The following is a 225,209-nucleotide window of genomic DNA, read 5'->3' on the forward strand; positions in this document are numbered from 1 at the left end:
CGCTCCCACAGGGTTATGCGGTGTTCCTTACCGTCAGGCCGCGTCGCTGAAATCGTACTGCAATTCGTTGTCCACCGCGCTGATCCGCACCCCGGCCAAGGCCTTGCCTTCGAGCATGCGGGTCAGGAACTCGCGGCTCATGTCCGGCAGCAGGCTGTTGGTCAGGATGGTGTCGATCATGCGCCCGCCGCTTTCGGTTTCGGTGCAACGCGAGACGATCAGGTCGACCACTGCGTCGTCGTAGTCGAAGGCCACTTTGTGGGTGCTCTCCACGCGCTTCTTGATGCGGTTGAGTTGCAGGCGGGTGATGGCCTTGAGCATCTCGTCGCTGAGCGGGTAGTACGGAATCGTCACCAGGCGACCGAGCAAGGCCGGCGGGAAAATCTCCAGCAGCGGCTGACGCAGGGCCTTGGCGATTTCTTCCGGCTCGGGCACGTTCTGCGGGTCTTTGCAGACTTGGGCAATCAGCTCGGTGCCGGCGTTGGTGGTGAGCAGGATCAGGGTGTTCTTGAAGTCGATCACCCGGCCCTCGCCGTCTTCCATGACGCCTTTGTCGAACACCTGGAAGAAGATCTCATGCACGTCCGGGTGGGCTTTTTCCACCTCGTCCAGCAGCACCACGCTGTACGGTTTGCGCCGCACGGCTTCGGTCAGCACGCCGCCTTCGCCGTAGCCGATGTAGCCCGGAGGCGCGCCCTTGAGGGTCGACACGGTGTGGGCTTCCTGGAACTCGCTCATGTTGATGGTGATGACGTTCTGCTCGCCGCCGTACATGGCTTCGGCCAGGGCCAGGGCGGTTTCGGTCTTGCCCACGCCGGAGGTGCCGGCGAGCATGAACACGCCAATCGGCTTGCTCGGGTTGTCGAGGCCGGCGCGGGAGGTCTGGATGCGCTTGGCGATCATCTGCAAGGCATGGTCCTGGCCGATGATGCGTTTTTTCAGGTGCTGGTCGAGGTTGAGTACGGTTTCCAGTTCGTTGCGGGCCATACGGCCCACCGGAATACCGGTCCAGTCGGCGACCACCGAGGCCACGGCCTGGTAATCCACGGTCGGCAGGATCAGCGGGGTTTCACCTTGCAGGGCGGTCAGGCGCTGTTGCAGGTCAACCAGTTTCTCGCGCAGTTCGTGGCTGGTCTCGCTGCCATCCTCGCTGTCCACCACGCCGACGCGCTCGCGCAGGGTGGCGCGGGTGGCGAGCAGTTCGTCCACCAGGGTCTTCTCTTCGGCCCAGCGGCTTTCCAGCTCGGCCAGGCGCTCGCGTTCGGCGCTCAGCAGGTTTTCGCTATGGGTCTGACGAGTGCCGATGACCACGCCAATCGCGTGCTCACGGGCGATGATTTGCAGCTCGGTTTCCAGGGCTTCGATGCGCCGGCGGCTGTCGTCCACTTCGGCCGGCACGGCGTGCAGGCTGATGGCGACGCGGGCGCAGGCGGTGTCTAGCAGGCTCACGGATTTGTCCGGCAGCTGGCGCGCGGGAATGTAGCGGTGGGACAGCTTGACCGAGGCTTCCAGGGCTTCGTCGAGGATCTGCACCTGGTGGTGTTTTTCCATGGTCGAGGCCACGCCGCGCATCATCAGCAGGGCCTTGTCTTCCGACGGCTCGGCCACTTGCACCACTTGGAAACGGCGGGTCAGGGCCGGGTCTTTTTCGATGTGCTTCTTGTACTCGGCCCAGGTGGTGGCGGCCACGGTACGCAAGGTGCCGCGGGCCAGGGCTGGTTTGAGCAGGTTGGCCGCGTCGCCCGTGCCGGCGGCGCCACCGGCACCCACCAGGGTGTGGGCTTCGTCGATGAACAGGATGATCGGCTTGGGCGAGGCCTGGACGTCTTCGATGACCTGGCGCAGGCGCTGTTCGAATTCGCCTTTCATGCTCGCGCCGGCCTGCAACAGGCCCACGTCGAGGCTGCGCAGTTCCACGTCCTTGAGGGCCGGCGGCACGTCGCCGGCGACGATGCGCAGGGCGAAGCCTTCGACCACGGCGGTCTTGCCCACGCCGGCTTCACCGGTGAGGATCGGGTTGTTCTGCCGGCGGCGCATGAGGATGTCCACCAGTTGGCGGATCTCTTCGTCACGGCCGACGATGGGGTCGAGCTTGCCGCTGCGGGCTTGCTCGGTGAGGTCGACGGTAAAGCGCTTGAGGGCTTCCTGCTTGCCCATGGCGGCCGGGGCCATGGCGCCGCTGGCTTCGCCTGGCACGGCGCCGGCATTGAAACCGTCGCTGGCGGTCAGGGCGTTTTCCGGCGAGTCGCCGACGTATTCGTCAAACCGCTCGCTCAGGGCTTCGACCTTGACCTTGTCGAACTCCGACGACAGGCCCAGCAGCGCGTGGCGCAGGCTCGGGGTCTTGAGGATGCCCAGCACCAGGTAACCGGTGCGCACCTGGCTTTCGCCGAACATCAGGCTGCCGTAGACCCAGCCGCGTTCCACGGCTTCTTCCACGTGGGACGACAAGTCGGTGATGGACGTCGAGCCCCGTGGCAGACGGTCCAGGGCTTCGGTCAGGTCACGGGCCAGGCGCGCCGGCTCGATGTTGAACTGGCGGATGATGCGGTGCAGGTCGGAGTCCTGCAGTTGCAGCAACTGGTGAAACCAGTGGGCCAGTTCCACATAAGGGTTACCGCGCAACTTGCAGAACACGGTGGCGGCTTCGATGGCTTTGTAAGCCACGCTGTTGAGTTTGCCGAACAACGCGGCGCGACTGATTTCACCCATGCTCATGGCTCCTTGAGGTCTGTGAGGTGTTGGCCTGTTCGGCGTAATGCCGGGCCAGTATTAAATCGTTGGCATCTGTTTCGGGGCGGCCCAGCCAGGTATTGAACCCCAGGCGGAAACGACCATTGAGCTGCAGGGCCGGGACTTCGGGCTGTTCCAGGACCAGGTTCAGGTCCCAGTCCAGCTCGTGGCCCAGGTATTCGGCGACCCAGGCCACCAGCTCGTTGAACGGTTGGCTGCCGGGCAGCATGCCCATGTAGTCAACGAGCTTGAGTGGCCCCAGGCGAATGCGGAATTTGTGTTGGCGATCCCACACGAAGCGGCCCAGGCAGAAGTCCACGCCCAGCTGGGCGTTGACACCGACGCGGCTGCGTTCCGGCAGTTCCAGCCATTGGCCGACGTATTCTTCGATCTCCACCGGCAGGCCGAAGTACTCGCTGAGAATGGCCTTCAAACCATCCGGGTAGCGGGTTTGCGCCGACAGGTGGCCGCTGTAGTGCAGCTTCGCCGTGTCGGGGATCAGCCCCTGGTTGAGCAGGCTCGGCATGCCCCGGCCGCTGAGGGCCGCCAGGCGCGCCGACCAATAGTCGTCGTCCGGACGGTCATGGCTGACCGTCGGCCGCGCCTCGGCCCAGGCCCGGTAGAACAGGCTGAGCAGGCGATGGTGAAATACATCGAGGAAGCGCTTGCTGGTGCTGTCGGCGTTGTTGCGCTGGCGTTCGCGCACGTATTCGGTGATGTGCAGCGGCATCGGGCCGTTGGGGCCGCCGAGGCCGAAGAAGAACTGCTCCAGGCGCGCCGGCGTACCATCGCCGCCTGGTTGCACCGAGGCGAGGGTGGCCGGGGCGAAGGTGCAATCGGCCTGTTGCCCGAGGCGCAACGGGTCATCGGCCAGGCGCAGGGAATGGCCCAGGCGCGGCAGCTCAGGGGATTCGCACTCGATGCGCCGCAACGCCTGGAAGAAGTCGTATTCCCAGGGTTCCTGGTGCATCGCCTCCAGGGTACTCACAGGGTCGGACGACGTCCGGGCTTGGCTTTCCATCGCATGATCTCGCCGCGTTCGGTGGTACGGATCACCGTCTCGGTAAAACTGTTGATCGACACGTAGCGTGCCAGGAAGCGCTCGAACACCGCACCGAGCAGGAACACCCCGGTGCCGCGAAACGCGTTTTCATCGAATTCCAGGGTGATCTCCAGGCCCCGACCGAACACGATCGGGCCGGGCATCGGCAAGCGCCGGGTGCATGCCTTGCTGCTGACTTCCCGCAGACCTTCGATCTGCAATTGCAGCGCCGCGTCGTTGCTGTCGCCGTACAGGCGCAGCAGTTCCCGCAGGGCGGCGGCGCCTTGGCCTTGTTCGCTCAACGACAAGTAGTTCAGCGACAACTGGCTGATCAGCCGCCAGGCCTTGGCATCGTGGGCATGGCTGGCCCGCGGGCGACTGGGACCTGCCACGCAACGCACGGCGCCAACCGGCGCACTGTCGGCCAGGGTGAAGTCGGTCTTGCCGTTGCCCACGCTCATGAACAGCGGCAGGTCGCGGTTGGTGCACAACGCCGTCACGCCCAGCTGGCGCAGGTCGTGGCGGTAGGGTGCTTGCTGGCTGTCCACCAGGCTGACGAAGGTTTCGCTGCCGATGTAGGTCGAGCGCGGGCCGTTGCGCCGCTGGTCGCTGGACAGCACGCGCGGTTCGCGGCGTACGGTGTAGTAGGCCAGGTCGCGGCCATAGCGGGACGGATCGCGCACGGCGTAGAACGGCAGGAACGGCTGCTCTGGTCCGGTGCCGTGGCCGGTGAGGCCGCTCAGCGAATGCACTTCGAAATCCATCGGCCGGGTGCGGTCGGCGATCACGTGGTGTTCGTTGACCCGCTCCGACAAGTGAATGCGATCCAGGCGCTTGGGAAACAGGTTGATGGCCGGGGTGCAGAACGGCAGGAACTGCGAAGCTCCGACGCTGCCTTCCAGGCTTGGATCGTGACGGTCGAACAGCACGATCAACTCCAGTTCCTGGCCGTCGCAACGCTTGACCGCCCGGCTTAGCTGAGTGAAGTCGACAAACAGGAAGCGGTGGGGCAGGGCGAAGTATTCCTGCAACAGGCGATAGCCCTGGAAGGCTCGCGACACCACCGGCAGCGCGGCGTCGGCATCGTCGAAACCTCGCGAGCGCAACGCATCCTGGGGCAGGCGCTCCACCCAATCGCCGCCGGGCTTGCGGGCGAACACCGCGCAGGCATTGCCCAGCAGTTGTTCGTAGAGGCGGAAAGGTTGTTCGTCGGCGCCGCTCAAGTACAGCGGCAGGTTGTCCAGGGCCAGGCTGTTGAACGGCAGTTCGGCGCCGGTGCGCAGTGTGATGCGCAGCCCGGCCTTGGCTTTGGGTTCACTGGCGGCCAGGCGCCCGAGCACGGCGGACGGGTTGCCGAAGTATTCAGCCTGGCTGACCTGCAACGGCCACAACGTCACCGCGTGGGCGGTGCGGTACTCGCAGCAGGTCTGGGTTTCGCGACCCAGGGCGGCGCGCAGGACGGTATCGCGGGGCAGCGGGAAACCACTGCTCAGCGAGCCTTCGTCCGGGTCGGCCTGCATCTGCACCACGGTCATCGACGGTGTCGGCGCCAGGTAATGCGGGTAGGCGATTTCCAGCAGGTTATGGGTGAAGGTCGGGTATTCGGCATCGAGCTTGAGCTGCACCCGTGCCGTCAGGTAGGCGAAGCCTTCCAGCAGGCGTTCGACATACGGGTCGGCGCAGTCCATGCCGGACAAGGTCAGCCGACTGGCGATCTTCGGGTATTCCTTGGCGAACTCCGCCGCGCTTTCGCGCACGTGGTGCAGTTCCTGGTTGTACAGCTCCAGCAGGCGCGGGTTCATGAGCGTCTCCGCTGGTCGGCGTTGACCACGCGCACGTGGCCGGTTTCCAAGTCCAGGTCGGTTTGCAGCATCAGGCGCAGCGGCACCGGCTGGGCCCAGAGGTCGCCTTCGATCTCGAAGCTCAAGGCGTTGTGGTTCATCTCAGCCGTCGCCCGGGCCCGTACCCGCAGGGTGTGACGCAGGATGCGCGGTTCGAAGGTGGCAATGGCCTGGTGGATCAAGGTTTCCAGGGCCGAGACATCGACGTTCGACGCGCTGTTGCCGGCCAGCGCCGGCAGGCCGAAATTCACCACCGACGTGCCCGCCGGGGTATGCAGCGTGGCATCGGCGTCGAGCAATGACGTGGTGTTGAGCAGCCACGCCAGGTCACGCAGCACCGAGGCTTTCAACTGGGTGAGCGACAGCACGCGCTTGTCGGCGCTTTCCTTGGGGTTGGTCGGATCGTCGTCGGTCAACCGGTCCAGCAGGGACGGTTGCAGGCGATCGCGGGTGGCGATTTCGGTTACCACGTAAAAAGGGCCACAAAGTTTTTCTGATCAAGGGCGCCGGCCATGCAACGGCCGCCACCGGCCACAATCGATGCCTCCAGCCGGCCTTCGATTTGTCTGATGGCTTGGTATTGAGAGCGACATTCAGTGCTGGGCGCCGGTTCTGGTTCGAAATGCTGCACGATGATGATCAAGGCGTTGTTAAAACGCTCGACGCGTGGCAAGCCTTTACGGTCGACGCTCAAGTGGCAGGGCCACGGCATGTCCAGCGTGAGCAGGCTTTGGTCTGGTTTGCGCAAGGCACAACGTTGACCGTGGTTTTCCAGGGTCAGGGTCTGGCCGGCGAGATCGACCTGAACGCTTTGTGCAGCCGCAGGGTCGGTCTGTTCGGCGCAAGCGTTCAGGCTTAGGAAAAGACTGCTCGACAACGCCGCCAGCAGCGCTCGTTTGATCATGGCAGCTCCCAAAACCAGACTTGCTTTGAGCGATGAGCCTGATCGGCGAAGTCGCCGGTGACTCTGCCGCGATTCCATAGGTCGATATGGTCGCCGGTACGGGCTTCTTCGGATTGCCCGAGCCGTGCAAAACAGTCCTTGAAGAAAATGATTCCTGTCTTCTGATTGAGTGTGCGGCGGTCCTCGGCGCTTCCGGTCAGAATCGTTGGACGACCCAGATGATGACGCCAAAGCCAGCTGGCCAACGACTCGGCGCCCCGAGCATGTTCGTGTGCACACTTGGGCTCGCTGTAAGTCGACTTGTTGACCTTGATCGTCTGTTCCGCATTGAGCGTGATGCTCATCCGGATAGCGCACTGATTATCCCAAGGCCCGTCACAGGGTGTGGAGGTGGTGGGATAGCTGTTCCACAAATTGATAAACGAAGGCTTGGCCATGACTCAGATACCACGTGGGAAAGGGTTGGATTCGAGCAAGCACCAAACACCCCCGGCGCGTGGCACCGGGGGCGTGTTCGATTACACCTTGACGTTCTGACGGATGTTCCAGCCGAACTTGACCGGGCCGCCTTCCTTGGTGCCATCGGCTTTCTGTGGCTGGTAGTCCACCAGCACCTTGGCGAAGTTCAGGGTGACGTTTTCGGTCAGGCGATCATCGCTGCCCGAGCCGCCGGTGCTCAGGGAAGTGACCAGCACTTCTTCCAGGTTGATGATCATGTACTCGACCTGGCTCTCACCACCGGCCTTGCGCACGGTCAGCTTGACCTTGTCGATGTGCTTGCCGCTGGCGCAGTGCATCATCAGGTTTGGCGACGCCTTGTCGACGAACTTGGTCAGGGACAGGTCCTGGACGTTGACCTTGCCCGCACCACCGCCGCTGCCCACGTGCATGTTGCCGGACTGGGACATGCCCCAGCTCCAGTTCAGGACATCGATCTCGTCCTTGTGGGCCTTGTCCATGGACTCGCCCTTGATGTCGCCGATCTTGATGAAAATATCAACAGCCATGTTTTCTCCCTGTGTGGTTTCTAACCACATTGTTTGGTTGACGCTGACCTTGCGAAATTACTGCCGTTGAACGCTACGAAGGCGATCTCCAATTCACTGAAGATCCTCTGTGGGAGCGAGCTTGCTCGCGATAGCGGAGTGTCAGGCATGCTCATGACAACTGATCCACCGCCATCGCGAGCAAGCTCGCTCCCACATTGGCCTTGTACCGTTCAGTAAAGCTTTACGCGCCCTTGGCCGAAGGCAGTTTCGATACCAGGCGCAGCGACACGGTCAGCCCTTCGAGCTGGTAGTGCGGGCGCAGGTAGAACTTGGAGTTGTAGTACCCCGGGTTGCCTTCGACTTCTTCAACGATCACTTCGGCGGCAGCCAGTGGATGCTGGGCCTTGGTGGTCTCGGTGGAGTGCGCCGGGTCACCGTCGACGTAGTTGAGGATCCAGTCCTGCAACCAGCGCTGCATCTCGTCCTTCTCTTTGAAGGAACCGATCTTGTCGCGCACGATGCACTTCAAGTAGTGAGCGAACCGGCAGGTGGCGAACAGGTACGGCAGGCGTGCGGCCAGGTTGGCGTTGGCGGTGGCGTCCGGGTCGTCGTATTCGGCCGGTTTCTGCAACGACTGGGCGCCGATGAACGCGGCGAAGTCGGTGTTTTTCTTGTGCAGCAGCGGCATGAAACCGTTCTTTGCCAGTTCCGCTTCACGGCGGTCCGAAATGGCGATTTCGGTCGGGCACTTCATGTCCACGCCACCGTCGTCGGTCGGGAACGTGTGGGCCGGCAGGTTTTCCACTTCGCCGCCAGACTCAACGCCACGGATGCGCGAGCACCAACCGAAGTGTTTGAACGAACGGTTGATGTTCACCGCCATCGCGTAGGCGGCGTTGGCCCAGGTGTACTTGGAGCTGTCGGCGCCGTCGGTGTTTTCTTCGAAGGCGAAGGCTTCCACCGGGTCGGTCTTGGCGCCATACGGCAGGCGCGCCAGGAAGCGCGGCATGGTCAGGCCGATGTAGCGCGAGTCTTCCGATTCACGCAACGAGCGCCAGCCGGCGTATTCCGGGGTGGTGAAAATCTTGGTCAGGTCGCGCGGGTTCGACAGTTCCTGCCACGAGCCCATGCCCATCACGGTCGGCGATGCCGCCGCAATGAACGGGGAGTGCATGGCCGCGCAGACTTTCGACAGCTCGCCCAGCAACTCGACATCCGGTGGCGACTGGTCGAAGTAGTAGTCGCCCACCAGGCAGCCGTAAGGCTCGCCGCCGAACTGGCCGTATTCTTCTTCGTACATCTTCTTGAAGAGCGGGCTCTGGTCCCACGCGGTGCCCTTGAATTTCTTCAGGGTCTTGTGCAGGTCGGTCTTGGAGATGTTGAGCACGCGGATCTTGAGCTGCTCATCGGTCTCGGTGTTGTTGACCAGGTAGTGCAGGCCACGCCAGGCGCTTTCCAGTTGCTGGAAGTCCGGGTGGTGGATGACCTGGTTGACCTGGGCGGTGAGCTTGGCGTCGATGGCGGCGATGATCGATTCGATCGACTTGATGGCGTCGTTGGACACCAGGTCGGTCTGCGCCAGGGCCTGCTCGGCCAGGGTGCGCACGGCCGTCTCGACGGCTTCGCGGGCGCGCTCGGTCTTGGGTTTGAATTCTTGCAGCAGCAGGGACGCAAACTCGCTGGTTTCTTGAGTGGCGCCCAGGTTTTGCACGCCTTCGCGGGCTGTATTGTCAGTCATGATCATTGGTCCTGTGCTGGCTTCGGCGCGCTCGCCAGGGCCTGCAACAGCGCTGGGTCCTTGATCGCCTTCATGATGATTTCTTCGGCGCCGGTCTTGCCGTCCATGTAGGTCAGCAGGTTGGCCAACTGGGTGCGCGCTTCGAGCAGCTTGTTCAGCGAGTCGACCTTGCGGGCCACGGCCGCCGGGCTGAAGTCGTCCATGCTTTCAAACGTCAGGTCCAGGCTCAGGTTGCCTTCGCCGGTCAGTTCGTTAGGCACATGGAACGCCACGCGCGGCTGCATGGCCTTGAGGCGCGAGTCGAAGTTGTCGACGTCGATCTCGAGGAACTTGCGGTCGGCTACCGCTGCCAGAGGCTCGGCGGGCTTGCCGGCGAGGTCGGCCATGACGCCCATGACGAAGGGCAACTGGACCTTTTTCTCGGCGCCGTAGAGCTCGACGTCGTACTCGATCTGCACTCGAGGCGCGCGGTTGCGCGCGATGAATTTCTGAGAACTTTGCTTCGCCACGTTGCTGCTCCTGGTCGCTTGAGCGACGGTGTTGGCGTCATCGGGGGTGCCGGTGACGTGACTGCGTGATCCGCTCGCTTTTTATTCGCTGTCTGGGCCGCGCAGGTTTTCAAATTGACTCATGCCGTCGGGAATCAGGTTGCGCACAATGGCCGCGAAATCGGCGTGCACCAGATTCTTGGCCCGATTCAACAGCACCGGCAGCGGGCTGGAGGGCTCATGACGGGTGTAGTAAGCGAGAATTCGGTCCAGGCTGCGCAGCACGTCGTCACGGTTGTTGATGTCGCCGCTGACGGTGCTGTTGCTGGTGTGGCGCGGTGCGCTTGGCGCGCTGGCATATTCTGTTGTTGCGGCGCTGTCGTCGCTGACGGAATCGGGCAGGGCGCTGTCGCCACTCTGCGGGGCGAACTGACCGAGAATCTGCAGGGCCATCTTCAACGGTTGCTTCAACGGGCCGAGGTCCACGCCTTGGGCGGAACCGACCTGGTCGCTGACCTGCTGCTCGATGGCTTCGGCGGCGCTGCGGGCTTCAAGTAGGGCGGCGCGGGTAATTTCCAACTGCTCGGGATCGCTGTCGAGCAGGGCACCGGCGAGTTGTTCGGCGCCGAGGTTTTCATCCGGGAAACTTTGCAGGCCGCTGGCGTTGGCGGCGGCGCGCAGGCTGACGGCACCGAAGGTGCGCGAACGGGTCAGGATGCTTTCGCGCAGCAGGCGGAGAGTGACATCGGACGTCAGGCCGGCGAGGGCATTGATGCGCACGGTGGGGTCATTGTCGTCATCGGCGTCCAGGCGCGGATGCAGTTCGGCCCAGTATTGCTTGAGCAACTCGCTGATCAGCGTCAGCACACGGGCCATGCCCGGCAGGCCTTCGAGGGCCAGGGAGCTTTGCATCAGGAAATGGGTGATGCGCAGGTCTTTGCTGCGTTGCAGCAAGTCCAGGCTCTGCTGCTGGATGCTGCGCCATTCAGGGGGTTCGGCAGGCAGGATCGAATCGCCCATGCTGCGCTCGGGTTGGCCCCGGGAGTCGCGCTCCAGGCGCAGGAAATCCGCGTCATATTCCAGATCTTCACCGCACGGCGAAGTCGCGGAAACGGCGGCGAGCAACAAAGGCACATCCACTTGGATCGATCTCCCTATCACCCGCTTGATAGAAGTCGGGCAGTTCACACGCAAGTTTCGGATAAAACTTCACATGTTCCTTGACGATAATGGCCCTTTAGATCCGCAATGATTTTAAAGTGCCATCATCTATATTCAAGAAGTTGTGCATTTTTGGTGTAGTACTTATCGCTTGTCAAGGTAAGCTATTTCACCAGTGTAGCCCCTCTGTAACAGTTGTGATGCGCTTAACAGCCTGCCCGACCTACCGGTCGAAGCGGCAACTGACGTGGGGTTTTTGTCACGCAAGCCGGTTATGATCAGCAATCATGCTGGCAAAAAGCCGTTTTCACGGTTGTTGGCAAGGTTGCCGGCGGGTTGTCAGGGCCTGACCCCTCACTCCCGCCCGCGCGCGAAGTATTCAGCAAGGAGGCAAGATGCCGCTGTGTTTGACTATCACTAGTTATCACAAAATTACCCCAGGCCAGTGTTCTGAAAAGTCCATGGATCAGGGGGTGATGGCAATTGGCCGTAATTCCGATAATGACTGGGTATTACCGGACCCCGAGCGTCTGGTTTCCGGTAAACATTGCGTTATCCAATACAAAGACGGGCGTTATTATTTAACCGATAACAGCACTAATGGTGTGGAATTGGTCAAGGCCGGCGTCCGCCTGCGCAAGGGCAACAGCGAGCCCCTGCAAGACGGCGAAGTGATTCGCATCGGTGATTATGAAATCCAGGCACGCGTGGATTTCAACCTGCCGGTCACCGACAGCAACCCGTTCGCCGAGTCGCCCAGCAGTTTCGAGGCCCTGATGGGCCAGCAGAGCGCCCCCGCGCATACGCCGTCGCCGATCCAGGTGGCCTCGCCTGCGCATTTCCAGGGCGTGTCGGCCATGGACACCCTGCCGGACCTGTTCGACTTCTTGACCCCAAGCAGTGTCCCGCCGGCCACCCAGCCTGACCATGTCCCGGCCGAGCAACACAATTTCCGCCCGCCGACGCCGATTCCCCGGCCGAGCCCACCGCCGGTGGTCGAGCCAGTGATACCGCCGTCCGCCTCGATGATTCCGGACGACTGGGACCCGTTCAGCGACAAGCCTGCGTCGGTGGCGGTTGCTCCGTTGCCCGTGGCCCCACCGCCGGTGCCGCTACCGCCGGTGGTTGAACCTGTCGCGACGCCTGTTGCGCAGCCTCCGCTCGTCGACATCTTTGCTGAAATCAGTGCTCCGCCGCCGCCCGTGCGTGAAGCGCCGGTGGCCCGCGTCGAGCCCCCGGTCGCACCTCCGGTTGCTCCGGTTGCTCCGGTTGCGCCAGCCGCTCCAGCCGCCCCGATTGAGGCCAACCAACCCGACTTGCTGCAAGCCTTCCTGCGCGGTGCCGGGCTGGATCAGTTGCGCCTGGACAAGGCCCAGGCCGAAGCGCAGATGGAAAGCATCGGGCGCAGTTATCGGTTGATGGTCGAAGGCCTGATCGATGTCTTGCGCGCCCGCAGCAGCCTCAAGGGTGAGTTCCGCATCCAGCAGACGATGATCCAGCCGGTGGAAAACAACCCGCTGAAGTTCGCCCCCAATGTCGATGAAGCCCTGCTGTTGTTGTTGCGCCACGGCAACCAGGCGTTCATGGCCCCGGACGCGGCGGTGCGTGACAGTTTCGATGACTTGCGGGCCCACCAACTGGCGGTGATGGCCGGCGTGGAAGCGGCGATCAAGCATTTGCTGGGGCGCTTCGAACCAGCGCAACTGGAAGAACGCATGGCCAAGCCCGGTGGGCTCTCGGGCATTTTCAGCGGCTCGCGGCAGGCCCAGTACTGGCAGCAATTCACCGAGCTCTACAGCAACATTTCCCGTGAGGCCCAGGAGGATTTCCAAGATCTGTTCGGCCGTGAATTCAGCCGCGCCTACGAAGAACACAGCACACGACAGCGACGCCGTTGAGCGGCGCAGTCCTATAACAATATTGATAAGCCAACAACGGATAGCTCAAACGTCATTGAGGACGCAGGATGATTCCCAGGTTTTTACTCGCAGTCGCCACCGCGCTTCTGCTGACGGCGTGCGCCAAGGATGCGGCCAACCCCCAGCCCGAAGAAGCTGAGGCCGACACCGCCGCCATCGAGCTGCATTTCCATGCCATTGCCGGCCTCAACCCCGGCGCCACCGGCCAGCCGGCCCCGGTCCGGGTGCGCATTTTCGAACTGAAAAATGCCGCGACCTTTGGCCGTTCCGATTATTTCGCCCTGGCCGAACGGGCCCAGGCCACGCTGGGCGCCGACCTGATCGACCAGGACGAGGTGCTGATCCAGCCCGGCCAGCAACTGAGCCTGCAACGCGACCTCGACCCCGCCACGCGACACATCGGAATACTGGTGGGCTATCGCGAGCTGGACCAGTCGCTGTGGCGCACGGTGATGAATGTCCCGGCGCGTGAATACACCGAATACCAGATCAGCCTCGATGTGCGCGCCGTGCGCAGCGCCGTCGTCGTTCCCCCATCCAGCCCTGCCCAATAAGCAATCGGAGCCCCCATGTCCTGGAACAATCGCGTGGTCTGGTCGGAAGGCATGTTCATTGGAACGCAGCACTTCCAACAGCACGACCGCTACCTGGAAAACCTCATCGACGCACGCAGCCGCCCATTGTCGGCCGGCGCCTGGGGTTTTTCCGAACTGCTGATCGACCAGGGCCTGCTGGCCCAGGGCAAGCTGGCGATCATCTCGGCGCGGGGCCTGCTGCCGGACGGTACGCCCTTCAATATTCCCCAGGATGACCTGGCGCCCACCCCGCTGAACGTCGATGACAACCTGCGCGACGGCCTGGTGTACCTGGCCTTGCCGCTCAAGCGCGCCGGCGCCCGCGATACCGTGGATGAAGGCGAAGAGCTCGGCGCTGCGCGGTATGTGAGCCAGGTGTGCGAAGTGCGCGACGACAACGCGCCGTTCGAGAACCGTGCGCCAGTGGCCCTCGGCTCCCGGGCCCTGCGGTTGTTGACCGAGCAGGATGGCATCGGCGACTACGCCGCCATCGGTGTGGTGCGCATCAAGGAAAAACGTGCTGACCGTGCCTTGGTGCTCGACGACGCCTACATCCCGCCGCTGCTGGATGTCATCGCTTCCAAACCGCTGGCGGCGTTTCGCAGTGAACTGCTGGGCCTGCTGCATCAACGCGGTGAAGCCTTGGCCGGGCGGGTGGTGGCGTCCGGTGCCGGTGGCGCCTCGGAGATCGCCGATTTCATGCTGTTGCAACTGGTCAACCGCGCTCAGCCGCTGATCCAGCACCTGAGCCAGTTGAGCCCGCTGCACCCCGAGCGCTTCTACAGCGAACTGGTGAGCCTGGCCGGGGAGTTTTCCACGTTCACCGCCTCCGGGCGACGACCGCAGCAATACCCGCCGTACCAGCACGATGACCTGGCGCTCAGCTACGCGCCGGTGATGCAGGCCCTGCGCGAAGCCCTGTCGATGCTGATCGACAGCAAGGCGACGCCGATTCCGATTGTCGAGAAAGCCTACGGCATCCACGTGGCGATGCTCGCCGACAAGACCTTGCTCGACAGCGCCAGTTTCATTCTGGTGGTGCGTGCCGATGTGCCGGCCGAAACCCTGCGCAGCCGCTTCGGACAGCAGAGCAAGGTCGGTTCGGTGGAGCACATCCGCGATCTGGTCAACCTGCAACTGCCGGGCATCGGCCTGCTGCCGTTGCCGGTGGCGCCACGGCAGCTGCCGTACCACGCCGGTTCCACCTACTACGAACTCGACCGGGGCAGCGACCACTGGCAGCAGTTGAGCAACTCCGGCGGCTTTGCGTTCCACATCGCCGGCCAGTTCCCAGGGCTGAACCTGGCTTTCTGGGCGATCCGAGGATAAACCGCGATGAGCAACGACGATCGTACCCAATTCATGCCGACGCCCGGTGGCCGTGGCGCCGATCCATTTCGCCCGGACCCTGGCCGTCCGGACCCGGGTCGTCCACAGCCTGCGCCGCTGTCGATGCCGGCCGCGCCGGTCCTGACCGGCAAGGCCGAGGGCCTCAACCCGTTGGAAAGCGCCGCCGGCCCGCTGCTGGCGCTGCTGACGCGCCTGCGCAACACCATCGCCCACCCGGCGCCGGCCAGTTTGCGCGCACAGCTGCTGGCCTATCTGCGCCAGTTCGAAGAGCGCGCCGAGGCCGCCGGTGTGGTGCGCAACGATGTGTTGCTGGCCCGCTACGCCTTGTGCACCGCGCTGGACGAAGCGGTGTTGAGCACCCCGTGGGGCGGCACCAGCGACTGGGGCAAGCAAAGCCTGCTGATTACCGTGCACAACGAAGCCTGGGGCGGCGAGAAGGTGTTCCAGCTGCTGGAGCATTGCCTGCAAAGCCCCCGCGAGCGCCTGTATCTGCTGGAGCTTTTGTACCTGTGCATGTGCCTCGGTTTCGAGGGGCGCTACCGGGTAATGAACGACGGTCGCAGCCAATTGGAAGCCTTGCGTGAGCGCACCGCTGGTGTGATTCGCAGCGCCCGGGGCGACTACGAGCGCGAGCTGTCGCCGCACTGGCGCGGTGTCACCGTGGCCCGCGACCGGTTGGCCCAGTTCATGCCGCCATGGATCGCCGTGGCTATCGGCGCGGCCCTGCTGCTGGCGCTGCTGTTCGGCCTGCGCATGAAACTGGCCTCCGATGCCGAGCCGGTGTTCAAGAACATTCATTTCCTCGGTGAAATCCCGGTGCAGACCATCGACCGCCCTGTGGTGCAGCCGAAAGTGGTCGAGCGCCCACGTCTGGCCGGCTTCCTCGCCGATGAAATCCGCGCCAACCGGATCGCCGTGGAAGACGCCGTCGACCGCTCGGTGGTGACCATCCGCGGCGATGAACTGTTCGCCTCGGGCAGCGCCAGCATCAAGGACGATTTCCAGCCGCTGATGCTGCGCATCGCCGATGCAGTGCGCAAGGTCAAGGGCCAGGTCCTGGTGACCGGGCACAGCGACAATCGGCCGATCGCCACCCTCCGGTTCCCGTCCAACTGGGCGCTGTCCGAAGCGCGGGCCCAATCGGTGCTGCAAATTCTGTCGGCCAAGACCGGCCAGCCCGAGCGCTTCAGCGCCGAAGGCCGCAGCGACACCGAGCCGTTGGCGTCCAACGCCACCCCAGAGGGGCGTGCGCGCAATCGTCGGGTTGAAATCACAGTATTGGCGGAGGGGGTCGAGTGAAGGCGTTTTTCAGTTTTATGACCCGCTGGGTCATTCCATTGCTGGGGCTGATCGCCCTGAGCCTGATCATCTGGTTCGTGGGCCCGCTGCTCGATTGGCTGGTGCCTGAAGGCCGCCGCTGGGCCTTGATCATCCTGGTGTTCGCGGTGTGGATCGCCTACCGGGTGTTCCGCATCATCCAGGCGCGCCGGCAGGCCGCCGAAGTGATGCGCAGCCTGGCCGCGCAAACCCCACCCGACCCCACCAGCATCGCCACAGCCGAGGAGCTCGAGACCCTGCGCCAGCGCATGGACGAAGCCTTGGCCCTGCTCAAGAAAGCCAAGCTGGGCGGTGACGAGCGCCGTAACCTCTACGAGCTGCCGTGGTACGTGATCATCGGCCCGCCGGGTTCGGGCAAGACCACCGCGCTGGTCAACTCCGGGCTGCATTTCCCGCTGGCCGCGCAACTGGGCGCCGGTGCCGTGCGCGGCGTGGGCGGTACGCGCAATTGCGATTGGTGGTTCACCGACCAGGCGGTCCTGCTCGACACCGCTGGCCGCTACACCACCCAGGACAGCGACGCGACCATCGACAAGGCCGCGTGGCTGGGCTTTCTTGGCCTGTTGAAAAAACAACGGGCCCGACGCCCGATTGACGGTGCCTTCATTGCCATCAGCCTGTCCGACCTGCTGCTGGGCAGCGACGCCGAGCGCGCCGCCCATGCCGCGGCAATTCGCTTGCGCATCCAGGAGCTGTACACCCAACTGGGCGTGCGTTTCCCGATCTACCTGATGCTGACCAAGCTCGACCTCGTGCCGGGGTTCATGGAGTATTTCGATACCCTGAGCAAGGAAGAGCGCGCCCAGGTCTGGGGCATGACCTTTGCCCTGGACGATGGCAAGAGCAACGACAGCCCGCTGGCGCACCTGCAAAGCGAATTCACCGGCCTGGAGCAGCGCCTCAACGACCGTTTGGTGGAGCGCTTGCAACAAGAGCGCGACCCGGCGCGCCGTGATCTGATCTACGGCTTCCCGCAGCAGTTCGGCGCCTTGAAAGATTGTCTGCAAAGCTTCCTCGAAGGCGTGTTCAAACCCAACGCCTTCGAAGAGCGCGTGTTGCTGCGCGGTGTGTATTTCACCAGCGGCACCCAGGAAGGCAGCCCGATCGACCGCTTGATCGGCTCCATGGCCCAGAGCATGAACCTGGACCGTCAGCACCTGGCGCGCCAGACCGGCACCGGGCGCAGCTACTTCATCGAAAAACTCTTCACCGCCGTGGCCTTCGCCGAGCGCGGGCTGGTGGGCGTCGACCCGAAAGTCGAGCGTCGGCGCAAATGGATCGCCCGCGGCGTACTGGCTTCCACGGTGGTGCTGGTGTTGGTGGTCAGCACGCTGTGGTGGGTCAGCTACCGCGCTAACCAGGCTTACATCGCCCAGGTCGATCAGAAGGTCGCGCCATTGGGCCAGACGGTGCAGAACCTCAGCCCGGCGCAACGGGATGTGCTCGCGGTGTTGCCGCTGCTCAACGCCGTGAAGCACCTGGCCGACGACGCCCCGAGCTGGGCCGAAGGCCTGGGCCTGTATCAGGGCGACATGCTCGAAGCCGAGTCCGGCAGCGTCTACCGCAAGCTGCTGATCGCGGTGTTTGCGCCACGCCTGCTGACACGCATCGAAGAGCAACTGCACAGCGGCGGCAATTCGGATTTCCTCTACGAAGGCTTGAAGGCCTACCTGATGCTCGCCGACACCGAGCATTACGATGCCGATTTCATCAAGGCCTGGATCGCCCTGGATTGGGACCGCAGCCTGCCGCGGGACTTGCCAGCCGAGCAACGCCAAGCCTTGACCGCGCATTTGCAGGCGCTGTTCGAGCGGCGTCCGCCGCTGGCGCGCCTCGACACGCGCCTGGTCGAAGACCTGCGCCGCCAGTTGCAGCAATTGCCGGTAGCCCAACGTGTGTATGACCGGATCAAGCGCCAGAAACTGCCCGAAGGCATCCCGGACTTCCGCATCAACGAAGCCGCCGGGCGTGACGCGGCGCTGGTGTTCAGCCGCAAGAGCGGCAAGCCGTTGGGCGAGCCGCTGAGCGGGTTCTTCACCGTCAAGGGCTACCGCCAGGGCTTCTTGCTCACCAGCCTGAGCCAGACCGGTACCCTGGCCGAAGAGCAATGGGTACTGGGCCACGAAGAGGCCGATCAGCAGAACGTCGCCAGCCTGGCCGCCGATGTGCGTCGCCTGTACTTCCAGGATTATCTGCGCCAATGGGACGCCTTGCTGGCCGACATCGACTTTGTGCCGATCACCAGCGTGGCCCAGGCCGCCGACGTGCTGCGGGTGATTTCCGGCCCGACCTCGCCGTTGAAAAAACTGCTGGTGGCGGTGGCGAAGGAAACCGACCTGCAACAGGATGAACGCCTGCTGGCCGCCCAAGGTACACCGGTGGAAGGCGGTGTGGACAAACTCAAGGAGCGCCTGGGCAGCTTGCTCGGCCAGGAGCAGGCGACGCCCAACGCGCCGGCGGCGAGCGATGACCCGATCACCGCGCACTTCGCCGAGCTCAACAGCATCGTCAGCAAAAGCGAAGGCGAGCCGGCGGCCATCGATGGCTTGCTGGCGGACATGAACGCTTTGTACGTGCAGGTCAGCGCCATGGTCGGTGCCAGCGGCGACGCCTTGCTCGGCGAGGCCAAGAACCAGGCCTCGGCCGCTGCCACTCGGGTCAGCCTCAACGCCGAACGCCAGCCGCCGCTGGTGCAGGGCCTGGTCAAGTCGGTGGTCAACTCCACCACCAACAGCATGATGGGCGGGGTGCGCAACCAACTGAACGCCGCCTGGACCAGCGAAGTGGTGAACATCTATCGCCAGTCCCTGGCCGGGCGCTATCCGATGTCGCCGGGCAGTGCGCGGGACGCGACCCTGGATGACTTTGGCCAGTTCTTCGGCGTCGGCGGGGTGATGGACAACTACTTCCGCAAGTACCTGCAACCCTACGTCGACACCTCGACCCCGACCTGGCGCTGGCAACCGGGCGCGGCGCAGAAACTCGGCATCGCCCCTGGCGTGCTGCAGACCTTCCAGCGCGCGGCGACCATCCGTGATGCGTTCTTCCGTTCCGGCGGCACCCAGCCGATGGTGCGCTTCGAACTCAAACCGGTGGCGATGGACTCGACCATCACCCAGTTCCTGCTCGACCTTGACGGCCAGCAACTGAGCTACGACCACGGCCCGAGCCGGCCGACCGCCATGCAATGGCCGAACCCGGGCAGCATCGGCGTGGTGCGGATCTCGATCATGCCGCCGTCGTCCAGCGGTCGCTCCGGCATCACCCTGGATGGGCCGTGGGCCTGGTTCCGGCTGCTGGAGCAATCGGACCTGACCGCCGGCAACTCGCCGGACCGCTTCAACCTGCGGCTGCGGGTCGATGGTGCCAGCGCCTCTTACGAATTGCGGGCCAACAGCGCCTTCAACCCGTTCAAGAGCCGGGTGCTCAGCGGCTTCAGCCTGCCGGAGCGGCTATGAGTACGCCGGGCTTCTACGGCAAGTTGGCCAGCCGCGGGGACTTTGTCAGCCGTGGTTTGCCCCAGGGGTTTATCGGCCCGTGGGATTCGTGGTTGGCGGCGGGTTTGCTCGCCAGTCAGAGCAGCCTCGGCGAGCGCTGGCTGGATGCCTATCTGGTCAGCCCGCTGTGGCGCTTCATGGTCGCGCCCGGTGTGTGTGGCCCGGACGCCGCCGTTGGGGTGGTGATGCCGAGCATCGACCGGGTCGGCCGTTATTTTCCGTTGACCGTCGCGGTGCTGCTGGAGCCCGACGCGGACCCGGCGTCGGTGGTGGGCGGTGCGGACGAGTGGTTCGAGCGGGTGGAGAACCTGTTGCTGAGCACGTTGAGCGTGGAGGCCAGTTTCGAGGCGTTCAACGAACAGCTGGAAACCCTCGGCAGCCCGATGTATTTACCGCGCACGCCAAGCAGCCGTTTCGCCAGCCTGCATCGCTTCGATGCCACCGACCCGCAGCGGCGCATGAGCGCCCTGGCCGAAGCGGCCTGCGAAGGCGTGAGCTTGTGGTGGGGCCAGGGATCGGAGCGCATTGCCCCGGGTTTGATGCGCTGCCAGGGATTGCCGGCAGCGGCTGATTTTGCGCAATTTTTGCTCGGCCAAGAAGGTGTTGTGTAGATGCGTCCAAGTGCCGGAAAAGCAATCAAGTCTGCAAGCAAGAGCCATGTCGGGATGGTCCGCCAGGTCAACGAAGACGCCTGCCTGGACCTGCCGGAAAACGGCCTCTGGGTGGTGGCCGACGGCATGGGCGGGCACGCGGCGGGCGACTACGTCAGCAGCCTGATCGTCGACAGCCTGCGCGGCATTGCCGTGGGGCGTTCGCTGGATGAGTACGTTGCGGCGCTGCAAAGCGATCTGCTGCGGGTCAACGCCGCCGTGCGGGAAGAAACCGCCAACCGTGGCGTGACGATGATGGGCAGCACCGTGGTGGTGCTGGCCGCCCGCGACCTGCGTGGCATGTGCCTGTGGGCCGGTGACAGCCGTTTGTATCGCCTGCGCGACGGCGTGCTCGAAGGCATCTCCCGGGACCACAGCTATGTCCAGGACTTGCAGGACAGTGGCCTGCTCAGCGAAGCCGAGGCGCGGGTCCATCCACGAGCCAACATCGTCACCCGGGCCATCGGCGTCGAGGCGCAACTGAACCTGGCGCTGACCGAACTGCTGCTGGTGCCTGGCGACAGCTACCTGTTGTGCAGCGACGGGCTGACCAAGACCGTCGAGGATGATGAGATCCGCGAAGTCTTGAGCCACGACGAGCCCGGCGAAATCGCCAGCAGCCTGGTGTCCCTGGGCCTGATGCGCGGTGCGCCGGACAACATCACCGTGGTGGTCGTGAAGGTGCCGTCATGAGCTTGACCCTGAACATTGTCATCCCCGGCTACGACATCGAAGGGCCGATCGGCGAAGGCGCGATGGCCAGCGTGTACCTGGCGACCCAGCGTTCGCTGGAGCGCAAGGTGGCATTGAAAGTCATGGCCGCCGCCCTGGCCGCCGACCCGACCTTCTGCGAACGTTTCCTGCGCGAAGGCAAGACCCTGGCGCGCTTGTCGCACCCGCACACCGTCACCATCCATGACATCGGCAACGTCGGTGAGCTGTATTACATGGCGATGGAATACCTGCCCAACGGCACGCTCAAGGAACGCATCGCCGCGGGCCTGACGCCGGAGCAGGGCCTGACCTACATTCGCCAGATCGCCTCGGCCCTGGGGTATGCCCACGGACTGGGCCTGGTCCACCGTGACGTCAAGCCGGCCAACATCCTGTTCCGCGCCGATGGCACGGCGGTGCTCTCGGACTTCGGCATCGCCAAGTCCTTGGACGACCGCACCCAATTCACCCAGGCCGGCTTTGCCGTCGGCACGCCCAGCTACATGAGCCCGGAACAGGCCCGTGGGCAAGACATCGACGGCCGCGCCGACCTGTACGCCTTGGGCGTGGTGCTCTACGAAATCCTCGTCGGCAAACTGCCGTATACCGGCAATGACGCACTGTCCACAGCCCTGGCGCACCTGACCGAACCGTTGCCGGAGTTGCCGGTGCACCATGGTCGTTACCAGGATGTGCTGCGCAAGCTATTGGCCAAGGATCCGGCGGAGCGTTTCCCGGATGCGGCGGCGTTGCTGCGGGCGCTGGATAACCTGCCAGAGGAATCGTCGGAGGCGACGCTGATCCGACCGTTGTCGTTTCAACTGCCGACCACGCCACCGCCGGTGGATGACTTGGCGGGCTTGACGCCCATGTCCATCGACATTCCCAGCGGCCCGGCTTACTCACAACCGCAGCCTCAACCGCAGCCCAAGCCCGTTCCGCCGCCAGTAAAACCGACGGTTCAATCCTCGGTGTCGGAGCAGCGCAAGGGGCCGGTGTTCGCCCTGGCCGCCGTGGCAGTCGCCGTGGCGCTGGCGTTGGGTGGCGCGGGTTATTGGTGGTTGGCCGGTGATGATGGGAAAGAGGTGAAGAAGCCGGTGACCACGACGACCTCGGTCAAGCCTCCCGAGGTGTCCCCGCCGAAGGCTCCCGAGGTGCCAGCGGTTAAACCTCCCGTCACCCCTGCGGCCCAGCCACCCGTGGCGGTCGAGGCCGACGGCGGCCAGCGTCCGCTGCTGATGGCCGGCAAGAAAACCCTGTTCCAGCGCGTGCTCAGCAAGCCGGGGGCGAAACTCGCCGAGGCGCCGGGCGCTGCGCCCGGCAAGGCACTGCCGGCGTTTTCGGTGTTGTACGTGTATCAGCGCAAAGACGTGGATGGCAGCGCTTGGGTGCGGGTCGGCGCGGCCACCGACGGGCGCAGCGACGGCTGGTTGCCCGCAACCCAAGTCAGCGACTGGAAGCAAAGCCTGGTGCTCAAGTTCACCGAACGCTCCGGCCGTGCGCCGGTGATGTTCCTGCGTCAGCCTGGCGAAGTGGAAAAGCTCCTGGCTAACCCATCGGCCGCCAAGAACGTCTTGCTCAAGGCCCAGCAGAGCCCCCAGCAAGAGCAGCAAGTGTTGGCCCTGGAACCGGCCGCCAGCGCGGTACCGCAGAACCAGTTCTACCTGTTGCCGATCTTCGATTCCCGCGAAAGCATGGATGAGAACGGCCAGCCGGTGCAGTTGCTGAACGTGGCCTCCATCGACCCGGGCAACACCCCCAAGGCTGCGGGCAACACGCCGATCACGACCGCCAATGCCGACGCGTTCCGTACGGCGGTGGTGCTGGTGGTGGACACTACGGTGTCGATGCAGCCCTACATCGACCAGGTCCGCGACGTGGTCCACGCACTGCAAACCCGCATCGCCGAGCGCGGCGAGTTGGACAGTGTCAGCTTCGGCATGGTGGGTTTCCGCAGCAGCATCAAGAAAACCCCGGGGCTGGAATACGTCGCCAAGACCTTGATCACCCTGGAGCAGGGCCGCGACCCGCAACGCTTCGTGGAGCTGGCGCGGCAGGTCAAGGCCTCGACGGTGTCGAGCCATTCGTTCAACGAAGATGCGTTCGCCGGGGTCATGGAAGCCGTCGAAGGCATGGACTGGTCCGGCTACGGCGGGCGCTTGATCCTGTTGGTCACCGACGCCGGCGCCCTGCGCAAGAACGATCCGTTTGCCGCCACGCAAATGAACGAGGCCGAAGTGCGCCAGGCGGCGCTGGGCAAGCAGATCAAGATCTACGCCCTGCACCTGCTCAGCGACGCCGGCAAGAAAACCCATGCCGGCGCCCAGAGCCAGTACCGCATCCTGACCGCCGACGCCAACCCGCAGATCGGCGACCTGTACATTCCGGTGCCGGGCGCCGATGTGCGCAAGTTCGGCGAGCGCGTCGATGAGATCGGTTCGGTGTTCGCCGACCTGGTGCATCAGGTGCGCAGCAACAAGCCGCAAACCGTGCCGCTGTTGAGCGCCGCGCCGAGCCTGGCCGACAAGTCGGCCGCGGTCGGCTACGCGATGCACATGGATTTCCTGGGGCGCAAATCCGCCAGCCAGGCGCCGCAACTGGTCAGTGCCTGGACCGCCGACCGCGACCTGACCAACCCGGCGCTGCCGGCGTTCCAGGTCTGCGTGATGTTGACCAAGCTGCAACTCAACGACCTGCAGCAGTCGCTGAAGCTGATCGTCGACGCGGCCCGCAAGACCCAGAGCTCGCCCAAGGATTTCTTCCAGGAAATCGCCAGCGCCAGTGCCTACATGAGCCGCGACCCATCGGCTTTGCGCAAGGGCGGTAACCTGGCCGACGGCGGGATTCTCGGCGAGTACCTCGAAGGGCTGCCGTACCGCAGCAAGTCGCTGAACATGACCCAGGACTTGTGGTTGTCCTTGAGCGTGGCCGAGCAGGAAGACTTCATCGACGAGCTGGATTCGAAAATCCGTCTCTACGAAACCTTCCACAACGACCTCGCCAACTGGGTGCGTTTCGGCGATGCCGAGCCGGGTGATGCCTTGTACCGCGTTCCGTTGTCGACGCTGCCGTGATGCTGACCCTGAACGCCGTGCACAAAAGCCGGGGTGCCGGCAGCCAACGCTACAGCCTGGTGATTCCACGGCTGCATTTGCGCGGCGGTGAACAGTTGGCGGTGGTCGGCCCCAGCGGCTGTGGCAAGAGCACCTTGCTGGACCTGCTGGCGCTGGTGTTGGCGCCGGATCAGGCCGGGCAATTCGACTTCACGCCGGCCGACAAGCCGCTGGACATCGCCAAATTGTGGCGTGCGTCGCAACAGGGCACCTTGGCCGAGCTGCGCAGCCGTTACCTGGGTTATGTTCTGCAAACCGGCGGCCTGTTGGGCTTCCTGGATGTGCGCGGCAACATCGCGTTGTCGCGCAAATTGCTGGGCTTGAAGGATGACGCAAGCGTGACGCGCCTGGCTGGGCAGTTGGACATTGCCGATCAACTGGACAAGAAACCGGCGGACTTATCCGTCGGCCAGCGCCAGCGGGTCAGTTGTGCCCGGGCGTTGGCCCATGGGCCGCGCCTGCTGCTGGCCGATGAACCGACCGCCGCCCTCGACCCGTTGAACGCCGAGCGCGTCATGCAGTTGCTGGTGGCCCAGGCCCGCGAGCACGGCGTCTGCTGTGTGGTTGCCACCCACGACGAAGCGCTGGCCCGCGCCAGCGGTTTGCAGGTGCGGCGCATCAGTTGCCGTCGCGATGTCGACGGTGGCGTCACCGCTACGCTCGGGGAGGCTTGCTGATGCGCGGCGCGCTGGTGGCTTCCCTGGCCTGGCAGGATTACCGCAACGATGCCTGGCTGTCGGCTTGCTCGGTGCTGGCCTTGGTGGCGGTGGTGGCGCCGTTGCTGGTGCTGTTCGGCCTGAAGTTCGGCCTGGTCAGCAGCCTGACCGAGCGCTTGCAGAACGATCCGGCCACCCGGGAAATCATCCCCTTGGGCGGCGGTCGCTTCAGTGCCGAATTCATCGACCAATTAAGTCAGCGCGGCGACGTGGCCTTTGCCTTGCCGCGCACCCGGCAGATCGCCGCGACGGCGGATTTGAGCAGCGATGCTTCGGCCGTCACGGTCGAGATGATTCCCACCGCCGCCAACGATCCCTTGTTCGAACATTTGCCGGTGCCGCAAGGCTTGGATCAAGTGGTGCTCAGCCAGACCGCCGCTGAAAAGCTCGGCGCCAAGGCTGGCGATTGGTTGCAGGCCAGTTTCGGCCGGCAGGTGGCCGGTCGCAGCGAGGCGCAGCGCACCCGTGTGCAGGTGCTGCACGTGCTGCCCTTGGAAGCCTTCGCCCGGGACGGTCTGTTTGCACCGTTGGCGTTGCTGGAGGCGGCTGAGGATTACCGTGACGGCCGTGCCGTGCCCGCGTTCGGTTGGCCGGGGGATGCGGTGGGTGTGAGCGGGCAACGGGTCTACCCGGCGTTTCGTTTGTATGCCCGCAGCCTCGGCGATGTCGAGCCGCTGCGACAGTATTTCGCCGGGCAGAACCTGCTGGTATCGACCCAGGCCCAGACCATCGCACAAGTGCAATCGCTGAGCCGCAATCTGTCGATCGTGTTCTGGATCATTGCCGGGTTGGCGCTGGCCGGCGCGTTCGCGGCGATCTTCGCCGGGGCCCTGGCGGCGGTCGAGCGCAAGCGCCGGGAGCTGTCGGTGTTGCGCCTGCTGGGGGTTTCCACCGCGGCGCTGTTGCTGTTCGTGGTGTTGCAGGCACTCTACAGCGCCACGTTTGCGGCCCTGTTGAGTGCCGGCCTGTATGGCCTGGCGCAGTCGGGCCTGAATTATTTATTTGCACAGATGCCCGGCGAATACGCCAGTCATCTGTTGGTGCGTCACTACACCTTGGCCCTGGTGGCCGTGCTCGGCGTCAGCGCCGTCGCGGCGGCTTGCGGCGGCTGGCGGGTGGCGCGCATCCAGGCGTGTGAAGGAATTCGCGATGTATAAATTATTGGGCGCCGCCGTGGCGCTGAGCCTGGCCAGTATGGGCATGGTTGGCCTAGTGCATGCCGATGAAGGCACGGACAAGCTGGACAACCCCAAGCCGCTGCCCGACGACGTCAGCCTGCCGCTGCCGTGCGAAGGCCAGATGGTGTTCCGCTACGTCTACATCCTCGCCCAGGGCACCTTGGACGACCGTGAGATCAGCCTCGGTTACCCGTTCAGCGAAGGCGAGGCGGGCTATCAACAGTCGTTCATTTCCGGCTACCGGCGCGACTTCATCAACGGCCAGTTCACCCTCAAGGACCTGCCCAAGGACTGGAACAAGACCATCACGCCGTTGATGCCCAAGACCGACGCCAAGACGCCGCTCAAGCCGATGCTGTACTTCATCGGCAAGTACGAGGTCACAGCCCGGCAATACGCCCAGGTCATGGCCCAGGCGCAATCGTTGGCCAGCGGTGAGCCAGCGCCGGCCTGTGAAACCCTGCAAGCCGATCTGCCCCAAGGCGTGGCGGGGCGTTTGCCCAAGGTGAAACTGTCGAAGTTCGAGGCCGAGCGCTTCTCGGCGGTGTACAGCGCCTGGCTGATGAAATACCACAAGGACCTGCTGCCGGTGAGCGGTCGCGGCACCTCCGCCGAAGACGGCGGACTGGGTTTCGTGCGCTTGCCTACCGAAGTCGAATGGGAATTCGCCGCCCGTGGCGGCCAGGCCGTGAGCCGCCAGGACCTGGAAGGACGTCTGTTCCCACGACGCCTGGAAGGCAGTGAAAGCGACGGGCCGCTGGCCGACTGGGCGGTGTTCAACCAGGTCGCCGGTGGCACCGGACAGGCGGCGCGGCTGATGCCCATCGGCACCAAGCTGCCGAACCCCATCGGCTTGTTCGACGTGGTCGGCAACGCTGCCGAGATGGTCCAGGAATCCTTCCAGTTGGTGCACGCCGGTCGCCGCCAGGGCGCCTATGGCGGCTTCGTGGTCAAGGGCGGCAACTACCTGGAAGGCGAGGGTACGTTGTTCACCGGCATGCGCCGCGAATACCCGTTGTTCGCCGCCGATGGCACCGAGCAAAGCAACGAAACCACCGGTTTTCGCGTGGCCGTCGGGGCCTTGTCGGCGCCGCGTTCGCGCTACAAGGAATTGTTCGCCCAATGGCAGAAAGAAGGCCGGCTCGCGTCGCTGACTGACGCCATCGATGACGCCGACGACCCGACCAAACGCCTGGACAGCATCATCGCCGCCAGCGTCGATCCGCGCCTGCAAGCGGAACTGGGGCTGGTCAACGAAGAGCTCAAGCGCAACGTCTCGCTCATCGCCCAGCAGCGCGAGGAAGCGGCGGGCAACCTGATCCAGTCGTCGGCCCTGGTGGCCGAGACCGTCAACAACTACAACATTCGCCTGACCAATCTGCAGAACAGCCGGCAAGCCGCGCTGGACGCCAAGGACGAGGCCAGCGCCACGCTGTTCGCCACGGCCATCGACAATGGCCGCAGTGCGCTGGATGGCGCGGTGGCGATCTACATCGACAACCTGGCGACCGGCACGCGCTACACCGATGCCGTGATCCAGGCGCAGTTCCAGCGCATCAAGGAAGAGCTTGAGCGCAAACCGGTACTGGGCAAGAGCCTGGTGGCGCGTGCAACGTTATTCGTTCGTCATGTCGGGGATTATCGTCAGCAAAAACGAGCCGACCCGGCGGCGATATTGAAGGAATTGCTCGCATCGAACGCTCAGCGGTCTTGAGCGTTCGTTGTCAGCGAGCTTGGAAGGGACTCAGGCGGCGATAGCGCCGCGCTGAGCGGGTCAATACTTAAACGAGAACACAACTATGCTTTTCTCCCGTAAACCATTTGCTTCGGTTTCCAAGCGTCACTTGCTGATGGTCGCTGTCGGCTTCAGCACCGTACTGACCGGCTGTGCCACGTCGCCGACCTCCAAGGTTGCTTCGAGCACCAAGGTCGAGTACTACCCGAACTGCTACGAGCCGGTGCAGCACTTGCGCTCCACCGAAGGCAACATGACCAAGTCGGTTGTCACCGGTGCGGCCGTTGGTGCGGTCGGCGGTGCATTGCTGGGCGTCTTGACCGCCGATAAGGAAGACCGTGGCCGTAACGCCGCCATCGGTGCCGCGGGCGGCGCCCTGGCCGGTGGTGCCGCCGGTTACTACACCGAGCGCCAGAAGCAGATCGCCGATGACAACCAACGCATCGCGTCCTACGCCGCTGACGTCAACAAAAGTGTCTCCGACATCGACCGCAGCACTGCCTACGCCAAGACGTCGCAGCAGTGCTACCAGAACGCGTTCAGCAAACTGGTTGCCGACCGCAAGGCCAAGACCGTCAACGACACCGAAGGCCGCAAGCGCCTGGCGGAAATCGTCGCTGGCCTGAAAGAGTCGAACGACCTGATTGTTGCGGTCAACGGCAAGGCTTCCGAAGACCTGAACAACTACACCCAGGCTTACGAGAAAGACCTGCAGCAAGTGGGTGTGCAGCGTACTGATGTGGTGACCGTGGCTACTGCTGAAACCACGCCGGTTGTGGCTCAGACCAACACCAAGAAAAAGAACAAGAACGTACAACCGGCGAAGAAGAAAGACCTGCCGACTGTTCCGAAAGAAGCGGTAACCACCGAGAAAACCCTGCAGACCGCCAAGGCCAAGCAGGATGAAAGCAAGCAGGTTGCCAGCGCTGGTACCTCTCAGGTCAACAGCATGTGCAAGAACCCGGACCTGGGCGACTGGGCACCGGTTCCTTGCCCGAATGTTTGATTGAGTGATTGCGGCTGATCATTCCCTCGGGGAGTGATCAGTGCACAAAACCTGTGGGAGCGAGCTTGCTCGCGATAGCGTCGGTTCAGTTGGCATTAATGTCGACTGACTCACCGCCATCGCGAGCAAGCTCGCTCCCACAGTTGTTTTGTGCTGGCTGAAATATCTGCTCCAATCCCCAATCCGCCTGTGGGAGCAAAGCTTGCTCGCGAGGCGGCCTGACAGCCGACCTGTCTCTCCGGTTGTGCCCCAATCCAACTGTGGGAGCGAGCTTGCTCGCGATGGCGGCCTGACAGCCGGCCAGGATTTTGTTGACCGGGTACATATCCATTGCTGCGGTAACGGCTACTTAGGGTTCCGCCCTTACGGCGGCTCACTTTTTTTCAGACGCCAAAAAAAGTAAGCAAAAAAGGCTTGCCCCACCACTCGGTGCCTCGCCTAGGCTCGGCATGCCCGAACGCAGGCATTGCTCCGTGGGCCCGCCGCGAAGGGCCATCCATGGCCCAGCGCGGCTATCCCGGCATCCATGCCGGGATGCCCACTCCACAATGCCTGCGTTCGGCCATCGTGGTTAACGGGGCGCCCGAGATCAACGTCCACCGCGAGGCGGCCTGATAGCCGACCTGGTTCTTGGTGAGACCGCGTTCCCCTGTGGGAGCGGGCTTGCTCGCGAAGGCGGCCTTACAGCCGGCCTATCTCTCCCGGCTGTACCCCGATCCAACTGTGGGAGCGGGCTTGCTCGCGATGGGGCCGTATCAGCTTGCATCGATAGTGCCTGATACACCGCCATCGCGAGCAAGCTCGCTCCCACAGTTGTTTTGTGTCGGCTGCTATATCCGCGACAACCCACTTCCCCTGTGGGAGCGAGCTTGCTCGCGATGGCGTCAGCTCAGCTTGCATCAAAGCAAAGTGCTACCCCTCGGTCCCAGGCGCCGCCATCTCCTTGGTTTCCAAATGATCCAACGCCCGCTCAACCAACAACTGCGCCCCATCGGCCATGCGGCTGATCGCCAGGGCGACACAGCGGCGTGAGTCATCCACGTCGTCGGCCAGGTCGGCGGCGATGGTGCTGATGGAGAGCAGGTCTTCGGAGGCGTTAGCCAGCAGGGTTTCGGTGTCGATGTGGGGCGAGACGATGAAGAGTTGGTTTTTGTCGGGTTCGGGCGGTGAGGCAGGCTTGGGCTTGAGGTAATAGTCGAGGGCGCGGGTGGCGGCGTCATCGAGCTTTTTTTCTTCCTGCGCTTGGAGGCGGGATTTGTGACCGCTTTGCGGGGGATTCGGAGTTGCCTTGAACATAATGAAGCTTCCTGGAAGTGGAGCCGGCACCCTCCGATTGCACGTCGAAAAATGGGTGGCAGCTGTACGTAGGTGTGCAAGACCGGTCCAGGAGCCCGGCAGACCCGAAGGTCTCCCACGCGCAGCCGCCATAACAGTCGGCGAGCATAAAAAAATGCTCAGCGAATAGCCATAACGAATACGTTCCTAGATCGGACTTGCACGTCCGTGTCACCGTTTTTTGCGATGACGAACAGAGGTTAGCGGCGCTCGAAAGCGCTGCCTAGTTCGTGAACAGCCCGGCGTATTGAAGGAAATGTCCGAGGAGCAGGAAGGTAAAAAAGATCAAAAGATCGCAGCCTTCGGCAGCTCCTACGGAAATCGATGTAGGAGCTGCCGTAGGCTGCGATCTTTTGATTTTTGGTTTCGTGACTTGGCAGTCATCTTTCGCGAAAACCAGCTTATCTTCCGACAAATCGATACGATGATGGCGTTGCGCCGAAGAATCGCTAAACTGCCAGCCATTGATCTTTTCTCACGAGGCTGTGCCCATGAAATTTCGTTTTCTGCTGTGGATGCTGGGGTTGTTGATGGGCAAGGCCAGCCGGACCAATCCGGCGTTCCAGCAGCAGTTGGGCGACAAGGAGTTGGTTTTCCAGCTACAAACCCTGGACGGTAAGGTCGCCCGGCATTTCACCGTGAAAAACCAGCGCATCACCAGTCAGTCGGGCATCTACCCAGAGCCTGCGTTCGCCATCGCCTTCAAGGACGCGGCCTATGGCTTCGCCACGATGCAGGCCAAGAACAAGCAGTTGGCGTTCATGACAGGGATTCAGGACAAGTCGATCCAGATCAAGGGTAACCCGGCGCTGGTGATCTGGTTCCAGGGGCTGACCAAGTACTTGAAGCCGAAGAAGGCCAAGCCCAAGGCTTGATTGGTTTGGCCTGAAAGGCCAATGATTTGGCCGCCAGGGATCATGGCTCTGTCAACCCTGACAGGTGTGTGGACCGGTGTTTGGGCGCTCCATTGATGATGAAGCCAGCGTGGTTTCATACACCTTGATGGAGTAACGATCATGGCCTATGCATCAAGCGCCGTTCAAGCTGGAACGCTCGACCCCACCTTTGCCGAAGGTGGGGTGCTGACGCTGCCCACCCGCGAATTAGGAGGCTACCGCACGTTAGCCATGCTGCCGCTAGCTGAAAACAAGCTACTGATCACCGTGCTCTTACCGGAAAAACCCGGCGCTTTCGGACTGTCTAAAGTGAACGAGGATGGGTCGATCGATAGGGAGTTTGGTGGAGCCGGGACGGGCGTGGTGGAATTCTCCAAAGAAAATACATATGTGGACGAGATCGTCGACATCTGCGGCCTGAGCGATGGTGGATGGCTGGTGATGGGCGGATATGCATCGTCCGGTGATTCCGGCATTTATGTCGTGCGGTTCTTGGAAGATGGGCGGCTGAATACACTCTTTGGCGAGGACGGTGTGCGCTGGCTTCCGTTTCGTCTTGAGCCAAAGAGTGGAGGTATGGAAGATGGGCCGCTGACGTTTAGTTGGCGGGACCGAGAACCCTCCGCACAGGCTCCGCGATCTTCAGGCAATAATGGCTCTTCTGCGGTTGAGCAGCCGGATGGAAAGATCATTCTGCGCAATGTGGTCAATAGCGGCTCCGACGACCTATCGCACTGGGTGGTGCTTCGTCTTAACCCGGATGGCTCTACTGACGAAACGTTTAATGAGACTGGATCCGTGGTCATCGAGTTTCCAGGTGTGCCCCGTGTCGCTACCAGTGTCAAAGGTGTTGCCCTTCAATCAGATGGCAAGGTGTTGGTTTTCGGGGATTTTTTCCAAAACACTCTGGCTTCCAGTATTTATGTGGCGCGTCTGGATGCAACGGGACGTTTCGATACCAGTTTCAATGGCGGCGTCGGCGTTGTGACCGTTCCGAATCTTCATTATGCGAACGCGAATGCGATGGCGCTGAGAGAAAGCGACGACGCGATTGTTGTTGCAGGGGATTGTTGGCCCAATCCCGATCAAGGCTTCGACAGGCATGGTCTGATGTTCGTATTAAGTCGCGATGGATTCTTCGATTTTGCTTTCAATAGCGGGCAGCCACTGTTCTCTAAGTTGGTGGATAAGGGGCATGACTGGTATCGCTGCGCATGGCAGGCAGACGGTTCCATCGTCGTCGCGGGCACTACCGGCAGGGGGGGTGTTGAGACGGGGGTGTTAGCGCTGACGGCGCGTTTGCGCTCTGATGGTTCGCTGGACCCGACCTTCAATGGCAGTGGTTTTGTGCGTTTTAACGAAGAAGGCTATGAGGCGACTGTCGAGGATATGGGGCTAATGCCTGACGGACGGATTGTCGTTGGCGGTTTTACGCGGCGACCCGGCGCCGTATATTGGGGCCGCACCTTTGGAAGCTGGTTCATACGCTACCTGGCTTGAATGGCTATGGATCGGTGGCGGGGGAAGCCAACTCCCCTGCCACAAAAAGCTCCACTCCCAACCTGCAATCAGTGGCTGAACTGCGAAGCCAGTTCCCGCAGCAGCACTTCAGCCTCAAGCACTTTGCTGACCACGTCGTTGGCCTTTTCCCGGGTCAAGCCCACGCGTTCGAGCAACGCGTCCGGGATTTCTTCATCCGGGCCGGAGCCGATGCTGCGGGCGCGCAGCAGGCGCACAGCCAGGCACACCAGGTTCGGGTAGGCGGCGTATTCGCCGTCGTAGTGCGGATCGTGCTGGAAGCGCAGGGCGGTGGCCAGTTCGTCGGGCATGTCCCAGTAGCGCATCAGCCAGGCGCCGATCTGTTCGCGGCTGATGCCCAGCAGGTGTTGTTCCACGTAGCTGTGGCACAGGTGCGGGTTGACCTCCAGGTGCCGGCAGATCAGCGAGAAGTGCGGCGGGAACACGTGGGCCAGCAGCAGATAACCGAAGTTGTGCAGCAGGCCGGAGAGGTAGGTCAGGCCGCCTTCGGGACGCTGGGCGCGGGGCATGGCGCGGGTCAGGCCTTCGATGACGGCGGCGGTATAGATCGACTGATGCCAGTACGGCGTGGTGTGTTGCGGGTGGTCCTTGGGCAAGCTGAGGGTCTTGCCCAAGGCCAGGCCCAGCGCCAGGTTGATCACCAGGTCGAAGCCCAGGACGCGGACGATGGCGTCTTCTACCGAGCGAATCTTGCCGGGCGAGGCGTAGTAGGGCGAGGCGGCCCAGCTCACCACTTGCGCGGCCAGGGCCGGGTCGGTTTCCACCACACCGGTGATGTCGTCGATGGTGGCGTCGGGGTCGACCCGCAGCTTGATGATCTTTTGTGCGGTTTCAGCCAGCGGCGGGATCTCGATGGTTTCTTCCAGCCGTTGCTGGATACGCCGGGCAGTGAACGCCTGTACGGCCTGGGTGATTTCCGCGCGGTCGTCGTGCGGGCGATCCAGGTTGGGGATGATGTTGCTCACGGCTTCGCCGAACGTCGCGGCGCTGGCCTTGGTGAGCATGGTTTTGAACGCTTCGCTGGTCACTTCCAGCAGCAGCCCCGGCTCGCCGGAGTTGATCAGCAGCTTCGGTTCGCGCAGCAGGCTTTCTTCGTACAGGCACGGTGAGCTGGTCAGTGCCGGCAGGCCGGGCAGCAGGCTCAGGCTGTGTTTGCCGAGCATGCGCTCCAGGCGTTCGGTCGGCACCGCCGTGAGCTTGCGACCGGTGAGTTCGGCCAGGCGATTGAGGTCCAGCAGCTGGCTTTGCGGAAACAGCACCATGAGCGCGCCAACGGCATCGTGCAGCAACACCGCCTGGACTTTGCGGGCAGGGTTCAGGCCGGGGTGTTCGAGTACTTCGTCATAGCCGATGCCCAATTTCTCGAGCAACAGCCGAATAACAGACGGAGCGTGCGGGGCTTCGGGGACGAGGGCAGCTTCTGTCATGGTCTGTATCCGTTTTCCTACAAGTTGGTCAGTATAACCAGCTTGTCCGGCACGCGGGTCTTGAAAACTGAGCGCGTGCTCACACTTGGCCGTATTGCTGCCCATGACGCAGCCAGCGATCCAGCAGCGGGCTGACGTGGTCGGGCCAGCGTTCCAGCAGGGCCTGGGCGGCGTCGCGTACGGCGGGGAGCAGATCGGCGTCGCGCATCAGGTCGGCTACTTTGAATTGAAGCAGACCCGTCTGGCGTGTGCCGAGCATTTCACCGGGGCCGCGCAATTCGAGGTCTTTTTCGGCGATGACGAAACCGTCGTTGGTTTCGCGCATGATCCCCAGCCGTTGGCGGCCGATCTGCGACAGCGGCGGGTGATAGAGCAAGACGCAATGGCTGGCGGCGCTGCCCCGGCCCACCCGGCCGCGCAGTTGGTGCAACTGCGCCAGGCCCAGGCGTTCGGGGTTCTCGATGATCATCAGGCTGGCGTTGGGCACGTCCACACCGACCTCGATCACCGTGGTGGCGACCAGCAATTGCAGGGCGCCGGCCTTGAATTCAGCCATCACCGCGGCTTTCTCGGCGGGTTTCATGCGGCCGTGGATCAGCCCGACCTTCAACTCGCCGAGGGCGGCGGTGAGGTCCTCAAAGGTGGTTTCGGCCGCCTGGCAGGTCAGTTCTTCCGACTCTTCGATCAATGTGCACACCCAATAGGCCTGCCGACCCTCGGCACAGGCGCTGCGCACGCGCTCGATCACCTCCACCCGTCGGGTATCGGTGACCAGCACGGTATTGACCGGCGTGCGGCCGGGGGGCAGTTCGTCGAGGATCGAGGTGTCGAGGTCGGCGTAGGCGCTCATTGCCAGAGTCCGCGGGATCGGCGTGGCGGTCATGATCAGTTGATGAGGGCACATCCGCCCGCCGACGCCTTTCTGCCGCAGGGCCAGGCGCTGTTGCACGCCGAAGCGGTGCTGTTCGTCGATGATCACCAGGGCCAGGTTCTTGAATTGCACTTCGTCCTGGAACAGCGCATGGGTGCCGACCACCATCGGTGCGCCTTCGGCGATCTGCGCCAGGGCGGCGGCGCGGTTCTTGCCCTTGAGCTTGCCGGCCAGCCAGGCGACTTCGATGCCCAGCGGTTCGAGCCAGCGCTGGAAGGTGATGAAATGTTGTTCGGCGAGGATTTCGGTGGGCGCCATCAACGCCACCTGATAACCGGCCTCCAAGGCTTGCAAGGCCGCAAGGGCGGCGACCACGGTCTTGCCGGCGCCGACATCGCCCTGGATCAGCCGCAGCATGGGCTCGGGCTGGCTCAGGTCGTAGGCGATTTCATTGCCGACCCGTTGCTGGGCGCCCGTGGGAGTAAAGCCGAGGTTGGCCAGGTAGCGGGCCGGCAGGTCCCTGGCCTTGGGCATGGCCGGGGCGCGCAGGGAACGCAGGCTTTCGCGCAGGCGTTGCTGGGACAGTTGATGGGTCAGCAGTTCTTCGAACGCCAGGCGGTGCTGGGCCCAGTGATGGCCGAGGGCGAGTTCGTCGACATCGGCGTCGGCAGGCGGATGGTGCAGGTAGCGGATCGCATCGGCCAACGGCGCCAGTTGATAATCCCGGGCCAGTTCCGTGGGCAGCCAGTCGGGCAGGCTGCTGGGGCCAAGCAATGTCAGGGTTTGCTGGCAGAGCTGGCGCAGGCGTTGCTGGGTCAGGCCTTCGGTGAGCGGATAGACCGGGGTCAGGGTTTCATCCACGGGCGGCGGTTCGTCGCCGGTAATGCTGCGGTATTCCGGGTGGTAGATCTCCAGCCCCGATGCTCCGGGCCGCGCCTCACCGTAGCAGCGCACGCGGGTACCGCGCTTGAGGCCTTCCTTCTGAGCATTGCTGAAGTGATAGAAGCGCAGGCTGAGCCCGCCAGTGCCGTCCTGCAGGCGCACCACCAGGCTGCGACGGCGGCCCATGACCACGTCGGCGCCGCTGACGGTGCCTTCGATCACCGCATCCTGCCCCGGGCGCAGATGGCCGATGGGCACCACGCGGGTGCGATCCTGATAGCGCAACGGCAGGTGAAACAGCAGGTCCTGGAGGTTTTCCAGGCCGACCTTGGCCAGTTTTTCGGCCATGGCTTCACCGACACCCTTGAGTGTCGTGACCGGCACTTTCGACAGCTCAGTCATGGCAGCGGCTTACTTGGCGGCAGGCGGCTTGGCCACGGAGCACAGGCGGATCGAGTCGGCGAGGATTTCGATGGCCTTGGGCCGCGGGAAACTGGCGCGCCAGGCGATGGCAACGGTGCGGAACGGAACGGGCGGCGTCAGCGGGCGGACTTCGATCACGCCGGGGGAGTAATGATGGCTGTCCACCGCCGACAGCGGCAGGATCGAAATGCCCAGGCCGGATGCGACCATGTGGCGAATGGTTTCCAGGGAGCTGGATTCCACCGTGGTGTGCTTGGCGCCTTCGCTGCCCTTGGTCAGGGTCGGGCAGGCTTCGAGCACCTGGTCGCGGAAGCAATGGCCTTCGCCGAGCAGCAGCAGGCTCTTGTCGTTGAGCAGGGCGGCATCGATGGTTTTTTTCTGGGTCCAGGGGTGTTGAGCCGGCATCAGGACGTAGAACGGTTCGTCGTAGAGCGGCAGGGTCAGGACATCGGCTTCGTTGAACGGCAAGGCGATGATGATTGCGTCCAGCTCGCCGTTGCGCAGCTTGTCGCGCAGCACGTGGGTGAAGTTTTCTTCGATGTACAACGGCATCTGCGGGGCAACCCGGTGCAGTTGCGGAATCAGGTGCGGGAACAGATACGGGCCGACGGTGTAGATCGCGCCGACTTTCAGCGGGGCGGTCAGTTGGTTTTTGCCGGCCTGGGCCAGTTCGCGAATGCCTTGGGCCTGCTCCAGGACCTTCTGTGCCTGGGCAACGATGCCTTCGCCCACCGGGGTCAGGCGCACGGCGCTTTTGCTGCGCTCGAAAATCAGCACACCGAGTTCGTCTTCAAGCTTTTTCACACCCACCGACAGCGTCGGCTGGCTGACGTGACAGCGCTCGGCCGCATGGCCGAAATGCTGCTCTTGGGCGAGGGTCACGATGTAGCGTAATTCTGTGAGGGTCATGGCGAGCGTCCGTGAAGTTGCGAGCCAAGCATACCGGCTGCAATCGATAGACGCACGTTATCAGACTGGGGGCGCGGTGCGACACTGTCGAATGTCTGTGTGGACAGGGATTTATTTGAGAATGTGGAATTGTCTGTGGGAGCAAGGCTTGCCCGCGATGAAGTTAACGCGGTGCTCACTGGAACCGAGGTGCCTGTATCGCGAGCAAGCTTTGCTCCCACAGATGTCCTGGCTCCACAGATGTCTTTGCTGCGAATTACCTGGGCTCCAAAAACCTCGTTACTAGAAACAAGAAGCCCCTGTTACAGGGGCTTGCAAATTTGAGGTCAACGCCGGCGCTTGTCGATGGAGTACACAAACGGTGCCGTCAGTTCGATGGTGCCGTTGGTCAGCAGCTCCGCCGGTGGCTTGGGCAGCGGTTGGGCGCGGCGGATCATTTCCAGGGTGGCCCGGTCCAGCAACTCCGTGCCGGAACTGCCCACCAACTCGAATGACAGCACGTTGCCGTTGGCATCCACCACGAAACGCAGGCGGTTGGTGCCTTCCTTGTTCATTTGCTGGGCCCTGGGCGGGTACTTCTTGTACTTGCCCAAGTGCGCCAGCAGCGTGCCCTGCCAATTGGCCTTGGCGGCTGTTTGCGCAGGTGACGGGCCAGGCGCCGGTTGCGCGGACTTCTCGGTCGGTGCCTGGGTCGGCTGGGTGTCGCTCGGTTTCTGCTCCGACGGCTCTTCCTTCGGCGGCTCCGGCTTCTTCTCGACCACGGGCTTGGGTTTGGGCGGTTGAGGCTTGGGCTTGGGCTTGACCGGCTTGGGCACGGCGATTTCCGGCTTCGGCGCTTCGGCAAGCTTAGGCAGCGGCAGCTCTTCCACCGGCTCGGGCGGTTGCGGCGGTGTGACGACTTTTGGCGGTGCCGGTGGCGGCGGGGCGGGCACTGGCGCCAGCTCGACCATCATCGCCTGGGGCGGCAATTCGATGGGCGGGCGCGAGGTCCAGTTCAGCGCCAGGGCGATGGCGAGCGCATGCACGCCCAGCACGACCACCAGGCTACCGCTGTAACGCGTCAGCTTTTGGCGCGTCGTGATCATTGCTTGGGCGCCGTCTCTAGGCCGACCAGGCCGACCTTCAGGTAGCCGGCGCTTCGTAGCGCGTCCATCACGCTCATCAGGTCGCCGTAGTCCACGCCTTTATCGGCCTGGAAGAAGATCGTCGTGTCTTTCTTGCCTTGGGTCTTGGCGTCGAGGGTCGCGCCGAGGGTATCGGCCTTGACCTCGTCCTCACCCAGGAACAGGCGTTGGTCGGCCTTGACGCTGAGGAACACCGGTTTTTCCGGCCGTGGCGAAGGCTTGGCCGTCGACGCCGGCAGGTCGACTTTGATGTCCACGGTGGCCAGCGGGGCGGCCACCATGAAGATGATCAACAGCACCAGCATCACGTCGATGAACGGTGTGACGTTGATTTCGTGGTTCTCGGCCAGATCGTCGTCTGCGCCTTCTTTCAAATGCAGGCCCATGGCCGATTACCCCACTTTCACCATGTGCGGTTGCGCGCCGCGCTCGGGCGGCAGATGGTCGAGGTCGCGGCTGACCAACAGCAGGACTTCGGCCGAAGCGTCGGAGACCTGGGCCTTGTAGCCGGCAATGGAGCGGGCGAAGACGTTATAGATCACCACGGCTGGAATGGCCGCGACCAGACCCAATGCCGTTGCCAGCAGGGCTTCGGCGATGCCGGGGGCGACGACGGCGAGGTTGGTGGTCTGGGTCTTGGCGATGCCGATGAAGCTGTTCATGATGCCCCAAACGGTGCCGAACAGGCCGACGAAGGGGGCAGTGGAACCGATGGTGGCGAGCACGCCGGTGCCACTGCTCATGTTGCGACCGCAGGCGGCAACCAGGCGCTCAAGACGGAAGCTCACGCGTTCCTTGATGCCTTCCTTCTCGCGGCTGTTGGCCGACAGGCGCATCTCTTCGAGTGCGTCATGCACCAGCAGGTTGGCGAGGGTGCCTTCCTTCGCGGCGGTGGCGCTGGCTTCCTTGAGGGTGGCGGCTTTTTTCAGGGCGGCGATTTCACCGCGCAAGCGACGCTTGGCCCCCAACAGCTCGAAGCCTTTGGCAATCCAGATGGTCCAGGTGATGATCGAGGCGATGGCCAGGCCGATCATCACGATCTTGACGATGATGTCGGCGTTTTTGTACATGCCCCATGGCGACAGGTCGTGGGCCATGCCCAGGGTGTTGTCGGCTTCGAGCACTTCAGGTGCCTGGGCCTCGACGGCTTGGGCTGGATCGGTGGCTACCGGCGTCGCAACGGGAGCGGCCGGGTCCGTCGGTGCCTGGGCGGCAGCAGGTGCGGCGGTCGGGGTTGTGGCTGGGGGCGTGGCGGGCGTCTGTGCATCAGCGAACGCGGCGGCAGGTGCCAGCAGCAGGCTGAACAGCAAGGCGGCTACCGTGCTCCAGGCACGAGGTCGATTGGTTGGCGAAGCGGGGGATAGAGAGCGTTTCATGCTGGCCGGACCTGAGAAAAAAAGAAGGTTGATGCTCTTCCAGGCCTCGTGGGCCGAGAACAAAAGTGGCGAGCATTATTGCAAGTAATTCTTGTTAACAAAAGTAATACAGTAACTTTTTTTCTCACATGGCTAGCCGCTCATCCCCTACGGAGGCTAGTCTGCGGCTTTGCCAGAGGAGTTTTTAATGTCCGCGCCTTCTGTTTTGATTGCCGGCTGCGGTGATATCGGCGGCCGCCTGGCCCGCCAATTATTGGCCGAACGTTGGCAAGTCCATGGCTTGCGGCGTACGGTTTCGAGCCTGCCGACCGGCGTCATCGGGGTGGCAGGGGATTTGTTCAGCGAGCAATGCCCCGTTGATTGGCCCATCGGTCCGCTGGACTACCTGGTGTACAGCGCCGCCGCCACCGACCACGACGAGGCGGGCTATCGCACGGCTTATGTCGAAGGGTTGCAGCATGTGTTGGGCTGGTTGAAGCAGCATGGCCAGCGGCCCAAGCGCCTGTTGTTTGTGTCCAGCAGCAGTGTTTATGGGCAGCAGCAGGGCGAGTGGGTGGATGAAACTTCGCCTACCGTGGCCGGCGGTTATTCCGGTCGGCTGATGCTTGAAGCCGAACAAATCGCCCTGGACAGTGGCATCCCGGCCAGTCGCGTGCGCCTGACCGGCATCTATGGGCCGGGTCGGGAGTGGTTGCTGAGCCAGGTGCGCCAAGGTTATCGCGTGGTGATCGACCCGCCGCTGTACGCCAATCGTATCCATGCCGACGATGCCGCCGGCTTGCTGGCGTTTCTGCTGGAGGCTGATCGCCAGGGCCAGGTGTTGGACGATTGCTACATCGGCGTCGATGACGCCCCCGCGCCACTGGCCGAAGTGGTGGGCTGGTTGCGGGAATACATGGGGGTTATCGAGTGGGCCGAAGACGCCAGCGTGCGTCGCGCCGGCAGCAAGCGCTGCAGCAATGCCCGGGCGAAGGCCTTGGGGTGGACGCCGCGTTATCCGAGTTTTCGCGAGGGGTATGCGGCGATTCTGGAAGGGCGTTGCTGACTTACAGCCACCCCAAAACAAACTGTTGGAGCGAGCCTGTGGGAGCAAAGCTTGCTCGCGATGACGTCGCTACATACAACACTTCTGTTGGCTGTAAAACCGCTATCGCGAGCAAGCTTTGCTCCCACAGGCTCGCTCCCACATTAGGGAGTTCGGGTTACTGCTTTTCAAGCACCCACTTGCGATCACCCGGTGTGAATGACGGCATTTCATCGGCCAGCGCGGCATTCACGGTCTGGAAAATTTCCAGCTTCTTGCCGTCGCGAGCGAAGATCCAGGTGTTGCCCTGGCCGTTCTGTTGCAGCCAGATGTTGTCGTTGCCGCCACTCATGGAGGCGCAATCGCCCGCCAGGCATAAGGCGTAGCGATCGGCGCCGGGCAGGCCGCTGACCTGGCCGTCAGGCTGGAATTGCACGGTGGCGCCTTGGCCGGGGCCGTTGACGATGTTCCAGGTGCCACCGAGGTAGGCGGCATACAGCGCCCGTTCGAAACTGGCGCCGATGGGTGCGCCTTCCGGCACCTGGACTTGCGCACGGTCGAACACCTGCTGCGGTTCGTTCTCGGTAGCCGCCTGGCTCAACTGGTCGCCGTCACGCTTGAGTTCGCTGGCGGAGCTGCCGTAGAAGTCGACTTTCCAGGCGCCGTCTTCTTCGCCCAGCAACTTGCCTTCGACGTTTTCAAAGCCGTTGGTGTAGCGCGCCTGGCCGGCCCGGGTGTTGACGTCCCATTCCAGGTTAGGGCCATAGCCTTGCAGCGCTTCGCGCAGCGGGCCGCCTTTGGCGGCAGCGTCGATGGCCGCCTGGTTGATCCAGGTGCCGCTGATGTCACGGTCGGCAGGGTCGCTGGCGCAACCGCCCAGAAAGAGGGCGAGCAGCGAGAGAGCAAGCGCTTTGCGCATGGTGGAATCCTTTCAAGACGAAAACGGCGCAGCGGGGGAGGCTGCGCCGACCTTATTACTCGATGACCAGGATGGCATCCATCTCGACCTGCGCGCCCTTTGGCAGGGCCGCCACGCCAATGGCGGCGCGGGCAGGGTAAGGCTGATCGAAGTACTTGCCCATGATCTCGTTGACCTTGGCGAAGTGGCTCAGGTCGGTGAGGAAGATGTTGAGCTTGACGATGTCCTTGAACGAACCGCCAGCAGCTTCGGCCACGGCCTTGAGGTTTTCGAACACCTGCACGGTCTGGGCCTCGAAGCCTTCCACCAGCTCCATGGTTTTCGGGTCCAGTGGGATCTGGCCCGACATGTACACGGTGTTGCCGGCCTTGATCGCCTGGGAGTAAGTACCGATGGCGGCCGGGGCCTTGTCGCTGGTGATTACAGTCTTGGTCATTGATGACTCCTTGTAAGCAATAGGGCTGTTGAGGCGCTATGCGCGCATCCGAGTGATGCGGATAACGCCGGTCAGGGCGCGCAGTTTCTTGATCACGCGGGCCAGGTGCACACGGTCGTGCACGCTGACCACCAATTGGACGACGCTGATGCGGCCATCGCGCTCGTCCATGCTGATTTTTTCGATATTGCCGTCGGCGGCGTTGACGCTGCTGGCCAGCAGGGCGATCAGGCCACGCTGGTGTTCCAGCTCGACCCGCAACTCGACATTAAATTCGCCGGTGACATCCTTGGCCCAGGAGAGCTGGATGCATTTTTCCGGGTTGTGGCGGATTTCGCTGATGTTGCGGCAGTTGTCCAGGTGCACCACCATCCCCTTGCCGGCGGACAGGTGGCCGACAATCGGGTCGCCCGGGATCGGCGTGCAACACTTGGCATAGCTGAGCACCAGGCCTTCGGTGCCGCGAATCGCCAGCGGGCCTTCGGGGCTTGGCAGCTGTTCGCCTTCGCCAAGCAGGCGGCGGGCGACGACATAGGCCATGCGATTGCCCAGGCCGATGTCTTCGAGCAGGTCTTCGATCAATTCGAGGCGGTATTCGTGGAGCATCACTTGCACGCGCTCGCCTGGAATCTTGTCCAGGGAGCTGTCGAAGCCGTTCAGGACCTTGTTCAACAGGCGTTCGCCGAGGCTGATGGATTCGGAGCGGCGTTGCAGCTTCAGCGCGTGACGAATGTGCGTGCGGGCCTTACCGGTGACCACGAAGTTGAGCCACGCCGGGTTGGGCCGTGCGCCGGGGGCGCTGACGATCTCCACCGTGGAGCCGCTTTGCAGCGGCTCGGACAACGGTGCCAGGCGACGGTTGATGCGACAGGCGATGCAGCTGTTGCCGACGTCGGTGTGCACCGCATAGGCGAAGTCCACGGCCGTGGAGCCTTTGGGCAGCTCCATGATCCGGCCTTTGGGCGTGAACACGTAGACCTCGTCCGGGAACAGGTCGATCTTCACGCTCTCGATGAATTCCAGGGAGTTGCCGGCGCGCTGCTGCATTTCCAGCACACCCTTGACCCATTGCCGGGCGCGGGCGTGGGTGCTCTTGGGTTGTTCGTCGCCGCTGGATTTGTAGAGCCAGTGGGCGGCGATGCCGTTGTTGGCCATCTCTTCCATTTCGCGGGTGCGGATCTGGATTTCGATCGGGACGCCGTGCATGCCGAACAGCGTGGTGTGCAGCGATTGGTAGCCGTTGGCCTTGGGGATCGCGATGTAATCCTTGAAGCGCCCCGGCAACGGTTTGTACAAATTATGTACAGCACCGAGCACGCGATAACAGGTATCGACCTTGTCGACGATGATCCGGAACGCGTAGACGTCCATGATCTCGTTGAAGGCCCGACGCTTTCCGCGCATTTTCTTGTAGATGCCGTAGAGGTGTTTCTGTCGCCCGCTGACTTCGCCTTCGATGCCGTCGATGGCCAGGCAGTGGCTCAGGGACTCTTCGATCTTGTTGACGATTTCCTTGCGGTTGCCCCGGGCGCGCTTGACGGCCTGGTTGATCCGCGCCGAACGCATCGGGTGCATGGCCTTGAAGCCCAGGTCTTCGAACTCGATGCGGATCGCGTGCATGCCCAGGCGATTGGCGATGGGCGCATAGATTTCCAGGGTTTCCTTGGCGATGCGCCGGCGTTTTTCGCCGGAGAGTACTTCCAGGGTGCGCATGTTGTGCAGGCGGTCGGCGAGCTTGACCAGGATCACGCGGATGTCGCGCGCCATGGCCATGGCCATTTTCTGGAAGTTTTCGGCCTGGGCCTCGGCCTTGGTCTCGAAGTTCATCTGAGTCAGCTTGCTGACCCCGTCGACCAGTTCGGCCACGGTTTCGCCGAACTGCGCTTGCAGCGCTTCCTTGGCAATGCCGGTGTCTTCGATCACGTCATGCAGCATCGCCGCCATCAGGCTCTGATGGTCCATGTGCATGTCGGCAAGAATATTCGCCACCGCAAGAGGATGCGTGACGTACGCTTCGCCGCTGCGGCGGCGTTGGCCGTCGTGGGCTTGTTCAGCGTAGAAATAGGCTCGGCGGACCAGGTTGACCTGGTCCGTGCCGAGGTAGGCCGATAAGCGATCGGCGAGGGCGTCTATGCTCGGCATGATGATGACTCCTGCCGTTTGCTGTGACCCCGCGCCGTGCTACGTCGACCAGGCATAGGCTTAGACCGCCTCGTTGGACTCGTCCTCGAACGCTGCGAACAGCGGTTCGTCTTCGACGATTTCAGCGTTGGCGATGAACTCGTAGCTCATCAGGCCTTCGGCGATTTCACGCAGCGCTACCACGGTAGGCTTGTCGTTTTCCCACTGGACCAATGGCTCTTTGCCGCCGGTGGCCAGTTGACGGGCACGCTTGGTAGAGAGCATGACCAGCTCAAAGCGGTTTTCCACGTGTTCTAGGCAGTCTTCAACGGTTACGCGGGCCATGGTATTCCTCGGAGCGAATGCAATATGCGCGCTGCCCGGTTGGGCGAGCGGACTCGACAGTTTAAAAAAACACCAGCGTTTAGGGAAGCGCTGATTTTTTAACCAAACCCCTCGGCGCGCTGCGACTACCAATGTAAAGCCGTCGCAGCGGTTTTGGGAAGGGCTGATCAGCCCAACAATTCGGCCAATAATTTACCGAAACGTTGCTGCTGGCGTTTCTGTTGCAGCTGGCTGGCGCGGAAAATCGCCTTCAGGTCGTCCAGTGCGTGGGCGAAATCGTCGTTGATGATCAGGTAATCGTAGTCGACGTAGTGGCTCATTTCGCTGACCGCTTCGCGCATCCGGCCTTCGATGATTTCGTCGCTGTCCTGGCCGCGGTTGGTCAGGCGCTGGCGCAACGCCTGCTGGCTCGGCGGCAGGATGAAGATCGAGCGGGCCTGGGGCATCAGCTTGCGCACCTGCTCGGCGCCTTGCCAGTCGATTTCCAGGATCAGGTCGTGGCCTTCGTCGAGGGTCTGCTGCAAGTAGCTTTGCGAAGTGCCGTAGAGGTTGCCGAAGACTTCGGCGCGCTCCAGGAAGTCGCCGTGCTCGGCCATCTTCACGAACTCTTCGCGGTCGACGAAGTGATAGTTCACGCCATTCACTTCCCCCGGGCGCATGGCACGGGTGGTGTGCGAGACCGAGACGCGAATTTGCGGCTCGGCGTCGATCAACGCCTTGACCAGGCTGGTCTTGCCGGCGCCCGAGGGCGCGGAAATGATGTAGAGAGTGCCGGTGCTGTGGGTCATGTCGGGTTAGCCTTACTCAATGTTCTGCACTTGTTCGCGCATTTGCTCGATCAACACCTTGAGGTTGACCGCTGCCTGGGTGCTGCGCGGGTCGAAGGCTTTGGAGCCCAGTGTATTGGCTTCGCGGTTGAGCTCCTGCATCAGGAAGTCGAGGCGGCGACCGGCCGCGCCGCCGGACTTGAGCACCCGGCGAACTTCGATGATGTGGGTGCTCAGGCGATCCAGTTCTTCGGCCACGTCGCTCTTTTGCGCGAGCATGACCATTTCCTGTTCCAGGCGTTGCGGATCCAGCTCGGCCTTCATGTCGGCGAAGCGGTCGAGGACTTTCTGGCGCTGGGTGGCGAGCATCTGTGGGACCAGCTCGCGCAGGGTGCTGACGTCTTCTTCGATGGAGGTCAGGCGCTCGTTGATCAGCCGGGCCAGCTCCGCGCCTTCACGCTCGCGACCGGCCTTGAGTTCTTGCAAGCCTTGGTTGAACAGTGCCAGCGCCTCGGCGTTCAGCGCTTGCGGGTCGCTCGCGTCACCCACCAGCACGCCGGGCCAGGCCAGGACTTCCAGCGGGTTCAGGGCTGCCGGATTCTTGATCAGGCTGGCGACGGTTTCGGCGGCGGCGACCAATTGCGCGGCGCGCTCGCGGTCCACTTGCAGGGCTTTGCCGGTGCTTTCTTCGGTGAAACGCAGGGTGCATTCCAGCTTGCCCCGGGACAAGCCCTGGCGCAGCGCTTCGCGCACTCCGCCTTCCAGGTCGCGGAAGGACTCGGGCAGGCGCAGGTGCGGCTCCAGGTAACGGCTGTTGACCGAGCGCAGTTCCCAGCTCAGCGTGCCTTGGGCCCCGGCTTTTTCGACGCGGGCGAAGGCGGTCATGCTGTGCACCATGGAGGTTCCTCGCAATGCAGGCCGGCACGACGGTGGTCGTGGGCCTGGGATCTGTAGATAAAAGCCCGAGGGCAGCAAAGGCGCAGGATTGTAGCGCAGTGGGACGCAAGCGCCCAAACAGCTCCGGCAACAAAGCGCTGCAGCCCGTCGGCCGGGGTTTTGAGCGCGCTCACCTGCCGCGTCAGTTTTTTTAAACTGCCCTCTGGCGGCCCACGGCTCTATAATGTCCGGCAGTTTTCCGTCCTCTGTACAGGTGTTCCCTATGAAACGTCCAAGTGGTCGCGCTGCCGATCAGCTTCGCTCGATCCGCATTACCCGCAACTACACCAAACACGCCGAGGGATCTGTACTGGTCGAATTCGGTGATACCAAGGTCATCTGCACTGTTAGTGTCGAAAACGGCGTGCCACGGTTTCTCAAGGGCCAGGGCCAGGGCTGGTTGACCGCCGAATACGGCATGCTGCCGCGCGCCACCGGTGAGCGGAACCAGCGTGAGGCCAGCCGCGGCAAGCAGGGCGGTCGTACCCTGGAAATCCAGCGCTTGATCGGCCGTTCGCTGCGCGCCGCGCTGGACATGTCCAAGCTAGGCGACGTGACGCTGTATGTGGACTGCGACGTGATCCAGGCCGACGGCGGCACACGTACGGCCTCCATCACCGGGGCCATGGTTGCGCTGGTCGATGCCTTGAAAGTGATCAAGAAGCGCGGCGGCCTCAAGGGCGGCGACCCGCTCAAGCAGATGATCGCCGCCGTGTCCGTGGGCATGTATCAGGGCGAGCCGGTGCTGGACCTGGATTACTTGGAGGACTCCGCCGCCGAGACCGATCTGAACGTGGTCATGACCAGTGCTGGCGGTTTCATCGAAGTCCAGGGCACCGCCGAAGGCGCGCCGTTCCAGCCGGAAGATTTGAACGCTATGCTGGAATTGGCGAAGAAAGGCATGAACGAGATTTTCGAACTGCAAAAAGCCGCATTGGCTGACTGATTGTTTCGCGCTTCAGACAAGGAGAGTGTCATGAGTGATGAGCAAGTCCTACTGCCCCAGCCGAGCAAAGAGGCGCGTCAATGGGCAATGTTTTGTCACCTGTCCGCCTTGTTGGGGATCTGGATTCCGTTTGGCACGCTGATCGGGCCGTTGGTGCTCTGGCAGCTCAAGCGTGAATCCGACCCGTTCATCGATGCCCAGGGCAAGGAAGCGCTGAACTTCCAGATCACTGTGGCGATTGCCTCGGCGATCTGCCTGCTGTTGATGATCGTGGTGATTGGCTTCTTCCTGTTCGGCCTGGTGGCCATCGGTGCGCTGGTGCTGACCATCATTGGCGGCGTGAAGGCCAATGAAGGGCTGCCGTATCGGTATCCGTTTACCTGGCGGTTGGTCAAATAACGATCAGTAAACGCCTGTCCCTGTGGGAGCGAGCTTGCTCGCGATTGCGATTTTTCATTCAACATCGATGTTGGTTGATCCGCCGCCATCGCGAGCAAGCTCGCTCCCACAGTAGAAATGGGTGTCCACAAAAAAACCGACACGGCTGTCGGTTTTTTTGTGGCTGCGAAACGACACTCAGATCGTCAGCGTCCAGTCGTAATCCACGATCAGCGGCGCATGCTGTGAGAACCGTGGCTGGCGCGGCAGGCGGGCGCTGCGTACGAAGCGGCGCAGCCCGGGCGTCAGCAACTGGTAGTCGAAACGCCAACCGAGGTTGAGCATTTCGGCCTGCTCGTTGTCCGGCCACCAGCTGTATTGGTCGCCTTCGCGGCTGACTTCACGCAGGGCATCGACATAACCCATGTTGCCAATGATCTCGTCCATCCAGGCCCGTTCCGGCGCCAGGAAACCAGGAGATTGTTGGCTGTCGCGCCAGTTCTTGATATCCAGCTTCTGTTGCGCCACGTACAGCGAGCCACAATAGATGTACTCGCGACGTTTGCGCCGCTGTTTATCCAGGTAACGGGCGAAGTCGTCCATCAACTTGAATTTCTGATTCAAATCTTCATCGCCGTTCTGCCCCGAAGGGAGCAGTAAGGTCGCGATGCTGACCTTGTCGAAATCGGCTTGCAGGTAGCGCCCGTAGCGGTCCGCCGTCTCGAAACCGAGACCGTTGATGACAGCCTTCGGTTGCAGCCGCGAGTACAAAGCCACGCCACCCTGGGCGGGGACTTCGGCATCGCAGGCATAAAGGAAGTAACCATCCAGTTGGAAGGCTGCATCGTCCAGTTCAAAGGCGGAGGCGCGGGTGTCCTGCAGGCAGATGACGTCGGCATTCTGTGCTTGCAGCCAACTGAGCAAACCACGCTCGACTGCAGCCTGAATACCATTGACGTTCACACTGATGATCCGCATAAATGGCCCCAAAAATCACGTGCGTGTATGATACACGGCGTGTACCTATTTAGCTAAATCCGCGGTATTTGAGGCTTTTTTCATGCAGGCGTATCAGCGCGATTTCATTCGCTTTGCCATCGATCGCGGCGTTTTGCGCTTCGGTGAATTCACCCTCAAGTCCGGGCGCACCAGCCCGTACTTCTTCAATGCCGGCCTGTTCAACAGCGGTACTGCCCTGGCGCAGTTGGGGCGTTTCTACGCGGCAGCCATCGTCGAGAGCGGCATCCCGTTCGACGTGCTGTTCGGCCCGGCCTACAAAGGCATCCCCCTGGCCGCCACCACCGCCGTCGCCCTGGCCGAACACCACGGCCGCGACCTGCCCTGGTGTTTCAACCGCAAGGAAGCCAAGGCCCACGGCGAAGGCGGCAGCCTGGTCGGCGCGCCGCTGACCGGCGAAGTATTGATCATCGACGACGTCATCACCGCTGGCACTGCCATTCGCGAAGTGATGCAGATCATCGGTTCCCAGGAAGGCGCCAAGGCGGCCGGCGTGCTGATCGCCCTGAACCGCCAGGAGCGCGGCAACGGTGAACTGTCGGCGATCCAGGAAGTGGAGCGTGACTTCGGCATTCCGGTGATCAGCATTGTGTCGCTGAACCAGGTGCTGGAGTTTTTGGCCGACGATCCGCAGCTCAAGCAGCATTTGCCGGCGGTTGAGGCTTATCGGGCGCAGTTCGGCGTTTGAAAAAAAGGCCCCGGGAACAGGGCCTTTGATTTCCAGTGAGTTTTCACTCCCGCAAATGGAGGGCGCGTAGTAGGGCATCCAGCTGCCCGAAAGCATCTTGCTGCCATTGATCCGGAGTTCGATCCTCAAGGATCTGGCTGTCTTCGACGAAACGCCTTACGGACGTCGGGCCATAACCGTCGGCACTATCAAATTTCTGGCAGATATACAGGAAGCCTTGCTCACCGCTTCCGGTCTCAAGGACAGGGCGGCACTCTTGGGCGAGCGTCGCTATGCCGCCTGGATAATTGCGAACGCAATAGTAGATGTCGTAGGCGTCTTTCTGCTTGTGTCGTCCATTGAGGGCATAGCCTTTCATCGCAAGCAGTGCCGGGATAGAACACACGGCAACCTCGACTCGATTTGTACCGCCGGTTGGCATAGGTCCTTCAATTGCGACCATCTGATAAAACCGCATCGCCAAGTCCGCGCCATCGGCACGTTGAACCGCAAAGTCGCTCAGAATGGGTGGTTTATTTTGAATGATCGCGGCGTCGCGTGGCATCAAGAAGTCCACGATCACATCTATCGGGGAGCCTCCGTCATCCACGGGAACCTGGCGAACGAGTTGGAAGCTTCGTAGTTCTCCTCTTTGTTCGTACCCATTGCCCATCAAGGCTTCGACCAGAGTTGCGTACTCGCCATCGCCAAGTGCTTCAGCATCAAGACTCAAATCGACATCGAGCGTACCGACATGTCGCATATCGTCATTTGCAAGGAGCAGCCATGGCACTGCGCCGCCGATCACTGCGAATTTACCTTTGAAACTACTCAGAATCTGGCCCATTTCGACGAGTACCGCTTTTACAGCAGTCGTTGTCCTGTCTTCATAATCCAAGGCCGATTGAGGCTCCTGCGGTACTAACGGTGCCATGTCAGTTTTTCCTGGCGTAGATATTCAGCTGCTTCCTTTGCGCGCTCCCCGGCAATGGATAGATCCAAATAGGTTTGAACAGGGCTGGTGCATATTGCTCCGGGCGCCGCCTCGACGACGTCCAAAAGAAGCCCTTTATCCCGGGGGAGGGTGATCACCACGTTTTCACCCTTTGTAACGGGTACCAGATGCATCGCTGTGATTAGTTTTTCCAGGCCTTCACTGTCCGCATAAAAATAATTCGTACTCACTCGAGCGTAGGGGGCGAGCCATTGCGCGGCGGAAAATGAAGAAAAAACCGTACGCCCATTGCCCTGTTCGCCGATCACGGTCCGTGCCGCATTTTCCAGGGCGCTGCCGTGTAAGGTGGTGTAGAACTTTTTGCGCTCCCCGGATGGGGGCTCGTAGGCTTGGACCCATGCATCCAGAAGTGATTGAGGATCGCACAGGGAAAATCCGTCGGGTGTTGCTCGTCCCCACTCTCGATCCAGCAGAGCGGTGCGCACATTGCTGACTTGGCCCAAGCTCACTTTGGCAGCCTCGGAGAGCTCTATCACCCGCCATGCATGATCGGGTTGACGCAACATCGTACGAAGGATCTGTGCTGATTTTGGCTTGAAGAGAGACTTCAAGCCCCTGTGCTCCGAGGGGGGCTTTTCTGCGACTTGATGGTCGATGAATACGCCATCGAACGAAAGCCAGGCGTTGCCCTCCAGGTCCAGATAGCCGACCCTTTTTTCCCGGCATGCCTGTCTGGCAGCGGGCGAAAGATAGGGGGCTATCACGATCGGCGTGATCGTTGTGTTCCACTCATTTACGTAGTCCCGAAGCTGGAGTAAGGCTGCGGTTACAAATCTGGGCTGCCCATTGGCTTTAACCACACAGGCCAGAGAGTGCGATTTCCCCGAGGCGTCTATTTCAACGATGAAGTCGGGAGCCCAGGTTTTGGCTGACGGTGTGGTCTTGAAACTATTTATCTCGATGATGGGTACTTTACTCAGGAGGTCTTGAAGAGCCTCCTTTGAGCTTGTTTCGAGCGCTTTCATTGATAGTCACCTTTTCAACGAATGCTGAAAATAGCCTTATAGGTGAAAATCGTCTACAAATTTCACCAGGAAAGCTATTTTCAACATTCGTTGAAATAAGGATATTGCTGAAACTCAAGGCAATACCTGGGTCCTTCCTGCTCGCAAAAAATCGCGAGCCTTGACGGTTCCAAATGGACTTCGTGGTTTTGAATTCCGCTTTGAAGCCGTCAAGGTCGCGATTTTTGTGTATTCAGGTATCAGGGACGCTTGCGATTGCTGATCAACGTACCCACACCCGTATCGGTGAAGATCTCCAGCAGGATCGCATTCGGCACCCGGCCATCGATGATCAGCGAGCTGCCGACGCCGCCCTGTACCGCTTCCAGCGCGCAACGAATCTTCGGCAGCATGCCGCCGTAGATGGTGCCGTCGGCGATCAGGTCATCGACCTGTTGGGTCGACAGCCCGGTCAGGACCTTGCCGGTCTTGTCCATCAGGCCGGCGATGTTGGTCAGCAACATCAGCTTTTCAGCTTTCAGCGCCTCGGCAACCTTGCCCGCCACCAGGTCGGCGTTGATGTTGTACGACTCACCGTTGGCGCCTACGCCGATGGGCGCGATGACCGGGATGAAGTCGCCCTTGACCAGCAGGTTCAGCAGGTCGGTGTTGATGCCGACCACTTCGCCCACGTGACCGATGTCGATGATTTCCGGCTGGGTCATCTCCGGGGTCTGGCGGGTGACGGTGAGTTTCTTCGCCCGGATCAGCTCGGCGTCCTTGCCCGTCAGGCCAATGGCGCTGCCGCCATGGCGGTTGATCAGGTTGACGATGTCCTTGTTGACCTGGCCGCCGAGGACCATTTCCACCACATCCATGGTCTGTGCATCGGTCACGCGCATGCCGTCGATGAAGTGGCTCTCGATCGACAGGCGCTTGAGCAGGTCGCCGATTTGCGGGCCGCCGCCGTGGACCACCACCGGGTTGATGCCCACGGCCTTCATCAGCACGATGTCGCGGGCGAAGCCGGTTTTCAGCTCCTCGCTTTCCATCGCGTTGCCGCCGTATTTGATCACCAGGGTCTTGCCGACGTAGCGTCGGATATAAGGCAACGCTTCGGACAGGACCTTGGCGGTGTTGGCGGCGGCTTCGCGTTCGAGGGTCATTCAGGGCTCCGGTAGTGCTTCAAAAAATCAAAACGGTAGTTGGAGATCAGGTGCAACACGTTTGAGTTGGGTGTGGAACACGTCCTTGATGCGCTGCAGTTCGGCCTCGTTGTCGGCCTCGAAACGCAGTACCAGCACCGGGGTGGTGTTGGACGCGCGGACCAGGCCCCAGCCTTGTGGGTAGTCGACCCGTACACCGTCGATGGTGGTCAGTTCGGCGCCTTCGCCCCACTGGGCGTCGTGCAGTGCATCAATGATGCTGAATTTGCTCTCTTCGGTCACATGGATATTGATTTCTGGCGTAGAAATATCGTTCGGGAAGGTTGCGAACAGTTCTTCGGCCGTGGATTTTTCCTTGCTGAGGATCTCCAGCAGGCGCGCGGCGCTGTAGATACCGTCGTCGAAACCGAACCAGCGCTCCTTGAAGAAGATGTGGCCGCTCATTTCGCCGGCCAGCAGGGCGCCGCTCTGTTTCATTTTTTTCTTGATCAACGAATGACCGGTTTTCCACATCAGCGGACGACCGCCATATTCCTTGATCAGCGGCACCAGGCGACGGGTGCACTTCACGTCGAAGATGATTTCGGCGTTCGGATTGCGCGCCACCACGTCGCGAGCGAACAGCATCAGCAGACGGTCGGGGAATACCACGCTGCCGGTATTGGTCACCACGCCCACGCGGTCGCCGTCGCCGTCGAAGGCCAGGCCCAGGTCGGCGTTGGTTTCCTTGACCTTGGCGATCAGGTCTTGCAGGTTTTCCAGCTTGCCCGGGTCCGGGTGGTGGTTGGGGAAGTTGCCGTCCACGTCGCAGAACAGCGGGATGACTTCGCAGTTCAGGGCTTCGATCAGTTGCGGGGCGATCACGCCGGCCGCGCCGTTGCCGCAGTCGACCACCACTTTCAGGCGTCGGGCGAGCTTCACGTCCTTGACGATCTCGTCGTTGTAGCGCTCGAGGATGTCGACCTTGGTCACGCTGCCCTGGCCGCTGCTCAGGTCGTTGGTCTTGAGGCGGGTGTGCAGGGCCTGGATCTGCTCGTTGGCGAGGGTATCGCCGGCGATGACGATCTTGAAGCCGTTGTAGTTCGACGGGTTGTGGCTGCCGGTGAGCATCACCCCGGACTTGCCGGCCAGCACGTTGGCGGCGTAGTACAGCGCTGGCGTCGGCACCAGGCCCACGTCGCTGACGTGGCAGCCGCTGTCGGCAACGCCTTTGATCAATTGTTCGACCAGCTCGGGGCCCGACAAGCGGCCGTCACGGCCGACGCACACGTTCGGTTCGCCCTGGGCCAGGCTCTGGGAGCCAATGGCGCGGCCGATCCAGTAGGCGGTTTCGGCGGTGAGGGTTTCCGGTACCACGCCACGGATGTCGTAGGCGCGGAAAATGCTTTCAGGGAAGATCGGGGCGATTGCGGCTGGGGTGTTCATGGGCGGGGCGCTCTATCAGGAAAGTGACTGGACAGGCCGACACAGGGCGTCGGCAGGCTCAAGCTGAAGGGTATGACGGCGTTTTTGACAGAGAGTTCGTGGTGGGAAATTGCCATGAGACAGCGTTACCCCGCCCTCGCTCGCCTAATACATTGATTCCGGATGGGAAACCTAGCAGAAAGCCATTGCGCATTTTTTGCCCTGAAACAGAAGCTTAACAAACGGGCCCGGGCAGGACGCCCGGCCCGGAACCGCGCGGTCAGTGGCTGCCGGAATGCCCGAAACCACCGGCGCCGCGCTGGCTCTCGTCGAATTCCTCGACCAGTTCGAAGTGAGCCTGGACCACCGGCACCAGCACCAACTGCGCGATGCGCTCGCCCACGGCAATGTTGAAGGCCGTTTGGCCGCGGTTCCAGCACGACACCATCAATTCGCCCTGGTAGTCGGAATCGATCAGGCCCACCAGGTTGCCCAGCACGATGCCGTGCTTGTGGCCCAGGCCCGAGCGCGGCAGGATCAGCGCGGCAAGGCCCGGGTCGCCGATGTACACCGACAGGCCGGTAGGAATCAGCAGGGTCTGGCCTGGTTCCAGGATCGTGTCCTGCTTGAGCATCGCCCGCAGGTCGAGGCCGGCGGAGCCCGGTGTGGCGTATTGCGGCAGCGGGAATTCGCTACCGATGCGTGGGTCGAGGATCTTGGCTTGTAGGGCGTGCATGACATTAAACCTGGTTCAGACGTTCGGCGATAAAGGTGATCAGCTGGCGGGCAATCTTGCTCTTGCTGGTCTGGGCGAAAAGCGTGGCGTGCAACTGGCGGTCGATCACGCTGCAGGCGTTTTCTTCGCTGTTGAAGCCGATGCTCGGGTTGGCGACGTCGTTGGCGACGATCAGGTCGAGGTTCTTGTCCTTGAGCTTGCGGGCGGCGTAATCGAGCAGGTGTTCGGTCTCGGCGGCAAAGCCGACACTGAACGGACGGTCGGGGCGGGTGGCGATGCTGGCCAGGATGTCCGGGTTGCGCACCATTTGTAGTAGCAGGCCGTCGCCGCTTGTAGGGTCTTTCTTCAATTTTTGCGGGGCAACGACTTCGGGGCGGTAGTCCGCTACCGCAGCCGAGGCGATGAACAGGTCGCAGGGGATGGCCGCTTCGCAGGCCGCGAGCATGTCCCGGGCACTGACCACATCGATGCGCGTGACCCGGTCCGGGGTCGGCAAGTGCACGGGGCCGGTGATCAGTGTCACCCGGGCGCCGGCTTCCACGGCGGCTTCGGCCAGGGCGAAGCCCATTTTCCCGGAGCTGTGGTTGGTGATGTAGCGCACCGGGTCGATGTTTTCCTGGGTCGGCCCGGCGGTGATCAGCACGTGCTTGCCGGTCAGGGCCTGGCGCTGGAAGCAGTCGGCGGCGCATTGGGCCAGGTCCGTGGCTTCGAGCATGCGCCCCATGCCGACATCGCCGCAGGCCTGGCTGCCGGAGGCCGGGCCGAAGACTTTCAGGGCGCGGCTTTCCAGCAATTGCAGGTTGGCCTGGGTGGCCGGGTCGCGCCACATGGCCTGGTTCATGGCCGGTGCGACAGCGACCACGGCGTCGGTGGCGAGCACCAGGGTGGTCAACAGGTCGTCGGCGATGCCTTGGGCCAGGCGGGCGATCAGGTCAGCCGTGGCCGGGGCGATCAGCACCAGGTCGGCCCACTTGGCCAGTTCGATATGGCCCATGGCGGCTTCGGCCGCCGGGTCGAGCAGGTCCAGGTGGACCGGGTGCCCGGACAGGGCTTGCATGGTCAGTGGGGTAATGAACTCGCTGCCGCCACGGGTCATGACGACCCGTACTTCCGCGCCCTGGTCGATGAGTCGGCGAACCAGCTCGGCGCTCTTGTAGGCGGCAATGCCGCCGCCGACGCCCAGAACGATGCGTTTCCGATACAGCCGCTGCATAGGCCTGCCTTTCGATTTCAGTGGTCAGTGCAAGGCGAACCCCTTGGCAGCAGCTGCCAGGGTGCAAATCGCCTGCAAAAAAAGATGGGCTACGATATCACAGCGACCGCTACGGAACAGCGGCGCCCACAATCAGGGAGATGCCATGAGTATTCGCGATTGGCCCGCGGCCGAGCGGCCGCGGGAGAGGTTATTGGCGCTGGGGGCGGGGAGTCTTTCGGACGCCGAGCTGCTGGCGATTTTTTTACGCACCGGGGTGTCCGGTAAAAGCGCGGTGGATCTGGCGCGACAACTGTTGATTCAATTTGGCAGCCTGCGCGCGCTGCTGGAAGCGGATCAGATCACATTCAGCAATCACATGGGGCTCGGGCCGGCGAAGTTTGCTCAACTGCAGGCGGCTCAGGAAATGAGTCGGCGGCATTTGGCTGAACGGGCGCGGGAAAAGACCATGTTGGAAAGCCCGTACGCGGTGCGGGAATACCTGAAGTCCATGCTGCGCCACGAACCCCACGAGGTGTTCGGTTGCCTGTTTCTCAATTCTAAGCATCAGGTGCTGACCTTCGAGGCGCTGTTCCGCGGTTCTATCGACAGCGCCAGTGTCCATCCCCGGCAGGTGGTCAAGCGGGCCCTGGCCCACAACGCCGCTGCGTTGATCCTGTGCCACAACCACCCCTCCGGCAACACCGAGCCCAGCCAGGCCGACCGGGTGCTCACCGAGCGGCTCCAGGAGGCTCTGGAGCTGATCGACGTGCGGGTGCTCGACCACTTCATCGTTGGCGATGGGGAGCCGCTGTCGATGGCGGAGTATGGGTGGATGTAGGCCCGGTCAGGCTTGAATAATCCCTTGTGGGGGCAAAGCTTGCTCGCGATGACGTCGCCACATGCAACACTTCTGTTGGCTGTAACACCGCTATCGCGAGCAAGCTTTGCTCCCACAGGCTCCCACAGGCTTTCACTGGGGGAGGCTCCGTGGGCCGAGGTTACTTGAGGCTGACCTTGGAGTAGTCCTGCCGCCCAAACGGGCTCACCGCATAACCCTGCACATCCTTGCGGGTCAGCGCGAAGGCGGTGGGGTGGGCCAGGGGCAGCCACAGGGCCTGCTGCTGGATCTGGGCCTGGGCCTGCTCGTAGAGCTTGGCACGCACGCCTTGTTCGCCGGTGGTCTTGCCGGCGCTGATCAGTTTGTCCAGGTCCGGGTTGCAGTAGCGGGCGAAGTTGGTACCGGATTTGACTGCCGCGCAGGAAAACTGCGGCGTGAGGAAGTTGTCCGGGTCGCCGTTGTCACCGGCCCAGCCCATGAACAGCAGGTCATGTTCGCCGGCCTTGGCGCGGCGGATCAGTTCGCCCCATTCGATCACGCGGATTTCGGCCTGGATGCCGATTTCCGCCAGGTCCGATTGCAGCAACTGCGCACCAAGGCTCGGATTGGGGTTGAGCAGGCTGCCGGAGGGACGGGTCCAGATCGTGGTCTTGAAGCCTTCCTTCAAACCGGCCTTGGCCAGCAGGTCACGGGCCTTCGCCGGGTCATGGGCGTAGCCGGGCAGGCTTTTGGCGTAGCTCCAGGTGTTAGGCGGGTAAGGGCCGTTAGCGGCTTCGGCGGTGCCTTCGAAGACGGTCTTGAGGTAGCTGGCCTTGTCGAACGCCAGGTTGATGGCTTGTCGCACCTCAGGCTTGTCCAGTGGCGGGTGCTGGCTGTTGATCGCCACGAACGCGGTCATGAAGGCTTCGGTCTGGGCCACGCTCAGGGTCGCTTCCTGTCGGGCGGCCTGCACGTCCAGTGGCTTGGGCGACAGGGCGATCTGGCATTCGTTGCGGCGCAATTTCTGCAGGCGCACGTTGGCGTCCGGCGTGATGGCGAAGATCAAGGGGTCCACTTGGGGCTTGCCGCCAAAATAATCCGGGTTGGCTTTGTAGCGAATCGAAGCGTCTTTCTGGAATCGGTTGAAAATGAACGGGCCGGTGCCGACCGGCTGGTTGTTGAGTTTCTCCGGCGTGCCGGCCTGCATCAACTGATCGGCGTATTCGGCTGAATAGATGGAGGCAAAGCCCATGCTCAACGTCGCCAGGAAGGTCGAGTCGGCGTGATCGAGGGTGAAGCGCACGGTCAGCGGGTCCAGGGCGTCGATTTTCTTGATCAGCACCGGCAATTGCATGGACTGGGCGTGGGGGAAGCCGCTTTGCGCCACCTTGTGCCACGGGTTCGCCGGGTCGAGCATGCGCTCAAAGCTGAACTTCACGTCCTCGGCGGTCAGGTCGCGGCGCGGCGTGAAGTAATCGGTGTGATGGAACTTGACCCGTGGCCGCAGCTTGAACACGTAGGTCAGGCCATCGGTGGAGACTTCCCAGCGCTCGGCCAGACTGGGGACCACCTTGCCGCTGGCGGTATCGAAATCCACCAGGCGATTCATCAGCACGTCGGCGGAGGCGTTGGTGGTGGTCAGGGAGTTGTACTGGACGACATCGAACCCTTCCGGGCTGGCTTCGGTGCAGACGCTCAGGGCGGCGGCCAAGGCCTGCGGGGTGATCAGCAGAGGGGCGAGCAACAACGGTAGGGCAGCGAGGCGCATGGTCGGTTTCCTGTGCAAGTCGAAGGCCCATCTGCGAGTGCAGTCTGGAAAAGGCCTACCCTAGTGGGCTCGCTGCCAAATGACTATCCCCTTTTTGCATTTTCCGGCACGCTGCGGCGACGGTGTGGATGGCCAGAACCTGCCGCGCGTGAAAAAAACCTGCGTGCAGCGACGAGCGGTCAGGGGCCGTGCCAGCCTCTGCCCCCGCCGTCCGGGGCGGTTAGTCGATGCTTCTCCAGGAAGACAAATCACATCGGCTGTTGTTGCGCTGTGGTCTTTCTGGTATAAAGCAGCGCTCTTTTCTAGGGGCCCGGTTCCTTCACTGTAGGTGTAGCCGGTAAGACCCTTAAAGAAACGCGGCGCCTGGCGCCAAATGACTGAGAGATTAAGCGGCCAACCCATGCCGGGTTGGGCATGTGGTTTTAGAGGGCTGAGGCATGTCGAGAGTCTGTCAAGTTACCGGTAAGGGTCCGGTGACTGGGAATAACATTTCCCACGCAAACAACAAAACCCGTCGTCGTTTCCTGCCGAACCTGCAGCATCACCGCTTCTGGGTTGAAGAAGAGAAACGTTTTGTGCGTCTGCGCGTATCTGCCAAGGGCATGCGTATCATCGACAAGCGTGGCATCAGTGTCGTGCTGGCCGAACTTCGTCGCGATGGCAAGGTTTAAGGGAGCTAATCATGCGTGAATTGATTCGTTTGATCTCGAGCGCCGGTACTGGTCACTTCTACACTACCGACAAGAACAAGCGTACTACCCCGGACAAAATCGAGATCAAGAAATATGATCCGGTTGTTCGCAAGCACGTGATCTACAAGGAAGGCAAAATCAAGTAATTGATTTTTCCGTCTTACAAAAAAGGCCCGTATCGCGAGATACGGGCCTTTTTTGTTGCGTTTGGATCTTGTGGATCAACCGCATTTAATGCCGATGATAATGCCGTCGGCATCGGTTACAAGGTTGATGCGGCGCGGGCGCAGATCGTAGGTTATCGGGTGTTTTGGGCCTGCGGGGCGAACCGGGGCTCCGTTGGCCAGGGCGCGAACTTCTTCACGCAGCTCAGGGGTGTATTTTTGGCCAATGGTGTACTGGGCGATAGCGATATCGCACTGATCGTTTGGCGTCGGCACGACAACGGTGTCGTTTTGATTAGGCATTTCTAGCTTCCTTGCTGATAGTTAAAAAGTTAAGGCACTCACCGGTTGGGTGGGGCGCGCATCCTGCGCGTCCCGCTGTGAGGATAAATTGCGCGGTGCCTATGGCAGGTTTTAATCGTCACCGCGGTTATTGACCAATGATTAAGTGTCACGGTCTTTTACGGTGTGGTTCAGGCCTGCTCGAACACCACATAGATCTTGCGGCACGGCTCCAGCACTTCCCAGGTGCCCTTGAACCCGGCCGGGATCACGAAGCGGTCGCCGGCCCGCAGGGTCTTGGCGTTGCCATCGTTGTCCCGCAGCACGGAAACGCCCTGGACGATCTCGCAGTATTCATGCTCGGTGTAATTGACCATCCATTGGCCGACGGCGCCTTCCCATACGCCAGCGTTCATCTGGCCGCAGGGGCTGCTGTAGTGGTTGAACACGGTTTGCTCGGGATCGCCCTTGAACACCTTGGCCGGATCCGGGCGATAACGTTCGGCGGTGGTATTGGCCTGGCTGAAGTCGACGATGTCCTGAATGCTCATGCGGGTGATCCCCAGTGATCGTGTGGAAGGCCTCGAGTCTATGTTTATTAAAACGAACATCGCAAGGCCGTTTGCCACTGTTGTGTCAAATATATTGAAACATGACCAGCCGCTGGTTTAGGGTGGCGGGTGCCCTAAGCCGAAAACGGCGCCGAAAACAGCTGGCCGGGCAGAATTCTTTTGAGCGCTGCGCATTGCGCGGCGTTCGTACTCAATAAGAGGAGGACACACGCATGACCACCCTGACTCGTACCGATTGGGAACAACGCGCCCGCGACCTGAAGATCGAAGGCCGCGCCTTCATCAACGGTGAGTACACCGATGCGGTGTCCGGCGAAACCTTCGATTGCCTCAGCCCGGTCGATGGCCGTGTGCTGGGCAAGATCGCCAGCTGCGACGTGGCCGACGCCCAGCGTGCTGTCGAAAATGCCCGCGCCACCTTCAACTCTGGTGTCTGGTCGCGCCTGGCGCCGAGCAAGCGCAAAGCGACCATGATTCGTTTTGCCGGCCTGCTCAAGCAGAACGCCGAAGAGCTGGCACTGCTCGAAACCTTGGACATGGGCAAGCCGATCAGCGACTCCTTGAACATCGATGTTCCCGGTGCAGCTCAAGCGTTGAGCTGGAGCGGTGAAGCCATCGACAAGCTCTACGATGAAGTGGCGGCTACCCCCCACGATCAGTTGGGCCTGGTGACCCGCGAGCCGGTGGGCGTCGTGGGCGCTATCGTGCCGTGGAACTTCCCCTTGATGATGGCCTGCTGGAAGCTCGGCCCGGCGCTGTCCACCGGTAACTCGGTGGTGCTCAAGCCCTCGGAAAAATCCCCGCTGACCGCCATCCGCATTGCCGCACTGGCGATTGAGGCCGGCATTCCGAAAGGTGTGCTGAACGTGCTGCCGGGCTACGGTCATACCGTCGGCAAGGCCCTGGCCCTGCACATGGACGTCGATACCCTGGTGTTCACCGGTTCCACCAAAATCGCCAAGCAACTGATGATTTACTCCGGCGAATCGAACATGAAGCGCATCTGGCTGGAAGCCGGCGGCAAGAGCCCGAACATCGTGTTCGCCGATGCCCCGGACCTGCAAGCCGCGGCCGAATCCGCCGCCAGCGCCATCGCCTTCAACCAGGGCGAAGTCTGCACCGCCGGCTCGCGGCTGTTGGTGGAGCGCTCCATCAAGGACACGTTCCTGCCGCTGGTGATCGAAGCCCTCAAGGGCTGGAAACCGGGTAATCCCCTGGACCCGGCCACCAACGTCGGCGCGCTGGTGGATACCCAGCAGATGAACACCGTGCTGTCCTACATTGAGGCCGGTCACAGCGACGGCGCCAAACTGGTGGCCGGTGGCAAGCGCATCCTTGAAGAAACCGGCGGCACGTATGTCGAGCCGACGATTTTCGACGGTGTGAGCAACGCCATGAAAATCGCTCAGGAAGAGATTTTTGGCCCGGTGTTGTCGGTCATCGCTTTCGACACCGCCGAGCAGGCCATCGAAATCGCCAACGACACGCCGTATGGTCTGGCCGCAGCGGTGTGGACCAAGGACATTTCCAAGGCTCACCTGACCGCCAAGGCCCTGCGTGCCGGCAGCGTATGGGTCAACCAATACGACGGCGGCGACATGACCGCGCCATTCGGTGGCTTCAAGCAGTCGGGCAACGGTCGCGACAAGTCGCTGCATGCGTTCGACAAATACACCGAGCTGAAGTCGACCTGGATCAAGCTGTAACCGCGCCAAACCTGTGGGAGCGGGCTTGCTCGCGAAAGCGGAGTTTCAATCAACTTAGTTGTTGAATGCGAAACCGTCTTCGCGAGCAAGCCCGCTCCCACATTTGCTTTGCGCAGGGCTTGAAATGTAACCCTCCACAGGAGCGTGGAAATGCGTTGGGCAACCTATTTCGCCGTGCTGGCGTCCGTCCTGAGTGTCGGCCTGGCCCTGGGCGTAAGCATGCCGTTAGTGTCGTTGCGCCTGGAGGGCTGGGGTTACGGTGCGTTCGCCATTGGTGTGATGGCGGCCATGCCGGCCGTGGGGGTGTTGCTCGGGGCCAAGGTGTCGAGCCGGCTGGCGGCGCGGTTCGGCACGGCGGCCTTGATGCGCCTGTGCCTGTGGGGCGGGGCGGTGTCCATCGGGTTGCTGGCACTGCTGCCCAGCTATCCGGTCTGGTTGCTGCTGCGCCTGATGATTGGCGTGGTCCTGACCCTGGTGTTCATTCTGGGTGAGAGCTGGATCAACCAACTGGTCGTTGAAAAATGGCGTGGACGGTTGGTGGCGCTGTACGGCAGCAGCTACGCCCTGAGCCAGTTGTCCGGCCCGTTGCTGCTGGGCGCGCTGGGGACCGATCATGACTACGGGTTCTGGGTGGGCGTCGGCCTGCTGTTGGCCGCACCCTTGCTGTTGCTGGGCCGCAGCGGTGCGCCGAGCAGCGAGGCCGGCAGCGTCACGTTCGGCGATTTGTGGACGTTTTGCCGTGGCTTGCCGGCGATTGCCTGGGCGGTCTCGTTATTCGCTGCGTTCGAGGCGATGATCCTCACGTTGTTGCCGGTGTATTGCCTGCGCCAGGGCTTTACGGCCGACATTGCGCTGGCGATGGTCAGCACCGTAGTGGTCGGTGATGCCTTGCTGCAGTTGCCCATTGGCGCCCTGGCCGATCGCGTGTCTCGCCGGGCCCTGCTGACGGGGTGTGCGGTGGCGCTGATGTTATCGAGCCTGGCGGTTCCGCTGCTGATCGATACCCTGTTGATCTGGCCGCTGTGGGTGCTGTTCGGCGCCAGCGCGGGCGGTTTGTTCACGTTGTCGCTGATCCTGATCGGCGAGCGTTACCGCGACGATGCGCTGGTGCGGGCCAACGCCCATGTCGCGCAGTTGTGGGGCCTCGGTTGTCTGATCGGTCCACTGGTGGCGGGGGCGGGCAGCCAATGGGTCAGCGGACATGCACTGCCTTTGTTCATGGCGGCCGGGGCGTTCGGGCTGGTGATCCTGTTGTTGCGTCAAGGGGCGTTTGGGGCCACCCAACCCGCCTGAATATCCCGGAACCCCTGTGGCGAGGGGATTTATCCCCGCAGGACTGCGCAGCAGTCCCAAAAATCTGAATCCAGCCAGTCGGATCGGTGCAGATCACCCTTTTTTAGGGTCGCTTCGCGCGCCAGCGGGGATAAATCCCCTCGCCACAGAGGTTTGTGCAGACCTACAACATCCGCTCCAACCCGATCGTCGTGCTGAACCAGGCATTGAACCGGCGCCACCAGCTGCCCGGCTCGCGGGCCAGGTCGTGGATCTTGCCGTTGTCTTCTGTGGTCCATACCAGCGTTCCATCTTCCAGCCTGGCCTGATAACTCAGGGCCGGCGCCATGCCTTGCAGGGCCAGTTCACGCACTTGGCCGGCGAGTTCAGGGCTGTCCACCAGCACCCCGACTTCGGTGTTCCACAGCACTGAGCGCGGGTCGAAATTGAACGAGCCAATGAAGGATTTCTGCTGATCGAAGATGATCGCCTTGCTGTGCAGGCTGGAGTCCGATTCGCCGTAGGATTTGCTGTAGAACAGGTGCGGGCTGCTGCCGGAATCGCCCGGTTGTCGGCGCAACTCGAACAGGCGCACGCCATGCTGCAGCAGGGCCTTGCGGTACGGCGCATAGCCGCCGTGCACGGCGGGCACGTCGGTGGCCTCCAGGGAGTTGGTCAGCAGGCTCACCGACACGCCGGCATCGGCGCGACTGGTCAGGTACACCAAGCCTGGCTGGCCGGGGACGAAGTAGGCGGAAATCATGATCAGTTCTTTGCGCACGCCCGTCAGCTCGGGGGCCAGTTGGGTGGTCAGCAACAGCTGCGGGTCCGGTTCGTCCTTGGCCAGCACCTTGCTGGGCGCGTCCCATAGCGCCTTGTTCCAAGCCCAGATCAACTGGTCGCGCCAAGTGTCCAGGCGCGGTTGGGTCTTGTAGGCGGTCAGCTGCTGGTAGAGCGCGTGGTTTTCCTTGTGGGTTTGTTCCAGGGACTCTTGCAGGCGCAGGCGGCTGTTGGCCAGGTCCTTGGGCGTGGGGCGATGGGACAGGAACTGTTCGATGGGTTTGCTCAGGGCGCTGTTCCAGTACTGGTCGAAGCTGTGGCCCAATTGTTCGGCCACCGGCCCGACGCTGAGCAGGTCGATGTCGGTGAAGTTCAGGTTGGGTTCGGCGTCGAAATACTCATCGCCCAGGTTGCGACCGCCGACGATGGCCATGCTGTTGTCCGCCAGCCACAGCTTGTTGTGCATCCGCCGGTGCTGCAACGACAGGTTGAACAGGCGTCCGAGGCTGCGAGTCACGCCGGTGGCGCGTCCCAAGTGCAGTGGGTTGAACAGGCGGATCTGGATTTGCGGATGGGCGGCGAGGGTGGCGATGATCTGATCCTGGCCGTCGCTGGTGGTGTCGTCCAGCAGGATCCGAACGCGCACCCCCCGGTCGGCGGCCTTGAGCAGTTCATCCACCAGCATCCGCGTGCTGATGCCGTCATGGACGATGTAGTACTGCAAATCCAGGCTGCCTTGGGCGTGGCGAATCAGCTCGGCCCGAGCGGTGAAGGCCTCGGTGCTGTCCGACAGCAGCCGAAAGCCCGAGCGCCCTTCATGGGAAGCGGCCTGGGCCTGGACCGAGCGGCCGAACGAGGACTCGGTGGCCGGCAGGGCCTGGGAGGGCTCACGGGTGATATCAAGACCGGCGCAGCCGCTCAGCAGTGAGGCGACTAACAGTAGCGCAGGCAGGATCGGTCTGGATCTCACGTAGGATCGTTCCGCTTGTTCACATTGATCGGCTGTTGGGTGCTGCTTCCCTGGATAAAGTTCAGACGACGTCGCGCTGGGTTTCGTTCAACAGCGCGATAGCGGCGGCTCCGACCTTGCGTACGGCCTCTTCGATCTGGGCCGTTGGCTTGGCAGCGTAGTTCATCCGCAGGCAGTTGCGGTACTTGCCCGATGCCGAAAAAATACTGCCGACGGCGACCTGCACGCCTTGGTCCAGCAGGACCCGATTGAGCTTCAGTGTGTCGAAGCCGTCGGGCAACTCGATCCACAGCATGAAACTGCCCCGTGGGCGACTGGCACGAGTGCCCGAGGGGAAGTAGCGGCTGACCCAGTCGATCATCACGTCGCGATTGCGCTGGTATTGCGTGCGCATCCGCCGCAAATGGGGTTCGAAATGCCCGCCCTTTAGAAATTCGGCAATGGCGATCTGCGGCTGTGGCGCGGTGGAGCCGGTGCTGATGTATTTCATGTGCAGCACCCGCTCCAGGTACCGGCCTGGCGCGACCCAACCAATGCGTAGGCCAGGCGCCAGGGTCTTGGAAAATGAACTGCAGAGCAGGACGCGGCCGTCTTCATCGAAGGACTTGATGGTGCGTGGGCGAGGGTATGTGTAGGCCAATTCTCCATACACATCATCTTCGATGATCGCCACGTCGAAGCGCTGTGCCAGGTTCAGCAGCGCGCGTTTATTGGCGTCGGGCATGATGTAGCCCAGCGGGTTGTTGCAGCTGGGGGTCAACTGTATGGCCTTGATCGGCCATTGTTCCAGGGCTAGTTCCAGTGCTTCCAGGCTGATGCCGGTGAGTGGGTCGGTGGGAATTTCCAAGGCCTTCATGCCCAGGCCCTTGAGGGTTTGCATGGCTCCGTGAAAGCTGGGTGAGTCCACCGCGACGATATCGCCTTGTTCGCAGGTGGCGCGGATGCTGACCGACAGAGCTTCGTGACAGCCGGTGGTGATGATCAGATCGTTGGGCCCCAGTTGGCAGCCAGAGTCCAGCGACAGCCGGGCGATCTGCTCGCGCAGTGCGAGGTTGCCGTAGATGTTGTCGTAATACAGGCCGGGCATGTCTTGCCGGCGGCTGATCTGCGCCAAGCTGCGCAGCAGCGGCTTCATGGTCGGTGAGTTGATGTCCGGCATGCCGCGTCCCAGCTGCACCACATCCGGGCGCGGTACGGCGCGTATCAGTTCCAGCACCTGGTCCCACTGGGAAATATCCACAGGGCGCTGGGCCGGCCGGCCTACCACCGGCAGGTCCGGCAATTCGCGGCCCACGGGTACGAAGTAGCCGGACTTGGGCCTAGGCATCGCCAGTCCACTGTCCTCCAGCACGCGATAGGCCTGCTGCACCGTACTCAAACTGACCCCATGTTCCGTGCTCAATGCCCGCACAGACGGCAGCCGGTCGCCGGGGCGGTAGAAGCCCTGTTCGATGCGGGAGCCGAGCAGTTCGGCGAGGTTCACGTAGAGGGTCATGGTGCGCTCCCGATGAGGTGGACAACTGCAACCGATACAGTTGAGGTGGAAAATGACGATTCAGTGCCGTAAATATCGAATCTGTATGCTTATAAAAGAAACTGGTTGAATCTGTATCGTTTTCGGTCGTCCGCGCATCATGAAACCTCTGGCTACCCAAGTAAACAGGAGCGATCAAAATGAACGGCTTGAGCGATGTGCGGCTGACGTTACACAGTCAGGAACTGGCGGCAGGGCAGGAGAAGGGGCTGCGCAGCGCGACATTGCGCAATGCGCCGTCCGGCCTGAGCCGCTGGGCCCTGTTCTGGCATCGTCTGCATACACGCAAGGCCTTGTTGGAACTTACACCCGAACAGTTGCGTGACGTCGGGCTGAGTCGGGAGCAGGCGCGGGAGGAGGGGCTCAAACCATTCTGGCGGCTTTGAAGCGGTGTGGGTCCTGAGATTGCTATCGCGGGCAAGCCTTGCTCCCACAGATTTGAAATTGACCTGTGGGAGCTAGGCCTGCCCGCGATAGCGTCATCCGTAGTGCTGAAGTTCTTTAAACCAACTCTTTCAATCGATGCCACAACATCCCCAGCGCCAACAGCGGTGAGCGTAAATGCTTGCCACCCGGGAAGGTCATGTGCGGAACCTGGGCGAACAAGTCAAAACCGCTGCTCTGCTGCCCGCTGATGGCTTCGGCCAACAGTTTGCCGGCCAGGTGCGTGGCATTCACCCCGTGGCCGGAATAGGCTTGGGCGTAATACACATTGGGCTGGTCCTTGAGCCGGCCGATCTGCGGCAAACGGTTGGCGCCGATGCCAATCATCCCGCCCCATTGATAATCGATGTTCACATCCGCCAGTTGCGGGAACACCCTGAGCATCTTCGGACGCATGTAGGCGCCAATGTCCTGCGGGTCGCGGCCGGAATAGTGACAGGCCCCGCCAAACAGCAAGCGTCGATCCGCCGAAAGCCGATAGTAATCCAGTGCCACCCGTTGGTCGCAGACGGCCATGTTCTGCGGCAACAGCGCCTGTGCCTGGGCCTGGCTCAAGGGTTCGGTGGCGATGATGTAGCTGCCGGCCGGCAGGACTTTGCCGCCGAGTTGCGGATTGAGTCCATTGAGGTAGGCGTTGCAGCCCAGCACCAGGGTCTTGGCGCGGACTGAGCCCTGATGGGTGTGCACTTTCACCTCGGTGCCGTAGTCGATGCGTGTGACCGCCGATTGTTCGAACAGCCGGACCCCCAGTTGCTGCGCGGCGGCGGCTTCGCCCAGGGCCAGGTTCAACGGATGCAAATGACCCGAACCCATGTCGATCAGTCCGCCGACGTAGCGATCCGAACCCACGACGCTGTGCATTTCATCAGCTTGCAGGAGTCGGGTTGGGTGGCGATAACCCAGGCTGCGCAATTCTTCGGCGTCTTCGGCGAAGCCTTCCAGGTCGCTGGGTTTGTTAGCGAGGTCGCAGTAGCCCCAGGTGAGATCGCACGGGATCTGAAAACGCTCGACGCGCTGTCGGACGATTTCCACGGCCTCAAGACCCATGAGTTTCATCTGGCGCACGCCATCGGTGCCGATGATCGGCGCGAACTGGTCGAGGCCATGACCGACGCCACGGATCAATTGCCCGCCGTTGCGCCCGCTGGCGCCCCAGCCGATCCGGTGCGCTTCCAGCAGCACCACGCTCATGCCGCGTTCGGCCAGTTCGATCGCTGTGTTCAATCCGGAGAACCCGCCGCCGACGACGCAGACATCCGCCCGCAACTCACCCTGCAGCAGCGGATGGTCCGGTTGCGGCAGGCTGCTGGCGGCGTAGTAGGAGGCGGCGTGCGCGTGGTTCGGGGCAGGTTGCTGAACACGGGCGTTCATGTGCGTAATCCTGATTATTGTGTTTGAGAAATTTTACGGAGCATAAGCCGGGGATTCCTTTCTGGGCAACACCGGTCGGTTGGCGCTGTCTGGCTCTCGGCCTTTAAGGCAGAATCCCGGTTTGTCCCTCTCGGTAACCGCCTCGATGAGCTGCAACAGTCAAAAAATCCGCACGCTACGCCAGCAGATTCCCACGTTCGAGTGCGTACCGGGCTGCCATGACTGCTGCGGTCCGGTCACCACCTCGCCCGAGGAAATGGCCCGCTTGCCCCGCAAGACCCGCGCCGAACAGGACGCGGCCTTGGAAGCCCTGGACTGCGTGCACCTGGGGCCCAACGGTTGCACGGTCTACGACGAGCGGCCGCTGATCTGCCGACTGTTTGGTACCACGGCGACCTTGCCCTGCCCCAATGGCCGGCGGCCGGTGGAGCTGATCCATCCGCGGGTCGAGAAACAGATTCATGAATACATGGCCAGCACCCGGCAGGTGTTGGTCTAGCAGGCAGCGATACCGAGTCGTGGCCTTCGCGAGCAAGCTTGCTCCCACAAATGGATCTTCATTGCTCACAAGAAGGTATTCACTGCCGCACGATGTGGGAGCTAGCTAGCTTGCTCGCGAAAGCGGCCGTCCAGATAACCATTGCCTTGAGCCAGACTCAATCCGGAATCGGCAGGTTCAAGCTCTCCTTCACTTCTTCCATCACGATGTAGCTCTTGGATTCGCGCACGTGGGGCAGTTTGAGCAGGATATCCCCCAGCAGCTTGCGGTACGACGCCATCTCGGAAATCCGCGCCTTCACCAGATAGTCGAAATCTCCTGACACCAAGTGACATTCCAGCACGTGAGGCAATTTCAGCACGGCGCGTCGGAACTCTTCGAAGGTGTCGCCGGACTTGTAGTCGAGACTGATCTCGACAAACACCAGCAGGCTGCCCTTCAAGTGCTGCGGATTGAGCCGGGCGTTGTAGCCCATGATGATGCCCTCGCGCTCCAGGCGCCGGACCCGCTCGGTACAGGGCGTGGTCGAAAGGCCGACCTTTTCCCCCAGCTCGGTGAAGGAGATCCGTCCGTCCGCCTGGAGAATCCGCAGGATGTTGCGGTCGATCTTGTCCAGCTCGCGCTTGGTCTGGGTGTTGGTACGCACAGGTGATGCGCCTCCATGAAAAGGGGTTTTGCCGAGAATTCTCGCCAAATATAGGTGTTTATATAGTGAAAAGCACTGGCTGATCTTTTTTACACTGCGCCCATCAAAGCTATGTACAACAAACGTCAGCGGATCATCCGCGATGAGGGCATCAACATGCGCGTTCTGGTCTTGGGTAGCGGCGTCATCGGTACCGTCAGTGCTTATTATCTGGCCCGTGCCGGGTTTGAAGTGGTGGTGGTCGACCGTCAGCCAGCGCCTGCCATGGAAACCAGTTTCGCCAACGCCGGCCAGGTGTCGCCGGGTTATGCCTCGCCGTGGGCCGCGCCGGGCGTGCCGCTCAAGGCCATCAAGTGGCTGCTGCAACGCCATGCGCCACTGGCGATCAAGGCCACTGCCGACATCGATCAATACCTGTGGATGGCCCAGATGCTGCGCAATTGCACCGCCAGCCGCTATGCCATCAACAAGGAGCGCATGGTGCGCCTGTCCGAGTACAGCCGTGACTGCCTCGACGAGCTGCGCGCCGAAACCGGCATTGCCTACGAAGGGCGTAGCCTCGGGACTACACAGCTGTTCCGCACCCAGGCCCAGCTCGATGGCGCGGCAAAAGACATCGCTGTATTGAAAGAGTCTGGCGTACCATTCGAAGTGCTCGACCGCGAAGGCATCGCCCGGGTCGAGCCGGCCCTGGCCAATGTCACCGACATCCTGGCCGGTGCCTTGCGCCTGCCTAACGACCAGACCGGCGACTGTCAGATGTTTACTACGCGCCTGGCGGAAATGGCGGTGAAGCTGGGTGTGCAATTCCGCTTCGGCCAGGACATCCAGCGCCTGGACTTCGCTGGCGATCGCATCAACGGTGTCTGGATCGACGGCAAGCTGGAAACCGCCGACCGCTACGTCCTGGCCCTGGGCAGCTACTCACCGCAACTGCTCAAGCCGTTGGGGATCCGCGCGCCGGTATACCCGCTCAAGGGCTACTCCCTGACCGTGCCGATCACCAACCCGGCGATGGCCCCGACCTCGACCATTCTCGACGAAACCTACAAAGTGGCGATCACCCGGTTCGACAATCGCATTCGCGTGGGTGGCATGGCGGAAATCGCCGGTTTTGACCTGTCCCTCAATCCACGTCGGCGCGAAACCCTGGAGATGATCGTCAACGACCTTTATCCTCAGGGCGGCGATCTGGCCCAGGCCAGCTTCTGGACCGGCCTGCGCCCGACCACCCCGGACGGCACGCCCATCGTGGGTGCCACACCGTTCAAGAATCTGTTTCTGAATACCGGCCACGGCACCCTCGGATGGACCATGGCCTGTGGTTCCGGTCGCCTTTTGGCCGACCTGATGGCGAAGAAAAAGCCGCAGATCAGCGCCGAAGGCCTCGATATTTCCCGTTATGGCAGCAAACCCCAGGAGTCTGCAAAACATGTCAATCCAGCGCCAGCTCACCAATGACCGCATGAGCCAGGTTGTCGTGCACAACGGCACCGTTTACCTGGCGGGGCAGGTCGGCGACGACATGAACGCCGGTATTGAACAGCAGACTCGTGAATGCCTGGCCAATATCGAGCGTTTGCTGGATTTGTCCGGGACCGACAAGACGCGGCTGTTATCGGTGACGATCTACCTGAAGGACATCGAGGCCCACTTCCAAGGCATGAACGCCATCTGGGACAACTGGTTGCCCAAAGGCGTTGCCCCGGCCCGGGCCACGGTGGAGGCCAAGCTGTGTGAGCCAGAGATCCTGGTGGAGCTGTCCGTCGTGGCTGCGCTGCCTTAGTTCCGGCCTAAACGATCCCTCTTCCGGCGCTGTGGTTGGTTCACCCTGCCAGCCCGCGTCGGTTTTTTATTCATGACCGCCTAGAAGCCTGCCGCCATGCGTCCTGCCCGTGCCCTGATCGACCTCCAAGCCCTGCGTCACAACTACCAATTGGCCCGCGAAGTCACGGCGGCCAAGGCCCTTGCGGTAATCAAGGCCGACGCCTACGGACACGGTGCGGTGCGGTGCGCCGAGGCCCTGCAGGACACGGCGGACGGGTTCGCCGTGGCCTGTATCGAAGAAGCCTTGGAACTGCGGGCCGGCGGGATCCGTGGGCCGGTCCTGCTGTTGGAAGGTTTTTTTGAAGCCGATGAGCTGCCGTTGATCGTCGAGCACGATTTCTGGTGCGTGGTGCATTCGTTGTGGCAGCTCGAAGCGATTGAAAAAACCGCGCTGAGCCAGCCGATCACGGTCTGGCTCAAGCTCGATTCCGGCATGCACCGGGTCGGCCTGCATCCGGCGGATTACCAGGCGGCCTACCGTCGCCTGCTCGCCAGCGGCAACGTGGCAAAGATTGTCTTGATGAGCCACTTCGCCCGTGCCGATGAATTGCACGACCCCAGCAGCACCGAGCAACTGGCGATATTCGACAAGGCCCGCCAGGGCCTGGTGGCGCAGATCAGCCTGCGCAACTCACCGGCGGTGCTGGGCTGGCCACAGATACCCAGCGACTGGGTGCGCCCGGGCATCATGCTCTACGGGGCCACGCCCTTTGACGAGCCCAATGCCGTCGCCTCGCGCCTGCAACCGGTGATGACCCTGGAGTCGAAAATCATCAGCGTGCGCGAATTGCCCGCCGGCGAACCGGTGGGCTATGGCGCCCGCTTCGTCACCACGCAACCGACTCGGGTTGGCGTGGTTGCCATGGGCTATGCCGACGGCTACCCACGCCAGGCGCCCACCGGGACCCCGGTGCTGGTGGATGGACAGCGCAGCCAGCTGGTCGGCCGGGTGTCGATGGACATGCTGGCTGTCGACTTGACCCATATCCCCCAGGCCGGGCTCGGCTCGGCCGTGGAGTTGTGGGGCAAAAACATCCTCGCCAGTGACGTCGCCAAGGCCGCTGACACGATTCCCTATCAGATTTTCTGCAACCTTCGGCGGGTGCCACGGCTCTATTCCGGGGCCTGACACAAAGCGTAACCTACCGAAAGTCGCTTCACCGCACAGGATTCGGGTCAAAGTGTTGTAAATACTGAACGCTGTCGCCATGATAACGGTCACTTTCCACACAACCTGATTCCCTGGAGGCTCCAGCATTGGACGTCGGTGAACGACTGCAATCCATTCGTAAACTCAAAGGCCTTTCCCAGCGTGAACTCGCCAAGCGCGCGGGCGTCACCAACAGCACTATTTCGATGATCGAGAAGAACAGCGTCAGCCCCTCGATCAGTTCGCTGCGTAAGGTCCTTGGCGGGATTCCCATGTCCATGGTCGAGTTTTTCTCCGAAGAGATCCTTCAGGAAAAACCGACCCAGATCGTCTACAAAGCCAACGAACTGATCGACATCTCCGATGGCGCCGTGACCATGAAGCTGGTGGGCCGAGCACATCCGAGCCGGGCGATTGCCTTTCTCAACGAGATCTATCCGCCGGGTGCCGATACCGGTGAAGAGATGCTCACCCATGAGGGCGAGGAAACCGGGATCCTGGTGGAAGGGCGGCTGGAATTGGTGGTCGGTGTCGAAACCTTCGTGCTTGAAGCTGGCGACAGCTACTATTTCGAAAGCACCAAGCCCCACCGTTTCCGTAATCCGTTCGACGTGCCGGCGCGACTGATCAGCGCAGCCACACCGGCCAATTTCTAGACCAAGAGGCGCCAGGCCCGCGTGGCAAAGGCGCCCACTTGTTGGGCTGTCATGACAAACAAGACCCTTGCGACTTTGGGGTTGTTTCAGAGTGACAGGCTTACCGCTATACTTGCGCCCGCCTGCAAACCGTGGCCGCAGGCGTGACTAGCCACCATTGAGGGTGTACGCGTGAACCTAATTATGAAAATGCTGGCTGCACCAGCAACCGTATTGGCCCTATGGGCTGCGACCGCTCAAGCGGCGCCGAACGACGAAATCGCCAAGCGCCTTGAACCCGTCGGCCAGGTCTGCGTCCAGGGCAAGGAATGCAAGGGTATGGAAGTGGTGGCTTCGGCTGGCGGCGCTGGCGGTGCCAAGAAGCCGGCTGACGTGATTGCAAAACATTGCAATGCTTGCCACGGTACTGGCCTGCTGGGCGCGCCGAAAATCGGTGACAAGGCTGCCTGGAAAGAGCGCGCCGATCATCAGGGCGGTCTCGACGGCATCCTGGCCAAGGCCATCACCGGCGTTAACGCCATGCCGCCAAAAGGCACCTGCGCCGACTGCTCGGATGACGACCTCAAGGGCGCCATCAAAGAGATGTCTGGCCTGTAATACGCCGACATCCTTCACAAAAAAGCCGCTTACGAGCGGCTTTTTTGCGCCCGGGATTTTTCGGGGCTGTTCATCGCAACCAAGACCCGGCAAGCTCGGTCCAACCCACATTCATGGAATGTCCTGGAGGGTCCGATGGTGCAGTTGTGTTCAATCGAACAGGCGGTGGATGACGTGCTCGAGCGCCTGCCCGCGCATATTCACCTCGGCATGCCCCTGGGGCTGGGCAAGCCCAACCTGTTCGCCAACGCGCTGTACCGGCGCATCGCCCAACTGCCCGAGCGACAGCTGACGATCTACACCGCCCTGAGCCTGGGACGGCCGAACCTGGGCGATGGTTTGCAGAAGCGCTTCCTCGAACCCTTTATCGAACGGATCTTCGGTGATTACCCGGAGCTGGATTACCTGGCCGACCTGCACCGGGACAGCCTGCCGGCCAACATACGGGTCGAGCAGTTTTTCATGCAGCCTGGCAGCCTGCTGCACAGCGCGTCGGCCCAGCAGGACTACGTCAGCAGCAACTACAGCCATGCGGCCCGGGACATCAACGCCGCCGGCTTGAACCTGGTGGCGCAACTGGTGGCGAGCGCCCCGGAACACCCGGATCGCCTGAGCCTGAGCTGCAACCCGGACATCACCCTCGACCTGCTGCCGATGATCGCCAAGCGCCGGGCGGCCGGGGAGACGATTCTCCTGGTCGGCCAGGTGCACAACGATTTGCCCTACATGCCGGGCGACGCGGAAGTCGGCATCGACGCTTTCGACCTGTTGATCGACGAGAAAGACAGCCACACATTGTTTTCCACGCCGAACATGCCGGTGGGCTTCCAGGACCATTTGATCGGCTTGCACGCCAGTACCTTGGTGCGCGACGGCGGGACGCTGCAGATCGGCATCGGCGCCATGGGCGATGCCTTGACGGCGGCGTTACTGGCGCGCCAAGCCGATAACGCCGGTTACCAGGCGCTGCTGGCGGACCTGAACCTTAGCCAGTGGGCGCAACTGATCGAGCGCGAGGGCGGGGTCGAGCCGTTTGCCAAAGGGCTGTACGGTTGCAGTGAAATGTTCGTCAACGGTTTGCTGGTGCTGGCCGAGGCCGGGATCATCCGGCGCAAGGTCTACCCCGACGAGCCGACCCAGGAACGGGCCAACGCCGGGACCCTCGACGAGGCGGCACAACCCGACGGTATCTGCATACACGGCGGATTCTTCCTCGGTCCGCGCAGTTTTTATGAGCGCCTGCGCGAGTTGCCGCAGAGCCGTCTGCTCGAATTCAACATGACGCGCATCAGCTACATCAACGAGCTGTACGGCCAAGAGCAGCTCAAGCGCCTGCAGCGCCTCGATGCCCGTTTCATCAACACGGTCTTCACCATGACCCTGATGGGGGCCGGGGTGGCCGATCAGTTGGCAGACGGGCGGGTGCTCAGCGGCGTGGGCGGGCAGTACAACTTCGTTGCCCAGGGCCATGCGCTGGAAGGCGGGCGTTCGATCCTGCTGCTGCGCAGTTGGCGCGAGGCCGGGGGCGAGATCAGCTCGAACATTGTCTGGGAGTACGGTCATTGCACGATTCCTCGGCACCTGCGCGACATCGTGGTGACCGAATACGGCATCGCCGACCTGCGCGGCAAGACCGACGCCGCGGTGATCGAAGCATTGCTGAACATCAGCGATTCACGCTTCCAGCCCGGGCTGATCGAGCAGGCGCAAAAAGCCGGCAAGTTACCGAAGGATTTCCGCCTCGATCCGCGGTTCGCCGACAACACATCGGAGCGGTTGCAGGCGATCCAGGCACGGCATCCGAATCTGTTTCCCGAATACCCGCTGGGTTGTGATTTCGACGCAATAGAGCGGGATCTGTTGCGAGCGCTGAACTGGCTCAAGAGCAAGTTCAAGCTCACCGAGATCCTGGAGCTGGGCAAGGCCGCGCTGGATGCGCCGGAGCCTTCGGCGTTTCCCGAGCATTTGGAGCGGATGCAGTTGGCGAGCCCTGAGGGACTGAAAGAAGAGCTGGCCCAGCGGTTGTTGCTCGCCGGTCTCAAGACCACTGCTATTTAATGACCGACACAGATCCCTTGTGGGAGCGGGCTCGCTCGCGAATGCGGTGTGACAGTCGATATATTTCTGGCCGATACACCGCATTCGCGAGCAAGCCCGCTCCCACAGGGGGAGATCGGGGCTGATCAATCGATGAAGGTGACAACGCCGTCCGCCAGCGACTTCACCCGAGCCAACGACTCGACGCGATAACCCTGGGCATCCAGTTCCGCGCGGCCGCCCTGGAACGACTTCTCGATCACGATCCCCAAGCCTGCCACGGTGGCGCCGGCCTGCTTGATGATGGAAATCAGCGCCTGGGAAGCTTTGCCGTTGGCCAAAAAGTCATCGATGATCAGCACCCGGTCACTGCTGGTCAGGTGACGTGGGCTGATGGCGACGGTGCTTTCGGTCTTCTTGGTGAACGAATACACGGTGGCCGACAGCAGGTTCTCCGTCAGGGTCAGGGACTGTTGCTTGCGGGCGAAGATCACCGGTACGCCAAGGTTCAGCCCGGTCATGATTGCCGGGGCAATGCCCGAGGCTTCGATGGTGACGATCTTGGTGATGCCCGAATCCTTGAACAGCGCGGCGAATTCGTCGCCGATCAGCTTCATCAATTGCGGGTCGATCTGGTGGTTCAGGAAAGCGTCGACTTTCAGGACCTGATCGGAAAGCACGATGCCTTGTTCACGAATTTTCTGGTGCAGGGCTTCCATGAAGCCTCCTCTGATGACGCGTCAGCGCCTGAAGTCGGTAAAAAGTAATCAATTCTAGCGCTTTAACATTGCGCGTATATCCGCCAGGGCACTGTTGCCACGAACGACTTTGACTTCCGTCGGCGTGTCGTCGTTGCCTTCCCAGGCCAGGTCGTCCGGCGGCAGCTCATCGAGAAAGCGGCTGGGGGCGCAGTCGATCACTTCGCCGTATTGCTTGCGCTTGGCGGCGAAGGTGAAGGCCAGCGTCTGGCGTGCCCGAGTAATACCGACGTAGGCCAGGCGCCGTTCTTCCTCGATGGTGTCGGCCTCGATGCTGGAGCGGTGCGGCAGGATTTCTTCTTCCATGCCCATGATGAACACGTAGGGAAACTCCAGGCCCTTGGAGGCGTGCAGCGTCATCATCTGCACGCCTTCGGCGCCTTCTTCCTCTTCCTGCTGGCGCTCGAGCATGTCCCGCAGCACGAGTTTTCCGATGGCGTCCTCCACCGTCATGTCGCCGTCTTCGTCTTTCTCCAAGGTGTTCTTCAATGCCTCGATCAGGAACCAGACGTTGCTCATGCGGTAGTCGGCCGCCTTGTCGCTGGAGCTGTTGGTGCGCAGCCAGTTCTCGTAGTCGATGTCCATCACCATGCTGCGCAGCGCTGAAATCGGATCTTCCCCGGCGCACTGTTCGCGGACCTTGTCCATAAAGCGCTTGAAGCGCGCCAGGCGGTCGGTGAAGCGGCTGTCCAGATGTTCGCCCAGGCCGATTTCATCGGTGGCGGCGTACATCGAGATCTTGCGCTCGGTGGCGTAGTTGCCGAGTTTTTCCAGGGTGGTCGAACCGATTTCCCGGCGCGGCACGTTGATCACCCGCAGGAAGGCGTTGTCGTCGTCCGGGTTCACGATCAGGCGGAAGTAGGCCATCAGGTCCTTTACTTCCTGGCGTCCGAAAAAGCTGTTGCCCCCCGACAGGCGATAGGGAATCTGGTGATGCTGCAGTTTCAGCTCGATCAGCTTGGCCTGGTAGTTGCCGCGGTAGAGGATCGCAAAGTCGCTGTACGGCCGGTCGGTGCGCAGGTGCAGGCTGAGGATTTCCATGGCCACGCGCTCGGCCTCGGCGTCTTCGTTGCGGCAACGGATCACACGGATCTCGTCGCCGTGGCCCATCTCGCTCCACAGTTGTTTTTCGAACTCGTGGGGGTTGTTGGAAATTAGCACGTTGGCGCAGCGCAGGATGCGGCTGGTGGAACGGTAGTTCTGCTCCAGCATCACCACTTTGAGCGACGGGTAGTCGTCCTTGAGCAACATCAGGTTTTCCGGCCGCGCGCCGCGCCAGGCGTAGATCGACTGGTCGTCGTCGCCCACCACGGTGAACTGGTTGCGTTTGCCGATCAGCAGCTTCACCAGCAAGTACTGGCTGGCGTTGGTGTCCTGGTATTCGTCCACCAGCAGGTAGCGGACCTTGTTCTGCCATTTTTCGAGAATGTCGGCGTGGTCCTGGAACAGCTTGACCGGCAACAGGATCAGGTCGTCGAAGTCCACCGCATTGAACGCCTTGAGCGTGCGCTGATAGTGGGTGTAGACGATGGCGGCGGTCTGCTCCTTGGGGTTGCGGGCGTTTTCCAGGGCTTCGGGCGGCAGGATCAGGTCGTTTTTCCAGGCGCCGATCATGTTCTTGATCTCATCCACGCCGTCGTCGCCCGAGTATTCCTTCTGCATGATGTCGGTCATCAGGGCCTTGACGTCGGTCTCGTCGAAAATCGAGAAGCCCGGTTTGTAGCCCAGTCGCGCATGCTCCTTGCGGATGATGTTCAGGCCCAGGTTGTGGAAGGTACACACCGTCAGGCCGCGCCCTTCGCCGGCGCGCAACAGGCCGCCGACCCGCTCTTTCATTTCCCGGGCGGCCTTGTTGGTGAAGGTCATGGCGACGATGTATTGGGCGCGGATGCCACAATTCTGGATCAGGTGCGCGATCTTGCGGGTGATTACGCTGGTCTTGCCGGAGCCTGCACCGGCGAGCACCAAAAGAGGGCCGCCGACATAGTTCACGGCTTCTTGCTGCCGGGGATTGAGTCGGGACATGACAGAGTCAGGGAGTCGTTTGCGAAATGGGCCGGCATTTTAACAGGCTCTGAGAATTGTGCTGCTCTGTCCGACTTGTGACGCACACAGGATTGTCATTTGCCGCTTCTGCCACTTTCACGCAGGATGTGGAACCAATTGGGTCCTGCGCGGCATTTGGAGCGGGAAAAACCACCGAAAGCGCGTGTTTGAGAACCGTTGGCATTGGTCATTGCCCATCGGCAGGTCATAATGCCCGGCGCCTACCACCTTGCAGAGTCTAGGGAGTCAGCTTGTCAACGCCTGTCGAACCCTTGCGTTTGCTGTTATTGGCCCAAGAGCCAGAGTGGTCAGCAATATTGCGCGAGTGCCTGGTGCCCATGGGGCCCTCGGTCGTGTTGATCAGCGCCCCGAGCTGGGAGTCAGTCAGCAGCCTGTTCGAAGACAATCGCAACGCGGTGTTGTTGACCGTAGCGGCGTTGCAACCAGCGCCGGGCCGTTGCAGCCTGCCGACCATCCTGTTGCTTGAGCACGAGCCGGCGGCTGCCCCCGACGGCGTCAGCGACTGGCTGGTACGCGACGTGCTCGACAGTGCGACCCTGCGTCGTTGCCTGCGCCATGTGCGCGAGCGCGGCGTGCTGGAAAACACCTTGCAGCGCCTCGCCGAACAGGACCCGTTGACGGGCATCGCCAATCGCCAGGGCTTTCAGACCTTGCTGGCGGCGCGCCTGGCGGAAAACGACGGCCGTGGCCTGGCGCTCGGTCACCTGGACCTGGACAACTTTCGCCACGCCAACGACGCCCTCGGCCACCAGGCCGGCGACCGCTTGATCTTGCAAGTGGTGTCGCGGCTCAAGGGTTCACTCGAGGCCGGCGATCAATTGGCGCGGCTGGGCAGCGATGAATTCGCCTTGCTGATCGACACCCGTCGCGCACCGCAGCGGGCCGAGTGGATGGCCGAGCGGATTACCGAAGCATTGGCCGAGCCTTATTGGGTGGACGGCGAAAGCCTGCTGATCGGCTGCAGCCTGGGGGTTGCCCATGCTCGCGCCCAGGCTGGCGCCGATCCGCTGATGTGGCATGCCCACATCGCCATGCAGCAGGCCAAGAGCACCCAGGGCTGCACCTTTCATATCTTCAACGAACGTATCAATCGCAATGCCCGCAGCCTTGCCGACCTGGAAAGCGAACTGCGCCGGGCACTGCGCCGCGACGAGCTGGAGCTGCATTACCAGCCGCGGCTGGACCTCGATGGCGGCCACATCGTCGGCCTTGAAGCCCTGGTGCGCTGGCGTCATGGTGAACGCGGCTTGCTGCCACCGAGTGAGTTCGTGCCGCTGGCTGAACAGAGCGGCCTGATCGTGCCGCTGGGCTACTGGGTGATTTCCCGGGCGCTGCGGGACATGCAGGCTCTGCGCGAACGGGGGCTGGCGCCGTTGCACATGGCGGTCAACCTGTCGTTCCGGCAGTTCCAGGACAGCCAGTTGTTGCCGACCTTGAGCCGGCTGATTGCCGAGCGAGGTGTCGAGGCGCAATGGCTGGAGTTCGAACTCACCGAAACTGCCGTCATGCGCCGCAGCGAATTGGTCAAGCAGACCATGGATGCCCTGGGCCGCCTGGGGGTGCGCTTCTCCCTGGACGACTTCGGCACCGGGTTCTCCTCATTCGTGCACCTCAATAGCCTGCCGATCGCCTTGCTCAAGATCGACAAGAGCTTCGTTGGCGGCATGGAGCAGCGCGAAGAGAACCGCAAACTGGTGCACGCCATGATCAACCTGGCCCACAACCTCAACCTGGAGGTGGTGGCCGAAGGTGTGGAAACCCAGGAACAACTGGACCTGCTACGCGGTTTTGGTTGCGACCAGGTGCAGGGTTTCCTGATCAGCAAGCCGTTGCCGTTGCCAGAGTTGGTTGAGTACCTGACATTTGACGGCAATCAGCAGCCCATACTGGAAATGAGCTGACCCAAAACCCTGTGGGAGCGAGCTTGCTCGCGATAGCGGTGTGTCAGTCAAAGTCGATGTGACAGGCCTATCGCCATCGCGAGCAAGCTCGCTCCCACAAGGGAAACTCATTCAGTCTGAACGACCTCGAAACCCTGCTGCCCGGGTTCACGCCTGATCATCCGCTTCATCTTCCATTCAAACGCCAGGGTCAGGCTCACGGCCGCGCAGGCCAGCCCCAGAGCCAGGCCCCACCAGACACCGGTCGGTCCCCAGTTCAGGTGGAACGCCATCCACCAGGCCGACGGTGCGCCGATCAGCCAATAGCAACCCAGGCCCACCAGGAAGGTGGTCTTGGCGTCCTTGAGCCCGCGAATGCAGCCCATGGCGATGGTTTGCGTGCCGTCGAACAGCTCGAACCACGCCGCCACCGCCAACAGGCTCACGGCCAGGTTGATCACATCGCGGAACGCCGGGTCGTCGTGGTCCAGGAACAAACCGATCAATTGATGGGGCAACAGCCAGAACACCATGGCAAACGCCAGCATCGCGGCCGCGCCAAAACCAATGCCGACTCGACCGGCCAGACGCGCCATCAACAGCTGCCCGGCGCCGTAGTGCTGGCCGATGCGCATGGTGATGGCATAGGACATCCCGGCCGGCACCATGAACGCCACCGAGACGATTTGCAGGGCGATCTGGTGGGCCGCCAACGGCGTGCTGCCCATGGTGCCCATGCACAGCGCGGCGAACGCGAACAGCCCGACTTCCACTGCGTACGTGCCGCCAATCGGCAGACCCAGGCGCCACAGTTCCTTGAGGTATTGGCGATTGGGCCGCGACAGGCCATCAAGCAGCGGATAGGCACGGTAGGCCGGGTGCCGATGGATGTGCCAGGCCAGCGCCAGGGCCATGCAATTGGCGACGATGGCCGTGACCAGGCCGATGCCCATCAAGCCGAGTTTCGGCAGGCCGAACATGCCGGTGATGAGCGCGTAGTTGAGCAGGAAGTTGGCCACCGTGCCGCCCAGGCTGATCACCATGACCGGCGTGGCCCGGCCGATGGCGCTGGTGAAGCCGCGCAGGGCCATGAAGCTCAGGTAGCCGGGCAGGGCGAACGGCAGCGCAAGCAGGAACTGTCCGGCGGACAACACGTTGGTTTCGGTCTGGCCGAACATCAGCAGCACGGGCTTGAGGTTCCACAGCAGCAACCCGGCCATCAACGCCATCAACCAGGCCAGCCAAAGCCCGGCCTGGGTCAGCCGGGTGGCGCCTTCGACATCGCCCGCGCCCTGGCGGATCGCGACCAGGGTGCCCACCGCGGCGATCACGCCGATGCAGAAGATCGACACGAACGAATAGGTGGCCGCCCCGAGCCCGCCACCGGCGAGGGCTTCAGGGCTCAGGCGCGCCATCATCACCGTGTCGGTCAGCACCATCAGCATGTGCGCCAACTGCGAGGCGATCAACGGCCCCGCCAGCCGCAGGATGGCCCAGAGTTCGGTACGCACCGGATGCTGCATGATCATCACGCTCCATGTTTAAACAAGGCAGTAAAGCGACGATTCTCGGCGCTCTCGGCGGATTGCACAAAAGGATAAAAAAGATCGCTGGCATGATTAAAACTCATGCTGGATGGGTTTCTGGTAGGGTTTGCAGACCACGCCATGGAGCTTTTGCGATGCCCCGTCGTCTTCCTCCTCTCTATGCGTTGCGGGCATTCGAAGCCGCGGCGCGCTACAGCTCGTTCACCCGGGCCGCCGAAGAACTGTCGATCACCCAGAGCGCCGTCAGCCGGCACATTCGCACGCTGGAGGATCACTTTGCCTGCCGGCTGTTCCAGCGCAGCGGCCGCAACCTGCAATTGACCGAGGCGGCGCGATTGTTGTTGCCGGGCGTGCGGGAGGGCTTCATGGCGCTGGAGCGGGCCTGCCACACCTTGCATGGCGAAGACGGCATCCTGCGCATGAAAGCGCCTTCCACGTTGACCATGCGCTGGTTGTTGGCGCGCCTGAGTCGCTTCCGGCATTTGCAGCCCGGCAACGAGGTGCAACTGACCAGTGCCTGGATGGACATCGATTCGGTGGACTTCAACGTCGAGCCCTTCGATTGCGCCGTATTGCTGGGCAACGGGCATTTTCCGGCGGACTGGGAGGCCAGTTTGCTGTTCCCCGAGGAATTGATTCCGGTGGGCGCGCCGAACCTGTTGAACGATCAGCCTTGGGATGTGGCGCGGTTGGCCAGTGCTGAACTGCTGCATCCGACGCCGGATCGCCGGGATTGGCGCAACTGGCTGCAACGCATGGGCCTGTCCGATAAGGTCTCGCTCAAGGGGGGGCAGGTGTTCGATACCCTGGAGCTGGGCATGATCGCTGCGGCGCGTGGCTATGGGGTTTCCATGGGCGACTTGTTGATGGTGGCCGAGGACGTTGCCCAGGGACGCTTGAGCCTGCCCTGGCCGACGGCTGTCGCCAGCGGTGAGCACTATTACCTGGTCTGGCCGAAAACCCGGCCGGGAGGTGAACGTTTGCGCCGGCTCAGCGACTTCCTCCAAGGCGAGGTCAAGGCCATGCAACTGCCCGATGTACAACGCCTGGGCTGAAACGTTGAAGTTGGCGTGCTAGCCACTTGGCATTAATCCGTCCAAACCGCTCAAGTATTTGGCGTTGCCGCCGAATCCGTGAAGATGGAACCCTCGTTCAGAAAGGGTCTACTCACACCTCACCCGAATAAAATGCCGAGCGTGCGACGTGATCAGGATGATCCGGTCTCTCGGCCAGGAGCCGTCATGTCTCAACCCCGTGCCCGGATCGCCTCACAGCTAGGCCTTGCCCTCGCCGTGATACTGGCGATCGTGATCTCCGGCAGTACCGTCTTCGCCTTGCGTTCGCTGGACACTGCCAACCTTGCCACCCGTGAAGAGCACTTGGCCAGCGAAGCGCGCCTGATGGCCGACCAGCTCAATACCTTCCACAGCACCCTGCGCGAGAGCACTCAGCGCTTGGCCGGTCTGTTCGAAAAGCGCTTCAGCGCGGGCCTGAGTGTGCATCCGGACCAGCCGGTGACGGTGGCGGGCGTACAAACTCCAGGCTTGAACCTGGGCAGCGAAGTGTTGAACAACAACTTCAAGGAAGTGGACGAGTTCAAGGCGATGACCGCCGGGGTGGCCACAGTCTTCGTGCGCAGCGGCGACGATTTCATCCGCGTCAGTACCTCGGTCAGTAAACAGGACGGTACACGGGCCATCGGCACCGTGCTTGACCGCGCCGGCCCGGCCTACGGCCCGGTGATCAGTGGGCAGAGCTACATTGGTCGGGCCCTGCTTTTCGGACGCTTCTACATGTCGCAGTACACGCCTGTACGCGACAGCAGCGGCAAGATCATTGCCGTGTTGTACGTAGGCTTCGATTACACCGACGCGCAGAACGCGCAGTTCGAAAACCTCAAGCGCTTCCGCATCGGCCAGACCGGTTCCCTGGCGCTGCTGGACGAACAAAACAAATGGCTGGTGCCGCCCGCCGGCGTGCAGGCGCTGGACAACGCTACCGCGGCCATCACCGGCTTGATCAAAAAGCCGGGCAAGGGCGCGTTCTGGGCCGATACCGCCGAAGATTTCTACAGCGTTGCCGTACCGTTCGAGGGGGGGCCGTGGGCGGTGGTGGCGAGCATGCCGAAAACCGAGATCCGCGCCGTGACCTGGAGCGTCGGTATGCAACTGGCCATCGGCAGCCTGCTGGCGATGCTGTTGGCGGTCGGTTCGGCGATGTGGTTGTTGCGCAGCAAACTGGCACCGCTGGGGGATCTGGTGCGCCAGGCCGAGGCGTTGGGCGCCGGCGACCTGAGCGTGCGCCTGAATGTGTCGAGCCATGACGAAATCGGTCAGTTGGCCCGTGCCTTCAACCAGATGAGCCAGGCCCTGTCGACCATGGTCGAGCACATCCGCAAGGCCTCCCAGGAGGTCAACAGCCGCGCCCAGGCCCTGTCCGGGTTGTCCAGCGGAGCGTACGAAGGCATGGAACAGCAGTCCGGCGAGATCACCAGCATGGCTGGCGCGGTGGAGGAGTTCAGTGCGACCTCCTTGAACATTGCCGACAACATGGGCAACACCGAGCGCCTGGCCCAGGAAAACGCCCAGCAAACCCGCATTGGTCGGACCTCGATGGATGAAGCGTCGTCCTCCCTGGAGCAAATCGCCGGCGCGCTGAACAGCACGGCCACGGTCATCAATACCCTGGGCCAGCGGTCCCAGGAAATCGGCGGCATCGTGGGGGTCATTACCTCGATTGCCGAGCAGACCAACCTGTTGGCCTTGAACGCGGCCATTGAAGCTGCCCGCGCCGGCGAGCAGGGCCGTGGTTTCGCCGTGGTGGCCGATGAAGTCCGCAGCCTGGCGTCCCGCACCCGCCAGGCCACGGACGAAATCTCCAGCATGATCAACAGCATCCAGCAGGAAACCGGCAATGCCATCAGCACGATGGAGCAGGGCAATTTGTTGATGCAGGAAGGTCTGTCGCGCAACGCCAATGTGGCCTCGGCCCTGGCGCGCATCGACGAGCAGAGCCGCTCGGCTGGCCAGCAATTCGCGGCGATCACCACCGCCACCCAGGAACAAAGCAGCACCGCAACCCTGCTCAGCAGCAACCTGCAGAGCATCGCCATGGCCAACAGTGAACAGCGCCAAGTGGTCTCGAACCTGGCCCTCACTGCCAAGGAGCTGGAAAAACTGGCCCAGGACCTGCGCCAAGAGGTTGATCGGTTCCGCTGAGGCTTCCTGTCACAAGCCCGCTCCCAGAGATTCCCTGTGGGAGCGAGCTTGCTCGCGAAGGCGGCTTTCCAGCCACACCCCTGTCAGCTGACTCACCGCCATCACGAGCATTCACCACCGTCCTCTCAGCTCAACGCTGAACCTCAAGCCAATCCCTTTCCTGTGGCGAGGGAGCTTGCTCCCGCTGGCCTGCGAAGCAGGCCCCAGAAGAGACTCCATTAGCCGGCTTTGCGGCTGCTGCGCAGCCGAGCGGGAGCAAGCTCTCTTGCCACGGGTTCTGGGTTGTCCGAGCTGACGTCATCGCGAGCAAGCTCGCTCCCACAAAAAGCTGTCGATCGTGTAGTCGTGCTTTTTTAAGGTTATTGCTGTTTTTAAGCTTGCTGAAACGTTTCTTCAAGACTATAAAAACCGCACAACTCCAATAAAAGGTCGCGTCCATGACTCCGCTCAAACTCCTCGTTACCCTTGGCGCCCTGGGCGCTGCTTCCCAGGCGATGGCTTGGGATTACGTCCTGCTGGATACCGATAAAGCCGCCCAACCCTGGCAAATCACCAGCCAGCAACTCGGCGTGAAGACCGACAAGCCCTTTTCCGTGACGATGCGCACCCTGCACGGCGGCCGGCAGGAAGGCGTCAGCGTGGTCGACATCGACAACGGCACCCTGAAGCTTTCAGTCGTCCCGACCCGTGGCATGAACGTGCTGCAGGCGTCAGTCGGTGATGTGCGCATGGGTTGGGATTCGCCCGTCAAGGAAGTGGTCAACCCGGCGTTCATCGAGCTCAACGGCCGAGGCGGGTTGGGCTGGCTCGAAGGCTTCAACGAGCTGGTTACCCGCTGCGGCTACGAATGGGTCGGCCATCCCGGCATGGACAACGGCGAGCTGCTGACCCTGCATGGTCGCGCCGCCAATATCCCCGCCAACAAAGTCACCTTGCACATCGATGAAAAACCACCCTACGCCATCACCCTGCGAGGCGAGTTGAAGGAGCAGGCGTTCAAGAAGGTCGATTTCTCGGTGCAAACCGAACTGGTCACCGAGCCCGGCAGCGTGACGTTCGCGCTCAACGACACGCTGACCAACAACGGCGATTACCCGAAGGAATACCAAGCGCTCTACCACAGCAATTTCAGCACGCCTTTCCTGGAGCAAGGCGCTCGTTTCGCGGCCCCGGTCAAGCAGGTCTCGCCGTTCAACGACAAGGCCAAGGGCGACTTGCCCGATTGGCAAACCTACCGGGCCCCGACCAAGGATTACGACGAAACCGTCTACAACGTCGTGCCCTACGCCGACGCCAAGGGCGACACTCTCACCGTGCTGCACAACAAGGCCGGCAGCCTCGGGGTATCGGTAGGCTTCAACACCAGCACGCTGCCCGTATTCTCCCTGTGGAAAAACACCGATACCCAAGGCCAGGGCTACGTGACCGGGTTGGAGCCAGGCACCAGTTTTTCCTATAACCGCCGCTATCAGCGCCCCCTGGGCCTGGTGCCCACGATCGGGCCGAAGGAGCACAAGCAATTCCAGATCCATTACAGCCTGTTGGCGGACAAGGGCGCTGTGGATAAGGCGCTCAAGCGCATCGATGCGATCCAGAACGGTCAAAAAACCGAGGTACGGCAAACACCATTGGTAGACCTGAGCAAACCGTAAAGCGGTCACGCCGTAGCCGGCCGATACTGCAACGCTTCGGCCAGGTGCTCGCGGCGAATGCTCCCCGCTTGCTCCAGGTCCGCCAGTGTCCGGGCGACCTTGAGCAAGCGGTGAGCGGCACGTAGCGACAGGGTCAGCCGCTCGCAGGCGGTTTCCAGCCAGGTTTCATCGGTTGTGGATAACTTGCAGTGTCGGCGCAAGCCGGGCAGGTCGAGGAAGGCGTTAGCGCAGCCCTGGCGCTTGTGCTGGCGTTCCCGGGCTTCGGCTACGCGTTCCGCGACCGTGGCCGTATCGTCTCCGGGGTCGCGCTTGGGGTTCAACGCCGTGGCCTCCCGGGCGACGGTCAGGTGCAGGTCGATGCGGTCCAGCAGCGGGCCGGAGAGTTTGTTGCGGTAGCGCTGCACCATGTCCGGTGTACAGGCGCAGCGGCCGCTGGGCTCGCCAAGATAGCCACAGGGGCAGGGATTCATCGCCGCCACCAACTGGAAACGGGCAGGGAAGCGGACTCGATCCCGGGCGCGGGATACCACGATGTGCCCGGACTCCAGCGGTTCTCTCAAGACCTCCAGCACCTTGCGGTCGAATTCCGGCAGCTCATCCAGAAACAGCACGCCATGGTGGGCGAGGGTGATCTCCCCTGGCTGCGGCTTTGACCCGCCACCCACCAGCGCCGGGCCGGAAGCCGAGTGGTGTGGCTGGCGAAACGGGCGTTGCGGCCAATGGCTCAACGGCACGCAACTGGCCACCGACTGGATGGCCGCGACCTCCAGGGCTTCGCTCTCGGCCAGCGGCGGCAACAGCCCTGGCAAGCGGCTCGCCAGCAGGGTCTTGCCGGTGCCGGGTGGCCCGCTGAACAACAGGTTGTGAGCCCCCGCAGCGGCAATCAGCAAGGCCCGCTTGGCCCCGGCCTGGCCTTGTACTTCATTCAGGTCCGGGTAAGGCTTGCTGGCCGAGAGCAGTCCATTGGAAACGAACGGCTCGACCGGCGTGTGACCGTTGAAGTGCGCTACCGCTTCGAGCAGATGATCCACGGCGATCACCTTCAACCCCGAGGCCAGGCAGGCTTCCTCGGCATTGGCCCGTGGCACCACCAGCGTGCGCCCGGCCTGGCGCGCCGCCAGCGCCGCAGGCAATACCCCGCGCACCGGTCGCACCGCGCCGGACAAGGCCAGTTCACCGAGGCATTCCACGTCGTCCAGCGTCAGGGTCGGCACCTGCACGCTGGCCGATAGGATCCCCAAGGCGATGGCCAGGTCGAAGCGCCCGCCGTCCTTGGGCAGGTCCGCCGGCGCCAGGTTCAGGGTGATGCGCCGCGCCGGAAAATTCAGCCCCGAATTGATGATCGCGCTGCGCACCCGATCCTTGCTTTCCTTCACCGCCGCTTCCGGCAGGCCAACCATCGTCAGCGACGGCAAGCCATTGGCCAGGTGAACTTCAACGGTAACGGCAGGAGCCTCGACCCCCACTTGGGCGCGGCTATGGACAATGGCGAGCGACATGAATCGTTCCTTGAGTGAATGGGGGGCCGCGTCCTGCGGCTTTTGAAGGTTAGTCGTGGGATGAGTTTGGGCATGGCAATTGAATGGGGAAATTTTGGCAGGATGTTGCGGAGCGCTGAGCAGCCTGAGTGGCTATAGAGGGTGGGTGGCATGACGCCATTAAGGTCCCAGTTCTCTTCTACACTCCTAGTTACTTAAAGGGAGGGGGTCGCATGAAGCTCTTGACTTGGCTGATAGCAATTATTGTGTTGGTGGGGTGTGCAGGTCATAAAGGGACGGATTACCAGAATGCCAAATTGCACATGCTTTACATTGATGGGGATGGAAACCTCATTGATCCAAACCAAAAAACAATCATCGGTGAACGAGGCGATCTGAAGAAAACAAAAGCCGATGAGAAGATGTATCTCGAGAGGATTTTTCAGAATTATATAGCGCTCCGAAACAAGGATAAAAAATTAAGAATTACCTTGTTCATACACGGCGGCTTGAATAATTTTTCTACAGCGGTTGATCGTCCTGGAAGAATGGTCGATGACATGCTCGCTGATCATCAATACCCTATCTTTATTGCTTGGAATTCCGATTTCTGGCCTAACTATGCTGACCATCTATTTAGAATTCGAAAAGGGCTTAATAGACCGGTGCTGGGTGCGATGACCTCTCCCGTTGTGTTGATCGAGGATTTAGGGCGGTCCTTGGTCAGGGTTCCATCATCGATGTACAAGGAAATTTCAGACCCGGTCGCGGTGTCCAAAAGCGTCAATAGCGTTGATGAAGCAGACTACCAGAGAAGAGTTGATAAACTGGACGATATGGGATTTCAAGTAAGTAATTCGCCGCCCCATGTCGGTGTCGGCAGTGATTACTATACCGTGTGGAATCCAGTCAAGTTGGGGATGGCCCCCTTGGTCGACGGCTTTGGAACCGGGGCATGGGATGGAATGCTGCGTCGTACTGACTTGGTGCTGACTAAAAATATCGCGTTTGAAGGCGATTTAATCACCGAGCCAGATAAAGAGTTCAAGGGGCCGGTTCGCTACGCTGATACAGCCGTTACCGCACTGCTCCATCGTTTGGAAAAAAAGGGCGATCAACAGGGTTCCCCATATCCCGTTGATGGGAGTGAGATAAATATTGTTGGGCATAGTATGGGGGCGATCGTCGCGGTTAATATCCTTGCCAGGCATCCGGATATTAACGTGAATAACCTGGTGTTTATGGGCGCTGCAGCGCGGGTAAAAGAAGTCGAGAACGTTGTTGTGCCTTGGTTGGTAACAAGGCCTGAAGTGGACTTCTGGAATTTGAGCTTGGACCCATACAGAGAAATTGGTGAAAATTTCTTTCATGACTTCATGCCGCGCGGGAGTCTCTTGAACTGGATTGACTATACGTTTGGCGAAGTCAATTCATTCAAGGATCGAACGGCTGGGTCTTGGTGGAATATGACGCGGTTGGCTGAAGATGTTTTCCCGAATGCCCAGGTTGTTGATGACGTGGCATGTTACAGACCGCTGCGCAATAGGGTGCACTTAACTCGCTTCCCCATCGATAATCACGGTAAGTGGCCACAAAAACATGGAGAGTTTGCAGACTACAAGTTCTGGCGGGAGAGCTACTGGATGGCTGAGTCTGCGGTGAAACTGGACAGGCCATAAAGGTTCACGGTAGCCAATGTGAAGAGCGCGGAGCGTTAAGGCATTCCGCGCTTACCCTGTGCAACTCCCTTGGCATTCTGCTGACAGTGTCTTCAGGTTGTGGACCTTTCCGCTTTCTTCACTATCACGGGGGCTCTACAAAAAGCTCCGTCGGCGGGCAAATTGTCCGGGACCGGCCCTCTGCTAGACTCGATTTTGCCCAGTCGGCACTTGGCGGTATCAACGGCACAGGGAGGAAGTGGCCATGAACGATCTGCTGGCTTTGTTAACCGACAAGCGCTTCATGCCCCACGGACATTGCTATATGTGGCGTCCGGATCTGCTGTGGACCAATGTGATCGCCGATGGCTTGATCACCCTGTCCTACGTCACCATCCCCTTCACCCTTCTGTACTTTATCCACAAGCGCAAGGATGTGCCGTTCGATTGGATGCTGGCGGCCTTCGGCGTGTTTATCCTGGCCTGCGGGACCAGCCACGTGATGGAAATCCTGACCATTTGGCAGCCTTATTACTGGTTGTCGGCATTGGTCAAGGTGATCACCGCGATTGCCTCGGTGATTACCGCCATCCTGCTGGTCCGGCTGGTGCCGGCGGCCCTGAAGATTCCCAGCCCGCGGCAATTGGCCAAGGTCAACGACGAGTTGCGCGAGGCGCAGGCCGAGCTGGTGACTACTGCGCGCCGGGCCGGCATGGCGGAGATCGCCACCAATGTATTGCACAACGTGGGCAATGTGCTCAATAGCGTCAACGTGTCAGCCCAAGTCCTCTACGAGAAGGTGCACACCTCCAAGGGACCGGGGGTGGCGAAGGTCGTCCAGTTGATGAAGGAACATCCCGATGACCTCGGCGACTTCATCAGCAGCGACCCGAAAGGGCGCGCGCTACCGGACTATCTCGACAAGCTGGCCGACGCGCTGGCAATCGAGCAGCAGGTCATGATCGCCGAATTGGCGCAGTTGACCCGCCGGATCGACCACATCAAGGAAATCGTCGCCACCCAGCAATCCTATGCCGGCAATGCCAGCGTCCTGGAGCCGGGCTCGTTGCGAGAGCTGCTTGAGGATGTCGTGCGCATTTGCGATGTGTCTCTGGCCCGCCACCACATCACCCTGATCAAGGAATTCAGCGATATCCCGCAAATGCCACTGGATAAGCACCGAGTGCTGCAGATCCTGGTCAATCTGATCAACAACGCCAAGCAGGCGCTGGACGCAGGCGTGAACCGTCCGCCGCAGATCATCCTGCGCCTGGAGCTCGTTGACGATGAGCGTGTGCGGGTCGAGGTCGAGGACAATGGCGAGGGGATTTCCCAGGACAATCTTGCGCGGGTGTTCGAGCACGGCTTCACCACGCGTGTCGGCGGCCACGGCTTTGGTTTGCATAGCTGCATTCTGGCGGCGCACGAGATGGGCGGCGACCTGACCGTGCAGAGCGCCGGACCGGGCCGCGGCGCGCTGTTTAGCCTGGAGCTGCCGCTGGCGCTCACACCGGACCAGGCTCAGCGGGCGGCGAATGCTTGAGTGACCTGTCAGAGCCTGTAACGTGAGCCGGGGGGTTAATCCTGTACCGGAGCCAATCGTGCTTCCAGCTCGGCGACCTTGGCCTCCAGGCTTTCGAGCCGTGCCCGGGTCCGGGCCAGCACGACCATCTGGCTGTCGAATTCCTCCCGGCTGACCAAGTCCAGCTTGCTGAAGCCGCTTTGCAGCAAGGCCTTGAACTGGCTTTCGATTTCGCTTTTGGGCAGCGACGTGTCGCCACTCAAAATACGGGAGGCGTGGCCGCTCAGGGCGTCGAGAAGGTCTTTGGGCGCAAGCATGTGCAGGTGTCCTGGAAACGATGGCGGGCAGTGTACCACGCAGTGTCTATAGTCAATTGGCGAGCCAGGGATGCACGCTTTTCGCGCATGGGGTCGGGCGGCGCTGCACTGTTGTTGTGCGTATCGCTGCGGTTCGTGGTGCGGTACACGTCGAACAGGTGCCCAAGGGGCTGAAATCAGAGGGTTTGGGTGCAGATGGCAAGGTTTCTGCTTAGAGGCTGATGACCCATGCACTGATGCAGTCGCTGTGACGAATGCAGTGCAGCAGGCGGAACGGGGAGTTTCGTCAGGATCGGTTAACTGGCACCTGTCGGGCAACTTGGGCCGACGACGCGTTACAAAGCCAGGCACTGCGCTTAGACTTGAGTCGGGTTTGTTTTCCTGGGGCAAGTCCACCAATTCGGGAGAAAGTTTCATGAAGCTAGTCACTGCCATCATCAAGCCGTTCAAGTTGGACGACGTGCGCGAGTCGTTGTCCGAGATCGGCGTGCAGGGCATTACCGTTACTGAGGTCAAAGGCTTCGGTCGGCAGAAGGGTCACACCGAGCTGTATCGCGGCGCGGAATACGTGGTCGATTTCCTGCCCAAGGTGAAGATCGATGTCGCTATTGACGACAAGGACCTTGACCGGGTGATCGAGGCAATCACCAAGGCCGCCAACACCGGCAAGATCGGTGACGGGAAGATCTTTGTGGTCAATCTGGAACAGGCTATCCGCATCCGTACCGGCGAAACCGATACCGACGCTATCTAAGCCGCCAAACCCAACGCCCCAGGAGAAAACAATATGACTCTGCGTAAATTCGCAGGGCTAGGAGCCCTGTTGTCCTTCGCAATGCCTGGCCTGGCCATGGCAGAAGAAGCGGCAGCCCCTGTCCTGAACTCCGGCGACACCGCCTGGATGCTCACGGCCACGATTCTTGTACTGTTCATGACCATTCCCGGCCTGGCACTGTTCTACGGTGGCATGGTCCGCTCGAAAAACCTTCTTTCCGTGATGATGCAGTGCTTTGCCATTACCGGTCTGATCAGCGTTCTGTGGGTCATATATGGCTACAGCATCGCGTTCGACACCACCGGCATGGAGCAGGGTGTCGTCAACTTCAATTCCTTCGTTGGCGGTTTCGGCAAAGCGTTCCTGGCGGGTGTGACGCCAGCCAGCCTGACCGGCCCGGCGGCGCTGTTCCCTGAAGCGGTGTTCATCACCTTCCAGATGACGTTCGCCATCATCACCCCGGCCCTGATCGTCGGTGCATTTGCCGAGCGGATGAAGTTCTCCGCCATGCTGATCTTCATGGGCGTGTGGTTCACCCTGGTGTATGCACCGATTGCGCACATGGTCTGGTCCGGCAACGGCGGCCTGATGTGGGACTGGGGCGTGCTGGACTTCGCCGGCGGCACCGTGGTGCACATCAACGCCGGTATCGCCGGCCTGGTGGCGTGCCTGGTACTGGGCAAGCGCAAAGGCTTCCCGACCACGCCAATGGCGCCGCATAACCTGGGTTACACCCTGATGGGTGCGGCCATGCTGTGGGTCGGCTGGTTCGGTTTCAACGCCGGTTCCGCTGTCGCTGCCAATGGCACTGCCGGCATGGCGATGCTGGTGACCCAGATCGCGACCGCTGCGGCGGCGCTGGGCTGGATGTTTGCCGAGTGGATCACCCACGGCAAGCCAAGCGCGCTGGGCATTGCTTCGGGCGTGGTGGCCGGCCTGGTTGCAATCACCCCGGCTGCCGGCACCGTGGGCCCGATGGGCGCCCTGGTCATCGGCCTGGCGGCGGGCGTGGTGTGCTTCTTCTGCGCCACCAGCCTCAAGCGCAAGCTCGGTTATGACGATTCCCTGGACGCCTTCGGCGTGCACGGCATCGGCGGTATCCTCGGCGCGATCCTGACCGGTGTGTTCGCAGCGCCCGCCCTGGGTGGCTTCGGCACCGTGACCGATATCGGCGCGCAAGTGTGGATTCAATTCAAAGGCGTGGGTTTCACGGTGGTCTACACCGGGATCGTCACCTTCATCATCCTCAAGGTCCTGGACGCCGTCATGGGTCTGCGTGTCACTGAGGAAGAAGAGGCTGTGGGCCTGGACCTGGCCCAGCACAACGAGCGTGGCTACAACCTGTAAGTACGCGCCATAAAAAATGCCCGGTTCGCCGGGCATTTTTTTGTCTGGAATTTGTCATTGCTCACAAGGTACCGCGGTTTTTCCGACGCCTTTTGTTGTGGATGCGACATAGGTTTTTATACCGCCAAAGGCTTACACCGAAGCAAGAATATTAGGGCCTTTGTTTTTTCCCAGAGCGCGCTAGAATGCGCGCCGAACGTGCGGAGATCTGTATGTGGCAACAGACGCTGATAACCCTGCGGGCAAAGCCCCGGGGCTTTCATCTGGTGACGGACGAGTTGCTGGCCGGCCTGCCTGAACTCCAGGCCTGTCGTGTCGGTCTGTTGCATCTGTGGCTGCAGCATACCTCGGCCTCGTTGACCATCAACGAGAACGCCGATCCGGCGGTGCGTCGAGACTTCGAACGATTTTTCAATCGGCTGATCCCACAAGGAACCGCCGACTATGAGCACAACGACGAAGGCCTGGACGACCTCCCGGCGCACTTCAAGGCCAGTGTGCTCGGTTGCCAGCTCAGCCTGCCGGTGACGGCGGGACGGCTGGCATTGGGAACCTGGCAAGGTGTTTATCTGGGCGAGCACCGTGATCACGGCGGTGCTCGTAAAGTCCTCGCCACCTTGTACGGTGAAGGGGCATAACCGCTGATTGCCGGCGGATGTTGAATTTTTTCTGGCAGCCTTCGAACAGATGGCGAAGCTGGGCTATAACTAATCTGCTTTTCGCAAGTCATGAGGTAGAACATGAGCGACGATGATCTGGAAAACGACGACCTCGAAGTAGGCGACGAAGACGAGACCGAAGAAGGCCTTGAAGTGGCGGCTGAAGACGTTGCCGAAGACGATGGCGCCGATGTCCCGGCACCTACCGCCAAAGGCAAGGCCAAGGCAGCCGTGTCGGTCGACGAGTTGCCGAGCGTAGAGGCCAAGAACAAGGAGCGTGATGCGCTCGCCAAGGCCATGGAGGAATTCCTGGCCAGGGGCGGTAAGGTGCAGGAAGTGGAAGCCAACGTGGTCGCTGATCCGCCCAAGAAGCCTGACAACAAGTACGGCAGCCGCCCGATCTGAGTATTTGCTTGTTGCTTGCTGAAAAAGCCCGCCGTCGCTGCGGGCTTTTTCATGGGTGCGATTCCATTCCCAGGCCAGGCGTAGTCCCTGTGGGAGCGGGCTTGCTCGCGAAAGCGGTGTATCAGTCCGCTCATTTATCGAGTATGAAACCGCCTTCGCGAGCAAGCCCGCTCCCACAGGATTTGTGCCTGGCATAGCGCCGCGGTACACCGTTCCCACAGGGTTCAGGGTTGGCGATGCCATCCTGCCAACAACCCCGGCAGTTCGGTCAGGCTGCGGATTTCCGCGTCCGGCGCGTGGTCGGCATTCCAGGGTTTGCCTGCCGGGTTGAACCACACCGCGCGCAGGCCGGCCTGTTGGGCACCGGCGATGTCGTCGCCCGGGTGGTCGCCAATGTGCACGGCGGTCTGTGCCGTGGCGCCGCCGCGTTGCAGGGCTTCGTGGAACAGCCGGGCGTCAGGCTTGGCGATGCCGATGTCTTCGGCGCACAAGGCGAACTTGAAGTAGTCCGCCAACCCCAGGCGTCGCACGTCGGCGTTGCCATTGGTGACCACGCCGAGGGCGAAATGATTGGCCAGGATTTCCAGGGTGGGCTGCACCTCGGGAAAAATCTCCAGTTGGTGGCGGGCGTGCAGGAATGTCTCGAAGGCCTGGTCCGCCAGTTCGGAGGCTTGCCACTGGTCGTAGCCGGCTTCCTGCAAGGCACGGAACAGCACCCGTCGGCGCAACGCACTGATGCGATGCTTGAGGTTGGGTTCTTCGCGCAACACCTGCTCGCGAATCGAAAAAAGATGCTCCACCGGCAGGCCGCCCAGGTTCGGTGCGTTTTCGGTCAGCCATTGGCGGAGTATGGCTTCGGCGCTGGCGATTACCGGGGCGGTGTCCCACAGGGTGTCGTCCAGGTCGAAAGTGATGAGCTCGATGGTCATGATTCGTCGCCCTTGATGCGTTTGGCCCTGGGGTGGGCACTGTCATAGACCGTCGCCAGGTGCTGGAAGTCCAGGTGGGTGTAGATCTGTGTGGTCTTGATGTCCGAGTGCCCCAGCAGTTCTTGAACGGCGCGCAGGTCCTGGGAGGATTCCAGCAGATGGCTGGCGAAGGAGTGCCTGAGCATGTGCGGGTGCAGGTTCTGCCCCAGCTCGCGTTCGCCGGCGGCCTTGACCCGCAATTGAATCGCCCGCGGGCCGAGGCGCCGACCGCGTTGGCTGACAAATACCGCGTCGTCGGCGGGGTTGGCCAGGGCTCGCAGGGGCAGCCATAGCTCCAGGGCTTCACGGGCCTTGCGACCGACGGGCAGCAGGCGGGTCTTGCTGCCCTTGCCGAGCACCTGGACCATACCGTCGGCCAGGTCCAGTTGCTCCAGGTTAAGCCCCGTCAGCTCTGAAAGCCGCAGGCCCGAAGAATAGAACAGCTCGAGAATCGCCTGGTCGCGCCGGGCCAGGAAGTCATCCTCGACGGCGCCTTCAAGCAATTGCAGGGCGCGGTCGGTGTCGAGGGTCTTCGGCAGCCGGCGTTCGCCCTTGGGCGGCGCCAGGCCGGTGGCCGGATCGTGATCGCACAGGCCTTCACGATTGAGGTAGTGATACAGGCCGCGTACCGCCGACAACAGGCGGGCCAGGCTGCGGGAGGACTGCCCCTGCTGATGCAGGCGGGCGATCAGGCTGCGCAAGCGCTGGATGTCCAGGGCCGACCAGCTGCCGATGTTCTGCTTCTGGCACCAGCCCAGGACTTTTTCCAGGTCACGGCGATAGGCCAACAACGTGTGGGGCGACACCTGACGCTCACTGCGCAGGTGTTCACAGTAGGCGTCCAGTTGCCGTTCCATCGTCAGCGTACCGAGCGCAGCGAACCGGCAACCCGTGGCAGCACCCGGCCGGTGACTTCGGCGATGTAGCTCAAAAACAGCGTGCCCACCGAACTCTTGTAGTGCTGCGGATCGCGGCTGGCGATGGCCAGCACGCCGTGCACGCCCTGGTGGGCGATGGCGACGACGGCGGTGGAGCCGATCTGCTTGCGCTGTTCTTCGCCAAACAGGAAGTCCAGTTCATGTTCGCGCAGGCTGCCGCTGACGCTTTTGTTTTCCGTGAGCAGGCCGCCGATGGCCGTTTGCGCTTCGGCGTGGGTCACCCAGCGGCCCACCGGCATGGCGTTGTCGCCGAACAGGATCAGGCTGACAAAGGGCACCTGGAAATCCTGGCGCAGGCTGTCTTCGACGCTCATGACCAGGTCTTCAAGGGTGCTGGCGTCCATCAGGGCCAGGATGAGCCGACGGGTCTTGTCGAAGAGTCGGTCGTTGTCCCGGGCCACGTCCATCAGGTGTGAAAGCCGATGGCGCATTTCGATGTTGCGCTCGCGCAGGATTTTCATCTGGTGCTCCACCAGCGACACGGTATCGCCGCGCCGGTGAGGGATGCGCATCGTCGCAAGAAGTTCTTCATGCTCGACGAAGAAGTCCGGATGAGCTTCCAGGTAAGCGGTCACGGCCGCGGCTTCTGGAAAGCTGGGAGATTCGTCGGGCTGTGGGGCTGGAACCTGTGGCTGATCGGTCATGGGTTTGGCTCACTCAAAGACGAACTTGTCCTTCGTATACGCGCACTGCCGGGCCGGTCATCATCACCGGTTGGCCAGGGCCTGCCCATTCGATGGATAGGCGCCCGCCGGGCAGGTCGATCAACAATGGCGAATCCATCCACCCCTGGCTGATCGCAGCGACGGCAGCGGCACAGGCGCCGGTACCGCAGGCCTGGGTTTCCCCGGCGCCGCGTTCCCAGACGCGCAATTGTGCGCGGTGGCGGTCGATGACTTGCAGGAAACCGACATTCACCCGCGCCGGAAAGCGCGGATGGTGTTCGATTTTCGGCCCCAGCTCATGCACCGGGGCGCTGTTGATATCGGTCACTCGCAGCACGGCGTGGGGGTTTCCCATGGAAACCGCCGCCAGCTCCACCGGGGTGCCGTCGACGTCCACCTGATAGCTCAGGGCCTGGCTCGGTGCCTGGAAGGGGATGTCCGCCGGCACCAGGCGCGGAGCGCCCATGTTGACGCCGATCTGGCCGTCGCTGCGCACATCCAGTTCGATGATGCCGCTCTTGGTCTCGACGCGGATCTGCCGCTTGGCGGTCAGGCGCTTGTCCAGCACGAAGCGGGCGAAGCAGCGCGCGCCGTTGCCGCATTGCTCCACTTCCGAACCGTCGGCGTTGAAGATCCGATAACGGAAATCCACATCCGGGTTGTTGGGCGCCTCGACGATCAGCAACTGGTCGAAACCGATACCAGTGTGCCGGTCGCCCCATTGCTTGGCATGCTTGGGCAGGATATGCGCGTGCTGGCTGACCAGGTCGAGGACCATGAAGTCATTGCCCAGGCCGTGCATCTTGGTAAAACGCAGCAGCATGGTTTTACTCCGGCAGCAGGCTTTCGCCGGCAAACAACTCGGCTACCGTCTCACGGCGACGCACTTCGAATGCCTGATCACCGTCCACCAGCACCTCGGCGCAGCGGCCGCGGGTGTTGTAGTTGGAGCTCATGACAAACCCGTAGGCACCGGCCGAATGCACGGCCAGCAAGTCGCCTTCTTCCAGCGCCAGCTCCCGACCCTTGGCCAGGAAGTCACCGGTTTCGCAGATCGGCCCGACGATGTCGTAGGGGCGGCCTGCGGTGTCGCGAGGGCGCACGGCGGTGACGTCCATCCACGCTTGGTACAGCGCCGGGCGGATCAGGTCGTTCATCGCCGCATCGACGATGGCGAAATCCTTGTGCTCGGTGTGCTTGAGGTATTCGACCTGGGTCAGCAGCACGCCGGCATTGGCCACGATGTAGCGGCCGGGCTCGAACATCAGCGCCAGGTCACGGCCTTCGAGGCGCTCGCGCACCGTCTTGATGTAGTCGGCCACCAGCGGCGGCTCTTCATCGCGATAGCGCACGCCGACACCGCCACCCAGGTCGATGTGGCGCAGGTAGATACCGCAATCGCCGAGGCGATCGACCAGCGCCAGCAGGCGGTCGAGGGCATCGATGAACGGTTCGAGGGTGGTCAGTTGCGAGCCGATGTGGCAATCGACGCCCAGTACTTCCAGGTTCGGCAGCTGGGCGGCGCGTACGTACACGTCCTCGGCGTCGGCAATGGCGATGCCGAACTTGTTTTCCTTCAGACCGGTGGAAATGTACGGGTGGGTGCCAGCGTCAACATCCGGGTTCACGCGCAGGGAGACCGGCGCGCGGACGCCCAGCTCGGCGGCAACAACCTGCAGGCGCTCCAGCTCATCGGTGGATTCGATGTTGAAGCAATGCACACCGACTTCCAGGGCGCGGCGCATGTCTTCACGGGTCTTGCCGACGCCGGAGAAGACGATCTTGTCGGCGCTACCGCCAGCGGCCAGCACACGCTCGAGCTCGCCACCGGAGACGATGTCGAAACCGGCACCCAGGCGCGCCAGGACATTGAGCACGCCCAGGTTGGAGTTGGCCTTGACGGCGAAACACACCAGGTGCGGCATGCCGTCGAGGGCATCGGCGAACGTCCGGTACTGGGCTTCGATGTGGGCACGGGAATAGACGTAGGTCGGCGTGCCGAAACGTTCGGCGATCGCGGACAGGGCAACCCCTTCCGCGAACAGCTCCCCGCCACGGTAGTTAAAAGCGTCCATGGCGTTCCCTTAGTAAGTGGTGTGGGTGTCGTGCGAGTGTGTCTTGGATTGCGACGACTTGGCCTGTTCTTCAGGGGACTTGCTGTCATCAGGCAGGTACAGCGGACCTTTTTGACCACAGGCTGTCACGAGGCAGGCAACCGCGACGAGCGCAGCAAGGGAAGAGATCAGGCGCTTCATGGCGAAATCCTTGAAAATGCGTTAATTGCGCCGGAGTATACCGGCCACCCGTCAGCTTGCCTATGCAACGGGGCGCCCGTCCGGCGGCGTTGGTCGTCGTCAGTGGGTATATCCTTTGCAATCGCCGGGAAGCGTCCGTATCTTGCGGCGCTTGAGCATGAGCAGACATTTTCGAGGTTGCCACAATGAGTTTGACTGAAGCCCGTTTCCACGACCTGGTCGATGCGACCCAGCAAACGCTGGAGGATGTGTTCGACGAGAGCGACCTGGACATCGACCTGGAAAGCTCCGCCGGCGTGCTGACCGTCAAGTTCGAAAACGGCAGCCAATTGATCTTCAGTCGCCAGGAGCCGTTGCGGCAGTTGTGGCTGGCGGCGGTATCCGGTGGCTTTCATTTCGACTACGACGAGGAAAGCGAGCGCTGGATGTGCGACAAGAGCGAAGAGCAACTGGGCGAGATGCTCGAGCGCATCGTCAAGCAGCAGGCGGGCGTGGAACTCGAGTTCGAAGGCCTGTGACGGCGTGAGCCAGACCCCGCCACGGCCGCCCAAGCCGCTCTACAGCAACGTCAGCCCCGCCGTGCCATCGCCGTGCACCAGCGTGTGCAAGCTGGATGAGCAGAAGATCTGCCTCGGTTGTTTCCGTCATGTGGAAGATATTCGGGAATGGCGCTCGGCCGATGATGAGCGTCGGCGGGTCATCTGTGCCGAGGCGGCTAAACGCAAATCTCTGGTGTGATCGCCCACTGTGTGGGAGCAAGGCTTGCCTAGTAACCCTGTGAGAGTAAAGCTTGCTCGCGATACAAGCGCCTCGGTTTCAGAAAGACCTCGCTGTATTCATCGCGGGCAAGCCTTGCTCCCACAATTCCCTCGCCACAAGGGTTTAGTGCCGTCCATGGGCAGGGCAAATCCTGCCTGACTTGTTTATTTATTGAGCTGTGATAGTGTCCGGCTACGCCTCAACTCATCGAGGCCCGTGAAAACCCCGTCTTTTTGTGGCGGGGTTTTGCTTTTTTTGTGCAGAAGAAAGGAGTCTGCCTGGATCATGACCGCACCTTCCATCACCCTTACCCGCCTGGACGTACAGCGTCTGGAGCGCCTGATCGACAGTCTTGATGAAACGCTGCCGGGCGTGATCGCGTTGCAAACCGAACTGGATCGCGCCGAGAACGTGGTGGGCCACGAAGAAGTGCCTGCCGATGTCGTGACCATGAACTCACGCGTGCACTGCCGCGAAGAAAGCAGCGGCAAGGACTATCACCTGACGTTGGTTTATCCACAGGACGCCAATGCCGACGAAGGCCGGATCTCGATCCTGGCGCCGGTGGGCAGTGCCTTGCTGGGCCTGAAGGTCGGCCAGCACATCGACTGGCCGGCCCCGGGTGGCAAGACGCTGAAGCTGACCTTGCTGGCCGTCGAATACCAGCCCGAAGCAGGCGGCGATTTCCACCTCTGAGCGCCGGGTACTTCAGACCAGGGCCAGCGCCTCGTTCAGGGCGCGTTCCAGGTCGGCCTTGTAGCGCAGGTACAAATTGCTTGAGCAAGCCCCGTCGCCCACCAGCCCCGAGAGGTCCAGGTCGGTGATGTAGCAGCGATAGCGCTGGGCTTCGCGGCGCTGTTCGACGATCTCCCTGGCGACCACGCGGAACAGTTGGTCGCCATGTTCCAGTTCGGAAAACTCCTGCTGATCGCAGTACAGGGTAACGTGCACTTGCCCGTGCGCGGCTTTGCCGATGATCGCCTGCACGTCATAGAAAGGCTTGTTGACCGGGGTCTGTGGCGCTTGTCGCGCTTCGATCCGGCGCGCCCGACCGCCTGACGGCAGCAACTGGTAGTACAGGGTTTCCAGGGTCAGCGGCTGGGCGGCGTCCAGCGGCAGCAGCGCGTCGCGACGGTACAGCACCGATTGCAGGAAGCGCTGCAGCGGCACCAGCAGGCTTTGTTCGTCGTGATACGGCACGCGTTGTTGCCACAGTGCGTTGAACTCATCGAGCACGTACAGATCGGCTTCGTCCTCGTTGGTCCGGTAGAACACCTGGATGCACTCGGGCTGGCCCATGGGCAGGATCAGCGCCAGGTCGTGGTCTTCCAGGGCCATCGGGTCCAGGTGCAAGGGGCTGTAGGCCGTCAGTTCCTCGCCCAGGTAGTCCATCAGCGCCGACAAGCTGCCCAAGGCCACGTGATTAACCTGGCCAGGCACCAACTCCAGCACGTGATAGTGCTGCTGGACCTGAAGCAGATAACGGTGATTGAGCCTGCTCAACAGAAGGGTCTGCGCCGTTTCGATGACGTCTTCGACGCGCCGCGCAATGAATTGGGCGCGGTTGTGGCAGAAGCAGCGCACCTGCAAGCGCGGCTGGCGCTGGGTGACGGGCAGGTCGTTGAGGTAGTCGCGCAGGCAATCGAGCAGGGCGTGTTCGCCGTCGAAACGGTTGACCAGCACCTCATTCCAACTGTTGAGCGTGACCTGGTCGAGGGTCAGCACCAGGTTTTCCCGAACCCCGGCATAGCTCAGGGAGTCGGTCCGCTCGGTGGTCATCAGGATGTTCAGGTCGCGGTGGTGCTTGAGCGGGTCGACGCCGACGTTCACCAGAATCAACACTTCGCTGGGCACGCTGGCGCGCAGCAATTGCGCTTCATCCACCGTGGCCAGGGGCAGGGCGATGGACTGTTGCAGACTGCCCAGCAGGTTGAACAGTTCGAACTCGCTCAGGTCGCTGTCACCTGGGTGCAGCGCCAGACGCGTGCTGCTGTCGATCACGCCGTTGCGGTGGCACCAGGTCAACAGCTCCAGCAATTCGCGGCAACGCTTGATGGGCGCGAAGTTCTCCCATTCCAGGGCGTTGAGGCTGCCGTTGTACAGCGCCCACTGGTTCTGCCCCGGTTCTTTCTTGTTGGGTGACTGCACCAACGTCAGGGTGTCTTCGGCCAGGTCCGGGGCAATGCCGGGGTTGATGAACTCGACCTTGTCGGCCTTGCGCTCGAAGGCGGCGTACAAGCGCCGGCCAAGCACGTTGAGGTCGCGCTTGTTGATCAGGCTGACGGTTTTCTCGGTACGGGCGAACTGGGTCAGGAAGCGGTAGCTGTGGGTGAGTTCGTTGACCAGTGCGCGCCGTTCGTGGCTGACCTGGCGGACTTTCCACTGGCTGCGGCTGTCCAGCAACGCCAGTTGACGCTGGTCCCAACCCCATTCCCGGGCCAGTCGCTCTAGCAGTACCCGTTGCCAGCCACTGCTGCGCGCCTGGCCGGTGAGTTTGCGATTGACCTTCAGGTACAGCGCGCGGCGGATCAACTCCAAGCGTTCGGGTTCGCCACGGGCATTGAGGTATTCCTCGATGCGGCGGTAAACCACCATGTACGGGTCCAGCTCTTCCAGGTCCAGGCGATTGGCGAACACGGCCTGCTTGAAGCGCAGGCTCAGGCAGCGCACGTTCGGGTGTTCGCTGGCATAGACCTCGGTCAGCAGCAGCTTGAGCACGGACTTGTAGGGCGATTCTATGCCCTTGAACAACTGCCAGAGCCCAGCGCCGACGAATTCGCCCGGTGGAATGTAGGCCAGGTGCCCCAGGTCCAGGGTTTCATCCGCGCGGATGAAGCGTTTGGACATCAGTGTGTGGGTGTACTGCTCGTAGTTTTCTTCTTCATAGACCGGCACCAGCCACCAGATCGGTGTGCGCCCGGCCAGCCAGATCGCGGTGCGGTAGAACTCGTCCAGCAGCAGGTAGTGCTGGGTCGTGCCGCAATCGTCGGAACTGAGCTGGTTGTCCCGCTCGCCCCGCACGAAACGCTCCGGGTCGATCAGGAAAAAGTGAGCTTCGGCGCCCTGGGTCGCGGCCCAGATCTCCAGCAACTGGCATTTCTTGCGCAGCTCGGCCAGTTCATCGTCGCTCAGGTCTGGCCCGTGGCACACCCACACGTCCATGTCGCTCTGGTCGGCCTGGGCCAGGGTACCGAGGCTGCCCATCAGGAACAGGCCAAGGATCGGCCGCGGCGGGTTGCTGCCGTGCCGCGGCTTGTAGGAAAACGAACGGGTCAGCCGCTGGGCTTCGGCAAGGACGTTGGCGTCAGGCTCGTAGTTCGACAGCCCGGCAGGTGTGCTGCCGGAGACGTAGCCAGGCAGCAGCGGATGGTTGACATGAAAAAACAGCGGCAGCAGCGTCAGCACGCCTTGCTGGCGGGGCGACAGGCCTTCGAGGGCGCGCTCTATCCGTACGGTGTTGAGCTTGAGAAAACGTGCGCGCAACTGGCTCAGCACCTTGCGGTCGATTCCCTCGTCCAGATCGGGGCGTATTTCGTGATTGCGGGTCATGTCTGCTCAAACCGGCTCGCGGCGTCGAACGTGGGGTGATGGCAGGTTAGCGCCCGATCTTGGGAATACTTAAGCTGAAAACAGGATTTTTGATGGCGGTTTTTTACGCCGGGCGTAAGTGCGCCTGCGGAAATCCCGTAGAGGAGATTTCCGTGGGCGGCAGGAGGGTCAGGCGGCTTCTTGTTGAACGCTGAGTATCGTCAGGACGGTTTGGACATTTTGGGCGGCGTCCCGTCCCAGGCTGGTCAGGTAACCACCGTCGGGCTGGGTGATCAGGTCTTTCTCGTACAAGCGTTGGGCAGCGGCAATCGCTTTAGGGGCAGCGGTCTGATGAATTTTCAGGCCTTCCTGGGAACTGTCCAGGTTGAAGAGTGCAAGGATTTCCAGTTCGGCAACCAGCTCAGGGGTAAGCGACATAAGGACTCCAGACTTTCTAGGAATTTGGTCGACAGCGTCACTAAGGTGAGCGCACTCGGCCGAGCTGTCCAGTGTCAGTGGCATGCTTTTTTTGTTTAAAGCGATTCTTTGTGGCCCCTTAGGAGCTGTGTAGGAGCTGTCGAGTGCAACGAGGCTGCGATCTTTCCCCTGGCGCTTGAGTCCCAAGTGAAAGATCAAGATCAAAAGATCGCGGCCTTCGGCAGCTCCTACAGGGCGCAGCCCAGCGGGAGCAAGCTCCCTCGCCACAGGGGCAGCGTTGCCTTTCGGATCAGTTCTTTTCCGGCGGCAACTCAGGCAAGTTGCGCAAGGCGGCTTCGTACCACTGGGTATTGAACGCACGATCCTCTTCCAGGATCGCGTCGATTTCCACCGCCAGCACATGGGCCATCAGGTTGAGAATTTCTTCGCGTTCATAACCCACCAGGGTCAATTTATTGAAAACGGCCTTGGCCGCTGGGGGGTTGTCACTTGCGATCTGGTTTTCAATCGCCTCGATCAGCGTGTCCTCGACGAATTCTTCTTCGTCGCTATCGATATCGGTTGGCTCGCTCATGGCAGGCTCCTGTAAGAAAGGTCGCCAGTTTACCTGCATTCAGCGGCGTGATGCGCCTGGCAGGAAATGCCCCGACGGTCTATAACGCAAGGCTGCCAACCCCGCACGGCCTGGAGGCTTTGTAATGCTCAAGCTTTATGGTTTCTCTGTCAGTAATTATTACAACATGGTCAAGCTGGCGCTGCTGGAGAAGGGCGTGCCCTTCGAAGAAGTGCAGTTCTTTGGCAACCAGACGCCGGAAGCCCTGGCCATCAGCCCGCGTGGCAAGGTGCCGGTGCTGAAGACCGAGCAGGGTTTTATCAACGAGACCAGCGTCATCCTCGAATACATCGAGCAAACCCAACCGGGTGAGGCCCTGCTGCCGGCCGACCCGTTCGAGCGCGCCCAGGTGTTGGCCTTGTGCCGGGAAATCGAGCTGTACATCGAGCTGCCGGGGCGGGCCTGCTATGGCGAGGCGTTTTTTGGCATGTCGGTTGCCGATGCCATCAAGGAAAAGTCCAAGGCCGAATTGTTGCTGGGGTTCGCCTCGCTTGGCCGGCACGGCAAATTCTCGCCCTACGTGGCGGGCGATAGCCTGAGCCTTGCCGACCTGTATTTCTACTACAGCCTTTCGCTGGCCTTGCAAGTGGGCAGGAAGGTCTTCGATATCGATTTGCTGGCGGACATGCCGGCGGCCAAGGCGCTGATGGAGCGCTTGGAGCAAAACCCGAACGTACAGCGGATTGCGGCGGACAGGGAGGCAGAGATGCCGGCGTTTTTGGCGATGATTGCCGCCAAGAAGTGAGTTTTTCGATGTTCTGAAGGGCGCTATCGCAAGCAAGCTCGCTTCCACATGGGATCTCTACATGTTCACAATATTTGTGTTCACTGGAGATCCACTGTGGAAGCGAGCTTGCTCGCGATGCTTTTGGCTTTTAGCGGCTGGCGATCAGCGCCTGGCCACGCACCACGGCCGCCTTGACCTGCGCCGGCGCCGTGCCGCCAATGTGGTCACGGGCATTGACCGAGCCTTCGAGGGTCAGCACCGCAAACACGTCCTGCTCGATCTGGTCGCTGAACTGGCGCAGTTCGTCCAGGCTCATTTCCGCCAGGTCCTTGCCGGTGTCCACGCCGTACTTCACGGCATGGCCGACAATCTCATGGCAATCGCGGAACGGCAGGCCACGGCGCACCAAGTAGTCGGCCAGGTCGGTGGCGGTAGAGAAGCCACGCAGGGCCGCTTCGCGCATCACCGCGTGCTTGGGCTTGATGGCCGGGATCATGTCGGCGAAGGCCCGCAGCGAGTCGCGCAAGGTATCGGCGGCGTCGAACAGCGGTTCCTTGTCTTCCTGGTTGTCCTTGTTGTAGGCCAGCGGCTGGCCTTTCATCAGGGTCAACAGGCCCATCAGTGCGCCGAACACCCGGCCACTCTTGCCGCGCACCAGCTCCGGTACGTCGGGGTTTTTCTTTTGCGGCATGATCGAGCTGCCGGTGCAGAAGCGGTCGGGCAAATCGATGAATTGGAACTGCGCGCTGGTCCACAGCACCAGCTCTTCGGAGAAGCGCGACAGGTGCATCATCGCGATGCTCGCGGCGGCGCAGAATTCGATGGCGAAATCGCGGTCCGAAACGTTATCCAGCGAATTGCCGCCCACGGCGTCGAAGCCCAGCAACTGCGCGGTGTATTCACGATCGATCGGGTACGTGGTGCCGGCCAGCGCGGCGCTGCCCAGGGGCATGCGGTTGGTGCGCTTGCGGCAGTCCACCAGGCGCTCGTAGTCGCGGCTGAGCATTTCGAACCAGGCCAGCATGTGATGCCCAAACGTTACAGGTTGAGCGGTTTGCAGGTGCGTGAACCCCGGCATGATGCTCTCGGCCTCGCGCTCGGCTTGTTCCAACAGGCCTTTTTGCAGGCGAGTGATTTCGCCCAGGATCAGGTCGATTTCATCGCGCAGCCACAGGCGGATGTCGGTGGCGACCTGGTCGTTACGGCTACGGCCGGTGTGCAGCTTCTTGCCGGTCACGCCGATGCGGTCGGTCAGGCGTGCTTCGATGTTCATGTGCACGTCTTCAAGGTCGACGCGCCAGTCGAACTGGCCGGCTTCGATTTCCGTCTCGATGGTCTTCAGGCCGTCGATGATGCTGTCGCGCTCGGCATCGGTCAGCACGCCGACCTTGGCCAGCATGGTGGCGTGGGCGATCGAACCCATGATGTCGTGGCGATACAGGCGCTGGTCGAAGTTGACGGAGGCGGTGAAGCGGGCGACGAAGGCGTCGACGGGTTCACTGAAGCGGCCGCCCCAGGACTGATTGGTCTTGTCAGTGCTCATGAATTCGCTCGTGATCGGCTGTGGAAAAAGTAGCGGTTAAAGGCTGCGGCGGATGATAGCAGGGTTGCCGGGACTGGCGCTGGCACTGGTCGGCAGGTTTTTTCGCTCCAAGCCTGGGATCCAAGAAGGTTTTCGCACAACGATATTTTTCGATTGAGCAATATCGTCGTGGCAACCGTCTACAGTGGACGGTAGGACTTTTGCTTTTTCCATCCATGGCGCACCGGACAAATAGAAGAAGGGGGAGCTCATATTGGTCAGATCGACAGTTAACAATCCCTACGGCGACGCCGTGCGACAACGGGCCTCGGGCATCGGTCGGCAAGCGCTGGTAAAGATAGACAACCGCCTCGCGGCACTTTTTGGCCCTCGAACGAGTCTTAGCGTGGATCGCGGTGACGGATGTCACTTCCCCTGTCTACGCTATCCTTGTGCGAGACTCACGCAGGAATCCAGCGCAATATGAATGTCCTGATCGTTGATGACGAACCACTGGCCCGCGAGCGCCTGAACCGAATGGTTGGCGAGCTCGAGGGTTACAGTGTCCTGGAGCCGAGCGCCACCAATGGCGACGAGGCATTGGCCCTTATTGACAGCCACAAGCCGGATATCGTGCTGCTCGACATTCGCATGCCTGGCCTGGACGGCCTGCAGGTGGCGGCGAAGTTGTGCGAGCGAGAGTCGCCGCCCTCCGTGGTGTTCTGTACCACCCGGGACGACTTTCCCCCCGAGGTGTTGCAGGCCGGTGCCGTGGGCTACCTGATCAAGCCGGTGACGTCCGAGGCGTTGCTCGACGCCTTGCGCAAGGCCGAGCGCCCCAACCGTGTGCAACTGGCGGCGCTGACCCGTCCGGCCGCCGAAAGCGGTAGCGGTCCGCGCAGCCACATCAGTGCGCGCACCCGCAAAGGCATCGAGCTGATCCCCTTGAACCAGGTGGTCTACTTCATTGCCGACCATAAATACGTGACCTTGCGCCATGAGAGTGGCGAAGTGTTGCTGGACGAACCCCTCAAGGCCCTTGAAGACGAATTCGGCGAACGCTTCGTACGCATCCACCGCAACGCCCTCGTGGCCCGCGAGCGCATCGAGCGCTTGCAACGCACCCCCCTTGGACATTTCCAGTTGTTCCTCAAAGGCCTCAATGGCGACGCGCTGATTGTCAGCCGGCGGCACGTGGCCGGCGTGCGCAAGATGATGCAGCAGCTTTAAGCCAGGCGGTCCAAGGCGTCCAGCGCGTTTCATTTCCGGGATCTGGCGGCCAGGGAGGCCTTGGGGTCGTGATTCAAATCAAAGCGGTTTTGACTGAGCTGTTATTATCTGCCGTATCTTTTAAGTACGGATTGATCCATGTCCCCTCGCGAGATCCGCATCGCCACCCGTAAAAGTGCCTTGGCCCTCTGGCAGGCCGAATACGTCAAAGCCCGCCTGGAAGCGGCCCATCCCGGCCTGATCGTGACCCTGGTGCCCATGGTCAGTCGCGGTGACAAGCTGCTGGATTCGCCGCTGTCGAAAATCGGCGGCAAGGGCCTGTTCGTCAAGGAGCTGGAAACCGCGCTGCTGGACAACGAAGCCGACATCGCCGTGCATTCGATGAAAGACGTGCCCATGGACTTTCCCGAAGGACTGGGCCTGTTTTGCATCTGCGAGCGGGAAGACCCCCGCGATGCGTTCGTCTCCAACACGTTTTCCAGCCTCGAGGCGCTGCCTGCCGGGAGCGTGGTCGGCACGTCCAGCCTGCGTCGCCAGGCCCAATTGCTGACACGTCGTCCGGACCTGCAAATCCGTTTCCTGCGCGGCAACGTCAACACGCGCCTGGCCAAGCTCGATGCCGGCGAGTACGACGCCATCATCCTCGCCGCCGCCGGCCTGATCCGCCTGGGCTTCGAAGACCGCATCACCTCGGCCATCAGCGTCGACGACAGCCTGCCGGCCGGTGGGCAAGGGGCGGTGGGTATCGAGTGCCGCAGCGCCGACAGCGACATCCATGCCCTGCTGGCGCCGCTGCACCATGCCGACACCGCCACGCGAGTATTCGCCGAACGCGCGCTGAACAAACACCTCAATGGCGGCTGCCAAGTGCCAATCGCCTGTTACGCCGTGCTGGAAGGCGAACAGGTCTGGTTGCGTGGCCTGGTGGGGGATCCCAACGGTGGCCGGCTGCTCAGCGCCGAAGCCCGGGCACCGCGCCAGGATGCCGAAGCGTTGGGCGTGCGGGTGGCTGAAGATCTGCTGAGCCAGGGCGCCGCCGACATTCTCAAGGCGGTCTACGGCGAGGCCGGCCACGCGTGACGGGTTGGCGGCTGTTGCTCACCCGGCCGGCGGACGAGTCGTCGGCGCTGGCGGCTGCCTTGGCCGAAGCGGGGGTCTACAGCAGCAGCCTGCCGTTGCTGGAGATCGAGCCGGTCCCGCTGTCCGATGCCGGACGGGCGACCTTCCAGGCACTGGACCAATACGCTGCGGTGATTGTGGTCAGCAAACCTGCCGCACGCCTGTGCGTCGAGCTGCTGCGCCAATACTGGCCCCAGCCTCCAGACCAACCGTGGTTCAGCGTGGGCGCGGCCACCGGACAGATCCTTGCCGATGCCGGCCTCACGGTGTTTTATCCTGATAACGGCGATGACAGCGAAGCCTTGCTGGAGCACTTGGTCTTGCGCCAGGCTGTTTCGCGGCCCGACCCCAAGGTCTTGATCGTGCGGGGCGAAGGTGGGCGTGGCTTGCTGGCAGAGCGTTTGCGCGAGCAAGGTGCTAGTGTCGATTACCTGGAGTTGTACCGCCGCCACTTGCCCAGTTATGGCGAAGGGGCGTTGCCGGCGATAGTCGAAGCGGAACGCTTGAACGCACTGGTGGTCAGCAGTGGGCAGGGCTTTGAGCATCTGCAGCGGCTGGCCGGCGATGCGTGGCCGGCCCTGGCGCGGTTACCGTTGTTTGTTCCAAGCCCAAGGGTTGCCGAGATGGCGCGTGCCGCCGGGGCCCGAACAGTTGTGGATTGCCGTGGCGCCAATGCCGCGGCTTTGCTGGCGGCGTTACGGGAACACTCCGTGCCGTTTTCTAATGCAAAGGATGGATACGTGAGCGAAACAGCCTTGCCAAAAGAAGATCTAGACCAGCCAGCGATCGATGCGCCGGTTGAAACCCCGCCCCCAGTGGCGCCGCGTCGCGGCAACGGGTTGGCCATTGTTGCCTTGCTGCTCGGCGCCGCCGGGGTCGCCGTAGGCGGTTGGGGCGTGTGGCAGGTCCGTCACCTGCAAACCAATAACCAGCAACAATCCGCCCAGGTCCAGGCGCTGAGCGACCAGGCTCAGACCCTCAAGCTCAACGAGCAACGCCTGAGCGAGCGCCTGGCGCAATTGCCTCCGGCCGAAGAGCTGGAGGAGCGGCGCCGCCAGGTGGCCCAGTTGCAAGGTGATCAGCAGCACTTGAACCAGCGCCTGGAAACCGTGCTGGGTGCCAGCCGCAAGGACTGGCGCCTGGCGGAGGCCGAGCATCTGTTGCGCCTGGCCAGCCTGCGTCTTTCCGCCTTGCAAGACATCACCAGTGCTCAGGCGCTGGTCCAGGGTGCTGACGAAATCCTGCGCGAGCAGAACGACCCCGGTTCGTTCGCCGCCCGCGAGCAACTGGCCAAGACCCTCGCTGCGCTGCGCAGTACCGAACAGCCGGATCGCACCGGGCTGTTCCTGCAACTGGGCGCCCTGCGTGACCAGGTGCTGCAACTGACCGAATTGGCGCCCGAGTACAAGGACCGCGGTGAATCGTTGCTGGGCCTGACCGCCGATGGCGATGGTGCCAGCCGGTGGGCACAGTGGTGGGACCAGATCTCGCGCTATATCCGCATCGACTTCAACGCCGACGAGAACGTCCGTCCGCTGCTGGCCGGGCAAAGCCTCGTGCAAGTGCGCCTGGCCCTCAGCCTGGCGTTGGAGCAGGCGCAATGGGCCGCCCTCAATGGTCAGGCACCGGTCTACACCCAGGCGCTGACCGAGGCGCGGGACGTGTTGAAGAACAACTTCAACCAGGACAATCCGCAAAGCAAAATCATGCTCGAACGCGTGGGTGAGTTGTCCAAGCAACCGGTGACGGTGGTCACCCCGGACCTGACGGGCACGCTGAGCAGCGTCCAGGCCTACCTTGAGCGCCGCAATCTCAATACCCAGGAATCGGTCAAGCCGCTGCCCGCGCCAGGCGCGCAGGAGGCCACGCCATGAAGCGTCTCTACGTGATTCTGTTCGTGGTCATCGCCGCCGCCGGTTTGCTGGGCGTGGCGATTGCCGAGCATTCGGGTTACGTGCTGGTGGCGTACAAGAACTTCCGTTATGAAGCTGGCCTGTGGGTCACCCTGGCCCTGGTGGCGGTGCTCTGGCTGGTGTGGCGAGGCCTGCGGGCGCTGATCGGGTTGGTGACCACGTCCAGCGGCGTGGTCAATCCGTGGTCGCGGCGCAACCGCAGTCGTCGGGTGCAAGTGGCGATCGAGCATGGCCAGTTGGACCTGGCCGAAGGTCGCTGGGCCAGTGCCCAGCGCCATCTGCATCGTGCCGCCGAAGCCGAGCGCCAGCCGCTGCTCTATTACCTGGGTGCCGCCCGTGCGGCCAACGAACAAGGGCTTTACGAACAGAGCGACAGTTTGCTGGAGCGCGCCCTGGAGCGTCAGCCCCAGGCGGAACTGGCCATTGCCCTGACGCACGCTCAACTGCAGACGGACCGAGGCGACACGGACGGCGCATTGAGCACGCTGCAGGCCATGCATGAGCGCCATCCTCATAACGTCCAGGTGCTGCGTCAATTGCAACGGCTGCACCAGCAGCGCGGCGATTGGTCGGCGGTGATCCGGCTGTTGCCGGAGTTGCGCAAGGATAAAGTCCTGCCGCCGGCCGAGTTGGCTGAACTGGAGCGGCGTGCCTGGGGTGAAAACCTGACCCTGGCGGCCCACCGTGAAGAGGATGGCAGCGTCGGCTTGCAGTCGCTCAATCGCGCCTGGCAGCAACTGACCTCCGCGCAACGCCAGGAGCCGGCGCTGGTGCTGGCCTATGCCGAGCAACTGCGCCAGTTGGGCGCTCAGGTCGAGGCCGAAGAGGTGCTGCGCGGCGCACTCAAGCGTCACTATGACAGTCACCTGGCGCGGCTGTATGGGTTGGTTCGCGGCAATGATCCGATCCGCCAGTTGCAAGCGGCCGAAGGCTGGCTCAAGGACCACCCGGCCGATCCGAGCCTGCTGCTGACCCTGGGGCGCCTATGCCTGCAGAACAGCTTGTGGGGCAAGGCGCGGGATTATCTGGAAAGCAGCTTGCGGGTCCAGCGCAATCCCGAAGCCTGCGCCGAACTGGCGCGCCTGCTGGCGCAACTGGGAGATGCCGAGCGCAGCAACCAGTTGTTCCAGGAGGGGTTGGGACTGTTGGATGAGCGGCTGCTCGCCGCGCCGCTGCCGGTTCCGGCCCAGGTCTTGTCGACGTGAGAGGGGCATGACCCATTCTTGAACGTGGCATGAATCATTGTGGCGAGGGAGCTTGCTCCCGCTCGGCTGAGAGGCCTGTGGTGAATTGAAGATCGCCATCGCAAGCAAGCTCGCTCCCACATTTGATCCCTGGCAACCGCCAACCCCCTGTGGGAGCGAGCTTGCTCGCGATGACGTCCCCCCAGGCTTCCTCTCCACGGGTTGGTGGAAACCTTGAATAAGGGGTGCGAATACCGCCCCGGTTTTGGGGCTTTGGTTATACCTTCGGCAAAGTCCTACAACCGACCGCGCCGAATCCTCTTCGGCCTGTCGGGAATTCCCTACACCCTTGGTGAAGTGTCTGCGCGGGGCTGCCTTGAAAGGCCCGAGGGCTTTCCTCTACCGTAACTGCTTGTCTCTTCTGTTACGGAATCGCCATGTCTTTGGCCAGCTCACGCTTCTTGTTTCTCATGGCTTCCATCGCCGCCGCCCTGGCTTTGGGCATCAGCACGTATCTGGAATATTCGGTTGGCCTGACGCCTTGCAGCCTGTGTGTCTTGCAGCGGTTGTGTCTGATGCTGTTCCTGGCGAACAGCCTTGTGGCGTGCGTACACGGTCCAGGTCAAAGGGGCAGCTTTTTCTATGGGGCGGCAGGGTTGGTTTCTGCGACGGGAGGAATGGTCCTGGCCTGGCGTCAGGTCTTGATGCAAGGTCATTCGTTCGAGCCGTTGTCCGATTGCTCGATGCAGCTCAACCCGACGGGTTCCTGGTGGTGTGCGCTGCAGCGTGTCCTCGACGGTACCGTCGACTGCGCGAATATCACCTGGACGTTGCTCGACCTGAGCATCCCCGAGTGGAGCCTGCTGTTTTTTCTCGCGGTGTCCAGTGCGATGACCTATCTGCTGCTGCGCCTTGTCTGGAGTGCTCTGGTACAACCGCTCAGCGGCGAGACGTCGCAGTTGGTCCGGGCCCTGGATTAAACACTTGTATGAACTTTATCTCCTGCGTACCTTGAAGCCATTGTCGTGCGGGCATAATCTGGCCCGCACGTGTCATTGGAATTGTGTCGCTCGATCATGTTGTGTCTGGCTTGTCCCTGATCATCAGACGTGCACAGGCTGCGAGTGGCATGACTCACAAGGGAAGAAATCACCATGCTCGAAAGTTGTCAGAATGCTCAGGAACGCTGGGGTGGGGTGCATCAGCTGATCGACCGCTGGCTGCAGGAGCGTCACGAACTGGTTCGGGCCTACGATGCGCTCGGTGCCAGGCCTGAAGCCCTGAGCGAAAGCCGCAAACCCTTGCAGGAATTCTGCGGCGTGCTGGTCGACTATGTGTCTGCCGGTCATTTCGAGATCTATGAACAACTGACGGGCGAGGCCAAGGCCTTCAACGACAAGCGCGGCCTGGAACTGGCCGAGACGATCTACCCGCGCATCGATGTCATCACCGAGAAGCTGCTGGCGTTCAACGACCTGTGCGATGAAGGCAAGTGTGTGGCGGAAAAATTCAAGGAGCTGGGCGGTTTGTTGCACGAGCGTTTCGAATTGGAAGATTGTCTGATCGAAGTGCTGCACACCGCTCACAAGGAAGAAGATACCGTCCAGGCTTGAGGGTTCGCGGTCCTGAAAAACCGGTGCGCATTGCGCACCGTTTTTTATTGGGCCAGCCTCAGGTTGTCGCGCCCAGCAACTCGATCTCAAACACCAATGGCGTGTACGGCGGGATCACATCCCCGGCCCCTTCGGCGCCATAGGCCAGGGACGAGGGAATCACCAGTCGCCATTTCGCGCCGACCGGCATTTGCGGCAATGCACTGCGCCAACCGTCAATCACGCTGTCGAGATTGAACCACTGTGCCTGGCGGTTGGAATCGAACACGGTGCCGTCCGGCAGTCGACCGGTGTACAGCACCTGGACCTTGCCGTGAGGGCCGGCCTTCGCACCATGGCCTGGTTTGATTTCAGTCAGCAGAATGCCGTCTGCAAGTTGCTGAACCCCGGGCCGGCTTTTTTCTTCGGTGAGAAATTTCTGCTCGGTTTTCAACGCGGTGTCGATCTGCGGCGTTGCCGATGGCGCGTTCAGTTGCGCTTGGTGCTCGGCCAGGATCTGTTCGATGCGTTCATCTTTCAGGGCCAGCGGTTTGCCCAGGTAGGCCTGTTGCAAGCCTTCGACCAAGGCTTTGATCTGCAGGTCCGGCACGTCCTGGCGCAGGCGTTCGCCGAGGCTGGCGCCCAGGCTGTAAGCCAAATCGTGGGCATCATTTGCGTTGGTTTTTTCAACGGCCTGGGCCGTGGCGCAAGCCATGCACAGGAATAAAAACAGGTGACGCGACATGTGTGCTCTCCGGCCTCGAATCGAGGAATTATGCCAGTGCCGATATCTGTAGAGGTGGATTGCCAAGACACTGGCGCAGAAGATTTTTCGTCCCTTGCAACGCAACGTCTTATGTAGTGTCAACATGCCCTAGCGGCGGTTGAAGCAGAGGTCTAGTATGAGCCGCACTCACGTCAGTCAGGAGGTAAACCATGTCGGCCACCAAGAAGCCTGTAAACACTCCGTTGCACTTGCTCCAACAACTCTCGGGCAGCCTGCTCGAACATCTGGAAAATGCCTGCTCCCAAGCCCTGGCTGATGCTGAAAAACTGCTCGCCAAACTGGAAAAGCAACGCGGCAAAGCGCAGGAAAAACTGCACAAATCGCGCACCAAATTGCAAGACGCAGCCACCGCTGGCAAGGCCAAGGCACAAGCCAAGGCCAAAGATGTCGTGAAAGAACTCGAAGACCTGCTCGATGCCTTGAAGGATCGTCAGTCCGAAACCCGCGCCTACATTCTGCAACTCAAGCGTGATGCCCAGGAAAGCCTGAAATTGGCCCAGGGTGTCGGTCGCGTGCAAGAAGCCGCGGGCAAGGCGCTGTCGCTTCGTGCCGCCAAACCTGCCGCTGTATCGGCCAAGAAGCCGGCGGCTAAACCCGCCGTGGCAAAAGCACCGGCCAAAGTCGCTGCCAAGCCTGCCGCCAAAGCACCGGCCAAAGCCGCCAGCAAGCCGGCTGCCAAACCCGTCGCTGCCAGCGCTGCAAAAACGGCGGCCAAAAAACCAGCGGCCAAGGCTGCTGCCAAGCCAGCCGCAAAAACGGCGGCCGCTAAACCTGCTGCTGCCAAGCCCGCTGTAAAAGCCGCTGCTAAACCAGCCGCTAAACCGGCAACAAAAGCTGCCGCCAAAACCGCCGCCGCAAAACCTGCCACGCCGAAAACCGCAGCCGCTAAACCGGCTGCCAAAGCGGCGGTGAAATCCACTGCCAAACCTGCTGCCGCCAAGCCAGCGGCCAAGCCTGCGGCAACCAAAACGGCTGCGGCCAAGCCTGCTGCGAAAACCGCTGCCAAACCCGTCGCTGCCAAAGCGCCTGCCAAAGTGGCGGCTAAACCCGCTGCCAAACCGGCCGCTGTCAAACCTGCTGCCGCGAAGCCAACGGCTGCCAAGCCAGCCGCCGCGAAGCCAGCTGCTGCTAAACCGGTCGCCAAGCCCGCCGCGAAACCGGCCGTGAAAAAACCAGCCGCTGCAAAACCTGCGACTGCGCCAGCCGCCAAGCCAGCGACACAGGCTCCGACCGCGACACCTGCGCCAACCGCCAGCACTCCGGCCACGGCGACCAGCCCAGCCGCCGTTGCGCCGACCACCAGCAGCACCCCAACCAGCGCTTCCTAAGTGCCGGACACCGCGACGCGCAGCTGATGCAGCGCGTCGCGGCTCGCTGGTTTGGCATTCGCCGCCAGCCCCCGCAGCCATTGGGCTGAATCGTTCTGTTGTGCCCCCGGCCAATCCTTGGCCAGCGCTTCCAATCGCTCCAATAATCGCCGTTCGGCTGCCAATTCCAGTTGCTTGACCTGTTCGCGCAGGCCATTGAGTGCCGTGTCCTGGAGGGCGCCGGCTTTCCATTGGTTGCGAAGCGTGCGCAGTGGCCGCACCACCTCGGCATCCCACGGCTCGGCCACTTGTCGAAGCTGCTGCAGACGGTGTTCATCGCAGGTCACGCCGCGTTGCGCCAGCCACAGGCCGCAAAGCAGCAGGCAGACGTTGGCGCCGGCGTCTTGTGACGCCAGGCACGCAGGCTCTACGCCAGGCTTGGCATAGAGGTCGAGGGAAAAGCTCCACAGGTCAGGGGACATCGTGCTACTCGCGCCAGTTGCGAGCGAAGCTGGTAGACTCCGCCGCCATTATGATCCGACTTCAGAACCTGACTTTACAGCGTGGCCCGCAACGTCTGCTAGAAGACGCCGAGCTGACCCTGCACGCCGGCCACAAAGCCGGCCTCATCGGTGCCAACGGCGCCGGCAAATCGAGCCTGTTCGCCTTGCTGCGCGGTGAGCTGCACCCGGACTCGGGCGATTGCCTGCTGCCGGCCGACTGGCGTATCGCTCACATGCGCCAGGAGGTCGACACCCTCGAGCGCCTGGCGGTGGACTACGTGCTCGATGGCGACCTGCGCCTGCGCCAGGTGCAACACGACCTGGCAGCGGCCGAAGCGGCCCACGACGGTGCCGCACAGGCCCGCCTGCACGCGGAACTCGACAGTGCCGACGGCTACACCGCCGATGCCCGCGCGCGCAAATTGCTCGCCGGCCTGGGCTTTACCAATGAACAGATGGACCGCCAGGTCGGGGACTTCTCCGGTGGCTGGCGGATGCGCCTGAACCTGGCGCAGGCCCTGATGTGCCCTTCGGATCTGCTGTTGCTCGATGAGCCGACCAACCACTTGGACCTCGACGCCATTATCTGGCTCGAAGACTGGCTCAAGAGTTACCCGGGCACGCTGCTGCTGATTTCCCACGACCGCGATTTCCTCGACGCGGTGGTGGATCACGTCGCCCATGTCGACCAGCGCAAGCTCACCTTGTACCGCGGCGGCTACAGCGCCTTCGAGCGCGCTCGTGCCGAACGCCTGGCCCAGCAACAGCAGGCCTACGAGAAGCAACAGGCGCAACGTGCGCACATGGAAAGCTACATCGCCCGCTTCAAGGCCCAGGCCACCAAGGCCCGCCAGGCCCAGAGCCGGATCAAGGCGCTGGAGCGGATGGAAGAGCTGTCGGCGGCCCACGTCGATTCACCGTTCGATTTTGTCTTCCGCGAATCGAGCAAGATTTCCAGCCCGTTGATCGACCTGTCCGACGCGCGCCTGGGCTACGGCGACAAGACCGTGCTGGAGAAGGTCAAGCTGCAACTGACCCCGGGGGCGCGGATCGGTCTGCTGGGCCCCAACGGTGCCGGTAAGTCGACCCTGATCAAAAACCTCTCTGGCGAACTCCAGCCATTGGCTGGGCGTTTGACCCGAGGCGAAAACACCGTCGTTGGCTACTTCGCCCAGCACCAACTCGACTCCCTGGATTCCAAGGCCAGCCCGTTGCTGCATCTGCAACGATTGGCGCCGACCGAGCGTGAACAGGTCCTGCGCGATTTTCTCGGCGGTTTCGATTTCCGCGGGGCGCGCATCGACGAGCCAGTGTTGAATTTCTCCGGTGGCGAAAAGGCACGCCTGGCGCTGGCGTTGATCGCCTGGGGCCGGCCGAACCTGTTGCTGCTCGACGAACCGACCAACCACCTGGACCTGGAAATGCGCCTGGCCCTGACCATGGCCCTGCAGGAATTCAGTGGTGCGGTGTTGGTGGTGTCCCACGATCGGCATTTGCTCAAGAGCACCACGGATAATTTCTTCCTGGTCGCCGACGGCAAGGTCGAGGAGTTCGACGGCGATCTGGAAGACTACGCTCGCTGGCTGGTGGAATACCGCCAGCGCAACGCGCCGGTCAGCAGCACGCCGGTCAACCCGGACAAGACCGACAAAAAGGCCCAGCGCCAGGCCGCCGCCGCGTTGCGTCAGCAACTGGCGCCGCACAAGCGCGAGGCCGACAAGCTCGAAGCCGAGCTGGGCAAGCTGCATGAAAAGCTGCAGAAAATCGAAACCAGCCTGGGCGACAGTGGTCTCTACGAGGCGGCGCGCAAGGATGAGTTGCGTGACCTGCTGGCTGAACAGGCCAGGTTGAAGGTTCGGGAAGCGGAGCTCGAGGAGGCTTGGATGCAAGCGCTGGAACTGCTGGAAACCCTGCAAGCGGAGCTGGAGGCGTTGTCCTGATGGAAGCGTTGGCGTTGCCTGTCCCTGTCCTGTGGATCGAGCCGATCTGGCTCGGTGTGCAAATCCTGCTGATCCTGGTGGCCGGTTATGTCTCGCAGCGCTTCGTCGCGCGTGCGCTCACGGGCCTGGGCGAGCGTTACCCGCTCCCACCGCAATTGGTGATTATCCTGCGGGGCGTGCTGCGCTGGCTGATCATGGGCACTGCGGTGCTGGTGGTGCTCGAACGCCTGGGCGTCTCGGCCACAGTGCTGTGGACGGCTCTGTCGGGCTTCGTCGCAGTGGCGGCGGTGGCGTTCTTTGCCATCTGGAGCGTGCTGTCGAATCTGTTCTGCGCCGTTTTGATCTACACCGTCGGACCGTTTCGCCTGGGCGATGTGGTCGAACTGGTGGACACCACCGACAAGCCCGGCATCAAGGGGCGCGTGGTGGCGATCAATCTGCTGTACACCACGCTGATCGAACCCGAGGAACTCGGCACCGGCAGCGCCATGGTGCAGGTGCCCAACAGCCTGTTTTTCCAGCGTTCGGTGCGGCGCTGGCGTGGCAGCGAAGCGTTTCCGGTGGGTGGGCTCGTCGAGTAAGGGACTGCTACGCAGCCCGGCGGGAGCAAGCTCCCTCGCCACGGTGTTCACATTGGCTTAGATACTTGGGCAAAAAACGGTGGTCAACGACGTGACGGCGCATTAGCTTAGTCGTTTCGACGAATCCGAGCCGAGGTGTGCAATGTTGCTGGAAACATGGCTGGCGTTTTTTGCCGCCTGTTGGGTGATCAGTCTTTCCCCAGGTGCCGGTGCCATTGCATCGATGTCCAGTGGCTTGCGCTACGGCTTCTGGCGCGGTTACTGGAACGCCTTGGGCCTGCAATTGGGCCTGGCGTTGCAAATCGTGATCGTCGCCGCCGGTGTTGGCGCGATCCTCACGGCGTCGGCCACCGCGTTCTATGCGATCAAGTGGTTCGGCGTGGCTTACCTGGTTTACCTGGGTGTCAAACAATGGCGAGCCATTCCCGGTGACATGACTGACGACGCGGCCCCGCGGCCCATCGGCAAGCCCCTGGCACTGGTGTTTCGCGGCTTTCTGGTCAACGTCAGCAACCCCAAGGCGCTGGTGTTCATGCTGGCGGTGTTGCCGCAGTTCATCAATCCCCATGCACCGTTGATCCAGCAATACCTGGTCCTGGGCGTCACCATGATCGTCGTCGATCTCATCGTCATGGCCGGCTACACCGGGTTGGCGTCCAAAGTCCTGCGGCTGTTGCGCACCCCGAAACAGCAACGGCGGATGAACCGTGCCTTCGCGGGTCTGTTCATTGGCGCGGCGGGTTTGCTGGCGACGATCAGAAAGGTCGCTGCATAAAGCAAAACCTTTGCCGAGGGCGCTTGGTGGGAGCAAGGCTATGTGGGAGCAAGACTGTGGGAGCAAGACTGTGGGAGCAAGGCTTGCCCGCGATTGAGGCGATGAGGTCTTTCAGGAATAGAGTCGCTCCATCGCGGGCAAGCCTTGCTCCCACATAGCCTTGCTCCCACAAGACCTCTGCGCCACAGAGCATTCGCTCAGTGATTCAGCGCAGGATTACCGGCGCCGTATCCCGAGGCAGGTTATTGCGCTGCACCGGCTCGCGGGGCTGTTCGTAGCTCGGGCCACCAAGCTGTTCGCTTAGCTGCCGCGCCACGTCTTCCCCCAGGGCCTTGGACACTTCGCGCACCACCCGTGGACGGTTGAGGCTGATGCGCACGTCCCGGTGGTTCAGCAACTTGGTGTCCTGGCCTTCGCCCATGGCTGTAAAGGCCGAGGTGATTTCGTAGGTCTTGGTGTTGATCAGGCTGAAATCCGCCACCAGGGTCAGCGCCAGCACGGCCGAGTAGCTGTCGGTATTGGCCAGCTCGTTGATGTCGCGGGTGAAGTCGATGTCCGATACCGTGCCGAACAGCACGTAGTCGGCACCCTTGAAGTTCCCGGCCTTGATGCGCTTGATCACGTCATAGACGTCGCCATTGGACGCCGCCGTGTGGGGCGTCCCCTGGGTCAGCTGGAACATCCCGCTGCGCAGGATCTCGCCCTTGATGTCGCCGGTGAACTTGCGCAGTTCGCCCTGCTCGATGTAGCTGCTGGTGGCTTCCATCTCGTCGTAGCTCGAGGAAGCGCTGGCGCTGTAGGGGTTCGCCTGGAAGTTGCTCTGCGCCGAAACGGTGTGGATGTACTCCTCCACCCGTTCCTGGTACGCAAGGTCGGTCACCGCGACTTTTGGGGCCGCCTGCGCGCCAAATGCGCAGGCCAGGGCCATGATGCCTATCCATGTGCGCATGGCTTAGCGCTCCGTGGTCTTGCGGATTTCTTTTTCGTCCATCCACTCGGCCAGACCGCTCTCGACGTCGATCAATTGCAGGCTGAATTTGTAGAAGACGTCCTTGTAGTCGCTGCTGCGCTTGACGATCGAGCTGATGGAGCCCTCAAGGCGGTACTTGGCAGCGATCATGTTGCCGGTCTTGGCCACGGTGCTTTTCTTGTACAGGCCGCTCTGGTTCTGCAGCTTGAGCTGGTCGACCTGGCTGTCCATGGCGGTGTTGTCGCTGGCGAAACGGGCAGCGCCGGTCTTCATCAGCTGGGTCTTGATGCTGGTGGTGATTTCGCGGGTGTCGATGTATTCGCTGGTCTTGTTCTTCACGTCATAGACCTGGACCACTGGGCGACCCTGCAGGATGCCGGACTGGGCCAGGGAGCGGGTCATGGACTCGGCGATCATTTGCAGGTCGGTGGAGCCGAACTCGTTGGTCACGGTTTCCACGGCCTTGGTATCGCCGTAGCTGATGTTCTTGTTGCCCAGGACCGGCGAGTTGTTGGCACAGCCGCTGACCAGCAGGGCGGCGAGGGCGAGGGAGGAAATGCGTACGAACATGTGGGTGCTCTCGAAAACTGAAAAAGGGATAACGCGTCACTCGGGCGCTTTTTGTGGGAGCGAGCTTGCTCGCGATAGCCGTGTGTCAGTCACATCATGGCTGGCTGATCCAGCGCTATCGCGAGCAAGCTCGCTCCCACAGTTTTTGCGTCTTTAAGGGGTATTGATTTCCAAACGGAAATCCACGGCCTTGGGTGTGGGCGCGATGGCCGGCAGGAAGCTGGTCTGTTCGCCGTACAGCGTCAGGCTTTTCCAGGTTTCTTCCTCGGCGATCGGAAAGCCTTCCGGCCCCAGCCAGGCAAAGCGGTAGTACATGGTCTTGTTGTTGTAGCTGGTGTTGCTCAACTGGACATTGACGGTCAGGTAGCCGTTTTCCCGGGCCACGCGCATGGCGCCGACCACGATGTTCTTGGTCTTGCCCATCGCCACGACCTTGCTGGCGGCGCTGCCCGGCTCCGGTGGCGGCGGGGTGGCGCAACCGGCCAGCAAGGCCAGGGCGCCGACGGCGATCAGTTTTAAACGCATGTGAACAAGACTCCGTTCTTAAGGTTGCTTGAGGGCAATGGCGGTCGGGTTGGCGCTTGGCATCACCTGGGCCGCCAGGCCACCGGCGAACACCTGGTTGCCCACCGCCCGCAGGCTGATGACCTGGTAGCGCTGGTCGACGGTGACCTTGACCACCGAACCGCCCACCGCGCTTGGCAAGGTGACCTGGTGCTCGCCTTTCTTCAGGCGCAGGCGCACCACCTGGGTATAGTCGGGCAGGGTGCGCCAGGTCCGCGTGTCGGCGCCTTCGAGTACCGCCGAGGTTAGACCCACGGCCAGGCCGGCCAGGGGGTTGGTTTCGTTGATCTGCTTTTGCGCCACGCCACGGGTGACGGCGCGCACGGTGGTGCGCAGGATGATGCCCGGCATGTCGTCGCGCAGGGCCCGGCGGGACATGGCGGTGGTGCTATTGAGCTGGGTCAGGTCCAACTGACGGCCGTCGACACCGATCTGGCCGAAGGTGGCCGTGGAGGTGTCGGGCTTGATCAGCGGGAACGACAACGGCGTGATCACCAGGTTGCCGCTGATCGGCAAGGGCAGGGGAATGCGGATCGAATCCCGGGACGGTGCCAGGCCGCTCTGCACGACGATCAGGATGTCGCTGTCATCGCTTTTGGCGGCGGGTTTGTCGAGGTCGCGCAGGGCCTGCTCCAGCAACGGAGTGTTGGGGCGCAGTTCGGCGGCCTTGCGATAACCCGGTGCGGCCAGGTCCTTTTCACCCAGGGCTTCGTAGACGAAACCGGCCAGGTAATGGCTGAACGCGCTCTGGTAGCTGTTCTTGAGGCTGACCACTTCCGGGGCGTCGAGGCTGGCCACCGGATAACCCTGGAGGTCCTTGTATTCGGTCTTGACCCCTTGTTTCTCGGCTTCTTCCTCGCGCTTGAGGTATTCCTTGTCCCGCAGGTCGGCGATCACCGCTTCGCGTTCGTGGGTCTTCTTGATCTGGGTCCGCGCGCCGTCGAAGTCATTCACCGCCAGCAGATTCAGGGCCATCTGCGTGGTCAGCATGACCTTTTCGTAATCGTAGCCTTCATAGCGGCGGACTTTATCGTTCACCAGGAAACTGCCGAACTGGGCCAAGTACTTGGCCGAGTCGAGCTTGACCGCGTCTTCCCACTGGCCAACCTGCTGGTCGGCGCTGTTCCAGGCTGTCTGGCTGCCGGACAAGTCGCCCTTGGCACGCAGCAGCTCACCTTTCTCGAAGTAATACAGCAGGTCTTTGTCTTGGCTGGAGTTGTTCTTTTCCAGCAGGGTCAACGCGCCGTCGACGTTGCCGGACGCCAGTTGCTGGTTGGTCTGGGCCAATTCACTGTCGTAGTTGCGAAAGGCCGAGCAGCCGGACAACAAGGTGATCGCGCCAAGGGCGACCGAAAAAACGGCACGGGATGCCATGAACATTTCTTCCCTGATAGCAGCCGGGGTGTGCGGGTCGGGCTGGAGCGATCCCACGGACAAGCGTCGGGACGCTGCCGGTTCCTCATAAAAAGAGGAGCTTTTATGCCATCGAATGATAAGAAGGCGAGGGATTATAAACATGGCGCTTGGCTATGTAATGGCTTTTCAATTCTGAAATGCTGTTTTTATGACATCACCTCCAAAGCATGAAATCCGATGAAAATCGGCCCCTCAAACACATCGGCCCTTGAGCCAAAGCCATTGGAAGTGAACAATGTGTTACTTCTTATTACCAACCGAGAGTCATTCATGACTGCGCCGTTCCGTTTCCTGGCCTGGCTTGTACTGCCATTGCTTGCGCTGAGCAGCACTCCGCTGCTGGCCGATACCGTCGAGAGTGCCCCCCAGGCGCTGCATTTGTTGGATTACATTGGGGCGGATTACCCGGCGACGGTCGAGATGGGCAAGGTCATCGACGATGCGGAATACCGCGAGCAACTGGAATTCACCCAGGCGCTGGAAGAGCTGATCACCGGCCTGCCGGCCAAGCCGGAAAAGGCTGAGCTGGTCCAAGGCATCGGCACCTTGCGCGCGGCGATCACTCAGCGCCAGGACGGCGGCGATGTCGCCCGCCTGGCGCGGCAACTGGGGGCCAGGCTGGCGGTGGCGTATGAAGTCAGCCAGGCACCGGTCATCACCCCGGACCCGGCCCGCGGCGCGCCGTTGTATGCGCAGAATTGTTCGGTGTGCCACGGGGCCAACGGCGCCGGCGACGGTCCTGCCGGTGTCGGCCTGGAGCCGCCGCCGTCCAACTTGCGCGACGCCCAGCGTCTGGATCGCCTGAGTCTCTATGGGATCTACAACACCCTCGGCATGGGCATCGAAGGCACCGACATGCCGGCGTTCGCCGATCAGCTCGACGACCGTCAGCGCTGGGACCTGGCGACCTACATCGCCAGCTTCAGCGCCGACCCGGCCGCGGCCAAAAGTGAACAGGTCTTCAACCTCGCTGACCTGGCGCGCCAGACTCCTGCGGAAGTCCTCGCCGCGCAAGGCCCCGCAGCGGCGGCGACATTCCGTGCCCAGCGCGCCCAGCCGCCGCAGGTGCAACGTGGCCCGGCGCAGTTGCTCGACTACACGGCCGCCACCCTGGATAAAAGCATCGCGGCGTATCGCGCCGGTGACCATGACCAGGCCTACGACCTGTCGGTAGCGGCTTACCTGGAAGGGTTCGAGCTGGTGGAAAGCTCGCTGGACAACGTCGATGCCAACGTTCGCAAGGACACCGAAAAGGCCCTGATGGCCTACCGTCAGTCGCTACAGGACGGTTTGCCGGTGGAGCAGGCCGAGCAGCGCCTGGACGCGGCCAAGGCCAAGTTGAAGGAGTCCGCCGGCCTGTTGGGCGGCGATGGTTTGAGCTGGTCGCTGAGCTACATCTCCGGGTTGCTGATTCTGCTGCGCGAAGGGTTGGAAGCGATCCTGGTGCTGGCGGCGATCCTGGCGTTCCTGCGCAACACCGGCCAGCAGTCGGCGGTGCGCAGCGTCAACGTCGGTTGGGGCCTGGCATTGCTGGCCGGTTTGGCGACCTGGGGCCTGGCGGCGTATGTGATCGATGTCAGCGGCGCTCAGCGCGAGCTGCTCGAAGGCGCGACGGCGTTGTTCGCCAGTGTGATGGTGCTGTGGCTGGGGGTGTGGATGCACGACCGGCGTCACGCCGCGGCCTGGCAGGATTACATCAAGAGCAGCCTGGTGGGCGGCGGTGGTCGTTTTGGTTTTGCGATCCTGGCGTTCTTCTCGGTCTATCGCGAACTGTTCGAAGTGATCCTGTTCTACGAGACCCTGTGGCTGCAAGCGGGTCCTGCCGGGCATAACGCCGTGCTGGCCGGCGGCGCGACGGCGCTGGTGTTGCTGGTGGGGCTGGCCTGGGTGATTCTGCGTGGCTCGGCGAAACTGCCGCTGGCGCTGTTCTTCAGCATCAACGCCGCGTTGCTGTGCGCACTGTCGGTGGTGTTCGCCGGTCATGGCGTGAAGGCGTTGCAGGAGGCCGGGATCTTCGGCACCCACCCGGTGGCGTTCTTCGATTTCGACTGGCTGGGCATTCATGCCGATGCCTATTCGCTGGCCGCTCAAGTGGTGGCGATCCTGGCGATCATGGTGTTGTATGGGCGCAGTTGGGTGGCGGAGAAGCGTCGGGTCCAGGTTTCCTGAAAAGCATTCGCTGCGCTCATAATCGCGAGCAAGCCTTGCTCCCACAGACTATGGGAGCAAGGCTTGTGGGAGCAAGGCTTGTGTGGGAGCAAGGCTTGCCCGCGATGCTTTTCTTTTCAATTTAGAGGAAACCACTCAATGCGCGTATGGATCGACGCCGACGCCTGCCCCAAGGCAGCGAAGGAACTGGTGGTCAAGTTCGCCCTGAAGCGCCGGTTCGAGGTGGTACTGGTGGCCGGTCAACCGCAGATCAAGCCGGCCCTGGCCTGTGTGAAATTGATCGTGGTGCCCAGCGGCCCTGACGCGGCGGACGATTACCTGGTAGAGCACGCCGTGCCGGGTGAGCTAGTGATCTGCAGCGACGTGCCCCTGGCCGACCGGTTGGTGAAGAAGGGCGTCGCCGCCCTGGACCCGCGGGGCAAGGAGTTCGATGCGCAGAACATGGGCGAGCGGCTGGCGGTGCGCAACCTATTCACCGATTTGCGTGAGCAGGGTCATGTGGGCGGCGGTCCGGCGGCCTATAGCGAGCGGGACAAGCAGGGGTTTGCCAATGCACTGGATCGTATCCTGACGCGCTTGACCCGAATCGCTTAAGCCTGGCTCGACCTCCTGTGGGAGCGAGCTTGCTCGCGATAGCGGTGTGTCAGCCAATACATGCAACTGAACTGACGCCATCGCGAGCAGGCTCGCTCCCACAGGGGTAGTGGTGGTGGGGTCAGGCGTCGTTCTCGTGGGTCAGCTCCAACACCCGGTCCACCAGCTTGTTGATGCCTGAAGCCGCTTCGCTGATGTTCTGCGCCAGCATGTAGGCCGGGGTGCTGACCAGTTTGCGCGCGCGGTCTTCGACGATGTCGGTTACCGCGCACTCTTCGTGAGTGCCGCCCATTTTGCCCACGGCTGCCGCGGTGTCCGGGTCGTTGCCGATGGTGCACGTCACCCCCGGGCCATAGATTTTTGCCGCCAGGGCCGGTGAGATGCAGATCAGCCCGACCGGTTTACCCGCTTCGGCAAAAGCCTCGGTCAAGGCCAGGACCTCAGGCTGGACAGTGCAACCGGCGCCTTCGACAGCAAAGTTGGAGAGGTTTTTCGCCGAGCCAAAACCACCGGGTACGATCAGGGCGTCGAAATCCTCGGCGTTGGCCTCGCGCAAATCCTTCACGTTGCCCCGGGCGATCCGCGCCGATTCCACCAACACGTTGCGACTCTCGGGCATTTCCTCGCCGGTCAGGTGATTGATCACGTGCAGTTGGGCAATGTTGGGGGCGAAGCACTGGACTTGCGCCCCGCGCTGATCGAGGCGCAGCAGGGTGATCACGCTTTCGTGGATCTCGGCGCCGTCATACACGCCACAGCCGGAAAGGATCACTGCAATTTTTTTGCTCATGGGCTTTTTTCTCCAGATTCATGGCGTTAAATGTCTACTAATTTGTCACTCGTTGCCATAGGGGGATCGGGCAGCTACACCTAATCTGCCGACTATCTCCCTGCCTTGCATGCCCGGGTTGCGTCATGAACTTCATCCTGTATGCCGTGCCGTTCTTCTTCGTGCTGATTGCCGTCGAGTTGCTGGCCGATCGTTGGCGGGGCGTGAGCCACTACCGCGTGGCAGACGCGATCAACAGCTTGAGCACCGGCGTGCTGTCGACCACCACGGGCCTGTTGACCAAAGGCGTGGGGCTGGTGACCTACGCCTTTGCGTTGAAACACCTGGCCGTCATCGAATTGCCTGCCGACCGGGCCTGGACCTGGGTGTTCGCCTTCGTGCTCTACGACTTCTGCTACTACTGGCTGCACCGCATGGGCCATGAGCGCAACATCCTCTGGGCCGCCCATTCGGTGCATCACCAGAGCGAGGACTACAACCTGTCCACCGCACTGCGCCAGACCAGCACCGGGTTCCTGTTGAGCTGGATTTTCTACGTCCCGCTCGCCGTACTGGGTGTGCCGCTGGTGGTCTTCGTCAGCGTCGCGGCGTTGAATCTGCTGTACCAGTTCTGGGTCCACACCCAACACATTCCCAAGCTCGGCTGGCTGGAGTGGTGCTTCGTGACGCCGTCCAATCATCGTGCCCACCATGCACAGAACCCTCTCTACATGGATCGCAACTACGGCGGGGTGTTCATTATTTGGGACCGTCTGTTTGGCACCTTCCAAGAAGAAGACGATAACGAACCGGTGATTTTCGGCGTGACCACGCCGCTGGCGAGTTGGAATCCGTTGTGGGCCAACCTGCAGTTCTATGCCCAGCTGTGGGCCGATGCGCGGCGGACCGGGCGTTGGTGGGACAAGCTGCGAATCTGGTTCATGCCCACCGGTTGGCGTCCGGCGGACGTTGCAGCCCAGTACCCGCTGAACAAGCCGAACCTGAGCCAGTTCCGCAAATTCGCCGTGCCGCTGGACCTGCGCCAACAGTGGTACGTGGGGCTGCAGTTCTGCGTCTACATTGCCTTGGGCAGTTATTTGATGAACCTTGAAAGCAGCCTGCCGGTCGCCGCCCTGGTGTTGGGGTGGGGGGCGGTGGCGTTCGGTCTGTTCGTGTTGGGCGTGGCCCTGGAGAATCGCCCGTGGGCGCTGAAGCTGGAGCTGTTGCGGCTGGCCTCGAACCTGCCGCTGGTGTGGCTGGCGCCCTTGACCGGGTTGTGGCCGGTCAGCGCGGTGATGAGCCATGGGGCCTGGGTCGGGCTGCTCAGCTACAGCCTGCTCAGTGGCATCGGGCTGTATTGCTGTCGCAGCCGATTTACTCGGTTGGCGTCGTAGGTGCGTCGGACCTGGTTTGTTCCAGGCGTTCGGCTTCGAGGACTTTCTTGGCCAGCCGCGCATTCTTGATGCGCCGGCGCAGCCACAGGACCAAGCCTAGCACCAGCAGCGCGCCGAGTACCCACAACTCGTATTTCTTGATGCTGCCCAGCATGCCTTCGAGCACCGCGCCGAAGTGGTACGCGGCGGCGGCCAGGGCCGTGGCCCAGATCGCCGCGCCGATGCCGTTGAGCAGCAGGTAGCGGCCCGGCGGATAGCCTGACAGGCCGATCGCCACCGGCATCACCGTGCGCAGGCCGTAGACGAAGCGGAAGCTCAGGACCCAGATGTCCGGATGCCGGCGAATGTGCTCCAGCGCGCGATCCCCCATCAACTGCCAGCGCGGCTTGCGCGCCAGGAGCTTGCGGCCGTGCTTGCGCCCCAGGAAATACCACAGCTGATCGCCGGCGTAACTGCCGCAGAACGCCACGACCACCACCAGGTTGATGTCCATGTAGCCACGGAACGCCAGGAAGCCTGCGAGCACGAGGATGGTTTCGCCTTCGAAAAACGTGCCGATAAACAGGGCCAAGTAGCCGAAGTCATGCAGAAATTGTTGGAGCATTGTCTGGGTGCTGGCGAAATGAACGCGCAGCCTAACCCTTCGGGCACATTCAGGAAAGTATCGAAATGTGTCTCGACGTGAACAATTCCTACAGAAGACAATGACTGCGACTACCGGTCGCGCTTTAGCACAACTGTCACGCGTTCGTCATAATGGTCGCTTATAACTGTCACGCTCGCCCGTCTGCGGGCTCAGGAGTCTGCCGTGAGCTTTACCCCCGCCAATCGTCTGTTCCCTGCTACCCGCCTGCGTCGCAACCGTCGTGATGAGTTCTCTCGTCGGCTGGTGCGTGAAAACGTGCTGACCACCGACGACCTGATCCTGCCGGTATTCGTGCTGGACGGCGAGAACCGTCGCGAAGCGGTGGCGTCGATGCCCGGGGTGGAACGCCTGACCATCGACCTGCTGCTCGAAGAAGCTGCCCACTGGGTCGAACTGGGTATCCCGGCGCTGGCCCTGTTCCCGGTTACGCCGCCGGCGCTCAAGTCCCTGGACGCCGCGCAAGCCTGGAACCCTGAGGGCATCGCCCAACGTGCGACCCGTGCCCTGCGTGAGCGCTTCCCGGAGCTGGGGGTGATCACCGACGTGGCGCTGGACCCGTTCACCACCCACGGGCAGGACGGCATCCTCGATGAAGAAGGCTACGTGCAGAACGACATTACCGTCGATGCGCTGGTCAGGCAGGCGCTGTCCCACGCCGAGGCCGGTGCCCAGGTGGTTGCGCCGTCGGACATGATGGACGGGCGCATCCAGGCGATCCGCGAAGCCCTCGAGGTGGCCGGTCACGTCAACGTGCGGATCATGGCCTATTCGGCCAAGTACGCCAGCGCCTATTACGGCCCGTTCCGCGATGCGGTCGGCTCGGCCCTGAACCTGGGCAAGGCCAACAAGGCCTCTTATCAGATGGACCCGGCCAACAGTCAGGAAGCCTTGCACGAAGTGGCGGCCGACTTGTCAGAAGGGGCAGACATGGTCATGGTCAAGCCTGGCATGCCCTACCTCGACATTCTTTGCCGGGTCAAAGACGAATTCAAAGTGCCGACCTTTGTTTATCAGGTCAGCGGCGAGTACGCCATGCACATGGCCGCGATCCAGAACGGTTGGTTGGGCGAAGGGGTAATCCTGGAGTCCTTGACCGCTTTCAAACGCGCAGGCGCTGATGGCATCCTGACTTACTTTGCTGTGCGCGCCGCCCAATTGTTACGAGAGCAGAAATAGCCTCCCAGGAACTTGCGATGAATACCGAAGGACTCTCCGAAGTTGCCGTAAAAGACGCTCAACCCGTGGTCGAGCAAGTTGCCGAAACGCCGCCGGAGCTGGAGCCTGCTCCCCCGGCTGTCGTCGAGCCCATCCCGGCGCCGGCAATTGCCATTCCGAACCTGGATGACAGCAGCCTGTACATCCATCGCGAGCTGTCGCAACTGCAGTTCAACATCCGCGTGCTGGAGCAGGCGCTGGACGAGTCCTACCCGCTGCTGGAACGGCTGAAATTTCTGCTGATCTTTTCCAGCAACCTGGATGAGTTTTTCGAAATCCGCGTCGCCGGCCTGAAGAAGCAGATCACCTTCGCTCGTGAACAGGCGGGTGCCGACGGTTTGCAACCGCACCAGGCCCTGGCCCGCATCAGCGAACTGGTCCACGGCCATGTGGACCGCCAGTACGCGATCCTCAACGACATCTTGTTGCCGGAGCTGGAAAAGCACCAGGTGCGCTTCATCCGCCGCCGCAACTGGAACACCAAGATCAAGACCTGGGTGCGCCGCTATTTCCGCGACGAGATCGCGCCGATCATTACGCCGATCGGCCTCGATCCGACGCACCCGTTCCCGTTGCTGGTCAACAAGAGCCTGAACTTCATCGTCGAACTGGAAGGCATCGACGCCTTCGGTCGCGATTCCGGCCTGGCGATCATCCCGGCGCCACGCCTGTTGCCGCGCATCATCCGCGTGCCGGAAGACGTTGGCGGCCCTGGCGACAACTATGTGTTCCTGTCGTCGATGATCCACGCCCACGCCGATGACCTGTTCCAGGGCATGAAGGTGAAGGGGTGCTACCAGTTCCGTTTGACCCGTAACGCCGACTTGTCGGTGGACACCGAGGACGTCGAAGACCTGGCCCGCGCCTTGCGCGGCGAGCTGTTCTCCCGTCGCTACGGCGATGCGGTGCGCCTTGAGGTGGCCGACACCTGCCCGAAACACTTGTCCGACTACCTGCTCAAGCAGTTCAACCTGCACGAGACCGAGCTGTATCAGGTCAACGGTCCGGTCAACCTGACCCGACTGTTCAGCATCACCGGCCTGGACAGCCACCCGGAACTGCAATACCTGCCGTTCACGCCGCAGATCCCGAAACTGCTGCAAAACAGCGAGAATATTTTCAGCGTGATCAGCAAGCAGGACATCCTGCTGCTGCACCCGTTCGAGTCGTTCACGCCGGTGGTCGACCTGCTGCGCCAGGCCGCCAAGGACCCCCACGTCCTGGCGGTGCGCCAGACCCTGTACCGCAGTGGCGCCAACTCGGAAATTGTCGATGCCCTGGTGGACGCGGCGCGAAACGGCAAGGAAGTCACTGCGGTGATCGAATTGCGCGCCCGCTTCGATGAAGAATCGAACCTGCAACTGGCCAGCCGTCTGCAAGCGGCCGGCGCGGTGGTGATCTACGGCGTGGTCGGCTTCAAGACCCACGCCAAGATGATGCTCATCCTGCGTCGTGAGGCCGGTGAGATCGTGCGTTACGCCCACTTGGGCACCGGCAACTACCACGCCGCCAACGCCCGCCTGTACACCGACTACAGCCTGCTGACCTCTGACGATGCCTTGTGCGAAGACGTCGGCAAGCTGTTCAGCCAGTTGATCGGCATGGGCAAGACCCTGCGCATGAAGAAACTGCTGCACGCGCCGTTCACCCTGAAAAAGGGCATGCTCGACATGATCGCCCGGGAGACGCAGTTCGCCCTGGACGGCAAGCCGGCCCACATCATTGCCAAGTTCAACTCGCTGACCGACCCGAAGATCATTCGTGCGTTGTACAAGGCCAGCCAGTCGGGCGTGCGCATCGACCTGGTGGTGCGGGGCATGTGCTGCCTGCGGCCGGGCATCCCGGGGGTGTCCCACAACATCCATGTACGCTCGATCATCGGGCGGTTCCTGGAGCATACGCGGGTGTTCTACTTCCTCAACGGCGGTGAGGAGCAGATGTTCCTGTCCAGCGCCGACTGGATGGAGCGCAACCTCGACAAGCGGGTCGAGACCTGCTTCCCGGTGGAAGGCAAGAAGCTGATCCTGCGGGTCAAGAAGGAATTGGAAAGCTACCTCACCGACAACACCCACAGCTGGAGCCTGCAGTCGGATGGTCGCTACATCCGCAACACGCCGACCGGCAACCAGAACCCGCGCAGCGCCCAGGCGACCTTGCTGGAGCGCTTGAGCAGCCCGGTGTTGGCGGTTCGTTAAACGCTCGGAGACGAGCTTGGCTTTTGTGGCGAGGGAGCTTGCTGTGGCGAGGGGATTTATCCCCGTTGGGCTGCGAAGCAGCCCTAAAACCTGGCAGCGCGGTGTGTCAGATCTACTGAGCCCAACCTCCCTGGGGCTGCTTCGCAGCCCAGCGGGGATAAATCCCCTCGCCACAAGAGATCGGTGTTGTCGCTGGACTCAGTGAATGTTCAGCACAATCCCAACCCGGGTAAGCCAGTCGGCTTCCTGGGCGAAGTCGGCCTGGGTCAGCTGGTTCTCTTCCAGCCAGCCTTCAGGAAACAGCACATCCAGTTCATCGCCATCGGCCCGCAAGACGACCTGCGGCATTTCCTGGGTGCCACGGATGTGGTGGAACAGGATCGCAAAACGCAGCAGCACGCACAGGCGAATCAGCTTGATGCCGTCATCGCCGAACTCGGCGAATTTATCCTTGGGAATGTTGCGTCGATGGCCGCGCACCAATAGCGCGAGCATCTGCTGGTCTTCCCGGGAGAAACCCGCCAGGTCCGAGTGCTCGATCAGGTAGGCGCCGTGCTTGTGGTAGTGATAGTGGGCGATGTCCAGGCCCACTTCATGGACCTTGGCGGCCCAGCCCAGCAATTCGCGCCACACCCCGTCGTTCAAGTCCCAGTCGTCAGCCACCTGGTCGAAGGCATGCAGGGCTTTGCGTTCGACCCGTACAGCCTGCTCCAGGTCAACGTGATAACGCTCCATGAGCGAGCCCAGGGTGCGTTCACGCACGTCTTCGTGATGATGACGCCCCAGCAGGTCGTAGAGCACGCCTTCGCGCAGGGCGCCCTCGCAGTGGTCCATGCGTTGCAGTTCGAGGGCGTCGAAAATCGCTTCGAGGATCGCCAGGCCCGCCGGGAAAATCGCCCGGCGGTCGGGCTTGATGCCTTCGAAATCGATCTTGTCCGCTTCACCGAGCTTGAATACTCGGCGCTTGAGCCAGGCCAGGCCCTCGGCGTTGACCTCGCCGGTACCGTGGCCGCCCGCCTTGAGCGCCAGGCCGATGGCGCGAATGGTCCCCGAGGAGCCGATGGCTTCGTCCCAGGTCAGGCGGTGCAGGGCGTGTTCGATGCTCATGATTTCCAGGCGCGCCGCCGTGTAGGCCTGGGCGTAGCGGGCCGGGGTGATCTTGCCGTCGCGGAAATAGCGCTGGGTGTAGCTGACGCAGCCCATCTGCAGGCTTTCGCGCAGCAGCGGTTCGAAGCGCTGGCCAATGATGAATTCGGTACTGCCACCACCGATGTCCGCCACCAGGCGCTTGCCCGGGGTATCGGCCAGGGTGTGGGAAACGCCAAGGTAGATCAGGCGGGCTTCTTCACGGCCGGAGATGACTTCCACCGGATGGCCGAGGATCTCTTCGGCGCGACGGATGAATTCGCCACGGTTACGCGCCTCACGCAGGGCGTTGGTGCCCACGATCCGCACCGCGCCCAGGGGCATACCGTTGATCAGTTGGGCAAACCGCTTGAGGCAATCGAGCCCGCGCTGGATGGATTCTTCGCTCAGTTGGCGTTCTTCGTCGATGCCGGCGGCCAACTGGACCTTCTCGCCGAGCCGCTCAAGAATGCGGATTTCCCCGTTCTGGGCCTTGGCGACGACCATGTGGAAGCTGTTGGAGCCCAGGTCGATGGCGGCGATCAGGGACAGATTCTTGGCTTGGGATGGCGGCATGGTCAAAAAGTCTCGGTCGATAACCTCGCCATCCTGCCACGATCGACGACCGCCGCCAACGGATGCTGCTGGGTTTCGGTCGGTGACGGTTTTGGATAGAGGCGATAATTACGCAGGAAAGTATTGTAGGAAAGTACCTATTGTTTTATGGGTGGTAGTAGTTTCCTACGATAAATGATGATGTTTCCTGCTTATCTTTAAGCGGCTTTTCCCGATACTTTCGCTCGGCAATTTCGCCGTGATGTTAGTTGTTGCGACTGTTGGGTTTCAGGAAGAAGTTCTGCCTGCTGAGTTAGGTGTGATAGGGGGAAGGAGTTCCCAGGCGTTGCATGATTAGCATCCAATTGATGCTATTTGAAGGAAATAGTAATGAAAAACAAATATGGTTTGGCGGCAATCACGCTTCTTGCATTAGCCTGCACCAATGCCCAGGCGGCTGACTTGCAAGTGACAGGCAGCATTGTTCCTGGCAGTTGCTCGCTGAATATTCCTACGTTGGCCGTCGATTATGGACGAATCAATGCCAAGGATCTGAGTCCTGTCGATTACACCAAATTGAACAAACTGAATACGGCGTTCAACATCACCTGTGATGGCCCGACGCTAGTTGCTTTAACCGCTATCGATAACCGGGAGGCCAGCAAAAAGCATGAAGCCATGGAGGTGATCGATCCTGGCCTAGCTGTGCCACTCAATAGTTTCGGGCTGGGGGCAAGCGCGGATGGCGATAAAATTGGCGCCTACAGCTTGCATGTTCGTAACTATTCTGTAGATGGAGGCACGGATTTCAAGACTATCTTGTCCGCAGTTGGATCGGGCGGTTGGATCGCTGCTGGAGATTTTCTGCGTAGCCGATCCAGTTATATGCTTTCGTGGTCTCCAAGTAGCGCCACTGCGCCGCATCTTTTGACAACAGTCTCTGGTGAGTTGGAAATCGAAGCAGCGATCAACAATACAACCGAACTGGTTGTGCGGGATGACCTGCAAATAGATGGCAGCGCAACGCTGGAACTGAACTACATCTGATGTTATTGCCAGCCCCGATCCCGGGGCTGGCTCTTTGCTGGATATATTGGCTCTGCACGGCTGATCGATGCTGACGAAGGAAAGGTCAGGCGTCCGGCTGTGGCCGTTTCGAGCATTTTATTCAGATCTATGTATCGCTCCATGAACTTCGATTCGTGGCGGGAGAGTGTGCCTTGGACTTTTTACTGAAACTTGGATTTGCTTTGCGTGCAGCGCTGTACCTGGGTTGTTTTGTTTGCGGCTCGGCGATGGCTGCCGGCATGCAACCGGAAACCACGGTGGTTATCTTTTATGAAGAGCATGGCGAGGCCAATATCAACCTCACCAATACCGATGCCGGCCCAGCGCTGCTTCATTCAAAGATTGAACACATACCGGAAGACCCCGAGCTGTCGGTGATCGTGACGCCGCCGATCATGCGGGTCGATGCCGGTGAAACGCAGTTGGTCCGTTTGATCGGGGCCTTCAAGGAGCCGCTCAAGACCCAGCGTCTCAAGCGTGTCACTTTCGAAGGGATCCCGCAGAAGAAATCCGATGGCGGTGCCACGGTGGGCATCAACATTCGCCATAACTTGCCGGTGATCATCCATCCCAAGGGTTTGCCTCGGCATCAGGCGCCCTGGGAACTCTTGAAATGGACAGTCGACGGGGAAAACCTGGCGGTGCAGAACGACAGCCCCTACGTCGTGCGCTTGTCGGAGCGGGTGCATCTGAACCCACCGAACACCTCGGTTTCCCTGCCCCGCACCTATATCTTGCCGGGCGAGACCCTGACGGCCGCGCTCAAGGAGGCTGTGCCCGAGCTCACGTCGGTCACGATCCAGCCCGCGACGCTGTATGGGTTTGCGATTGGCAATTTTGATGCGCCGGTCGTGAGTCGATGATGAAGGTCATGTACGCGGCGCCGCGCCTTATCGTACGCAACAGCGGTCGTCGGTGGGTTTGCGGATGGACGGGCAAACGACTCTGGTCACGCAAGTGGATCTTGTCCGCAGCGATCTGGTGCGGGACCGATGGCTATGTGCTCGCGCAGGAACAAGAGGCTCAGTTCGATGCCTCGATACTCTCTTCCCGAGGCGTCGACCCCGGTGTTTCGGATTATTTCCGTACCGCGCCGCGTTTTCACGAGGGCACACGCGTCGTGAGCCTGCGGCTCAACGGCAATCAACTCGGGTTGACCGAGGCGCAATTCGATCGCGATGGTGAGCTGTGCTTTACCCAAGGTTTGTTGGAGAAGGCCGGTTTGCGCGTGCCTGCTGCAATGATCAACCAAGGGGAAGGGGAAGCACCGACCTGCCATGACTTCCTTGCGCAATACCCCAATACGGTCGTGAGCCTGCGCCCCAATCGCGAAGAGGTCGCACTGGTGGTCCCGAGCGAGGCCTTTCGAGAGCAGGGGCTGAGCGAGGAAATGTTCTCCCGGGGCGGCCTGGCAGGGCTGCTCAACTACGATGTGCTGGGCCTGGAAAGCCAATCGCGTTCAGGCGGCGCAAACCGTTATCTCTCCCTGGCCACGGAAGCCGGGTTCAATCTGGGGGACTGGATTGTCCGCAGTCGCCAGCTTTACACCTCGATCAACGGGGTGCAACGCAGCGAGCATCTGTACGCCTATGCCCAGCGCGACCTGCTGGCTTTGCAATCGACTTTCCAGGTCGGACAGCTTTCCAGCAACAGTCCGGTGTTCGGTGGTGTGCAGTTCTCCGGTCTGCAGTTCTTTCCCGACGGCGTGAAGCGCGGCGGTGGCGCCAGTGGTGCCGTGGTGGAAGGGTTGGCCTTGAGTCAGTCCCGGGTGGAGGTCCGTCAGTCCGGTGCGTTGATTTACACAACGCTGGTGCCGGAAGGCCCCTTCACCCTCAGCAATTTGCCGCTCCTCAACGGCACCAGCGATCTTGAAGTGAGCGTGATCGAAGACAGTGGCGCAGAGCAGCGTTTTGTCGTGCCGGCGGCGTCGTTCCGGGGCACGGTTCCCGTTCAGTCGGGTTATTACCTTTCCCTGGGCCAGGTGCGTGGGTCAGGAGAAAGCGAGGGCGAGCAACCGTTGCTGGCGATGGGGAGCGCAAGCTGGGGGCTGGGGCAGAGCTCGGCGCTCAGCAGCGGCCTGGTGGGTGCGCAGACGTATCAGGCGATGGGGCTCGGGCTCGATACCCGACCACTGGCGAACCTTTCGGTTGGCGCGCGCAGCAACGTCTCCCATGACAAGGCCAGCGGCAGGTCCGGCGCGCGCAGCAGTCTTTCCCTGGGCACGGCGCTGGCCGACAACCTCGACCTGACACTCAGTGCCACCCGGCAGACGCCGGGCTACCGCGAAGTTTCAGAGATTCGTTACGTCGACAAAAATACCGAGCGGGATGATTTTCTGGCGTCGCGCTTCAAGAACCAATACACGGCCGGACTCAGCTGGTTCGATCCGGCGTTGGGTGGTTTCTCGGTGGGTTACTCCCAATCGTCGCAATTCGATGACCAGACGTACGCGCGCTTGTACGGCTCCTGGAGCAAATCGTTCAAGCATGCCAGCGTGAGTGCCCACATTGATTCGGCGGTGGGCACATCAGGGTCATACGACGAGGGTGTGTCGGTACGCCTGCAGGTCAGCGTACCGCTGGGCAAGGACCGTCGCGCCCGTTCCTCTCTAAGGCATCAGGGCAGCCGTTCGACCCTGGCGGCCGCCTACAGCGAGCGCGTCAACGAATACCTCAACTATGAGGTGGGGACCGAGCAAGGACTTAACCATCCGCAATCCCTGACGCGAGGCAGTGTCAACGCGACGCCACGTTATGCGCAGGTCGGGCTGGCGGCCAGTCAAGACCGTTTCAGCACTAATTACAGTGGCTACCTCAAAGGTGGTGTCGTAGCGCATGGACAAGGGGTGACTTTTTCCCCTTACCGGGTCCAGGAAACATTCGGCGTCGTTTCCTTGGGGGGTGTTCCAGGGGCCAGGATCAGCACACCGCAAGGCCCGGTATGGACGGACGCGAAAGGGCAGGCGGTCATCGCCAGTTTGCCCGCCTACAACAACAGTCGTCTCCAAGTGGACACCCGGTCGCTGCCCAAGCGCGTGGATATCCAGAACGGCACCAAGGTCCTGAGCGCCGGACGCGGTTCATTCAATGCCGTCGACTTCTCGGTGGTCAATGTTCGCAGGCTGTTGCTGCATGCCCGCGACGAAGGCGGTCAGGCGCTGCCGCAGGGTGTCTCGGTACTGGCTGAAAATGACGACTTCCTGACCAGCGTGGCTGGCGACGGCATGATTTTCCTTGGCGACATCGATGGGCAGCAGGCCCTGAAAGTTGCGTTGTCCGGAGCCAGGACCTGCCAGCTTCAATTCGAACTGATGGAGAACAACGATGAAGATCTTCCCTATGAGACCGCTTCGGCGGTATGCCGTGACCTTCAGTCAAATGAGGCACTGGCGACTGCCGAGGAACCTGAGTTGCCTGAGTTGCTTGATGCTGATGCTGATGCTGACGAACCCAGCGAAAGCTGAACAATGCAGTGTGTCGCTGAGCCAGGATCGGATCGATTATGGTCGCCTGCACTCCGGCGAGCTGCTTGTCGAGCAGCCGGGCCAGGCTGAACTGGCGCTCGGCAAGCGAACCCTGAACCTGAGTGTGGTCTGTCCCCAGCCCACCGCGATGGCTTTGCGTTTCGACAGCCCTGGCGCCGGCCCCGAAGCCTTCAGCCTGGGGCTCCACGGCAGTTTCACGCTAGGCCTCAAGCAGCCCCGGCTGGACGGGCAGGCCGTCGAACTGTTCCAAGGGCGTGCGCGTTCCCTGGAGCAGGGCAGCCGTCTGTTGCCTGGCCAGACCCTGGTCGCCCGGCAGGGCGGTGTACGCATCCAGGGGCGGATGTTTACGGCGCAAGTCGAGATCGAGACCTACTTGCCAGCCAGTGCGACCCGGGTGCGTGATGAAACCTTGATTGACGGTCGTGGCCGCTTCGAGCTGGTCCCCGGCCACTGAACGTCACGCCGCCGGTTCCACGGTACCGATGAAGTTCGCCAATTCGGCCGTCTGCGGATCGGCGAACAGCACCTTGGGATCGCCCACCTCATGCACCTTGCCCTGGTGCATGAACACCAGTTTGTCGCCCACTTCCCGGGCGAAGCGCATTTCGTGGGTGACCATGATCAGGGTCATGCCTTCCTTGGCCAGTTGCCGCACCACGCTGAGCACTTCGTTGACCAGTTCCGGGTCCAGGGCCGAGGTGATTTCGTCGCACAGCAGCACTTTCGGCGACATCGCCAGGGCGCGGGCAATCGCCACCCGTTGCTGCTGGCCGCCGGACAAGCGGTCGGGGAAGGCATCGAATTTCTCGCCAAGCCCGACCCGTTCCAACATCTGCCGCGCCAGCACGGCCGCCTTGGCCTTGGGCACTTTTTGCACAACCTGCGGCGCCAGCATCACGTTCTCGCCCACCGTCAGGTGCGGGAACAGGTTGAACTGCTGGAACACCATCCCGACTTTCTGCCGCAGGCTGCGCAGGTCGGCGCGGGCGGCATCGAGGTATTCGCCGTCGACTTCGATCACGCCGTCGTTGATCGATTCCAGGCCATTGAGGGTGCGCAGCAAGGTGGACTTGCCCGAGCCGCTGCGGCCGATGATCGCCACCACCTGGCCTTCCTCGACGCTCAGGTCGATGCCTTTGAGCACGTGATGATCGCCGTAGTATTTATGCAGGGCAGTAATTCTAAGCAGAGGCATGCAGTCTCCTTTCCAGGTAGCGCGCACTGAGGGACAAGGGGTAGCAGAGCAGGAAGTAACCGAGGGCGACCAGGCCGTAGACCATGAATGGCTCAAAGGTGGCGTTGGCGAGCATGCCGCCGGTCTTGGTCAGTTCGGTGAAGCCAATGATCGAAGTGACGGCGGTGCCTTTGACCACCTGCACGGAAAAGCCCACGGTCGGTGCCACGGCGATGCGCAGGGCCTGGGGCAGGATCACGTAGCGCAACTGTTCCAGCGGGTTGAGGGCCAGGCTCGCCGAAGCTTCCCACTGGCCGTGGGAAATCGAGTCGACACAACCGCGCCAGATCTCCGCCAGGTAGGCGCTGGTAAACAGCGTCAAGGCAATGGCCGCCGCCATCCACGGGGAAATCTCTACTCCGGCCAGGGCCACGCCGAAGAACACCAGGAACAGCTGCATCAACAGCGGCGTGCCTTGGAACAGCTCGATGTAGGTGCGGGCAATGTTACGGGGCAGGGCGCTTTTGGAGATGCGCAGCACCATCACCAGCAAGCCGATCACACCTCCGCCGATAAACGCCACCAGCGACAGCGCCAGGGTCCATTGCAGGCCGGTGAGCAGGTTGCGCACCACGTCCCAGAAAGTGAAATCGCTCATGGGCGGCCCCCAGTGCTGCTCTTGTACAGGCAGCGGCGGCCCACCCAGTTGAGGAACTGGCGGATCAACAGCGCCATGCACAAGTAGATGAGCGTGGTCAGGGCGTAGGTTTCGAACGCGCGGAAGTTGCGCGACTGAATGAAGTTGGCGGCAAAGCTCAGCTCTTCGGTGGCGATCTGCGAACAGACCGCCGAACCGAGCATCACGATGATGATCTGGCTGCTCAGGGCCGGCCAGACCTTGCCCAGCGCCGGCAGCAGCACCACGTGGCGCAAGGCTTCGAAGCGGCTCATCGCCAGGGCCGCGGCCGCTTCCAGTTGCCCCCGCGGGATGGCCTGGATACCGGCGCGAATGATCTCGGTGGAGTAGGCGCCAAGGTTGATCACCATCGCCAGCACCGCCGCCTGCCATTCGGAAATCTGCAGGCCCAGGGACGGCAAACCGAAGAAGATGAAAAACAACTGCACCAGGAACGGTGTGTTGCGGATCAATTCCACGTACACACCGAAGATCGCCGCGAACGGACGAATGTTCCAGGCCCGCACCACAGCCCCGACAATGCCCAGGCTGACCCCGAGCAACGTGCCGATGGCCGTCAGTTCCAGGGTGAACAGCGCGCCGCGCAACAGCAGCTCGGTGTTTTGCACCACCGGCAGAAAATCGAACTGATAAGCCATGCTCAGCCTCTCAAGCGACGGTCAGAGATCGGCCGGCAGCGGCTGCTTGAGCCAGGTCTGGGAATTCTTCTCCAGGCTGCCATCGGTCTTGGCGGTGGCGAGGATCTGGTTGACCTTGTCCAGCAGCGCCGGCTCGTTCTTGTTCACGCCCACGTACACCGGCGAGTCCTTGAGCTTCACCTTCAACGCCGGGACGCGCTTGGGGTTGCGTTCGCTGATGGCGACCATCACCACGTTGCCGCTGGCGATCAGGTCCACCTGGCCGGCCAGGTAGGCGGCGATGGTCGAGTTGTTGTCTTCGAAGCGCTTGATGGTGGTGCCTTCGGGGGCGACTTTGCTCAGTTCGATGTCTTCGATGGCGCCACGGGTGACGCTGATGGTCTTGCCCTTGAGGTCGTCCAGGGTGTTGATGGCGGCATCAGGTGGACCGAACACGGCCAGGTAGAACGGCGCGTAGGCGCTGGAGAAGTCGATGACTTTTTCGCGCTCCGGGTTCTTGCCCAGGCTGGAAATCACCAGGTCGACCTTACCGGTGGTCAGGAAGGGGATGCGGTTGGTGCTGTTGACCGGCGTCAGTTCAAGCTTGACCTTGAGCTGGTCGGCCAGCAGTTTTGCGGTGTCGATGTCCAGGCCGCGGGGTTTCATGTCCGGGCCGACCGAACCGAATGGCGGGAAGTCCTGGGGCACGGCGACCTTGAGGGTGCCCCGCTTGACCACGTCGTCCAGGCCGTCGGCATGGGCGGGCAACTGACTAAGCATCAGGCTGGCAAACAGGGCTGTGAGCAGGACGCTGCAACGCTGAATCATGGCGAATCTCCGCAATCGGTGATGTGATTTCTGCGTTCGGACAGAGCACAGGCCATGCCAAGGCGACTTTCCATCGGCCGAAGCCACGGTTTTGCTGGTGGGGAGCGGTCTTACTGGTCTGAACAGTTGTGCCGCGTTTCGCACCGTTATCGGGCGTCGGCATTTGTCGCCGAACCCTGCTGGGGCACGACTTGCCGGGGGCGGCGAATAGCTTTACAACTAGCCGCTCACTGGCCCGGTTCGTCTGAAAAAATCATGAATTCCATCGCTCGTGCCGTTCCTGAAGTGGCCCTGCAAGCCATCCGCAAACTGATCGTCGATGAAGGCTTCGGCCCGGGCGATGCGCTGCCGTCGCAACGGGACCTGGCGCTGCAACTGGGCGTGAGCCGGGCGTCGCTGCGCGAAGCGCTGTCCTCCCTGAGTGCCTTGGGCATGATCAGCGTGCAGCCGGGCAAGGGGGTGTTCGTGCAGGCACCGGTAGAGGCTCCACGCGGCGAGTCGGCGCCGGGCTGGCCGTTCGCGGCCCAGATCTCGCCGGTGGATATCTTCCAGTTGCGCTACGCCCTGGAGGGCTTTGCGGCGGGGTTGGCTGCAGTGACACTCAGCGCCGATGAGCTCGACCGGCTGCAAGACAATGTCGAAGCCATGCGTCGGGAATTGAAGGTCGGGGATTTCGACGCCGCCGCGCGGCTGGATTTCGAATTCCATCGGCGCATCCTGCTGGCCAGCGGTAACCAGGCGATGTTGAGCATCCTCACCGCCAGCGCTGACATCTTCCTGGAAAGCCAGAAGCTACCGTTCATCCGGGCGGAGCGGGCGATGGAAACCTGGCAGGAGCATCGCAAGATCCTTCGCGCCCTGGCCCGTCGGGCGTCAGGCGCCGCGCAAAAAGCCATGCAGGAACATGTACGTAACGCTGCGCTGCGTACCGGAATTTCCTTCGTGGCGCCTGTGGCCTCGTGACTTGAGCTATACCCAAATACATCTGCCGCCATAGCGAGACTCAATCAACTCAAGCTTCCTGAACCTGGGAAGGGCAGCTATGATGGGCCACGTTTTTTTGCTGATTACCCCGGAGATTTCCATGAGCAGCGATCTGATCAAACACGTTAGCGACGCTAGCTTCGAAGCTGACGTACTCAAGGCCGAAGGCGCAGTGCTGGTCGACTATTGGGCTGAGTGGTGCGGTCCCTGCAAAATGATCGCCCCGGTCCTGGACGAGATTGCCGAGACCTACAAGGGCAAGCTGACCGTTGCCAAGCTGAACATCGACGAGAACCAGGAGACTCCGGCCAAGCACGGCGTGCGTGGTATCCCGACCCTGATGCTGTTCAAGAACGGCAACGTCGAAGCCACCAAGGTCGGTGCGCTGTCGAAGTCGCAACTGGCCGCTTTCCTCGACGCCAACATCTAAGCGCCGAATGCCATTGAAAAAGCCCCGCAAATCGCGGGGCTTTTTCGTTATTCAGGGCTAGACGCTCGCAAACCCAGGTGTTACATTCGGCCCCGCACTGGTTTCTCCATTGCCCCCTGCAAGCCGTCGCCGACGCTCTCCTTTCGAATAAGTACGCGATCCTGTCGCCTTCTCCGCGGCGCGGCCTCATTAAGCCAAAAGCTTAATTTCCCCCCTCCATAAATGATTACGTCATTCCTATATGAATCTGACTGAACTCAAGCAAAAGCCGATTACCGAACTGCTCGAATTGGCCGAACAGATGGGCATAGAAAATATGGCCCGTTCGCGCAAGCAGGACGTGATTTTCTCCCTGCTCAAGAAGCACGCGAAAAGCGGCGAGGAAATCTCCGGTGATGGCGTGCTGGAGATTCTCCAGGACGGCTTCGGCTTCCTTCGCTCCGCAGACGCTTCCTATCTCGCCGGCCCAGACGATATCTACGTCTCGCCGAGCCAGATCCGTCGCTTCAACTTGCGCACCGGTGACACCATCGTTGGCAAGATCCGCCCTCCGAAGGAAGGCGAGCGTTACTTCGCCCTGCTCAAGGTCGACACGATCAACTACGACCGTCCGGAAAACGCGAAGAACAAGATTCTCTTCGAGAACCTGACCCCGCTGTTCCCGACCGTGCGCATGAAGATGGAAGCCGGCAACGGTTCCACCGAAGACCTCACCGGTCGTGTCATCGACCTGTGCGCACCCATCGGCAAAGGCCAGCGCGGCCTGATCGTGGCGCCGCCGAAAGCGGGCAAGACGATCATGCTGCAGAACATCGCGGCCAACATCGCCCGTAACAACCCTGAAGTTCATCTGATCGTGCTGCTGATCGACGAACGTCCGGAAGAAGTGACCGAGATGCAGCGCACCGTACGCGGCGAAGTGGTTGCCTCGACGTTCGACGAGCCGCCGACCCGCCACGTGCAGGTTGCCGAAATGGTGATCGAGAAGGCCAAGCGCCTGGTCGAACACAAGAAAGACGTGGTGATCCTGCTGGACTCCATCACCCGTTTGGCCCGTGCCTACAACACCGTGATCCCGAGTTCCGGCAAGGTGCTGACCGGTGGTGTCGATGCCCACGCCCTGGAAAAACCCAAGCGTTTCTTCGGCGCCGCGCGGAACATCGAGGAAGGCGGCTCGCTGACCATCATCGCCACCGCACTGGTTGAAACCGGTTCGAAGATGGACGAAGTGATCTACGAGGAATTCAAGGGTACCGGCAACATGGAGCTGCCCCTGGATCGTCGTATCGCCGAAAAGCGTGTGTTCCCGGCCATCAACATCAACCGTTCCGGCACGCGCCGCGAAGAGTTGCTGACCGCCGACGACGAGCTGCAGCGCATGTGGATCCTGCGCAAGCTGCTGCATCCGATGGATGAAGTCGCCGCCATCGAGTTCCTGGTCGACAAGCTGAAAACGACCAAGACCAACGATGAGTTCTTCCTGTCGATGAAGCGCAAGTAACACGAAGCAACGCTTCAAAAAAAGAGCGCCCCTGACCGGGCGCTCTTTTTTGGGCTGGATTTATATCAAGGCAGACAACTTTTTGCAGGCTGGCAGTGTCCTTGTTGTGGCATTTGTATTTTTAAACGATTTAAACGATTTAAACGATTTAAACGACAAGGAGCGTTATGCACACATTTGGCAATCGCCGTGACATCGACGGCTTGAGGGCCTTGGCCGTTATTCCGGTGGTGCTGTTTCACTTCGGTTTCAGCACGTTCAGCGGTGGTTTTGTCGGGGTCGACGTCTTCTTTGTCATTTCCGGGTTCCTGATCACCAGCATCCTCTTCCGTGAGATTGGCGCGCAACGTTTCAGTTTTGTCGATTTCTGGGCCCGGCGTGCGCGACGCATCCTGCCGGCCTTGAGCCTGGTGCTGTTGGCAACGCTGGCCCTGGGTTGGTTGCTGCTGACAGACAAGGATTTTTCCGAGCTTGGCCGGACGGTTCGTTACCAATCGCTGTTCATTTCAAACATCTTGTTCATGCGTGAAGACGGCTACTTCGAGCCAGCGTCGGATCTCAAACCGCTGCTTCATACCTGGTCGCTGGCTGTTGAAGAGCAGTACTACATTTTCTTTCCGTTGCTGATGGTGTTGTTGATGCGCCATGTTCGTCATTGGCGCTGGATGCTGTTTGCCGTATTGCTGATTTCTTTCGGGCTGAACATCGCCTACATCGACCGCAAGCCTGACGTGACGTTCTTCTCGTTGCCGACACGGGCCTGGGAGCTGTTGTGCGGTGCGATGCTCGCGGTATTGCCCACCTCAAGACATGCCGTGAGGCCGTGGCTCTATCAGCTGGCGGGTGTGGCTGGGTTGGCGGCGGTTCTGGTGGCGGTGTTCACTTTTGACAGGACCACGACGTTCCCGGGTTGGGCCGCTTTACTGCCTGTCCTTGGCGCTACCGCGCTGATCTGGTCCGGGGCACAGGGTTCGACCTGGGTGGCTCAACTGCTCGGTACCAGGGTGCTCGTCTGGATTGGCTTGATTTCCTATTCCCTTTACCTGTGGCATTGGCCGGTCTACGTCTATGCCAATGCTATTTCCATCGACGGTATCGAACATCTGGAGGCCGTGGGCTGGATACTGCTGGCGTTGAGTCTTGCCTGGCTGAGCTGGCGCTTCGTCGAGCTTCCGTTTCGTGAGAAGCGCTTGTTGCCCGGACGCAAGCCGGTGCTGGTGGGAGGCTTGCTGGCCATGGCTGCCCTGGCGGTGACAGGTTCGGTGGTGCGTTCGGCGGATGGCTTTCCTCAGCGCCTTACCGGCAAGGCGTTGGAGTATGCGCAGGCGCGGGAGTGGAAGGCCGGGCAGATGAAATGCTTGCTGATGACTTCGGACAAGCATCTGGACAAGGCGTGTCTGATTGGCGAGAACAAAGAGGTTCCGGCAACTCAACTGTTCTGGGGCGACAGCCATGCCGCGGCGTTGTTGCCGGCAATCGAAAGCAACGCCACGCGTGAGGGGCGTCCGGTGTGGCTTTACAGCATGAGCGGCTGTCCGCCGATCCTGAGCGACGGCCTGCGCCAGCGTTGCAGCGACTTCAATGAAGCGACCATGGAGCAGGTTCGCCGCCTGCAGATCAAGGATGTGGTGTTGGCCTCCAACTGGAGTCTTTACGTCTATGGTCGCGAGGACGGCGACAGGAACATGGTCCTCAACCCCCGCGACGATACGGCCGAGGCCGAGGCGCGCATGGCCGCGGCGCTCAAGGCCCGGGTGGCGATGTTAAGGGCGGCGGGCGTGCAAGTGTGGTTGTTCAAGGAAGTGCCGCTGCAGCGCGAGAGCGCTATCAATCGATTGACGAGCCTGGCCCGGGTCGGACGTTCGGCCGAAGGGTTGGGGCGCCCGCTCCAGGAGCACTTGACCCGCCAGCACTTTCTCAGTGCCTTGTTCGAGTCGATGAGCGCCGCCGATCCAGGCGTGCATGTCATCGATCCGACGCCGCTGATGTGTGCGGGACAGATCTGCAGCATTGAGGTCAATGGTTACTCACAGTACAAGGATGAGGATCATCTGTCTGATCTCGGCAGTACCCGACTAAGTCCACTGTTTGCTCCAGTGCTGTTGGGTACAACCGAAAATTGATCGCGCCGCGCACGCGCGGGCTGCTGTTTGGGCGTTAGAGCAGGTAGGATGTACGCCTATTTTCGGGGTGGCATCTCAATGAAATTCAAGGATCTTCGGGATTTCGTGCAGCAGCTTGAGCAGCGCGGCGAGTTGAAACGCATCCAGGTTCCTATCTCTCCAGTGCTGGAGATGACGGAAGTCTGCGACCGCACGCTTCGGGCCAAAGGCCCGGCGCTGCTATTCGAGAACCCTACGGGCTACGACATTCCAGTGCTGGGCAACCTGTTCGGCACACCGGAGCGCGTGGCCCTGGGCATGGGCGCCGAAGCCGTCAGCGAACTGCGCGAAATCGGCAAGCTGCTGGCGTTCCTCAAGGAGCCCGAGCCGCCAAAAGGCCTGAAGGACGCTTGGTCCAAGCTGCCGATTTTCCGCAAGATCATTTCCATGGCGCCGAAAGTCGTCAAGGATGCGATCTGCCAGGAAGTGGTGATCGAGGGCGACGATGTCGACTTGGCCATGCTGCCGGTGCAGACCTGCTGGCCGGGCGACGTGGCCCCGCTGATCACCTGGGGCCTGACCGTCACCAAAGGCCCGAACAAGGACCGCCAGAACTTGGGCATCTACCGTCAGCAGGTGATTGGCCGCAACAAGGTCATCATGCGCTGGCTGAGCCACCGGGGCGGGGCGCTGGACTACCGTGAGTGGTGTGAAAAACACCCCGGCCAGCCCTTTCCGGTGTCGGTGGCCCTGGGCGCGGACCCCGCGACCATTCTCGGTGCCGTCACGCCCGTGCCCGATAGCCTTTCCGAATATGCCTTCGCCGGCCTGTTGCGCGGCAACCGTACCGAGTTGGTGAAATGCCGTGGCAATAACCTGCAAGTGCCGGCCACCGCTGAGATCATTCTTGAAGGTGTGATCCATCCCGGCGAAATGGCCGATGAGGGGCCGTACGGCGACCACACCGGTTACTACAACGAAGTCGACAGTTTCCCGGTGTTCACCGTCGAGCGCATCACCCATAGGATCAAACCGATTTACCACAGCACCTACACCGGCCGTCCACCCGATGAGCCGGCCATTCTCGGCGTGGCGCTGAACGAAGTGTTCGTGCCGATCCTGCAGAAGCAGTTTCCGGAAATCACCGATTTCTATCTGCCGCCGGAAGGTTGTTCGTATCGCATGGCCGTGGTGACCATGAAGAAGTCGTATCCGGGGCACGCCAAGCGCGTGATGCTCGGGGTCTGGTCGTTTTTGCGACAGTTCATGTACACCAAGTTCGTTATCGTCACCGACGACGATATCAACGCACGGGACTGGAACGACGTGATCTGGGCCATCACCACGCGCATGGACCCCAAGCGCGACACGGTGATGATCGAGAATACGCCGATCGACTACCTCGACTTCGCCTCGCCGGTGTCTGGCCTGGGGTCGAAGATGGGGCTCGATGCCACGCATAAATGGCCCGGTGAAACCACTCGCGAGTGGGGCCGGGTTATCGTCAAGGATGAAGCCGTTACCCAACGGATCGATGCCATCTGGAATCAGTTAGGAATAGATTGATGCGTGTAACCTTGCAGCCTTCCGGAGCGGTGCTGGAGATACGGCCCGCCGAGCGGATTCTCGATGGCGCGCGGCGCCTGGGCTATGAATGCCCGCAAAGCTGCCGCAACGGCAACTGCCATGTCTGTGGTGCGTTGCTGGTGGAGGGCCGTGTGCAACAGGCGGGCGAGGTGCGCGATCACGGTGAGATCTTCACGTGCATCGCCGAGCCGTTGGAGGACTGCGTGGTGTTGTGGGATGGCGTGCTGTCGCCGGGTGAACTGCCGGTACGCAACCTGGCGTGTCAGGTGATCGAGTGCGCCGATGTGGGCGGCGATGTCTGGCGAGTGCGCCTGCGGGCGCCAGCGGGCAAGCCACCGCGCTACCACGCCGGGCAGTACCTGCTGATCGAACGGGAAAGCGGCGAAAAATCGGCGTTCTCCCTGGCCTCGGCGCCGCATTCCGGGCGCGAGCTGCAGTTGCACGTATTGGTGCGCGAAAGCAGTGCACGGGCGCTGCTGGAACAACTGCAACGCAACCCCAGCGTGCGTGTCGAAATGCCTTTTGGCGACACCCATTTGTCCGAGCTGCCGGACGGGCCGCTGGTGTTGATCGCCGCCGGTACCGGCATGGCGCAGATGCACAGCTTGATCGAGCATTGCCGCGCGGCGGGTTTCAAGCACCCGGTGCATCTGTACTGGGGCGTGCGGCGGCCGGACGATTTCTATGAAATCGAGCATTGGGACGAATGGAAAAAACTGCCGAACCTGTTCCTGCATAAAGTCGTCAGCGACTTGTGCGGCTGGGAAGGGCGTTGCGGGATGCTCCATGAAGCGGTGTGCGAGGACCTCAGCGATCTTTCCGGCGTGCACGTCTACGCCAGCGGCTCGCCGGCCATGATCTACGCCACGCTCGATGCGCTGGTGGAAGCCGGCATGGACGCCCATCAAATGCGCGCCGACGTATTTGCGTATGCGCCGCGGGCTTGAGCCGCACATTCGGCATCACACCTAAGCCCTGGGCAGTGCTCTTGTGGCGAGGGAGCTTGCTCCCGCTCGGTTGCGCAGCAACCGCCTCATTTAGGGCCGCTACGCAGTCCAGCGGGAGCAAGCTCCCTCGCCAAAAGTGAATCCCGCCTTTTCCATCGATATAACTTCATATATTTCGTTTCGATATTTAGTCTCAAGGACAGATACCGATAACGTATATAGAGCGTGGATGGCATTTAACTTGCCTGGATCCCCGTGAACGTCAACCTCATGACGTCCCCCATTCACTTTCCAACCCGCGAGGAGCCAACCGCTACCGGCCATGAGTGCTATCGAATCCGCCATCACCTGTGCCTTGTACCCGCCACGACTCGAGCTGGGGCCGCAGCTGACCCGTGAGCAATTGCTCGCCTCGATGCGATTGACCATGAGTCTCCACCAGGGCGGTCCGGTCTGGCTGTTCGCGTACGGTTCATTGATCTGGCGGCCTGAATGCACGGCGGTGGAGCGCATGCGCGGTCGGGTCCATGGTTATCATCGCGGTTTGTACCTGTGGTCCCACGAACACCGTGGTACCCCGGAGTTGCCGGGGCTGGTGTTCGGATTGGATCGCGGCGGTTCGTGCAGCGGGTTCGCCTACCGATTGCCGGAGGGGAATCTCGAAGACTCGCTGTTTGCCCTCTGGCAGCGCGAGATGCCGGTGCCGTCCTATCGCCCGCACTGGCTCAGTTGCCGTCTCGAGGATGGCAGCCGGGTGCAAGCCTTGGGATTTGTGCTGGAGCGGCACCTGCCCAGCTATGCCGGCAACTTGCCGGACCATGTGCTGAGCCAGGTGTTCGAAAGCGCCTGCGGGCGTTACGGCACCACTCGCGATTACGTCGAGCAGACCGTCCACGCCCTGCGTAGCCACGCCATGCCAGACCGAAGTCTGGAGGCGCGGCTCAAGCGCTGCCAATCAGCGCTGGATCAGGCGACCGCTTCGCGGCTCTGACTGGCGATTTGTTTGTGCCACAGGGTTGGCGCGAGGAATGCCATCGCCAGCAGGCACGCACCGATCAACAGCACAAACCCACCGTCCCAGCCAAAGTGGTCCACGGTGTAGCCCATGGCGGCGCTGGCCGCGACCGAACCACCCAGATAACCAAACAGGCCAGTGAAACCCGCAGCGGTACCGGCGGCTTTCTTCGGCGCCAGTTCCAATGCCTGCAAACCGATCAGCATCACCGGGCCGTAGATCAGGAAACCGATGGAAACCAGGGCGATCATGTCGACCGTCGGGTTGCCGGCCGGATTCAGCCAGTACACCAGGGTTGCCACGGTCACCAAGGCCATGAACACCATGCCGGTCAGGCCACGGTTGCCACGGAAGATCTTGTCCGACATCCAGCCACACAGCAGCGTGCCGGGAATGCCCGCCCACTCGTAGAAGAAATAGGCCCAGGAGCTCTTGTCCACCGTGAAGCCCTTGGCTTCCTTGAGGTAGGTCGGCGCCCAGTCCAGCACGCCGTAGCGCAGCAGGTAGACGAAGACGTTGGCCATGGCGATGTACCAGAGCATTTTGTTGCGCAGCACGTACTTGACGAAGATTTCCTTGGCGCTGAATTCGTTCTCGTGGCTGGCGTCGTAGCCTTCCGGGTAGTCGTTCTTGTATTTCTCGATCGGCGGCAAGCCCACCGATTGCGGGGTGTCGCGCATGGTCGCGAAGGCAAACACCGCAACGACGAGCGCTACGGTAGCAGGCACATAGAATGCCGCGTGCCAATCATTGAACCAGGCCATCCCCAGCAGGAACAGCGGACCGATCAGGCCGCCGCCGACGTTGTGCGCCACGTTCCACACCGACACCACGCCGCCACGTTCCTTCTGCGACCACCAGTGCACCATGGTCCGTCCGCTTGGCGGCCAGCCCATGCCTTGGGCCCAGCCGTTGATGAATAGCAGGATGAACATGATGGTGACGCTGGACGTTGCCCAGGGCGCGAAACCGAACACGAACATCACCCCCGCCGAGACCAGCAAGCCGAAGGGCAGGAAGTAACGCGGATTGGAACGGTCGGACACCAGGCCCATGAGGAACTTCGACAGCCCGTAGGCAATGGCGATGGCCGACATGGCCAGGCCCAGCTGGCCACGGGTGTAACCCTCGTCGATCAGATAGGGCATGGCCAGGGAGAAGTTCTTGCGCAGCAGGTAATACCCGGCGTAGCCAATGAAGATCCCGGCGAAGATCTGCCAGCGAAGGCGTCGGTAGGTGCTGTCTATTTTTTCTTCAGGCAGGACTGCCTGGTGTGCGGCAGGTCGAAAGAAAGCAAACATTCAAGTGCTCCAGGTTCTTGTTATGGCGGCGGATGCGAATGTTACAGTTTCGTTACCGAAAATAGCATTGCTCGTTGGCGCATAAACAGCGGAAATTTCGATTGATCATGTTCTTAAGTGAACATGTCGCTCAGGCGTAAGCGAAGGGCGTCGTAGGAAATGTCTTCGCAAAGCCTTTTCATGCGCCGTATCGATGAATACGGGGCAATGCAGTGGGAAACCTCCTTCGCCCAAATGGGAAGTCTCGCTATATAGCCCATGGGCCAGGGCTTTACCCTTTCACGTTTCCGCCAGGTCTGGCATTCAGGTGAGGGGTAAGGGTATGAGGTGGTGTGTCGTGGTGTTGTTGCTGTGCTTGCCCGGCATGAGCGGGGCAGAGGTGTTGTTGGTGCCCGAACACAATCCCAAGCCGGATTACCCGACAACCTGGTCTGGAAGGGCATCACAATGCGTTTCTCGTCAAACAGCTACCGGAAACCGAGCGCCTGGCCTTGATCGCCCGGTTCAACAGGCTCCTGCCCTCGATCGTGCAGCGTTGTGGGCGTTTTCCTGCGACACGGTATGTGCGGATGCTGCCGAAGGAGATTCGCGAATTGCTTTAGCCTCGGTAGTGAGGGGGCGTCATCGCTGATGACGCCTATTGTTTACGCTGGCTTGAAGCCGGGTTTTCCGTTTTGTTCTCGTCAGTGGTTCTGGCCTATTTTTTCGGCTGGTTCAACGCACCTGAACAACCACCTTCCCCACCGCTTTGCGCTGCCCCAAGTCATTGATCGCCTGAGCGGCATTACTCAGCGGATACACCTGCGACACCAGCGGCTTGAGCTTGCCCTCGGCGAACCAGCCGAACAATTGTTGGAAGTTGGCGGCGTTGTCCTGGGGCTGGCGTTGGGCGAAGGAACCCCAGAACACACCCACCACCGCGGCGCCCTTGAGCAGGGCCAGGTTCACCGGCAGTTCGGGGATGCGCCCGCTGGCAAAGCCGACCACCAGCAGCCGGCCGTTCCAGGCGATGGCGCGGATGGCCTGGTCGAACAGGTCGCCGCCCACCGGGTCGTAGATCACATCGGCGCCCTGGCCGTCGGTAAGGCGTTTGATTTCATCCTTGAGGCTGGTTTCGTTGTAGTTGATCAACTCGTCGGCGCCAGCGGCCTTGGCCACGGCAAGTTTCTCCGCGCTGCTGGCGGCGGCGATCACCCGAGCACCCATGGCCTTGCCGATTTCCACGGCGGCCAGGCCAACGCCGCCGGAGGCGCCGAGCACCAGCAGGGTTTCGCCGGGTTGCAGGTTGGCCCGTTGCTTGAGGGCGTGCATCGAGGTGCCATACGTCATGCTGAAGGCGGCGGCGGTGTTGAAGTCCATGGATGCGGGGATCGGCAATACGTTGTAGCCGGGGACCGCCACCTGTTCGGCAAAGCTGCCCCAGCCGGTCAGCGCCATCACCCGGTCGCCGACTTTCAAGTGGCTGACTTTCTCACCCACCTCGCTGACCACGCCCGCCGCTTCGCCGCCGGGGGAAAACGGGAAGGGTGGCTTGAATTGGTATTTGCCCTCGATGATCAGCGTGTCAGGGAAATTCACCCCGGCGGCGTGCACGTCCAGCAGCACTTCGTTCTTTTTGGCGACGGGGCTGGCGACGTCTTCCAGCACCAGCGATTCGGCGGGGCCGAATTCTTTGCACAGCACGGCTTTCATCAGGGCTATTCCTTTGGGAGTGATGGCCGATAAGTGTAGGTGTGAGAGACAACGGGTCAACGAGCATGCCCCGCCCTGATAGCCGGCCATAAGCTTGTGCTTGAACGGCGGGTCGGTATGCTGGGCCGCAAACTGGATGAGGAATCAATTGTGAAAGCGTGGATCATGTTGATGCTGGCCCTTTCGTTGCCTGTGGCGGCGATGGCCGAAGAGGCCAAGGAAGCGAAAGAGGGCGAGGCACCAAAAGTCAGTTACATCACCCTCAGCCCGCCCTTCGTGGGCAATTATGGCTTGGACGGCACGGCGAAGCTGAAGGTCTACAAGGCTGATGTGGCCCTGCGTGTGACCGGTGACGCCGCCGCTGCGGCGGTCAAGGCCAACGAGCCGCTGATTCGCAACCAATTGGTGGCGTTGTTCGCCCAGCAAACCACTGAGGCGATGAACAACCTCGAAGCCAAGGAAAAACTACGTCAGGAAGCGTTGAAGCAGACCCAGCAGGTGATGAACGACGAGACCGGCAAGCCGATGGTGGATGATCTGTTGTTCAACAACCTGATCATTCAGTAAATATAAACTCGTCTGGGACGGCCCTATCGCGAGCAAGCTCGCTCTCACAGGGGTTTTGTGATCGACGCAAAACCCCTGTGGGAGCGAGCTTGCTCGCGATAGCGGCCTATCGGACAGCGAATCGCTCAAGGTTTCAGCGCAACCACCGCCGCCCACTGCTCAGCCGTCACTGGCATCACCGAAAGCCGCGAGCCTTTCTGTACCAGCGGCATTTGCGCCAGGGCGGTCTGTTGCTTGAGGTAGTCGAGCTTCAGCACGTGACGGAACGTCTCGACGTGGGCCACGTCGATCGCGGTCCAGGGGTTTTTGTCCGGGCTGGCCTTGGGGTCGAAATAATGGCTGCCCGGGTCCAGGGCCGTCGGGTCGGGATAGGCCGCCTGGATGATTTTGCCGATCCCGGCAATGCCCGGCTCGGGGCAACTGGAGTGGTAGAAAAAGAACGTGTCGCCCACCGCCATGGCTCGCAGGAAATTGCGCGCCTGGTAGTTGCGAACGCCGTCCCATCGGGCCTGGCCGAGCTTTTCCAAGCCTTGGATAGACAATTCATCGGGCTCGGATTTCATCAGCCAATAGGCCATGATTGCTACTCCTGGGCGGTGTTGAAAAAAATAGTTCAGCGATTTTATGACAAACCGACAGTCGGTTGACGCCAGAGTTTGCGTGTCGGGGCCGGTTGCCGCAAAATGCCGGCCTTCCAAGCTTGACGCTGCTGCACGGCCAATAAGAAAACCGCTGCTGTCATCGTGTGTGATATGCCTTGAGGGGGGCAATCGATGAAACGCAAACCGGATTTGTTGTGGATCTTGGTCATTCTGTTCGGTCTGGGTGTCGTGACCACGGGTTACGCCCAAAGCCTGTGGTCCAACAAGACCGAGGCGCCGGTGGACATCACCCAACCCGCGCCATCGCTCAAACGCTGAGCCCGTTTTCCAGGCGCCGCTGATTCCCGCGGCGTCTACCCCGCGATATACCATTGCCTGTCGCTGACCGTTCCCTGCAGCGGCACGTCCCAGCTTGCCTGCGCCAATCGTTCGACCTTCTGGCATTCATGGGCCAGCCCCAACAGCGTGGGCTTGCGCCACTGCTTGCGTCGCGCCAGGTACGCCAGGCTGCGATCGTAAAAACCGCCGCCCATGCCCAGTCGACCTCCCGCATCGTCAAACCCCACCAATGGCAACAACACCAGGTCCAACGTCCAGACCTTGCGCTGCCGGGCGATGTTCTTGCGTGGCTCGGGGATGCGAAACCGGTTGGGCTGCATTTTTTCGCCGGGGTAGATGCGCTGGAACACCATCTTGGTCTGCGGCCATGGGCTGAGCACCGGCAGGTAAGTGGCCTTGCCCCGGCGCTGGGCCGCGCGCAGCAGCAGGCGCGGGTCGATCTCGCCATCGTTGGGCAGGTACAGGGCGATGTGCTTCGCGCGGCGGAACAACGGATGCTGGGCCAGTTGTTTGTACAGCCCGCGGGCGGCTTGCCGTTGCTGGGCGGGCGTCAGGGCGCGACGGGCCTGACGAAGCAGGCGTCGAAGTTGCGGGCGGGGCAGCAGCGCGGGTTCAGTCATGTCGAGGCTTCACGCAGGGGCGATGCCGCACAGCGTAACCGCAAAACAGGACGCTCAGAAATGCCTGCGCCCAGAAACGACAATGCCAGTTCACATGAACTGGCATTGTCTGGAGTCAGGCTCCCCGGATGAACCGCTGTCGGCTTAGCCCTTGAACCCGAAAGTTCAAGGTGGAAGTTGCAGGGGGCGTTAAGGCTTTCCGTCAAGCGGACATGCACACCGGCCCCAACGTGCAACCCCCGTGGTTGTGCGTATCGGCTCAGGGACATCACCAACTGGCAAGCACCCCAGGGAGTGAAGCGAGTATACCCCAGGCAGCCTCGCGAATCAGCCCTTGGTGACGTCCGGATCGGTGGCGAGCACCAGATCCACCCGATCGAGCAGGTCGCGCACCTGTTCACGGGTCGAGCCGCTGACCTGTACGTCCGGCGTATCCTGGCGATGCAACAGGTCGTGGGTGATGTTCAAGGCGGCCATCACGGCGATGCGGTCGGCACCGATGACTTTGCCGCTGCTGCGGATCTCGCGCATCTTGCCGTCCAGGTAACGGGCGGCGCTCACCAGGTTGCTACGCTCTTCCTGGGGGCAGATGATCGAATATTCTTTGTCGAGGATCTGCACGGTAACGCTATTGCTTGAACTCATGAGTCTTGCTCCAGGGCCTTGAGGCGCGAAATCATCGATTCGACCTTACGCCGGGCGATTTCGTTTTTTTCAATGAGGTGCGCGCGTTCCTCGCGCCAGGTTTTTTCCTGAGCTAATAGGAGTCCGTTTTGGCTCTTAAGTTGCTCGACCCGGTCAATTAGCAGTTCGAGTCTGGCCATCAGCGCTTGCAGGTCGGTGTCTTCCATTGTGTCCACTGAAGATTGTGTCTGATGGAGGGATGTGGGTCGCACAGCCTCTGATAGTCTTGGCGAGTCTGTCGATGTAGGATACAAGGCCTCCATTCTAGACATAGCGCCGTCTGGCGCCTAGCTGCCCATGCCCATTCAGAATTCCCCGTATCAAGCATTCGCCACCCTGCTGAGCACCAGCGGTCATCCTGTCTCGCCTGCCGAACTGCATGGCCTGTTGCTCGGGCGCAGTTGCGCCGGCGCCGGCTTCGATGCCGACGGCTGGTTGGCCGACGCCGCCGAGCTGTTGGAAGGCGAGCCGGCGGACAACGTTCGTAACGCGCTGATCGGCCTGCAGGAAATGGTCAAGGGCGAGCTGACCAGCGACGACATGACCGTCGTCCTGCTGCTGCCCACTGACGATGCCCCCTTGGCCGAACGTGCCGCGGCGCTGGGCCAGTGGTGCCAGGGCTTCCTCGCCGGCTTCGGTCTGACCCGTCGCGAATACGCGCTGAGCGAAGAGGCCAAGGAAGTGTTGCAGGACTTGGCCGCGATCTCCCAGGTCCAGGATGCCCTGGAAGAGTCCGATGACGGCGAAAGCGACTACATGGAAGTGATGGAGTACCTGCGGGTCGCGCCATTGCTGCTGTTCACCGAGACCAAGAAAACCGATGCAGCGGCCTCCAAGCCGTCCTTGCATTAATTAGAGGGAACCCCGTCTGCCCATGATTCATATCCCGAAATCGGAATACAGCCGTCGCCGCAAGGCCCTGATGGCGCAGATGGAACCCAACAGCATCGCAATCCTGCCCGCCGCCGCCGTTGCGATCCGCAACCGCGACGTCGAGCACGTCTACCGCCAGGACAGTGACTTCCAATACCTCAGCGGCTTCCCCGAGCCGCAAGCGGTGCTGGTGCTGATGCCCGGCCGCGCCCACGGCGAGTACATCCTCTTTTGTCGCGAGCGCAACGCCGAACGTGAGTTGTGGGACGGCCTGCGCGCCGGCCAGGAAGGGGCGATCCGTGACTACGGCGCTGACGACGCATTTCCCATCACCGACATCGACGACATCCTGCCGGGCCTGATCGAAGGCCGCGACCGGGTGTATTCAGCCATGGGCAGCAACCCTGAGTTCGACCGGCACCTGATGGAGTGGATCAACGTGATTCGCTCCAAGGCCCACCTCGGCGCCCAGCCGCCGAACGAATTCGTTGCCCTGGATCACTTGCTGCACGACATGCGCCTGTATAAATCGGCGCCGGAACTGAAGGTCATGCGCGAAGCGGCGCGGATCTCCGCCCAGGCGCACATCCGGGCGATGCAGGCGGCACGTCCGGGGTTGCATGAGTTCAGCCTGGAAGCCGAACTGGATTATGAGTTCCGCAAGGGCGGGGCGAAGATGCCGGCCTATGGCTCGATCGTCGCGGCGGGGCGCAACAGCTGCATCCTGCACTACCAGCAGAACGACGCGCTGCTCAAGGACGGCGACCTGGTGTTGATCGACGCCGGTTGTGAAATCGACTGCTATGCCAGCGATATCACCCGTACGTGGCCGGTCAGCGGCAAGTTTTCACCCGAGCAGAAGGCGATCTACGAAGTGGTGCTGGCCGCCCAGGAAGCCGCGTTTGCCCAGATCGCACCGGACAAACACTGGAACCAGGCCCACGAAGCGACGGTCCGGGTCATTACCGAAGGGTTGGTACGCCTGGGGTTGCTGGAGGGTGAGGTGGACGAGTTGATCGCCAGCGAGGCCTACCGGGCGTTCTACATGCACCGCGCCGGGCATTGGCTGGGCATGGACGTGCATGACGTGGGTGAGTACCGGGTCGGCGGCGAGTGGCGGGTACTGGAAATCGGCATGACGCTGACGGTGGAGCCGGGCATCTACATCAGCCCGAACAACCGCAGCGTCGCGAAGAAATGGCGCGGCATTGGCGTGCGCATCGAGGATGACGTGGTAGTGACCAAAACCGGTTGTGAAATCCTGAGCCGAGACGTGCCGAAAACGGTCGCCGACATTGAGGCCCTGATGGCCGCCGCCCGGACGCAAGCGGCATGAGCCGGGTCAACCTGGCGATCATCGGCGGCGGCCTGGTCGGCGCGAGCCTGGCCTTGGCCCTGCAGGCCGGTGCCAAGGCCCGGGGCTGGAAAATCATGCTGATCGAGCCTTTCGCCCCCGGTGACGCTTGGCAGCCAAGCTACGATGCCCGGTCCTCGGCGTTGTCCTACGGTGCCCGGCAGATTTATCAACGCCTGGGTGTCTGGCAGGAGATTTCCCGTCGCGCCGAGCCGATCAAGCAGATCCATGTGTCCGACCGCGGGCGGTTTTCCACGGCGCGGCTGTCGGCCATGGAAGAGGGCGTGCCGGCGCTGGGCTACGTGGTGGAAAACGCCTGGCTCGGCCAGTGCCTGTGGCAAGGTCTGGACCCGGAGGTGGTCAGTTGGCGCTGCCCGGCGCAGGTGACCCGCATGGAACCACTGGTCGGCGGTTATCGCCTGACCCTCGACGACGAAACCACCCTGGAGTGCGACCTGGCCGTACTGGCCGATGGTGGTCGCTCCAGCCTGCGCGAGCAGTTGGGCGTCGCCGTGCGCAGTCGCCCTTATGACCAGAGCGCCTTGATCGCCAACATCACCCCCAGCGAAGCCCACAATGGCATGGCCTTTGAACGCTTCACCGATGACGGCCCGATGGCCTTGTTGCCGCTGCCGGAGAATCGTTGCGCGTTGGTCTGGACCCGCCAGGGCATGGACGCACAACGGCTGGCGGCCCTCGACGAACGCAGCTTCCTCGCCGAATTGCAGGGCGTGTTCGGTTATCGCCTGGGTACGCTGAAGCAAGTGGGTGTGCGACACCTGTACCCGCTGGCGCTGGTGGAGGCCGAAGAGCAGGTTCGTCCGCACCTGGCGATCCTGGGCAATGCCGCCCACAGCCTGCACCCGATTGCCGGGCAGGGGTTCAACCTGTCCTTGCGCGATGCCCAGGCCCTGGCCGATGCCTTGCTCGACAGCGACAGCGAGCCGGGGGATTTTGCCGTGCTGCAAGCCTATCGCGAGAGCCAGCGCATGGACCAGGCCCTGACCGTGGGCTTCTCCGATCAGGTCACGCGGCTGTTCGGCAGCAGCCTGCCGTTGGTGTCCCTGGGCCGTAACCTCGGCTTGCTGGGCCTCGACCTGCTGCCGCCAGCCAAGCGCTGGTTCGCCCGCCAGGCCATGGGCCTGGGGACGCGTCCCGATGCTTGAGGCTGGGGTGGTCATTTCTTTTCATGGGCGGCTGATGTCGCCAGCAAAACAGGCTTAGAGCATGGAATTGCGTGCAGATCTGCTGATTGTCGGCGCCGGTATGGTCGGCAGCGCCCTGGCGCTGGCGTTGCAGGGCAGTGGCCTGCAAGTGCTGTTGCTCGACGGCAGCCCGATGAGCGTCAAGCCCTTCGATCCCCAGGCCGCGTTCGAGCCCCGGGTCAGCGCCTTGTCGACGGCCAGCCAGCGGATCCTCGAGCGCCTGGGCGTCTGGGACGGCATCACCACCCGGCGTGTCAGCCCTTACACCGACATGCACGTCTGGGACGGCAGCGGCACCGGGCAGATCCATTTTTCCGCCACCAGCCTGCATGCCGAGACGCTTGGGCACATCGTTGAAAACCGCGTGGTGCAGGACGCCTTGCTGGATCGGCTGCATGACTGCGACCTGGGCTTGCTGGCCAATGCCCGCCTGGAGCAGATGCGTCGTTCCGGCGACGACTGGCTGCTGACCTTGGCCGATGGCCGCACCTTGCGCGCGCCCCTGGTCATTGCCGCCGACGGCGCGAATTCCGCTGTGCGCCGCCTGACCGGCGTGGCGACGCGCGAGTGGGATTACCTGCACCACGCCATCGTCACCAGCGTGCGCAGCGCCCGGCCGCATCGAATGACGGCATGGCAGCGCTTCACCGACAACGGTCCGCTGGCGTTCCTGCCCCTTGAACGTGACGGCCAGCACGATTGGTGCTCGATTGTCTGGTCCACCACCCCCGAAGAAACACAGCGCTTGATGGCGCTTGATGACACCGCATTCTGCAACGAACTGGAACGCGCCTTCGAAGGCCAGCTCGGCACGGTGCTGAGTGCCGACCCGCGCCTGTGCGTGCCGCTGCGCCAGCGACATGCCAAGCGCTACGTGGCCGAAGGGCTGGCGCTGATCGGCGACGCGGCCCATACCATCCATCCGTTGGCCGGGCAGGGGGTGAACCTGGGCTTCCTCGACGCCGCCGTGCTGGCCGAAGTGCTGCTGCACGCGGCTGGCCGTGGCGAGCGGTTGGCGGACGTGAAGGTGTTGAGCCGCTACGAGCGGCGCCGCATGCCCCATAACCTGGCGCTGATGGCGGCGATGGAGGGGTTCGAGCGGTTGTTCCAGGCCGATCCGCTGCCGGTGCGCTGGTTGCGTAACACCGGGCTGAAACTGGTGGACCGCCTGCCTGAGGCCAAGGCGTTGTTCGTGCGCGAGGCACTGGGATTGATTGGGGATTTGCCGGATTTGGCCAAGGCCTGAAATCTGTATTGGGGCTCATGGCCCTATCGCGGGCAAGCCTTGCTCCCACAAAAGCTTGTCCCACATTGCACACCTGTGGGAGCAAGAGCTTGTGGGAGCAAGGCTTGCCCGCGATGGCGGACCCAAAATACTGCGCATCTCCAGGCTGCAACATTTGGAAATGTGTCCGCCCACTGTTCGATTGTGGTGCCAAATGTGAGTCCTTATCATTTGCGCTTCGTTCATAATCCAGAGACCGCTACCATGTTGGCAACCAAGCGCCTGCTGTCCGCCCTCGCCTTGACACTGATCGGCTCCACTGCCGCCCAGGCCGCCGATGAGGTGGTGGTCTACTCCTCGCGTATCGATGAACTGATCAAGCCGGTCTTCGATGCCTACACCAAGAAGACTGGCGTGTCGGTGAAGTTCATCACTGACAAGGAAGCGCCGTTAATGCAGCGGATCAAGGCCGAAGGCGAGAACGCCACCGCCGACCTGCTGCTCACCGTCGACGCCGGCAACCTCTGGCAGGCCGAGCAGATGGGTATTCTCCAACCGTTCACCTCCCCGGTGATCGATGCCAACATCCCATCCCAATACCGCGCTTCGTCCCACGCCTGGACCGGCTTGAGCCTGCGGGCACGGACCATTGTCTACTCCACCGAACGGGTTAAACCCAGCGAATTGACCACCTATGAAGCGCTGGCTGGCAAAGAGTGGGAAGGCCGCCTGTGCCTGCGGACCTCGAAAAAGGTCTACAACCAGTCCCTGACCGCCACGCTGATCGAAACCCACGGCGCGGAAAAAACCGAGGAAATCCTCAAGGGCTGGGTCAGGAACCTGTCCACCGACGTGTTCTCTGACGACACCGCATTGCTTGAGGCGATCAACGCTGGCCAGTGCGACGTCGGCATCGTCAACACTTACTACTATGGCCGCCTGCACCAGCAGAAGCCGGACCTGAAAGTGAAATTGTTCTGGCCGAACCAGGCTGATCGCGGCGTGCACATCAACCTTTCGGGGATTGGCTTGACCAAGCATGCACCGCATCCGGAAGCCGCGAAGAAACTGGTGGAGTGGATGACCACGCCGGAAGCGCAGAACATTTTCGCCGACGTGAACCAGGAATTCCCGGCCAACCCGAAGGTCGAGCCGTCCAAGGAAGTGGCGGCCTGGGGCAAGTTCAAGGCCGACACCCTGCCGGTGGAAGTCGCGGGTAAACGCCAGGCCGAAGCCATTCGCATGATGGATCGTGCCGGCTGGAACTGAGACCAGTCCTGTCCAGTTCATTGATAACATGTGGCGAGGGAGCTTGCTCCCGCTGGAGGGCGAAGCCCTCCCAGAGTATCCGCGGGCCATGGCCCGGAACTTTGGGGCTACTTCGTAGCCCAGCGGGAGCAAGCTCCCTCGCCACGTGACCGATTGTTTAACGAGAGTATTCCTTGGCCCACCCCGCCCAACGCCGCTGGTACCCCCTGGTCTTCGCCATCGCCGCGCTGGTCCTGTTGCCCCTGAGTGTGCTGCTGCTGTCCTGGCAGAGCGTCGACCAGCAGATATGGTCCCATTTGTGGGACACGCAGATGCCGCGCTTGTTGGGCAACACCCTCACGTTGATCCTTGGCGTGGGTGTGGGTGTGACCTTGCTGGGTGTCAGTCTCGCCTGGCTCACCAGCCTGTGTGAGTTCCCGGGGCGTCGCTGGCTCGATTGGGCATTGATGCTACCGTTTGCGATTCCGGCCTACGTATTGGCATTTGTCTTCGTGGGCCTGCTGGATTTTGCCGGCCCCGTGCAGACGCTGATGCGTGAATGGTTCGGCAGCGGCCTGCGCCTGCCCCGGGTTCGCTCCACCGGCGGGGTGATCCTGGTGCTGGTGCTGGTCTTTTACCCATACGTGTATCTGCTGGCGCGCAGTGCCTTCCTGGCCCAGGGCAAGGGCTTGATGGAAGCCGCCCGGGTGCTGGGGCAGTCGCCGTGGCAGGCGTTCTGGCGCGTGGCGCTGCCGATGGCCCGGCCGGCCATCGGTGCGGGCGTGGCGCTGGCGCTGATGGAAACCCTGGCGGATTTCGGCGCGGTGTCGGTGTTCAACTTCGACACCTTCACCACCGCCATCTACAAGACCTGGTACGGCTTCTTCAGCCTTTCCAGCGCTGCCCAACTGGCCAGCTTGCTGTTGCTGGCGGTGATGTTGGTGCTCTACGGCGAACGCCGGGCCCGTGGCGCCCACCGGGCCAGTAACGAGCGGCCCCGGGTCAAGGCGTTGTACACGTTGCGCGGCCTCAAGGCCGTGGCGGCCAGTGGCTGGTGCTTTCTGGTGTTTGCCTGCGCCTTTGTCATCCCGGTACTGCAATTGGTGGTGTGGTTCTGGCAACGGGGTCGTTTCGACCTGGATGAGCGTTATGCCGGGCTGATCGTCCACACTCTCTACCTGGGCGGCCTGGCGGCGCTGGTCACCGTTTGCGTGGCCTTGCTGCTGGCGTTCGCCCGGCGGTTGGCGCCGACCCGGCCGATTCGTGCCGGCGTCGGCCTGGCGAACCTGGGGTATGCCTTGCCCGGTTCGGTGTTGGCGGTGTCGATCATGCTTGCGTTCAGCTATCTGGACCGTGAGCTGGTCATCCCGCTGTCGACCTGGCTCGGCGGTGCAGGCAAACCGTTGTTGCTGGGCAGCCTGTCGGCGCTGTTGCTGGCGTATCTGGTGCGCTTCCTGGCCGTGGCCTACGGCCCGTTGGAGAGCAGCCTGGCGCGAATTCGTCCGTCCTTGCCCGAAGCAGCACGCAGCCTTGGGATCAGTGGGCCACGACTGTTTTTCAAAGTGTATCTGCCATTGCTGTTGCCCGGAACGTTGAGCGCGGCGTTGCTGGTGTTCGTCGATGTGCTCAAGGAAATGCCCGCGACGCTACTGATGCGCCCGTTCGGCTGGGACACGCTGGCGGTGCGGATCTTCGAGATGACCAGTGAAGGCGAGTGGGCCCGGGCCGCGCTGCCGGCGCTGACGTTGGTATTGGTGGGGCTGTTGCCGGTCATCGGATTGATACGACGTTCGGCCCATCGAAACAGCTAGGTGTCAGTCCTACCTCATGCGGCTACAATGCGCGGCATTCGGTGCGGTCCGTCTGTCGGACCGGGCAACTGAGAACGTCAGAAAACTCCTTTTTTCAGACGTTCGCGCTACGCAGTGTCCGTCCGCACCTTCGCCAAGCCCGGAAGGAGAAACCCATGGGACAGCGTACGCCTCTGTATGACCTTCATCTCGCCCTTGGCGCGAAGATGGTCGATTTTGGCGGTTGGGATATGCCTTTGCATTACGGCTCGCAGGTCGAAGAACACCATCAGGTGCGTCGCGACTGCGGTGTGTTCGATGTATCCCACATGACCGTGATCGACGTCGCCGGCCCCCAGGCCAAGGTCTGGCTGCAGCGCTTGCTGGCCAATGACGTCGACCGCTTGCAAGACACAGGCAGTGCCTTGTACAGCGCCATGCTCAATGAGCGCGGCGGCATCGTCGACGACATGATCATCTACCGTGTCGGGGACGGCTATCGGCTGGTCTTCAACGCCTCGACCCGCGATCAGGACCTGGCCTGGATGCAGGCACAGCTCGGTGACTACGACGCGCAACTGCATGAGCGCCCCGAGCTGGCGATGCTGGCGATCCAGGGGCCCCACGCCCGACAGAAGATTGCCGAGCTGGTCACACAATCCCGTGGACAAATCATCCAGCAACTCAAGCCTTTCGAAGGGCGTGCCGACGGCGAATGGTTCATCGCCCGGACCGGCTACACCGGCGAAGATGGCCTGGAAATCGTCCTGCCCGCCCAGGAAGCCCCGAGTTTCTTCAACGACCTGGTCGGCGCCGGTATTTCGCCCATCGGCCTCGGTGCTCGCGATACCTTGCGCCTGGAAGCGGGCATGAACCTCTACGGCCAGGATATCCACCCGGACGTTTCACCGCTGGCCTCGAACATGGCCTGGAGCATCGCCTGGGAACCGGCGAGCCGTCAGTTCATCGGGCGTGGTGCGCTGGAGGCCGAGCTTGCCAGCGGTGTGCAGCACAAACTGGTTGGGCTGGTGTTGGAGGAGCGGGGTGTTTTGCGCGCCCATCAGGTGGTTCGCATCGCCAATGTTGGCGAAGGGGAGATCACCAGTGGTAGTTTTTCTCCTACGCTTAGCAAGTCGATCGCCCTGGCACGTGTTCCGATGGCTACTGCCGACCGGGCCGAGGTAGAAATTCGCGGTAAGTGGTACCCGGTACGGGTGGTCAAACCGACCTTCGTCCGCCATGGCAAAACCCTGATCTAACCTTTTGCGGCGGGCCGCTGGCCGCTGACACTTTCTCTTGAGGACACAGAATATGAGTGATATCCCTGCCGAACTGCGTTTTGCTGAAAGCCATGAGTGGGCCCGCCTGGAAGCTGACGGTACCGTCACCGTGGGCATCAGCGATCATGCACAGGAAGCCTTGGGCGATGTGGTGTTTGTCGAGCTGACTGAAGTCGGTAAGGTGTTTGAAGCTGGTGACCAGGCCGGTGTGGTTGAGTCGGTCAAAGCCGCTTCCGATATCTACTCCCCGATTGCCGGTGAAGTGATTGCGGTCAATGAGGCGTTGGGCGGTGAGCCGGAACTGCTGAACTCCGATCCGTACGGCGCCTGGATCTTCAAGCTCAAGCCAAGCGACAAGGCCGAGATGGACAAGTTGCTCGATGCGGCCGGCTACCAGGCCGCTATCGGCGAATAAGGACCACTGTACCTGTGGGAGCGAGCTTGCTCGCGATAGCGGTGGATCAGCAGCATTGATGTGGGCTGACACGCCGCTATCGCGAGCAAGCTCGCTCCCACAGGGGGGCTGGGACAGCCTTGGGGGGTTCACCGGGCAAAAAAATGCCGCTCAATCGAGCGGCATTTTTTATTGGCCGGAAATCAGTCCTGGGCGACGGCGTTTTTCGCCAGGATCGCGTTGGCCAGTTCCATGTCGGTGGCTTGCAGGCCTGGGTTGTCGGCGCGAACTTTCTGCATCGCCGCTTCCAGGTAAGGGCCACGGATACCGCCATCACTGGCGACGAAGCTGCCGGCATCGTCCTGGGCGGCGACGATCAGTTTGTGATCCTTGAAAGTCAGGTAGGTGGAACCGGTGGTCGCACCGGATGAAATGACGTTACGCCAAAACGTGTCGGCCATTGCCGAGCCAACAGGTAGAGACAGCAAGGCTAGGGTAGCGACAGCAAGTTTGAGACGCATGATAGGTGACTCCACTGGGTTAACTATGACGTTGGATTACCGGCGTCTCGATTCAGTTCCATGACGTGTCAGTCAGCCCGTTCCACCTGCAGCACCGCGCCGTCCTGCGCCATCACCCTGACCCGCGTGCCAACGGACGACTCGGGTCCCTTGGCCAGCCAGACACTGTCGGCCACCTTGATCTTGCCGCGGCCATCGACAATCGCTTCATGGACCAGGAAGACCTTGCCGATCAGTTCCTGTCCGCGCAGGTTCAGGTGCGGCTGATCGCTTTGGCGCACGGCGCTGCGCTGGCGTTGCCACCAGTACAGCGCCGTGGCGATGGCGAACAGGCCGAACAACAGGAACTGCAGCTCCCACGGTATCTGCGGCAGGATGAACGTGAGCACGCCGACTGCCGCGGCGGCCATGCCGATCCACAGCAAGTACCCGCCGGCGCCGAACACTTCAAGGATCAGCAGGATAACGCCCAGCGCCAGCCAGTCCCAGTACGACAGGTGTTGCAGGAACTCCCACATACGCGTGCCTCAGGCTTTCTTGCTGTCGAAGGTGGCCTTGACGATCTCGCCGATGCCACCGACCGCACCGATGACCTGGCTGGCTTCCAGCGGCATCAGGATCACCTTGCTGTTGTTGGCTGACGCCAGTTTGCCCAGCGCATCGATGTACTTCTGGGCGACGAAGTAGTTCACGGCCTGCACGTTACCGTCCGCAATGGCCTGGGACACCACCTGAGTGGCCAGCGCTTCAGCTTGCGCCTGACGCTCGCGGGCCTCGGACTCCAGGAACGCCGCCTGGCGGCTGCCCTCGGCCTCGAGGATCTGCGCCTGCTTCTTGCCTTCGGCGGTGAGAATCGCCGACGCTCGCAGGCCCTCGGCTTCCAGGATCTGGGCACGCTTGATACGTTCGGCTTTCATTTGCCCCGACATGGCGGCCATCAGGTCGGCCGGCGGGCTGATGTCCTTGATCTCGATCCGGGTGATCTTGATGCCCCACGGTGCCGTGGCTTCATCGACGGTGCGCAGCAATTTTTCGTTGATACCGTCGCGCTGGCTCAGCATCGCGTCCAGTTCCATGGACCCCAGCACGGTACGGATGTTGGTTTGCAACAGGTTGCGGATGGCGTGTTCGAGGTTGTTGACCTCGTAGGCCGCCTGGGCCGTATTGACCACTTGGAAGAAGCACACGGCGTCAATTTGTACCGTGGCGTTGTCGGCGGTAATGACTTCCTGGGGTGGGATGTCCAGCACGCTTTCCATGACATTGATCTTACGCCCGATACGATCCATCACCGGGATGATGATGTTCAGGCCGGGCTTGAGGGTGTTGGTGTAACGGCCGAACCGCTCGACAGTCCATTGGTAGCCCTGGGGCACGACCTTGAAGCCCATGAAGAGAATGGCGACCACCAGGCCGATGAAAAGTAAAAGTACGCTACCGATCTGCATGACGGTTCCCTGTGCGAATTGAGATGGACCTGCGAGCCCTTAGTGTAGGGCAAGCGGCCATTATCCTCACTCTGTGGGAGCAAAGCTTGCTCGCGATGCAGGCGCCTTGCTTCCCAGGGAGACCGCGTTATCTTCATCGCGGGCAAGCCTTGCTCCCACAGCGGGGATAAATCCCCTCGCCACAGGCGCTGCCACAACTACTTCTGCTCGCTCTGTGGCGTAACCCGCAGCACTTCCTCGACAGTGGTCAAGCCCGCCGCCACCTTTTGCGCCCCCGACAGCCGCAGGCTGCGCATGCCTTCCTTGAAGGCCTGGCGGCGCACCGCCAGCAGGTCGGTGTCGGGGTGGATCAAGGCCTTGACGCTGTCGGTCAGTTGCATGATTTCGTAGACGCCGGCGCGACCACGGTAACCGGTGTCGCGGCATTCCAGGCAGCCAACGGCTTGTTGGGCGTTGCTCGGCAACGGTGCCTGCCAGGGCCGGGTCAGGGTCTGCCAGTCATCTTCGTCGAGGGTCAGCGGGGCCTTGCATTGTGGGCACAGGGTGCGCACCAGGCGCTGGGCCATGACCCCGAGCACGGTGGCCTTGATCAGGTAATGGGGCACCCCCAGCTCCAGCAAACGGCTGATGGCACTTGGCGCGTCGTTGGTGTGCAGGGTCGACAGCACCAAGTGCCCGGTGAGCGCGGCTTGGATCGCCATTTCAGCGGTTTCCAGGTCACGGATCTCACCGATCATGATGATGTCCGGGTCTTGCCGCATCAGTGCGCGCACGCCGGCGGCGAAGGTCAGGTCGATGTTGTGCTGGACCTGCATCTGGTTGAAGGACGCCTCGACCATTTCAATCGGGTCCTCGATGGTGCAGAGGTTCACTTCCGGCGTCGCCAGTTTCTTGAGGGTGGTGTAGAGGGTGGTGGTCTTGCCGGAGCCGGTGGGCCCGGTTACCAGGATGATGCCGTTGGGCTGGCGGGTCATGTCCTGCCAGCGGCGCAGGTCGTCGGCGGAGAAGCCGAGCTGGTCGAAGTCCTTGAGCAGCACTTCCGGGTCGAAGATCCGCATGACCATCTTTTCGCCGAACGCCGTGGGCAAGGTCGACAGGCGCAATTCCACTTCGCCGCCGTCCGGGGTCTTGGTCTTGACCCGACCGTCCTGGGGTTTGCGTTTTTCCGCGACGTTCATTCGGCCCAGGCTCTTGAGGCGGCTGACGATCGCCATCGTCACCTGCGGCGGGAACTGATAGACGGTATGCAGCACCCCGTCGATGCGAAACCGCACGGTGCCCTGCTCGCGGCGCGGTTCGATGTGGATATCGCTGGCGCGCTGTTGGAAGGCGTACTGGAACAGCCAGTCGACGATATTGACGATGTGGGCGTCGTTGGCGTCCGGTTCCTGGTCACTGGCGCCGAGGTTGAGCAACTGTTCGAAGTTGCTCAGGTTGCTCGGTTGCTGATCGACCGTGGTGGCGCCGCTGACCGACTTGGCCAGGCGATAGAACTCCACGCTCAAGCGCTGGATATCCACCGGGTTGGCGACCACCCGCTTGATCGGCAGCTTGAGTACGTGGGTCAGGTCGGCTTCCCAGCTGCTGACGTAAGGTTGTGCGCTGGCGACGGTGACGGCGTCACGATCGACCGCTACCGCGAGGATCTTGTGGCGTTGGGCAAAGGCGTAGGACATCAAGGGTGTCACGGCCGCCACGTTGATTTTCAGCGGGTCGATGCGCATGTAGGGTTGGCCGGCCTGCTGGGACAACCACAGGGTCAGGTTCTCCAGGTCCAGGCGCTTGCCAGGGCGGCTGAGATCGTCCAGGTGCTGGTTGGCAATGAACTCCAGCGGATGCAGCTGGCTATTGGCGCTGTGGCGTCGGCGGGCGTTGAGCGCGGTTTCGGCTGAATCCTGGCTGATGAAGCCTTGGGTGACCAGTTGGCGCAGCAGATCATTGAGGTCCAGCCAGCGGTCCTGAGTGGCGTGTTTGGTGGACATGCGGGTTCCTATTGGACAATTGCAGCAAAGCCGCGATACAGACGCTTCGGCGTCTTCGCTCGGTCTGCAAAAGAATAGTCCCGACCCGGTGGTCCGTTGGGCCACTACCCGACCAATGCGTTACCAGGTCTTGCCCGTGGGGCGCTCAACCGGCCGCCTGGGTCGGCTCAACCCTCGTAAATTCAGCGCTTTGCAGGTTCACCGAGCACATGCCGATCAGGTTGCGTAATTTTTCAGCGATCACCTGGGCTCGGTGCCAACTCAGCCCGTCCATGACGATCTCCAGCGACAGCAGGTCATCGAGGCGCTCGACGCGAACCTGCTGTGGCGTCAGGCCCTGTAAGGCAAACAGGTTCAAGGCCCGGCACAGCAGGTCCGGCTCGGCCTCGGCCAGCATCTGGTAGTGCACGCGGCAATGAGCATTGGCGACATGCCAGACATCGGCGCGGGTCGGGGCAGTGGCAACGGCTTCAAGTGGGGGCATGTTCGGTCTCCTTGGGGGCGGAGAAATATTTACATGCGTCGTGGGGTATTTCTTATCTAAGATGGGTGGATCTGGCGATACTACGAATCGCCTTATTCTCCAAATCAGTCATTTTGGGTTTATTTATGCAAAGCCAGCTGGATAGCTACGACCGCCGGATACTGGCGCTGCTGCAAGAGGATGCCTCGCTGTCCAGCGCGCAGATCGCCGAGCAGGTTGGCTTGTCCCAGTCGCCGTGCTGGCGGCGGATCCAGCGGATGAAGGAGGAGGGCATCATCCGCGGGCAGGTGACCCTGCTGGATCGCAAGAAAATCGGCCTCAACACGCAGATCTTCGCCGAAGTGAAACTCAACGCCCATGGCCGTTCGAACTTCACCGAGTTCACCGAGGCGATCCGCGGCTTTCCCGAAGTACTGGAGTGTTACGTGCTGATGGGGTCGGTGGATTTTCTGTTGCGCATCGTCACGGCGGACATCGAGGCGTATGAGCGATTCTTTTTCGAAAAGCTGTCGATGGTACCGGGGATCCAGGAAGTGAATTCGATCGTGGCGCTGTCGGAGATCAAATCGACGACGAGTTTGCCGGTGGTGCGATAGTTTGATTTGAGGTGAATGTGCCGGCCCCTTCGCGAGCAAGCCCGCTCCCACACTGGATCTCTACCGTACACATATTTTGTGTTCGCTGAAGATCCAGTGTGGGAGCGGGCTTGCTCGCGAAAGCGATATTCCCGACGCCGAAGATATCTCGGTTACAGGCGCAGCAAAGTCTTCCAAGCCCGATTCTGATACACCGCAATGGCCTGCTGCTTGCGCGCATCCAGCGTTTCGTCGGTGATCGGCTGGTTGGCCAGTTGCGCCAGTTTATTCAGCTCGCCATAGAGGCGATCCATTTCCGGGATCTCCAGTACATGGCGGGCGTGGTGTAGCCAGGCCTGGATGCGTTCGATGCGCGGCAGTTGCTCGGCGAGGTCTTCCGGCTGCTGCTGATAGCGTTGCAATTGCAGGGACGAGGATTCTTCGCCCAGCAGACGCGGCAGCCAGCTGCCCAGTTGCGCCGCGCCCTGGCGATTGCCACGGGTGTTGCGCTCGGCGGCCCAGCTGCGCGCCAGCAGCCAGCGTGAAGTATTGAGGGAAAACAGGCCCCAGCGCGGGTCTTGCAACTCTTCCAGGAACTGTTCCGGCGCGGCCTTGCGCACATCTTCGTCGTCCAGGCCGGCCTGGACCAGCGGGCGCCAGTCTTCCAGCAACGCGTCCAGGGCCAGGCGCAAGTCGTGGGTCGACTGGCGTGGCGCGGCCTGGCCGAGGCTGCTGAGCAGGGCGCGCAGTTCAGCGAGGTTTTCCACCCAGTCCTGCAGCAGGCGCCAGTGGCCGTTGAAACGGTATTGCTCGGCCAGGCGCTGGCTGCTGCCGAGCAAATGCCAGCTCAGTGCGGCGAAGGCGTCATCCAGCGGCGTTTCGGCGGTCAGTTGCGGGGCCGGCAGGCTCAAGGCGTAGCTGCTCGCGTCATGCAGGCGATAGCCTCGCTCGGCCTTGCTGATGTCGCAGGGCATCAAGGGCAGGGTTGCAGCCAGCTCGGCGGCCAGTTCCAGCAGGGCGGCGGGCTCGCCTTCGCGTAGTTCCAGCTCCAGCTCACAGATTTCTTCCTTCTGCTTGCCGACCACGACGTGGCCCAGGTCCAGGGCGGCTTCGATGACCACCTTGCTTTTGCCACGGCCCCAGGCGATTTCAGCGCGTTCGCGAACGAAATCGGTGGTGAAGATGGCCTTGAGGGTTTTCTTGTCCAGGTCGGCCAGGGCCTCGGGCCAGCATTCGCCGTCGAGCTTCTTCAGGTCGAGCTTGGCCTTGGGCAGGTGCCAGTCGTACTCGTTGCGCTCGGACAGGCCGGCGACGCTCTGGCCGCGGGTCTTGAGGGTCTGGATCACCTCTTCGCCGTCGCGACGCAGGCGCAGGGCGACCTTGGCCTGGGCCAGGTCACGCTCTGGCGTGTCGAAATACTGGTTCATCAATTCGTGGCGTTCCCAGCCACTCTTGTTGCGTTTTTTCAGCAGCGGATGCTCGCGCAAGGCTGCCAGGGTCTCGCGGCTGACGCGGAGTTTGATTTCGGTTTCTTTCTGCATGGCCGGAAAATCCAGGGATCGGGTGCGCAGCCGGGGGAAGGTGTGGCTGCCAAGGCCGTGCAGTGTACAGGACTCCTCCCTCCTACGCGCCGCGACGGTTTATTCCTGGGTCCAGATGGTTCTATGATGAACGTCAATCTGTAAGCTCGGAGCCAGCGATGCCTTTGCCGTCCATGAAAGATCAATTCGCTGCCCTGATCGCCACGCCTTCGGTCAGTTGCACCCAACCAGGGCTCGACCAATCCAACAGTGCCGTGATCGAGCTGCTGGCAGGCTGGCTCACTGAGCTGGGGTTCTCCTGTGATATCCAGCAGGTCAGCCCTGGCAAATTCAACCTGCTGGCCAGTTTCGGCAGCGGTCCCGGCGGTCTGGTGCTGGCGGGCCACAGCGACACGGTGCCGTTCGACGGCGCGTTGTGGCAGACCGATCCGTTGAAGCTCACCGAGGTCGATGGCCGTTGGGTGGGCCTGGGCAGTTGTGACATGAAGGGCTTTTTCGCCCTGGCCATCGAAGCGGTCAAGCCGCTGCTGGACCAACCGTTCAAGCAACCGCTGCTGATCCTCGCGACCTGTGACGAAGAAAGCTCCATGTCCGGCGCCCGGGCCCTGGCCGATGCCGGCCGGCCCCTGGGGCGGGCTGCGGTAATCGGTGAGCCGACCGGCCTCAAGCCAATTCGGATGCACAAAGGCATCATGATGGAGCGCATCGACATTCTCGGGCGTAGCGGTCATTCGTCCGATCCGCGCCTGGGCCACAGCGCACTGGAAGCCATGCACGATGCCATGGGCGAATTGCGCGGCCTGCGCCTGCAATGGCAGCGTGAATTCCGTAATCCGCAGTTCAGCGTGCCACAACCGACCTTGAACTTCGGCTGCATCCATGGGGGCGACAATCCCAACCGGATCTGCGGCCAGTGCTCCATGGAATTCGACCTGCGCCCGTTGCCGGGCATGGATCCGCAAGTGCTGCGGGCGGCGATCCGGCAGAAGCTCGAGCCCATTGCCGAGCGACACCAGGTCAAGATTGATTACGCGCCACTGTTCCCCGAAGTGCCGCCGTTCGAGCAGGCCGAGGACGCCGAGTTGGTCCGCGTGGCCGAACGGCTGACCGGCCATCGCGCCGAAGCAGTGGCGTTTGGCACCGAAGCGCCTTATCTTCAGCGCCTTGGCTGCGAAACCCTGGTGCTCGGCCCTGGCGATATCGCCTGTGCCCACCAACCGGGCGAGTACCTTGAAATGTCACGTTTGCAACCTACCGTGCAACTGTTGCGGCAGTTGATCGGCCATTACTGCCTGACGCCGGCCACCGCCGGTTAAATTGCGCCCTTGCGGGCCCGTATTCATCACATGAGGAGAGCGCGCGTGTCGCCAAGCCTGTTCCGACGATAACCACCAGCCCCGTTGTGCGTTCTGTTTCGTCTTTGTTTTGGCTGTTATTTATTACAGGTCCAGGTTCATGCCCGAATACGTCAATTGGCTTCGCCACGCTTCGCCCTACATCAATGCCCACCGCGATTGCACCTTCATCGTCATGCTGCCCGGCGACGGGGTGGAACACCCGAATTTCGGCAATATCGTCCATGACCTGGTGCTGCTGCACAGCCTCGGCGTGCGCCTGGTGCTGGTCCATGGTTCGCGTCCGCAGATCGAGACCCGCCTCGCTGCACGGGGCCTGACGCCCCATTACCACCACGGCATGCGTATCACCGATGCGGCGACCCTGGAGTGCGTGATCGACGCGGTCGGCCAGTTGCGCATCGCCATCGAGGCACGCCTGTCCATGGACATGGCCTCTTCGCCCATGCAGGGCTCGCGGTTGCGGGTCGCCAGCGGCAACCTGGTCACCGCGCGTCCCATCGGTGTGCTCGAAGGCGTGGATTATCACCACACCGGTGAAGTGCGTCGGGTCGATCGCAAGGGCATCAATCGCCTGCTGGACGAGCGTTCCATCGTGCTGCTGTCGCCGTTGGGTTATTCGCCCACCGGAGAGATCTTCAACCTGGCCTGTGAAGACGTCGCCACCCGGGCGGCCATCGACCTGGCCGCCGACAAGCTGCTGCTGTTCGGTGCCGAGCAGGGGCTGATCGGCGAGGATGGACGGCTGGTGCGCGAATTGCGCCCGCAACAGGTCCCCGGCCACATGCAACGCCTGGGCAGCGACTATCAGGCCGAACTGCTGGATGCGGCGGCCCAGGCCTGTCGTGGCGGCGTCGCCCGTAGCCATATCGTCAGCTATGCCGAGGACGGCGCGCTGCTGGCTGAACTGTTCACCCGCGATGGCAGCGGCACCTTGGTGGCCCAGGAGCAATTCGAAGTGGTGCGCGAAGCGGCCATCGAAGATGTCGGCGGCCTGCTGGACCTGATCAGTCCGCTGGAAGAGCAGGGGATTCTGGTGCGTCGCTCCCGCGAGGTGCTGGAGCGCGAGATCGAACAGTTCAGCGTGGTCGAGCGCGAAGGCATGATCATCGCCTGCGCGGCGCTGTACCAGATCGCCGACTCGGATGCCGGGGAACTGGCCTGCCTGGCGGTGAACCCGGAATACCGCCACGGTGGCCGGGGCGATGAGCTGCTGGAGCGCATCGAAACCCGGGCCCGTGCCCAAGGGCTCAAGACGCTGTTCGTCCTTACGACCCGCACTGCCCACTGGTTCCGCGAACGCGGTTTCGAGCCCAGCAGCGTCGACCGCCTGCCGGCGGCGCGGGCGTCGCTCTACAACTATCAGCGTAATTCGAAAATCTTCGAAAAATCCTTGTAGGACAGCCGTCGGAAACTTTGCGCTACCGCGATCTTCTTGATTTCAGACAATGAGCAGCTAGTCTGGAACACGTCAAGATCGCGGCATGCGCGCGCTGTCTTGAACAGGAATCGAAGGCGCAGGAGGCGCGCAAACAGATCTCGCCGCCAAGAATTCGCGGGTCTCGTAAATCCCCGACGAATCATCGTTCAGTAATTCTCTGCGTCGCCGATAAGGCATGTCACGGCCTGATGGTGCTGTGATGGCACTCATATGTCGAAACGAGCTGAAAACTGTTGAAACAATTCTTTTTGGGATTATAAAGAATCCATTATCCTGCGGGCCGGTGTAGAGGGGTTAGACCATAGTCGTAGCCATAAATGCTTACGATTGACTTGTCAGTCACGGTCTGGCGCTAATCGCGCATCCGCGGATTCCGGGCGTTCGATCCGGAGCCAAAGAGACACAAGAATTAGAAAACGAGAGGAGCGAAGCATGAACAAGTCCACCTTGGCCCTGGCCGTGGCCGTTGGGGTTCTGGCGCAGCAGGCAGGCGCCGCGGGTTTTATCGAGGACAGCAAGGCGTCTGTCAGTTCTCGTACGTTGTACTTTGATAACGATAACCGCGAAGGCGGTGCCGACCAGCGTGAAACCGCTACTGGCCTGAAGTTCGACTACAAGTCTGGCTTTACCCAAGGCGTCGTTGGTTTTGGTATCGATGCCCAGGCATTGGTGGGTATCCATCTCGATGGTGGTAAAGGCCAACACCCAAATAGCAACACCTTCGTTCCAAGTGACACCGATGGCTCCGCCGTACACAACTGGAGTCGTCTGTCGGGCAACGTCAAGGCGCTTTTCTCTAAGACCGAAGCCCACCTGGGTGGCGCCCTGGCGCCTAACCTGCCGATCCTGGTCGCCAGCGACGGTCGTCTGCTGCCGCAAACCTTCGAAGGTGGCACCATCACCTCCAAGGACCTGGACAACGTAACGTTCAACGCTGGTCAGCTGGAACATGCTGTTGGTCGTGCATCGAGCAACCGTACCGGCTTGGCGGTCTCTGGTGGTACCGAGGAAAGCAATCAATTCCGCTACGCCGGTGCTGATTGGAAGGTCACCAAAGACCTGACTCTGCAGTACTACTACTCCAACCTGCAGGATTACTACAAACAGCACTTCCTGGGTGCTGTACATGTTTTCCCGATCAGCGAGGGCCAGTCTTTCAAGACTGACCTGCGTTACTTCGACAGCAGCTCGGATGGCCGCAACGGCGATGCAGGCTATCAGTTCGATAACAACGGTGGCTATTTCAAAGAACAGGGTGTGGTCGATAACAAAACCTGGAGCGCCATGTTCACCTACTCCCTGGGTGGCAGTGCTTTCATGTTGGGTCATCAGCAAGTTGGCGATGACGGTGGTTTTGTCTTCCTGAACCAGGGCAATGTGCTTGACGGCAACGGCCGAAATGAAGGCGCTGGTGGCTCGAGCTTCTATCTGTTCACAGATAGCATGATCAACGGGTTTATCCGTGCCGGTGAAAATACCACCTTCGGTCAATACTCTTACGACTTCGCCTCTCTGGGCGTTCCTGGCCTGAAAGCTGCCGTGGCCTATTTGCATGGTGAAAACATCAGGTCCAAGACCGCAGGTGGAAGCGATTCGTCCGAGTGGGAGCGCGACATGCGCTTGGATTACGTCGTCCAGCAAGGCGCTCTGAAAGGTTTCGGCACCACCCTGCGTCACGGCTCCTATCGTGGCACCGGTAGTCTTTCCGGCCCTGACCGTGATCAGACCCGCCTGATCTTCAACTACACTTACAACTTCATGTAAGACGTAGCGAAGTAAAAAAGCCCCGCCCGGCAACACGCCGGGCGGGGCTTTTACGTTTTCGAGTCAGGCCCACCCCTGTAGCCCTCCTCGAAACTTCTCCTCTTTTCAGCAACTCGAGGCCTTCTCGAACCTCGTTGACGATCTTGTGCCGGTATGCGGAATGACGCCAGTGAACAGTTTTTTATATTCACTAATGATCTAGATAAATGGATATTCATTCTTTTTAATGCAATCGAAACCGGTGCAAAGTTGGGCTCACAACAACCTCATCCAGGAGCCGCACCATGAGCCTCAGACTTGGCGACATCGCCCCCGACTTCGAACAGGATTCCAGCGCCGGCAAGATTCGCTTCCACGAATGGCTCGGCGACAGCTGGGGTGTGCTGTTTTCCCACCCGGCGGACTTCACGCCGGTATGCACCACCGAGTTGGGCCTGACCGCCAAGCTCAAGGACGAGTTCGCCCAGCGTGGGGTCAAGGCCATTGCCCTGTCGGTGGACCCGGTGGACTCGCACCACAAGTGGATCGAGGACATCAACGAGACCCAGAACGCCGTGGTCAATTTTCCGATCCTGGCCGATGCCGACCGCAAGGTGTCGGACCTGTACGACTTGATCCACCCCAACGCCAGTGACACCTTGACCGTGCGTTCACTGTTCGTGATCGACCCGAACAAGAAGATTCGCCTGACCATCACCTACCCGGCCAGCACCGGGCGCAATTTCAACGAGATCCTGAGGGTGATCGATTCCCTGCAACTGACCGACAACTACAAAGTCGCCACCCCGGCCAACTGGCAGGACGGTGATGAAGTGGTGATCGTGCCGTCGCTCAAGGATGAAGAGGAACTCAAGCAGCGCTTTCCCAAGGGCTACCGCGCCGTGAAACCCTACCTGCGCCTTACCCCGCAGCCCAATCGCTGAGACAAAACCTGGTCCTGGACCTGAACCTGTGGGAGCGAGCTTGCTCGCGATAGCGGTCTATCCGACACATAATGTTGGCTGACACACCGCTATCGCGAGCAAGCTCGCTCCCACAGGGGGATTACTGTGCACCAAGGGTTTTCGGCCGTTCCGACGGCCTTTTTTTATGCCCCGAATAAAGCCATACGTATATCTCTATATAGAATAACCAAATGAATAAATATGATTTAAAGATATATCAATCCGCTGTTATGGTTTGACCCATACAGCGAGATCGCCCGCCGCGAATCGCACGTGACAGTTAAGGAAGGGTAGGCATGTTGGTCGTCTCACTCGGTGGCAGTCCCAGCCAACGCTCCCGCTCCGGGGTGCTGCTGGAGCGGTCGCAACGCTGGTTGCAGCAGCAAGGTGTGGAAGTGGTGAGTTATCAGGTGCGCGATTTCCCGGCCGAAGACTTGCTCCATGCCCGTTTCGACAGCCCGAAGGTGGTCGACCTGCTCCAGCAGATCGAAAATGCCGACGGTCTGCTGATTGCCACGCCGGTGTACAAGGCGTCTTTTTCCGGCGCGTTGAAGACCGTGCTGGACCTGCTGCCGGAACGGGCCTTGGCCCATAAAGTGGTGCTGCCGATGGCAACCGGCGGCAGCATCGCCCACATGTTGGCGGTGGACTACGCCCTCAAGCCGGTGTTGTCGGCGCTCAAGGCCCAGGAAATGCTCCATGGGATCTTTGCCGAAGACAGCCAGATCGCCTACGGCGAAGGCAGTGCCCAGGCGCAATTGGCGCCGGCCTTGCAACAGCGCCTGGACGAGGCGCTGAAACAGTTTTTCAGCGCCATGGCCCGTCGGCCCAGGCCGCTGGACCCCAATGTATTGAACGAACGTTTGCTGAGTGCTCGCTGGAGCATTTAAACCCCGAACACCCCTGATTCAACTCACCTTACTCAGCCGCCAACGGCCCAGCAGGTGCAGCCAAAACCCCACAGCAAAAAGGAGAGGCGCCATGCGCACTGTCATTTTGCGTCGCGGGCTGGTCGCTCTGTTTGCTGCGGCTGTGTCCTTCGGCGTCGTTACCCAGGCTCAAGCCGAGACCTTGCGGATCGGTTATCAGAAGTACGGCACCCTGGTGCTGCTCAAGGCCAAGGGCTCATTGGAGAAACGCCTCGCCGCCCAAGGCGTGGATGTGCAATGGACCGAATTTCCTGGCGGCCCGCAACTGTTGGAAGGCTTGAACGTCGGCTCCATCGACTTCGGCGTGACCGGTGAGACCCCGCCGGTGTTTGCCCAGGCCGCGGGCGCCGACCTGCTCTATGTTGCTTACGAGCCACCGGCACCCGCCAGCGAAGCCATCCTCGTGCCCAAGGGGTCGGCGATCCAATCGGTGCACGACCTCAAGGGCAAGAAAGTCGTGCTGAACAAAGGCTCCAATGTCCACTACCTGCTGGTGCGGGCGCTGGAAGACGCCGGCCTCAAGTACTCCGATATCCAGACGGTTTTCCTGCCACCGGCCGACGCCCGTGCTGCGTTCGAGCGTGGCAGTGTAGATGCTTGGGTGATCTGGGACCCGTACCAGGCTGCCGCCGAACAACAGTTGCAGGCACGCACCCTGCGTGACGGCAAAGGCATCGTCGATAACCACCAGTTCTACCTCGCCACCAAACCTTATGCGCAAAAGAATCCCCAGGTCATTACCGCCCTGGTGGAAGAAGTGCGCGCGGTGGGGGAGTGGTCCAAGGCCAACCCTGAAGACGTGACCCAGCAGGTATCGCCGCTGCTCGGGCTGCCGGCGGACATCACCCTGACGTCGGTGAAGCGCCAAGGCTACGGGGCGTTGTTCCTCACGCCGGAAGTGGTGGCGGCGCAGCAAAAAATCGCCGACAGCTTCTACCAGCTCAAATTGATTCCCAAGCCCTTGAGCATCAAGGACGTGATCTGGACGCCGCCGGCGGCCGTTGCGAACGCGCAGTAATTCGATCCCTTAGGAGACCACTCCATGAGCCTCAATATTTTCTGGTTCCTGCCTACCCACGGCGACGGCCATTACCTTGGCACTGCCGAAGGCGCCCGCGCCGTCGATCACGGTTATTTGCAGCAGGTCGCCCAAGCGGCGGACCGCCTGGGTTTCGGCGGCGTGTTGATCCCCACCGGGCGTTCCTGCGAGGATTCGTGGCTGGTGGCCGCTTCGTTGATTCCGGTGACCCAGCGCCTGAAATTCCTCGTCGCCCTGCGTCCCGGGATTATTTCGCCGACGGTGGCGGCACGCCAGGCCGCGACCCTCGACCGGTTGTCCGGCGGAAGGGCGTTGTTCAACCTGGTGACCGGCGGCGACCCGGACGAACTGGCCGGCGATGGCTTGTTCCTCGACCACGAACAACGCTACCAGGCCTCAGTGGAATTCACCCGGATCTGGCGCCGAGTGCTGGAAGGCGAAACCGTGGATTACGACGGTGAACACATCAGTGTGAAGGGCGCCAAGCTGCTCTATCCGCCGATCCAGCAACCGCGTCCGCCGCTGTATTTCGGCGGTTCGTCGGAAGCCGCCCAGGACCTGGCGGCCGAGCAAGTGGAAATGGTGCTGACCTGGGGTGAGCCGCCCGCCGCCGTAGCGCAGAAGATCGAACAAGTGCGCGCCAAGGCCGCGAAGCTCGGCCGCACCGTGCGCTTCGGCATCCGCCTGCATGTGATCGTGCGCGAAACCAACGCCGAAGCCTGGCAAGCAGCCGACCGGCTGATTTCCCACCTGGACGACGACACCATCGCCCGTGCCCAGGCGTCCCTGGCGCGCTTCGATTCGGTGGGCCAGCAACGCATGGCCGCCCTGCACGGTGGCCGTCGCGACAAGCTGGAAGTCAGCCCCAACCTCTGGGCCGGTGTCGGCCTGGTGCGCGGCGGTGCCGGTACCGCACTGGTGGGCGATGGCCCGACCGTGGCGGCGCGGGTCAAGGAGTACGCCGATCTTGGCATCGACACCTTCATCTTCTCCGGTTATCCCCACCTGGAAGAGTCTTATCGCGTGGCGGAACTGTTGTTCCCACACCTGGACGTGGAGCGTCCGGAGTTGCCGAAAAGCCAGGGTTATGTGAGCCCGTTCGGTGAAATGGTCGCCAACGACATCCTGCCCAAAGCCGCGTCCCAGAGCTGAGGCGGCCATGAAGAAAATTATCCACAACCTCGCGCCCTGGGCAGTGCCGCTGCTGTTGCTGGCGGTCTGGCAACTGTCGGTGTCGGCCGGTTGGTTGTCCACGCGGATCCTGCCTGCACCCTTGGCGGTGATCGAAGCCGGGGTCAACCTGGTGCGCAGCGGCGAGATCTGGACGCACCTGGCCATCAGCGGTTGGCGGGCGGCGGTGGGTTTCCTGATCGGTGGCGGCATCGGCCTGGCCCTGGGCTTTATCACCGGTTTGTCGAAATGGGGCGAACGCCTGTTGGACAGCTCCGTGCAGATGGTGCGGAACGTGCCGCACCTGGCGCTGATTCCGCTGGTGATCCTGTGGTTTGGCATCGATGAGTCGGCGAAGATTTTCCTGGTGGCCCTGGGCACGTTGTTTCCCATCTACCTCAACACCTACCACGGGATTCGCAACGTCGACCCGGCGCTGGTGGAAATGTCCCGCAGCTACGGCTTGTCTGGCTTGCGCCTGTTTCGTCAGGTGATCCTGCCGGGCGCCTTGCCTTCGATTTTGGTGGGCGTGCGCTTTGCCCTGGGTTTCATGTGGTTGACGCTGATCGTTGCGGAAACCATCTCCGCCAGTTCCGGCATCGGTTACCTGGCGATGAATGCCCGGGAGTTCCTGCAAACCGATGTGGTGGTATTGGCGATTCTTCTGTACGCCGTGCTGGGCAAATTGGCCGACCTGGCCGCTCGCGGGCTTGAGCGGGTCTGGCTGCGCTGGCACCCGGCGTACCAAGTGAGCAAGGGAGGTGTGGCATGACCGCCCAACAACCTCCGCGCCTGCTGCGTGGCATTCCGCTGGCGGTGCGCAAGCTGCAAAAAACCTTCGGCACGCGCCAGGTATTGCGCGACATCGACCTGCATATCCCGGCCGGGCAATTCGTGGCCGTGGTCGGTCGCAGCGGCTGTGGCAAAAGTACCTTGCTGCGTTTGCTGGCTGGCCTCGATCAGCCCACCGGTGGACAGTTGCTGGCCGGTTCGGCGTCGTTGAGCGATGCACGGGAAGACACGCGGTTGATGTTCCAGGAAGCGCGTTTGCTGCCCTGGAAAAAAATCATCGACAACGTCGGTCTCGGGCTCAGGGGCAATTGGCGCCCGCAGGCGTTGCAGGCACTGGAAGCGGTGGGCCTGGCCGACCGCGCCCATGAGTGGCCGGCGGCGCTGTCCGGCGGTCAGAAGCAACGGGTGGCCCTGGCTCGCGCGTTGATCCATCAGCCACGCCTGTTGCTGCTCGACGAACCCTTGGGAGCGCTGGACGCCCTGACCCGTATCGAGATGCAGCAACTGATCGAAAACCTCTGGCGGCAACACGGTTTCACGGTGTTGCTGGTGACCCACGACGTCAGCGAAGCGGTGGCGATTGCCGATCGGGTGATCCTGATCGAGGACGGTCAGATCGGCCTCGACCTGGCCATCGCCCTGCCGCGTCCACGGGTTCGCGGCTCCCATCGCCTGGCGAGCCTGGAAGCCGAAGTCCTCAACCGTGTGCTGTCCTTGCCCGGCCAACCGCCGGAACCCGAACCCGTTTCACCCTTGCCCACGCAATTGCGTTGGGCTCAATAACTTCATCCAGACAGGAATCGACACCATGACTATCAAAGCCATCAACGTACGCAACCAGTTCAAAGGCACCATCAAGGAAATCGTCGAAGGCGACGTGCTGTCGGAAATCGACGTGCAGACCGCTTCCGGCATCGTCACGTCGGTCATCACTACCCGCTCGGTCAAGGAGCTGGAGCTGGCGATCGGCAGTGAAGTGATCGCCTTCGTCAAATCCACTGAGGTGTCTATCGCCAAGTTGTGAACGATGTTTCACCCACAGCCCCGGACGGCGTGAGCCCTTCGGGGTTCTTTTTGGTGGCCGGTGAATACGCTTGGTGAGGTTAGAAGGGGGCCTTTGTGGCGAGGGGATAAATCCCCTCGCCACAGGGGTCAGGGGGCTTCACGCTTGGGGAGATACGGCGGCAGATACAGTCCCAGGTACGCATCGAACACCCGCATGCCTTCTTCGGCCATGCGCGGGGTGATCTGGCCGTGCTGTTGTATCGAGCGGGCGTAGACGCGGTCGCCCAGTTCCATGGCCAGGGCGAACACGTCGACGTCTTTAGGCAAGGGCGGCAGGGCGAAATGGTGGTCGAATACCTTGTGCATCAAGTCACTCAGCTCAAGGTCGTGCTGGCGGTCGGCCTGGGTGACTTCGGTCAGGCCGTGCTGGGCCAGGATCAGCTGGCGAGCGGCGGCGTCCTGGCTGTAGATGGCGAGCATGCGCTGTTCCACCAGCCGTGACAGGTCGTGCCAGTGGTTCAGCGCTGCATGATCGATCGGTGCTTGCAGGCCCGCGCGAAAGGCGGCGTGGACATCGGCGGTCAGGGCTTCGAGCAGGGCCGGGACGCTGGCGAAGAAGTGGTACACGGAAGAGGGCGGGATCCCGGCGCGCTCGGCGACGCTGTAGATCGACAGGCTGGCCACGCCTTCGGCGGCAAGCAGTGTACGGGCGGCATCGAGAATGGTGTCGATCCGGGCCTGGCTGCGTGCGCGGGGTTTGCGGGGTGCGGCGATGCGTGTCATGAAGCTCTCCTGCGGGGCTGCCGGGCATTGTACGAGTCGATTTCTGTGTTGTCTGCCAAGCCCTCATCGCGGGCAAGCCTTGCTCCCACAGAGCAATACATTGTGAATCAGGTCAAATGATCACAAAGAACCCCTGTGGGAGCTGAGCTTGCTCGCGATCCGCCGAAGGCGGCCATTCAACCAGCCTCCATAAAAAAACGCCGCAGGCCATAAGGCCTGCGGCGTTTCTTTTTTACCGCAACCGCTTACACGGTATGCAGGTACCAGTTGTATTCGAGGTCGGAGATGGAGTGTTCGAACTCCTCCAGCTCACTTTCCTTACAGGCCACGAAGATATCGATGTATTTCGGATCGATGTACTTGGCCATGACTTCACTGTCGTCGAGCTCGCGCAGTGCATCGCGCAAGTTGTTCGGCAGGCTTTGCTCGTTCTGCTCGTAGCTGTTGCCTTCCACCGGCGCACCGGGCTCGATCTTGTTGACCAGGCCATGGTGCACACCCGCCAACACTGCCGCCATCAGCAGGTAGGGGTTGGCATCGGCGCCGGCGACGCGGTGTTCCAGACGCACGGCATCGGCCGAGCCGGTGGGCACGCGCAAGGCCACGGTGCGGTTGTCCAGGCCCCAGGTCGGCGAGTTCGGCACGTAGAACTGTGCGCCGAAACGACGGTAGGAGTTGACGTTCGGGCAGAGGAAAGCCATCTGCGCGGGCAGGGTCTCGAGCACACCGCCGATCGCGTGACGCAGTGCGGCGTTCTGCTCGGGATCCTCGCTGGCAAAGATATTCTTGCCGTCTTTATCCAGAATCGAAATGTGGACGTGCAACCCATTGCCCGCCTGGCCCGGATACGGCTTGGCCATGAAGGTGGTGTCCATTTCATGGTCGTAGGCGATGTTCTTGATCAGGCGCTTGAGCAGGACCGCGTAGTCGCACGCCTTGATCGGATCGGCCACGTGGTGCAGGTTCACTTCGAACTGCGCCGGGGCACTTTCCTTGACGATGGCGTCGGCGGGAATGCCTTGCTCCTTGGCCCCTTCCAGAATGTCCTGGAGGCAATCGACGTATTCGTCGAGGTCATCGATCAGGTAGACCTGTGTCGAATGCGGGCGTTTGCCGGAAATCGGCGAGCGAGGCGGTTGTGGGCGTCCATTCACGTTCTCCTGGTCGATCAGGTAGAACTCCAACTCGAATGCGGCGCAGATGGTCAGACCCAGTTCATCGAACTTGGTCACGACCTGTCGCAGGACTTCACGCGGGTCGGCGAAGAAAGGTTCGCCTTCGAGTTCGTGCATGGTCATCAACAGTTGCGCAGTAGGGCGCTTCTGCCAAGGCTCGTTGCACAGGGTGTCAGGGATTGGATAACAGATTCGGTCAGCATCACCGATGTCCAGGCCCAGGCCGGTGCTTTCCACCGTAGAGCCATTGATATCCAGAGCAAATAAAGAGGCCGGCAGGTTGATGCCTTTCTCGTAAACCTTGTGGAGGCTGGTGCGTTCTATGCGCTTGCCGCGCACCACACCATTCATATCCGCAATCAGAAGGTCAACGTACAGAACCTCAGGATGTTCCTTAAGGAACGCGTTCGCTTCGTTAAGCTGAACGGCACGCGGGGGTACCGACATGATGCAACACCTTTGTTGTTAAAAATATCAATCATTGATCTCTTCGAAAGCCAGTCAACCCGAACGGCATGCCGAAGTCAAGCAGGGCCTTTTTTGCCCTAAAAAAGCACCTGCAGGGCTTTTTTGAGGCAATTTAGGGCGTTTTTTTCCCTTTAAGGGCCTTGGCGCCCGCAGGCTTGAGCGGGCCGTGTTGTATTTTTTACGGGGGTGTTGTGTAAAAAAATGAACAAGGCTAAGCTCGATTCAAACCCATAACAGCAATAATACCGGGGTGCTTCATGTCTCGCCTGCCGTTAATCGGCGTCACCACCTGCTCCAAGCAGATGGGTCTGCATGCTTATCACGCCAGTGGCGATAAATATTCCCGGGCTGTCGCGACAGCCGCCAAGGGCTTGCCAGTGCTGCTCCCGTCCTTGGCGGATCTGTTCGCGCCGTCCGATATTCTGGACGCCCTGGACGGTATTCTCTTTACCGGCTCTCCTTCCAATGTAGAACCTTTTCACTACCAGGGCCCAGCCAGCGCGCCGGGCACTGCCCATGATCCTGCACGGGACGCCACCACCCTGCCGCTGATCCGCGCCGCTGTCGCGGCGGGCGTCCCGGTGCTGGGCATCTGCCGTGGTTTCCAGGAGATGAACGTAGCCTTTGGCGGCAGCCTGCATCAGAAGGTTCATGAAGTGGGAACGTTTATCGATCATCGTGAAGACGATACTCAAGCGGTGGACGTCCAATACGGTCCTGCCCACACCGTGCATATCCAGCCTGGCGGCGTACTGGCAGGCCTGGGGTTGCCTCAATGGATAGACGTCAACTCGATCCACAGCCAGGGTATCGAGCGCCTGGCACCTGGCTTGCGGGCCGAAGCGGTGGCGCCGGACGGCCTGATCGAGGCTATTTCGGTATTAGAAGGCAAGGCTTTTGCTTTAGGTGTGCAATGGCACCCTGAATGGGAGGTAAGCTCTAACCCGCACTACCTTGCGATTTTCCAGGCATTTGGCGATGCCTGCCGCGCAAGGGCAACACAACGCGACGCGGATGCGTCAAACAACGCCTGACGACTAATAGCAGTCAGGAAACTCACGCCTAGAGGCATTTATGAGTAACAACCTCGACCAGCTCACCGATTGGTTGAAAGACCACAAGATCACAGAAGTCGAATGCATGATTGGCGACCTGACCGGTATCACCCGGGGCAAGATCTCGCCGACCAACAAGTTCATCGCCGAGAAAGGCATGCGTCTGCCCGAGAGCGTTCTGCTCCAGACCGTTACGGGCGACTATGTCGAAGACGACATCTATTACGAACTGCTCGACCCGGCTGACATCGACATGATCTGCCGCCCGGACGAGAACGCCGTATTCCTTGTGCCATGGGCCATCGAGCCCACCGCCCAGGTCATCCACGACGCCTATGACAAGCAGGGCAACCCCATCGAGCTGTCGCCGCGCAACGTGCTCAAGAAAGTGCTCAAGCTCTACGCCGACAAAGGCTGGCAGCCCATCGTCGCGCCGGAAATGGAGTTCTACCTGACCAAACGCAGCGACGATCCGGACTTTCCGCTGCAACCGCCCATTGGTCGCTCCGGCCGCCCGGAAACCGGTCGCCAGTCTTTCTCGATCGAAGCGGCCAACGAATTCGACCCGCTGTTCGAAGACGTCTACGACTGGTGCGAGCTGCAGGAACTGGACCTCGATACCCTGATCCACGAGGACGGCACGGCGCAGATGGAAATCAATTTCCGTCATGGCGATGCCCTGTCCCTGGCCGACCAGATCCTGGTGTTCAAGCGCACCATGCGCGAGGCGGCACTCAAGCACGACGTGGCGGCCACGTTCATGGCCAAGCCCATGACCGGCGAGCCGGGCAGCGCGATGCACTTGCACCAGAGCATCATCGACAAGGAAACCGGCAAGAACGTCTTCTCCAATGAAGACGGGACCATGAGCGATCTGTTCCTGCACCACATCGGCGGTCTGCAGAAGTTCATCCCCGAGCTGTTGCCGCTGTTCGCCCCCAACGTCAACTCGTTCCGCCGCTTCCTGCCGGACACCTCGGCGCCGGTGAACGTGGAGTGGGGCGAAGAGAACCGCACCGTGGGCCTGCGCGTGCCGGATGCCGGGCCGCAGAACCGTCGGGTGGAAAACCGCTTGCCGGGCGCCGACGCCAACCCGTACCTGGCAATTGCCGCCAGCCTGCTGTGCGGCTTCATCGGCATGGTCGAAGGCATCAACCCGAGCGCGCCGGTGGTGGGCCGTGGTTACGAACGCCGCAACCTGCGTTTGCCGCTGACCATCGAAGACGCCCTGGAACGCATGGAAAACAGCACCACCATCGAGAAATACCTGGGCAAGAAATTCATCACAGGCTACGTCGCGGTCAAGCGGGCCGAGCATGAAAACTTCAAGCGCGTCATCAGTTCGTGGGAGCGGGAATTCCTGCTCTTTGCCGTCTGAAGCGCCGGGCGGAGCTGCTTAAGGCAGCTTCGCCCTCACCGATCACAGGAGAATTCGCATGACCCGCAATAACCCGCAAACCCGTGAATGGCAGGCCCTGAGCAACGATCACCACCTGGCGCCGTTCAGCGATTTCAAGCAGCTCAAAGAGAAAGGCCCGCGCATCATCACTCACGCCAAGGGCGTCTACCTCTGGGACAGTGAAGGCAACAAGATCCTCGACGGCATGGCCGGCCTCTGGTGCGTGGCGGTCGGTTATGGCCGCGAGGAACTGGCCGACGCCGCCAGCCAACAGATGCGCGAACTGCCGTACTACAACCTGTTCTTCCAGACGGCCCACCCGCCGGTGCTGGAATTGTCCAAAGCCATCGCCGACATCGCCCCTGAAGGCATGAATCATGTGTTCTTCACCGGCTCCGGCTCCGAGGGCAACGACACCATGTTGCGCATGGTCCGCCACTATTGGGCGATCAAGGGCCAGCCGAACAAGAAAGTCATCATCAGCCGCAAGAACGGTTATCACGGTTCGACCGTCGCCGGCGCGAGCCTGGGCGGCATGACCTATATGCACGAGCAGGGCGACCTGCCGATCCCGGGCATCGTCCACATCGCCCAGCCTTACTGGTTCGGCGAAGGCGGCGACATGAGCCCCGAAGAGTTCGGCGTGTGGGCGGCCAACCAGTTGGAAGAAAAGATCCTGGAGATCGGCGTGGACAACGTCGGTGCCTTCATCGCCGAGCCGATCCAGGGCGCCGGTGGCGTAATCGTGCCGCCGGACAGCTACTGGCCGCGCATGAAGGAAATCCTCGCCAAGTACGACATTCTGTTCGTGGCTGATGAAGTGATCTGTGGCTTCGGCCGTACCGGTGAGTGGTTCGGTACCGATCATTACGGGTTGAAACCGCACATGATGACCATCGCCAAGGGCCTGACCTCTGGCTACATCCCCATGGGCGGGTTGATCGTGCGCGACGACGTGGTCGCGGTGCTCAACGAAGGCGGTGACTTCAACCACGGGTTTACCTACTCCGGTCACCCGGTGGCCGCGGCGGTGGCCCTGGAAAACATCCGCATCCTGCGCGACGAGAAGATCATCGAGCGTGTCCACAGCGAAACGGCACCCTATTTGCAGAAGCGTTTGCGGGAACTGAACGATCATCCGCTGGTGGGTGAAGTACGCGGGGTCGGTTTGCTGGGGGCGATCGAACTGGTCCAGGACAAGGCCACGCGCAAGCGCTACGAAGGCAAGGGCGTGGGCATGATCTGCCGGCAGTTCTGTTTCGATAACGGGCTGATCATGCGCGCGGTGGGCGACACCATGATCATTGCGCCGCCGCTGGTGATCAGCAAGGCCGAGATCGATGAGCTGGTGACCAAGGCGCGGCAGTGTCTGGACCTGACCCTCAATGCATTGCAAGGCTAAGTGCTAGGCTCTGAGCGAGGTGCCTGCAAGGGCCTCGCCCAGCGTAAACAAAAGGCTGGGCTTGTGTTGAAAGCCTGGCCTGTAACTTGCCAGACTACCCGCTGTTCAAGTTGCCCGCGAGCCGGCTGCTGAACGTGGCTAAAAAGAATAACTGGAGCATCAATCCATGAAGGCATTAGGTATGAAGATAGCTGGCAAGACCCTCCTCGCCATGTCCCTGATGGGCGTGATGGCGGGCGCCGTCCAGGCGGACGACAAAGTGCTGCATGTCTATAACTGGTCCGACTACATTGCGCCGGACACCGTCGCCAAGTTCGAGAAAGCAACGGGGATCAAAGTCGTCTACGACGTGTTCGACAGCAACGAAACCCTGGAAGCCAAGTTGCTGGCCGGCAAGTCCGGTTATGACATCGTGGTGCCGTCGAACAATTTCCTGGCCAAGCAGATCAAGGCCGGTGTCTACCAGGAACTGGACAAGTCCAAGCTGCCGAACTGGAAGAACCTGGACACCGACCTGCTCAAGGCTGTCGGCGATGCCAGCGACCAGGGCAACAAACACGCCTTCCCTTATATGTGGGGCACCATCGGCATCGGTTACAACCCCGAGAAGGTCAAGGCCGCATTGGGCGTCGACAAGATCGACTCCTGGGACACCCTGCTCAAGCCCGAGAACATCGCCAAGCTCAAGAGCTGCGGCGTAAGTTTCCTCGATTCGCCAACCGAAATGATTCCGGTGGCCCTGCATTACCTTGGCTACCCGACCGACAGCCAGGACAAGAAGCAATTGGCCGAGGCCGAAGCACTGTTCCTCAAGTTGCGTCCATCGATCGGTTACTTCCACTCGTCCAAATACATTTCCGACCTGGCCAACGGCAACATCTGCGTCGCCGTGGGCTATTCGGGTGATATCGAGCAATCCAAGAGCCGAGCTGCCGAGGCTGGCGGCAAAGTGAAAGTGGCCTACACCATTCCCAAGGAAGGTGCCGGTTCGTTCTACGACATGGTCGCCATTCCCAAGGATGCCGAAAACGTCGAGGCCGCTTATAAGTGGATGAACTTCATCATGCAGCCGGAAATCATGGCGGAGATCACCGACAACGTGCGTTTCCCTAACGGTAACAAGGCCGCCACCGCTTTGGTGGACAAGGAAATCTCCGGCGACCCGAGCATTTATCCATCGGATGAAGTGAAGGCCAAGCTGTACGCCATCGCCGACCTGCCGTCGGCAACCCAGCGGATCCTGACTCGCAGCTGGACCAAGATCAAATCCGGTAAATAAGCCGGCCTGAAGCATCCTCCTGTTGTTGCTGGCATCGCGGCGGCGGCAACAGGAGCATTCAATAACTAAAAGTTTTGCGGGATCGGTTTATCGAGGGTAAGTTGCGCGCCGGTTTTGTTGCAGGGCCCATCGTGGCCAAGTAACGGGGGCAACTTGGGCCCAACTATTTAAGAGGACCTCCACGTGCCAGTCTTTTCTTTGTTACGCAACGCCTTGCTGGTCGGTGCCGGCCTGACGCTCGCTGTCAGCGTCCAGGCCGCCTCCACCGTGCATATTTATAATTGGTCGGACTACATTGGCGAGACCACCCTGGCGGATTTCGAAAAAGCCACGGGCATCAAGCCGGTGTATGACGTGTTCGACTCCAACGAAACCCTGGAAGGCAAGTTGCTGGCCGGGCGCACCGGTTACGACGTGGTCGTGCCGTCCAACCACTTCCTGGGCAAGCAGATCAAGGCCGGGGCGTTCCAGAAGCTCGACAAGGCGCAGTTGCCCAACTACGCCAACCTCGACCCTGTGCTGCTCAAGCGCCTGGAAAAGAACGACCCGGGCAACCAGTACGCCGTGCCTTACCTGTGGGGCACTAACGGTATCGGCTATAACGTCGAGAAGATCAAGGCGGTCCTGGGCGTCGACAAGATCGATTCGTGGGCCATGTTGTTCGAGCCGGAAAACATCAAGAAGTTGTCCAGCTGCGGCGTTTCGTTCCTCGACTCGGGCGACGAAATGATCCCGGCGATGCTCAACTACCTGGGCCTGAACCCCAACAGCGAAGACCCTGAAGACTACAAGAAGGCCGAGGCGCAGTTGCTCAAGATCCGGCCTTACGTGACCTACTTCAACTCCTCCAAGTACATCTCCGATCTGGCCAATGGCGAGATCTGCGTGGCGGCCGGTTTCTCCGGCGACATCTTCCAGGCCCGCGAACGTGCCAGTGAAGCCGGCAAGGGCGTCGATATCGCCTACGTGATTCCCAAGGAAGGCGGCAACCTCTGGTTCGACATGCTGGCGATCCCGCGTGACGCCACTAACGTCAAGCAAGCGCATGCCTTCATCAACTATGTGCTCAAGCCTGAGGTCATCGCCCAAGTCAGCGACGTTGTCGGTTATGCCAACCCGAACCCGAAGGCTGGCGAACTGATGGACCAGAAAGTACGCACCGATGAAGCGGTTTATCCACCGCAAGCGGTCGTCGACAAGCTCTATGTCAACTCCGAGTTGCCGCCCAAGATCCAACGACTCATGACCCGCAGCTGGACCAAGGTCAAGTCGGGTAAATAACCTCAACACCCTTGTTCGTCCGCGTGGGGCGAACTGCAAATTTTGTGGGAGTTTCGTAAATGGCAGTTGCCTCCGGCGCCTATAAGAAAGCCCTCGAGGGCGACCAGACACCCAAACAGGTGCTGGTCAAAATCGACCGGGTCACGAAGAAGTTCGACGAGACGATTGCCGTGGACGATGTGTCCCTGGAAATCAAGAAAGGCGAGATCTTCGCCTTGCTCGGCGGTTCGGGATCGGGCAAATCCACCTTGCTGCGCATGCTGGCCGGTTTCGAGCGGCCCACCGAGGGACGGATTTTCCTCGACGGTGTGGACATCACCGACATGCCGCCCTATGAGCGGCCGATCAACATGATGTTCCAGTCCTACGCCTTGTTCCCGCACATGACCGTGGCGCAGAACATCGCCTTCGGCCTGCAACAGGACAAGATCCCGAAGGCCGAGATCGATGCCCGCGTGGCGGAGATGCTCAAACTGGTGCAGATGAGCCAGTACGCCAAGCGCAAGCCGCACCAGCTCTCCGGCGGCCAGCGCCAGCGTGTGGCCCTGGCCCGTTCCCTGGCCAAGCGGCCGAAGCTGTTGCTGCTCGACGAGCCGATGGGCGCGCTGGACAAGAAGCTGCGCTCGCAGATGCAGCTGGAGTTGGTGGAGATCATCGAGCGGGTCGGCGTGACCTGCGTCATGGTGACTCACGACCAGGAAGAGGCCATGACCATGGCCGAACGCATCGCGATCATGCACCTGGGCTGGATCGCCCAGATCGGCAGCCCAATCGACATCTACGAAACCCCGACCAGCCGGCTGGTCTGCGAGTTCATCGGCAACGTCAACATCTTCGAGACCGAAGTGGTGGATGACGCCGAAGGCCACGCGGTGCTGACTTGCAAGGACCTGGACCGCAACATCTACGTTGGCCACGGCATCAGCACCTCGGTGCAGGACAAGTCCGTGACCTATGCCATTCGCCCGGAAAAACTGTTGGTTACGTCCGAGCAGCCGACCTGCGAGCACAACTGGTCCAGCGGCAAGGTCCATGACATCGCCTACCTGGGCGGCCACTCGGTGTTCTACGTCGAGCTGCCGAGCGGCAAGTTGGTGCAATCCTTCGTCGCCAACGCCGAACGCCGTGGCCAGCGTCCGACCTGGGGCGACCAGGTATTCGTCTGGTGGGAAGACGACAGCGGCGTGGTACTTCGCTCATGAACATGCGCAAATTCAAACGCCGACTTGATCGAATAACGCCCGGTGGCCGTCAACTGGTCATCGGGGTGCCTTTCATCTGGCTGTTCCTGTTCTTCATGCTGCCGTTCTTCATCGTCTTGAAGATCAGCTTCGCCGAAGCCGACGTGGCCATCCCGCCGTACACCGAGATCTACAGCTACGTCGACCAGAAGCTGCAGGTGCTGCTCAACCTCGCCAACTACGCGATGCTGAGCGAGGACGAGTTGTACATCGCTGCCTACCTTGGCTCGCTGAAGATGGCCCTGATCAGCACGGCCTTGTGCCTGTTGATCGGCTACCCGATGGCCTATGGCATCGCCAACGCCCGCAAAGAGATGCAGACGGTGCTGGTACTGCTGATCATGATGCCCACCTGGACCGCGATCCTGATCCGCGTCTATGCGTGGATGGGCATCCTCAGCAACAACGGCTTGCTCAACGGCTTTTTGTTGAGCATGGGCTGGATCAGCGAACCGCTGCAGATCCTCAACACCAACCTGGCGGTGTATATCGGGGTCGTCTACTCCTATCTGCCGTTCATGATCCTGCCGTTGTACGCCAACCTGGTAAAACATGACGCCAGCCTGTTGGAAGCCGCGTCGGACCTGGGTTCGAGCACCTTCAACAGCTTCTGGAAAATCACCGTGCCGCTGTCCAAGAACGGCATCATCGCCGGCTGCATGCTCGTGTTCATTCCCGTGGTGGGCGAGTTCGTGATCCCGGAACTGCTGGGTGGCCCGGAAACCCTGATGATCGGCAAAGTGCTGTGGCAGGAATTCTTCAATAACCGAGACTGGCCGGTGGCTTCCGCCCTGGCGGTGGTGATGCTGGCGATCCTGATCGTGCCCATCATCCTGTTCAACCGCAGTCAGGCCAAAGAAATGGAGGGCAAGGAATGAAGCGCTTCAGTTTTTCAAGCCTGATGCTGGTGCTGGGTTTGCTGTTTATCTACGCGCCGATGCTGATCCTGGTGATCTACTCGTTCAACGCCTCGAAGCTGGTGACGGTGTGGGGCGGTTGGTCGATCAAGTGGTACGTCGGCCTGCTGGACAACAGCCAGTTGATGGGCTCGGTGATGCGCTCGCTGGAAATCGCCTGCTACACGGCGATTGCCGCGGTGGCCCTGGGTACGCTGGCGGCTTTCGTGTTGACCCGCATCACCCACTTCAAGGGCCGCACGCTGTTCGGTGGCTTGGTCACCGCGCCGCTGGTGATGCCGGAAGTGATCACCGGTCTGTCGCTGTTGCTGCTGTTCGTGGCCATGGCGCAGATGATCGGCTGGCCCCAGGAGCGTGGCATCGTCACGATCTGGATCGCCCACACCACGTTCTGCGCGGCCTATGTGGCGGTGGTGGTCTCGGCACGCTTGCGTGAGCTGGACCTGTCCATCGAAGAGGCGGCCATGGACCTCGGTGCGCGGCCGTGGAAGGTGTTCTTCCTGATCACTATCCCGATGATCGCGCCGTCGTTGGCAGCGGGGGGCATGATGTCGTTCGCGTTGTCCCTGGATGACCTGGTGCTGGCGAGTTTCGTTTCCGGCCCCGGCTCGACGACCTTGCCGATGGAAGTGTTCTCGGCCGTGCGCCTGGGGGTCAAACCGGAAATCAACGCCGTGGCGAGCCTGATCCTGCTGGCGGTGTCGCTGGTGACCTTCCTGGTCTGGTATTTCAGCCGCCGCGCCGAAGAAAATCGCAAGCGCGCGATCCAGCAAGCCATCGAAGAAAGCGCCGCCGACTCCTGGAAACAACCGCAAGTCCGCCGGGCCGAGACCGCACCGGTCTAACCCGACACTGGCGCCAAATGTGGGAGCGGGATTGCTCGCGAAGACGGAAGTACATTCAACATTCATGTTGGCTGATACACCGCTTTCGCGAGCAAGCCCGCTCCCACAGGTTTTTTGGGGCGCCTGCAAATCCGCGGTCGAACGCAGATCCCATTGTGGGAGCGAGCCTGCTCGCGATAGCGGTGTGACAGTCGACGAAGAGGTTGAAGGTCAGTCCGCCACCGCGAGCAAGCCCGCTCCCACAGGTTTTTTGGGGCGCCTGCAAATCTGCGGTCGAACGCAGATCCCATTGTGGGAGCGAGCTTGCTCGCGATAGCGGTGTGTCAGTCGACGAAGAGGTTGAAGGTCAGTCCGCCATCGCGAGCAAGCTCGCTCCCACAGGTTTTTTGGGGCGCCTGCAAATCCGCGGTCGAACGCAAATCCCATTGTGGGAGCGAGCTTGCTCGCGATAGCGGTGTGTCAGTCGACGAAGAGGTTGAAGGTCAGTCCGCCACCGCGAGCAAGCTCGCTCCCACAGGTTTTTTGGGGCGCCTGCAAATCCGCGGTCGAACGCAAATCCCATTGTGGGAGCGAGCTTGCTCGCGATAGCGGTGTGACAGTCGACGAAGAGGTTGAAGGTCAGTCCGTCATCGCGAGCAAGCCCGCTCCCACAGGTTTTTTGGGGCGCCTGCAAATCCGCAGTCGAACGCAAATCCCATTGTGGGAGCGAGCTTGCTCGCGATAGCGGTGTGACAGTCGACGAAGAGGTTGAAGGTCAGTCCGCCATCGCGAGCAAGCCCGCTCCCACAGGTTTTTTGGGGCGCCTGCAAATCCGCGGTCGAACGCAGATCCCATTGTGGGAGCGAGCTTGCTCGCGATAGCGGTGGGCGGGTTATTCGCCACTCACTTCTTCAACGCGTCATGGGCCTCCAAGGCTCGCAGGGAGTAGATGTACGCCGCGCCGGCATTCAGTGACACGGCGGTGGCCAGGGTGGCGGCGATTTCTTCGCGGGTGGCGCCGGCCTTGATGGCGGCGTCGGTGTGTACGCCGATGCAGCCGTCACAGCGGGTGGTGATGGCGACGGCGATGGAGATCAGTTCGCGGGTCTTGGCATCGAGCACATTGTTCTCAGCCGCGGCTTCGTCCAGGGCCATGTAGGCCTTGACCATCTTCGGATTGCTTTTGCCCAGGGCGCCAAAGGCGCTCTTGATGGTGGGCAGCAGCTCGGACCAGTTATTGAACATAGCATTGACTCCTGTGGAAGAGGCGGGGGGAATGAGCCCCTGTAGTCTTGACCATCCATGACGATCAAGCCCGGTTAACGATGGGAAAAGACCTGCGCGTCCGATTCAGGGCGCCCTGGCCGGCAACAGCTTCAAGGTGCCATGGGTATTGGCCGTCACTTCCTCCTCGGCCAGGTGCGCCTGGTGATACAGCCCCTCGATGTACGCCTCGGCCTGATCCTCGTAATGCTTGTCGAACGGTACGCCGCTCTGGCCGACGGGGTTGATGGTGACGCTGTGGCTCGGGTCGGCGAAGTCGATGATGCGCCGGGTCGAAGGCCCGTAGGTCACCGGCCACGGCGCCGGGCCGATTTTGGCGGAGAGGTTGTTGGGCACTTCATGGGTGCCCGGCGCGGCGAACGGGCCGACGTTGAAGATCCGGTCCAGTGGTTTCTGCAGCCCCAGCGGGTGGCCGTGGGTCAAGGTGTGGGCCTTGCCCCATCGCCATTGCGTGGCGTCTTCGCCGAGGGTGGCCTTCAGGTGGGCGAGGCTCTTGTCCCAGGCCTTTTTCACGGTATCGGCACGGGTTTCCGTGCCGAGGGTCGTGCGGTCATCCCACCATGGTGAATCCTCGGAGGCCGCGAGGCGTGGCAGGGCTGCGTCGATCACCCGGGTCGACAGAGCGGTCTCGAAGAACCCATCGCCCAGTTCATCGTGCAGGGCGGCGTCGGCCAGGTTGAACAGGAACTGGTTGAACAGCGTGGCGCTGATGGAGTCCAGGGGATAATCGCCCGGCCATTGGGCCAGTTGCTCCACCCATTTGCGTTGCTGTGGGTCGCTGACCACTTCACGCAGCACCGGCAGTAAAGGCGCGAGCAGGCGAGGGCCGTAGGCGGTGGTGGTGCCCAGTTGCAGTTTCTGGGTAGCTTCCAGGTCCCACTTCGCCTGCTTGTCGCTGAGCTGACGGTTGAGTTGCTGGCCACGGTCGGCGAGGTTGTAGTAACCGGGAATCTCGATGCCGCTGGCCGGCACCGGCTGGAAATTGGCCGAAATGATGTAGCCCCGCGCCGGATTCTCTTCCTGGGGATTGCTACTGAACGGATAGAAGCCTTCCTTTTCCGCCTCCGGGCTACTGCCATCGAGGATGAACCCGGGCTTCACGCCGATTGGACGTTTGGGCAATTGCGCCGCGGCCCACCAGCCGATATCGCCCTTGGCGTTGGCCCACACCACGTTCAATCCGGGGGCGTGGATATTGGCCGAGGCGCCACGCGCCTTGGCCAGGGTATCGGCGCGGTTGAGCTGGTAAAAGGCGTCGAGGATCGGGTTGCGACTTTCCAGGAACCCCCACCACATGGCGACCGGGGTCTTGCCGGCGTTCGCACCGAGGGCATCGTTGACGATCGGACCGTGGGGCGACTGGCGCAGCACCAGCGTCACCGGTGCCTGGCCCTTGACCGCGATCTGCTGCTCGCTGCGAGCCATGTCGACCCATTTGTCGCGGTACCAGACCTGCTCGGGATTGTCCGGGTTGACCTTCTCGGCGATCAGGTCCAGGTCGTCGTTCTGGAACATGGTGACGCTCCAGCCGAAATCCTTGTTCATGCCCAGCGTCGCAAAGGGCAGCAGCGCCTGGTACTGCCCGTAGAGTTCGAAACCCGGAGCCGACAGATGCGCCTCGTACCACACCGACGGCGCGGAAAAGCGGATGTGCGGATCGCCCGCCAGCAACGGCTTGCCGCTGCGGGTACGGCTGCCGGCAACCGCCCAGGCGTTGCTGCCCTCGAATTGCGGCAGACCGTTTTCGGCCAGGGCTTGCTCGCTCAGGCGGGCCAGGGCGTTGAGGTCTTTCCAGTCGGCGGCGGCCAATGGCAGGCCAGTCTTGCGACCTTCGTCCAGCACGCCCTGGGGCTGCCAGTCGAGGTCGAAGATGTTCAGGTACTCGGCACCCAGTTGATCGCGCACATAGGTCAACAGGGGTTCGGTGCGAAAGGCGGCGGCAAAGCTGTAGGCCATGTAGCCGGTGATGCTCACGGTGTCTTCAGCAGTGAAGGGACGCTTGGGAATGCCCAGCACATCGAACTCCACGGGCCGGGTGTGGCTGTCCTGGTAGGCATTGATCCCGTCCAGGTACGCTTGCATGGCGATCCAGGCCGGGGATTGCGGATCTTGTTCGGTCACATAGGCCGCGGCGCGCTCGCGGATGCGCAGGCTGCGCATCAGCTTGTCGGTGTCCAGCAGCTTTGGCCCCAGTACCTCGGCCAACTCGCCCCGGGCCAGACGGCGCATGAGCTCCATTTGAAACAGCCGGTCCTGGGCATGGACATAACCGAGGGCGCGGTAGAGGTCGGTTTCGTTTTCGGCGCGGATATGCGGCACACCGCGTTCGTCGTAGCGCACTGTCACCGAGCCCTGCAGCCCTTGCAACTGCATCGTGCCCTGGCGGGTGGGCTGCTTGCTGTAGAGGTAGCCGCCCGCGACGATGATCGCGGTGACGATCAATGACAGGAAGGCGATGAGGGTGCGTTTCATGGTGAGTCCTTATTCTGGTGACAGCGGTTCCATGGCCTCGCTGTTGATTCCCTGTTTAGCATACGGCTGCTTCCCGGCGCATCGTCCGTCGGAGGGATTTTCTCCAAGTCGCCTCGCGGGCGGGAGTATAGGCGGTGGAAAGTCTCGGGCAGCGGCCGGGTTTTGGAGGCCGGCGCCGCGAGTCGGGAGGCTATCGTCGATCGGCGCGGCAATCACGTCGGCCGTCGTCGAAGCGCAAAGGGATGTGAGTCGGCGTGTGTCGCGAGGGCCGGCCACAGGAGGCTCCTGCGGCCGGCGTAGCTAGAAGGGCGGTTTCAACCGGTGATCGTCAAGCCAGCGAAGGATGGCTCGGCGAGTTCATCAGCTTGGCCGGGTGGTGGGTGTTGGTTCGTTGGACGGCCCGCCCTGGGGCCGTGCTTCGCCGCGTTCCGCCAGCTCCAGATTGTTGTCCGGGAGCGCGTTCTTGGATCGCGTGGTGAGGTTTTTGACCTTGTTGGCGCCCAGGTTGAGACCCGCGATAGCGGTTTGGGGAACGATCTGGGTAAAGCCGCGAGCCACGTGGTAGGTGTTCTCCAGATTGCGCCGCAAGCCTTCCGGCTGGGTATGAGGGAGGGTGTCGCGGTTGGGATGCAGGACGTTCTGCAATGGCACGTTTGCACGCTGGGCGAGGTTGTCCTCCTTGTCTTCATTCATCGCCTTGTTTTCCAACGGGGCTGCCACGCTGTTGGCAAAGAACGGGAACAGGGTCAGGCCGGAGTTGTAGAACGTCGCGACCACCTGCTCGAGTTTTTTCTGCACCGGGGCGTCGTCGCCCGCCTCGGACGCGCCGCCCACTGCGGTTCGCAGGGCGATCCCTTCGCCGACGCTGACGAACCGGTTGGAGAGGTCGCTGAGGTTGGTCATGCTGATAGGGTTGAGTTTGTCCTTCGCCTCGGAAAAGGCCTTGGGCAACAGTTCGCCCCAGTTCCGGTTTTCTTTTGTGACCCGATAGGTGGGAATCTGCTCGTCACCATGGGTCTGCGCATATTTCGCCACGGCCTGGCCGCCCGCCATGAAGGTGCCGCCCACCGCCGAAGCGAGGCTGCGGGCGGCGATACCCGAGGCGTTTACCGAGCTGAACTGATCCAACGTGTCGCGCACCGCGTGAGCGGCCCCGAAGGCAAGGTAGCCGGTGAAGTCACCGCTCATGGTGCCAAAGTTGTTGGCGTTCTGTTTCAGTTTGAACTCGTCGCGCTTTTGCGCCTGGGAAGCGTCGAGTGTCGCGAATTGCGGGTTGGCGACCCGACGCCCGTTCACGGTGATCTCCTGCAAGGGCTTGGGGTACACCGCCAACGGGTCGACTTTGGCCAGGCCCTTGCCGATGGTCTTGTCGACCACCACCTGGACAAACGGGCGAATGCCGTCGCTGATCACCTTGTGCGCCGTACCAAGGACGGCTGAGGTCGCGGCGACATGTTTGCCATAGGCCGTATCCGCCATCGCTTCATCGATCGCCGCGGTGCTTGCGCCGAAGTGGCCGGCGGACGCAACGCCCTGGGGAATTCCCGCGTCGACGAAGACCGCCAGGCCAGTGACGAAGCCGGTCTGGGTCTTGAGTTCGGCGACATGGTCCTGGCGCGCGATGTTCTTCAAGGCGGTGTCCAGCCCATCGTTTGCCTTCGTCGCCTTATCGAGCTTGCTCGGGGTGGCTGGCTTGGCCTCATCCTTTTTCAGCAACTCACCGAGCTCCGTGCGCACTTCCTGCAGTTGGATCAATTGATCCCGCGCGCTGTCCTGCTCGGCCTTGGGCAGGGCCTCGTTGCTGGCGGCCTCTTGCGCGTGGGCGATACGGCTGTCCAGGAACGTGCTCAGGCGTGTGGGCATTTCCTCGGTCATGGCCTTCACCACACCCTTGGCGTAGCCCCGGAAGGCGGCATGGCTGCGCTCCAGGTGCGCAAGGTCCTCATGCCCCTGGGAGTTGTCGATGACTTCCTGGCATAACGAATGATAGGCCCCGAGGGTGTTGCCCACGCGCTCGCAATGGGCATCCCAGACGGCTTTGAAACCGCCGCTGGCGTCCCGTGCTTCTTCGCTGCTGTTCAGGTATTTGTCGAGGGCGGTGGTGAAGTCTTCGGTTTCCTTGCGGCCCGACAGCATCGGGTGCGTCTTGCCGCCCAGCTCGGCCAGATGCTGGTGCATGTCCTGATAACTCGTTCCAGGCGCGTAGCTCAGTGCCTTGCCTTCCAGGGTCATATGTGCCCGGGCAAAGCCGATGGGATCTGCTTCAGGGTCCTTTTTGCCCAGCCTGCCGATCATCCCCTCCAGGCGGGTCTTTTTGCTGGCGAAGGCCTGCTGCGTCGAATCGGTGGAACTGCCGGTGAAATGGTAGGGCACCAAAGGGGTCGTGGAGGGACGAACCTGCTCGGCAAGGTTGCCTCCCACCGGTCTGATTTCATCGTCCTGCTGTTGGCGCAATGCCGCGAGGCCTTGGTTCTGGCTTACGGATAAATCTGCCATGGTTTTCTCCTAGAGCGACAAGGCGCTGTTGAGTCCTGAATGACGCTTGATGGGGTTTGGCGCCTGGGCAGGCTTGGCGTCGCGACCCGTGTCGGGGCCGTCGAAGAAGTAGCCATCGCGCCAAATCAGCGCCATGTCGGCAGCCCCGCCCATCAGCCCGAGCAGGCGCTCGGCCGTGAGGGTTTCCAGGGGCACGTGGCCGATCAGGATCACCTGTTCGCTGTCACGGTTGTAAGACAGGGAAGGGCAGAACGCCCCGCTCAGCAGGTACAGGTTGGTTTCCAACAGCCGTTGCAGAACCGCTTCCCGATTCGCCACGGGCAACGGCCCAAAGCCGCAGTAGATGAACACGTCTCCTTCGCCCGCGCCTGGGGTGTGCTTCAGGGAAAAGTCCACATCCTTGACCGACAGGTTCGCCTGTTCGTAGAACGCTGACGGGGTGGGAATCATCGTGAGTGCGCAGAGCTGATCGATCAGCTTGCAATAGGTGGGTGACGCCATGAGTGACCTCGCATTGTCATCCAGGCGCCGACGAGCGCCTGCTGCCCATGGTGAGTGACACCCGCGGCATTTCGGTTCCAACCGAGCGCCGTTGCCGCCCAATGCCAGCGCGCTGGATGACCTGCGTGGAACCAGTGTCCTGTGATCTGCCACCCAATGGCGCCACCTCATTCAAGGTCGACCGCCCATGTCCCGATCACTTGCACCTTCGCCGGCTCTTCGCTTCGTCCCCAAAGGGTTGTCCATGCTGGCCATGGGGACCTTGCTGTATGGCTGCCAGCACCTCGAACCGCAGTTGACCATTGGCGATCCTTCCGCCAACGAGCCTTATCGTTCGCAACTGCGCTGGCTGGAGCCGGCGCCTACGGACACCATCATCCAGATCAGTGAGTTGGCCCCGCAAAGCGGCGGTAGCCTGTGGGCGCGCATGCGCCAGGGATTTTCCTTGCAGGCCAAGACCCAGGGTGTGGCGCGCGTCGATGAGCAGCGCCGCTGGCTGATGGCGCGCCCGGCGTTTCTCACCCAGACCGGGCGTGCCGGCAGCCGTTACTTGCACTTCATCGTGGGGGAACTGAACAAGCGCAACATGCCGCTGGAACTGGCACTGTTGCCGGCCATCGAGAGCGGGTTCAATCCGAACGCCCAATCGCCCGCCCAGGCCATGGGCCTGTGGCAATTCATCCCCGCCACGGGACGCCGTTACCAGTTGCAGCAGCGAGGCGACTATGACGAGCGCCGTGACATTCCATCGTCGACGCGGGCCGCCCTGGATTATTTGTCCTATCTGCACGATTACTTCGACGGCGACTGGCTGCTGGCGCTGGCCGCCTATAACGCCGGGGAAGGGCGGGTACGCGACGCCATCACGCGCAATCGCGCCCGCGGCCTGGCGACCAATTATTGGAACCTGTCGTTGCCCGGTGAGACCCAGAACTATGTGCCGCGGCTGCTGGCGCTGTCGCAACTGGTGAATGCGCCCGCGGACTATGGCGTGAGCCTGGCGCCCATCGCCGACCAGCCATATTTCCAGATGGTCGCCTTGGCGCAGCCCGTGGACCTGGCGCACCTGGCGCTGTTGTCCGGTGTTCATGAGCGAGAGTTGCGCATGCTCAACCCCGCCGCGCGTGGCCGGGCCCGGGGGCGCTTGCTGATGCCCTTGGAAGCGTCGCGCCGGTTGCAGGCCCAACCGGACATGATCGCCAAGGCGGCGCTGCCCCGCGTGCCTGGTAGCGAAGAGCCCATGGTTGGCGCTCCCGATACCGGCGCGGCCGAGCCGCAGGTGGCGGAGGTGGCCGCGCCACCAGGAGTTTGAGCCGATCGTCACCTTCCAGAAGCGGAACGCGGAGCGTCCCTGGCGACATTCCCACGCAGGAGCGTGGGAACGATCGATCCGCGCCAGCCGGCTACTAATTCTTCCATCCGGGGTCTACAGGCAGCCCATCGCGACATTGGCCAAGCCGCGTGCGCGCGGGTCCATCAAGACGTAGGAGCCAATGGTGTTGCAGGCGAAGCCGAACGCCACCCCGCGTTCAGGGTCGGCAAACCCGATAGTGCCTCCGGCGCCCATGTGGCCGAACGCCTCGCTGCCCATGCCGTAACTGCCGTTCGCCACGTCTGGCTGGTTGAGCATGATGCCCAGGCCAAAACGCGTTGGGGTCTGGATGGTCGGATCGTATTCGGCGCTGTGCTCGCACAACATTTCGTTGAGCAACGGCGACTCCAGTAATCGCCCGTCGAGCAGGCCGGTGTAGAACGCTGCCAGGCTGCGGGCATTGCCGTGTCCGTTGGCCGCGGGTTGGGTCATGCGTTTCCAGCCGGTTTCGTTACTGCGCCCCAGTACCATCGGCGGATTGGCGAAGGCCAGGGCACTCATGGCGGTCGGCGCGTTGAGCACATCGTTCAGCACCCGGCCAAAGGCTTCATCGTCGATCTCGTCCTTGGTGCGCGCCATGTAAGCGCAGCGAGCGATGGTCGCATCGTCCAGGCCGATGTGGAAATCCAGCCCGAGCGGCACCGCCACGCGCCGATGAATGCTTTGCGCCGGCGTCAGACCATCCACCCGGCGTAGCAGCTCGCCGAGGATCCAGCCGAACAGCAAGGGCGAATACGTCTGCTGTTCCCCTGCCGCGGCCCAGGGATGCTCCTCGGCGATCAGGTCCGTCATGGTGTTCCAGTCGTAGAGGGTTTCCGGTGCCAGGGGCGTGCGCAACGCCGGCAGCCCGGCGCGATGGCAAAGCACCTGGCGCACTGTGATCGACGCTTTACCGGCGTTGGCGAAGGCCGGCCAGTAGTGGCAGACCGGCGCGTCCAGGTCCAGGCGTCCTTCGCCGACCAACTGCATGATCGCCACCGCTGTGAAGGGCTTGGTGCAGGAAAACAGATTGAGCAGCGTGTCGCGCTGCCAATGGCTGTCCGGTTCCGGCCCGGCAATGCCGGCCCACAGGTCGATAACGGTTTCGCCGTCAATCTGGATGCAAAGGGCGGCACCGCGTTCGAAAGGGCTCTGCATCAGTCGGATAAACGCCTCTTTGACCGGTTCGAAGCGGGTGTCGCATTGGCCATGGATAGCAAGTGCACGCGTCATGTCAGCTCCACGCAAGGGTTGGTGTTTTTCCTTGAGTGACGCCAGCTGTGCAAACGGTTCACCGACGGGTCCAGATCCCACAGGGATCTTTTTGGCCAGCCTTGCCACTCAAGGAGCAACGATTCATGCCCCTGGAGAGTGTTCATGGCTTACGAGCGTACCCTTGATTTCAATAGCGACGCGTTTCGCGGCGAGGCCTATCGGCATTATGCGGCGCTGCGCCAGACGTCTCCGGTGTTCCTCAGCCAGGCCGAAGGACAGTTGCCGATGTGGTACGTCACCGGTGCCCGGGAAGTCGAGGAGGTGCTGCTGGACAACGAGCGCTTCGCCCGTGACCCGTCGCGGATCGATGCGCAGTTCGCCGCGATGCTCGGTGGCGAGCAATCGATCGCGTTCCTTAACGAACACATGCTCAACCGTGATGGCGACAGTCATCGCCGCTTGCGTCGCCTGGTCAACAAGGCCTTCACGTTGAAGGCGGTGAACGCTCTGCGGCCGCGTATCGAGCAGATCGCCGAGACGTTGCTGGAGCCCGTGCGGTCGAGCGGGCGAATGGACGTGGTGAGCCAATATGCATTCCCGTTATCGATCACCGTCATCGCCGAATTGCTTGGCGTCCCTGCGCAAGACCGTGACGATTTCCGCCGCTGGTCCCACATGATCGTCCAGCAGGTGGGGCACGACCTGAGCGAGTTGCAGCGTTGCTACAACGAATTCGCCGGCTACATGCTTGCATTGATAGACCAGCGTCGGGCGCAGCCGGGCGACGACCTGGTGTCGGCATTGGTGCAGGTCGAGGAAGAGGGCAGCATGCTCAGCCAAAGTGAGCTGTGCAGCATGATTGCGCTGCTGATCATCGCCGGGCACGAAACGTCGGCGTCGATGATCGGCAATGCTGTGCACATGCTCGTGCAGCACCCGAAGGCGCTGGCGCGATTGCGCGATGAGCCGAAGTTGATGCCCGGCGCGGTCGAAGAGCTTCTGCGTTATGACTCGTCGGTGGAGCGGGCCATGGTCCGCTTCGTCACCCGGGACACCGAGCTGGCCGGGCAGCGTTTGCTGCGCGGGCAACTGCTGATTGCGGTGGTGGGTTCGGCCAATCGTGACGAAGCGCTGTGTGCCAATCCTGACACGCTCGACATCACTCGCCCGGCCTGCCCACACATGTCTTTCGGCAAGGGCACTCACTACTGCCTGGGCGCCTCGCTGGCCCGGCAGGAGTTGGAAATTGCATTGAATACGCTTCTTCGGTGTTGCCCTGGGCTGCGATTGACGGTCGATCCCAGCGCCGTACGCTGGCGTTACGTCCCCAACTTCCGGGGGCCGGAGGCGTTGCCGGTGTGCTGGTCGGTGGACTGAGGCGGTTGCTGCCGGGAGACGCCCAGGTGACGGTGCATGCGGTTTACTTGAGAGGGCGTATGAATGTGTGGCGAGGGGATTTATCCCCGTTGGGCTGCGAAGCGGCCCTGAAGCCTGCCGCCGTGGCGTGCCTGGCTGGTCGCAGTCAACCTTTTCGGGGCTGCTGCGCAACCCAGCGGGGATAAATCCCCTCGCCACAATGGATCGAATAAACCCTGGGTGAGTAGCGTTGTTTGTGACTGTGCAGAAAATGGCACAGGCCTCTGCCTGATAAAAAAAACGGCTCGTCCGACGTCAAGCCGGACGAGCCGTGGACTCACGCCAGGCTGGCCTCCTCGGTTTGCGCCGGCGCTGAAAGGGGGGTGGGTGCCGTGTCGCTTGGCGTCAGGTGCAGTCCATAGAGCACGACATCCGCACGCGTGTCCGCGAACCGGGCAATCCCTGGAAAGCGTCCCCATTGCGTTGCGCCAAGTCCTTGTACGCCGCGTTTGCTGGCCTCGTTATGCTCGATGATCCAGGCCACCAGCGTCTCGAAACCATACCGTTTGGCCAACACCACCGCGGCTTGGCCAAGGCGAATGCCGACGCCGCTGCCGATGTGGTCGTTGCGCACGTAGATCGACACTTCGCCGGTCAATCGACAGGCCTGGGCGCCCCAGCAGAAGCGGTTGACGATCAACCAGGCGACGACTTCGCCAGCGCGTTCAAGCACGTAGATCGGATCGCCCTCCTTGACGAAACAGTCGACGAAGAACGTCATTTCCTTCAGGGAAAACGCTCTGAGTACGGGGGAGCTGGTCCCCCCCAGAGCGCTTTCGTTGAAGATATCTGTCATCACCGGCAAGTCGTCGGGGGTGTAGCGACGCACGCCGCGTGGCAGGTCGGGCCGGCTGTTCAAACGATTCTGGGTCATGGTCGGGCTTCTCCGTAGACGCTTCGCTTGAGTTGTTCACGCGCGCGAAACAACCTTGAGCGCACGGTGCCAATGGGTACGCCCAGCCGTTCGGCAGCATCGCGATAACTGCTTTCAGTGTCCACGGCGGTCCACAGGGTATCGCGCATGTCCTTGGGCAGTGCGTCCATGGCGATCAGCGTGCGGTCCAGCAATCGACGGTTATCGCACAGTTCACTCAAGTCAATGTCGTCACTGGACTCGTTGAACTCGCTTTCATCGAAAGTGCTCAGCGGCGGCTGTGCGTAGAAGCGGCGGAAATGGTTGCGGATCAGGTTCAGGGCGATACCGCACAACCAAGTGTCCTGCTTTGCCAGCCCTTTGAACTTCTGCTGGTTACGCCAGGCTTCCAGGTACGTGAGCTGGATGATGTCGTCGGCGTCGTCTTGGTTGAGTACGCGTTTTTGCACAAACAGACGCAGTTTGCGTTCCTCGCCGAAGCAGATGCCTGGCGCACCCGTGGGTGCCGGGGAGGTTTGCGGGGGGGCCATGAGATTCAGGCTGGTCATCAATAAATCCCTCTGAGTAGGTTCCGTAGCGTCGATGCAAATGTCGACGTTTCCCCTGTCAGCAGGACCTGTGCCAAGCCAAATTTGTTAGTTATCTATTTGATAAATAAGTCTTTTTATCTAGTGCTTTTGCTCTATTTGTGCAAGGGCATGCACAGCCGTCCCGAGCCCCACTGCATGAAATTGCACCGAGCGAACGCTTGGTCGGGAAGCCCTCTCGAACCGGTCAGAAAAGGCCACGGCCGCCGATGGAACCGAATGCCGGATCGCCGCCACCCACTGAGCGTCCGAAACCACGCTCACGGCCATCATGAAAGTAGAAGCCCCGACCAATGCGCGTATTGCCGTCAACCTTGCCCAGGCCGCTTCGGCCGTCGTGGGCATGGGCAAGCCTGTCGAATCGTTCCAGGCCGTGCAGTCCAATTCGATGGAGGAGGTCGGCATGACCTTCAGCCATCACGTGGAGCGCAATACCAAGGCACTGAGCCAGCGGCGCATCCGCAATGCCCGCAGCGAGGTGGGCCAGGTGCGGGTCGAGACGCGCGAGCAGTTGGAGGAGTGGTACGACCAACTCGGCCATCCAGGCAAGCAGAGCCTGGGCGCGATGGCCGCCCAGGCGGGTCTGTTGTTGCGTGGCGAGCCGGTGCTTGAGGAGGTGGTGCAGTCCACCGGTGGAGACCCGGCCCGTACCGACCTGATCCTGCAACAAACATTGCGCGATGCCGAGGTGCAAGGGCGTCTTGTCGAAGCCCAGCGTGCTCGCGACTACCTGCAGTTATTGCGCGAGCGTTATGGCGCGCAGATCCAGGCGGGCATGAACATCGCCGAGGCATTGCGCGCTGCGGGCGGCGATCCCGAACTGCGCCAGGCGGTACGGCGGCTCTACTACGACACCGTGGTGCTCAAGCAGTCATTGCCCACCATGATGCAGGCATTGCTTGGCCTGTTCGGCGAGGCGGCGTTCGTGCCGGGGCTGGACATGATGCGCCGGGCACTGGCTGACGACATCGCCGCACACACGCCTTCACGCCCTACCGCCCTGTTGCGCACGTTGTTGATCGGCCTGGCGGCCTCGACGCAACTGGGCAGTGTCCTGCATAGCTGCCGCCGTTTGCTGGAGCAGTTGGCCTACAGTTGCCCGGCCAGCCAGCTCACCGCCGTGTTGCTGCTCCAGCGCATGCTGGGGTTTGTCAGCAGTGGCCTGTCGGCGGCGGAAGTACGGCGCATCGGCCGTGAACTGGGGGGCGACCAGGAGCGGGACCAACTGGTCTCCCTGAACGGCCTGTATCCCTTGCTCAAGCGTTTGCCGCTACCCCTCTGGCGTGATGGCAAAAGTCGACAGACCGCGTTGAAGAATCTGTTGGTGCTGCTCGATGAGCGTTCCCGTGGCGAACCCCGAAGCCAGACCGCTGTTCCGGTGATTGGAGCGCGCTCATGATCGCCCTGTTGAACAAAGTCGCCAATGAAGCGGTGCGGCGCATCGAGGTGGTCGGGGCGTTCGTGGTGCTGGGCATTGTGTTCATGCTGATCCTGCCTTTGCCGACCTCGGTGGTCGATGCGCTGATCGCGATCAACATCTGTATTTCCTGCCTGCTGATCGTGCTCTCGCTGTACCTGCCACGCCCGCTGGCGTTTTCCTCGTTTCCGGCGGTGCTGCTGTTGACCACGCTGTTCCGGCTGGCGTTGTCGGTGGCCACCACCCGGTTGATCCTGCTCCAGGGCGACGCCGGTCATATCGTCCAGGCGTTCGGGAATTTCGTGGTGGGGGGCAACCTGGCGGTCGGGTTGGTCATTTTCCTCATTCTGACGGTGGTCAACTTCCTGGTGATCACCAAGGGCTCGGAGCGGGTCGCCGAAGTGGCGGCGCGTTTTACCCTGGATGCGCTGCCGGGCAAACAAATGTCCATCGACAGCGACCTGCGCGCGAACCTGATCGACGTCAGCGAAGCCCGGCGGCGACGCGAGGAATTGAACAAGGAAAGCCAGCTGTTCGGTGCGATGGACGGGGCGATGAAGTTCGTCAAGGGCGATGCCATCGCGGGCTTGGTGATCGTCGTGATCAACCTCATCGGCGGCTTTTCGATCGGCATGATGCAGCACGACATGAGCGCGTCCGAATCGATGCATTTGTATGCCGTGTTGACCATCGGTGACGGCCTGATCGCGCAGATTCCGGCACTGCTGATTTCCCTCACCGCCGGCATGATCATCACCCGGGTTTCGCCGGAAGGGCAGCCGGCAGGTAGTAGCGTCGGCAAGGAAATCGCCCAGCAGTTGACCGCCGAGCCCAAGGCCTGGGTGATCGCGTCGGTGGGAATGCTCGGCTTTGCGGCCTTGCCCGGTATGCCGACGTTGGTGTTCATTGTCATCGCCTTGATCACCGGCACCGCGGGCATCCTCCAGCTGTACACGCGCGCCCGGCAGGCCCGTCAGGGCGACCAGCCAGCGGATGTCGTCGCCCCGGCACAGAACGGCGCGGAAGACCTGCGCAGCTTCGACCCGACCCGTGCCTATCTTTTGCAGTTTTCCAAAGCCATGGAAGGCAACGCGGCGGCCGAGGACGTCATCCAGGCGATCCGCAAGAAACGTAATGCCCTGGTGGCCGGTTTTGGCCTGACCTTGCCACCCTTTGAGATCGAATACAGCGCGCTGTTGGAGGACGACGAGTTCCGCTTCTGCGTGCACGAGGTGCCGATGTTGCGGGCAACTTTCGGTGAGCGTGTGGCCGTGGCGCGCGGGCCGCTGCCGTTCGAAGCCCGCGACGGGCAGGTCGGCAGCGAGGTGCGTGACGAGCACCAGTGGCTATGGCTGACGCCTGACGATCCGCTGTTGGCGGACGAGCGCGTGGAGGCGGTGTCGGCCGGCGAATTGCTGGTGGAACGCATGAGCCGCGCCATGTTCGCCACGGGCCCGCAGTTCTTGGGCCTTCAGGAGAGCAAGTCGATTCTCAGTTGGCTCGAAGCGGGCCAGCCAGAGCTGGTGCAGGAGCTGCAGAGAACCATGCCATTGGCCCGTTTCGCCGCCGTGCTCCAGCGCCTGGCCGGCGAAGGTGTCCCGCTGCGCGCGGTGCGTCTGATCGCCGAGTCCCTGATCGAACATGGGCAGCACGAGCGTGACATCGGTGCGCTGACCGACTACGCACGCATTGCCCTGAAGTCGCAGATCTATCACCAGTACCGCGATGAAGACGGCCTGCACGTGTGGCTGTTGACGCCGGAAACCGAAGGCCTGTTGCGCGACGCGCTGCGCCAGACCCAGACGGAAACTTTTTTTGCCCTGGAAAGCCTGCATACCCGCGCCTTGGTGATGCAGTTGCGCGAAGGTTTCCCGTTGCGCGCCAGGCGCGTGGCCGTGCTGCTGGTGGCGCAAGACCTGCGGGCACCGCTGCGCGATTTGTTGCGCGACGAATTCAATCACGTGCCCGTGCTCGCCTTCAGCGAGTTGCACAGCAACGCCCAGGTCATCGTGCTGGGACGTTTTGACCTCGAGCAGGAAAAACTACAGGTGGAGGATGCCGCGTGACGGTCGGCCTTGGCGCACCGGCAGCGCAGCCACTAGGTAACGATGCAAATCCAGGTGCGGTCGATGGCCTGGCTATGACAGAGGACGGGTACCGCCGGTGCCCCGTCGTACAACCGGAGCGTGGGCGAACGTCTGTCGCCCCTTGAGGAATTGGCCATGTTCGAACTGCGTGTCTTGAGTGGTCTGCACCGAGGTGCGGCGTTGCCGCTGGTGGGCGAGCAATGGGTGGTCGGGGCGGCGGAGGATGCCGACCTGGCGCTTTACGATCCGGGCATCTGCGGGCGTCACGTAGGCCTGCGGCAGGTGCAGGGCCAATGGCTGCTGGAGCTGCTGGAGGGTGCGGTTTGCGATGGACAGGGCCAACCTTGGACGCCGGCCGAGCCCTTGCAGAGCAATGCCCCGTTTGCCGTGGCAGGCGTCTGGCTGTGTCTGGCCCCGGCCGATCAGCCCTGGCCCGAAGAGGCGGCGCTGGATGACGCTGCGCATCTGGCGACGGCGCGGGAAACCCCGAAACCCGTCGTGCGGCCATCGTGGCCCAAGCGCCTGGCAATCGCTGCGGCGGTGATCACCGTTGCGTCCAGCGCTTGGGCCTTTACCAGCCAGCCGGCGCAGACCGCGACGCGCAGCCCGGCCCAGCAGCTCAAGCACAACAAAGTGGCATTGGACAATGTCGAGGCGGTCCGCCTGGAACTCGATCGCATGTTGCAGGAACGTGATCTGGGCGCCGGCGTGCGGGTCGAGAACCAGGGCGACCAGTTGGTCCTGGTGGGCGAGCTGCCGCGCCCACGCCTGGCGATGGTCGAGCGGTTGATCGAGCGTTTCCACGATCGCTACGAGACACCAATCGGGATTACGGCCAACGTGAAGGAGCGACTGACGCAGTTGCCGTTCCAGATCGCCCAGATCGTGGGCGGCAAGCGTGGCCACGTGGTTACGGCCGATGGACGTCGGCTGTTCCTGGGCGACCAGATCGATGGCCTGCGCTTGACCGCCATCGACAGCGGCAAAGTCACCTTCGAGGGTGACCAACGCTACGAGGTCACGTGGTGATGACGCAGGCGGCCATCGCGCGACTGGAGGCCTGGGAGGCCGGGCAACTGGCGCACCTGCGTCGCTTCGCGCCGGTCATGGTGCGCGGACGGGTGCAGCGGGTCAGCGGCATCCTGTTGCAGTGCCGGCTGCCGGGGGCGCAGATCGGCGACCTCTGCCGGGTCGAGCGCGACGCCCGCGAGCCGCTGCTTGCCGAAATTGTCGGCTTCGACCAGCACGATGCCTTGCTCAGCGCCTTGGGCGGCCTGGAGGGTGTCCGGGTCGGTGCGGCGGTGGAGCCGCTGGGCATGCCCCATCGGGTGTGCGTGGGGCCGGAGTTGCTGGGCCAGGTGCTGGATGGATTCGGCCGGCCACTAGTGGATGGCGGCGCGGGAGCGTTCGCCGATTCGCACGTGCTGCACGCGTCGCAGGTGATTGGCGAGGCCCCGGCACCTACCGCGCGCCCGCGTATCCAACGGCCCTTGATGACCGGCGTACGGGCCATCGACGGCCCGCTGACACTCGGCGAAGGCCAGCGTGTGGGGCTGTTCGCCGGCGCCGGTTGCGGCAAGACCACGCTGCTGGCGGAAATTGCCCGGAACGTTGACTGCGATGTCATCGTCTTCGGCCTGATCGGCGAGCGTGGGCGCGAACTGCGCGAATTCCTCGACCATGAGCTGGATGATGAACTGCGTGCCCGTGCGGTCCTGGTGTGCGCCACCTCCGACCGCTCCAGCATGGAACGGGCCCGTGCGGCGTTTACCGCGACGGCCTTGGCCGAGGGCTTTCGTGCCCGGGGCCAGCGGGTCCTGCTGCTCATCGATTCGCTGACCCGCTTCGCCCGGGCCCAACGTGAAATCGGTCTGGCCGCCGGCGAGCCGTTGGGGCGCGGCGGCCTGCCACCGTCGGTCTACAGCTTGCTGCCGCGCCTGGTCGAGCGCGCCGGGTTGACCAACGAGGGCGCCATCACCGCGTTTTATACGGTGCTCATCGAGCAGGATTCCATGAACGATCCGGTGGCGGATGAAGTGCGGTCGCTGCTCGACGGTCACATCGTGCTGTCGCGCAAGCTCGCCGAGCGCGGCCACTACCCGGCAATCGACGTGCTGGCCAGCCTCTCGCGAACCTTGGCCAACGTGGCCGAGGCAGAGCACCTGCGGGCGGGCATCAATGTGCGTCGATTGCTGTCGGCCTATGAACAAATCGAACTGATGTTGCGCTTGGGCGAATACCAGGCCGGCGCCGACCCCTTGACCGACCTGGCGGTGGAGTCCCGTGGCGCCCTGGACGCCTTCCTGCGCCAGGACCTGCGTGAGCCGGAGCCGTTTGCGTCGACGTTCGCCCACCTGCAGCAGTTGACCGCTTATGTCCCGGGTTGATCTGGACACCCTGGCGCCGATTCGCCGCCACCGTGAAGCGCAGGCCGAGCGGGCGTGGCGCCAGCAGCGCGAGCTTCTGCGCGAGCGCGAAGCCGCGGTTGTCGCCGCGCGGGCGCGCATGCAGGCGACCAGCGAGGAGCAGGCGCTGCAGCGCGAAGCGTTGTACGGCGAGCACCGTGGCCGGGCGCTGAGCGTGTGCGAACTCAATGCCTGGAGTACCCAGGAGCGTCGTTTGATCGGCGAGCTGGCCGAGCAAGCGCGGGCGTTGCAGGCACTGGACGATGAGCAGGCGCAGCAGGCAAAGGACACGGCCGCCGCCCAGCAGCGGCTACAAGGGCGCCGACGTGATCTGGAAAAGCTCAGCGCAATGATGGAGCACTGGGTGGAGACCCCAAGCGATGAATGAACGTACCGTGCGCGGTGGGCCGACACCGCACAGCAACCCCTCGGCAGCGCCCGTCCGGCATCCGCCTCGGGCGTATGAGCAACCGCCCGCCCAGGTGAGCCGGGCCATCCGTCCGGCGGCGCGCGACTCTGCTCCTGCAACCGGGCGCGACCCCGACGTGATGGCAGGGCGCAGTGACGGCTACTGGTTTCGCCAGTGGGCCGATGCGCCACGGGGCGGCACGCAGGATGACACCGCAGGCACCGGTTCGCTGGCGGGCCTGGTGAATCTTTCGAGCAGCGAAGTGGAGGCGTTTGTCGACCAGCTCACGCCACGCTTGCGCGCCACGCTCGACCAGCAACTGGACCTGCTGCTGCACCTTCCCAATCTGGGCCGCATCAAGGTGTCCGCCCGCCGGCTGGGCGGGGCGTCCGGGTGGGACATCGGCCTGACCGGCGAAAGTGCAGACGCACAGGCGCGGTTGTCGAGTCGATCCGGCCGTCTCGAAGAAGCGCTGACCCAGAGCCTGGGCCAACCAGTGAGCGTGCGCGTAGCGCAGGAAGAAGAGGCAAGCGCGACATGACCGTCCATGCATTGACGCTGCCGCCGGTTGGTGTCGAGGACGCCACTGCCCGGCGGTTATTGGGGATCGGTGTCAGCTTGCCCTTCGAGGTGGCGGGTGAGACGGGCCTGCTGGAACTGACCCCGGGTGGCGCGGCTGGGGGGGCGCCGTGTGTGTTGGCGTGTGCCCATGGTGTCTTCACGCTGGATGAGCCCGGCGCCGTACTCAGCCTGTTCGGTGAATGTCCGGTGGTCTTGCCCGCCGACCCCGGACCGGATGACGCGTGGTTCTGGTCGCTGTTCCAGCAAACCCTGAGCGAGCCCCTGCGCCTGGCATTCGGCTTTCTCAAGCCAACGGCCGAGCCTGCCGTGCCGGGCATTGTCTGCCGGCTCGACGTGAGGGTGGGCGCGGCCCGCGTCACGAGCCATCTGCAAATGCCCGGGACGACCCTGCTGGGGCTGCTTCGCGCCGCCCCTTGGCAGCGGCGAAGCGCGCCCGGGTTCGCGGGTTTTGCGCTGCATGTTCCGTTGGAACTGGGACGCCTGGCACTGCCTGCCGGGCAGTTGGCGGCGCTGCGTCCCGGTGATGTGCTGGTGCCGGAAACCGCCTTGTTCGACTCATCCGGCCAAGGGCTGATTCGCCTAGGCCGGCATTGTTTGCAGGTGCGGGTACACAGCCGTGCCGCGCCGTTGCGCCTGACCTTGCTCGCTCTGGAGGAGACCGTTATGAGCACCACTGCCGACACCGACATCCTGACACCGGACTGGGACGATACCGCCCGCTACGAACCTGAGGCCCAAGCCCCCGAGGCGGCCGATCAGCCAGCCTATGGCGTCGCTGAAACCGAGGAGGCGCCGATGACGGAGCCGGTTGCTGCCGATCTGCCCGAGCGCTTCGACGACCTGCCGCTGGCGCTCACGATCCGCTGCGGTCATTTGAACCTGACATTGGGCGAGCTGCGCAACCTGGCGCCTGGCGCGGTGTTGCAAGTGCAGGGTGCGACACCGGGAACAGCGGCGCTGTTCTATGGCGAACGAGCCCTGGCCCATGGCGAGCTGGTCGAGGTCGATGGCCGGCTGGGCCTGCAAATCGCTCGCGTGGATGTGGCTGGATGAGCTTCCAGGGGGTCGACCCCTTTCTGCTGGCGCTGTTCATCGGTGGGATCTCGTTGGTCCCCCTGCTGCTGATCATCTGCAGCGCCTTTCTCAAGATAGCCATCGTGCTGACGATCACCCGTAACGCCATCGGCGTACAGCAGGTGCCACCCAATATGGCGCTGTATGCCATTGCGCTGGCCGCGACGCTGTTCATCATGGCGCCGGTCGGTCACAACATCGCCGAAGAGCTGAAGGAGCGGCCGTTGGATTTCAGCAGTACCGAGGCGCTGCAAGGTTCTGCTCTGAACGCGATAAAACCGTTGCAGGCGTTCATGTCGCGCAATACCAACCCGGACATCCTCGCCCACCTACTGGAAAACACCCAGCGGATGTGGCCCAAGGAACGCGCCGAGCAGGCCAGTCGCGACGACCTGATGCTGCTCATCCCGGCCTTCATGCTGTCGGAGCTCGAGGCCGGCTTCCAGATGGGCTTCCTGATCTACATCCCGTTCATTGTCATCGACCTGATCGTGTCCAACCTGCTGCTGGCACTCGGCATGCAGATGGTCGCGCCCATGACCATTTCATTGCCGCTCAAGCTGCTGATTTTTGTCCTCGTGCAGGGCTGGACGCAATTGCTCGACAGCCTCTTCTATTCCTATCTTTGAGGACGTGCGATGGACGCGCTGACGTTGTTTAAGGAAGGCATGTTGCTGGTGGTCCTGCTCTCCGCGCCGCCCTTGATCGTGGCGGTGATCGTCGGTGTGCTGACGTCCCTGGTGCAGGCCTTGATGCAGATCCAGGACCAGACCTTGCCCTTCGGCATCAAGCTGGTGGCGGTCGGGCTGACCTTGCTGGTCACCGGCCGCTGGATCGGCGTGGAATTGCTGGGACTGCTGCGCCGGGCATTCGAAATGATGGCCAACACCTGATGACGGCCCAGGCTTTCGTCCCGTACTTCGACTTGCTGCTGTCGATCGCGCTCGGCATGGCGCGCATCTACCCGGTCGCTTACCTGGTCCCGGTGTTTTGCTTCCAGCACCTGCGAGGCTTGCCGCGTCATGCCGTGGTGTTTGCCCTGGGCATGTTGCCGGCGCCCGGCATTCGCCAGGCGCTGATCGACGCCCAGGTCAATTGGTTGTCCCTGGCCGGGTTGATGTTCAAGGAACTGGTGCTGGGTTTCTTGCTCGGGGTGCTGCTGGCGATGCCGTTCTGGTTGTACGAATCGGTGGGCGCCTTGCTGGACAACCAGCGCGGCGCGCTCATCGGTGGTCAGTTGAACCCGGCGCTCGGCACCGACACCACGCCCTTGGGACACCTGTTCAAGGAGATGACGATCCTGCTGCTGGTCGCCACCCTGGGCATTGGTACGTTGACCCAGGTGATCTGGGACAGCTACCTGGTGTGGTCGCCCACCGTTTGGTTTCCATTGCCTGGCGCGGACGGCTTCGGCGTGTTTCTCGGGCTGCTCGCCGAAATGTTCATGCACATGATGCTCTACGCGGCACCCTTTATCGGCTTGCTGTTGCTGGTGGAGTTCAGCCTGGCGCTGCTCAGCCTGTATAGCCCGCAATTGCAGGTGTTCGTGCTCGCCATGCCGGCCAAGAGCCTGATCGGCCTGGGCTTCCTGCTGTTCTACTTGCCCACCCTGTGGGATGCGATGACGGGCCGTCTTGGCCGCTATGGCGAAATCCGGCATCTGCTTCACCTGTTGTTGCAGGCGCCCTGAAGGAGGGCTTCGCCCATGAGCGAAGACAGTGGTGAAAAGACCAAGCGGGCGACGCCCAAGAAGATTCGCGACGCGCGCAACAAAGGCCAGGTCGGCCAGAGCCAGGACTTGAGCAGCCTGCTGGTGCTCGCTGCGATCACTGAAGTGGCATTGACCCAGGCCGACGACAGCATGCAGGCGTTGGAAGACCTGGTGGCGTTCCCGCTGCACCGGCTGGATGTCGACTTTGTACGGGCCTTCGAGGAGACCTTGGCCCATGCCGGTGGCGTGCTGCTCAATTTCACCTTGATGACCGTGGGGCTGGCGATCGTCACGCGCCTGGTGGCCGGTTGGATACAGTTCGGCTTCCTGTTCGCTCCCGAAGCCCTGCAGCCTGACCCGAACCGCTTGAACCCGATGAACCAGGCCAAGCAGATGTTCTCCGGCCAGGCGCTGATCAACCTGTTCATGGGGCTGGTCAAGGCCGTGTTTATCGGCAGCGTGATTTATCTGGTGACCCTGCCGGCACTCGGCTCGTTGATCAGTCTGGTCAACGGCGACCTGCACAGTTACTGGCGCGGGTTGGCCAGCCTGTTTCGACACATCATGCACGTTTGCCTGGGCGTATTGCTGGTGCTGGCGATTCTCGACTTCGGCCTGCAGAAATATTTCTTCGCCAAGCGCCTGCGCATGAGCGAGGAGGAGGTGCGCAAGGAGTTCAAGGAAATGGAAGGCGACCCGCACGTAAAAATGCATCGCCGCAGCCTGGCCCGGCAATTGGTCGACCAGCCCGTCAGCAAAGAGACCAAGCCGGTGGAGGACGCCGACATGCTGGTGGTCAACCCCACCCACTTTGCCGTCGCGCTGCTGTATCGCCCCGAGGAAACGCCGCTGCCGCAACTGATCGTCAAAGGCGTCGATGCCGAGGCCCGGGCGCTGATCGAACGGGCCAAGGCGGCGCGGGTCCCGGTCATTCAGTGCATCTGGCTGGCACGAACGATCTACCGCGAAGACGTCGGTGGGTATATCCCCCGGGAAACGCTCCAGGCTGTTGCGCACATTTATCGGGTGCTGCGCGAGCTGGATGACGAGGCCAAGGGCGAGGTGATCGAGATTCCGGAATTGAACCTGCGTTGAGGTCGATGGAACCGATGCACGCGCGCTCGCCACTCAGGTAGTGAGCCAGGCTCGTCTGGCCGATACCGGCCTGCCGACAGTGCTCACCACACACCGACTCGTGGAGGATTTCCCATGCCTGATCAACGTTCCCTGACGACCCCCATAAGGGGCACAGGTGCCCTGCACGGCATCGACAGCTTATCGCGCTCACCCTCACTGAACCAACGGCCCCGCGAGGCGCAGCAGCGCCAGGGCAGCCAAAGCCTGCACACACGGGGACGTTCCTCCTCGACGCCACCTCCGGTGCATCAGCGTGAGCGTGGCCGTACCCGAACGCGGGACGCCAACCATGCGGCGGCGCCGAATGAAGCTCAACCGCTGGATGACGCGCAAACGTCCAACGCCACTCCGGCATCGCGCACTCAGGACTCTTTCATGAGCGAGATGGAAACCCGTCAAAAGGAGGCGATGGAAAAGCAGTTCGGTCTACAGATGCAGATGGAAGAGCGCCAGAGCGCCCTGATGCTGATTAAAAGCTCTGCCGACATGGCCAAGTTGATGAGCGATACGGTGACCGAGGTGACCAAGGGCTTCATGGACAGCGCAAGGAAAGTCATGCAGGAGGGTGGAGAGGCGATGAAGCTTCGATAAACATCTCCAATGCTGACCATCTGGGGAAAATGATGAACCTGTGGCGAGGGAGCTTGCTCCCGCTTGAGTGCGAAGCACTCACAAAAAATGGTCTGCTACGCAGCCCAGCGGGAGCAACCTCTAGCCATGGGTTCATCGACTTTTGTTCTATGGCCATCTAGCCCAGTCGGGTACGGCTTGTGTTGAGCGAGGTCGGACGAGGTCCGCCCGGCGTCGCAGGCACCGCCAAGCGTGCACGAACCTCGCCGACCTGGGCGATGAAGCCCACGATCCAATGGCAGAACCGCGCTTCGTCGAGCATCGCCAGCGGGCAATGGGCGCACAGGCGAACGCTGCTCTTATCGTCCAGGGCCAGCCAGCTGCCACCGAGCAGATCCAAGCGAAAGTTGAGCTCCAGCAAGCGCTTGTGCAGGCCGGGGGCGTGGGCAGGTACATCGATCGAGCAATGAAGGATGGCGACGTCGCCGTGATCGGGCAGCTCGATGACCACCGCCTCGCGGTTGCTCGTGTCATACAGCGCACATACGCCACCTTCCAGCTGCAAGTCCGCATGTAGGTGTTGCGCGAGGGCCGAGATCAAGCGCTGGGCAAGCGGTGCGACAGTCATGGAAAACCTCCCTCATAAAGTTTCTGGATGAATCTCTGGCCACGGGTTCAGCGTTGTTCCTGAGTGAACAGCATCGCCCTCAATAAGTGGCCGAATAATCGTCGAGGTCTTCCAGGCCCAGCAGCGATAGCTGACGGGACTGGATTTCATCGAGCAGCTCAGTGGACAGCGGCGCGTCGGGCAGTGCCTGCCAGACCACGAGCGCTCGCTGCGGATCGAGAAATACGAACAGCTGCGCGTAGTCGGTCGGGTGGGCGAAGCGCCGTTCCAGCGCATGCTGGATCTGGTTTGCGCGTAGCGCCTGGCTTTCTATCTGTAAGGCGAGCCCGACGCTGTGAGGCTCGCGTCGCAGACAGAATTCAATGCCCGGGGCTATTTCCCAATACGTCGCGATGCCGGCGATGATGTTCTTCTGGAAGGCCTGGCGAGTGCTCACGCTGTGTACCGAAAAAGACATAGCGTTTCAGTTCTCCAATGGGACGACCGTATGGTCCAGTGGGTGTTCGGGGGAGCCAAGGCCGCCACGCATACCGGGCGACCACCAGATCACCAGTCGACCGTTGTCCGGTTCGGCCCGGCTGCAGGCCTCGCCCTGGCAGCCCGAGCGGTTCGCGCAGCCGGCGAACACCGGCAGGCTCAGCAATAAAACGAGCAGCAGTGACGTGCGACTCATGGCAAGGTCCTCGCGCTGGTTTGCAGGAGAGAAGGGCGCTCGCCGCCGGGCGTGCGCGTGGGTTGTTTCATGACCACGAACACTTCCGTTTCCTCTCCAGGCTCAAGCCACACCTTCGGCCAGGCGGAGGTGGCCAGGGTCCAGCGGCTGCCGCAGCTCGCCTCGTCGAAGCGCAGCCGCCGCTGGCCGTCGTTGCGCACCACGCCCACGGCGATGCCGTAATCGGGGCCTGCGAACCATTGCGCCCGTGCGGCATCCAGGGATAGCCCGGGTTGCAGTGCGCACAATGTGTCGGGCGAATAAGGAATCGACGCAGCCTGCTTGAACGTGGCCGGAATGTTGCCGTCGGCGAGCTGGGCGAGCACATCGCTGACTTCGATACGGCCGACGGGACGGGTGCCGTTGCGACGCTCTTCCAGGCGAGCCATGGCGCTGTCGACCTGCTCGCGGTCAAGGGCGGAGATATAGCGGGCCGGGTCGACCTGGTCGCCGATCAGGCGGGGCGTCAGGATGAAGACCCGTTCGCGACGGCTGGTCTCGCGCGTGGTCGAGGAAAACAGCAGCGGCCCGATCAGCGGGATGCGGCCCAGCCACGGCACCCGTTCGAGGTTGTCACCGGTCTCTTCGGTATGAAAACCGCCGACCACCAGCGACCGGCTTTCCCCCATGACAGCCTGGGTGCTGACCACGCCCCGGCGCACGCTGGGCGTCTGCTGGCCGACCTCCGAGGGCTCGATGCGGCCGTCTTCGATGTCCAGGGACATCTGGATCTGGTTGCGGCCCCCGGTCTCGATGGCATGGGGCACGACCTGCAGGCTGGTGCCCGCCGTGATCGGCTCGACGGTGGCTACGCGCTCGCCGATGGCGGAGATGTACTCGGTGCGGCTGAAGTCGATGACCGCCGGCTGGTTCTCCAGCGTCAGAACCGATGGATTCGCCACCACCGAGGCCAGGCCGCGGCCTTCCAGGGCACGCAGTTGCGCGGAAAAATCACCGTAGTCCTGAATGAACACCGTCGAGCTGGCACCGGGGCGAATCATCGAGGCCCCACCGATCAGATCGCCGCTCTCGACGTTCCAGTTCGAGGCCAACTCGGCCAGTTGCGTGCGGTCGATGTCGAGGATGATCGCATCGATCTCCACCAGCTTGCGCGGGACGTCCACATCGCGAATCAGCGGCGTGTAGATTTCCCGTCGCTTGGGCGCGTCGTAGATGAGCACCGCGTTGTTGCGCACGTCGGCTTCGACGCGGATCTTGCCCCGGCCGCCTCCACCGCCGCTCGCGCCGGACGGTACGCGGTTGGTGTTCGGGCGGCCCATGCCGTTCAATGCCAACTGTTCGATGTTGCCCATGGTCGCCGATTGCTGGGCCTGCATGTTCTGGAACGATGCCTGGGGCGAGGCCGTTTGCATGCCGCCGGACACGGCGCTGCGGCTTTCCAGCAAACCTTTCAGGATGCTGGCGACCCCGGGAATGACCAGTGTTTCGCCGCGGTACTTGACGTTGCGGTCGGCGGCGGTGGCATAGCGCAATGGGAAGCTGATCACTTCCTGCTTTTCCTCGGGGGTCTTGCGTGCTTCGGCAAACTGCGTCACCAGACGCACATAGCGTTCCGGGCCGGAGACCAGGACCACGCCTTCGTCGGGCAATTCACCCCAGCCGAAGCGTGGATCCAGCAGGCCGATGTCGGTCAAGGCTTGCTTCATGTCCGGCACGGCATCGGCGGACACTTCCAGGCGCGTGGAGTCCTGGTTCTGCAAGGGGCTGACGTACAACGTGTTGCCGTACATGAACCACTGGAAGCGATTTTCCAGGCCGAGCCTGTCGAGGAACGCCTGGGGACTTTCAGCGCGCATCCGCCCGTCGACGGTGCCTTTCACCGTGCCATCGATCACCAGTTGCACCGCGAAGGTATTGGCGAAGTCGCCGAGTACCTTGGCCAACGGTGTGCCCTGGGCGTCGTAGGCGTAAGGCGTGTTCTTCCAGTCGGTCGGTATGGCCGCCTGTGCCGGCATGCCCGCGCCAAGCGCGGCCAATGCCAGTGCGACCAGCGCAGGTGTCGCCCAGCGGCGTGGGATCGACTGGCGAAGGTGTACCTTGCCTGCGGTCATCGAGCGGTACGGTATAAGCCACCTGTTAGGCATGGCGGATTCCTGTTCCGAGCAAGTGAGAGTGCGAGAGGCGTCGCGCCACAGGCGCTGCGACGGCACGTTGGTCTTTATTGAGAATGGATTGCCAGGTGTCACGCTGGTTGAGCAGGGCTTCGAGCGCCTCGATCAGGTCGTCGATATGCCCGTCCGGCGCCAATTGCGTCAGCAGCCATAAACGACCGTCCTGCGGCGAACGGGCCAGCGCGCCGGGGAATCGCGATAGGCTTGGGTGCGCCAGCCGAAGCAGGTCTTCCAGAAGCACCTCATGGGTCATCGGGACAGTCAGCTCGACCGATACCAGCACGGCCTCGTCGAGCTTGCTGAAGGTCGCCTCGCCATCGTCGATGACAAGGCTGAAGCGTTCCGGGCCATCGACGCTGGCGCTCCAGCGGGTGAGCTGTGTTCGCAGCTCATGGCATTGCATCGATGATCGCCTTGGCGAGGTTGTGATGGGCCGTGGTCTGTTGAGTCGCCGCGTTCACTGCCACGGACATGCCGTTCATGCTCGTCAGGAATGAATGCATGTCGTCGAGCGACTGACTTTCTGCCGCGTTCATCGCAGCGTTGTTGACGTTGTCGGTCGCGCGTTGGAAGTAGGTGTCGAGGCGGCGCTGGACGGCATCGGTGGAAGACATGGGCGGTTCCTCTGGGTTAGGCATGTTCACGATGTGAGTGGTGGTCATGCCATGGGCGGTTCCGCGTAAATGAGGAAAAAACTGGGGAGGTGGGGCTTGCTTGTGATGAAGGTGGCTCAGTTAGCGTCGGGGGGGGCTGTGCCGCCGTCATCGCGAGCAAGCTCGCTCCCACAGTTTTTCCGGGGTGTTCACAGGCAGCGCAGCCACCACAGATCCTGTGGGAGCGAGCCTGCTCGCGATAGCGGTGGGTCAGCTTGCGGTGATGTTGGATGTGCCGCCGTCTCGCGAGCAAGCTCGCTCCCACAGTTTTTCCGGGGTGTTCATAGGCAGCGCAGCCACCAGAAATCCCTGTGGGAGCGAGCTTGCTCGCGATAGCGGTAGGTCAGTTTGCAGGGAGGTGTGGTGGATCAGGCAGGCGCAGGGCTTTGACAGCGGTGGGCCAGTCGAGCAGGAATGTGCCGCCTGGCGTTTCCAGCTTCAGTTGCTGTCGTTCCATGTCGGCATCCGCCACCGGCGTCCAGGGGCGCCTGCCATCGGTGCCCAGGCTCTGCGTCAGGCTCGCCAGGTCTTCGGGATGGCAGCGAAGGGTGACGCTGACCGGCTCGTCCTGGCGCGACGCCAACTGGCGAACGAGCGCATCGATGCGCGCCTGTTCCGGGACTTCGTCTAACAGAGTCCCCAGGGCCTCGTTGACCAGGTGAGCAGCACTCGTCTCGATCCGCTCCCACATGGCTTGGCGCTGGGCTTCCCAGGCGGCGAGCAAGGTTTCGGCCTTTTCCCAGAAGCGGGCTTGGGCCTCAAGCACGGTCGCGTCCGCCTCTGCGCTGGCGCGCTCAAGCCATTGCGCAGCCTGCGCCTGGGCCTGTTCGAGGATGACCTGTGCGCGGGCACAGTCCACCAGGGTTTCGCGCGATATATAGGGCTGCGACAGGCCCTGGCCATCGGGGCGCAGTTCAAGCGAACGCCGAGCGAGCATCGTGTCTCTCCGTTTGGATAGGGGCCGGGGCTGCCAGGCTTTGCTCAGCCTTCCAGCAGGCGGACTGCCAAAGCGTGTTCAGCTTGGCGGCTGGCGGTTGAGGGGCGGGCACCGATTCGAGGGCACTGATTCTGTCGCGTGGGAACGCCAGGCGTGCACGTTCCCAGGCCCGTTCACCCAGCCAGGCACGCAGCAGTGCGAGCGGATCCTGGCCTTGTTCGAGCCAGTGCCCCGGCCGCAGGGCTTTGGCGGTGCGCTCGCACCAGGCCCGGTCCTGCGCCGAAAGGGCGTGTGTCGCTGTTAACGGTGCGCAAGTGCTCGCCACCAATTCGCAGGCAAGGGGCAAGGTCCGGGGCGTACCGCAGAACAGCGCTTGCAGCGCCGGACTGGGTTGTGGTGGCGTGCACGGGGTCATGCCGAAGGTGCGCGCAAGCGCGACGTGGTGCCCCCGGGCGAGGGCGTCGATTTGCGGCGCGGTCAGCCGGCAAAGCGCCGACGAGTACCAGGCCCGGTCTGCCTCGCGCCAGGCGTGGCTCCACCAGCGCACCCATTCAACTTCCGCCGTCATGCGGCAGTCCCGTTACTGTCGGGCTTGGCCCCCGGGGTTTTCACGGCAAACAACCCGGGTGTCGCGCTGCTTTGAGGTGAGGCGGGCGTCCCGGCTGGCTTGGCGAGCGTGTGGCCGAGAAACCGTGGCAGCACCAACACGCCTTTGCGCCATAGCCGATAGAGGCCATACAAGGCACCCATCAGGATGCCGAGCAAGGTGATGCTTGCCGCCACGGTCACCGCCCGCCAATAACCAATGTCATCGGCCTGCATGAGGAAGGGGCCGAAGTACGCCATCTTGCGCTGTTCCTGATAGGGGGCGGCGGGAACGAATACCACCGATAACTTGGTCGGGTTCTGAGTGGCGTCGGCCATGCCGGGAATCCCGCTGGCGACCAGGTTGCGTACGCGGGGAGTAATGCTGTCGGGGTCCAGGGCACTGGTGTGCTTGATGAAGACCGAGGCCGATGCAGGCTGGACCGGCTCACCCGGGGCCACCCGTTCCGGCAGGACCACATGGACCCGGGCGAGCACCACGCCATCGATTTGTGAAAGCGTCGATTCGAGCTCCTGGGACAAGGCATAGATGTAGCGGGCACGCTCTTCCATCGGCGTGGAAATCACCCCTTCCTTGCGGAAGATCTCCCCCAGGCTGGAGCGGGACCGACGCGGCAAGCCGGCGGCTTCGAGTACCTGGACGGCACTGTTCATGTCGGCTGGCTCGACCAGTACGGTCAACCCGTCTTTGTCGACTTGCTTGCTCGCCTCCACGTTCTTGTTCGCCAACTCGGCGATCACTTCGTTGGCATCCTGCTCGGAAAGATGGCTGTGCAATGCCGTCCGTTCGTCGCAACCGGTGAGCAGCAGGCACAGCAACAGTGTGGAGAACGCGCGCATGGACATGACCGGCCTTCCCTTTACTGGAGATTGGTGAGCTTCTCGATTGCCTGGGAGCCTTTGCTGACTATTTTCGCGGTCATCAGGCTTTCCAGGTGGAAGGACGACAACGACCGATTCGACTGCAACATATCCTGCGGGTCGGCGCTGCGGACGGCCTTGATCATGTCGCGGTTGGCGCGTTCATCCAGGCGCTGCAATTCGCTGGAGCGGCTCGACAACGAGTCAATGATGCGTGCCGCGACGTTGTTTTCGCTGTCCGGGGCGGGAGCTTTCTCGCGCATTTGTGCGTTGAACCAACTGACATCGCTGGTCTCGGCGCTGGCCTGTGGCCTGGCGCTCGTTTTGGCGGAAGTGGAGGCGAGGTTGCTGGGGTCGATGGCATGTATGTCCACGGAATGTCTCCTGTTGTTCAAATAGCTGGAATTCAAAGAGCGGGTGCCTTCAGGCGCACATCCGCCTCAAGACGTTGCGAGCGCTACCGGTGACGCTCAGGTGAAACTCGATTTCTTCCCGGCTGCGCCGGGCGCGTTGGCGTAGCGGGGGCTGCTGGCCGGCCAAGCGGGCCAGCGCGGAGTCCAGTTCTTCCAGGGCAAGCTGGAACAAGCGAGTT

Annotated in this window: 211 protein-coding genes, 1 other RNA gene and 3 pseudogenes (1 of these 215 running past the window's edge); 117 read left to right on the forward strand and 98 right to left on the reverse strand. The window is 62.0% G+C overall.

Annotated features, from left to right (window positions below; translation table 11 throughout):
• Positions 1-33 precede the first annotated feature (33 nt).
• The 10 genes from tssH to tssA form a co-directional block, all read right to left on the reverse strand.
• Positions 34-2,712 (reverse strand): type VI secretion system ATPase TssH, encoded by a 2,679-nt coding sequence (tssH, locus tag AB4N80_RS05810; protein WP_305468841.1) that lies wholly within the window; start codon positions 2,710-2,712, stop codon positions 34-36.
• A complete protein-coding gene (tssG, locus tag AB4N80_RS05815) occupies positions 2,705-3,754 on the reverse strand; it encodes a type VI secretion system baseplate subunit TssG (RefSeq protein WP_122567589.1) in 1,050 nt (349 codons plus the stop codon). Before tssG ends, tssH begins: the two co-directional genes overlap by 8 nt.
• Positions 3,718-5,577 carry a type VI secretion system baseplate subunit TssF gene (gene tssF, locus AB4N80_RS05820; protein WP_122567588.1) on the reverse strand — a complete coding sequence of 620 codons (1,860 nt, stop codon included), beginning with the start codon at positions 5,575-5,577 and terminating at the stop codon, positions 3,718-3,720. The genes tssG and tssF overlap by 37 nt, the downstream gene beginning before the upstream one ends.
• Positions 5,574-6,086: a type VI secretion system baseplate subunit TssE gene (tssE, locus tag AB4N80_RS05825; protein WP_058542707.1), complete on the reverse strand. Its 513-nt coding sequence runs from the start codon at positions 6,084-6,086 to the stop codon at positions 5,574-5,576. The genes tssF and tssE overlap by 4 nt, the downstream gene beginning before the upstream one ends.
• On the reverse strand, positions 6,080-6,520 hold the full coding sequence (locus AB4N80_RS05830; RefSeq protein WP_305468840.1) for a hypothetical protein: 441 nt from the start codon (positions 6,518-6,520) through the stop codon (positions 6,080-6,082). The genes tssE and AB4N80_RS05830 overlap by 7 nt, the downstream gene beginning before the upstream one ends.
• Positions 6,517-6,957 (reverse strand): type VI secretion system amidase effector protein Tae4, encoded by a 441-nt coding sequence (locus AB4N80_RS05835; protein WP_122567586.1) that lies wholly within the window; start codon positions 6,955-6,957, stop codon positions 6,517-6,519. Before AB4N80_RS05835 ends, AB4N80_RS05830 begins: the two co-directional genes overlap by 4 nt.
• An 81-nt stretch (positions 6,958-7,038) precedes the next feature.
• Positions 7,039-7,527, reverse strand: coding sequence for an Hcp family type VI secretion system effector (locus tag AB4N80_RS05840; RefSeq protein ID WP_122567585.1), 489 nt, complete (start codon positions 7,525-7,527; stop codon positions 7,039-7,041).
• Positions 7,528-7,750: 223 nt separating this feature from the next.
• Positions 7,751-9,247, reverse strand: coding sequence for a type VI secretion system contractile sheath large subunit (gene tssC, locus AB4N80_RS05845; RefSeq protein ID WP_122567584.1), 1,497 nt, complete (start codon positions 9,245-9,247; stop codon positions 7,751-7,753).
• Positions 9,248-9,249: 2 nt separating this feature from the next.
• Positions 9,250-9,756, reverse strand: coding sequence for a type VI secretion system contractile sheath small subunit (gene tssB / locus AB4N80_RS05850; protein WP_003206923.1), 507 nt, complete (start codon positions 9,754-9,756; stop codon positions 9,250-9,252).
• An 81-nt stretch (positions 9,757-9,837) separates the two neighbouring features.
• Entirely contained in the window at positions 9,838-10,875 is a 1,038-nt protein-coding gene (gene tssA / locus AB4N80_RS05855; protein WP_354335992.1) for a type VI secretion system protein TssA, read from the reverse strand.
• Positions 10,876-11,291: 416 nt separating this feature from the next.
• On the opposite strand from tssA, the gene tagH reads away from it, so the two are divergent.
• The 13 genes from tagH (at position 11,292) to AB4N80_RS05920 (ending at position 29,302) form a co-directional block, all read left to right on the forward strand.
• Positions 11,292-12,794 carry a type VI secretion system-associated FHA domain protein TagH gene (tagH, locus tag AB4N80_RS05860; protein ID WP_354335993.1) on the forward strand — a complete coding sequence of 501 codons (1,503 nt, stop codon included), beginning with the start codon at positions 11,292-11,294 and terminating at the stop codon, positions 12,792-12,794.
• A 68-nt stretch (positions 12,795-12,862) separates the two neighbouring features.
• Positions 12,863-13,369: a type VI secretion system lipoprotein TssJ gene (gene tssJ / locus AB4N80_RS05865; RefSeq protein ID WP_060740022.1), complete on the forward strand. Its 507-nt coding sequence runs from the start codon at positions 12,863-12,865 to the stop codon at positions 13,367-13,369.
• 15 nt (positions 13,370-13,384) lie between these two features.
• A complete protein-coding gene (tssK, locus tag AB4N80_RS05870) occupies positions 13,385-14,719 on the forward strand; it encodes a type VI secretion system baseplate subunit TssK (protein ID WP_434704310.1) in 1,335 nt (444 codons plus the stop codon).
• Positions 14,720-14,725: 6 nt separating this feature from the next.
• A complete protein-coding gene (locus AB4N80_RS05875; RefSeq protein WP_116833752.1) occupies positions 14,726-16,039 on the forward strand; it encodes a DotU family type VI secretion system protein in 1,314 nt (437 codons plus the stop codon).
• Positions 16,036-19,536 carry a type VI secretion system membrane subunit TssM gene (gene tssM, locus AB4N80_RS05880; protein WP_122567581.1) on the forward strand — a complete coding sequence of 1,167 codons (3,501 nt, stop codon included), beginning with the start codon at positions 16,036-16,038 and terminating at the stop codon, positions 19,534-19,536. Before AB4N80_RS05875 ends, tssM begins: the two co-directional genes overlap by 4 nt.
• A complete protein-coding gene (tagF, locus tag AB4N80_RS05885; protein ID WP_122567580.1) occupies positions 19,533-20,186 on the forward strand; it encodes a type VI secretion system-associated protein TagF in 654 nt (217 codons plus the stop codon). The genes tssM and tagF overlap by 4 nt, the downstream gene beginning before the upstream one ends.
• Positions 20,187-20,918 (forward strand): PP2C family protein-serine/threonine phosphatase, encoded by a 732-nt coding sequence (locus AB4N80_RS05890; protein ID WP_003206909.1) that lies wholly within the window; start codon positions 20,187-20,189, stop codon positions 20,916-20,918.
• Positions 20,915-24,013 carry a serine/threonine-protein kinase gene (locus AB4N80_RS05895; RefSeq protein WP_354335997.1) on the forward strand — a complete coding sequence of 1,033 codons (3,099 nt, stop codon included), beginning with the start codon at positions 20,915-20,917 and terminating at the stop codon, positions 24,011-24,013. The genes AB4N80_RS05890 and AB4N80_RS05895 overlap by 4 nt, the downstream gene beginning before the upstream one ends.
• Positions 24,013-24,729 (forward strand): ABC transporter ATP-binding protein, encoded by a 717-nt coding sequence (locus AB4N80_RS05900; protein WP_003206906.1) that lies wholly within the window; start codon positions 24,013-24,015, stop codon positions 24,727-24,729. Before AB4N80_RS05895 ends, AB4N80_RS05900 begins: the two co-directional genes overlap by 1 nt.
• A complete protein-coding gene (locus tag AB4N80_RS05905; RefSeq protein WP_122567578.1) occupies positions 24,729-25,925 on the forward strand; it encodes an ABC transporter permease in 1,197 nt (398 codons plus the stop codon). Before AB4N80_RS05900 ends, AB4N80_RS05905 begins: the two co-directional genes overlap by 1 nt.
• A gap of 37 nt (positions 25,926-25,962) precedes the next feature.
• Positions 25,963-27,660 carry a formylglycine-generating enzyme family protein gene (locus AB4N80_RS05910; protein WP_436278731.1) on the forward strand — a complete coding sequence of 566 codons (1,698 nt, stop codon included), beginning with the start codon at positions 25,963-25,965 and terminating at the stop codon, positions 27,658-27,660.
• Between the two features lie 85 nt (positions 27,661-27,745).
• Complete coding sequence (gene tagQ / locus AB4N80_RS05915; protein ID WP_305468836.1) at positions 27,746-28,687, forward strand: type VI secretion system-associated lipoprotein TagQ; 942 nt, start codon at positions 27,746-27,748, stop codon at positions 28,685-28,687.
• Positions 28,688-29,101: 414 nt separating this feature from the next.
• Positions 29,102-29,302: a nucleoid-structuring protein H-NS gene (locus AB4N80_RS05920; protein ID WP_163006802.1), complete on the forward strand. Its 201-nt coding sequence runs from the start codon at positions 29,102-29,104 to the stop codon at positions 29,300-29,302.
• Between the two features lie 297 nt (positions 29,303-29,599).
• Here the strand turns inward: AB4N80_RS05920 and AB4N80_RS05925 are convergent, their stop codons facing one another.
• A complete protein-coding gene (locus AB4N80_RS05925) occupies positions 29,600-29,983 on the reverse strand; it encodes a DUF6124 family protein (RefSeq protein WP_354335998.1) in 384 nt (127 codons plus the stop codon).
• A gap of 530 nt (positions 29,984-30,513) precedes the next feature.
• Here AB4N80_RS05925 and AB4N80_RS05930 point away from each other — a divergent pair.
• Both AB4N80_RS05930 and AB4N80_RS05935 read left to right on the forward strand, forming a co-directional pair.
• The gene (locus AB4N80_RS05930) at positions 30,514-30,897 is read left to right on the forward strand and encodes a helicase (protein WP_305468834.1); all 384 of its coding nucleotides are present in this window, start codon (positions 30,514-30,516) and stop codon (positions 30,895-30,897) included.
• Positions 30,898-31,038: 141 nt separating this feature from the next.
• The gene (locus AB4N80_RS05935; RefSeq protein ID WP_460081126.1) at positions 31,039-32,418 is read left to right on the forward strand and encodes a hypothetical protein; all 1,380 of its coding nucleotides are present in this window, start codon (positions 31,039-31,041) and stop codon (positions 32,416-32,418) included.
• A 68-nt stretch (positions 32,419-32,486) separates the two neighbouring features.
• Here the strand turns inward: AB4N80_RS05935 and AB4N80_RS05940 are convergent, their stop codons facing one another.
• The 6 genes from AB4N80_RS05940 to exbB form a co-directional block, all read right to left on the reverse strand.
• Positions 32,487-33,884, reverse strand: coding sequence for an HDOD domain-containing protein (locus tag AB4N80_RS05940; RefSeq protein WP_460081128.1), 1,398 nt, complete (start codon positions 33,882-33,884; stop codon positions 32,487-32,489).
• A 79-nt stretch (positions 33,885-33,963) separates the two neighbouring features.
• Positions 33,964-36,039, reverse strand: a complete 2,076-nt coding sequence (gene recG / locus AB4N80_RS05945) for an ATP-dependent DNA helicase RecG (protein WP_305468832.1) — start codon at positions 36,037-36,039, stop codon at positions 33,964-33,966.
• A gap of 9 nt (positions 36,040-36,048) precedes the next feature.
• Positions 36,049-36,969 carry a hydrogen peroxide-inducible genes activator gene (locus tag AB4N80_RS05950; protein ID WP_122567571.1) on the reverse strand — a complete coding sequence of 307 codons (921 nt, stop codon included), beginning with the start codon at positions 36,967-36,969 and terminating at the stop codon, positions 36,049-36,051.
• A gap of 326 nt (positions 36,970-37,295) precedes the next feature.
• Positions 37,296-38,054: an energy transducer TonB gene (locus tag AB4N80_RS05955; protein WP_122567570.1), complete on the reverse strand. Its 759-nt coding sequence runs from the start codon at positions 38,052-38,054 to the stop codon at positions 37,296-37,298.
• Positions 38,051-38,479, reverse strand: coding sequence for a TonB system transport protein ExbD (gene exbD, locus AB4N80_RS05960; protein WP_122567569.1), 429 nt, complete (start codon positions 38,477-38,479; stop codon positions 38,051-38,053). Before exbD ends, AB4N80_RS05955 begins: the two co-directional genes overlap by 4 nt.
• Before the next feature lie 6 nt (positions 38,480-38,485).
• The gene (exbB, locus tag AB4N80_RS05965; protein WP_122567826.1) at positions 38,486-39,469 is read right to left on the reverse strand and encodes a tonB-system energizer ExbB; all 984 of its coding nucleotides are present in this window, start codon (positions 39,467-39,469) and stop codon (positions 38,486-38,488) included.
• Positions 39,470-39,656: 187 nt separating this feature from the next.
• On the opposite strand from exbB, the gene AB4N80_RS05970 reads away from it, so the two are divergent.
• Positions 39,657-40,514, forward strand: coding sequence for an SDR family oxidoreductase (locus AB4N80_RS05970; protein ID WP_460081133.1), 858 nt, complete (start codon positions 39,657-39,659; stop codon positions 40,512-40,514).
• Between the two features lie 157 nt (positions 40,515-40,671).
• On the opposite strand, the gene AB4N80_RS05975 is transcribed toward AB4N80_RS05970, so the two are convergent.
• The 6 genes from AB4N80_RS05975 to AB4N80_RS06000 all read right to left on the reverse strand — a co-directional run bounded on the left by AB4N80_RS05975 (position 40,672) and on the right by AB4N80_RS06000 (position 45,978).
• A complete protein-coding gene (locus tag AB4N80_RS05975) occupies positions 40,672-41,412 on the reverse strand; it encodes a hypothetical protein (RefSeq protein WP_122567567.1) in 741 nt (246 codons plus the stop codon).
• Positions 41,413-41,467: 55 nt separating this feature from the next.
• Positions 41,468-41,848: a RidA family protein gene (locus tag AB4N80_RS05980; RefSeq protein WP_014340863.1), complete on the reverse strand. Its 381-nt coding sequence runs from the start codon at positions 41,846-41,848 to the stop codon at positions 41,468-41,470.
• 36 nt (positions 41,849-41,884) lie between these two features.
• A complete protein-coding gene (spoT, locus tag AB4N80_RS05985) occupies positions 41,885-43,990 on the reverse strand; it encodes a bifunctional GTP diphosphokinase/guanosine-3',5'-bis pyrophosphate 3'-pyrophosphohydrolase (protein ID WP_053126562.1) in 2,106 nt (701 codons plus the stop codon).
• Positions 43,991-44,050: 60 nt separating this feature from the next.
• On the reverse strand, positions 44,051-44,314 hold the full coding sequence (gene rpoZ, locus AB4N80_RS05990) for a DNA-directed RNA polymerase subunit omega (protein ID WP_003177259.1): 264 nt from the start codon (positions 44,312-44,314) through the stop codon (positions 44,051-44,053).
• A 167-nt stretch (positions 44,315-44,481) separates the two neighbouring features.
• Entirely contained in the window at positions 44,482-45,102 is a 621-nt protein-coding gene (gene gmk / locus AB4N80_RS05995) for a guanylate kinase (protein ID WP_053126561.1), read from the reverse strand.
• A 12-nt stretch (positions 45,103-45,114) separates the two neighbouring features.
• Positions 45,115-45,978: a YicC/YloC family endoribonuclease gene (locus AB4N80_RS06000; RefSeq protein ID WP_305468829.1), complete on the reverse strand. Its 864-nt coding sequence runs from the start codon at positions 45,976-45,978 to the stop codon at positions 45,115-45,117.
• A 262-nt stretch (positions 45,979-46,240) separates the two neighbouring features.
• Here AB4N80_RS06000 and rph point away from each other — a divergent pair, with 262 nt between their 5' ends.
• Positions 46,241-46,963: a ribonuclease PH gene (gene rph / locus AB4N80_RS06005; RefSeq protein WP_060740056.1), complete on the forward strand. Its 723-nt coding sequence runs from the start codon at positions 46,241-46,243 to the stop codon at positions 46,961-46,963.
• Positions 46,964-46,993: 30 nt separating this feature from the next.
• Positions 46,994-47,362, forward strand: a complete 369-nt coding sequence (locus AB4N80_RS06010) for a DUF4870 domain-containing protein (protein ID WP_122567565.1) — start codon at positions 46,994-46,996, stop codon at positions 47,360-47,362.
• Between the two features lie 177 nt (positions 47,363-47,539).
• Here the strand turns inward: AB4N80_RS06010 and AB4N80_RS06015 are convergent, their stop codons facing one another.
• Positions 47,540-48,319, reverse strand: a complete 780-nt coding sequence (locus AB4N80_RS06015; RefSeq protein ID WP_013694557.1) for an exodeoxyribonuclease III — start codon at positions 48,317-48,319, stop codon at positions 47,540-47,542.
• Between the two features lie 82 nt (positions 48,320-48,401).
• On the opposite strand from AB4N80_RS06015, the gene pyrE reads away from it, so the two are divergent.
• On the forward strand, positions 48,402-49,046 hold the full coding sequence (gene pyrE / locus AB4N80_RS06020) for an orotate phosphoribosyltransferase (RefSeq protein ID WP_122567564.1): 645 nt from the start codon (positions 48,402-48,404) through the stop codon (positions 49,044-49,046).
• Between the two features lie 43 nt (positions 49,047-49,089).
• On the opposite strand, the gene AB4N80_RS06025 is transcribed toward pyrE, so the two are convergent.
• From AB4N80_RS06025 to coaBC, 6 genes and pseudogenes are all read right to left on the reverse strand, one after another.
• Complete coding sequence (locus AB4N80_RS06025; protein WP_460081140.1) at positions 49,090-49,959, reverse strand: hypothetical protein; 870 nt, start codon at positions 49,957-49,959, stop codon at positions 49,090-49,092.
• Positions 49,947-51,005: a type IV toxin-antitoxin system AbiEi family antitoxin gene (locus AB4N80_RS06030; protein WP_122567562.1), complete on the reverse strand. Its 1,059-nt coding sequence runs from the start codon at positions 51,003-51,005 to the stop codon at positions 49,947-49,949. The genes AB4N80_RS06025 and AB4N80_RS06030 overlap by 13 nt, the downstream gene beginning before the upstream one ends.
• A 239-nt stretch (positions 51,006-51,244) precedes the next feature.
• Positions 51,245-52,150, reverse strand: coding sequence for an acetylglutamate kinase (gene argB / locus AB4N80_RS06035; protein ID WP_025216133.1), 906 nt, complete (start codon positions 52,148-52,150; stop codon positions 51,245-51,247).
• Between the two features lie 27 nt (positions 52,151-52,177).
• Positions 52,178-53,581, reverse strand: a pseudogene (locus AB4N80_RS06040) (phosphomannomutase/phosphoglucomutase); the annotation flags it as partial.
• Between the two features lie 253 nt (positions 53,582-53,834).
• Positions 53,835-54,290: a dUTP diphosphatase gene (gene dut / locus AB4N80_RS06045; RefSeq protein WP_053126549.1), complete on the reverse strand. Its 456-nt coding sequence runs from the start codon at positions 54,288-54,290 to the stop codon at positions 53,835-53,837.
• A 4-nt stretch (positions 54,291-54,294) separates the two neighbouring features.
• A complete protein-coding gene (gene coaBC / locus AB4N80_RS06050; RefSeq protein WP_003206865.1) occupies positions 54,295-55,503 on the reverse strand; it encodes a bifunctional phosphopantothenoylcysteine decarboxylase/phosphopantothenate--cysteine ligase CoaBC in 1,209 nt (402 codons plus the stop codon).
• Between the two features lie 145 nt (positions 55,504-55,648).
• On the opposite strand from coaBC, the gene radC reads away from it, so the two are divergent.
• Positions 55,649-56,323 (forward strand): RadC family protein, encoded by a 675-nt coding sequence (gene radC, locus AB4N80_RS06055; protein ID WP_460081149.1) that lies wholly within the window; start codon positions 55,649-55,651, stop codon positions 56,321-56,323.
• 160 nt (positions 56,324-56,483) lie between these two features.
• Here the strand turns inward: radC and AB4N80_RS06060 are convergent, their stop codons facing one another.
• Positions 56,484-58,070 (reverse strand): ABC transporter substrate-binding protein, encoded by a 1,587-nt coding sequence (locus tag AB4N80_RS06060; RefSeq protein WP_460081151.1) that lies wholly within the window; start codon positions 58,068-58,070, stop codon positions 56,484-56,486.
• Between the two features lie 437 nt (positions 58,071-58,507).
• Between AB4N80_RS06060 and rpmB the strand changes: the two genes are divergently transcribed.
• Both rpmB and rpmG read left to right on the forward strand, forming a co-directional pair.
• Entirely contained in the window at positions 58,508-58,741 is a 234-nt protein-coding gene (gene rpmB / locus AB4N80_RS06065; RefSeq protein WP_003177273.1) for a 50S ribosomal protein L28, read from the forward strand.
• A gap of 11 nt (positions 58,742-58,752) precedes the next feature.
• Positions 58,753-58,908 carry a 50S ribosomal protein L33 gene (gene rpmG, locus AB4N80_RS06070; RefSeq protein ID WP_003177274.1) on the forward strand — a complete coding sequence of 52 codons (156 nt, stop codon included), beginning with the start codon at positions 58,753-58,755 and terminating at the stop codon, positions 58,906-58,908.
• Between the two features lie 75 nt (positions 58,909-58,983).
• On the opposite strand, the gene AB4N80_RS06075 is transcribed toward rpmG, so the two are convergent.
• Together AB4N80_RS06075 and AB4N80_RS06080 are read right to left on the reverse strand one after the other, a co-directional pair.
• On the reverse strand, positions 58,984-59,229 hold the full coding sequence (locus AB4N80_RS06075; RefSeq protein WP_240998492.1) for an I78 family peptidase inhibitor: 246 nt from the start codon (positions 59,227-59,229) through the stop codon (positions 58,984-58,986).
• Between the two features lie 170 nt (positions 59,230-59,399).
• Entirely contained in the window at positions 59,400-59,759 is a 360-nt protein-coding gene (locus AB4N80_RS06080) for a cupin domain-containing protein (protein ID WP_122567558.1), read from the reverse strand.
• A 233-nt stretch (positions 59,760-59,992) separates the two neighbouring features.
• On the opposite strand from AB4N80_RS06080, the gene AB4N80_RS06085 reads away from it, so the two are divergent.
• A complete protein-coding gene (locus AB4N80_RS06085) occupies positions 59,993-61,486 on the forward strand; it encodes an aldehyde dehydrogenase (protein ID WP_122567557.1) in 1,494 nt (497 codons plus the stop codon).
• A gap of 150 nt (positions 61,487-61,636) precedes the next feature.
• A complete protein-coding gene (locus AB4N80_RS06090) occupies positions 61,637-62,779 on the forward strand; it encodes an MFS transporter (RefSeq protein ID WP_460081154.1) in 1,143 nt (380 codons plus the stop codon).
• A 163-nt stretch (positions 62,780-62,942) separates the two neighbouring features.
• Here the strand turns inward: AB4N80_RS06090 and AB4N80_RS06095 are convergent, their stop codons facing one another.
• Both AB4N80_RS06095 and AB4N80_RS06100 read right to left on the reverse strand, forming a co-directional pair.
• Positions 62,943-64,508, reverse strand: a complete 1,566-nt coding sequence (locus AB4N80_RS06095; protein ID WP_305468826.1) for a phospholipase D family protein — start codon at positions 64,506-64,508, stop codon at positions 62,943-62,945.
• A gap of 61 nt (positions 64,509-64,569) precedes the next feature.
• A complete protein-coding gene (locus AB4N80_RS06100; protein ID WP_460081157.1) occupies positions 64,570-66,003 on the reverse strand; it encodes an aminotransferase-like domain-containing protein in 1,434 nt (477 codons plus the stop codon).
• Positions 66,004-66,182: 179 nt separating this feature from the next.
• Between AB4N80_RS06100 and AB4N80_RS06105 the strand changes: the two genes are divergently transcribed.
• Positions 66,183-66,428 carry a DUF1127 domain-containing protein gene (locus tag AB4N80_RS06105; protein ID WP_053126531.1) on the forward strand — a complete coding sequence of 82 codons (246 nt, stop codon included), beginning with the start codon at positions 66,183-66,185 and terminating at the stop codon, positions 66,426-66,428.
• Between the two features lie 115 nt (positions 66,429-66,543).
• Here the strand turns inward: AB4N80_RS06105 and AB4N80_RS06110 are convergent, their stop codons facing one another.
• Entirely contained in the window at positions 66,544-67,857 is a 1,314-nt protein-coding gene (locus AB4N80_RS06110) for an NAD(P)/FAD-dependent oxidoreductase (RefSeq protein WP_460081159.1), read from the reverse strand.
• A gap of 145 nt (positions 67,858-68,002) precedes the next feature.
• On the opposite strand from AB4N80_RS06110, the gene AB4N80_RS06115 reads away from it, so the two are divergent.
• Entirely contained in the window at positions 68,003-68,356 is a 354-nt protein-coding gene (locus AB4N80_RS06115) for a YkgJ family cysteine cluster protein (protein ID WP_122567552.1), read from the forward strand.
• A 157-nt stretch (positions 68,357-68,513) separates the two neighbouring features.
• Here the strand turns inward: AB4N80_RS06115 and AB4N80_RS06120 are convergent, their stop codons facing one another.
• Positions 68,514-69,002: an Lrp/AsnC ligand binding domain-containing protein gene (locus AB4N80_RS06120; protein ID WP_003206849.1), complete on the reverse strand. Its 489-nt coding sequence runs from the start codon at positions 69,000-69,002 to the stop codon at positions 68,514-68,516.
• Positions 69,003-69,158: 156 nt separating this feature from the next.
• On the opposite strand from AB4N80_RS06120, the gene dadA reads away from it, so the two are divergent.
• The 6 genes from dadA to AB4N80_RS06150 all read left to right on the forward strand — a co-directional run bounded on the left by dadA (position 69,159) and on the right by AB4N80_RS06150 (position 75,290).
• The gene (gene dadA / locus AB4N80_RS06125; RefSeq protein WP_092204785.1) at positions 69,159-70,463 is read left to right on the forward strand and encodes a D-amino acid dehydrogenase; all 1,305 of its coding nucleotides are present in this window, start codon (positions 69,159-69,161) and stop codon (positions 70,461-70,463) included.
• Complete coding sequence (locus AB4N80_RS06130; protein ID WP_305468824.1) at positions 70,435-70,788, forward strand: RidA family protein; 354 nt, start codon at positions 70,435-70,437, stop codon at positions 70,786-70,788. Before dadA ends, AB4N80_RS06130 begins: the two co-directional genes overlap by 29 nt.
• 96 nt (positions 70,789-70,884) lie before the next feature.
• Positions 70,885-71,958: an alanine racemase gene (alr, locus tag AB4N80_RS06135; protein WP_305468823.1), complete on the forward strand. Its 1,074-nt coding sequence runs from the start codon at positions 70,885-70,887 to the stop codon at positions 71,956-71,958.
• Between the two features lie 128 nt (positions 71,959-72,086).
• Complete coding sequence (locus tag AB4N80_RS06140) at positions 72,087-72,635, forward strand: cupin domain-containing protein (RefSeq protein ID WP_003206841.1); 549 nt, start codon at positions 72,087-72,089, stop codon at positions 72,633-72,635.
• Between the two features lie 183 nt (positions 72,636-72,818).
• Positions 72,819-73,232: a c-type cytochrome gene (locus AB4N80_RS06145; protein WP_122567549.1), complete on the forward strand. Its 414-nt coding sequence runs from the start codon at positions 72,819-72,821 to the stop codon at positions 73,230-73,232.
• 135 nt (positions 73,233-73,367) lie between these two features.
• Positions 73,368-75,290 carry an acetyl-CoA hydrolase/transferase C-terminal domain-containing protein gene (locus AB4N80_RS06150; RefSeq protein ID WP_122567548.1) on the forward strand — a complete coding sequence of 641 codons (1,923 nt, stop codon included), beginning with the start codon at positions 73,368-73,370 and terminating at the stop codon, positions 75,288-75,290.
• A gap of 125 nt (positions 75,291-75,415) precedes the next feature.
• Here AB4N80_RS06150 and AB4N80_RS06155 read toward each other — a convergent pair whose 3' ends face one another.
• Both AB4N80_RS06155 and rep read right to left on the reverse strand, forming a co-directional pair.
• Entirely contained in the window at positions 75,416-75,988 is a 573-nt protein-coding gene (locus AB4N80_RS06155) for a xanthine phosphoribosyltransferase (protein ID WP_122567547.1), read from the reverse strand.
• A gap of 54 nt (positions 75,989-76,042) precedes the next feature.
• Positions 76,043-78,052, reverse strand: a complete 2,010-nt coding sequence (gene rep, locus AB4N80_RS06160; protein WP_122567546.1) for a DNA helicase Rep — start codon at positions 78,050-78,052, stop codon at positions 76,043-76,045.
• A 272-nt stretch (positions 78,053-78,324) separates the two neighbouring features.
• Between rep and AB4N80_RS06165 the strand changes: the two genes are divergently transcribed.
• Positions 78,325-79,995 (forward strand): putative bifunctional diguanylate cyclase/phosphodiesterase, encoded by a 1,671-nt coding sequence (locus AB4N80_RS06165; RefSeq protein WP_122567545.1) that lies wholly within the window; start codon positions 78,325-78,327, stop codon positions 79,993-79,995.
• Positions 79,996-80,102: 107 nt separating this feature from the next.
• Here the strand turns inward: AB4N80_RS06165 and AB4N80_RS06170 are convergent, their stop codons facing one another.
• Positions 80,103-81,497, reverse strand: coding sequence for a NorM family multidrug efflux MATE transporter (locus AB4N80_RS06170; protein ID WP_305471294.1), 1,395 nt, complete (start codon positions 81,495-81,497; stop codon positions 80,103-80,105).
• A gap of 158 nt (positions 81,498-81,655) precedes the next feature.
• Between AB4N80_RS06170 and AB4N80_RS06175 the strand changes: the two genes are divergently transcribed.
• The 4 genes and pseudogenes from AB4N80_RS06175 to AB4N80_RS06190 all read left to right on the forward strand — a co-directional run bounded on the left by AB4N80_RS06175 (position 81,656) and on the right by AB4N80_RS06190 (position 86,391).
• Positions 81,656-82,576 (forward strand): LysR substrate-binding domain-containing protein, encoded by a 921-nt coding sequence (locus tag AB4N80_RS06175; protein ID WP_122567544.1) that lies wholly within the window; start codon positions 81,656-81,658, stop codon positions 82,574-82,576.
• Positions 82,577-82,921: 345 nt separating this feature from the next.
• Positions 82,922-83,836, forward strand: a pseudogene (locus tag AB4N80_RS06180) (Cache 3/Cache 2 fusion domain-containing protein); the annotation flags it as partial.
• A 180-nt stretch (positions 83,837-84,016) separates the two neighbouring features.
• Positions 84,017-84,739, forward strand: a complete 723-nt coding sequence (locus AB4N80_RS06185) for a methyl-accepting chemotaxis protein (RefSeq protein ID WP_436278732.1) — start codon at positions 84,017-84,019, stop codon at positions 84,737-84,739.
• Between the two features lie 437 nt (positions 84,740-85,176).
• Complete coding sequence (locus AB4N80_RS06190) at positions 85,177-86,391, forward strand: aldose 1-epimerase family protein (protein WP_122567542.1); 1,215 nt, start codon at positions 85,177-85,179, stop codon at positions 86,389-86,391.
• Positions 86,392-86,396: 5 nt separating this feature from the next.
• Here AB4N80_RS06190 and AB4N80_RS06195 read toward each other — a convergent pair whose 3' ends face one another.
• Positions 86,397-87,890 carry a YifB family Mg chelatase-like AAA ATPase gene (locus AB4N80_RS06195; protein ID WP_122567541.1) on the reverse strand — a complete coding sequence of 498 codons (1,494 nt, stop codon included), beginning with the start codon at positions 87,888-87,890 and terminating at the stop codon, positions 86,397-86,399.
• Positions 87,891-88,102: 212 nt separating this feature from the next.
• On the opposite strand from AB4N80_RS06195, the gene AB4N80_RS06200 reads away from it, so the two are divergent.
• Both AB4N80_RS06200 and AB4N80_RS06205 read left to right on the forward strand, forming a co-directional pair.
• Positions 88,103-89,548 (forward strand): hypothetical protein, encoded by a 1,446-nt coding sequence (locus tag AB4N80_RS06200; protein WP_460081166.1) that lies wholly within the window; start codon positions 88,103-88,105, stop codon positions 89,546-89,548.
• Positions 89,549-89,792: 244 nt separating this feature from the next.
• Positions 89,793-91,070, forward strand: coding sequence for a sensor histidine kinase (locus AB4N80_RS06205; protein ID WP_122567539.1), 1,278 nt, complete (start codon positions 89,793-89,795; stop codon positions 91,068-91,070).
• A 35-nt stretch (positions 91,071-91,105) separates the two neighbouring features.
• Here the strand turns inward: AB4N80_RS06205 and AB4N80_RS06210 are convergent, their stop codons facing one another.
• Positions 91,106-91,366 carry an accessory factor UbiK family protein gene (locus tag AB4N80_RS06210; RefSeq protein WP_122567538.1) on the reverse strand — a complete coding sequence of 87 codons (261 nt, stop codon included), beginning with the start codon at positions 91,364-91,366 and terminating at the stop codon, positions 91,106-91,108.
• Between the two features lie 415 nt (positions 91,367-91,781).
• Here AB4N80_RS06210 and glnK point away from each other — a divergent pair, with 415 nt between their 5' ends.
• The 4 genes from glnK (at position 91,782) to sutA (ending at position 94,552) form a co-directional block, all read left to right on the forward strand.
• Positions 91,782-92,120: a P-II family nitrogen regulator gene (glnK, locus tag AB4N80_RS06215; protein ID WP_002555808.1), complete on the forward strand. Its 339-nt coding sequence runs from the start codon at positions 91,782-91,784 to the stop codon at positions 92,118-92,120.
• 33 nt (positions 92,121-92,153) lie between these two features.
• On the forward strand, positions 92,154-93,488 hold the full coding sequence (locus AB4N80_RS06220; RefSeq protein WP_305468818.1) for an ammonium transporter: 1,335 nt from the start codon (positions 92,154-92,156) through the stop codon (positions 93,486-93,488).
• Between the two features lie 212 nt (positions 93,489-93,700).
• A complete protein-coding gene (locus AB4N80_RS06225) occupies positions 93,701-94,126 on the forward strand; it encodes a secondary thiamine-phosphate synthase enzyme YjbQ (RefSeq protein WP_122567822.1) in 426 nt (141 codons plus the stop codon).
• A 102-nt stretch (positions 94,127-94,228) separates the two neighbouring features.
• Positions 94,229-94,552, forward strand: coding sequence for a transcriptional regulator SutA (sutA, locus tag AB4N80_RS06230; protein WP_072406034.1), 324 nt, complete (start codon positions 94,229-94,231; stop codon positions 94,550-94,552).
• Between the two features lie 224 nt (positions 94,553-94,776).
• On the opposite strand, the gene AB4N80_RS06235 is transcribed toward sutA, so the two are convergent.
• The 6 genes from AB4N80_RS06235 to lptM are packed head-to-tail and all read right to left on the reverse strand — an operon-like array spanning position 94,777 to position 99,378.
• The gene (locus AB4N80_RS06235; RefSeq protein WP_122567535.1) at positions 94,777-95,481 is read right to left on the reverse strand and encodes an HAD family hydrolase; all 705 of its coding nucleotides are present in this window, start codon (positions 95,479-95,481) and stop codon (positions 94,777-94,779) included.
• Positions 95,478-96,377: a tyrosine recombinase XerC gene (gene xerC, locus AB4N80_RS06240; RefSeq protein ID WP_122567534.1), complete on the reverse strand. Its 900-nt coding sequence runs from the start codon at positions 96,375-96,377 to the stop codon at positions 95,478-95,480. Before xerC ends, AB4N80_RS06235 begins: the two co-directional genes overlap by 4 nt.
• A gap of 2 nt (positions 96,378-96,379) precedes the next feature.
• Complete coding sequence (locus AB4N80_RS06245) at positions 96,380-97,102, reverse strand: DUF484 family protein (protein ID WP_122567533.1); 723 nt, start codon at positions 97,100-97,102, stop codon at positions 96,380-96,382.
• A gap of 13 nt (positions 97,103-97,115) precedes the next feature.
• Entirely contained in the window at positions 97,116-97,946 is an 831-nt protein-coding gene (gene dapF, locus AB4N80_RS06250; protein ID WP_122567532.1) for a diaminopimelate epimerase, read from the reverse strand.
• 4 nt (positions 97,947-97,950) lie between these two features.
• Positions 97,951-99,198, reverse strand: coding sequence for a diaminopimelate decarboxylase (gene lysA, locus AB4N80_RS06255; protein ID WP_122567531.1), 1,248 nt, complete (start codon positions 99,196-99,198; stop codon positions 97,951-97,953).
• Positions 99,199-99,207: 9 nt separating this feature from the next.
• The gene (gene lptM, locus AB4N80_RS06260; protein WP_072406122.1) at positions 99,208-99,378 is read right to left on the reverse strand and encodes an LPS translocon maturation chaperone LptM; all 171 of its coding nucleotides are present in this window, start codon (positions 99,376-99,378) and stop codon (positions 99,208-99,210) included.
• A 185-nt stretch (positions 99,379-99,563) separates the two neighbouring features.
• Here lptM and cyaY point away from each other — a divergent pair, with 185 nt between their 5' ends.
• The 3 genes from cyaY to rnk all read left to right on the forward strand — a co-directional run bounded on the left by cyaY (position 99,564) and on the right by rnk (position 100,833).
• Complete coding sequence (gene cyaY, locus AB4N80_RS06265) at positions 99,564-99,896, forward strand: iron donor protein CyaY (RefSeq protein ID WP_122567530.1); 333 nt, start codon at positions 99,564-99,566, stop codon at positions 99,894-99,896.
• A 4-nt stretch (positions 99,897-99,900) separates the two neighbouring features.
• Positions 99,901-100,116 (forward strand): DUF1289 domain-containing protein, encoded by a 216-nt coding sequence (locus AB4N80_RS06270; protein ID WP_122567529.1) that lies wholly within the window; start codon positions 99,901-99,903, stop codon positions 100,114-100,116.
• A gap of 306 nt (positions 100,117-100,422) precedes the next feature.
• Positions 100,423-100,833: a nucleoside diphosphate kinase regulator gene (gene rnk, locus AB4N80_RS06275; RefSeq protein ID WP_122567528.1), complete on the forward strand. Its 411-nt coding sequence runs from the start codon at positions 100,423-100,425 to the stop codon at positions 100,831-100,833.
• Positions 100,834-100,845: 12 nt separating this feature from the next.
• On the opposite strand, the gene AB4N80_RS06280 is transcribed toward rnk, so the two are convergent.
• The 3 genes from AB4N80_RS06280 to AB4N80_RS06290 form a co-directional block, all read right to left on the reverse strand.
• Positions 100,846-103,686, reverse strand: coding sequence for a class I adenylate cyclase (locus AB4N80_RS06280; protein WP_460081180.1), 2,841 nt, complete (start codon positions 103,684-103,686; stop codon positions 100,846-100,848).
• A 168-nt stretch (positions 103,687-103,854) separates the two neighbouring features.
• Entirely contained in the window at positions 103,855-104,103 is a 249-nt protein-coding gene (locus AB4N80_RS06285; protein ID WP_060740096.1) for a TIGR02647 family protein, read from the reverse strand.
• A gap of 289 nt (positions 104,104-104,392) precedes the next feature.
• A complete protein-coding gene (locus tag AB4N80_RS06290; RefSeq protein ID WP_122567526.1) occupies positions 104,393-104,677 on the reverse strand; it encodes a hypothetical protein in 285 nt (94 codons plus the stop codon).
• A 124-nt stretch (positions 104,678-104,801) separates the two neighbouring features.
• Here AB4N80_RS06290 and AB4N80_RS06295 point away from each other — a divergent pair, with 124 nt between their 5' ends.
• Positions 104,802-105,461, forward strand: a complete 660-nt coding sequence (locus AB4N80_RS06295; protein WP_122567525.1) for a glutathione S-transferase family protein — start codon at positions 104,802-104,804, stop codon at positions 105,459-105,461.
• 130 nt (positions 105,462-105,591) lie between these two features.
• On the opposite strand, the gene argH is transcribed toward AB4N80_RS06295, so the two are convergent.
• On the reverse strand, positions 105,592-106,986 hold the full coding sequence (gene argH / locus AB4N80_RS06300; protein WP_122567524.1) for an argininosuccinate lyase: 1,395 nt from the start codon (positions 106,984-106,986) through the stop codon (positions 105,592-105,594).
• 462 nt (positions 106,987-107,448) lie between these two features.
• Between argH and AB4N80_RS06305 the strand changes: the two genes are divergently transcribed.
• The 7 genes and pseudogenes from AB4N80_RS06305 to rsd all read left to right on the forward strand — a co-directional run bounded on the left by AB4N80_RS06305 (position 107,449) and on the right by rsd (position 114,024).
• Positions 107,449-108,195 carry a LytR/AlgR family response regulator transcription factor gene (locus AB4N80_RS06305; RefSeq protein WP_122567523.1) on the forward strand — a complete coding sequence of 249 codons (747 nt, stop codon included), beginning with the start codon at positions 107,449-107,451 and terminating at the stop codon, positions 108,193-108,195.
• 138 nt (positions 108,196-108,333) lie between these two features.
• Entirely contained in the window at positions 108,334-109,275 is a 942-nt protein-coding gene (hemC, locus tag AB4N80_RS06310) for a hydroxymethylbilane synthase (RefSeq protein ID WP_122567522.1), read from the forward strand.
• Positions 109,272-109,970: pseudogene (locus AB4N80_RS06315) on the forward strand (uroporphyrinogen-III synthase); the annotation flags it as partial. The gene hemC and the pseudogene AB4N80_RS06315, both read left to right, overlap by 4 nt.
• 84 nt (positions 109,971-110,054) lie before the next feature.
• On the forward strand, positions 110,055-111,188 hold the full coding sequence (locus AB4N80_RS06320; RefSeq protein ID WP_240998498.1) for a uroporphyrinogen-III C-methyltransferase: 1,134 nt from the start codon (positions 110,055-110,057) through the stop codon (positions 111,186-111,188).
• Positions 111,185-112,432 carry a heme biosynthesis protein HemY gene (locus tag AB4N80_RS06325; RefSeq protein ID WP_122567520.1) on the forward strand — a complete coding sequence of 416 codons (1,248 nt, stop codon included), beginning with the start codon at positions 111,185-111,187 and terminating at the stop codon, positions 112,430-112,432. Before AB4N80_RS06320 ends, AB4N80_RS06325 begins: the two co-directional genes overlap by 4 nt.
• Positions 112,433-112,848: 416 nt before the next feature.
• Positions 112,849-113,391, forward strand: a complete 543-nt coding sequence (locus AB4N80_RS06330; protein WP_122567519.1) for a disulfide bond formation protein B — start codon at positions 112,849-112,851, stop codon at positions 113,389-113,391.
• Between the two features lie 174 nt (positions 113,392-113,565).
• On the forward strand, positions 113,566-114,024 hold the full coding sequence (rsd, locus tag AB4N80_RS06335; RefSeq protein ID WP_122567517.1) for a sigma D regulator: 459 nt from the start codon (positions 113,566-113,568) through the stop codon (positions 114,022-114,024).
• Positions 114,025-114,082: 58 nt separating this feature from the next.
• On the opposite strand, the gene AB4N80_RS06340 is transcribed toward rsd, so the two are convergent.
• Positions 114,083-114,748 (reverse strand): FKBP-type peptidyl-prolyl cis-trans isomerase, encoded by a 666-nt coding sequence (locus AB4N80_RS06340; protein ID WP_122567516.1) that lies wholly within the window; start codon positions 114,746-114,748, stop codon positions 114,083-114,085.
• Between the two features lie 191 nt (positions 114,749-114,939).
• Here AB4N80_RS06340 and AB4N80_RS06345 point away from each other — a divergent pair, with 191 nt between their 5' ends.
• Complete coding sequence (locus tag AB4N80_RS06345; RefSeq protein ID WP_122567515.1) at positions 114,940-116,118, forward strand: AlgP family protein; 1,179 nt, start codon at positions 114,940-114,942, stop codon at positions 116,116-116,118.
• Here the strand turns inward: AB4N80_RS06345 and AB4N80_RS06350 are convergent.
• On the reverse strand, positions 116,115-116,579 hold the full coding sequence (locus AB4N80_RS06350; protein WP_122567514.1) for a TIGR02444 family protein: 465 nt from the start codon (positions 116,577-116,579) through the stop codon (positions 116,115-116,117). The two genes, AB4N80_RS06345 and AB4N80_RS06350, sit on opposite strands and share 4 nt — an antisense overlap.
• A gap of 50 nt (positions 116,580-116,629) precedes the next feature.
• On the opposite strand from AB4N80_RS06350, the gene abc-f reads away from it, so the two are divergent.
• The 3 genes from abc-f to rhtB all read left to right on the forward strand — a co-directional run bounded on the left by abc-f (position 116,630) and on the right by rhtB (position 119,896).
• On the forward strand, positions 116,630-118,540 hold the full coding sequence (abc-f, locus tag AB4N80_RS06355) for a ribosomal protection-like ABC-F family protein (protein WP_122567513.1): 1,911 nt from the start codon (positions 116,630-116,632) through the stop codon (positions 118,538-118,540).
• Positions 118,540-119,121 (forward strand): mechanosensitive ion channel family protein, encoded by a 582-nt coding sequence (locus tag AB4N80_RS06360; RefSeq protein WP_122567512.1) that lies wholly within the window; start codon positions 118,540-118,542, stop codon positions 119,119-119,121. Before abc-f ends, AB4N80_RS06360 begins: the two co-directional genes overlap by 1 nt.
• A 142-nt stretch (positions 119,122-119,263) precedes the next feature.
• Positions 119,264-119,896, forward strand: coding sequence for a homoserine/homoserine lactone efflux protein (gene rhtB / locus AB4N80_RS06365; protein ID WP_354336057.1), 633 nt, complete (start codon positions 119,264-119,266; stop codon positions 119,894-119,896).
• A gap of 205 nt (positions 119,897-120,101) precedes the next feature.
• Here rhtB and AB4N80_RS06370 read toward each other — a convergent pair whose 3' ends face one another.
• From AB4N80_RS06370 to AB4N80_RS06385, 4 genes are all read right to left on the reverse strand, one after another.
• Positions 120,102-120,845, reverse strand: coding sequence for a penicillin-binding protein activator LpoB (locus tag AB4N80_RS06370; protein WP_122567510.1), 744 nt, complete (start codon positions 120,843-120,845; stop codon positions 120,102-120,104).
• A gap of 3 nt (positions 120,846-120,848) precedes the next feature.
• Complete coding sequence (gene lpoB / locus AB4N80_RS06375) at positions 120,849-121,436, reverse strand: penicillin-binding protein activator LpoB (RefSeq protein ID WP_003177333.1); 588 nt, start codon at positions 121,434-121,436, stop codon at positions 120,849-120,851.
• Between the two features lie 153 nt (positions 121,437-121,589).
• A complete protein-coding gene (locus tag AB4N80_RS06380; RefSeq protein WP_134926331.1) occupies positions 121,590-121,961 on the reverse strand; it encodes a YcfL family protein in 372 nt (123 codons plus the stop codon).
• Between the two features lie 18 nt (positions 121,962-121,979).
• Positions 121,980-123,374, reverse strand: coding sequence for a COG3014 family protein (locus AB4N80_RS06385; protein ID WP_122567821.1), 1,395 nt, complete (start codon positions 123,372-123,374; stop codon positions 121,980-121,982).
• Between the two features lie 312 nt (positions 123,375-123,686).
• Here AB4N80_RS06385 and AB4N80_RS06390 point away from each other — a divergent pair, with 312 nt between their 5' ends.
• Positions 123,687-125,585, forward strand: coding sequence for a cytochrome c/FTR1 family iron permease (locus AB4N80_RS06390; protein WP_122567509.1), 1,899 nt, complete (start codon positions 123,687-123,689; stop codon positions 125,583-125,585).
• A gap of 138 nt (positions 125,586-125,723) precedes the next feature.
• Positions 125,724-126,179 (forward strand): YaiI/YqxD family protein, encoded by a 456-nt coding sequence (locus tag AB4N80_RS06395; protein WP_122567508.1) that lies wholly within the window; start codon positions 125,724-125,726, stop codon positions 126,177-126,179.
• Between the two features lie 121 nt (positions 126,180-126,300).
• Here the strand turns inward: AB4N80_RS06395 and elbB are convergent, their stop codons facing one another.
• Positions 126,301-126,969, reverse strand: coding sequence for an isoprenoid biosynthesis glyoxalase ElbB (gene elbB, locus AB4N80_RS06400; protein ID WP_122567507.1), 669 nt, complete (start codon positions 126,967-126,969; stop codon positions 126,301-126,303).
• 125 nt (positions 126,970-127,094) lie between these two features.
• Between elbB and AB4N80_RS06405 the strand changes: the two genes are divergently transcribed.
• Positions 127,095-128,342 (forward strand): sterol desaturase family protein, encoded by a 1,248-nt coding sequence (locus tag AB4N80_RS06405; protein WP_122567506.1) that lies wholly within the window; start codon positions 127,095-127,097, stop codon positions 128,340-128,342.
• On the opposite strand, the gene AB4N80_RS06410 is transcribed toward AB4N80_RS06405, so the two are convergent.
• On the reverse strand, positions 128,323-128,946 hold the full coding sequence (locus AB4N80_RS06410) for a DedA family protein (RefSeq protein WP_122567505.1): 624 nt from the start codon (positions 128,944-128,946) through the stop codon (positions 128,323-128,325). The two genes, AB4N80_RS06405 and AB4N80_RS06410, sit on opposite strands and share 20 nt — an antisense overlap.
• Positions 128,947-129,150: 204 nt before the next feature.
• On the opposite strand from AB4N80_RS06410, the gene hemB reads away from it, so the two are divergent.
• Both hemB and ppk1 read left to right on the forward strand, forming a co-directional pair.
• On the forward strand, positions 129,151-130,164 hold the full coding sequence (gene hemB, locus AB4N80_RS06415) for a porphobilinogen synthase (RefSeq protein ID WP_122567504.1): 1,014 nt from the start codon (positions 129,151-129,153) through the stop codon (positions 130,162-130,164).
• Positions 130,165-130,181: 17 nt separating this feature from the next.
• Positions 130,182-132,398, forward strand: coding sequence for a polyphosphate kinase 1 (ppk1, locus tag AB4N80_RS06420; RefSeq protein WP_122567503.1), 2,217 nt, complete (start codon positions 130,182-130,184; stop codon positions 132,396-132,398).
• Between the two features lie 198 nt (positions 132,399-132,596).
• Here ppk1 and ppx read toward each other — a convergent pair whose 3' ends face one another.
• Entirely contained in the window at positions 132,597-134,099 is a 1,503-nt protein-coding gene (gene ppx / locus AB4N80_RS06425) for an exopolyphosphatase (protein WP_460081195.1), read from the reverse strand.
• Positions 134,100-134,468: 369 nt separating this feature from the next.
• Between ppx and AB4N80_RS06430 the strand changes: the two genes are divergently transcribed.
• The 4 genes from AB4N80_RS06430 (at position 134,469) to AB4N80_RS06445 (ending at position 139,084) form a co-directional block, all read left to right on the forward strand.
• Positions 134,469-135,125, forward strand: a complete 657-nt coding sequence (locus AB4N80_RS06430) for a DUF1120 domain-containing protein (RefSeq protein WP_122567501.1) — start codon at positions 134,469-134,471, stop codon at positions 135,123-135,125.
• Between the two features lie 248 nt (positions 135,126-135,373).
• Entirely contained in the window at positions 135,374-136,009 is a 636-nt protein-coding gene (locus AB4N80_RS06435; protein WP_240998497.1) for a fimbria/pilus chaperone family protein, read from the forward strand.
• Between the two features lie 8 nt (positions 136,010-136,017).
• Positions 136,018-138,609, forward strand: a complete 2,592-nt coding sequence (locus tag AB4N80_RS06440) for a fimbria/pilus outer membrane usher protein (RefSeq protein WP_460083024.1) — start codon at positions 136,018-136,020, stop codon at positions 138,607-138,609.
• A complete protein-coding gene (locus tag AB4N80_RS06445; protein WP_240998490.1) occupies positions 138,572-139,084 on the forward strand; it encodes a hypothetical protein in 513 nt (170 codons plus the stop codon). Before AB4N80_RS06440 ends, AB4N80_RS06445 begins: the two co-directional genes overlap by 38 nt.
• 3 nt (positions 139,085-139,087) lie before the next feature.
• Here the strand turns inward: AB4N80_RS06445 and AB4N80_RS06450 are convergent, their stop codons facing one another.
• The 4 genes from AB4N80_RS06450 to AB4N80_RS06465 are packed head-to-tail and all read right to left on the reverse strand — an operon-like array spanning position 139,088 to position 141,946.
• Positions 139,088-139,825: an amino acid ABC transporter ATP-binding protein gene (locus AB4N80_RS06450; RefSeq protein ID WP_024619803.1), complete on the reverse strand. Its 738-nt coding sequence runs from the start codon at positions 139,823-139,825 to the stop codon at positions 139,088-139,090.
• Positions 139,812-140,462: an amino acid ABC transporter permease gene (locus AB4N80_RS06455; RefSeq protein ID WP_077507224.1), complete on the reverse strand. Its 651-nt coding sequence runs from the start codon at positions 140,460-140,462 to the stop codon at positions 139,812-139,814. Before AB4N80_RS06455 ends, AB4N80_RS06450 begins: the two co-directional genes overlap by 14 nt.
• Entirely contained in the window at positions 140,459-141,139 is a 681-nt protein-coding gene (locus AB4N80_RS06460) for an amino acid ABC transporter permease (protein ID WP_460081199.1), read from the reverse strand. Before AB4N80_RS06460 ends, AB4N80_RS06455 begins: the two co-directional genes overlap by 4 nt.
• Before the next feature lie 21 nt (positions 141,140-141,160).
• Positions 141,161-141,946: a transporter substrate-binding domain-containing protein gene (locus tag AB4N80_RS06465; protein ID WP_305468798.1), complete on the reverse strand. Its 786-nt coding sequence runs from the start codon at positions 141,944-141,946 to the stop codon at positions 141,161-141,163.
• 255 nt (positions 141,947-142,201) lie between these two features.
• On the opposite strand from AB4N80_RS06465, the gene AB4N80_RS06470 reads away from it, so the two are divergent.
• The 7 genes from AB4N80_RS06470 to AB4N80_RS06500 all read left to right on the forward strand — a co-directional run bounded on the left by AB4N80_RS06470 (position 142,202) and on the right by AB4N80_RS06500 (position 150,488).
• The gene (locus AB4N80_RS06470) at positions 142,202-142,909 is read left to right on the forward strand and encodes a FadR/GntR family transcriptional regulator (RefSeq protein WP_305468797.1); all 708 of its coding nucleotides are present in this window, start codon (positions 142,202-142,204) and stop codon (positions 142,907-142,909) included.
• Between the two features lie 121 nt (positions 142,910-143,030).
• Positions 143,031-143,360: a thioredoxin TrxA gene (gene trxA / locus AB4N80_RS06475; protein WP_003206727.1), complete on the forward strand. Its 330-nt coding sequence runs from the start codon at positions 143,031-143,033 to the stop codon at positions 143,358-143,360.
• 241 nt (positions 143,361-143,601) lie between these two features.
• A complete protein-coding gene (gene rho / locus AB4N80_RS06480; protein WP_046039047.1) occupies positions 143,602-144,861 on the forward strand; it encodes a transcription termination factor Rho in 1,260 nt (419 codons plus the stop codon).
• A 167-nt stretch (positions 144,862-145,028) separates the two neighbouring features.
• Positions 145,029-146,984: an acyltransferase family protein gene (locus AB4N80_RS06485; RefSeq protein ID WP_122567497.1), complete on the forward strand. Its 1,956-nt coding sequence runs from the start codon at positions 145,029-145,031 to the stop codon at positions 146,982-146,984.
• Positions 146,985-147,062: 78 nt separating this feature from the next.
• The gene (gene ubiD / locus AB4N80_RS06490) at positions 147,063-148,529 is read left to right on the forward strand and encodes a 4-hydroxy-3-polyprenylbenzoate decarboxylase (protein ID WP_122567817.1); all 1,467 of its coding nucleotides are present in this window, start codon (positions 147,063-147,065) and stop codon (positions 148,527-148,529) included.
• Entirely contained in the window at positions 148,529-149,497 is a 969-nt protein-coding gene (locus AB4N80_RS06495) for a CDP-6-deoxy-delta-3,4-glucoseen reductase (RefSeq protein ID WP_122567496.1), read from the forward strand. Before ubiD ends, AB4N80_RS06495 begins: the two co-directional genes overlap by 1 nt.
• A gap of 322 nt (positions 149,498-149,819) precedes the next feature.
• Positions 149,820-150,488 carry a gamma-glutamylcyclotransferase gene (locus tag AB4N80_RS06500; protein WP_460081203.1) on the forward strand — a complete coding sequence of 223 codons (669 nt, stop codon included), beginning with the start codon at positions 149,820-149,822 and terminating at the stop codon, positions 150,486-150,488.
• Here AB4N80_RS06500 and glpT read toward each other — a convergent pair.
• Together glpT and AB4N80_RS06510 are read right to left on the reverse strand one after the other, a co-directional pair.
• Entirely contained in the window at positions 150,464-151,813 is a 1,350-nt protein-coding gene (gene glpT / locus AB4N80_RS06505) for a glycerol-3-phosphate transporter (protein ID WP_122567494.1), read from the reverse strand. The genes AB4N80_RS06500 and glpT overlap by 25 nt on opposite strands.
• A gap of 714 nt (positions 151,814-152,527) precedes the next feature.
• Entirely contained in the window at positions 152,528-153,505 is a 978-nt protein-coding gene (locus AB4N80_RS06510; protein ID WP_122567493.1) for an NADPH:quinone oxidoreductase family protein, read from the reverse strand.
• A gap of 150 nt (positions 153,506-153,655) precedes the next feature.
• Here AB4N80_RS06510 and AB4N80_RS06515 point away from each other — a divergent pair, with 150 nt between their 5' ends.
• Positions 153,656-154,072 (forward strand): flagellar basal body-associated protein FliL, encoded by a 417-nt coding sequence (locus AB4N80_RS06515; protein WP_092333064.1) that lies wholly within the window; start codon positions 153,656-153,658, stop codon positions 154,070-154,072.
• 125 nt (positions 154,073-154,197) lie between these two features.
• On the opposite strand, the gene AB4N80_RS06520 is transcribed toward AB4N80_RS06515, so the two are convergent.
• Positions 154,198-154,650 (reverse strand): EVE domain-containing protein, encoded by a 453-nt coding sequence (locus tag AB4N80_RS06520; RefSeq protein ID WP_460081207.1) that lies wholly within the window; start codon positions 154,648-154,650, stop codon positions 154,198-154,200.
• A gap of 195 nt (positions 154,651-154,845) precedes the next feature.
• Here AB4N80_RS06520 and AB4N80_RS06525 point away from each other — a divergent pair, with 195 nt between their 5' ends.
• On the forward strand, positions 154,846-154,992 hold the full coding sequence (locus tag AB4N80_RS06525) for a hypothetical protein (RefSeq protein ID WP_122567491.1): 147 nt from the start codon (positions 154,846-154,848) through the stop codon (positions 154,990-154,992).
• Between the two features lie 35 nt (positions 154,993-155,027).
• Here the strand turns inward: AB4N80_RS06525 and AB4N80_RS06530 are convergent, their stop codons facing one another.
• The 4 genes from AB4N80_RS06530 to AB4N80_RS06545 form a co-directional block, all read right to left on the reverse strand.
• Positions 155,028-155,633, reverse strand: a complete 606-nt coding sequence (locus AB4N80_RS06530; protein ID WP_122567490.1) for a 5-formyltetrahydrofolate cyclo-ligase — start codon at positions 155,631-155,633, stop codon at positions 155,028-155,030.
• 117 nt (positions 155,634-155,750) lie between these two features.
• A non-coding RNA gene (gene ssrS / locus AB4N80_RS06535) (6S RNA) lies at positions 155,751-155,930 on the reverse strand.
• Positions 155,931-155,960: 30 nt separating this feature from the next.
• Positions 155,961-156,278, reverse strand: a complete 318-nt coding sequence (locus AB4N80_RS06540; RefSeq protein ID WP_122567489.1) for a cell division protein ZapA — start codon at positions 156,276-156,278, stop codon at positions 155,961-155,963.
• Entirely contained in the window at positions 156,275-156,484 is a 210-nt protein-coding gene (locus tag AB4N80_RS06545) for a TIGR02449 family protein (protein ID WP_003177365.1), read from the reverse strand. The genes AB4N80_RS06540 and AB4N80_RS06545 overlap by 4 nt, the downstream gene beginning before the upstream one ends.
• A gap of 130 nt (positions 156,485-156,614) precedes the next feature.
• On the opposite strand from AB4N80_RS06545, the gene AB4N80_RS06550 reads away from it, so the two are divergent.
• From AB4N80_RS06550 to gcvH, 8 genes are all read left to right on the forward strand, one after another.
• Positions 156,615-157,169: a YecA/YgfB family protein gene (locus AB4N80_RS06550; protein WP_122567488.1), complete on the forward strand. Its 555-nt coding sequence runs from the start codon at positions 156,615-156,617 to the stop codon at positions 157,167-157,169.
• Positions 157,170-157,191: 22 nt separating this feature from the next.
• Positions 157,192-158,526, forward strand: coding sequence for a Xaa-Pro aminopeptidase (gene pepP / locus AB4N80_RS06555; protein ID WP_460081211.1), 1,335 nt, complete (start codon positions 157,192-157,194; stop codon positions 158,524-158,526).
• Positions 158,523-159,710, forward strand: a complete 1,188-nt coding sequence (ubiH, locus tag AB4N80_RS06560) for a 2-octaprenyl-6-methoxyphenyl hydroxylase (protein WP_122567486.1) — start codon at positions 158,523-158,525, stop codon at positions 159,708-159,710. The genes pepP and ubiH overlap by 4 nt, the downstream gene beginning before the upstream one ends.
• 67 nt (positions 159,711-159,777) lie before the next feature.
• Complete coding sequence (locus tag AB4N80_RS06565) at positions 159,778-160,995, forward strand: 2-octaprenyl-3-methyl-6-methoxy-1,4-benzoquinol hydroxylase (RefSeq protein WP_354336104.1); 1,218 nt, start codon at positions 159,778-159,780, stop codon at positions 160,993-160,995.
• Between the two features lie 243 nt (positions 160,996-161,238).
• Positions 161,239-162,243, forward strand: coding sequence for an extracellular solute-binding protein (locus tag AB4N80_RS06570; protein WP_122567484.1), 1,005 nt, complete (start codon positions 161,239-161,241; stop codon positions 162,241-162,243).
• Between the two features lie 173 nt (positions 162,244-162,416).
• Complete coding sequence (locus tag AB4N80_RS06575) at positions 162,417-164,033, forward strand: ABC transporter permease (protein ID WP_122567483.1); 1,617 nt, start codon at positions 162,417-162,419, stop codon at positions 164,031-164,033.
• A gap of 155 nt (positions 164,034-164,188) precedes the next feature.
• Complete coding sequence (gcvT, locus tag AB4N80_RS06580; RefSeq protein ID WP_305468786.1) at positions 164,189-165,271, forward strand: glycine cleavage system aminomethyltransferase GcvT; 1,083 nt, start codon at positions 164,189-164,191, stop codon at positions 165,269-165,271.
• A 52-nt stretch (positions 165,272-165,323) separates the two neighbouring features.
• On the forward strand, positions 165,324-165,707 hold the full coding sequence (gene gcvH, locus AB4N80_RS06585; protein ID WP_305468785.1) for a glycine cleavage system protein GcvH: 384 nt from the start codon (positions 165,324-165,326) through the stop codon (positions 165,705-165,707).
• Positions 165,708-165,889: 182 nt separating this feature from the next.
• On the opposite strand, the gene AB4N80_RS06590 is transcribed toward gcvH, so the two are convergent.
• The 5 genes from AB4N80_RS06590 to AB4N80_RS06610 form a co-directional block, all read right to left on the reverse strand.
• Positions 165,890-166,210, reverse strand: coding sequence for a DUF2388 domain-containing protein (locus tag AB4N80_RS06590; protein ID WP_170846005.1), 321 nt, complete (start codon positions 166,208-166,210; stop codon positions 165,890-165,892).
• A 65-nt stretch (positions 166,211-166,275) separates the two neighbouring features.
• Positions 166,276-166,725 (reverse strand): NfeD family protein, encoded by a 450-nt coding sequence (locus AB4N80_RS06595; RefSeq protein WP_122567480.1) that lies wholly within the window; start codon positions 166,723-166,725, stop codon positions 166,276-166,278.
• 9 nt (positions 166,726-166,734) lie between these two features.
• Positions 166,735-167,655, reverse strand: coding sequence for an SPFH domain-containing protein (locus AB4N80_RS06600; RefSeq protein WP_003206668.1), 921 nt, complete (start codon positions 167,653-167,655; stop codon positions 166,735-166,737).
• A gap of 197 nt (positions 167,656-167,852) precedes the next feature.
• Positions 167,853-169,637: a GspE/PulE family protein gene (locus AB4N80_RS06605; RefSeq protein WP_053126399.1), complete on the reverse strand. Its 1,785-nt coding sequence runs from the start codon at positions 169,635-169,637 to the stop codon at positions 167,853-167,855.
• A gap of 145 nt (positions 169,638-169,782) precedes the next feature.
• Positions 169,783-170,121, reverse strand: a complete 339-nt coding sequence (locus AB4N80_RS06610) for a hypothetical protein (RefSeq protein WP_122567479.1) — start codon at positions 170,119-170,121, stop codon at positions 169,783-169,785.
• 125 nt (positions 170,122-170,246) lie between these two features.
• On the opposite strand from AB4N80_RS06610, the gene AB4N80_RS06615 reads away from it, so the two are divergent.
• Complete coding sequence (locus AB4N80_RS06615; protein ID WP_122567478.1) at positions 170,247-170,717, forward strand: Lrp/AsnC family transcriptional regulator; 471 nt, start codon at positions 170,247-170,249, stop codon at positions 170,715-170,717.
• A gap of 152 nt (positions 170,718-170,869) precedes the next feature.
• On the opposite strand, the gene AB4N80_RS06620 is transcribed toward AB4N80_RS06615, so the two are convergent.
• Positions 170,870-172,237 (reverse strand): CYTH domain-containing protein, encoded by a 1,368-nt coding sequence (locus tag AB4N80_RS06620; protein ID WP_122567477.1) that lies wholly within the window; start codon positions 172,235-172,237, stop codon positions 170,870-170,872.
• A gap of 158 nt (positions 172,238-172,395) precedes the next feature.
• Between AB4N80_RS06620 and argE the strand changes: the two genes are divergently transcribed.
• The 10 genes from argE to AB4N80_RS06670 all read left to right on the forward strand — a co-directional run bounded on the left by argE (position 172,396) and on the right by AB4N80_RS06670 (position 182,695).
• Positions 172,396-173,553, forward strand: a complete 1,158-nt coding sequence (gene argE, locus AB4N80_RS06625) for an acetylornithine deacetylase (protein WP_122567476.1) — start codon at positions 172,396-172,398, stop codon at positions 173,551-173,553.
• 139 nt (positions 173,554-173,692) lie between these two features.
• Entirely contained in the window at positions 173,693-174,991 is a 1,299-nt protein-coding gene (argA, locus tag AB4N80_RS06630; RefSeq protein ID WP_122567475.1) for an amino-acid N-acetyltransferase, read from the forward strand.
• Positions 174,992-175,465: 474 nt separating this feature from the next.
• Positions 175,466-176,797 carry an OprD family porin gene (locus tag AB4N80_RS06635; protein ID WP_305491304.1) on the forward strand — a complete coding sequence of 444 codons (1,332 nt, stop codon included), beginning with the start codon at positions 175,466-175,468 and terminating at the stop codon, positions 176,795-176,797.
• Positions 176,798-177,081: 284 nt separating this feature from the next.
• On the forward strand, positions 177,082-177,720 hold the full coding sequence (locus tag AB4N80_RS06640; protein ID WP_024617266.1) for a peroxiredoxin: 639 nt from the start codon (positions 177,082-177,084) through the stop codon (positions 177,718-177,720).
• A gap of 317 nt (positions 177,721-178,037) precedes the next feature.
• On the forward strand, positions 178,038-178,631 hold the full coding sequence (gene ssuE / locus AB4N80_RS06645; RefSeq protein ID WP_460081221.1) for an NADPH-dependent FMN reductase: 594 nt from the start codon (positions 178,038-178,040) through the stop codon (positions 178,629-178,631).
• 91 nt (positions 178,632-178,722) lie between these two features.
• The gene (locus AB4N80_RS06650; RefSeq protein WP_122567470.1) at positions 178,723-179,688 is read left to right on the forward strand and encodes a sulfonate ABC transporter substrate-binding protein; all 966 of its coding nucleotides are present in this window, start codon (positions 178,723-178,725) and stop codon (positions 179,686-179,688) included.
• A 24-nt stretch (positions 179,689-179,712) separates the two neighbouring features.
• On the forward strand, positions 179,713-180,861 hold the full coding sequence (gene ssuD / locus AB4N80_RS06655) for an FMNH2-dependent alkanesulfonate monooxygenase (RefSeq protein WP_018610594.1): 1,149 nt from the start codon (positions 179,713-179,715) through the stop codon (positions 180,859-180,861).
• Between the two features lie 7 nt (positions 180,862-180,868).
• Positions 180,869-181,651 carry an aliphatic sulfonate ABC transporter permease SsuC gene (ssuC, locus tag AB4N80_RS06660; protein ID WP_354336074.1) on the forward strand — a complete coding sequence of 261 codons (783 nt, stop codon included), beginning with the start codon at positions 180,869-180,871 and terminating at the stop codon, positions 181,649-181,651.
• Positions 181,648-182,454, forward strand: a complete 807-nt coding sequence (gene ssuB, locus AB4N80_RS06665) for an aliphatic sulfonates ABC transporter ATP-binding protein (protein WP_354336075.1) — start codon at positions 181,648-181,650, stop codon at positions 182,452-182,454. The genes ssuC and ssuB overlap by 4 nt, the downstream gene beginning before the upstream one ends.
• A 25-nt stretch (positions 182,455-182,479) precedes the next feature.
• On the forward strand, positions 182,480-182,695 hold the full coding sequence (locus tag AB4N80_RS06670; protein ID WP_003177394.1) for a TOBE domain-containing protein: 216 nt from the start codon (positions 182,480-182,482) through the stop codon (positions 182,693-182,695).
• Between the two features lie 128 nt (positions 182,696-182,823).
• On the opposite strand, the gene AB4N80_RS06675 is transcribed toward AB4N80_RS06670, so the two are convergent.
• Positions 182,824-183,459 carry a TetR/AcrR family transcriptional regulator gene (locus tag AB4N80_RS06675; RefSeq protein ID WP_122567467.1) on the reverse strand — a complete coding sequence of 212 codons (636 nt, stop codon included), beginning with the start codon at positions 183,457-183,459 and terminating at the stop codon, positions 182,824-182,826.
• A gap of 245 nt (positions 183,460-183,704) precedes the next feature.
• Positions 183,705-185,081, reverse strand: coding sequence for a glutamine synthetase family protein (locus AB4N80_RS06680; RefSeq protein WP_025216023.1), 1,377 nt, complete (start codon positions 185,079-185,081; stop codon positions 183,705-183,707).
• Positions 185,082-185,359: 278 nt separating this feature from the next.
• Between AB4N80_RS06680 and AB4N80_RS06685 the strand changes: the two genes are divergently transcribed.
• The 8 genes from AB4N80_RS06685 to AB4N80_RS06720 all read left to right on the forward strand — a co-directional run bounded on the left by AB4N80_RS06685 (position 185,360) and on the right by AB4N80_RS06720 (position 194,521).
• The gene (locus AB4N80_RS06685) at positions 185,360-186,136 is read left to right on the forward strand and encodes a gamma-glutamyl-gamma-aminobutyrate hydrolase family protein (RefSeq protein WP_122567466.1); all 777 of its coding nucleotides are present in this window, start codon (positions 185,360-185,362) and stop codon (positions 186,134-186,136) included.
• 40 nt (positions 186,137-186,176) lie between these two features.
• Positions 186,177-187,535 (forward strand): glutamine synthetase family protein, encoded by a 1,359-nt coding sequence (locus tag AB4N80_RS06690; RefSeq protein ID WP_003206640.1) that lies wholly within the window; start codon positions 186,177-186,179, stop codon positions 187,533-187,535.
• A 58-nt stretch (positions 187,536-187,593) separates the two neighbouring features.
• On the forward strand, positions 187,594-188,958 hold the full coding sequence (locus tag AB4N80_RS06695; protein ID WP_092203149.1) for an aspartate aminotransferase family protein: 1,365 nt from the start codon (positions 187,594-187,596) through the stop codon (positions 188,956-188,958).
• 181 nt (positions 188,959-189,139) lie between these two features.
• Complete coding sequence (locus AB4N80_RS06700; protein ID WP_122567464.1) at positions 189,140-190,237, forward strand: polyamine ABC transporter substrate-binding protein; 1,098 nt, start codon at positions 189,140-189,142, stop codon at positions 190,235-190,237.
• Between the two features lie 183 nt (positions 190,238-190,420).
• Complete coding sequence (locus AB4N80_RS06705) at positions 190,421-191,518, forward strand: polyamine ABC transporter substrate-binding protein (protein ID WP_122567463.1); 1,098 nt, start codon at positions 190,421-190,423, stop codon at positions 191,516-191,518.
• Positions 191,519-191,577: 59 nt separating this feature from the next.
• Positions 191,578-192,720, forward strand: coding sequence for an ABC transporter ATP-binding protein (locus AB4N80_RS06710; protein WP_122567462.1), 1,143 nt, complete (start codon positions 191,578-191,580; stop codon positions 192,718-192,720).
• On the forward strand, positions 192,717-193,637 hold the full coding sequence (locus AB4N80_RS06715) for an ABC transporter permease subunit (RefSeq protein ID WP_122567461.1): 921 nt from the start codon (positions 192,717-192,719) through the stop codon (positions 193,635-193,637). The genes AB4N80_RS06710 and AB4N80_RS06715 overlap by 4 nt, the downstream gene beginning before the upstream one ends.
• Complete coding sequence (locus AB4N80_RS06720) at positions 193,634-194,521, forward strand: ABC transporter permease subunit (protein WP_122567460.1); 888 nt, start codon at positions 193,634-193,636, stop codon at positions 194,519-194,521. The genes AB4N80_RS06715 and AB4N80_RS06720 overlap by 4 nt, the downstream gene beginning before the upstream one ends.
• Before the next feature lie 882 nt (positions 194,522-195,403).
• Here AB4N80_RS06720 and AB4N80_RS06725 read toward each other — a convergent pair.
• The 4 genes from AB4N80_RS06725 to AB4N80_RS06740 form a co-directional block, all read right to left on the reverse strand.
• Positions 195,404-195,745 carry a carboxymuconolactone decarboxylase family protein gene (locus AB4N80_RS06725; RefSeq protein ID WP_014340738.1) on the reverse strand — a complete coding sequence of 114 codons (342 nt, stop codon included), beginning with the start codon at positions 195,743-195,745 and terminating at the stop codon, positions 195,404-195,406.
• Positions 195,746-195,850: 105 nt separating this feature from the next.
• Positions 195,851-198,256 carry a penicillin acylase family protein gene (locus tag AB4N80_RS06730; RefSeq protein WP_460081228.1) on the reverse strand — a complete coding sequence of 802 codons (2,406 nt, stop codon included), beginning with the start codon at positions 198,254-198,256 and terminating at the stop codon, positions 195,851-195,853.
• Positions 198,257-198,616: 360 nt separating this feature from the next.
• The gene (locus tag AB4N80_RS06735; RefSeq protein ID WP_460081231.1) at positions 198,617-200,752 is read right to left on the reverse strand and encodes a type III effector; all 2,136 of its coding nucleotides are present in this window, start codon (positions 200,750-200,752) and stop codon (positions 198,617-198,619) included.
• 9 nt (positions 200,753-200,761) lie between these two features.
• Positions 200,762-201,253 (reverse strand): CesT family type III secretion system chaperone, encoded by a 492-nt coding sequence (locus tag AB4N80_RS06740; RefSeq protein WP_122567456.1) that lies wholly within the window; start codon positions 201,251-201,253, stop codon positions 200,762-200,764.
• 187 nt (positions 201,254-201,440) lie between these two features.
• Between AB4N80_RS06740 and AB4N80_RS06745 the strand changes: the two genes are divergently transcribed.
• On the forward strand, positions 201,441-202,565 hold the full coding sequence (locus AB4N80_RS06745) for a transglycosylase SLT domain-containing protein (RefSeq protein ID WP_122567455.1): 1,125 nt from the start codon (positions 201,441-201,443) through the stop codon (positions 202,563-202,565).
• Positions 202,566-202,679: 114 nt separating this feature from the next.
• Here the strand turns inward: AB4N80_RS06745 and AB4N80_RS06750 are convergent, their stop codons facing one another.
• A complete protein-coding gene (locus AB4N80_RS06750) occupies positions 202,680-203,837 on the reverse strand; it encodes a serine hydrolase domain-containing protein (protein ID WP_122567454.1) in 1,158 nt (385 codons plus the stop codon).
• Positions 203,838-203,981: 144 nt separating this feature from the next.
• Here AB4N80_RS06750 and AB4N80_RS06755 point away from each other — a divergent pair, with 144 nt between their 5' ends.
• Positions 203,982-205,196: a cytochrome P450 family protein gene (locus tag AB4N80_RS06755; protein WP_305468777.1), complete on the forward strand. Its 1,215-nt coding sequence runs from the start codon at positions 203,982-203,984 to the stop codon at positions 205,194-205,196.
• 316 nt (positions 205,197-205,512) lie between these two features.
• Here AB4N80_RS06755 and AB4N80_RS06760 read toward each other — a convergent pair whose 3' ends face one another.
• Together AB4N80_RS06760 and AB4N80_RS06765 are read right to left on the reverse strand one after the other, a co-directional pair.
• Positions 205,513-206,109 carry a GNAT family N-acetyltransferase gene (locus AB4N80_RS06760; RefSeq protein WP_122567452.1) on the reverse strand — a complete coding sequence of 199 codons (597 nt, stop codon included), beginning with the start codon at positions 206,107-206,109 and terminating at the stop codon, positions 205,513-205,515.
• A complete protein-coding gene (locus AB4N80_RS06765; protein WP_122567451.1) occupies positions 206,106-206,657 on the reverse strand; it encodes an RNA polymerase sigma factor in 552 nt (183 codons plus the stop codon). Before AB4N80_RS06765 ends, AB4N80_RS06760 begins: the two co-directional genes overlap by 4 nt.
• Positions 206,658-206,967: 310 nt before the next feature.
• On the opposite strand from AB4N80_RS06765, the gene AB4N80_RS06770 reads away from it, so the two are divergent.
• The 12 genes from AB4N80_RS06770 to AB4N80_RS06825 all read left to right on the forward strand — a co-directional run bounded on the left by AB4N80_RS06770 (position 206,968) and on the right by AB4N80_RS06825 (position 218,109).
• Positions 206,968-208,095, forward strand: a complete 1,128-nt coding sequence (locus AB4N80_RS06770; RefSeq protein ID WP_122567450.1) for a TyeA family type III secretion system gatekeeper subunit — start codon at positions 206,968-206,970, stop codon at positions 208,093-208,095.
• A complete protein-coding gene (gene sctV / locus AB4N80_RS06775; RefSeq protein ID WP_122567449.1) occupies positions 208,092-210,179 on the forward strand; it encodes a type III secretion system export apparatus subunit SctV in 2,088 nt (695 codons plus the stop codon). Before AB4N80_RS06770 ends, sctV begins: the two co-directional genes overlap by 4 nt.
• Positions 210,180-210,335: 156 nt before the next feature.
• Entirely contained in the window at positions 210,336-211,229 is an 894-nt protein-coding gene (locus AB4N80_RS06780) for an FHA domain-containing protein (protein ID WP_122567448.1), read from the forward strand.
• Positions 211,229-212,587 (forward strand): FliI/YscN family ATPase, encoded by a 1,359-nt coding sequence (locus tag AB4N80_RS06785; RefSeq protein WP_460081239.1) that lies wholly within the window; start codon positions 211,229-211,231, stop codon positions 212,585-212,587. The genes AB4N80_RS06780 and AB4N80_RS06785 overlap by 1 nt, the downstream gene beginning before the upstream one ends.
• Entirely contained in the window at positions 212,574-212,993 is a 420-nt protein-coding gene (locus AB4N80_RS06790) for a YscO family type III secretion system apparatus protein (RefSeq protein ID WP_122567446.1), read from the forward strand. Before AB4N80_RS06785 ends, AB4N80_RS06790 begins: the two co-directional genes overlap by 14 nt.
• On the forward strand, positions 212,986-213,555 hold the full coding sequence (locus AB4N80_RS06795; protein ID WP_240998489.1) for a type III secretion protein: 570 nt from the start codon (positions 212,986-212,988) through the stop codon (positions 213,553-213,555). The genes AB4N80_RS06790 and AB4N80_RS06795 overlap by 8 nt, the downstream gene beginning before the upstream one ends.
• The gene (gene sctQ / locus AB4N80_RS06800) at positions 213,552-214,649 is read left to right on the forward strand and encodes a type III secretion system cytoplasmic ring protein SctQ (RefSeq protein WP_354336078.1); all 1,098 of its coding nucleotides are present in this window, start codon (positions 213,552-213,554) and stop codon (positions 214,647-214,649) included. Before AB4N80_RS06795 ends, sctQ begins: the two co-directional genes overlap by 4 nt.
• Complete coding sequence (gene sctR / locus AB4N80_RS06805; RefSeq protein WP_116833691.1) at positions 214,646-215,299, forward strand: type III secretion system export apparatus subunit SctR; 654 nt, start codon at positions 214,646-214,648, stop codon at positions 215,297-215,299. Before sctQ ends, sctR begins: the two co-directional genes overlap by 4 nt.
• Positions 215,300-215,308: 9 nt before the next feature.
• Positions 215,309-215,563 carry a type III secretion system export apparatus subunit SctS gene (sctS, locus tag AB4N80_RS06810; RefSeq protein WP_003206603.1) on the forward strand — a complete coding sequence of 85 codons (255 nt, stop codon included), beginning with the start codon at positions 215,309-215,311 and terminating at the stop codon, positions 215,561-215,563.
• Positions 215,563-216,360: a type III secretion system export apparatus subunit SctT gene (gene sctT, locus AB4N80_RS06815; RefSeq protein WP_109752489.1), complete on the forward strand. Its 798-nt coding sequence runs from the start codon at positions 215,563-215,565 to the stop codon at positions 216,358-216,360. The genes sctS and sctT overlap by 1 nt, the downstream gene beginning before the upstream one ends.
• Before the next feature lie 15 nt (positions 216,361-216,375).
• Positions 216,376-217,476 (forward strand): type III secretion system export apparatus subunit SctU, encoded by a 1,101-nt coding sequence (gene sctU, locus AB4N80_RS06820; protein WP_122567444.1) that lies wholly within the window; start codon positions 216,376-216,378, stop codon positions 217,474-217,476.
• Positions 217,477-217,590: 114 nt separating this feature from the next.
• Positions 217,591-218,109 carry a type III effector gene (locus tag AB4N80_RS06825; protein WP_205929636.1) on the forward strand — a complete coding sequence of 173 codons (519 nt, stop codon included), beginning with the start codon at positions 217,591-217,593 and terminating at the stop codon, positions 218,107-218,109.
• Positions 218,110-218,266: 157 nt separating this feature from the next.
• Here AB4N80_RS06825 and AB4N80_RS06830 read toward each other — a convergent pair whose 3' ends face one another.
• The 11 genes from AB4N80_RS06830 to AB4N80_RS06880 all read right to left on the reverse strand — a co-directional run.
• On the reverse strand, positions 218,267-218,716 hold the full coding sequence (locus AB4N80_RS06830; protein WP_122567443.1) for a type III secretion system chaperone: 450 nt from the start codon (positions 218,714-218,716) through the stop codon (positions 218,267-218,269).
• A 79-nt stretch (positions 218,717-218,795) separates the two neighbouring features.
• Positions 218,796-219,173: a transcriptional regulator gene (locus AB4N80_RS06835; protein ID WP_122567442.1), complete on the reverse strand. Its 378-nt coding sequence runs from the start codon at positions 219,171-219,173 to the stop codon at positions 218,796-218,798.
• A gap of 6 nt (positions 219,174-219,179) precedes the next feature.
• A complete protein-coding gene (gene hrpT, locus AB4N80_RS06840) occupies positions 219,180-219,389 on the reverse strand; it encodes an HrpT family type III secretion system protein (RefSeq protein WP_122567441.1) in 210 nt (69 codons plus the stop codon).
• Positions 219,386-221,533: a type III secretion system outer membrane ring subunit SctC gene (gene sctC, locus AB4N80_RS06845; protein WP_122567440.1), complete on the reverse strand. Its 2,148-nt coding sequence runs from the start codon at positions 221,531-221,533 to the stop codon at positions 219,386-219,388. Before sctC ends, hrpT begins: the two co-directional genes overlap by 4 nt.
• The gene (locus AB4N80_RS06850) at positions 221,526-221,963 is read right to left on the reverse strand and encodes a type III secretion system chaperone (protein ID WP_122567439.1); all 438 of its coding nucleotides are present in this window, start codon (positions 221,961-221,963) and stop codon (positions 221,526-221,528) included. The genes sctC and AB4N80_RS06850 overlap by 8 nt, the downstream gene beginning before the upstream one ends.
• Positions 221,950-222,174 carry a type III secretion protein gene (locus tag AB4N80_RS06855; protein ID WP_014340714.1) on the reverse strand — a complete coding sequence of 75 codons (225 nt, stop codon included), beginning with the start codon at positions 222,172-222,174 and terminating at the stop codon, positions 221,950-221,952. The genes AB4N80_RS06850 and AB4N80_RS06855 overlap by 14 nt, the downstream gene beginning before the upstream one ends.
• Positions 222,175-222,556: 382 nt before the next feature.
• Positions 222,557-223,150 carry a type III secretion system stator protein SctL gene (sctL, locus tag AB4N80_RS06860; RefSeq protein WP_305468772.1) on the reverse strand — a complete coding sequence of 198 codons (594 nt, stop codon included), beginning with the start codon at positions 223,148-223,150 and terminating at the stop codon, positions 222,557-222,559.
• Positions 223,128-223,718 carry a hypothetical protein gene (locus tag AB4N80_RS06865; protein WP_354336081.1) on the reverse strand — a complete coding sequence of 197 codons (591 nt, stop codon included), beginning with the start codon at positions 223,716-223,718 and terminating at the stop codon, positions 223,128-223,130. The genes sctL and AB4N80_RS06865 overlap by 23 nt, the downstream gene beginning before the upstream one ends.
• Positions 223,715-224,602 (reverse strand): type III secretion system inner membrane ring lipoprotein SctJ, encoded by an 888-nt coding sequence (gene sctJ, locus AB4N80_RS06870; protein WP_122567436.1) that lies wholly within the window; start codon positions 224,600-224,602, stop codon positions 223,715-223,717. Before sctJ ends, AB4N80_RS06865 begins: the two co-directional genes overlap by 4 nt.
• Positions 224,603-224,616: 14 nt before the next feature.
• On the reverse strand, positions 224,617-224,991 hold the full coding sequence (sctI, locus tag AB4N80_RS06875; RefSeq protein ID WP_122567435.1) for a type III secretion system inner rod subunit SctI: 375 nt from the start codon (positions 224,989-224,991) through the stop codon (positions 224,617-224,619).
• 49 nt (positions 224,992-225,040) lie between these two features.
• On the reverse strand, positions 225,041-225,209 hold the end of the coding sequence (locus AB4N80_RS06880; RefSeq protein ID WP_460081249.1) for a type III secretion protein. It continues 761 nt past the right edge of the window; 169 of the gene's 930 nt are visible here — the last part of the coding sequence; the start codon falls outside the window, past its right edge; the stop codon is at positions 225,041-225,043.

The organism is Pseudomonas sp. H3_A02 (genome assembly GCF_054671965.1).

Excerpts from the sequence above, each read along its gene's own strand:
- tssH (WP_305468841.1), bottom strand. The coding sequence starts at position 2,712 with ATGGGTGAAATCAGTCGCGCCGCGTTGTTCGGCAAACTCAACAGCGTG.
- tssG (WP_122567589.1), bottom strand. The coding sequence starts at position 3,754 with ATGGAAAGCCAAGCCCGGACGTCGTCCGACCCTGTGAGTACCCTGGAG.
- tssF (WP_122567588.1), bottom strand. The coding sequence starts at position 5,577 with ATGAACCCGCGCCTGCTGGAGCTGTACAACCAGGAACTGCACCACGTG.
- AB4N80_RS05830 (WP_305468840.1), bottom strand. The coding sequence starts at position 6,520 with ATGATCAAACGAGCGCTGCTGGCGGCGTTGTCGAGCAGTCTTTTCCTA.
- AB4N80_RS05835 (WP_122567586.1), bottom strand. The coding sequence starts at position 6,957 with ATGGCCAAGCCTTCGTTTATCAATTTGTGGAACAGCTATCCCACCACC.
- AB4N80_RS05840 (WP_122567585.1), bottom strand. The coding sequence starts at position 7,527 with ATGGCTGTTGATATTTTCATCAAGATCGGCGACATCAAGGGCGAGTCC.
- tssC (WP_122567584.1), bottom strand. The coding sequence starts at position 9,247 with ATGACTGACAATACAGCCCGCGAAGGCGTGCAAAACCTGGGCGCCACT.
- tagH (WP_354335993.1), top strand. The coding sequence starts at position 11,292 with ATGCCGCTGTGTTTGACTATCACTAGTTATCACAAAATTACCCCAGGC.
- tssJ (WP_060740022.1), top strand. The coding sequence starts at position 12,863 with ATGATTCCCAGGTTTTTACTCGCAGTCGCCACCGCGCTTCTGCTGACG.
- tssK (WP_434704310.1), top strand. The coding sequence starts at position 13,385 with ATGTCCTGGAACAATCGCGTGGTCTGGTCGGAAGGCATGTTCATTGGA.
- AB4N80_RS05875 (WP_116833752.1), top strand. The coding sequence starts at position 14,726 with ATGAGCAACGACGATCGTACCCAATTCATGCCGACGCCCGGTGGCCGT.
- tagF (WP_122567580.1), top strand. The coding sequence starts at position 19,533 with ATGAGTACGCCGGGCTTCTACGGCAAGTTGGCCAGCCGCGGGGACTTT.
- AB4N80_RS05890 (WP_003206909.1), top strand. The coding sequence starts at position 20,187 with ATGCGTCCAAGTGCCGGAAAAGCAATCAAGTCTGCAAGCAAGAGCCAT.
- AB4N80_RS05895 (WP_354335997.1), top strand. The coding sequence starts at position 20,915 with ATGAGCTTGACCCTGAACATTGTCATCCCCGGCTACGACATCGAAGGG.
- AB4N80_RS05900 (WP_003206906.1), top strand. The coding sequence starts at position 24,013 with ATGCTGACCCTGAACGCCGTGCACAAAAGCCGGGGTGCCGGCAGCCAA.
- AB4N80_RS05905 (WP_122567578.1), top strand. The coding sequence starts at position 24,729 with ATGCGCGGCGCGCTGGTGGCTTCCCTGGCCTGGCAGGATTACCGCAAC.
- AB4N80_RS05910 (WP_436278731.1), top strand. The coding sequence starts at position 25,963 with ATGGGCATGGTTGGCCTAGTGCATGCCGATGAAGGCACGGACAAGCTG.
- tagQ (WP_305468836.1), top strand. The coding sequence starts at position 27,746 with ATGCTTTTCTCCCGTAAACCATTTGCTTCGGTTTCCAAGCGTCACTTG.
- AB4N80_RS05925 (WP_354335998.1), bottom strand. The coding sequence starts at position 29,983 with ATGTTCAAGGCAACTCCGAATCCCCCGCAAAGCGGTCACAAATCCCGC.
- AB4N80_RS05930 (WP_305468834.1), top strand. The coding sequence starts at position 30,514 with ATGAAATTTCGTTTTCTGCTGTGGATGCTGGGGTTGTTGATGGGCAAG.
- AB4N80_RS05935 (WP_460081126.1), top strand. The coding sequence starts at position 31,039 with ATGGCCTATGCATCAAGCGCCGTTCAAGCTGGAACGCTCGACCCCACC.
- AB4N80_RS05940 (WP_460081128.1), bottom strand. The coding sequence starts at position 33,884 with ATGACAGAAGCTGCCCTCGTCCCCGAAGCCCCGCACGCTCCGTCTGTT.
- recG (WP_305468832.1), bottom strand. The coding sequence starts at position 36,039 with ATGACTGAGCTGTCGAAAGTGCCGGTCACGACACTCAAGGGTGTCGGT.
- AB4N80_RS05950 (WP_122567571.1), bottom strand. The coding sequence starts at position 36,969 with ATGACCCTCACAGAATTACGCTACATCGTGACCCTCGCCCAAGAGCAG.
- AB4N80_RS05955 (WP_122567570.1), bottom strand. The coding sequence starts at position 38,054 with ATGATCACGACGCGCCAAAAGCTGACGCGTTACAGCGGTAGCCTGGTG.
- exbD (WP_122567569.1), bottom strand. The coding sequence starts at position 38,479 with ATGGGCCTGCATTTGAAAGAAGGCGCAGACGACGATCTGGCCGAGAAC.
- exbB (WP_122567826.1), bottom strand. The coding sequence starts at position 39,469 with ATGAAACGCTCTCTATCCCCCGCTTCGCCAACCAATCGACCTCGTGCC.
- AB4N80_RS05970 (WP_460081133.1), top strand. The coding sequence starts at position 39,657 with ATGTCCGCGCCTTCTGTTTTGATTGCCGGCTGCGGTGATATCGGCGGC.
- AB4N80_RS05975 (WP_122567567.1), bottom strand. The coding sequence starts at position 41,412 with ATGCGCAAAGCGCTTGCTCTCTCGCTGCTCGCCCTCTTTCTGGGCGGT.
- AB4N80_RS05980 (WP_014340863.1), bottom strand. The coding sequence starts at position 41,848 with ATGACCAAGACTGTAATCACCAGCGACAAGGCCCCGGCCGCCATCGGT.
- spoT (WP_053126562.1), bottom strand. The coding sequence starts at position 43,990 with ATGCCGAGCATAGACGCCCTCGCCGATCGCTTATCGGCCTACCTCGGC.
- rpoZ (WP_003177259.1), bottom strand. The coding sequence starts at position 44,314 with ATGGCCCGCGTAACCGTTGAAGACTGCCTAGAACACGTGGAAAACCGC.
- gmk (WP_053126561.1), bottom strand. The coding sequence starts at position 45,102 with ATGACCCACAGCACCGGCACTCTCTACATCATTTCCGCGCCCTCGGGC.
- AB4N80_RS06000 (WP_305468829.1), bottom strand. The coding sequence starts at position 45,978 with ATGGTGCACAGCATGACCGCCTTCGCCCGCGTCGAAAAAGCCGGGGCC.
- rph (WP_060740056.1), top strand. The coding sequence starts at position 46,241 with ATGAAACGTCCAAGTGGTCGCGCTGCCGATCAGCTTCGCTCGATCCGC.
- AB4N80_RS06010 (WP_122567565.1), top strand. The coding sequence starts at position 46,994 with ATGAGTGATGAGCAAGTCCTACTGCCCCAGCCGAGCAAAGAGGCGCGT.
- AB4N80_RS06015 (WP_013694557.1), bottom strand. The coding sequence starts at position 48,319 with ATGCGGATCATCAGTGTGAACGTCAATGGTATTCAGGCTGCAGTCGAG.
- pyrE (WP_122567564.1), top strand. The coding sequence starts at position 48,402 with ATGCAGGCGTATCAGCGCGATTTCATTCGCTTTGCCATCGATCGCGGC.
- AB4N80_RS06025 (WP_460081140.1), bottom strand. The coding sequence starts at position 49,959 with ATGGCACCGTTAGTACCGCAGGAGCCTCAATCGGCCTTGGATTATGAA.
- AB4N80_RS06030 (WP_122567562.1), bottom strand. The coding sequence starts at position 51,005 with ATGAAAGCGCTCGAAACAAGCTCAAAGGAGGCTCTTCAAGACCTCCTG.
- argB (WP_025216133.1), bottom strand. The coding sequence starts at position 52,150 with ATGACCCTCGAACGCGAAGCCGCCGCCAACACCGCCAAGGTCCTGTCC.
- dut (WP_053126549.1), bottom strand. The coding sequence starts at position 54,290 with ATGCACGCCCTACAAGCCAAGATCCTCGACCCACGCATCGGTAGCGAA.
- coaBC (WP_003206865.1), bottom strand. The coding sequence starts at position 55,503 with ATGCAGCGGCTGTATCGGAAACGCATCGTTCTGGGCGTCGGCGGCGGC.
- radC (WP_460081149.1), top strand. The coding sequence starts at position 55,649 with ATGAGTATTCGCGATTGGCCCGCGGCCGAGCGGCCGCGGGAGAGGTTA.
- AB4N80_RS06060 (WP_460081151.1), bottom strand. The coding sequence starts at position 58,070 with ATGCGCCTCGCTGCCCTACCGTTGTTGCTCGCCCCTCTGCTGATCACC.
- rpmB (WP_003177273.1), top strand. The coding sequence starts at position 58,508 with ATGTCGAGAGTCTGTCAAGTTACCGGTAAGGGTCCGGTGACTGGGAAT.
- rpmG (WP_003177274.1), top strand. The coding sequence starts at position 58,753 with ATGCGTGAATTGATTCGTTTGATCTCGAGCGCCGGTACTGGTCACTTC.
- AB4N80_RS06075 (WP_240998492.1), bottom strand. The coding sequence starts at position 59,229 with ATGCCTAATCAAAACGACACCGTTGTCGTGCCGACGCCAAACGATCAG.
- AB4N80_RS06080 (WP_122567558.1), bottom strand. The coding sequence starts at position 59,759 with ATGAGCATTCAGGACATCGTCGACTTCAGCCAGGCCAATACCACCGCC.
- AB4N80_RS06085 (WP_122567557.1), top strand. The coding sequence starts at position 59,993 with ATGACCACCCTGACTCGTACCGATTGGGAACAACGCGCCCGCGACCTG.
- AB4N80_RS06090 (WP_460081154.1), top strand. The coding sequence starts at position 61,637 with ATGCGTTGGGCAACCTATTTCGCCGTGCTGGCGTCCGTCCTGAGTGTC.
- AB4N80_RS06100 (WP_460081157.1), bottom strand. The coding sequence starts at position 66,003 with ATGACCCTCTACGTGAACCTCGCCGAACTGCTCGGCTCCCGCATCGAA.
- AB4N80_RS06105 (WP_053126531.1), top strand. The coding sequence starts at position 66,183 with ATGAACGGCTTGAGCGATGTGCGGCTGACGTTACACAGTCAGGAACTG.
- AB4N80_RS06110 (WP_460081159.1), bottom strand. The coding sequence starts at position 67,857 with ATGAACGCCCGTGTTCAGCAACCTGCCCCGAACCACGCGCACGCCGCC.
- AB4N80_RS06115 (WP_122567552.1), top strand. The coding sequence starts at position 68,003 with ATGAGCTGCAACAGTCAAAAAATCCGCACGCTACGCCAGCAGATTCCC.
- dadA (WP_092204785.1), top strand. The coding sequence starts at position 69,159 with ATGCGCGTTCTGGTCTTGGGTAGCGGCGTCATCGGTACCGTCAGTGCT.
- AB4N80_RS06130 (WP_305468824.1), top strand. The coding sequence starts at position 70,435 with ATGTCAATCCAGCGCCAGCTCACCAATGACCGCATGAGCCAGGTTGTC.
- alr (WP_305468823.1), top strand. The coding sequence starts at position 70,885 with ATGCGTCCTGCCCGTGCCCTGATCGACCTCCAAGCCCTGCGTCACAAC.
- AB4N80_RS06145 (WP_122567549.1), top strand. The coding sequence starts at position 72,819 with ATGAAAATGCTGGCTGCACCAGCAACCGTATTGGCCCTATGGGCTGCG.
- AB4N80_RS06150 (WP_122567548.1), top strand. The coding sequence starts at position 73,368 with ATGGTGCAGTTGTGTTCAATCGAACAGGCGGTGGATGACGTGCTCGAG.
- AB4N80_RS06155 (WP_122567547.1), bottom strand. The coding sequence starts at position 75,988 with ATGGAAGCCCTGCACCAGAAAATTCGTGAACAAGGCATCGTGCTTTCC.
- rep (WP_122567546.1), bottom strand. The coding sequence starts at position 78,052 with ATGTCCCGACTCAATCCCCGGCAGCAAGAAGCCGTGAACTATGTCGGC.
- AB4N80_RS06170 (WP_305471294.1), bottom strand. The coding sequence starts at position 81,497 with ATGCAGCATCCGGTGCGTACCGAACTCTGGGCCATCCTGCGGCTGGCG.
- AB4N80_RS06175 (WP_122567544.1), top strand. The coding sequence starts at position 81,656 with ATGCCCCGTCGTCTTCCTCCTCTCTATGCGTTGCGGGCATTCGAAGCC.
- AB4N80_RS06185 (WP_436278732.1), top strand. The coding sequence starts at position 84,017 with ATGGCTGGCGCGGTGGAGGAGTTCAGTGCGACCTCCTTGAACATTGCC.
- AB4N80_RS06190 (WP_122567542.1), top strand. The coding sequence starts at position 85,177 with ATGACTCCGCTCAAACTCCTCGTTACCCTTGGCGCCCTGGGCGCTGCT.
- AB4N80_RS06195 (WP_122567541.1), bottom strand. The coding sequence starts at position 87,890 with ATGTCGCTCGCCATTGTCCATAGCCGCGCCCAAGTGGGGGTCGAGGCT.
- AB4N80_RS06200 (WP_460081166.1), top strand. The coding sequence starts at position 88,103 with ATGAAGCTCTTGACTTGGCTGATAGCAATTATTGTGTTGGTGGGGTGT.
- AB4N80_RS06205 (WP_122567539.1), top strand. The coding sequence starts at position 89,793 with ATGAACGATCTGCTGGCTTTGTTAACCGACAAGCGCTTCATGCCCCAC.
- AB4N80_RS06210 (WP_122567538.1), bottom strand. The coding sequence starts at position 91,366 with ATGCTTGCGCCCAAAGACCTTCTCGACGCCCTGAGCGGCCACGCCTCC.
- glnK (WP_002555808.1), top strand. The coding sequence starts at position 91,782 with ATGAAGCTAGTCACTGCCATCATCAAGCCGTTCAAGTTGGACGACGTG.
- AB4N80_RS06220 (WP_305468818.1), top strand. The coding sequence starts at position 92,154 with ATGACTCTGCGTAAATTCGCAGGGCTAGGAGCCCTGTTGTCCTTCGCA.
- AB4N80_RS06225 (WP_122567822.1), top strand. The coding sequence starts at position 93,701 with ATGTGGCAACAGACGCTGATAACCCTGCGGGCAAAGCCCCGGGGCTTT.
- sutA (WP_072406034.1), top strand. The coding sequence starts at position 94,229 with ATGAGCGACGATGATCTGGAAAACGACGACCTCGAAGTAGGCGACGAA.
- AB4N80_RS06235 (WP_122567535.1), bottom strand. The coding sequence starts at position 95,481 with ATGACCATCGAGCTCATCACTTTCGACCTGGACGACACCCTGTGGGAC.
- xerC (WP_122567534.1), bottom strand. The coding sequence starts at position 96,377 with ATGGAACGGCAACTGGACGCCTACTGTGAACACCTGCGCAGTGAGCGT.
- AB4N80_RS06245 (WP_122567533.1), bottom strand. The coding sequence starts at position 97,102 with ATGACCGATCAGCCACAGGTTCCAGCCCCACAGCCCGACGAATCTCCC.
- dapF (WP_122567532.1), bottom strand. The coding sequence starts at position 97,946 with ATGCTGCTGCGTTTTACCAAGATGCACGGCCTGGGCAATGACTTCATG.
- lysA (WP_122567531.1), bottom strand. The coding sequence starts at position 99,198 with ATGGACGCTTTTAACTACCGTGGCGGGGAGCTGTTCGCGGAAGGGGTT.
- lptM (WP_072406122.1), bottom strand. The coding sequence starts at position 99,378 with ATGAAGCGCCTGATCTCTTCCCTTGCTGCGCTCGTCGCGGTTGCCTGC.
- cyaY (WP_122567530.1), top strand. The coding sequence starts at position 99,564 with ATGAGTTTGACTGAAGCCCGTTTCCACGACCTGGTCGATGCGACCCAG.
- rnk (WP_122567528.1), top strand. The coding sequence starts at position 100,423 with ATGACCGCACCTTCCATCACCCTTACCCGCCTGGACGTACAGCGTCTG.
- AB4N80_RS06280 (WP_460081180.1), bottom strand. The coding sequence starts at position 103,686 with ATGACCCGCAATCACGAAATACGCCCCGATCTGGACGAGGGAATCGAC.
- AB4N80_RS06285 (WP_060740096.1), bottom strand. The coding sequence starts at position 104,103 with ATGTCGCTTACCCCTGAGCTGGTTGCCGAACTGGAAATCCTTGCACTC.
- AB4N80_RS06290 (WP_122567526.1), bottom strand. The coding sequence starts at position 104,677 with ATGAGCGAGCCAACCGATATCGATAGCGACGAAGAAGAATTCGTCGAG.
- AB4N80_RS06295 (WP_122567525.1), top strand. The coding sequence starts at position 104,802 with ATGCTCAAGCTTTATGGTTTCTCTGTCAGTAATTATTACAACATGGTC.
- argH (WP_122567524.1), bottom strand. The coding sequence starts at position 106,986 with ATGAGCACTGACAAGACCAATCAGTCCTGGGGCGGCCGCTTCAGTGAA.
- AB4N80_RS06305 (WP_122567523.1), top strand. The coding sequence starts at position 107,449 with ATGAATGTCCTGATCGTTGATGACGAACCACTGGCCCGCGAGCGCCTG.
- hemC (WP_122567522.1), top strand. The coding sequence starts at position 108,334 with ATGTCCCCTCGCGAGATCCGCATCGCCACCCGTAAAAGTGCCTTGGCC.
- AB4N80_RS06325 (WP_122567520.1), top strand. The coding sequence starts at position 111,185 with ATGAAGCGTCTCTACGTGATTCTGTTCGTGGTCATCGCCGCCGCCGGT.
- AB4N80_RS06330 (WP_122567519.1), top strand. The coding sequence starts at position 112,849 with ATGTCTTTGGCCAGCTCACGCTTCTTGTTTCTCATGGCTTCCATCGCC.
- rsd (WP_122567517.1), top strand. The coding sequence starts at position 113,566 with ATGCTCGAAAGTTGTCAGAATGCTCAGGAACGCTGGGGTGGGGTGCAT.
- AB4N80_RS06340 (WP_122567516.1), bottom strand. The coding sequence starts at position 114,748 with ATGTCGCGTCACCTGTTTTTATTCCTGTGCATGGCTTGCGCCACGGCC.
- AB4N80_RS06345 (WP_122567515.1), top strand. The coding sequence starts at position 114,940 with ATGTCGGCCACCAAGAAGCCTGTAAACACTCCGTTGCACTTGCTCCAA.
- AB4N80_RS06350 (WP_122567514.1), bottom strand. The coding sequence starts at position 116,579 with ATGTCCCCTGACCTGTGGAGCTTTTCCCTCGACCTCTATGCCAAGCCT.
- abc-f (WP_122567513.1), top strand. The coding sequence starts at position 116,630 with ATGATCCGACTTCAGAACCTGACTTTACAGCGTGGCCCGCAACGTCTG.
- AB4N80_RS06360 (WP_122567512.1), top strand. The coding sequence starts at position 118,540 with ATGGAAGCGTTGGCGTTGCCTGTCCCTGTCCTGTGGATCGAGCCGATC.
- rhtB (WP_354336057.1), top strand. The coding sequence starts at position 119,264 with ATGTTGCTGGAAACATGGCTGGCGTTTTTTGCCGCCTGTTGGGTGATC.
- AB4N80_RS06370 (WP_122567510.1), bottom strand. The coding sequence starts at position 120,845 with ATGCGCACATGGATAGGCATCATGGCCCTGGCCTGCGCATTTGGCGCG.
- lpoB (WP_003177333.1), bottom strand. The coding sequence starts at position 121,436 with ATGTTCGTACGCATTTCCTCCCTCGCCCTCGCCGCCCTGCTGGTCAGC.
- AB4N80_RS06380 (WP_134926331.1), bottom strand. The coding sequence starts at position 121,961 with ATGCGTTTAAAACTGATCGCCGTCGGCGCCCTGGCCTTGCTGGCCGGT.
- AB4N80_RS06385 (WP_122567821.1), bottom strand. The coding sequence starts at position 123,374 with ATGGCATCCCGTGCCGTTTTTTCGGTCGCCCTTGGCGCGATCACCTTG.
- AB4N80_RS06390 (WP_122567509.1), top strand. The coding sequence starts at position 123,687 with ATGACTGCGCCGTTCCGTTTCCTGGCCTGGCTTGTACTGCCATTGCTT.
- AB4N80_RS06395 (WP_122567508.1), top strand. The coding sequence starts at position 125,724 with ATGCGCGTATGGATCGACGCCGACGCCTGCCCCAAGGCAGCGAAGGAA.
- elbB (WP_122567507.1), bottom strand. The coding sequence starts at position 126,969 with ATGAGCAAAAAAATTGCAGTGATCCTTTCCGGCTGTGGCGTGTATGAC.
- AB4N80_RS06405 (WP_122567506.1), top strand. The coding sequence starts at position 127,095 with ATGAACTTCATCCTGTATGCCGTGCCGTTCTTCTTCGTGCTGATTGCC.
- AB4N80_RS06410 (WP_122567505.1), bottom strand. The coding sequence starts at position 128,946 with ATGCTCCAACAATTTCTGCATGACTTCGGCTACTTGGCCCTGTTTATC.
- ppk1 (WP_122567503.1), top strand. The coding sequence starts at position 130,182 with ATGAATACCGAAGGACTCTCCGAAGTTGCCGTAAAAGACGCTCAACCC.
- ppx (WP_460081195.1), bottom strand. The coding sequence starts at position 134,099 with ATGCCGCCATCCCAAGCCAAGAATCTGTCCCTGATCGCCGCCATCGAC.
- AB4N80_RS06430 (WP_122567501.1), top strand. The coding sequence starts at position 134,469 with ATGAAAAACAAATATGGTTTGGCGGCAATCACGCTTCTTGCATTAGCC.
- AB4N80_RS06435 (WP_240998497.1), top strand. The coding sequence starts at position 135,374 with ATGGCTGCCGGCATGCAACCGGAAACCACGGTGGTTATCTTTTATGAA.
- AB4N80_RS06440 (WP_460083024.1), top strand. The coding sequence starts at position 136,018 with ATGTACGCGGCGCCGCGCCTTATCGTACGCAACAGCGGTCGTCGGTGG.
- AB4N80_RS06445 (WP_240998490.1), top strand. The coding sequence starts at position 138,572 with ATGCTGATGCTGATGCTGACGAACCCAGCGAAAGCTGAACAATGCAGT.
- AB4N80_RS06450 (WP_024619803.1), bottom strand. The coding sequence starts at position 139,825 with ATGCCTCTGCTTAGAATTACTGCCCTGCATAAATACTACGGCGATCAT.
- AB4N80_RS06455 (WP_077507224.1), bottom strand. The coding sequence starts at position 140,462 with ATGAGCGATTTCACTTTCTGGGACGTGGTGCGCAACCTGCTCACCGGC.
- AB4N80_RS06460 (WP_460081199.1), bottom strand. The coding sequence starts at position 141,139 with ATGGCTTATCAGTTCGATTTTCTGCCGGTGGTGCAAAACACCGAGCTG.
- AB4N80_RS06465 (WP_305468798.1), bottom strand. The coding sequence starts at position 141,946 with ATGATTCAGCGTTGCAGCGTCCTGCTCACAGCCCTGTTTGCCAGCCTG.
- AB4N80_RS06470 (WP_305468797.1), top strand. The coding sequence starts at position 142,202 with ATGAATTCCATCGCTCGTGCCGTTCCTGAAGTGGCCCTGCAAGCCATC.
- trxA (WP_003206727.1), top strand. The coding sequence starts at position 143,031 with ATGAGCAGCGATCTGATCAAACACGTTAGCGACGCTAGCTTCGAAGCT.
- rho (WP_046039047.1), top strand. The coding sequence starts at position 143,602 with ATGAATCTGACTGAACTCAAGCAAAAGCCGATTACCGAACTGCTCGAA.
- AB4N80_RS06485 (WP_122567497.1), top strand. The coding sequence starts at position 145,029 with ATGCACACATTTGGCAATCGCCGTGACATCGACGGCTTGAGGGCCTTG.
- ubiD (WP_122567817.1), top strand. The coding sequence starts at position 147,063 with ATGAAATTCAAGGATCTTCGGGATTTCGTGCAGCAGCTTGAGCAGCGC.
- AB4N80_RS06495 (WP_122567496.1), top strand. The coding sequence starts at position 148,529 with ATGCGTGTAACCTTGCAGCCTTCCGGAGCGGTGCTGGAGATACGGCCC.
- AB4N80_RS06500 (WP_460081203.1), top strand. The coding sequence starts at position 149,820 with ATGAGTGCTATCGAATCCGCCATCACCTGTGCCTTGTACCCGCCACGA.
- glpT (WP_122567494.1), bottom strand. The coding sequence starts at position 151,813 with ATGTTTGCTTTCTTTCGACCTGCCGCACACCAGGCAGTCCTGCCTGAA.
- AB4N80_RS06510 (WP_122567493.1), bottom strand. The coding sequence starts at position 153,505 with ATGAAAGCCGTGCTGTGCAAAGAATTCGGCCCCGCCGAATCGCTGGTG.
- AB4N80_RS06520 (WP_460081207.1), bottom strand. The coding sequence starts at position 154,650 with ATGGCCTATTGGCTGATGAAATCCGAGCCCGATGAATTGTCTATCCAA.
- AB4N80_RS06525 (WP_122567491.1), top strand. The coding sequence starts at position 154,846 with ATGAAACGCAAACCGGATTTGTTGTGGATCTTGGTCATTCTGTTCGGT.
- AB4N80_RS06530 (WP_122567490.1), bottom strand. The coding sequence starts at position 155,633 with ATGACTGAACCCGCGCTGCTGCCCCGCCCGCAACTTCGACGCCTGCTT.
- AB4N80_RS06540 (WP_122567489.1), bottom strand. The coding sequence starts at position 156,278 with ATGAGTTCAAGCAATAGCGTTACCGTGCAGATCCTCGACAAAGAATAT.
- AB4N80_RS06545 (WP_003177365.1), bottom strand. The coding sequence starts at position 156,484 with ATGGAAGACACCGACCTGCAAGCGCTGATGGCCAGACTCGAACTGCTA.
- AB4N80_RS06550 (WP_122567488.1), top strand. The coding sequence starts at position 156,615 with ATGCCCATTCAGAATTCCCCGTATCAAGCATTCGCCACCCTGCTGAGC.
- pepP (WP_460081211.1), top strand. The coding sequence starts at position 157,192 with ATGATTCATATCCCGAAATCGGAATACAGCCGTCGCCGCAAGGCCCTG.
- ubiH (WP_122567486.1), top strand. The coding sequence starts at position 158,523 with ATGAGCCGGGTCAACCTGGCGATCATCGGCGGCGGCCTGGTCGGCGCG.
- AB4N80_RS06570 (WP_122567484.1), top strand. The coding sequence starts at position 161,239 with ATGTTGGCAACCAAGCGCCTGCTGTCCGCCCTCGCCTTGACACTGATC.
- gcvT (WP_305468786.1), top strand. The coding sequence starts at position 164,189 with ATGGGACAGCGTACGCCTCTGTATGACCTTCATCTCGCCCTTGGCGCG.
- gcvH (WP_305468785.1), top strand. The coding sequence starts at position 165,324 with ATGAGTGATATCCCTGCCGAACTGCGTTTTGCTGAAAGCCATGAGTGG.
- AB4N80_RS06595 (WP_122567480.1), bottom strand. The coding sequence starts at position 166,725 with ATGTGGGAGTTCCTGCAACACCTGTCGTACTGGGACTGGCTGGCGCTG.
- AB4N80_RS06600 (WP_003206668.1), bottom strand. The coding sequence starts at position 167,655 with ATGCAGATCGGTAGCGTACTTTTACTTTTCATCGGCCTGGTGGTCGCC.
- AB4N80_RS06605 (WP_053126399.1), bottom strand. The coding sequence starts at position 169,637 with ATGTCCACCAAACACGCCACTCAGGACCGCTGGCTGGACCTCAATGAT.
- AB4N80_RS06610 (WP_122567479.1), bottom strand. The coding sequence starts at position 170,121 with ATGCCCCCACTTGAAGCCGTTGCCACTGCCCCGACCCGCGCCGATGTC.
- AB4N80_RS06615 (WP_122567478.1), top strand. The coding sequence starts at position 170,247 with ATGCAAAGCCAGCTGGATAGCTACGACCGCCGGATACTGGCGCTGCTG.
- AB4N80_RS06620 (WP_122567477.1), bottom strand. The coding sequence starts at position 172,237 with ATGCAGAAAGAAACCGAAATCAAACTCCGCGTCAGCCGCGAGACCCTG.
- argE (WP_122567476.1), top strand. The coding sequence starts at position 172,396 with ATGCCTTTGCCGTCCATGAAAGATCAATTCGCTGCCCTGATCGCCACG.
- argA (WP_122567475.1), top strand. The coding sequence starts at position 173,693 with ATGCCCGAATACGTCAATTGGCTTCGCCACGCTTCGCCCTACATCAAT.
- AB4N80_RS06635 (WP_305491304.1), top strand. The coding sequence starts at position 175,466 with ATGAACAAGTCCACCTTGGCCCTGGCCGTGGCCGTTGGGGTTCTGGCG.
- AB4N80_RS06640 (WP_024617266.1), top strand. The coding sequence starts at position 177,082 with ATGAGCCTCAGACTTGGCGACATCGCCCCCGACTTCGAACAGGATTCC.
- ssuE (WP_460081221.1), top strand. The coding sequence starts at position 178,038 with ATGTTGGTCGTCTCACTCGGTGGCAGTCCCAGCCAACGCTCCCGCTCC.
- AB4N80_RS06650 (WP_122567470.1), top strand. The coding sequence starts at position 178,723 with ATGCGCACTGTCATTTTGCGTCGCGGGCTGGTCGCTCTGTTTGCTGCG.
- ssuD (WP_018610594.1), top strand. The coding sequence starts at position 179,713 with ATGAGCCTCAATATTTTCTGGTTCCTGCCTACCCACGGCGACGGCCAT.
- ssuC (WP_354336074.1), top strand. The coding sequence starts at position 180,869 with ATGAAGAAAATTATCCACAACCTCGCGCCCTGGGCAGTGCCGCTGCTG.
- ssuB (WP_354336075.1), top strand. The coding sequence starts at position 181,648 with ATGACCGCCCAACAACCTCCGCGCCTGCTGCGTGGCATTCCGCTGGCG.
- AB4N80_RS06670 (WP_003177394.1), top strand. The coding sequence starts at position 182,480 with ATGACTATCAAAGCCATCAACGTACGCAACCAGTTCAAAGGCACCATC.
- AB4N80_RS06675 (WP_122567467.1), bottom strand. The coding sequence starts at position 183,459 with ATGACACGCATCGCCGCACCCCGCAAACCCCGCGCACGCAGCCAGGCC.
- AB4N80_RS06680 (WP_025216023.1), bottom strand. The coding sequence starts at position 185,081 with ATGTCGGTACCCCCGCGTGCCGTTCAGCTTAACGAAGCGAACGCGTTC.
- AB4N80_RS06685 (WP_122567466.1), top strand. The coding sequence starts at position 185,360 with ATGTCTCGCCTGCCGTTAATCGGCGTCACCACCTGCTCCAAGCAGATG.
- AB4N80_RS06690 (WP_003206640.1), top strand. The coding sequence starts at position 186,177 with ATGAGTAACAACCTCGACCAGCTCACCGATTGGTTGAAAGACCACAAG.
- AB4N80_RS06695 (WP_092203149.1), top strand. The coding sequence starts at position 187,594 with ATGACCCGCAATAACCCGCAAACCCGTGAATGGCAGGCCCTGAGCAAC.
- AB4N80_RS06700 (WP_122567464.1), top strand. The coding sequence starts at position 189,140 with ATGAAGATAGCTGGCAAGACCCTCCTCGCCATGTCCCTGATGGGCGTG.
- AB4N80_RS06710 (WP_122567462.1), top strand. The coding sequence starts at position 191,578 with ATGGCAGTTGCCTCCGGCGCCTATAAGAAAGCCCTCGAGGGCGACCAG.
- AB4N80_RS06715 (WP_122567461.1), top strand. The coding sequence starts at position 192,717 with ATGAACATGCGCAAATTCAAACGCCGACTTGATCGAATAACGCCCGGT.
- AB4N80_RS06720 (WP_122567460.1), top strand. The coding sequence starts at position 193,634 with ATGAAGCGCTTCAGTTTTTCAAGCCTGATGCTGGTGCTGGGTTTGCTG.
- AB4N80_RS06725 (WP_014340738.1), bottom strand. The coding sequence starts at position 195,745 with ATGTTCAATAACTGGTCCGAGCTGCTGCCCACCATCAAGAGCGCCTTT.
- AB4N80_RS06730 (WP_460081228.1), bottom strand. The coding sequence starts at position 198,256 with ATGAAACGCACCCTCATCGCCTTCCTGTCATTGATCGTCACCGCGATC.
- AB4N80_RS06735 (WP_460081231.1), bottom strand. The coding sequence starts at position 200,752 with ATGGCAGATTTATCCGTAAGCCAGAACCAAGGCCTCGCGGCATTGCGC.
- AB4N80_RS06740 (WP_122567456.1), bottom strand. The coding sequence starts at position 201,253 with ATGGCGTCACCCACCTATTGCAAGCTGATCGATCAGCTCTGCGCACTC.
- AB4N80_RS06745 (WP_122567455.1), top strand. The coding sequence starts at position 201,441 with ATGTCCCGATCACTTGCACCTTCGCCGGCTCTTCGCTTCGTCCCCAAA.
- AB4N80_RS06750 (WP_122567454.1), bottom strand. The coding sequence starts at position 203,837 with ATGACGCGTGCACTTGCTATCCATGGCCAATGCGACACCCGCTTCGAA.
- AB4N80_RS06755 (WP_305468777.1), top strand. The coding sequence starts at position 203,982 with ATGGCTTACGAGCGTACCCTTGATTTCAATAGCGACGCGTTTCGCGGC.
- AB4N80_RS06760 (WP_122567452.1), bottom strand. The coding sequence starts at position 206,109 with ATGACCCAGAATCGTTTGAACAGCCGGCCCGACCTGCCACGCGGCGTG.
- AB4N80_RS06765 (WP_122567451.1), bottom strand. The coding sequence starts at position 206,657 with ATGACCAGCCTGAATCTCATGGCCCCCCCGCAAACCTCCCCGGCACCC.
- AB4N80_RS06770 (WP_122567450.1), top strand. The coding sequence starts at position 206,968 with ATGAAAGTAGAAGCCCCGACCAATGCGCGTATTGCCGTCAACCTTGCC.
- sctV (WP_122567449.1), top strand. The coding sequence starts at position 208,092 with ATGATCGCCCTGTTGAACAAAGTCGCCAATGAAGCGGTGCGGCGCATC.
- AB4N80_RS06780 (WP_122567448.1), top strand. The coding sequence starts at position 210,336 with ATGTTCGAACTGCGTGTCTTGAGTGGTCTGCACCGAGGTGCGGCGTTG.
- AB4N80_RS06785 (WP_460081239.1), top strand. The coding sequence starts at position 211,229 with ATGACGCAGGCGGCCATCGCGCGACTGGAGGCCTGGGAGGCCGGGCAA.
- AB4N80_RS06790 (WP_122567446.1), top strand. The coding sequence starts at position 212,574 with ATGTCCCGGGTTGATCTGGACACCCTGGCGCCGATTCGCCGCCACCGT.
- AB4N80_RS06795 (WP_240998489.1), top strand. The coding sequence starts at position 212,986 with ATGAATGAACGTACCGTGCGCGGTGGGCCGACACCGCACAGCAACCCC.
- sctQ (WP_354336078.1), top strand. The coding sequence starts at position 213,552 with ATGACCGTCCATGCATTGACGCTGCCGCCGGTTGGTGTCGAGGACGCC.
- sctR (WP_116833691.1), top strand. The coding sequence starts at position 214,646 with ATGAGCTTCCAGGGGGTCGACCCCTTTCTGCTGGCGCTGTTCATCGGT.
- sctS (WP_003206603.1), top strand. The coding sequence starts at position 215,309 with ATGGACGCGCTGACGTTGTTTAAGGAAGGCATGTTGCTGGTGGTCCTG.
- sctT (WP_109752489.1), top strand. The coding sequence starts at position 215,563 with ATGACGGCCCAGGCTTTCGTCCCGTACTTCGACTTGCTGCTGTCGATC.
- sctU (WP_122567444.1), top strand. The coding sequence starts at position 216,376 with ATGAGCGAAGACAGTGGTGAAAAGACCAAGCGGGCGACGCCCAAGAAG.
- AB4N80_RS06825 (WP_205929636.1), top strand. The coding sequence starts at position 217,591 with ATGCCTGATCAACGTTCCCTGACGACCCCCATAAGGGGCACAGGTGCC.
- AB4N80_RS06830 (WP_122567443.1), bottom strand. The coding sequence starts at position 218,716 with ATGACTGTCGCACCGCTTGCCCAGCGCTTGATCTCGGCCCTCGCGCAA.
- AB4N80_RS06835 (WP_122567442.1), bottom strand. The coding sequence starts at position 219,173 with ATGTCTTTTTCGGTACACAGCGTGAGCACTCGCCAGGCCTTCCAGAAG.
- hrpT (WP_122567441.1), bottom strand. The coding sequence starts at position 219,389 with ATGAGTCGCACGTCACTGCTGCTCGTTTTATTGCTGAGCCTGCCGGTG.
- sctC (WP_122567440.1), bottom strand. The coding sequence starts at position 221,533 with ATGCCTAACAGGTGGCTTATACCGTACCGCTCGATGACCGCAGGCAAG.
- AB4N80_RS06850 (WP_122567439.1), bottom strand. The coding sequence starts at position 221,963 with ATGCAATGCCATGAGCTGCGAACACAGCTCACCCGCTGGAGCGCCAGC.
- AB4N80_RS06855 (WP_014340714.1), bottom strand. The coding sequence starts at position 222,174 with ATGTCTTCCACCGATGCCGTCCAGCGCCGCCTCGACACCTACTTCCAA.
- sctL (WP_305468772.1), bottom strand. The coding sequence starts at position 223,150 with ATGCTCGCTCGGCGTTCGCTTGAACTGCGCCCCGATGGCCAGGGCCTG.
- AB4N80_RS06865 (WP_354336081.1), bottom strand. The coding sequence starts at position 223,718 with ATGACGGCGGAAGTTGAATGGGTGCGCTGGTGGAGCCACGCCTGGCGC.
- sctJ (WP_122567436.1), bottom strand. The coding sequence starts at position 224,602 with ATGTCCATGCGCGCGTTCTCCACACTGTTGCTGTGCCTGCTGCTCACC.